Genomic DNA, 230,686 nt, shown 5'->3' with positions numbered 1-230,686 from the left:
ACGTCTTCTGCCTGGATTTTTTGGGTTCGATGGCGAGGCGAAGGCGATTGTGACTGATTCGCGCGGTTACGAAGCCGTGATTGAAGTAGTAGGAGCCATTCGGAGGCTTTTCGCCATATGATTGGTCGAGTAAGCTTGAATATTAAACCTAAAAATGGGTCGCAATGAGCAAAGTCAAAGTAGCAGCTTTTTCAGTTTCAATGGATGGTTACGGAGCCGGGCCTGATCAAAGCAAAGAAAACCCTTTAGGCGGGAGAGGCGAGGAACTTCACGAGTGGTTGTTCCCTACCAGGATGTTTCAGAAGATGTATGGCAAAGAAGAAGGGGCGGAAGGAACGGATAACGACTTTGCAGAAAAATCATTTGAAAACCTGGGTGCCTGGATCATGGGGCGCAATATGTTCGGGCCTGTTCGCGGACCATGGCCAAACGAGGAATGGAAAGGTTGGTGGGGAAACAACCCGCCGTATCATGTTCCCGTATTCGTTTTAACAAATTATGCCAGGGAATCCCTGAGCATGGAGGGAGGGACGGTGTTTCATTTCATAACGGACGGCATCGAATCTGCTCTGGAAAAGGCCAGGAATGCGGCTAACGGGAAAGACATACGCATCGGCGGAGGCGTGTCAACGATTCGTCAATTTTTGCAAGCGGGGTATTTAGATGAAATGCATATTGCTTTCGCCCCGGTATTTCTGGGCTCCGGTGAACACTTATTTGCGGGAATTGACTTGCCTGGGCTGGGATTCACCGATATGCAAACCATATACGGGAAAGGTGCAACCCATGTGATTCTTAAGAAAAGCAAGTGAGCTTCGTCAGGAAGAAATAATGTCGATCATTTACTTTTTGAAGCAGTCGTACTTTCTTAGAGACTTTCTACCCAGGAATTTGTGGAGATGCTTTCGATGATTATCCTGATCCCAACTGATTTTCCAGATGGCCGCATATTCCCGCAAAGTCCCTAAGCCCATTTCCTTTCTTCTTTCATCAACGTGATCGGGGTCCGACAATGGCAATACGTAGTAGCTGTTTGTTTTTTCGTGAAACCCGATTTGACTACCATAAATTTGGCAGCCACCCTTGCCTAATGCCACACGGTCTTCGAGCAGTGCCAGCGAGCTGTTTTCCGCAGCGTTACGCTTTACCGCGTCTCGCATTATCGGCAGGTATTTTTGTTGGGTGGCCAGGTCAGCATGTTGCAGGACAAGGAATATCGTTTTTCCATGCTGTGCGATTACTTCTGGTCCTGGCCAACCGAAATGGTCGAGTATTCCAGTGATTATCGGAAGATTGATACTATCCTTTTCGAGAATAAGCTTGTTCATGTTGTCAACCTGGGGCGATTTCATTCCATACCTGTTTATTGTATCGTAGACCGTTAACCGGTATTTCTGGTCGTTGATGAAGACTGTATCTAAGATCGCAATCAGGTGTCGATTGTACTTTGCCTCCTTAATGTCCTTATTGTTTTTGATCAACCCGATCGCCTTTTCCCACCTGGGGTCGCGCCTTAAATTCCGGAAGGTCGAATCCGATTGAACCCTCTCCAGTTCATCATAATTTGCCCGGTCAATTATTCTAAACAGATGATAGAATGCACTATCCAATTCTCCCACCATAGACCAGGCTGACGCGGCTGTATAACGGTCAGGAAGGTACGCCTTATCTCCATTTTTAATAAATGCCCTATCGTAAGTTTCCGCTGCAATTTTATACTGCCTCTCATGGAAAAGCGAATCCGCCCTGTTGACCTCGCGGGTATAATTCTCACCAAAATTCTGACCTAAACACGGAAAGAATACTGTTGCAAATAATAAAAGCAGCAATAGGCTAGCTTTTGTCACAAGGTTTTCTGAAATCATGAAAATAATAAAGTTGTCGCGAGTAGCAAGATCAGATCGGTTTGCTACATTTTTATTTCTTGCCATCCTTAAACGGGCTTTCGATGCCGTAGTTTGTTAAAAGCAGCGAAGAATATCCAGGCCGTGTCATCCTCGTCGACGTTGAGCTGTATTGTGCATTGATTCCGAAAGATAAAAATGATTAAATACTAATATGAAATATTTAGGTGTTTGTTTAGCCGTTCTGCTGATTTCCTTCAACGTTGCCGCTCAAATAGAGAAAGGTAAAAATATCGTATCGGGAAATTTTAATCTGGATTACTGGCACTTTTCACAGCCTGGAATAAAAACATCCACCTGGAATCCGGGTTTAGGTTTGGAAATACACCATTTCATAAGGTCTGGTTTAACACTCGGACTAGAGCTGAATGGCAGTTATTTCTCACAAGCAATGAAGTTTACTGAAAACGGCGCTTCAAGACCTAGCCGGGGATATGGGTTGTCGGTTGTGCCGCAAGTCCGTAAGTACTGGAAAGTGTTGCCATTTTTCGTTTATGCCGGAGCAGGATTGAGTCTCGCGGCTAATTCATCATTAACCTACTTCAGGGATGAAGATGTGAGGTACTCGGAGTCCAGATACAAGACGTTCAACCTCATACCACAAGCCCGCCTTGGTCTTATTTACCCACTCACCAAACGTTTGTCAATTGAGGCGGCGGGTATTTCGGACATATACCCTGCTTCATTCAACCGGCTGCAATTGGGACTTGTTTTGTTAGCGAGTGAAGGTCATTCTTCTGTTTCGGAAGCAGTTAAGGCCGTTTCGGCACTGACAGCGGGGAGATGGGTGATTTCTGGTACTTTCAATTCAAGTCTGGCAAAAGGCTCCAATTATGATGAAGAAACGAATGAATCCTACCGTAACCCGGCAACCTTGGTTCAGGTAGGCACGGGTATTTTTATGCCAAACCGGGTACTTATCGGTGCCGATATCACACTTGGCTTTCGTGGAAGCGCGATAAATGACCGGAACTCCGCGGGTTGGATGGGAACCGGCTCAAGCAAACCATGGTCTATCGGTATCCGACCCTATCTCAGAAAATATATGACTGCGATGCATTTGACTCCATATTGGGAAGTTAGCGCGAACTACAGCCGAATTATGGCTGGCGTTGACCCCACGCATACCTATTCAGCGGGTGGTCAAGTGGGCTTGGCTTATGTTTTGGGTAAACACTGGATTCTTCATGCGAAACTGGCAGGGCTGACAGTTGGTTACAGTAAGCTACCCGACAATGAATCAGAAGTTGCGACTTTGCTGGGAGGTGAAAAAATTTCGGCGGCTATTGATGCCGGTCTGAGACCAGCCTTGACGATTGCATATTCATTCAAGTGAGCACGCTTCTCGTTGCGACAACCGAAAGCAACGAAACGCATAACAGCGCAGAGAATCGTAAAGGCAACGTTCATGATCGGTGTCCGGGAGTTGGACCTACCCATTGAACCGGACCCCGGTAAAGCGATGACCGGAAACGCCATCCCAGTTGTACACCCATTCCGTCCAGGTGAATTTGAGGTATCTCGATTTCAGTTTTTGGTGGATTGCCGCCGGCTGCTCAACACCGTTAACGACTAGAAACATGTTGTGAAGACGGTAGGTAAGATTTTCCCTGCTGGTAATAATGCCTTCGGCGATCAGATCGGCGACGATATGTTCCTGCGTACTTTTTTCGGTTTCCATGGAGACCTCGTTCAACCGCTTCCGCAAACCTTTTGCGACTTCCTCAAATTGCATGCGGATGTTTTCCAGCATGGTCCGGCGGGATTGATATGCGTCCCGCGTGGATTCAAGCGCGCTTTCCCGTAAACGGCCAACTATATCCGAACTGTTTTGAGCATTACTCCCTGCTTTCAGATTTTCGGCGCGCAACCGGATTTCCGTCTGTTCCTTACGCAACCGGGTCGATTCAAGTCCAATCTTTAAATTAAGCTCACTTCTGAGGTCGCTGGCATTTGCCAGGTCGTCTATCGCGAGAGCATGGGTCAGTTTCGAAATAAGCCCATTCAGCTCATTGAGGGAATCGGTGCTGGTTTGCTGGCTACTGTGCAGGTTTTGCAATACGTAGTTTTCTTTATGGATAGTTGCGTGGGCTGGCCTTGAAACTTGGCCTCCATGTCCAGTTGCCGGAGCTATCTCACTCAACCGGCGAGATGAGGAAATTGTCGTGACGGCACGCTCGGTTGTACGCCGACCCGCATTTTCGGCTGTTTTCGGCATAATAGCCACACTGGGTCGTTCGTAGGTTCTGGTGGCCATGAGGAGCACGGACACGGCGACCAATGGCAGGGTAAGCAGATATTTCACGCGCGTCCACTTTGGGGAGCGACCCTGGTAGAGGGTCTGGATGCGTCGCTTTAACAAAGACTTGTCGGAGAATCCGCAGCCGACGTTGGTGTCGAACCTTTGCCGGGCATACGAAATCAGAAAGGCCGCATGGCTATCCTTTTCGGGCGCTTCCTGGTCTGCCAGGAATTCATGGACCTCGCTGAATGCACGCTTATACAGCCAGAGTGCCGGATTGAACCAAAAAAACACTTTCAGTATTTCGACCAGCAAGATATCCAGGCTATGCCATTGCCGGATATGGACGATCTCATGGGCAAAGATGGTATCGAAATGCCTTGCATAGTCGTCCTCTGAAACTACCATCCATTTAAGAAATGAGAACGAGCCCGCGGCTGTCCGCCTGCCTGGAGGTATCACCAGCCTGCAATTGGCGAGCTGGACGCACATTCCGGTTTGAATCGTCCGGGAAATGTCAAACAAAGCTTTGATCAACAGTGCCAGCATAACCAGAACTCCCGCAAAATACGCGACAAAAAAGGCTACCGGCCAAACCTCCATTGTCGATCCGGTAGTTCGCGGCTGTGTGGTAGTTTCGATCACATTGGCGACCAGCCGGTTGTCGATAATCTGAGCAGCAGTTTGACGGAATTCCAGCGCCGGAACAGCCATAGCGATCAGGAGCGAAATGATAAGGTAGGTGCGGTTCCATACGAAGAAAGTCTGCTTTCGGAAAAGCAGCCAGTAGGATACCACAAAAAGGACCCAGCAAAAATTTACTTTCAGCAGGTAAGAAATTGCTTCCATGGCAAAAAAGGTTAATTACTGTTTTTTTTCTTTTCACGAATAAACTCCTCCAGATCATTCAGGTCTTTTTCGCTAAGGGTTTTGTCCATCACAAAAAATGAAACAAGGTTGGTAACCGAGCTTTCAAAATAGTTCTCTACCAGCTGCTTCACTTCGTATCTCCGATACGCCTCTTCGCCTACAATTGGGTAATATTCATGTGAGTTTCCAAAAGTTAAATGGCCCACGATCTGTTTTTTCTCAAGAATTTTCAGAAAAGTTGCGACGGTCGTGTATGCAGGCTTTGGCTCAGGCATATTCGCCAGAATGTCTTTTACATATGCTTTTTTGAGCTGCCATATGATCTTCATGATCTCGGCTTCCGCACGGGTAAGAGAACGTAACTCCATATACGAATGATTTTTTAGTTGACGCCTATTGCGCTGATATCAAATATATTACTAAGTTTTTAGTAAACAAACTAATTTATTAATATTTATACTAAAAACTTAGTAATAAAGCTATGTAATAAAGCTATTGGAAACCCTTGCGTGGCACAGAGCCCTAAACGAACTCATGGGGAAAAGGTATTGTATGTGTGTAAAAGGATATGTTAAGCATGAGGGATGTGGCCCGGATGCGGAAAAACGGTCGGATACTTCGAACGGTATGCGGTTGCCCGTGGGTAGCCCCCGATTTTCCTTAACTTTCCGTCATTTTTTTAATTGAATACCCAACTTTCGAAAGAAATCTGTCCGATTTTTACCTAGGTGAAAATCTTGAAGAGTGCGGCTCCCGAAATTTGCGGAGTTTTGCCTGTTGGCAGTCGCGACGTAACCTAATGTTCCATGTATTCGCTTTCTGGAATGGCCGAGAAAAACGAGATTATAGCACAGCACCTAAAAAATTTTGCTGCCCTGACAGATAAAGACATTGCGGAGAGCCAGTTGTTCTGGAAGCCGAGGAAAATCAGAAAGGGGGATTTTTTCAATATGCAGAATATGGTTTGCAATGACCTTGGTTTAGTGGTGAAGGGGATCTTCCGGATTTATTATCATGACCCCAAGACTGAAAAGGATAAAAACATTTTCTTTTTCTCAGAAAATCAATTTGTCGTCTCATTCCGAAGTTTCATCTCCCGCAATCCCTGCTGGTACTTTATAGAAGCGATGGAAGATTCAGAAATTGTATTTATTTCGTACAAAGATCTCAACGGCCTCTATGAAAGCAATCCAAACTGGGCAAGATTTGGCAGGTTGCTTGCGGAATTGTTTTTTGCCTATGCACAGACACGTGCCGAAGAATTCATGTTTTTTTCCCACGAGGAACGTTACCTGAGATTGTTGGAGGAGCATCCCAACATCGTCGAGCGTATCCCGGCCTATCACATTTCGTCGTTTCTCGGAATAACCAATCCTTCGTTGAGCCGGATCAGAAAACGGATAAAAAAATAGCCGGACAAACGTCCGGCAAATGTGTCAGGATGCGGCCGCAAGGTTGGCCGTCCTGGAAAGCCGGAAAGCCGCAAGCAGATAGTAAAACGCTCCAAAAGCCGCATAACCTGCCAGGCTGGCGATTCCCATAGCGGGGTCGTGGGCCAAAACAATAAATGATACCCCACCAATAGCAGACTGGCCGCCGCTGATGATCATCGGCCATTGGCCGCCCAGCAATTTTCTACGACGCAATCCCAGTACCAGCTGGATCAGGCCGGTGAGAATCGCCCAGGTGCCAAACACCATCAGGGCTTCGGGAATACCTGTTCGCAACGCAATACCCACCGCCAGGGCAGTTACGACGCTGATCACCGCATTTACATACTGCGGTATTCTGGAAGCGCCGTTTCGATTAGCGCGGATATCGAGGATCGTGCCCGCGACGTCCCACACAGGGTAGATGATAAGCAGTATGTGGGCAAATCCCCTGGATTTCTCCGCGAAAACGGACACCAGGAGTACCCAAATAACCGAAAAAGCAGCGCGAATGAAGTAAAGTTTACGCAGTGCGCCAGCTGTTTCAACGGCCTGACTACCAGTTGCCGCATTGGAAAGAGGTGTAGATGACATAGTTTCAATTTTAAGTTGTTTTATCAACCCAAAGTTGAACAGTTGTTTCCGGGGGATTTTTCACCTAAGTTAAAATGGAGGGAAATTTAAAGACTTTCGCTGAGCGCTTCCAGATAGGTTTCGTTGTTGGACTTTTTGAAAACGATGTCCCGGCATTGGTTGAACCTGGCGAATGCGCCCAGAGCCCGGACAAGCCTGGCAATGATAGTCTGATCCAGGGCCACCGGTTCAAAATGCAAGTTGTGGACGACCAGCACTTTTTGCTTGCGGTCGGCCTTGGCATCCATTCTTGCGATGAATGTATCCCCCGCCAGCACGGGTAACGAAAAATAGCCGAATTGGCGCTTCGGAGCAGGTACGAAGCATTCGATCTGGTAATCGAAATCGAAGAAGTCTTTTAAGCGGTGGCGAAACACGTTCAGGACGTCAAATGGTGAAAGGATGAAGACGTCCCCGGATACTTCGAGATCCGTTTCCTGATCGGGAAGCATGTATAGCGGCCCTTTCAGGCCTTCGACAACTACCGTTTTTACCTCGCCGGTCCGGATCATTTTTTCGAGCTCTTTTTTTACCAGGTTGCCTTTGACATGACGCGCCCGCCAGGCCATTTCCTTAACGTAGGAAACACCCAGCGCGCCCAATGTACGCCGGATCACGAAACGGGCGTATTCTTCATCGGAAGGCATGGTCAGGTCAGTTTCCCGCGGCACGACGTTGACCGGCAGGACGTAGACCTTCTGAAATGCTTTGGTGCGGTTGATCATCAGGTTTCCATCGAGATATAGTCTTTCCAGCGCAACTTTCGCAGGCCGCCAATCCCACCAGCCAGAGCTTGCCTCCACACGGTCGTTTTCAAAATCTCCGACCATCAGCGACTCTTCCCGTTCGGCCCGATCCATGATCTCTTTCATCAGATTGATTTCCGGCTGTGTAAGCGGTTTCCTTTGCGTTTTAAAAGCCTTTTTTACAGGCAGCGAAAAGCGGAAATCGTGCATGGGGAGATAACCTGCATCTGAGGTCAGATACTCGAAAATACTGCCATCTTCACAAAGTTGGTGAAGCCATTCATTTTGATAGTCGGGTATGCGTGCCGCCATTACGTGATGATGGGCGCGCTCCACGACGTAATTCGTATCGAGTTGCACAAAGCCGAGATGGTCGATCACCCGGTAAACCGCCTCGATCCCCGTCCCGAACTGCGCTTTCCGCGCGAGCCCGGTGGCGTTAAGAATGATTTTCCTCGCCTGCTGTTTGGTTAAGGTGATGGGGGTCATGAGACTCACTGGTTTTTCTCATAGGAAAGACATCCGCGTCCGGTTGATACCTCTTTGAATGAAACATCTTTGACTATCATCATCAAGTCCGCACAGGATATGAGCTTCATCGGCGGTTTACGCCGTCAAAAACATCGATGCCAAAGGCAACCCGTCCAGTTGACAGGCCTCCTTTTCCCTGGTAAACCCTCTGCTCTCGAAGAGTTGAGGCAAGGAACTTTCCAGGTGTTCATTGATCCATACCCGCACACCTTCGTGAGATTTGCAGACAGCCAGGCATTTTTCCAGCAACGAATCCCTGATCGCCGGCGCTGCGTACTTTTTGAGTATTCCGAAATCGGCAATACGGACGGCACGCTTTCCCTCCAGTACCTGTGGCTTTTTGCCCCGGGTGGTAATGCGAACATAACCGGCCGGCACGCCGTCTGCGTAAACGACCAGCCATTGGTTGGACATGCTGTTGACTTCGGCAATGAGGGTCTGCTTATTGAAATTTTCAAGAATGTATTGATCCAGTAACGGGCCGCTAACGAGCGATGCATATTTCTGGATTGCCAGTTCCTTGGTCAGCATCAGGAGGGTTTCCACTCCCTGATCAGTCGCGATTGTGAATTTTGTGATAATCTGCATTTTTCTGCATTGATGTACTCAGGCAAAATTATACGGCCCATTGTAGAATACATCATACACATTTTGTAAAAATAAGCAGTACAGATTTTAATAGGACCGCTGCCCGGCGAGCTTGATGGCTTCTATTTTTTCGGGAGAGAATTTGTCCGCAAAAACCACCCGGAAATACCTGTCGAAGGTTCCCGAGAATGAAAAAGTATAGCCGGGCGTAAACCTTATTCCGATGTTTTCGCATTGCCGGTAAAAGTGCTCCATATCTGTATCGTCAGGCATTTTTACCCAGATATTGTATCCTCCCGCAGGTGTGATAACGGCTGTTTTCTCGGGGAAGTTATCAGAGATTAAATGTGTGATGTGGTACGCATTTCTGGCCAGCTGCATTCTGAAAGCCCTTACGTGACGGTCGTAACTGCTGTCGGTCAGGAGTCGGTTTACCGTTTCCTGGTACAACGGCGACACGGTGCTGCCCAATGCAAACTTGATCTGTTCGGCACGCTGCATAAATTTTCCAGCTGCCAGCCAGCCCAATCGTATCCCAGGTGCCAGTGTTTTTGCATAGGAAGAATAGGTTAGTACCAGGCCGCTTTCGTCGAAGCTTCTGATCGTGGAAGGCCTTGTCCCGTGAAAGTGCAGGTCTCCGTAAATATCGTTCTCGATAATTGCCACATTGAACTCCTGCGCTGCGGAGAGCAGGGCCCGCTTTTGCGTATCAGCCAGCATTAGGCCCGTTGGATTATGAAAATTGGGCGTGACGATGACCGCTTTGACAGTATTGCCCCGGCAGGCCTTTCGGAAAAAATCGACGTCGAAGCCGGTGTGTAAATCAACCGGCACCTCAATGACTTTCAGTTTGAGCACCCTGATTACTTCCAGCACTGAAAATACGCAAGGACTCTCGACCGCGATCACCTCGCCGGCATTGCAAACGGAGGCCAAAGCGATATACAATGCCTGCAATGCGCCATCTGAGATCAGCAATTCATCCGGATTGATGATCGTCTTGTACGCGGCAGCACGTTGCACGATACTGCTTCTCAGTTCCAGTGAGCCATTGGGAGGGTAGTATCTCAGCAAACCTGCTCCGTGCCTTCTGATCGTCTGTTGCATCACCCGTAGCAACAACTTTTGCGGGATCAGAAGATCGCCGGGAGCAGCCACATTAAATTCAGAAACCTTGCGGCCCGCGCGCAACGAGGTCGTTAATTCGAGATGATGCTTGAAGATCGCGTCTCTCACCACGGCCCGGTGTTTGCCCTTCGGCTCCGGAATCGCGACGTCGGGTCTGTTGCTGACATAGTAACCGGATTTAGGCACGCTCTCCACCAGTCCGCGGATCACGAGATACTCATATCCATTCTGAATTGTACTGATACTTGTGTTATACTGCTGTTTCAACTCCCGGACAGACGGTAATTTGTGCCCGGGCTTGAAAACACCTTCTCGGATGTTCTTTTCAATGGCAGCCGTGAATGCCTCGTATTTGTATGTCTTCATAACTGTACCGGCAACTTTTATCTATTTTGAGCCTGTACCGCAAAGCTAGGTGATTTAGATTGACTGCCGTCTGCACATTGAAAATGGCGTCTTCCAAGGTGCTTCCGATGGAGTGAATCCGGCATTTACATCATCTTTCCCGTTTCAACTTTTATCCATTAGCTGAATCCATTCCCTGATAACCGCTTTCAAATCTTCGCTTTTGGCTTTTACTTCTTCCATGCTGTTAAATCTGGCATATGCTTTGCCTTTTGGCGCAGGTTCCAGCACGGTACGGTGGGTCAGTGTTTCGCCCTGGTGGAAAACAAGCACCGCCTGGTCTTTAACCCGGGGACTGAAGGTTGCGATGTCACCCTTGTAGTAGAAATTGGGACCGCCCCATTTTACCTCTTCAGTGATCGAAGGATCGACCTCCATAATTACCTGCCGGATCGCCTCCATCTCGTGCTTCAACGGATGATTGAGTCCGGAGAGAAAATCGTCTACTTGTTTCGATGCCATGATATAAGATTATTGATGTGACGGCAATAGCCGGTATTGCCAAATAATTTTGAAAGGACAATTCAGATGCCTGCCCATTACCGGTTCGGCTCAGGTAAGGACGAAATTAGAAGGGCAGGAGGAGAAAAAAATTTACAAATGTTGAGAATCCGGGAATTATTTTCCCGAGATAATCCGGCTCAATTGGGTGGCGGTTATCCCCAGGTAGGAGGCGATATGATATTTCTTAAGTCGAGGGATAATATGTTTATGGGACAATAAAAAGTCCTCGTATCGCTTAGTGGCCGTATCTGTGCGGAAGGCAATTTCAAGCGGTTCTTTTTCGATCACCCAATGCTTTTCAAGATAGTTAATGTAAAAGAGAGCCAGGTCATTGTGCTGTTCGACAAGTTTTCTAAACTCTGCAAAGTCGTATTCCAAAACCACAGTTTCCTCCATGGCTACGATCGAGAAACGGCTTGGCGTTCGGGTCATCGTCGCTATGACAGATGCGGCGATCCTGTTTTCAGGGAAAAAATATTTGATAATCATTTCACCCTCGTCCGGAAAATAGGATTGGTAAGCCAACCCCTGGCAGATGAAAGACACTTTACCGGGGATCTGGCCCTCATTAATCAGGTATTCTCCTTTTCCATAGGTTTTTGCCCGCAGCAAAGCGCCCCAGGCGGATTCTGCCGCTTCGGTAATCGGGTAATACTTACGAATCTGCTGAAAGAAAAGCTCCTTACTCGTCATGTTTTTGACAATAATATGAGCATATTCCAACATCGTCCCTCACAGTTTTGAATTTCGTTCCGGCACGTTCGATTGCGCGGGACGTGATGGCGTTGGCATATGCTTCGCCTAAAACACGAAAATAGTAAAAAGTGCATCGACAAAAGCATTTGCTGCCTTGACGATCGCATCCATGGAGGGCATGGAATTTTTCGAGCCCTTACTCCAAGATTTGCATCGAAATCGCCTGTTTATTTAATTTCGAGGATCAGGATCGGTGTCGTTTTTTCTTCATATTGTTTTCCGAAGAACCCGGTGACGATGTATTTTTTATCTGAAACTTTAAGTATTTCAAAAACGTCCCCGGAAAGAAATCCAAGTTTCAAGCTTCGTTCGAACTTTCCGTTACGATCCATGATGTTCAGGTAGCTGTCTTTTAATCCGGCATATCCGGCCAATGGAGTTTCATGACCCGTCAGAATCTTTCCGCCGGGAAGACTTACAATGTTGTTAAAGGTCCCCCAATTGTGATCGGAACTGTTGTTTTTTTCAAAAGACAAATCCGGTGTTCCATCCGCAAGAAGCCTGGCGAACCCTCCATAGGCATATCGCCCGTCTCTTATTTCTGTGTTATTAATGCTGTAAAAAACGCCACCGATTAAAATTTTGCCGTCCGGCTGGATGGCGATTGTATTGATAGACGGCGCTGTGATAGGGCTTCCTTCGAGCACTTCCCTGAAAATAAACCCCGGATCAGGCGATCCGTTGGTGGTCACTTTTGAAATGTACCGCCTGATACTCCCGACCGTCGTCGTGAAGCTTCCTGTGATAAACATTTGTCCGCCTGTCATCAGTTGTACATGAGTCACGGAACTGTAAGAGTTGATGGGGCCGAAAGTGAATGTTTCGTCGAGAGAGGCGTCCTGGTTCAACCGGACCAACCCGGTTTTGTACTTTCCGTTTACGGATGTGAAGTAACCCGCGACAAGTATCTTGCCGTCATTCTGAAGATATAGACTATTCAAATATGCTCGCGACGTAAGCCCGCTTTCTGAGAATGACGGCATGTCGAAAGTCTTGTCGAACGAGCCGTCGCCATTGAGCCTGATCAGATGTCTTTCCTTTCCTCCCACGGTAAATTTACCTGCAACCAAGATGCGGCCGTTGTCAAGCACTTTCACGTCCCGAAAATTTTCGACAAGCCAGCTTACATCCTTGTCAATGTCAAATGACTTATCGAGCCGGCCATTTTCATCAATTCGGTAGACTTTGCTTTGGCTTGTGTTAGTGAGGCGGCCTGTGACGATTAATTTTCCGTCTTTCTGCAGATCAGCCGAGTTAATGCTGAAAAGCTCGTTGGATAAATTTTTGCGGATTGAAAATTCAGCGTCGGTAATCATTTCTCCGGGCTCTTCGGGTGCCGGCCCCGGTTCCTCCTGATCTGTTTTTTTACATGACCAAATCGGCGTGAGCAGCGCCAGGGTAAGCATAACCAAAAATAATTGCAAGCGTTTTTTTGCGAGGCGAGAGTAAGTTGTAAAGTTTGTTTTCATCTGGGCTCCGTTGTTTTTAATAGGATTTCCGATTGGGATTGTGTTTACATTTCAAAAGAAATGTATCTGAGCTCTCAATAAATTATCAGGTCGCGAATACGGACTTAATTGTCCTGAATCTGGCAAAACATGCCTTTGAGAATAAGTACTTTACTACGTCTTAAAAAATCTCTTTAAAATGCGAGTTATCCGCCAGGATTTGCTCGCTGTTTTCTCGTACATTGACAAATAGAAGTCCCGATCTATCACTTACAACTCTATGTAATCAATGCTTGCAAGGCGTGCTCTCTTTGAAGTCGTCGCTATGTCATTGTGCCTATTCCTGCTTGTTGGTTCCGGCTGTCAAGCTCAAAGTTCAACACAAGGCAATACGGATGACCTGATCTCCAGGCTCGAACGGGACATTAAGTCTTATAATGAAGCAGTGTTCAAACGAGATTCTTCAGGAATTGCGGAAGCGTCCTACCTGATGGCAAAACGCCACATCAACCTGGGCAACTACGCAATTGCAGAAACCTGGCTTCAAAAGGCACTGGGCATACGGCAGGCTTTGGGAGATTTTGAAGGAATTGGGAAGATCTACCTGCGATTGCAAGAGATTCAATTTATTCTCGCTAGCCCATTGGACGCCCTGCGAAACGCCCGGCTGGCAATGGTCAATTTCCGGAAAGTGAATTCATCGAAAGGCATGATGAGCGCTTATGGTGCGTTGGGGACAAGTCATTTGCTCGCGTGGGAAAAGAGCGCTCTGAACCGGCGGCACAGATTCAGATCTTCCCTACACATAGCCAAGGCAAATTTTAGAAAATCGCTGGAACTCGCCCGGGCGCTGCATTCTCCTATCGATGAAGGAGGAATGTATCGATATCTCGGCATTTGTTCTAGACATGAAAACAAGATTGCCGAAAGCTTCTCTTTTAAAATTGCAGCCTGGGAATTGAACAAAAAACAAGGCCTGCTGCCGAACGGAATCGAACTGGCAATCGACATTGCAAATCAATATCTTCAAAATGGAGACCCGCGAAATGCGGAACCCTGGCTAATGAAGGCAAAAAAAATGCTTGCAACACTAAATTCTAAACCTAGCCTGAAAACGTCCATGTTACTTAGCCTGGCGGAATATCATCAACAAAAAAAAGAATGGAAACTGGCACTTGTATACAGGGAAAAACTCGAAGAATTAAGAGAAAGTGCATTTCTTCAATACCGTAACGAGGCCGCAGCGGGGGTGCGCAAAAGTGAAGAGGTAAAACTGAAAGAAGTGGCCTTGATTGCGAAACGAAAGGAGGTGGCTTTACTGAAAAGCAACGCCACTTTAAAGAATCGTGTTCTGTACGCGGTCGGACTGCTTCTGATTATCTCTTCAATTACGGCGGTGCTGTATGGTAAACTTTACTCCAAGCACAACAAATTGTATTTGAAATACAGGACATTGAGCGAATACAACGCTGGGTTAGTGAAAGAGCAAAACCACCGGACCAAAAACGATCTTCAACTTGTATCCAATCTCCTTAGCCTGCAATCGCTTCAATCGCGGGACCAGGCGGCGGCTAAACTCCTGGAAGAAAGCCTGCTTCGGGTTGAATCAATCATTCTCATTCACCGGCGGCTCTATCAGGATACGATGCCGATGTACGTCGATGTCAAACTTTACATAGGCGATCTTATTAAGAGCATTCTCAGGGTTTACGGCATGACTCATGTTAGGTTATCACTGGATGTGCAGCCTTTTTTACTACATGTAAAGAAAATGGCACCCCTTGCGCTGGTTGTTAACGAGTTAATGACCAACTGCTGCAAGTATGCTTTCACAGGCCGGTCTCCTGCGCTTTATGTAAGCTGCCAAGTCCTTTCCTCCGAGGTACATTTCCGGGTTCAGGACAATGGTCCCGGTTTCGAAGTGGAAACAGTCCTGAGTGGTTTTGGATTGGAGCTTATCGATTTACTTACAGCGCAATTGGAAGGCCAGCATACATTCCAGTCGGTCCATGGCTGCCGTTTTCAACTTTGTTTCCCTGCCGGTGAAACGCTTATCCAACTTTTAAATTCAGGTCAAACCGACTTTGCCAATCCATGAATGTAGACCGAAACATCCTCATTGTCGAAGACGACCTGCTCCTTGCGACTGATATCAAGAAAAACCTGAAAATTCAGGGCTGGAAAATTGCCGGCATTGCAAAAAACTATGTTTCCGCCATGAGTATCATGAAAAAAGGAAATGTCGACCTGGCGTTAATCGACATTAAACTGGATGGCCCGGAGGACGGGATCATGACCGCAACGGAAATCCTGAAAATCAAATGGATCCCGATCATTTACATTACGGGAAACACACCGTTCGAAGTCAGGCAGCGTATGAGGGAAACTTATCCTTCTGCCTTCCTTCAAAAGCCATTGCGTGTCCGCGAATTAGCAGCGCAAATCGATTTGGCCTTCAACAATCATGACGAGGGCTTAACGGGAAACCCAATTAGGAAAGATGCCGACTTTCTTGCGTTACCAACAAAAGACGGTTTGATGAACATCAGATCATCAGAGATCATTTATGTAAAGGCAGCCGCGAAAAGCACAAGCCTGTTTCTGACCAGTAATGAACTCTTCCGTCACGGAATTTCGAATTCGGATTCCCTGCTGGTCTCAGTCAAATTCGGAAGGCTTACCAGCCAATTGCCTTCTGAGTTCTTTAAATTGGGGCGTTCGGAGACCATTAATCTGAATCATGTTCAAAGAATATGGAAAGAAAATCTGTACCTGACTTCTCATGTGCTGATAATACCTGACGGCCGGCGTGAAACCCTGATTAAGAGGTTTAATCTTATCGAACGATAGCTGAGAATTTGTTGAGCGACATATCGATTCGAATACCGTCGGGGTTAGACTGAGAAAAAACGCACCTACGCGTGCTTTTTTTGCTGATTCAGAAAATTTCTTATTAGCGCCAATACCTCGTCAAAATGGGTGTCCAGTACATCGTGCCCCCCGTCTAAAACGTGGATTTGCGCTTCGGGCAAGTCGTGCTGGTAATAAGGAACTTCTTTCACTGAAAAAAATAGCTCATATTTCCCCCAAACGACAAGGGCTGGTGGTTGGTGACTGCGAAGATATTTCTGGTAAACAGGAAACATTTCCAGGTGAGTTTTGAAATCACAATTTAATTCAAATTGCCTTTCGATGTTACCCGGTCTTTTCAAAAGTTCCCAATCAAGTATCCACAGTTCCGGACTGACCCTTGGTAATATTTCTTTTGGAAGTCCACCAAAGTATTGATTTTTAATACCTTCTGCACTTAGGAACTGAATAAGCTTTTTCTTTTTTTCGGGAGTCGGATTGTACCAATAGTCAATATATTCGTCCCATTCCGGACCCATACCTTCACGGTGTGCATTGCCGCTCTGGACAATTATTCCGGAAATCTTTTCAGGGTGATTTACGCATAATTGAAGCCCTATCGGTGCGCCATAATCATGGAGATATATAAAGTACTGATGTAAATGTATTGCTTCGGTGAATTTGTTTATTAAAGCGGATATATTTCCAAATGTATAGTCAAAATGATCTGGTACCGGAAATTCACTAAAGCCAAAACCCGGATAATCCGGGGCGACAAGGTGATACTGATCGGACATCGCAATCATCAGATTCTTGAAAGCTACCGATGAAGTCGGAAATCCATGTAAGAGCAGTAGAGAGGGATTCTTTTCATCTCCGGCCTCGCGGTAGAAAAGATCAATTCCATCCACGTTGATGGTCCTGTTGTAGATTTGCCTTGGCATACTATTTGAAATTAATGATTTTCTGAGGTCGGAAAATCACAAAAAGAGTGCCAGCTATTTTACCATTTACAAAAAGTGGTGAATACAGATGTGACAAATGATTACCGGCTAGTTGACTTAAAAAAGGTATACAATTATTGAAATTGCCAAAAATCAGCCTTTGGAACTCGTTTCATACGAGTTTCAAAGGCTGATTATATCCTAGCTTCCCTGCGCTAATTTTTCAGTACTTTAAAACTTCTGCCATTGATGATCAGCACGTAAATGCCGGGCTTTTGACCGCGGAGGTTGATCTCCCGGAAATTGGTTCCCGAGACCGCTGCTGATGCCTTGTCCGGCGGGATGGCTATGCCCTTTACCTTAGAACCGTCGACACCAAATACTTCCAACGATTGCAGCCCCGCACTGGATTCGACGCGCAGCACGTCCGTTACGGGGTTGGGGTAAACTTTGATTTTGATCCCGTGGTCAAACAGGATGGAAATGGTCTTTGAAAAGGCATATGTACCGTCTACATCTATCTGTTTCAGCCGGTAGTAGTTTGTTTCGGCCAGAGGGGCCTGATCGGCAAACGCGTAATTCGCAATTACCTTACTGTCGCCCTTTGCATCCGCCTGGCCGATCGGCTCAAAGTTTCTGGCGTCGCTGCTTCTTTGTACCTCAAAATGCGAAGCATTGAATTCCTCGGTCGTTGCCCATTGGAGTGCCACTGTTTTTTCGACAGCCTTGCCCGTGAAACTGACTAATGTGACGGGCAGGGGAGGCTCAATGCTGCCGATGGCGAGCGCGGTAATGGACGTTCCGGCCGGGATGGTCCCGCTGAGCGCATTGTTATCGTCAGGTGCACTGGCACCGGTTGTGCCTAACGCCACCCACTCGGTTCCGTTCCAGCCGACAAGCCGCAGGTTAGTTGCAAGGGCGAAGCCCGATACGTCGGGAATAGATACGCTTACCGGCACGTTGTCATCGCTTCCGGCGGTGTTGATCCAGTCCCAAAAACCGACAGGGCTTACCGATTCGATCGGGGCGGCGAAAGCCGTCAGGCTGTGTGTAGCGCCGTCGGAAGGATCGGTAACCGTAGCAGGACTGCCCACAAACCAGGCTGTGCTGATGGTAACAGCTGCCGCCGGGGCGGAAATGGAAACCGTACGCAGGTCGGTATCGCTACCTACGGGAAATACAAACGCATCATCACCTGTTTTGGTCACATAGCCATTCACGTGCTGCGGATCCGTATTCCCGCCGGCATAGCCCGCTCCGTCGGCTAAGCGAAGCGAACTGATAGTGTGTGTACTGCGTGTGGTACTTATGATCCCGCTCGTGCCGAAGGTGAGAGTCCCGGCAACATTGGCGCCGGCTGTATTCGTAAGCGATACGGTATTGCCGTTCTGAAATTGCAGGTTATGGAAACCCGGCGCTGCGGAACCGCTGATCGTCAATGCACCCGCGGCGTTGAACAGGTCGAGACTGTTCGTCTGCCCGAGCCAGGTACCATTGTTCTGGAAACTCAGGTTACCATGCTCGTACGTAGACCCGTTTGCGAGCGTAACGCTACCGCCCGCTTGTACGACGGTACCGTTGGGTGAGTAGTCACTTATGTAACCAGCATCAATGCTTACCGGATCGGGTGGTCCATAGGTGGTAAATGTCTGTCCGTGTGCCTGCATCACCCACAAGGGCAATGCCAGGGCTATGAGTCGTTTTTTCATACTATTTGTTTTTTGAATGTGAACAATCAGTATGAATGACTATTTGGAAACAGCTGTGTTATCGGCAGCTTCGGTGTTCAGCGAAGCTTCGAGGCGCTGCATTCTTTCCGCGAGTGCGGAGATTTTGGAAACATCGGCTTTCAGTGCGGCATTGTCGGCTTTGGAAACGGCAAGGGCCGCTTTCAGGTTTTCGATCATCTTCTGCTGTTCCTGGATGGCATTCACCAGCATATAGGGTAGTGCCTGGTTGTTGTACTGTCGGAGATCATTGAAACCTTCTGCTTTCGTTTTTGTAACCATGTAAGGAGCGATTGCCTCCATCTCCTGGGCTATGATACCGATCTGTTGCTCGTTTGATTTGAACGGTGCATTCGCATTGTAGTGGAATTTCACCGGATGAATTTTCATCACAGTTGCAAGGCCATCCTTGTAATCCGCATCGATCGTTTTCACACGTGCATCCGAGAAGATACCCCAGGTGCCTGAAAGGTTGTTGGTAGTACCGTTGACGCTAAGCTTGGCAGTGGGCGCGGCTGTTCCAATGCCAACAAAACTGCTGCTATCGATAACTATGGACGTTTCCTGGCCTGCGACAAAAATCATTCTTGTCTTCCTGTTTATACCGTCCCCCAGGTAGGTAGCCGAAATCAGGCCCATGTTGGTTTGAACACCATCTCTTCGGCCGCTGAAATATAAGTTACCCAGAATAGTTCCAGCCGTGATGTTCTCAGGTGCCGCGGCTGATCCACGGGTTGCACGCAATGAGACGGACGGAAGTGCGGTGCCGTAAGAGTCGATGATGAAATTGTCATTGTTTCCACCGCCTCCGCCGTCATTGATAATGTGAATCGCCGGATTGTCCAACACTTGCGAGGAGGAGATCCTTAATGCCCCTTCGTTCAAATGTAATTTGGTCTGAGGGGCGCTGGTGCCAATACCTATTCTGCCGTTGTTTTTCAGTGTAAACTGGCTTAGCGAGATACTGTCGCCGGCGTATGGATTTGCAGCAAGATAAAGAGCGCCAGCTGCACCGGCGCCACCGCTACTGGTAGACAAGGCTACATCATTTGCCATACCGCCTGAGTTGGCCAGGTTGCGGGCAATGCCGTGATAGCGGTTACCAAGTTGAAAGGTCATCCTGCCGACGTTGGTTGAACTTACCCGAACGCCTACTGCTCCGGTGTCGGCAACTGCTAGTTTAACTGCCGGTGCTGCTGTACCGACACCCACCATGCCATCCGCTGTCACACGCACCACCTCCGCATTGTTCGTGCGGATAGCCAGTGGCTGTTTGTCGGTGGTACCGATGAAGCTGGTCGCCGGGTTGATACCTGCATTACCCGTGGTATTCCAGCCGGCTACGGGAGTTGTTGACCAAAGTGGTACGAGCGGAGTTCCGATATTAGTCTGTACCTAATCAGTCGTCGTGTTGAAAATCAGGAGCCCCTTTGCAGGCATGGTGATGGCATTGCGCTGTGCGGTTGTCAGACGGGGTAGGAGCAAGCCTTTGTTGTTGCCGGCTCCGCCGGTTACTTCCAGTGTGGCGCTGGCGTCGGGGGCACCTGCGGCGCCAATTTTTACCTGTGCAAAACCGGGAGCTGCGACGAGCGCCAGGAAGCCCGCCAGGATGTAATGCTTTTTCATAAAAGTGTTTTTAAGTGATGGCCGAAATAGCTTTCACAAATGTCGATGCAGACTGGGAAGGAATTGTAGGACATATTTTTAATTATTTGTACAAACTTTTACTACATGAAAAATAATTATTCGCACACTATTTTGCTTTTAGTTCTAATCAAAGACGTATAGCTTGTTGGTGATTTACGCCCGGCCGGGCGCGACGACACCCTTATGAGAATTTTGCACCTGTCTTACCTGCTCAGTATCATTTGTTTATTGTCTTTATCACTACAAGCGCAGGATAACGGGTCCTGGACATTGACCCATTTCAATAGTGAAAATGGTTTGCCTCAGAACAGCGTAATAGGGGCGGAAATAGACAAGGATGGCTATTTGTGGCTAGCTACCCAGAGTGGGATTGCCCGCTACGACGGGCAACGTTTCCGGATTTATGATAACAATAATTCCACCTTGCTGCGAAACAGGTATCTGAGCTTTGGGAAAGATTGGAAAGGGAATGTCTTGTGCCTCGATGAAGATGGTAAGACCGCTTTTTATGACAACCAGACCGGCTTTTCGAAGCCACGAGCCATACCCGGCCTGGTGCGGACCACAAGCGGAGGAATGATCGACATTACCCATATCGACATGGCGCCGCTTGCCCGTTACACCGGCAAGTTCTCGTATATCCCCTCGGAAAACTGTCTCGACTTTCTGTATCACCCTGTCAGTAAAGGACGGGGGTTTATGGCGTGGCGATACAACATCGGTTATGTTTCAAATGGCCGACTGAAATGGACGCGCCTGCCGGAGATCGCCACGCCTCAGATCCTGGCTGTGGGTGCCGTCGGTGACAAGCTCTGCTTTGTCACCAGAAGCCGGGAAGCGGTGCTCGTCGACTCTAACGGGGTACACGTCCGCAAAAAAATTCCGGTCGCCTTTCCCCAAAACAAATCGCTTGTGAATTTGTCGTCCGTGAAGTTTTTCAAGCAGGAAAACCAAATGTTGCTAAATCTGGACGGCGACATTTTCGAAGTCAGGCTTGCTGGCAGTGAATTGAAATTTCGACACCTTATCAAGGTGAAAGACATCTTGTTCATCACCTGCATGCGCTATTATCCGGAGCAGGGGCTCCTGATTATCGGCTCTAATACACAGGGCCTGTTTATCTTTCGTAAACAAAACCTGGCAGCCGTGGGTGAAAATGAAGAGAACGGAGGGGCTTTCTACGGCCTGGCTCCTTACGGCGACGGCGGAATTTTTTCCCCGATCGGGACATTACCCGGAAGCCCGTCGGTGCCGGGGACGCGTGCCGCAGTCAACCGGCGAGCCGTATTGCGCGACCGTAACGGGCACTATTGGTACTCCCACTTGTTCACATTGCAGGAAACGGACGAGAAGATGCGGGTCCTTCGGAAAGTACCGCTCACGGAATGGCTGGCATGCGTTCAGGAGGATGAAACAGGAACGATCTGGATCAACCAGGGACCACGTAATTTTGGACGTGTGCAGGGGGAGAAGTTCGTGCCTTACGACTGCAAAAGCCTGTCAGGGAAATTTATAGAAAGTTTTATCCCACTCGGTAATCAGACCTTCTGGATTGTGGGCACTGGATTGTGCATGTGGTTGGACGTGAAGCACCGCCGGCAGCGCATTTACCACGAATTCGATAAGATCGAACTCAGCACCGTATATCGTGATAAACAAGGCAACCTGTGGATGGGAAGCTACGGACAGGGATATTTTTTGTTCCGAAATGGCCGCTTTATGAAGATGCCGGAAGACCGGGGGCACCATTTGAGAATCGTGCATTCCTTCCTGGAAGATCGCAATGGCTTTATCTGGATGACCACAAACAATGGTCTTTTTCAATGCGCCGTCCAAGATCTGTACGATTATGCTTCCGGCAAACCCGGGGAGATTTATCAGCATTACTACGGGAAGGAAAGCGGTCTGAAAACGACGGAATTCAACGGAGGTTGTACGCCGAGCGGCTTGCGGCTGGATAACGGCACCTTTGCGTTCCCTTCCATGAATGGCGTCGTGGTGTTCCATCCGGATAGCATTAAGCCCGTGCTTCCGGCAAACAAGATTTTTATTGAACAAGTATAGCTGGACGGAAAGCCGGCCAGCAGCCAGGCGCTTCTGCAAATAGCACCGTCTTTCAAAAGGCTGGAATTTACCGTCTCCTCGCCATATTTCGGGCATCCTAATAACTTCGATATCCGGTATAATGTTGAAGGGCTCGACGATCGCTGGTATCCGCTGGGTGAAAACAATCGCATTGTGCTGAACACGCTGAACCATGGCCGCTACAAGCTCCGGCTCAGGAAGGAAGCGGGCTTTGGTACAGGTAATTACGTCACCGCGGAGTTGCCTTTTACGGTCATGCCGTTTTTTTTCCAGATCTGGTGGTTTTTACCTGCTGGTAGTTGCTTTGATCATTGCTGCCATTGTGGTTATCATCAAAATGCGATACCGCTATCTTGTCCGCCAGCGCAACCGCCTCGAAGCAGAGGTACAGGACCGGACGCGCGAGCTCGCTTACCAAAGCAAACTGATGGAAAAGCTGACGGTATCGATCGCGCATGACCTGAAATCGCCATTATATTTCCTCTCAAAGGTTACAGGGCACTTGCGCGACAATGTGCAGCGGGAGAATTTCAACGGCATCGGCCGGACCAGCTCCGAAATCAAAAATACCGCCGATCAGGTGTACCAGTTTGTGGAAGAGTTTAACTTGTGGGCCTCGTCTTTTACAGAGGGTTTTTCGATAAACAAAACTTCGTTTCCGCTCGATGACCTCGTGCAGGAGTTGGGGTTGTTTTTCCGGGAAATGCTCGACGCGAACGGCAACAAACTGATATTTTCCGCGCATGCACATTACACGCTGGATACCGACCGCGAGCTTTTAAAAGTAATCCTGCGCAACATCATCGACAATGCCAACAAACACACGCAAGGCGGTAACATCACCATACTGCCAAGCGCGGAAACCGACGGGCAGGTCGCTATCACCATTGCCGACACCGGTGAGGGAATGAGCGAACCCATTCTGAAAAGAATCCATGACAGGATCGGCCAGGCTTCCACAGCCGCAGGCATCGAGCGGAACAGTCGGCTGGGCTACCAGATGATTATCGACTTTGCAACGCGTCTCGATACAAAGCTGGAAATACAGAGCGAACGGGGCGAAGGAACGTCTGTCAAGCTTTACATTCAGGGAAGAACCAACGGCGCAAACCTGTCACAGAATTTAGCTCAGCAAATCATAAGCGCCGGCTAATTGCGCCAGGTCCTTGTTGTCCTCAATACTGAGCTTTTCGAAGGCGCGCCGCTTGTGCGTGTGCGCGGTGGAGTATTGCACCCGCAGCATATCGCAAACCTCGTTGATGGAATATCCCTTTGCCAGGCAGATCACCACCTGGAATTCCCGTTGCGAGAGCTGGTCGAAAGGGTTAGCGGACGCGCCGTTGAGCACGCCCTGGACGATCGATTGCGACAGTCCTTCGCTGACATAGGTGCTGCCATTCAGTACTTTGGTAATCGCTTTGATCATTTCATCGTCCGGAGCTGTATTACTGATAAAGCCATTGGCCCCCAATTGCATGTAGCGTTTGCCATAGGTGTTCTCCGGGTTCTGAGATACAATAAGGATTTTAGTGTCCGGGTAAAAGCTCTGTATCCAATGCATCAATACCACAGAGTCAGTTGCCGGCATCTGAATATCGAGCAGTACAAGATCAAATGCCTTCTCTTTCAATTTCACCATCACGGTCTTTGCATCCCAGGCTTCGCTAATGTCTGTCTTCACGTCCATGCTGTCGAGCACCATACGGAGCCCGGATCGTATCAGGGAGTGGTCATCGGCAATGAGAATGTTTTTCATAGATGGAAATCCAAAAATACACTTTGCCGCCGGAAATCCGCCCCGTAACCTGACAATTTAATAGGCCCAATAGTCAGATCATGGCGTTTAGTCTGAAAGCTTTTTTTGTCGCCGATCACCCTCACAGCGTTTCGTGCTATCGTTTAATTTTGATATATATCTTTAAAAATCAAACAAAAACCATTAAAATGAGAACTGTAACACTCGGATGCCGGCAGCCTTCATGCAAAACTTGATTTGAAGCTGGTTGATACCATAATTTTCAAATCCGGGTGTGTGGTACATCATTACTTGAAACAATGACAGAAATTTGTAACAAGCGATGTATCGTCTGTTGGGCGTTTTTAAAGCTTAAAGGCGCAGACGGAAGAGGTTGCTTAGGACGGAAACCCATTTCCGGTACCGGACTCGTGTAGATTTTCTTTTTTAGTTTATGCCCTGATCAGGTAGGCATGTCGGAGATAGTACTAATTCAAATGTAAGTTATGCGGAAAATTGTAAACAGAGAGATACAGGAATACCTTTCAATTGTCGATGAATATTATTCATCAGAGGCGTTTCCTAATGATCAAAATCTTGATAGAGAGAAAGTGACTTCCTTGCTTTCGGAAAAGCTCAAGTCTGCCTGGCACGATGCTGATATGGCGGCGGATACTTGGAGCAATCTGGTGCTTGGTATTCGGAGTAAACCATGGGTCAAGTTTGCACGAAATTGGGAGAAAGCCTGTTCTCTCCATACCTACAAGTTGATTGTTGGCATCAGGCGGGATAACGGCGACTGGCCTTGTTCTGTGGTACTTTTTCTGAGTTTTATAGGCAAGCAGATAGGAATGCTTTATGTGGACATGTTGGCGGAGAACAATCATCGGCCATTCCATGAGCATTCCCGAACCCCAGGTAATTCGGTTCCTATACCCTTCGCGTCTTACTCACCTCTAAACAAGTCGCATGAGGAGCATTATATGGAAATTTTAGAAGAAGTAAATAGGTTCTTCCCGGAGTTTACATTTTTTGAAAATCGATTTGCCGATTACAAAGTTAAGGGGGTTCAAACTGAGGATGACTACTTTACAGACATCGACCTGTTTATGATTTTTTTTGAGAGAGGTTTGCCAGCTGGTGTTCCGACGTAGGATGTAGCCGCCAAATCGGGTGTTAGAAGCGCAGCCCGCAACTATTGCGAAACTGCGCTCAGTAAACAGCCGTTAAAAACTCAGATTTCTGATGCTGCAAGAACTGGGTAGTCCGTATAGCCTTTCTCTCCACCCCCAAACATGGTTGCCCGATCCGGCTCGTTAAGTTCGGCGTCGAGCTCAAAACGTTTAGGCAGATCCGGGTTGGCCAAAAACAAGCCTCCAAAAGAAATCAAATCGGCAATCCCCTTATCCAGTTCTGTCTCCCCGGTTTCTTTGTTGTATCCCGAATTGGCGATAAGTAATTGGGACACAAGTTTGCCAAATATTTCAATCTCATCGTCTGCCGGGTAATTTGCGGGTAGTGGAAACATGGTGCTGCGCTTCATTAATTCCACGAATGCGAAATCCATTTTGTTCAGTTCCTGGATCAGGTATGCAAATGTCGCAACGGGATCGTTTAACAGAATTCCTCCATAAGGGTGGAAGGGCGAAATTTTAATTCCGACTTTTTCACCGCCAACTGCGGTGATCAATTCCTTCATAATCTCCAAAGTGAAACGCGCGTTGTTTTCAATACTTCCGCCGTATTCATCGGTTCTGTGGTTGGCACTTTCAGCTAAGAACTGGTTAGGCAGATAGCCATTGGCTGCATGAAGTTCGACACCATCAAAACCGGCTTCGATTGCGTTGAGGGCTGCCTGCTTATAGTCCCGGACCACATCCTTTATTTCTTCGGTTGTCAATGCGCGGGGTGTTTCATAATCTTTTGGGCCTTGCGACGTAAAGTGCGGCATCCCGGTGATGGCAATGGCCGACGGTGCGGCTGGCAGAACGCCATTTCTGTCGGCGGAGTGGCCGACCCGGCCGGTATGCCATAGCTGAGCGAAGATAACGCCACCTTCTGCATGTACGGCCGTGGTTACCTTTTTCCATGCTTCCATTTGTTGTTGCGTGAAAAGGCCTGGCGTTAATGGGCTACCTAATGCATCGGGCGAGATGTTGATGGCTTCGGTTAGGATCAACCCTGCGCTCGCTCTTTGCACGTAGTACTCCACGGTCAGGTCACCAATGACCCCATTGACATCGGCTCTGCTGCGGGTCATAGCCGCCATTACCATTCTGTTCTTAAGTGTCAGGACACCCAAATTCACTTCCTCAAAAAGTTTCATTCTGTTGTTATTTATGTGCGATTTATTTCTGTCTGGCAGCCAGGAAATACATTTTCGCTGGCATGGAACAAAAATATTGCGGGTGTGTTATACTTTTGTTATCTGTTACATAAAGGATACCAGTTACAAAAAGGATATCATGGCAAAAAAACACGTTTGTATCACCGGAGACAGTGATCAATGCGCCAAGGCAAAAATGACGATTCACGATACCTTGGATGTCGTAGGGGGTAAATGGAAGCTGGTATTGATTTCAATACTAAGGGATGGGAAACGAAGATTTCGTGAGTTGTCCCGGGAGGCCGAAATCTCACCCAGGATTTTATCGAAAGAGTTGCAGGAGTTGGAAATGCATGGTTTGGTGACAAGAACTGTCTGTGACACGAAGCCTGTTACGGTTGAATACGCGCTTACTCCTTACAGCGATACGCTTTCAGAAGTGATCATTGCCATGCATAAATGGGGCAAGCAGCATCGCGAAAAAATTATTCAGTCAGAGTATTAACTTTATGAAAGCCGATCTTTTTATGAATCGAACCATGTTCCTGCTACTTTTTGCCCGATCATGACATTATCGCAGGCGGCATGTCTTCCCTCAATCATTTCAAGTGCGTCGGAGTAGCTGAACGTGACGCCAAAATTCTTTAGCTGTTCGACCGTAACCATTCTTTCGGGCATGTATAAGATATTTTCCAGGAGGGCACGACAACGTGGCCGCTGACTTTTAGATACTTGAATAAAGGACGAAGCCAATGAATTGGGAACCGACCCGGATGATCCTATTAGTTGATATGAATGTGAATAGCAGCAGAAAGCACGCGGAATTATTTCTAAAAGTCTTTAGATAAACGAATAGTTGATAATTAAATAGCTGATTTGCGAAATATTATAGACTAAATGGCTGTCCGATTTATCGGAGGCGACGTAACGTTAGTGACGAATTAGAGAGGAAAATCGTTAAGCTCGATGACCCTTTATCCGTCTTTCAATGCATCGACCGGATTTTGCAGCGCCGCCTTGCCCACCCTGACTCCAACGGTAAGTGAGGTAATCACTATGGCAGCCAAAATGGTTACCGCGATATCCATCCATGAAATTCGTATTCTGTAGCTGAAATCCTGGAGCCAGTTGTTCATCAGATACCAAACTACCGGTGAGGCTACAAGCACGGAAATCAGAACAAGCTTCAGAAAGCCGCTGGACACGAGCCGCATCAGCCGTAATACAGACGCACCCAGTACCTTTCGGATGCCTATTTCCCGCCTGCGCGTTAGAGTCTCAAAATGGGTAAGTCCGAACAGCCCTGCACCACAAATGAAAATAGCCAGACACATGGCATATCCGGTAATTCTCTTCCATTTTTTCTCGGTTGCATACTGCTTGCCAATTTCATCCTTAAGAAACGAAAACTGATAAAAATGGTCAGGAAAAGAATTTTTGAATGCTTTTCCTATTGCGGCAAGCGCCGTGGCAGTCTTTCCCTTTTGGACCTTTATCAGCAGATTCCCATTGTCCTTTAATTCAATGACCCTTGGCGGGATTTCATATTTCAAAGACTCGGTGTGAAAATCCCGGATGACTCCTATTACCGTTTTTGGCGCCTCACCTTCCAAATGAATGGTTTGGGCAAGAGGGTTTTCCCAACCCGTACGTTTCAAAAATGTCTCGTTAATGATTACTGAATTAGAATCCGCGTGTGAGTACTCCTCAAAATTGCGGCCAGACTTTATTTCTATTTCAAGTGTCGGAATATAATGCTGGTCAACAAACACACGTTCAGCGTTGAATTCACGGCCGTTGATTACCTGCTTACTATCTCCCCAGGAATTGAGCGAGCCACTGGAAATTTTGTCAATTGAAGGAGAAGATTTCAGCTCGTTTACAAAAAATGACCTTTCCACCCGATTGGCTCTTCCAAACGGTATCGGCACAAATACAATTTCCGTAGGATTGTAGCCGAGATTTTTCTGCGATATGAAATCCATTTGCCGGTAATAAACAATAACTGCAAATACCAAACCCATTGCAAGAGAAAACTGTAAAACAATCAGCGCCCTGCTGAAATAATTCTTCCCACTCCACTTCTGCTTACTTTGGAAAATATCTGCGAGATTAAATGCGGATAATTTGATAGCCGGATAGAGGCCAACGATCATTACGCACGCTGTAAGTATTACCAGTGCGCCTCCAAAAAGTTTTAGATCTTCGGGAAATGAAAGGTGAATATCCTTTTCGGTCAGCTGATTAAAGACCGGCAGGCCTAATGCCACCATCAACGATGAAAGAAGAAAAGAAATCCAACACACTATAATGGTTTCTGTTAAAAGGTGCCAAATTATCTGTCGCGAAGTCCCGCCGGCGATTTTGCGGACCCCGATTTCCTTCGATCTTTGCAAAAGTCCGGAAATGCTCAGATTAAGAAAGTTGACACAGGCCATAATCATGATCATAACCGCTATTCCACCCAGCATAAGCGAATACTCGAACAGGCTTTCATTCGTCAGCGCTGCATAACGGCTTCGCTTTGATCCGGCATCATTGCTGAATATATTCAAATGCATGTCTGCGAGTGGTTGCAAGCCAAACCTGATGTCGGATGCACGTATCTGTGCTTTCCTGATCTGCTTCTCTGCATCCCTGGTAAAAACATTGGCAAATTTGCCTTCAAGCCGTTCCAGGTTTGTGTTGGGATGCAGCAATACAAATGTGCTGAGATAGGGGTTCAGCCAGTCATCGTCATTAAACCATCGTTGCAAGAATTTAAAAGGAACTACCGCCTGGAATTTGAGCGAAGAGTTGGCCGGCAAATTCTTGGCGACGCCGGTTATCAAAAAAGTCTCGATCGTGGGTCCGTCCTCTAAACCAAGGGTTCTGCCGACAACGTCGGTCTCTCCAAAAAACTTCATCGCCATCTCCTCAGTGATGACTATCGAATTGATATCTTTAAGTGCTTGTGCCGCATTTCCCTGCAATAGTGGAAAGGAAAAAATCTCAAAAAAATGAGGGTCTGCATAGGTTACGCTCACCTTAAAGCCTCTTTTTTTGTGAACAATGATGTTATGGGTTTCGTCAAGCCACACCCTTACAAATTCAGTTACCTCGGGAATACTGGCCTTAAAAGCCGGCCCCTGGATCTGGCCCGTGGTTCCCAGGATCGTGTTGCCATTGTTGCGCATGTCTTTGGTAGTTATCCTGTAGATATGCTTCCCGTTTTCATGAAATGCGTCGAAAGTGCTCTCATCTTTTATAAACAATATGGCAAGCAGCACGCAGGTCATCCCGAGTGCCAGACCAACAATTTTAATGGAGGATGAGAATTTCCGTCTCCACAGATAGCGCATCGAAAAAGATAAGGAAGACCTGAACATGCAAAATTATTTAACAGTGCGATTGCATAATTTTAATGCCTTTTTTAATCGCCAAATTTATTGCCGAGCAGGTTGTTTCTGTCAATTCACTTGTAAAACCTTGTAAAGAAGATGTAAAAGATCGTTGGGAGGACATCAAAATCAAGCCCTTCGCTGTGTCCGAGCCACAGCAAAAAGGTAGATTATTTTTTTATATGCGGCTTGCATGCCTTGTTACCGGCAATAATAATTTACACTTGTTTTGGAACGTACAACTATTTCAGGGATAGGACACAATTGAAAAGCTGGACCTTACTTCAGGAATACGGGCATACCGGGATAGTCCTCCTTCTAGCTGGCATTGCCAGCTGTTTGATGAGTGACGTTATCTATAAAATATAAAAACACCGGCAATTGGTCGTGCTATTATCTGGCTACATTGGTTTGTTCGTTTACCTGCCATGTGATGAGGCGATTTGGCGTCCAATGGTACTTTTATTTGATGTGGGTCATGTAATGCTGCTTCCACACTTCAGTGTAAGTGTAGAAGCAGGCTAAATATGCGCGGGTGCAGATCGGAGTTTTCCGAGACTACTTTAGGTGTTCTTTAAAAAACGATTCCAATTTCTGAAAAGGGATAACTTCGGTTTTGTCGTACAGATCCACATGATTGGCACCCTTGACGTAGTACAGCTCTTTAGGTTGTGCTGCCCTTTGATAAGCATCTTCACTAAATTCTTTTGAATGCGCTTGGTCACCGGTGATGAAGAGCATCGGGCGTGGCGAAATGGTTTCTATATCGTTGAACGGATAAAAATTCAAAAATTTCACTTCCCCAACCAGTGTCCGATTTTGAGTTGTTTCCAAAGTTCTGCCTTTCGGTATATGTATGCCTCTTTCTGTCCGGTAAAAGTTATGGTACATTGCCGTAACAGGGTCGGCATCCTCGGGCAGTTCAACAGGCAGATAATTTCTAAATATTTGTTTTCCGGTTGTAAATTCTTCATAACGCTGTTCGGCGGCTTTGGCAATCATTTCTTTGCGCTTCTCAATTGTTTGCGACTTATTATAGCCATTGCGGGTTACTGACCCCATGTCATACATACTTACCGTTGCAATGGCCTTCATCCTTGGGTCAATTTTCGCGGCACTTATGACAAAGCTTCCGCTGCCACACACGCCGATGATTCCGATCTTGTCTTTATCGACAAATGGGCGTGTACCTAAGAAGTCAACTGCTGCATTGAAGCTTTCGGAAAACATGTCCGGTAGCACGGAATTTTTAGGCCGACCGTCACTTTCGCCCCAAAACGATAAGTCTATGGCCAATGTTATAAATCCGCGTCCCGCCATATTGGACGCGTAAACGTCCGAACTTTGCTCTTTCACCGCCCCCATCGGGTGTCCAACGATGATTGCCGGATGTTTCTTATTTCTCTCAAAATCTCTGGGAATAAATAGGTGTCCTGCGACATCCATCTCGTATTGGTTCCTGAACGTAACCCTGTATAGGTCTACGTCCGCACTTACTTTAAAAGTGGTAAAAACCTTTTGCGATAGTTGTTCCATCGTTTCTGATCCTGCTTGTTGTTTAGTTTGTCCGAAAGCATGTCCCAATGTGAGGAGAGAAACTGCGATTAAAATTTTCAACTTTTTCATTTTATAGTCCGCTTTGAATTGTATTAATGATTTTTGCAGGGACTCCTCCGACAATTGTGTTATCAGGCACGTCATTCGAAACTACCGCCCCGGATGCTACGATTGCATTTTCCCCGATTGTTACCCCTGGGAGAATGGTTGCGTTAGCTCCAATCCATGCATTTTTCTTGATGTGAATCTGTCCGACGGTCAGCGAGTGCCGGTTTTCAGGGGATACCGGGTGTCCTTCCGACAACAGGCTGACTTTCGGTGCTATCAGTACATTATCCTCGATGGTGATGCCTCCCAGATCCAAAAAGGTGCAGTCAAAATTTATGAAGACGTTTTGCCCAATTTTGGTGTGCTTTCCATAATTAATGTACAACGGTGTGAATACGGCAACACTTTCGTCGAGAGAGGCTCCGATGATTTGTCCTAGTAAATTGCGTACCTCTGAGGGGTCACACGAGTTATTCATCTGAACAAGAAGCCTATTTGTTGCGTAAGAAGCTTCTCTCAGCTTGTAGGCCTGGGGATCGGCGTGGGATATCGTTTCGCCTGAACGCAAACGCTCGAAAACGTCTGTTTTCTTTTCTTCCTTTTGCATTGTTTCTTCATTATTTGGTAATGCAAAAGTAAAAAGTATGCCGCTCGGCGACGTTGCGGACAGGCTCAATCTTCTTTACTGAGAGGCTCAATTACGGTATCATGCTATACTTCATTCGGTGGAATGCCATACTGTTTCTTAAAGGCTGTGGAGAAATGAGAGGGGTTTTTAAAGCCTACCTCCATGCATGCATCATGTATTTTCATCCCATCTTCTTTCAGTTTCACATATGCGGCCTCCAGCCGCCTTTTAATTAGCCATTTTTGCGGCGTAAGGTCGCTTAGTTTTTTAAAATCCCGCTTAAATGTGGCCAGGCTGCGACCGGTATAAGCAGCTATTTCCTCCATTGTAAGGTCGTCCATATAGTTTTTATTGAGAAACTCCAGTATGTCCACCTTCCACGGTTCGGTAAAGTCGAACAGTATAGGGAAAAATGCCTCTGAACTGTTTAGCAGGGCATATATTCCTTCTTGTAATTTCAAATGGGTGACTCCTTCGGTCGGCTTGACGTTTTCTTCGAAATAAGGTGTGAGCGACTGGAAAAGGCTGATGATGTCCGCGCGTGGCCTGACTACCAAGACATTTTCTTCCGGGATCGCAATGCCCGGGGGCAGGTTGTGTTTTTTGATCCTGCCATAAAACTCGCGCAACAGGGTACGATTAAACGTAAGCGATATGCCCTTGTATAAATCGTTCCCCTTGCTATTCTTATACATGGTGATGCGGTGGTCACGGCGAATAAAGGCACACTCCCCGGCGTTTATGGTTATGCGTTTATTCCTGTCTTCGATAATCTGTTCGCCGGAGTACAAATACAGCAAAACATGCTCCGGCGTTGCATGGATACATTTTTCACTATAATCCGAAAAGCATGAAAGGAAGATTCCTGAGTAGCTTAGGGTTTTTAATTCTTCTGCATGTGCCATTGTCATCGCCCGGTAAGTATCTGCAAATTTATAGCAAAGTTAAACATGTATCGCGGATGGAACCTCACAATGGGCTAGGGGATAAAAGGTCAATCGACGGAAAGTTAAACTCTCCTTCTGCGATGGCGACATCAAAGCAGCTGACGCCGGGGATTACCTCGTCCGGCAGCCAAATATGCAGAAAGCTTGGAAAATGTAATGGCAACACTGAATGAATGGGGCGGCAATCATCGAAAAAGGTTGATGCAAACAGGCACTGTTTCGGAAAGCCTCTGATTAAGCCCTGACACCGCACGGCAACCGAGAGGAAACGGCGGCCGTCATGCTCGCGCTGTTGCAATGCTTTCGCTATGTACAATTAATGCCGGGTCATCGAAGGGTTATCTGCCGAGAACTCTCTTTTAATTTTCTCCTTGTGCTGCTTACCCCAGTCGACAAGGTGCTCAACAACCTTTTCGAGCGTCTGACTGTACGGGGTCAACTCGTATTCGATCAACACCGGGTAACCAACAGAAACCTTTTTTACCAGGAGCCCATTGGATTCCAGTTCTTTCAATTCACTCGACAAGACCCGGCCCGATATTCCAGCAATTTGCCGCTGCAGTTCGCTGAATCTCTTGTTTCCCCTCGCGATAGAAATGATGATCCGCAGTTTCCATTTACCGCCAATGGCATACATCGCGTCCGCTACTGCGTTTAAAACAACATTACATTCTTCGCTGAATGCCTTGTCGGTCGCCTGACCTGTACTTCCCTTTTTCATAATGAGTACGAAATGGTTACGTGGTAACCTATTAGTAACAAGTAATAAAATGTAATCAAATATAGCATAGTTTTGCTTCCAACAAAGTGAAATATAGCAGTATGAAAAAAACAAGTTGGACATTCGATCAAGATTGGAATTCTAAATCGACCCGGTTGATAGATGAGCTGCTTTTGAGCATTTATTCTGTTATGCCTTCCACTGGCGCCTACCCGTTTACGATGCTTCGTGTTACCCAGGCTGACGTGAAAGATTTTGGGATTTCACCTGAACCTACCAGTTGTTTACAGATACTTGTTCTAAAAAGAACGGACTTTGATTATCCCGACTTTATAGATTATGTCACCCACACAAAAGAGTATAGCCATATCCGTTCGGAGGATCGGGAGGCTTTTTTAGACGATTACAAGCTTAGGGTTGCCGACGCATCTGCATTCAGCTTATGGAAAGATCAACTGACGAGCCTTGGTATCGGCATTATCCGACAGCTTGCCAGGCAAAAAGGGTTCTCACTGACGTCCGCATCGGTTGACTTAGCGGAGCTGGACGCGCATTTGGGGTTCCGGTCCCAGCATCTGGCGGCGCACCAGATCTTTAATGTTAGCCAGAATCAATAACTCAAACCATGCACCGGCATTACTTCGATGCCCTTACATTATTCATTCAAAGCAAACAAATGAACGTCACTCGAAGACAAAACGCTGATGAGAAAGCGCCAGTAATCAACAAATAGCAGCAAGATCAATTCGAAATGCCAAATCAAAAATTGCAACACCTAGGTCCACCGACTGGTCAGATTAGCGCGACGATGCGGACGCTGTCTGGTAAATGGAAACTGCAGACCATCATTTTTCAACTATTAAAAACAAATTATCATGACTCAGGACATTTTGAGTATCCAGAATGAATTAAGGGATTTAATCGACGCTTACGCTTACCTAGGTGATGAGCGAAGGATCTCAGAACAGATGCGCTTGTTTACCGAGGATGCTGTTTATCAGGCTTACATGGGCGAGTTTTTAGCCGCAAATGTGAATGGGACAGCTGATTTGGAAAAGGAGTTCAACGGGCACGCGGCACTTGTAAAAACCTATTTTACGATGAACGGACAGCATACTGTACAAGTCGGGGAAGATATGGCGACGGGTATTTCTTTTTCTCAGATCAAGATGATCAGGGAGCCGGAGGGTAAAAGAAACATCACCGATTATAGTGTCAGATACGAGGACAAATACGTGCACCAAAATGGAAAGTGGCTGATAAAGGAACGTATTGGTTACTTTGTCATAGTGGAAGAAAGGGCATTTGCATAAACAATGCCGCCGAATTTTTGCAGTCCCATTTTGGGTGGGGGTACGCTGTCACACGCTTTGCGTAAAGCAGGTGGTAGAAGTTCTGTCTGATTTAAATATCTCGTGTTACTCGATGAAAGACTTATTTATCCTCATTACATTTCTCGGCTTAATTACGGGTAACTGCTATTCTCAAAAAAGCAATCTGGATGTTACGGGCGAGTGGGTAGGCCAATTGCATCATCCTGGTGACGTATTTACCAAGGTCTGGGATGTAGAAGCCAAGTTTCATCAGACGGGAAACCAGGTAACCGGGTCTGTTAAATGCCCCAGAGGGGAAGTATTTGTAGAGAGCCTGCTGGATGGGGAGATCCTGGCAGATGTATTTCGGATGACGGTCTGGAATGTTATTGCAGAGTATAAACCGGCTCATCTAAGCGGCTACAACTGGTGCATGGGACGCCACGGGACATTAAAAGTGATCGAAAAAGGCCAGCTGTATGCGGTTTTGAAGAGCTATAATTGCCAGGATTGCCAGCTGATTTTAGCACGTAAAGGGAAAGCTATATCTGATTTGACCGCGGCAGACTTCAAGAAAAAATATCAGGAGAGCCCCAAACGTGGCAGGACGGTAGCCGAGGTAACTCAGGAAATGAGGAGAATGGAGGACGAGCTTTACGCAGACAGGAAATGGAATGATGAGTTTTTAGAAGAGCTGGCCAGGAGGGAAAATCTGTTTCAACAAAATTCTCAAATTAGGCTATCACCTGAAAAAACTAATGTAGTTGCACATCGAAATGATGAACGAACTAAAAAATCTCAGCCAAATGAAACGCCTACTTTAACCGAATCAATTCAGCAAACTGATAAGAATGAATAAATCTGAAAGGGGTAAAGGTGTTGTTCTAAGTGATGTAACTTTTGAAGAGCAGAAATCTGTAATTAATAAACAGTCATTTATGCAACTGAACGAACTCTACGAATTCATGTCAGCAAACCCTGCCGTTAAGATTCGTCTCGAAGGGCATACAGACAAGATTGGAAGCAAAATAAAAAATTTAGATTTATCAAAAGCACGGGCAAGCGCTGTAAAATCCTATTTGGTACAAAAAGGATTGCCGTCTCATCGAATTGTTGCGGTCGGATACGGCGATTCAAAGCCCATTTGCCAACCCAAATGTGATTCAAATCGCCGTGTTGAACTTATTTTAACAAGTGAATGACTTAACTTGATCCGTGGTCGTGATCCCGCCTTTTATTGCTATTTGCCGGTGTTTAACCGTGTTGTTGTAATTGATTAATAATCAGATATTTGAATGTTATTTCTATCGCAAAACTTAATGCCTTTTGGTTAGCCTTTGTAACTGCTGTTTGTAAAAACGCTTGTAAATTTCAGTCGGAAACAGAGATGGAACAACCGACAGTCAACGTAAATGCGGTTTTTTTTACAAAACTTCCGGTGAAATTGTTTTTCAGGGATTACGGTTATCAGCGATAAACTTCTTTTTTCAAAACACCCATTGTCTCTTTAAAAATACCATTGACCTTTTTCATCGCCTTCTTTACCTTGGCCTGCGACTTTGCGGGGTTCCGGATCATGTCGAGCACCGCCGGTGTGATCCGGGCGACGTCGTCGGGGGTGTCCAGGTCGAACAGCCAGTCACCCAGTCCCACATCCTGCCACATAAAGCCCTTGCTGGTTTGTTCCTTGAAGCGGCACACGATCGCGGGTATCCCGTTGGCGACGCACATGATCGGAGAATGCATTTCAATACCAAAAAGCCCGGCCGAGCGGATGTAGGTACTGATGGCCTCGTCGGTGAGCCAGTAGGTGCTGCGCCACACCACTTTCTCCTTTACATCGTCTGGCAGCGGGTCGTACAGCATCTCTTTCCCTATCCGCACCTGCGTTTCATTTTCGGGGACGATCAGGACTTTTTTAGATGTCTGCCGCACCACTGCGATAATCGCCTCGCGGATCGGTTTGTTGTCCTGCTCCTTCATTTTGTCATTATAAGCTTCCTTGGCTTTATCGACCGCGCGATTCTTGCTTTTGAGCTCCCACCAGGGTGAGAAACGGTATTGCGGGATCACGCATACAAATTCCCCGTCCTGCAAATTATGTTCTTTTAAAAATGCGATCGCAGGGGTATCGTTGCGCAGGTCTACCGCGAAAGCACCGTCAGGTGAGAATCCGGTCACCTTGCAGGTCAGTCCGTTGGCTTTGGCAAAATCATAGGAAACCGAGTCGCGGAAATAGCAGAACCGCGCCTGGTTCATGATCTTAATGTCCAGCGGGGCAAACTTCGCGGCTTGATCCTGAAATACATAACTGCCGGGAAATGTAATGCCATAAATACCGTAAGGTTTGCCGGTTTCCTTCTGCCACAAGTGTAGGTCATTACGGGCCACCAGCGAGGGACCCGATCCGTGTAGCATAAAATCACCTTCTTTCAGGGCTTTCTGCCGGTCTTGTTCTGTTTTAAGGATTTTTACGTTGGGAAATCTTTTGACCAGCATTTCTTCCACGCCGTCACCCACATCCGATGGCCATAGCCGTACTTCGGCCTGCGGGATATATTTTTCCAAAAGGGTCAGCACGCCGGGAGTATGACCTATGTCCCCGATATTGACCGTTTGCCAGGAAGAGCGGAGGATAATCACTTTGGCCTTAGCGGCGGAGGCACTTTCCAGTGCGCCCAGCACCAGGCCCATCAGCAGGGGCGTATCTTTTAGAAATTTTCGTCGATTCATCATTGCATTGGTGAGTTTTGGATTAGGGTCGCGGCCAGTACAGGTAGTCGCTTGAATGTGCCGGCACTTCTTTCCAGAGTGATGGATTTACGCGGGCGAATTCGGTACCGGGCAAAGCCCTTGCGGCCAATTGGTAGATTTCGAGCGGGCCACGGCCCAGTGGCTGCCCCTTTGCGATGTTCTTCCACGGCCATTCCTTCGCATAAGTTACATAAGGATACAAAAATGAAAAGGCGATCCGGAGGCTTTTTTCGTCCGTGCTCTGGAAATTCCACAGATCTTCGCCGATCAAATCTGCGCAGCGGGCCAGATAGGTGAACGCCTGCAAGCCATAAATCGAGTAGTGCAGTGAGCGTTCGCGCTTGTATTCGCGGGGCATGCTGCCGTCAGGCTGCATTTGCTGGGCGATCTGTTTTTTAGCCAGCTCGATCATCGGTTTGGACTGCTCTAACTCGCCGTTATAAATGGAGAATGCGGCTACCTGGGCAGCATACCAGCTGCCGTGATTGTTACCTGCCTTTGCTTCCACTTTACCCAGGTCGCTTTCGAGTAACCAGTCGCGATAACCGGCAAACCATTTTTTCAATGCATTATTGTCGTCGGGCGACCAGCTTTTTGACAGCGCCAGTATCTTGACGTGGTCCACCATCCGGATAAGCGCCACGCTGAAAATGATGCCGATCGGCATACCGTCGTATACACCGGGCAGCGCCGAAGCATTGTTCAGGTTGGGGTTCATCCGGGTGTCGGGGTCGAGAAACCACACCCGCAGAAGTTCAGCCGCTTTTTTTGCATACTTCTCATCCTGTGTATAAAACCAGGCTAGCGACAGGACATTCACCCGGGATAGCGTAGTATTATACCGGTGCAGGTCATACCGGTCTCCATCGGCTTCCGGGTTGGTGACGCCGTCTTTGCGGATGTAGGGCAGACCATTCGGTGTGTTGGGGTTTGGGAATGCAAGCTTTCCGATCGCGTAAAAATCATGGGGATTGCCCGAAGGTGGCGTGTCGCCGTCCACTACTTTAAGCGGTTTTTCGTTCAGGATCCTATTCGCGTTGTCGATCAGCTTTTTTCGTGGAATTTCAATGTCGGCGCCTTTGTCGCGCACCGTTTTCAAGGCTTCAAAATCAATGGAAACCAGGGGTGTCTCGGGTTTCTGAGCCACTGTTTTTAATGTTGTAAAACAGAGCAGTGCGATCCGCAGTATCGTCAGTGTTTTCATGGTTGGTAAGTGAGCGTGACCTTCCCTCCTTTATTTTTTTCTTTTAAAACAATGGCCAGGCGCGTGTAAGGCGTACCGCCTTCGCTGATTTCCTCCTGCGTGGCATCGTATTTCAGCCCGCCGGAATCAACGGTAAGTGTAACCTGGCTTCCGCCGAGTGCGAGCAGCCATTTTCCGGGCGAAACATGTGTGACTTTGGCACGTGTAATGCAAGCCGTCTGGAAATCTTCAGGCTGTGAAAATTCAAAAACATCTTCCACCGTCAGCGCGCCTGGTGAAGAGCGGTTGTAAATAAAATGTCTTTCGAGTTTTGAAAGGGCAGGAACGTCGTAGGCAGAAGCCAGATCCAGTACCAGCTTATCCTGCCGCTCGCTGAACTCCGAACGCACTACTTTCGCCTGTGCCTCGGGGCCCACCTTTTGCTGCTGCCTCGCCACCAGCGGCACAGGGTGACCGTAGGATGCGATCGACTTGTAAGTATACCGGAACTCGGCCTGGAAAATATTAGCGGTGTAAGGAATGCTGCCCGGGTCGCCCGCCATAATCTCTTTCCCCAGAACAACCGAGTAAGAGCCTACATCATTGTGGTTATGGTGCTCGGCATTGTTGCCACCTTTCAGCACGGCCGCCAACGTATGTTCCGATTGTGGCCGCACCACCAGTATACCCGATTTGTCAAAAAAAGAACGGAGCGGGTGCTTTTTTTTAATAAGCTCTTTTTTAACCGCATTTCTGGCACCGATCGAATTGGGGAAAACCATAAAAATGTCCATACGGTTGTTATTCACCCGGCCGGTGAGGTTGATATGCTCGTAGGCGGACAGTCCCAAGTTCAGGCTGCGGCTGAGATAGTTCATCAGGCTCGAATCGGGAGCGCTCCCGGTTTTGCTATCCGAAATAGCCGGAAAAACACCATTGATGACTTCCAGCCGGGGAATGTATTGTGCGATCTCACGAACTTTCGGGATATTGAAAAGATCGATCTGCCCCCGGGTGGCCTGCCATAAGTTTTCGCGGAGCATCGCATAATGCCCAAATCCGTAATTGAAATAGGTCACGCCCTCGGAGCAATAACCATCATCCCCAAAACCGGCCAACGTATTTTTCGAGTATTCCTCGCCGATCCAGGCGTACAATGCACGCTCTTTTTTGTCCGGGATCACGGTCAGTGCGGCGCCTATTACTCCCGAAAGACATACCGCATTCCAGTTGTTGGTACCCACCAGCCAGCTGTGGTACTGGATATCCTGCTTTTCGAAGATCCTTTTTAATGGGTCAAAAACCCGCACATATAATGCCTGTGCTGCCTCTTTGCGGAGTTCGGGATCCAGTTTGTCGCCCAGCAAAAACAAGGTTTGGGCGATGGTGTGAGCATACAAAGCGGAGGTGAGATCGATTGTGTACTGTTTGCCATTGTAGTTGATAAAGTCATAATCGATACGCGGCGAAACCCAGGATTTTTGCCGGATGATGTCGCGCAGACCTGCTTCTGTTTGTTTAAGATATTTTCCTTTGTATTCCAGACATTCCGCGATCGTGACCATTGCCAATCCTTTCGCTCGGTTCCGCATCATGGTAAGGCCTTTGCCGGACGAAGATGCGGTGCCGTCGGAAAGGGAAAAGTAGTCGGACTTACTGAATTCGGGGAATGCGAATGTTTCCATTTCTTTCAAAAATGCATCATATCCGCCCGATTGGCGTAGTTTGTCCCAGGTCTGCCGGTTCTTTGCCGGTTCCCCGAATCCCGAGGGTTGGTCAGTCAGCTTGGCGGCAATTTCCGTCACGCGCTTCTGATCGACCGGGTGCAGGGGAATTGCCTGATGTTGTGCGAAGCAAACCCCGGCTATTGCCAAAAAAGCCACGGCAGTGAGCCAGCAGGTGCATTTGAATTTTAATCTGAATAACATATTTTTCATGGGTTGACGACCGGTGAATATTGAACGGATATCGTGGCCGTTTTGACCGGGGATTTGAGCCGCACTGCCAGCCGCGTGTACGGTTCCCCTTTTTCTTCGCTGATCTCTTCGTTTTGTATATCGAAAGGAAGTCCCTTTGTGTCAATAGTAATCTGGACATTCTCGGCCCCACTGGTCAACAGAATACCGTTTTTTCTGTTTTTTTGCCACTTGCTCCGGGTAATTACGGGCGTTTCAAAACGCTGGGGCGTATCGAAAACCACATTGTCGGTCACAGTTAGCTGGTTATTTTTCCCGCGGGTATAGAAAAATTCGCGTTTAAGCGATTGGAGTGCGGGCACTCCGTAGGCAGAAGTCAGGTCCATGACCATCACATCTTTTTCATTGGAGAACTTCGTTGAAATGATTTGAGCATGTGCCACTTTGCCGGTACGCTGCTGTGTTTCTGCTGGCAGCGGTACCGGATGACCATAAGAAGCAAGTGACTTGTAAGTATACCGCTGGTCGCTAAAAGTTTTGGCTGTGTAAGGAATGGCGCCAGGGTCGCCCATCATGATTTCGGTGCCGCAGGCGATGGTATAGGAGCCCACGTCATTGTGATTATGGTGCTCGTTATTGCGCCCGCCTTTGAAAACCGCCCCCAGCCCGTGAGGAACTTTTTCCCCCGGCCTGACCGTGAGGATGCCGGCCGCATCAAAATAGGAACGCAAGCGGCTACCGCTTTCAGCAGTTTTATTACCTGACGATTTTGCAGATGCCGTATTCGGGAATTCATACATCACGTCGGCTACCAGATCAATGGTGGTAGGTTCGGATTTGATCTGATCGTACCCGTCGGCATCGAGGCCAAGGTTTCTGGTAGCATACCAGACGATGTTCCGGGATGGTTTCGAGCCTGCCTTGCAGTCGGCGATCGCAGGGTAAGTATCATTCATGATCTCCGAATTGACCGGAAAAGCTGCGATCCTGGCCATTTTGGGATTAGCAAAAAGATCGATCTGCCCTCTGGTGGCCTGATAGGCGATCTCGCGTAAAGTAATAAATCTCCCGAAGCCGTAATTGTAATAGCTGATCCCTTCTGTGCAGTATCCGTCGCTCAGAAATCCCGCGACAAAATTCTGCTGGTAGCGTTCGGCAATGGTAAGGAACTTGGCTCGTTCTTTTTTGTCGGGCAGGATGGTCAGCGCTGTACCGGCGATACCCGAAAGGCATACGGCATTCCAGTTGTTGGTGCTTTTCAGCCAGCCATGATCTGCGTTTTTACCTTCAAGAGTTGCCAGAATCGGCTCAAACATTCGTTTTTGGATCGTTTCGGCGATCTTTTCCCGGGTTTTTGCGCTCAGCTTGTCGTTCAGTAAATACATCGCCTGCGCGATGTTCTGCGCGTACTGGGCACAGGCCAGTTCCACCAGACTCTGGTGGTTTTTTTTCAGATAATTCCTTGGATTGACCCAGGTTTTTTGTTCCAAAATACCCGCAAGCACCTCCTCAATTTTAGGGACATAAACACCCTTGTTTTCCAGGCATTCGGCCCAGGTCAGCTTGATCAGCCAGCGCAGACGTTCGCCGAGAAGATCTTTCCCGGCCTGCGAGTCGCCGTGGGTGAACATGCGCATGTAGGTGGCTTCGTCGAAAGCAGGGAAAGGTTTGCCGAGATACGCATTCGCCTCCCTGAGCACTTTATTAAAACGTCCGCTTCGTGCGAGTTGCTCCCACGTCTGACGGTTCTGGTAAGGTTCTCCAAACCCGCGCGGCACATCGGGCAGCATGGCCGCGATCTGGTCCACACGGGTCATGTCAAGAGGCGCTACCGTCACTACGGGGGTAGTGTAGTCCTCTTCGGCAGTCTGTGCCATTGCGCCCGAACAAAGGCATACCATCAGCAATATTTTTTTCATAGGTTCAGGAATATCAATTTACTCACCAACCTGCATTCTGGCCCATATTCGGGTTTGCGTCGATTTCCGAACTGGGTATAGGCCAGATGAGGAAACGGGGTGTCCAGGCCACGACATTTGCCGGCTGCACGCGTCCGCCGCCCCAAGTGTTGGTGGACGCATTGAAGACGGGTGCTGTTTTAGTCATGGCCGGATAAAAGTCTTCGTAACGGTATTGGATCATTGTTTTTCCGGTATCGAGGTATCTCATCCGGACCGAATCGAACCAGCGGTGACCTTCGCCGACGAGCTCCAATCCGCGTTCCTCGAAAATTTTCAGCCTGAACTGGGGTTTGGTTAGGCCCGTCTTCAGATCGGCAGGTAAAGTGCGGACGGTGCCATTTGCCTGCCGAGCTCTTTCGCGTAGCTTGTTGAATGCTGCATAGGCCTCGGGGGTGGGGCCGTTGATCTCATTTTCGGCCTCAGCTTTGATCAAAAACACCTCAGACAGCCGGATCACAAAAAAATCATTTTCATTGTTCCGAGCCTGATATCCGCTGGGGTCTATGTATTTGTTCAGATAGGGGAACTGCTCCGTTGTTTCTGTGGCGTTCCTTTTTTCAGGATAGGTGATCCTCTGGGTGGTCAGGTTCTGATTCTGAAAGCGTGTCACAAAAGACACCTCAGTGCGGTAATCACCGGCATATTCCCCGGTACTGTACAAGTCGTAAAACCAGGGCTGCACCCGTGCCGTGCCCGCTCCCGCACCATTTGTAACATTCCCGCATATATTGTACCGCGCAGAAGGCTGAGTGTAATAGGCAAGTTCGGAGCCTCTTGAACTGGCACTGGCGGCCGTCGCATCACGGGTAAACTGAATTGCGAAGATCACCTCCTGGTAGGCGTTTTTCTCTTGCGCGACATCAAACAGACTAGCGTAGTTACCCACCAGGGTGTACTGGTTTGAGCTGATTACGCTGTCGGCATAACTTCTGGCAAGCTGGAAGTTGGCCCGCGCCAGATCTGCTTTTCCCGACAAATCGTGGTGATTGGCATAGGTAAGGTGTGCCAGGGCCAGCATGGCCTGAGCGGCGCCTTTGGTAGCATGGCCGGACTCCGCCGCAGCCTGCTTGCTGTAAGGCAGCAGGGTGGTGTTCGCATGCCCGAAGTCTTCCAGAAGCAGTTCGTACACTTCGTCGAGGGTGTTTCTTTTGGGGTAAAAATCCGACGTGCCTGTAACGGAAGCGGTGTGGATCGGCACACCTCCGTGCATCCTGACCAGGTAGAAGTAGGACAAAGCCCTTAGAAAACGCATCTCTCCGTTGACCCGCGCCCGGAATGCCTCGGAACCCACGCCGCTTTTCTGCACAGTCTCGATCACCGCATTGGCATGGTTGATCACCCGGTAAAAACTTCTCCAGGGTGTGATAAAATACCCGTTCGACGCAGACACGGTCCGCTCGTTGAATGCGCGGTGCGTAGCGCTGGTGGAGGCTACGTCGTCGCTGCCGAACATAATGCTGTAAGTAAGGTTCGACTTGAAACAATCGAACGTGGGCAGAAGGGAATAGGCCCCGTTGACCAGCGCCAATACATCCTGTTCCGATTTTACAAAAGTTTCGGCGATCGCTGATGAATAGATTTGCTCATCCAGGCCGCAGCTGGAAATGCCAAAGCAGAAAAGGATAGCGCTGAATATGGTTTTGAACTTCATTTTCATACCAATTATCGTTTGTTGCCGGATATCAGAAACCGGCATTGATTCCAAAAGAATAGGTTTTGTACTGGGGGATACTGCCATTGTCGATCCCCGATAACATAGAATTGTCGCCTTTGCTGTTGATCTCGGGGTCGTAGCCCTTGTAATCTGTCCAGGTAAGCAGGTTGCCGCCGGAAACAAAGAGCTTTGCGGTTTTGAACACGCGTAACCTTTTGCGGGGCAGGGTGTAGGCCAGGGTGACGTTTTTCAGGCGGACAAATGATGCGTCCTCTACGATAAAGTCGGTGAACCTGCTTTGAAAAGGATCTATCATATCAGGTCTGGGATAAACATTGCTGGTACCATCGCCCTGCCAGCGGTTGTCCCACGCTTCCTGGCGGACATTGGACGCAGATCCGCGGTTCAATGCATCCATTGCGTGGCGATTGGCGTTGATCACATCCTGGCCGATGCTTCCCTGAAAAAACACATTGAGCGAAAGCCCTTTCCACTCGAAAGTATTGGTGAGGCCGAATATGAAGTCGGGGTAGGGGCTGCCGATGACCTCCCGGTCGTCAGCCGAGATAACACCATCGGGACGTCCTTCGGGGCCGTTGATATCTCTGAAGATTAACGAGCCCGGCTTTCTTGTATAAGAATCCGTCGGACCGGCATCGACCTGGGCTGAGTTCTGATAAACTCCCCCGATCCGGTATCCGTAAAATGCCCCGATCGGGCTACCCACTTTGGCAATGGTCAGCGACTGGCTGGATATTGCCCCAAAGGTCGGTCCGACGAAGGAAGTGAGCCCTTCACCCAGGCTGATAACCTTGTTTCTGTTCCTTGAAATGTTTCCGGAAATATCCCATGAAAATGCGCCCGTCAGTGCACGCGCTTTCACGTCGAATTCCACACCCTGGTTCTGGATAACGCCCTGGTTAGTACTGTATGAAGAAAAGCCGTTAGATGGCGGGATGGTCAGGCTGATCAGCAGATCGTGTGTGCGTTTTTTGTAATAATCAAAACCCAGTGAAAACCGGTTGCCAAACAAAGAGATATCGGCTCCCACATTGGTTTGCCGGGTGGTTTCCCAATGCAGGGTGCTGTTCGGCAGATTGGCAAGTACGTAACCGATCTGGATGCTTTGATTAGCGACACTGCCGGTCGATCCGAGCATGGCTTTGGTGGAACCAACGCCCACTGCCTGGTTGCCCGAAAGCCCGTAGCTCGCGCGGACCTTTAATTCAGAAATGGCATCGACGGCTTTGAGGAAATTTTCATTGTGAACATTCCAGCCCAGGGCCACCGAGGGGAAAAATGCCCACTTATTGCCCTCTGCCAGGCGGGTCGAGCCGTCGGACCGGCCCGTAAAAGTGATGAGGTATTTTTTATCAAAACTATAATTCAGGCGGCCCAGGAACGAAGCCAGTGCCCATTCCGTGGTACTGGTTGAGGGATTGGTAATGGATGTGGCACTGCCCAGATCGTAGTAAAGTAGGTTGTCATTGGGGAAGTTGAGCGCATTGATACCGAAGCTCCGCCGGTTCCACTGCTGCCAGGTGTATCCGCCCACTGCGTTGATACTATGCTTGCCGCCGATCACCTTGGCATAGTTGAGCGTATATTCGGTCAGGTAATTGAATGAATTGATATGTCCCCTGTAGGCGTAGCCGCCTTCGAGATTTCCGAGGCTGGTTCCGCGGGGGTGATAAAAATCCCGTTGGGTCGAACTCACATTGACACCGCCGTTGACCCTCAAAGTAAGTCCTTTGCTGATGGTATACTCGCCGAAAAGGTTAGCCAGGGCAGTGGTCATCCTGTTCTGGTCGTCGGCAAGGTTCACGAGCGTCAGCGGGTTGCCCACCTGTGTCTGATCGATCTCCAGTTCATCTTCGGCACTGAAAGGCGAGTCGAACGGGCGGGAGGTGAGTGCCCCACGGACCACCGACATAGAAGCATCGCTGATGTTCGACGACTGCATGGCCGCCCGGTTCTTGCTCAGCGTTCCGCTCATGTTGACCCCGAATTTGAACTTGTTCCCGAACTGCCGGTCCAGATTGATTCGCAGGGAACCTCTGTCATAATTGGAATTTTTAACAATACCACCTTGCGAAAGATATCCAAAACTCACCGAGTACCGCATTTTGTCCAGCCCCCCGGAAATGTTGAGCTGATGGTTTTGTGTACGTGCCTGCCGGTAGATCAGATCCTGCCAGTTGGTGTTTACCCGGCTCAGGTTGGCGATCTGCATGGCGGTATAGATTGAGTCCTGGCCATTATTGAGATAAGCCTCATTGGAATATTGCAGATACTCGGCGGTGTTGAGCACGCCAATTTTTTTGGGCAGCGCACTGATGTCGTAACGGAAACTGTATGATATCCGGTCGGCGCCCGGCCTGCCTCTTTTCGTTGTGATAAGCACCACGCCGTTGGAGGCCCTGGAGCCATAAATGGCGGTGGCCGAGGCATCTTTCAATATCTCGATGGATTCGATATCGCCGGGGTTCAGGTTTGCCAGGGCATTGTCCGCCGGAAGCTGGCTCAGGTATCCCGACTGGCTGCCGTCGGACATCTTTACATTGCCATTGTCAGAGTCGACTGGATAGCCGTCAATCACCACCAGGGGCTGGTTGGAACCGCTCACTGAGGTAGCTCCGCGAATATTGAAAGATATGCCGCTGCCCGGGGCTCCCGTATTCTGGGTGATCTGCACACCGGAGACTTGCCCCTGAAGAAACTGTTCAACAGAGGCAATCGGGCGTTCGTCCACGCCTTCCGCATTGATTTTGGCTACTGAGCCGGTAAGGTCACTCTTGTTGATCGTACCATAGCCTACCACCACTACTTCGTCAAGCGCCTTGGTATCCTCCTTCAGAATGACATCGATCACGGTTTGGTTGCCCACTGCGATCCGCTGGGTGAGGTAACCCACAAACGAGAACAGCAACCTGGCCTCGCCTTCCGGCACGCCGATCCGGTAGGTGCCTTTTGCATCGGTAAGCGCGCCGCGGGTAGTTCCCTCGACGATCACACTAACTCCTGGAATTCCTTCTCCGTCTATGCCCGTGACAATTCCTTTTATTTCTGTTTCGGCCGCTTCGCCGGCTTTTACGCTGGATGATTGGGCAGAGGCGGGGGCATCTTCCCCGGATGGGCCCGGATTGGCTTTCTGCTGATTGGAAGCCCCATCGCCTTCATTGGGTGCGGTACTCGTTTTGGATTTTGAAAGGGCGAAGATCAGGTATGAATTCTGTCCGTGACGCTCGAACCGGATGGATAACGGTTCAAGTATACGCGTCAATGTTTTTTCAATTTTTTCCGAATTTTTCAGCAGCTCCGGATCCACAGACTTATTTTTGATCAGGTTGTCGTTGAACTCGAAAATGATCCCGTGCTTTTTGCTCAGTGCGTCAAGTGCTTCGCGAAGGGAGACCCGGTTGGCAGCCTGTGGTAGCTGCACGGCCCTGGGAATGTCTTTGTTCGAAGCCACCGCTTGGGAGAAACCTGGTTCGGGAGGAGTGAACACCAGCACGGTAAACGCCCAAAACGTCATGTCTCGTAGCTTTTTTGACATAGTTTTTTTTAATTTAGGATTGATTAATAGTTAAACCCGCCCGACGAGACCCATCCGCCAAGATTAGTGGTCGCAGTTGGGCGGGGTATATTTATCGCATGTAATATTTGTTTTCCTTCCTTTCGATCGCCATAGGATATAGCTTTTCCAGTTTTTCAAAAAATGTCTCCACCGAGTCGGTCGGAAACCAGCCCGTGAATGTTTCTTCTTTCAATGCCTCATTTTCAATGATGATCTCCAGGCCATAGGAGTCGCCGATTATTTCGGCCAGTTCTTTCAGCTTTTTGCCTTTGTAATGAAATGTTTTTTCGCGCCAGCGTGAATATTCATTCACATTGACAGTTTCTTTTCTAAGAGGTGCGGCGGTCGCGGTCTGCGTAGCCATTTCCCCGGGTTTGAGCAGGAGCGTGTTGGCTGCGTTGTGGGCATCGGTTAGTTTTACCGAGCCGTGTTCCAATGCTACATCCACTCGTCCCCGGCGATTGGTAATGTTGAAGGCAGTGCCGAGCACCTCAATGTCGAGCTGGTCGGTATGTACTGTGAACGGGACTTTTCTACCTGTTTCAACCACCTTCAGAACATTGAAGAAAGCCTCTCCTTTTATCCAGACCTCCCGCCCCTTCCTCTTTTCGAAATTGCGGTGGAAAGAGATCTCGGAGTTGGCATTGAGCGTAACCCGGCTGCCGTCGGGCAGCGTCAGGTGCAGCTGTTTTCCGTAAGGCGTGCGAAACTTTTCGGGGAGTTGGTTCAGATAAACCCCGCCCGCGGCCAGTATCAGCATGGCAAAGACCGCCGCATAGGGTAATCTTGGCCAATAGAATGCCTTTCCAAAAGCCGGTACGACCGTTTTGGCCTGAATATAATTCCACATATCGCTTCGTTCTGCATCGGTCCAGGTTTCTGTAAAATCAATGTTTTCGATGATCTGCCGGGCCTGCTCAACGATCTCCCTTCTGTCGGGATTGAGCCTGATCCAGTTTGTCCAGAAAAATTCATGTTCGGCATCGGGTTTTAGTACCCAGCGGGTAAAATGTTCATCGGCTAGAAAATCCTGAACGTCGAATGTACGGTAGTCCATAGGGTATGACTGACGTTAATGGTATTTCCCTACTCTTACTGAATAGAGTAAGAAAATCCCTTTTGTAACCTCGGTTATCTGAGAAAAAAATAAGATTTTATAAGAATATCAAAAAAAAGGACAGGATTGAGATGTCCGTGTGCTGCGCAAGTATCGCACGCAGCGATTTTATGGCCCGGTGTATGGTATTGCGCAGGATCTGGTATTTCAATCCGGTAATCTCCTCGATCTGTTCATAGCTCATTTTCTGGTAGAATTTCAGAAAAATGAGCTCCTGCTGGCGCGAGGGCAATGACCTGACCGCTTTCTGTACTGCCCGGTGCGTTTCCTCCGTCGTGTCGACCGTCACGATATCCGCCATATCTTCGACCGGATCGCAGAGGCGTAGGTCTGTGCGGACATTTTTCAGGATCAGCCGTCTGAGCGACGCCATGAAATAGAACTTTACCGACTTGGGGATTGACAAGGTATGGCGGCTGTTCCAGACCACGAGGAACAATTCCTGCACGGCGTCTTTGACAATAGCCCGTTCATGAAAAACGGAAAGGCCATACCGCAGTAGCCAGTCGGCGTGCTGGTCATAAAAATAGGCGAGCGCATCCGGGTCGCTCTCCTTGAGGCGTTGCCACCAGTAGCTCTCGGAAAAGGTAATTTCGGGATCAGGTCCGTACTCCCGGGATGAAGACATGCCAAGTTTCAAATCCTGATGGTCGTGGTCTGAATGATCATTGAAATATTTCAATATGGCGTCTGATTTGATTTGAAACTTTTCTGCGGGCTAGTGTGCGGCATTGCCTGTTTGTCCGGTCAGCTCAAATCCCTCACCGCCTTCCGGAGAACCTGTGTTTCACCCCGAGAAAATTTTCGGTAGTGCCCGGCTGATGTGTTCTTGTACGGTTTTAACGGATACCGGCTCATCGGTGACCTCCCGGTATTTTCTTCAAATCGGATCATTATGAAGATCTTACGGTTTTATGGAGAAAGGCCTTTTACGATCTGTTCAACGTGGTTCATTACTTCTTCGTACTGGTGATTATGTCGGGGAGTTGACTGTTGCCGGATACGTGGACAGCCGCGGCTTCCAGCTGTTCCATGGGCTGGAATTCCAGCCATCTGTAATTGTAAGCCTCATTTCGTACTGAGCGGAACAGACAGAACCGATAGGAAGAATTGACATTTTCATATGCCTGGATTTCCATAATTTTAAAAAAACTCGCTGATAATATCCTGAGCCACCGTATGTAAGTATACGAAGCGCGCCGTGGGCTGCACAGCGCCTTAGGGTAATGCCTGAACAACTATTCGAAGCCGTGCCTCGTACTTTTCTCGAAACCGTTCATGATCATCCGTTCACTGGCGGCCGGAACCATCGGTCTGGACAGGGCTCGGGCCAAGATTCAGCACCTAGTCTGGCTCCTTATTCTCCCGGAAGGTATTGTGCGCCGGGTTATCAGCCGTAATAGACAGGACAATTATTTCTTTGAATCGGTCAATATTTACAAGACAACTTCTGGCAAAATTCCCCTTAATTGGTTCAGGATTTTTTTTAGAAAATGTGAAAATTTATTGGTGTAAGGAATTCATAGCGTTATCATGCTAGACGGGTGTCTGACTAGTAGAGTTTCCCGGAAGAGTTAAGTGCAGAGCAGCAATTACCTTTTTTTGAATGAATAGAAATATTCCCGAATGGCTAGCGTATCCGCCTTACTGATTGAATTAACAAAAGATTCATCAAATTCATTAAACCTGGTACCGGATGAAGAGCCCCTATATATTTCCGGATGCAGGATATAATCTGGGTCATAGTATGTGTTCCACGATACACGTCTGTACTCAAATACAGATAAATTTAGTTCGGAATAGTTTCCGTAACCCACTAGCATATTGTAGGTGCTGAATTTGCTATCCCAAACGGGTTTAAACTCGCTCCTGTATTTTGACATGTTGTAGCTGTATTGAATAGCTTCTTTTGTTACAATCAACTTGTTTGTCGACTTGAATATTAACTGCTTGTCATTTTTTGTGATTAGCAACGAGTTAAATGAGCTTGGCATTTCAGCGGAGTCGGGTGAAAAGAATTTTATGTGTTCATCGCTGACGAATGACGAGTCTTTTAATCTAAAACCTCCATTATTTTTTAAGAACCTGTCTATCACAATCTTATCCGTTATCTCCTTTTTATCGCTATACAACCGGATTTTCGATTTTATGCTGATGCGATTTAAGTAGAGCGTCGATGGAAATTCAGTAGGCAGCTCTATCTCCGTTTTTTTACAACTGATGATAGCCAGGAGCAGAAGGAGAGCGGACGTATATTTCATAGATAGGAGTAAGGTGATTTTTTGCAATATAGGCATTTCCCGGCTCGCCACGCATGGCGCGGCAATTCGATAGACAAGCAGCAGACAAAATCCGTGAGCACTTTACTAAAATTCAAGATGTCTTTCATGTTGAAGACCTCAAGTACCTATGCAATGGCGAAATGTGAGTTGCTGAAAAGTTGGAGAAGATTTGCTTGGTAATTGAGGTGGTACTCAAAACAAGTCTGACAAGGTTAAGGCCTGCTCAGCCCTATTTTGTTTTCTTAGATACACTATCTGAATTACAAAATCAAAAAGCACTGATTTTCAGTGCTTTTTGATTTTTAGTAAGACAGAAAGGGACCAAGCGGAAAATGGGCTCGATCCAATTTTATCGCTGAACACTCAGCACAGGACGAGAAGTTAACCTGAATTTTCAACATCCTCCACCTCTTGGTATGGCATAAATCACGTTGCCGGAAACAGATAAGTTGAAGACTTTATCTTGTATAGCAGGAAATGAAAGTTGCCATGTTTTTCCCTTGTCCGAGGATCTGTAAATACCTGCCGGGTGACCACAGAACAGGTATTCACCAACCTCCGTAATGGAGGCGGTATAGAGGCTTGCCGGAAGGCCGGCATCGATAGGCTGCCAGGTTTTGCCGCCGTCATAGGATGTCCGTATTCTTCTTGCCTCCGTCTCCGTATTACAAGTGATCGCGGCAAATCCACCTTTGATGCGTTCGATAGCAATGCCTACTCCACCCTCATTAATCACATTAACCCAATTTTCACCATTATCTACCGACCGAATGATGCCTCTCTGACTCGTAGCTATCAGCACTCCGTTTGACTCTACCAATTTCATTACCCAGCCTTCGTCATAGACTCGCTTCCAGTTTTTTCCACTGTCATCAGATTTTAAGAGCCCCTTATCGTAACCGATAAAAACGATGTCTCTAGTTTCAAAGATGGTGCGAACGCTTTTCCCCGGAAAATCCGTATATATCGGCAACCATAAACCCGTTCCGTTTATTTTTTGCAAAAACTGGCCGCCGTAGTTGAATGCAAGCATTCCGGTCTTGCCAGGAACAATGCTGCCAAGGTTGTCCGGAGTAATTTCTTTTTCCCAAAAAGGAGCAGTGGAATTTGGTTTGCTGTAATACATCCCATTTCCAGTGCGCAGATAGATTCCATTGTCATTGGCAAGGAAACCGTCTCTCGGAATATCGTCTTCCGGCAAGTTTACTGGCAGCCCTTCGCTAATGTCCTGCCAGGTTTGTCCGCCATCTGCAGATTTGAAAATGATGTTTGTCGCTACTGCCTTATCTCGTTTTGGATTGCTATCCTGTGGAAATTTTAAAGCCTGATCAAACACAAATGAGAATTGAAAAAGGAGTAAAAAAGCAAGGTGATGGATTTTCATGACTAAAATGGTTTGGTGAATTAATAGCGTAAAATTGTTTTAACTTCACATATCCAAATGTAGGCACCTGCTTAGCCGTTCTTGTAAATCAACTGTAAAATCTCGTTTGTCAATTGTAAAAAGAAATGTAAATGCGTGTAAATTCTGCTTTTACCGGCTTTTTCACTAACCGGCTGGTGGTGGGGCCTGGCATTTCCCTGGTGCTGATTGCTATTTTTTTTATCACCTCTTCTTTCATAGAACATTCGGACCGTGACTTACAGGCGAAGCAAGTGAACCTGTTGATCCGTCAAACCGGTCATCGGTTGCTGTTGCAGGCGGGCGACTCAACCTCACGTGTATTGCCTGTTACTGAGATTAAAGAAGGCACGTTTCTGCTCAGGTTCGAAAATGAATTCGTGTTTAACCACGACTCGCTCATGGCGCTGTCACAGCGCTTACTTCCTAAAAAGCGGTTCCCTTCCGGTTACACCGTTACAGTACATGATTGCATGAAAGGCGGCATCGTCTATGGTTTCCAGGTAAATAATACCTCGCCGGACATTCTGGCTTGCACGGGCAGAAGTCAGCCCTCAGGTTGTTACACAATCGAATTTGCATTTCCAGACTTTTATGAGAAAGTAAAACAGCAGAAAGCTGAAACCGACCAACTGACTGAATCAGTCAAAATACACCCTAGGGAAGCCAATCAAGAACTTGAAGAATCAAAAACGCCAACCTTCGGCTATGACATCGGCCAGCCAACTGACGAACTCAAATCAGTTAAAGTGAGCCCTCAGAAAGTCAATCCAACGCTTGAAGAATCCAAAGCGAGAATCTTTGACTATCCAACAATCGACGTGGTTTATGCCGGTATTCTGGTGTTGCTGGGTGTTACCTTGTTGGTTGGGCGTTTTGGGAAATTTTTAAAACTGATGCCCGGGCAGAATCAAAACCACGCTATGGTGAATGAGTCCGTTCCGGAATTGGCTGCGCTTGGAAAATTTTTATTTAATGTTCAGGGGCAGCGCTTGCTTTTGGAAAGCGAGGTGGTTAGTCTCACGGACAAAGAATGCAAGGTTCTGAAATTGCTCCACCAAAATTTCGGAGAGCTGATTCCCCGCGAAACGCTGATGCAGGAAGTCTGGATCAACGAAGGGGTCATCACGGGTCGCAGCCTGGACATGTTTGTGTCGAAACTTCGAAAGAAATTAAGCCGTGATCCCGAGCTGAGAATAACGAATGTTCATGGGAAGGGGTATAAGCTGGAAATACCTGAAAGTCAGATTATTTAAAGTCATAAGCTAAAGTGTTGATTTTTAGCAGGCTATTTATTGTCGGCTATCACCCTTAATTAACGACATAATAGTAATTATCATAACTATTTGAAAATGAGTTTTTTGTTTGGAATCAGGCAAAAGACTGACGAAATTCCAATGGCGATAAATTTGTCTTCTTTTTGAAAAGGGTGCTAAAGGATTGCGCGTGCTCAAAGCCCAAGGCATAGGCAATCTCGCTGACCGAGAGACTGGTCGTTGAAAGCTTTTCTTTGGCTTTGGCGATCAGTTTTTCGTGAATATGCTGCTGCGTATTCTGCCCGGTGTGAATCCGAAGCAGGTCACTCAGGTAATTCGGCGACAGGTTCATCTGCGCAGCAATATATTGTACAGTGAGCAAACCCGGTACTTCGCTGTCATAGTAGTCATCGATCAACTGCTCGAACCTGTCCAGCAGCGCTGAATTATTATTCTTACGGGTCAAAAACTGCCGCTCATAAAAACGGTTGGAGTATTTCAGCAGACTCTCGATCTGCGTCAGAATGATCTCCTGGGTATGCTTATCGATATGCTGGCACTCCTTATCAATTTTAAGGAGGATAGTAACAAGGTCATCTTCTTCCTCGGCCGAAAGGTGCAGCGCTTCGTTAACCGCATAATCGAAAAAACCGTAGTGATGAATGCTGCTGGCCAGCGTATGCTGTAACAGGAAGTCGGGGTGAAAGATCAAAAGATAACCGGACCCGCATTCTATATGTTGCAGGTCCAGTTGTTGCACCTGGTTAGGCGCGGTAAAACTCAGTACTCCTTTATCGTAATCATAATGCTGCTGTCCGTACCTGATCTTGCCTTTGGCTTCACGTTTGAGTGCCACGCAATAAAAGCGGTTAACGAAACCTTTCCAGATATCGTCTTCCAAAAAAACACTTTCCGCCAGATTGATCACGCTCACCAGCGGGTGGCGAGGTTCGGGCAATGACAGCAGTCGGTGAAATTCTGATAAGGAGTTGATCGCGTTCATAGTCAAAATTAATCAATTAAGCCCATACTGAACTCATCGTAGGGGGCGCCCGTGTCCGTACCCAAAGGCACGATGCTTTCCAGTTGTGAAATATCCGCCTCCGTCATTTCAATGGTAGTTGCCGCAAGGTTTTGGTCCAGGTACTTTCTGCGTTTCGTTCCCGGGATCGGTAAAATCCCCTTGCTGATGATCCAGGCCAATGCCAGCTGCGAAGAAGTGACCTTCTTTGCTTCAGCCATTACTTCGATAGCTTTCACCAATTCAATATTCTTGTCGAACTGTACGCCCTGGAAACGTGGGATTGCCCTGCGGAAATCATTCTCCGGCAGGTCATCGATGCTTTTGATCTGTCCAGATAAAAATCCACGGCCTAATGGCGAGTAAGCTACAAAGCCGATGCCCAATTCCTTTAATGTTGCCAATACCCCGCGCTCTTCCACCGTTCGTTCAAATAAGGAGTATTCGCTTTGTACGGCAGTGATCGGGTGCACAGCATGCGCTCGCTTAACCGTTTCAGATGAAACTTCCGACAAGCCGATATAACCTACTTTACCTTCTTGAACCAGCTCGGCCATAGCTTCAACTGTTTCCTCGATCGGCGTATTTTTATCCAGGCGGTGCAGGTAATACAGATCGATGTAATCCGTACTCAGATTTTTGAGCGAACGCTCTAAAGATTTCTTTACATAATCTTTCTTACCATTGATGGCCCAGGTCACTTTATTGTTGTCATCGATTTCCCAGCCAAACTTGGTGGCCAAAATATACTGGTCTCGTTTACCGCTGATCGCTTTAGCGATCAACTGCTCATTTTTCAGTGGCCCGTACAGATCGGCAGTATCCAAGAAATTACCGCCCAACTCGAGCGAACGGTGAATCGTCGCGATGGCTTCCTGCTCATCGGCGGGGCCGTACATGTAACCTTTTTCAAAGCCTGTCATACCCATACAGCCCAGGCCGATCACTGGCACAACCAATCCCTGGCCGCCCAATGCAATTTGTTTTATTTCCATGACCCAAAGGTCGGGAAGCTAAATCGCACGCATGTATGCAAACCCCTGAAACTTGTAGGCAAACCAAGGATCGATTTGCTTAATGCCTATAAACGTTTCGACTTACGGGAGGATCTATCAGACATTGTAGATCCTGGCACAGTTCCCGCCCCACAGCTTGTCCTTTTCAGTTGGGCTGAGTGCGAAGGAGTTTTTTCTTAAAATCTCGCAAACTTCCGCGTAAGAAGCCCCTACCAAGCATACCGGCCAGTCGCTTCCGAACATCAGCCGGTCGGGACCGAATATTTCCAGCATTTTATTGATGTATTTTTGAAAATCCCCGTACTTCCAGTTTTTCCAGTCGGCTTCGGTTACGAGTCCGGCCAGCTTGCAGCTTACATTTTCCATCGGGGCAAAGGCTTGCATCTGCCTGGCCCATTCATCGAAAAGCTGGTCTTTGATAAAAGGCTTGGCAAGATGGTCAACCACAAACCGCTGGTTCGGGAAAATTTTCACGAAATCGACAGCGTACGGGATATGTCTCGGGTGGATCAGGACATCGTAAGTGAAATCGAGGCCGGAGAGCGCCGCAATGCCTTTGAGAAAATCAGGGCGCAGCAGAAAATCATCATCCGGCTCCGCCTGCACAATGTGCCTGAAACCTTTGACAATGCTGAACTGCGAGAAATATTCCAGCCGTTCCTCAATGTTTTCTGAACGAAAGTCGACCCAGCCGACAACGCCTTTTATAAAGTCATGTTCTGCCGCCAGGTCCATCAGAAAATGGGTCTCCTTTTCACTCTGGTCAGCCTGTACCGCGATACCGCCTTCAATTCCCTGTTCCTGCGATAGCGGCAGCAGGTCACCCGGCATAAAATCATTTTTGATCACCGCCATATCATCGGCGATCCAGGCGTCTTTAACAGGGTCGTAATGCCAGAAATGCAGGTGGCTATCTATTTTCATTACAAAGGGTTTTGATCATTAATAAGCGAGGCACGATGGCCCTATCGGTTCAAAGGATTTGTAACCCAGTGAAAATTCCTGATGTCCGAGCTGTTCCGAACAGCTTTTTCCCCCTTGTGCCACAAACATGACTTTATCGAAAATTTCCTGTGCTACTTCTTCCATCGATGCCTCATTGGTCAGTATTTTTCCGGCATTGATATCCATATCTCCTCCCATTCTCGCAAATGTTTCCGGGTTTGCACAGATCTTGATGACCGGCGACACCGCCGACCCGGCCACTGATCCCCGCCCGGTGGTAAACAACACACAATGCGCGCCCGAAGCAATCAGCTCGTTCATTTCTGAAATATCATTGGGATTGGGAAATCCGAAACGCGGCTCCCCGTCCGGCACGATATCCATGAGGTACAACCCTGCGACTGTTGTAGGATCGCCCGGTTTGATCAGCCCGGTAATCGGCGCGGTGCCGCTTTTACAGTATGCGCCCATCGATTTTTCCTCCAGCGTGGTCAATCCTCCTTCCGCATTGCCCGGCGCAAAGCTGCCGTGACCCATTATGGCATGATAACGTGCTGCTTTTGCCACCGCTTTTTGTAATTCTTCTGCCAGTGCCGTATGTCGTGCGCGATTGCCGAGTAGGTTTTCAAGGCCGATCATTTCGCTGGTATTTTCAAAAATCGTGGTGCTGCCTGCCGCATTCAGCATATCGAAAGCCAGTCCGGCTGCCGGGTTAGCGGTAATGCCACTGGTTGCGTCGCTTCCGCCGGAAACGATCCCGACGATCAGCTCATCCACAGAAAACGGCACACGTGGCACTTCTCGGATTTTTTCCAGGGCCGAGGTAACGAAAGAAATACCTTCCTGAACACTGTTTCCGGTTCCTCCGGCCGTTTGTATGCCGATCAGCCTGACGGGTCTGCCACTGGCGGCGATCTGTTCATACAGCCGGTTCCGGTTAAAACTTTCGCAGCCCAGCGACACCAGTAGTACTGCGCCTACATTGGGATGTGTGCATAGCGCGTTCATCATTTTGTCGGCGTACCCATTCGGGTAACAGCCGCTGAACCCGATCAGATGCACCGGTTCATCCTCGAAACGCGAGGTTACCTTCCGCGCCACATGATGAGCACATTCTACCAGATAGGCCACCAGCACAATGTTCCGGATCCCTTTTCGGCCGTCTTTGCGTAAAAATCCTGCGAATGGTTCAGGGCTTGATAAACTCATGATCTAACGTATAGGTAGGAATGTAATCGCTCTTCAGGTTGTGCAGATGTACATGGTCACCGAAGCAGATGTCTTCGGTTGCCGAGCCGATCGGGATGCCGAATTTGATCACCTGTTTCCCGGCCGGAATTTTGCCGGCAGCCACTTTGTGCCCAAGTCCGAGCGCTTTTCTGGAAGTAAAAGTTCGGTTATCTATCACAATAGTTTCCCCTTCCTGCACCGATTCGCGGACAACGTACACATTATCCAGCGGGTTTATTTTAAGTAATTTATCCATATTCAGACACTTATGCCGGTTTCCGGGAAAATGTTTTCAACAGTGGCTCCGGTCCTGATCCTGCTGCCTTTTACAGCAAAATACAGGATATAAAAATAGGACGGCAGGCAGACCAGATAGGCCAACTGGTGCGTATAAAGGTCAGCGGCATAGCCAAACAGCAACGGCAGGATAGCGCCTCCGATGATCCCCATTACCAGAATAGAAGAGCCGGTTTTGGTGAATTTACCCAGGTCGGCCAATGCCAGCGGGAAAATGGCGGGCCAGAGCAATGAATTCGATAAACCCAACGCAGCGACGAGATAAATGGAAATTGCAGGTGGAACCATCGCGATAGCGACGGTAATAAGCATACCCGAAACTGCACAGAAAACCAGGGCCATACGCTGGCTTACCAGTTTTGGAATGAAAAACACCCCAAGCAGATAACCCGTCACCATGCCAAACGTGGTCAGCCAGACGTAGTTTTCCGGTGAAGGCAGGTTCAGCACTTTGGCATAATCATTAATAGAACCCAGAGCGATGATCTCGACACCCACATCAAAAAATATAGCCACGACGCCCAGCAGTACATGTGGGATCTGAAGAATGCTTTTCTTACTGTTGGCATAAACCGACACCTCATTGATCTCGTCTTCACTTTCGTCCTCGCCCGGTGCTCTGAGTTCGGGGAGGGGGGAGTAAAGCGAGAGTATACCAATCGCCGTCAGCATTGCCCCAATGATGTAAAACGGCACAATGGCATCTCCAAGCTGGACATTGCCCAGGTCCAGAAATATGCCCAGGATCAGCGATGCACCTGCAAGAGCCAGTTTGTCGGCGATGCCCATGGTGCTGATCCGGCTCGCCGCACTTTCGGCCGGGCCCAGGATAGTGACATAGGAGTTGATCGCCCCGGTGAGCAACGTCTGGCCGGTGCCGATGATAAAAAGTGCAAAAAGGAAAAGCGCAAAGCTCACAATATCAGCTGCGTAGCCGATCATGGCAAAGCCCGCAGCAATAGTAATAAAAGCAATACTGATCCCTTTTTTATAACCGAGTGCTTTGAGGACATTGCCCGAAGGCACGCCAAAAATTACGTAAGCCGAAAAAGTGGCGGTCATGATCAGGTAGGAAGCAGCCGTGGAAACAGTGAATGCCTCCTGCACAAACGGTATAAAATAGGCATTGATGCCGACAGAAAATCCCAGGATCACATACATGCTGCCGATGATGAGCATGGGGAGAACAGGCGTTTTTTGGATATTATTCATGGCTTCCCAATGTTTTTCTGAGGTGGTCGAGGATGAGTTCTTTTACCTTGTCGCCATATTCCTTTGTGGCTTCCGGGGCACTTTCTGTATACCATGTGCCGGTTGTGAAACGCTGGATATCAGCGCCTTCCGGGCATAGGGATTGCATGAGCGCGGTTTCCAGCTTGCCTGCATGGTCGATGGGATGTTCCGCCTGGATTTCCGGGCTGAGAAACGGGTGAATGCGTATCCAGTTGAAAGGGTCGCTTCCCTGATTGTGCTGCTCATAATAGTCGGACGAAGCCGCATTGCCCCACCAGCCTTCGCCCCGTTCTTTTTCCAGAAACGAAAAAGTAGCCTGGCGGGCCGCCAGTTTAAAAGAAAGGTCGGTAGGCATACCGGCAGTGAAATTTTCGCTCTGGTGATGTACAAATACATGGATGTTCCGGAAACCGATGCGCAGCAGATTGTCAAAGAGGTTCTGGGCAAAAGGATACAGGATCTGCGGGCCGGTGTGCACGCTGCCTTTTCTTTCGGGAGGCTCCACCGCGAAGCTGCTCGCCCCATAGTAAAAAGGTGGCAGGATCACCATAGGAAGCTCCTTTTCGAGGATTTCCAGGGCGCGGACGATCACAAGCGTGTCTACGCCCGTCACCAGGTGTTCGCCATGGTATTCCAGCACTCCGAGTGCCAGTACCGCCGGCATATTGGCATCGATCGCAGCACGGATGTCGGCCGGGTACATGAGTTCGTAACGCATGGGGTTTAATGCTGTGGGTTTAGAGGTTCTTCCAATGAAACAGGGTCAGGTATTTTTTTCGTGAAGAGATTACGAAGCTGACTTTCAGGGGTTGTTTTTCTGGTCAAAGCCATTCGCATCCATCCATAATAAATGAAGCCGGCTACGACCATCCCGTTGATCAGCGAAATGAAAAAGCTTTGAGAAAAATAGCCGATCAGGAATCCTGTGATCCAGGCCAGAAATGCAGCCGGATTGATTTTCATGTCGGGAGAGCCGTTTTTGCCTTCGTACAAAACTTTCCGTTCAGGGAACAGCCAGTAGTCGATAATTACGGTGACAGCAATAGGGCCGATGAGCCATGATAAAAATTGCAGGAAGAAATTAAATATCTGGTCCGGACCATACCATGAAAAGAATAACGCCAGCGCCCAGGATATCAGCAGCACCAGCTTCCGGTTCGTTTCCTCATTTTTATACTCGGGTATCGGCGGTGCGGCCATCATATTTGCCCCGAAATAAATAGCGGCCATGGCAGTGGACCAGGAACCGAGAAAAATTGCGAAAAAAGATACATGTAATAAACCGAACCGGTCCATGATCAGGAAAATGTTCCATTCGCCGGTTGCCAACGCACCCAGCGTTGCTCCCACATATTGCAGAACCATCAGGACACCATAGGTCAGAAACAACCCGATAGCGGCTTGTTTCCCGTTTTTATAAAACCTCGTAAAATCGGAAATAACTGTATTGGCGTGAAGCCAGCCACCCGCGGCAGAAGTAAAAACCACCAGTGCCGAGGCGGATTGCAGCGGAGCGCGTGCAATAATTGCTTTGAGCCCGCCTCCGATATCCAGCGCGCCCCATATCGTTATGATCAGGATTATCACGATAGCCGGGACTGCCAGATAGTCCACGTAAGCGATCCATTTCATGGTTTTATATGCCGGGACCAGAAAAACCACCGCCATCAGGAATGTGATCCCCCAATACGCAAAAGCAGATTCCTGGCTTATGCCCATGATCTCGACGGTAGCATCCCGCGTCAAATTCAGAATGACCGCAAACCATACCACCGTCGTGATCGACAGGATAAAATTGGGTAGTACTACGCCCCAGTTACCATATGAGTAGCGAAAAAGCATCGCGCTTGTGTAGCCTGTACGGGCACCGATAATGCCAATCAATATGGCAATAACACTGTTAAATACACCGGCCATAGCAATCACCAGCATCGCCTCTTTGAACGAAAGCTGGCTGCCGACAAGGCCTCCTACAAGCAAACTGGAGACGGTCAGGACCAGTCCCCATAAAATAAAGGTGTTGCTCCAGAAACCGAGCCTTTTGGATTCAGGCAGTCTGGACCGCACTTCGTCCCCTCGGTCGGCGGGGCCGGTTGAAATGTATTCTTGGCTCATGACAGGAAAAAGAAGATTGGTAGGTTAGGAATTCATGCCCATAACCCGCAGAGGAATAAAAACCCGTAATCACAGGAAGAGAAAAATAAAAATGTCGGGCCTGTACCTTCAAAAGGTGATCGGCAGGTGGATATTACCTCGGTCTGCGGCTCGCTGGACCTTTCAGTATGGGGTAGGAGGGGGTAACTATTATATTGTATTTAGTGTAAAATACAGTTTTATGAATTGTCATAGTTACAATTAATGTTGTTTTATATCGGGTTATGTAAAAAGAAGAAAATATTTGAAGTTATTTTTTATATCTCGCTTAAGAGCTACCTTAGGGTTTCTAAGAAGTTCAGGGCCGGTTGAGCGCGGCGTGTTTTCAGATAACACTACGGCAGGCCTTTACCTTGTAAGTTAGCAGATTTTCTTCGCCAGATGCGAAATGAGACTTCACCAGCACCAATAGGGAATTCGGGATCGGAAGAATATAAAATGCAGCAGTAAATTCAGGAATAAGGCAACCTTTAAACAAGTTATAGTTCATACTCCTTTTACAACATAGTTACTTCCAGGCATTTTAAGTACATTATAAATACTTGTACTTGAGCACACATTATTGGAACTGCATACCAGTACTTTTCAAATTAACCAGGGGATGACAGATTTAAATTCCAAAAAGCGGTGTTTTACCCAGATTGCTGAGGGTGATAAGAAAGCTTTTGATGTTTTTTTTAAATATTATTATCCCAAACTGATCCAGTTTGCCCGCATTTATGTGGACTCCGTCCCACAGGCCGAAGATGTCGTCGCCGATGTGCTGACCAATATCCTGGTCAACCGCAAAAGGGTTTTTATTCTTGATCATTTCGAGTCTTACCTTTATTTCTCCGTTAAGAACAAAGCCATATCCTCCATCAAAAGGCAGCAAAGGGAAAATCCCTTTCTTTTTGATTCCGGCGATATTATCCTTAATTCCATGGCGGCAACCGATCCACATGAGATGCTGGTAGGGTTGGAACTGCAGGAGCAGGTCGATGAGATCATCCGGCAGTTTCCCCCAAAAAGAAAAATGGTTTTCCAGTTGATCCGGGAAGAAGGTTTTACGTACCGGCAGGTGGCTGAGCTGATGAACATTTCCGAACGTACAGTAGAAGTGCACTTAAAGCTCGCCGTGAAAGAGCTCCGCGAAGGAATTGAAAATTTTTTGAGTGACAGAAAATCCCAGGAAAATATGCACAAAACCCCCGAAAAACATTAACGTGTTTGCATTTCGGGCAGTCCCACTTCTACTCCGTTAAAGTCTCCTGATGCGGATATGCCTGAAATAAACCTGGTCCCCTTCGTCTCTAAGCATGATATGCCCGGTGTCCGACACGCCATAACCCGGATAATCCTTGATTTACAGGCTGTCCCTTTCTACCACCCCGCCGCCGGAAGGCATACTGTTCACAGATGCTTCGCGCCATTTGCTCAGGTTGCTGCCATCAAACAGGGCTTCCCATTTCCAGGGAACCGCGCCGATCGCGGCCGGGTTTGTATTCTTTTCAATGTTGGCAGCATTTTCCGTCTGTTTCAATTCAGTCAATGCAAGCGCAGCTATCGGGATTAAAATCGACGTAACTGGCTTCATCAGATTATGTTTTTTTAATAAAAGATCGCCCCGCACCTAACTACTACCGCTTCTAAAACCCGTGAGAAAGAAAGTGAAAAAGTGAAAAAAAGTATTAACGTATATATATGATCGTTAGTGATATAGTATTAGGTGACACTGGGTGCAACGCACCCGAACATCCCAGCATGGTGCAACGCACCGAAATACCCTAGCAGGTGCATTGCGCCCGGCTATTTGCGACGATTATGGGTGCAAAGAACCCGGCGATTAAAAAAATATTCAAAAATAATTCAGATCAATTACGGGTTTTCCCCGGGATGTGGGTTATGGGGGTATAAACCGGATTTAATGAGCTATAATCACCTACATATCGACCATTTAATAGCACAATTCCTCAGCGGAAATGCGACAGAGCATGAGCGGACGGAATTGGAAGAATGGTTGGCGGCGTCTCCTGATAACCGTGCTGTTTTTGAAGAGTTGAAAAAAGTGTGGCAGACCCCTCCGGCTGATGAGTACGAAAAACGAATGGACAATATCAGGGACCGGATCTGGGAGGACTCAGTGGCTGAGGAGGAGGTAGGTGAAGAGGTTTGGGGTATCAGAAAGATATTTTTATTCCCCTGGCGGTCGGTAGCGGCGGTTTTTTTACTGGTCGTGGCAGGTCTTTATTTTTATTCCAATACCCTTGAAGATAACAAAAGCATAGTTACCGGGAAGCCGGATGTATGGGTGGAAAAGGAAAATCCGACCGGAAAAAGATCGGTTTATTTCCTGCCCGACGGTACCAAGGTATGGCTGAATGCGGAGAGTACGATCGGGTTTTCGGAGAATTTTTCGGATACGCTGAGGTATGTCAGGTTGCAGGGAGAGGCGTTTTTTGAAGTGGTGAAAGATGTTTCCAGGCCGTTTATCGTAGAAGCGAACGGGATCACGGTACAGGCTTTGGGAACTGCCTTCAATGTATCCCAGAACTTTGGGGAACCCGATATTACGGTGGCCTTGCTGGAAGGAAAAGTAAAGATCGAAAACAAGGAAAAAACACACACAGTGATATTGAAACCAGGCGAAGAGCTAGTCGCCTCCAAAGGCAACACCGTTTTCGCGACCCAGCGTTTCAACTACGATGCCGCAATAGGCTGGAAGGATGGGATTCTCGTTTTTGAGCAAGACCATTTTTCATCCTTCTGCAGAAAGATCGAAAAATGGTATGATGTGAAGATTGAAGTGAAAGGCAAGGCACCCGACGATTGGCAGATCAGGGCCAGGTACCAGAACGAAAGCCTTAGAAATGTGCTGAAAGATCTGAGTTTCAATAAGGATTTTGCTTACAAGATCGAAGACAAAATAGTATACCTGACTTTCTGATCACCCCACGGAAAGTGCTGCCGAATACATCAGCAAACGAACTTTAAAACCAATAATACGGAGGATTCGAATTCTTAATCTTTGTCAGATTAATGTGCCAGTCATTGGTAAAATGGCCCTGCCCCAGTGTCGGGAAATGAAGCTAAACCGCGTCTTAACCTACAACAAAAGAAGTATGAAAAAATTACTCTACTCGCGACTTGCCAGGAGTGCAGGTTATGTATTCATGGTTGTAATACCCCAGCTCCTCTTTGCGGGTGTAAGCCAGGCGAAAGAAACCACGGAAATCAAGAGCATTCACGAAGTGACTATCCGGACGGCATACAGCAATGCGCTGCTGGCCGATGTTTTTAAGGATATTGAGTCAAGAACCGACTTCGTTTTTACGTTCGATGCAAAGGACTCGTTTTTAAAAGACCGTTACAGCAAGCCGATGGGCAAGTCGTCGGTGGCCCATGTGCTGGAAGGCATCGCCAATTCCTCCAGGCTGGCGTTTCAGCAGATCAACCAGAACATCAGTGTGAGAAGACAAAGTGTAGGCATGTCCGTTGAAACAGCGACGGAGACCCGGATGGCGCTCGTCAACGTGGCCGGAAAGGTCATATCTGCAGCCGACAAGCAGGGACTACCGGGGGTGAGTATTCTGGTAAAAGGCACCACCACCGGTACAGTAACGGACGGCGAGGGCAATTACAGCATTTCGCTTCCCGGTGACGACGGTACGCTGGTGTTTTCCTCCATCGGATTCATCACCCAGGAAGTACCGATCCAAGGGCGTTCAACCGTGGATGTGTCGATGGAAGAAGACCTGAAAAAACTGGACGAAGTAGTGGTTACGGCCTTTGGTATCGAAAGGGATAAAAAGAGCCTTACGTATTCCACCCAGAATGTAGATGTGGAAGCGATCTCAAAATCAAGGGAATACAATGTGCTGAACTCACTCGCCGGAAAAGTGGCGGGTCTCAATTTCCAGACTTCCAGCACCGGGGTAGGCGGTACTTCGCGGATCGTATTGCGCGGTAACAGGTCGATCAGCGGCAACAGCCAGCCATTGTACATTGTGGACGGTGTGCCAGGCAACCTTTCTGACCTCAATCCCGACGACATAGAATCAATGACCGTGCTGAAAGGCCCGAACGCGGCCGCTCTTTATGGAAGCCAGGCCAATAACGGCGCCATTGTGGTTACGACAAAAAGAGGAGGGAATACTTCCGGACGTTATGATGTCTCTGTTAGCCAGTCATATACCTTTGAAATACCCAATATCCTCGTCGATTACCAGGACTCTTACGGGCAGGGACTGAATGGCCAGTACCTTGCGAACACGTCCAGCAACTGGGGTCCGAAAATGGATGGGCAGATGGTACAGCATTGGTCAAACAATCCCAACTGGGCCGGCCCGAAAACATACGCATACTCGCCTCAGCCCAATAATGTGCGCGATTTTTTCAAAGTCGGACACAATTCTGCTACCAACCTGTCAATCAGTACCGGTAGCGAGAAAGCGCAAACGTATTTTTCCTATACGTACACAGACGGTGCCGGGGTTGTGCCTTTTAACGAACTTTCCAGGCACAATGCCAACCTGCGTTTTTCTAACAATCTTGGCAAAAGACTGAGCGTCGACGGAAAGCTGACCTACATGAGACAGGAGATCAAAAACGGGCTTGGTGTTTCCATCGATTACAGTAATCCGTTACGCCACGCTTACCGGATTCCAAGAAATGTACGGACGCAGGATGCGGAGATCTATGAATTTTACAACGACAACGGAATCCCGGTTACACATACATGGAGCTCATCCGAACTGGTGGAAACCAATCCCTATACAGCTATAAACGGGATTTCTTCCAAAAGTGTAAGGGACCGGGTGGCTGCGCTTGCGAGTATGAAGTACAATGTAACCGATAAGCTGAGCCTGCAGTTAAGGTCCTCGCTGAACCGTGCTTTTGAAAACTATCAGAGTGAGATCAAAGGCGGTATTTCCAAGGTATCACCGGTAGACGGCTACTTCGGGGTTTCTTCGTCCGAGAGCATGAGCTTTAACAACGACTTTCTGGTCTCTTACAACGACAACATTTCCAGTACACTGAAATACAATGTGAATGTCGGTGGTAACAGCCTGATCAACCGGAATACTTCCATTTCAGCCAACACGGGCACAACTTTAACTATTCCTAATTTCTTTACACTTTCCAATACCCAATATCTGCAGGCGTCAAACAGCGTCGGCGGCCCGAGTAATATCAATTCCTTGTATGCGTTCGGGCAGATCAGCTACAAGGATGCGATATTCCTGGACCTGACCGGAAGGAATGACTGGAGTTCCACTTTGCCGAAAAGCAACTGGTCTTTCTTTTATCCTTCCGTCGGTCTGAACGGCGTGGTGTCGGAACTGGTGAAGCTGCCGATGGTGATATCGTTTTTCAAAGTAAGAGGTTCGTATGCCATTGTTGGTAACGGAACCAGTCCTTTCTCCCTGTCAAGGTATGCGACGTTGAGCAGGGGAGGCAAGGCTGGGCTGATGTCGGTAAGCGGTACTTTGCCCAATGAAAACCTGAAACCGGAAAAAACGGCGAGTTTGGAACTGGGCGGCGACCTGCGTTTCTTCGAGGACAGGCTTGGACTGGACTTTACCTACTATGTGACCAACACAACCAACCAGCTTTTTTCCATTTCGCTGCCGCCGGCGTCAGGTGCTTCGGGATTTTTCACAAACGGGGGTGATGTGGAGAATAAAGGGGTTGAAATGGTATTCACGGTAAAACCTATCGTAAAAGCGGATTTTGGTTGGGATATCAGTCTCAATTTTTCCAAAAACAAAAACATTGTCAAGAAGATTAATGATCAGCGCCCTTCCATTGTGATGGGAAACAATGACTTACGTGAGATCAGACTGGAACAGGGCAAGCAGTGGGGAGGGATCTATGTCAAAGGTTTCCAGCGCGACGACAAAGGAAATGTGATCGTTGGTCCGAATGGGATTCCGCTTTATACAACCGGTAAAACCGTGTTCGTGGGAAACTCGGAGCCTAAATGGCTGGGTGGCATCCGCAATACTTTCCGGTACAAGAGGTTGAACCTGAGCGTGCTGATCGATGTTCGTCACGGAGGCGTGATCTCTTCATTCGCGAATTCGGTACTGGCTGCCGACGGCTCTACGAAGGAAACGGAAGCCGGCCGCGACGGAAAGCTGGTTTTCGGCAAGGATTTCTTCCCGGAAGAAAATGCAGTGAAGCAGGACGGATCGGTTAACGACCTGCCTATCAACGTCCAGGATTTTTGGATCGGAAGCGGCGGACGTACTGCGGGGCTGGTGGGCGAGATACATACATCGGATGCATCCAATGTCAGGCTCCGTGAAGCGCAGCTGAGTTACAGCCTGCCGAAGGGAATATTCGGTTACCCGGTGAGTTTTTCACTGGTAGGGCGAAACCTGTTTTTCCTGTCTAACAAAGCCAAATACCTCGATCCTGAAATTTTCGTAGGAGCAGACAACGGCGCCCAGAGTGACGCCAGTTTTACGCTGCCCACCACACGCTCGATCGGATTTAATGTACGCGTCAACTTTAAATAATCAGTAGAATCATGAAAAAGATAAAAATCATATTCGTTACATGTTTTTGCATGGTTTTCGGAAGCTGTACTGACGTTTTTGAAGAGCTGAATACACCTTCCAATCTGCTGGTAGCCGACAAGCTCGACATCGGGAATGTGGGCCAGGTATTTGCCACAACCCAGTTCAATGCCATGTACATGTCGGGCTACGAAATCAGCCAGAACCTTTTCGCAGACCTTTTTAGCCAGTATTTTACACTGCTGCGGGTTAACTTTTACTCAGACCGCTACGTGGACGTGGCAAGCTGGTCGAATGCCAATTTTACCGGCTTTTATACTTCGGTTGCCAAGGACCTCAGCTTTGTGGAAAAATATACAGCTGAAAAGAATTTTCCTTTGCAGAATGCGGTAATCAAAGTCTGGAAAGTACAGGCATTTCATAGACTGACAGACTACTACGGTCCGATTCCTTATCTGGAAGTAGGAAATGGCGCTACCAGTGTACCTTATGATTCACAGGAAGTGATTTATAAGGATTTCTTTAAAACCCTCGACGAAGCAGTTGCAGTTTTGAAACAGAACAAAGGCGCTAGTGTGTTTTCAAGAGACGACCTGGTTTTTTCGGGTGATGTAAATAAGTGGCTGACCTTCGCTAATTCGCTCAGGCTAAGACTTGCGTTGCGAGTAAAATATGCTGCTCCTGCGCTGGCCAAGGCCGAAGCTGAAAAAGCAGTGGCCGACGGTGTAATGCTCACAGCTGCCGAAAATGCGAATGTTTTCACCAATGATCTGAGTAAAAATAACCTGGGGACGATCGCAAACTATGACAACTGGCGGATGAGCGCGACGATGGAAAGTGTAATGGTAGGATTCAACGATCCACGGCTCGATGCATTCTGGAATCCCGTAGTGACCGACAACCGGAACGACGGCAGCAAATTCCACGGAATCCGGAACGGTCTACCCATCGCATTGATCGATAACCCGGTTCAGGTCGCTACCAATTCCAAGATCGATACCAAATGGTGGAGGCTGGAAGACGGAGGTACGAACCCGCCTTACCAGGTGATGAGAGCCGAAGAAGTATATTTTTTACGGGCCGAAGGTGCGGTGGAAGGTTGGAATATGGGGGGTACTGCGAAAGAATTGTATGACAAAGGAATAGAAGTATCGATCTCGTCCCGCACTGCGGCGACTGCGGTGGATATTGCCAATTATCTCAAAAGCACCAGCACGCCAAAACCGCTTAAAGATCAGTGGAATACGCCCGCCGTTTCAGACATTCCTGTTGCTTTCCTGGCCACAGGACCTAAGGAAAAACAACTGGAACAGATCGGTACCCAGAAGTGGATCGGGCTGTTTCCGGATGGCTGGGAAGCCTGGGCTGAAATGAGAAGAACGGGTTATCCCAAGCTCCTGCCGAGGATACAGTCGGAAAATCCTGACGTGCCTGCAAACCAGATGATCAGAAGGTTATTGTTTGTGGACGGGGAGTACGCAAACAACAATCAGGCTGTGACAGCTGCGCTTACTTTGCCCGAACTGGCCACCAAAGGAGGAAATAAGAACAGTACCAAATTATGGTGGGACGCTAAATAAATATCATGGCTGAAACATTAAACAAATTGGGCCGCCGGAGTTTTGTAAAAAATCTGGCGGCTGGCGGGATCGGTATGGGCCTGGTGGGCACTTCTTTCACCTCATTCGGAGCGGCAGCGGCGAAGGATATCAAAATCGGAGTGGTGGGATTATCGGTCCACAGCGCAGCTTTTTCCCAGATTTTGAACGATAGTAATAAAACGTCCGACCTGGCGGGATGTACGATCACGGCGCTATACCACCCACCCGGAAATCCGGATGTGGATTTCACCAAAGAGCAGCTTACCAAATTTGAATCGGACATCCGGGCCATGGGTGTAAAGATTGTCGGCTCGATGAGCGAAATGCTTGCGCTGGTGGATGTGGTGATGATCGAAACCAACGACGGCCGCCCGCACATGAAAGAGGTTTTGCCCGCTTTTGAGGCCGGAAAGCCGGTTTTTCTCGACAAGCCTGTGGCAGCTTCATTAAACGGTGTGATCGAAATTTATGAAAAAGCGAAGCAGTTCAATGTCCCTGTTTTTACATCGTCGGCACTGAGGTACATTCCCGGTGTAGCCAATATCAAAAGCAGCGAAGTCCTGAGCGCGAGCACATTCAGTCCGGCAGCCTTTGAAAAAAGCCATACCGACCAGTTCTGGTACGGGATTCACGGGATCGAGCTGCTATTCAGAGCGATGGGGCCGGGGTGCAGGGAGGTGGCGCACGTACATCACAGCAAGGCCGACGACCTGCTCGTCGGTTACTGGAATAATGACAGGGTCGGGACTTTCAGGGGGATCCGGGAGGGGAAAAAGGACTTCGGAGGTACGGCCTACATGCAGGATCAGATCGCCACACTGGGTACGTTTACCGGCTACCGTGACCTGGTGGTGAGGGTTGTTGAATTTTTCCTGACCAAAGTTCCGCCGGTACCCGTTAGCGAGACGCTCGAAATATATGCCTTCATGGAAGCCGCAATGGAAAGCCGGAAAAACGGAGGTATTAAAGTGAGCCTGGAAAAAACATTAAGCAAAGCATACAAAGCAAATAAGGTTAAACAATAATTATCAGTAATCAGAAAAACTATGGGAAAGTTAAATGTAGGAATTATTGGATACGGCTGGGTTGCTACCGCACATATTACGGCAATACAGGCGGGCAATGGAGCACAGGTAACTGCTATTTATTCTTCAAGAAAACTCGATGATGCAGAATTAAGCACAAAATGGGGCGGGGATATTACTTCCTACACCGACCTGGATGCGCTGCTCGCCAACAAGGATATCGACGCCGTTTCGATATGCAGCTACACGTATCAGCACGTGGATCACGCCGTAAAAGCCGCCAAAGCCGGAAAACACATTATCCTGGAAAAACCGATGGCGTTGTCCTGGGCCGACTGCCAGGCTATTGAAGCTGCTGTGAAAGAGGCCAATGTGAAGTTCTGTATCTGTTTTGAATGCCGGTATTCCAACCAGTTCATATCTACAAAAGCAATCCTGGATCAGGGCCTGATCGGTGACCTGCATTATGCGGAAGTGGATTACCTGCACGGGATCGGCCCCTGGTATGGCCAGTTTGAGTGGAATGCGAAAAAAGGCGGTGGCGGAAGTTCCCTGCTCACAGCAGGCTGCCACGCACTGGATTCGCTACTGATGTTTATGGGCACCGACGTGGAAGAAGTCACAAGCTACGATACCAAATCCAAGAGCCCGATTTTTGCACCTTACGAATATACGACCACGAGCGTCACGATATTGAAATTCAAAAGCGGTAAAATCGCCAAATGTGCCGCCAGTGTGGACTGTCTTCAGCCTTACTATTTCCACACGCATCTGTTTGGAAGTGAAGGAAGTATCCTTGACAATAAGATCCATTCCGAAAAGCTTAAGTCGGACAAGCACAAGTGGAGCGAAATGTCGATGTCGATGCTCGACTCGGGCGACGTGGCCGATCACCCTTACCAGTTGCAGTTCGATACTTTCTTTGAATCGATCCAAAATAATACCGAAATGCCGCTTACAGGATTGAAAGAGGCCATCAAAACGCACGAAATCATTTTCGCTGCCGACCAGTCTGCCGCTACCGGCAAGAGCGTAAAATTGTAATCCCATGAAAAATGTCGCCATGGCGGTTGCGGCCCATCCGGATGATATCGAATTCCTGATGGCCGGGACCCTTGTTCTTTTAAAAAACGCGGGCTACGAGATCCACTACATGAACCTTTCGACCGGAAACTGCGGGAGTACTATCCACGATTCGGAGAATACGACCAGGATCCGGTTACAAGAAGCTCAAAATGCATCGGAGGTACTGGGTGCCACTTTTCATCCGCCCATTACCAATGATTTCGAGATCTTGTACGACGTGGAACTGCTCCGCAAACTGGCCGCTGTAATCCGTAAAGTGAAGCCTTCGGTCATACTCACGCATTCTCCTTCCGACTATATGGAGGACCACATGAACACGAGCCGCCTGGCTACCACAGCTGCGTTTGTGCGTGGAGTGCCCAATTTTGCGACCGGCGAACCAGCCACTTCGAATTACAATTGCGCCATTTACCACGCCGTCCCGCATGGTCTGATGGACCCGCTGCGGCAGAAAGTGTATCCGGAAATGTTCGTCGATACAGCAACGGTTCAGCCACTGAAAAGGAAGGCACTCGAAGCCCATCAAAGCCAGCAGGAATGGTTGCAGGACAGCCAGAAAATGAATTCCTATATCCAGGCGATGGAGGATTTTTCACTGGAAATAGGGAATATGTCGGATGCTTTTGAGCATGCTGAGGGCTGGCGGAGACATACGCATTACGGTTTTTCCGAAGCCGGGTTCGACCCTCTACAAACGCTGGGCCGGTTGGTCCAGCGCAATGAAGCATATGCTAAAACAGCGTAAGGTCAAGTCATTCAAATCAATTTAAAAAAATATTGTATGCGTAAAACGAGTTCAATAGCTCCGGGCTGGTGGGATTACACCACCCTGGAACTGGATCAGAAATTAACGGACAAAATTGCCGCTATGGGGCCGGAGGATATGGTCAAATTGTCCCGCCCGGGCTTTAAAGTGGTTTTTTACGATACCATCGAAGAATTTTACCTTGCGGAAGCATTGGAATATGTGGACGTCTGGAAACAATCGACCGCCGCAAATCCGGTAGGGCTGTGCGGGCCGATCGGTCCTACGGAGCAGCTGCCACTGGTAGCGCGGATTATTAATGAGCTGAAAATCTCCGTCAAGAATGCGCATTTCTGGAGTATGGACGAATGGGTCGTGGACGGTAAGGAAGTTTCCGGAGACCATCCGTTATCCTTTCAGAGGACATTTAAATCGCTTTGTTACAATAGGATAGATAAAAGCCTGGCGATGCCGGAAGAAAACCTGCATTTCCCCCAAGCCGATACCAGCGCATTTATCGAAAGCTGGAAACAGGCCAAATGCCTCATCATGCAGGGCGGCCAGGGTGATGTAAAACACTGGGCTTTTAACGAGCCTCCCAAAAGAGAAGGAATTTACAAAGATAACCCGCAGACTGTCGAAGAATACAAGCAGCTCGCGACCAGAGTATTGGACCTTCACCCGATCACGGTCCAGCAGAATTCCCGCCTGCATTGCGGAGGTAACGTTCCGCTGATCCCGACGCAAGCCGTAACAGTAGGGCCGAAAGAAACCTGGGAAACGGACAAGGTATCGATCTGGCATGCCGGGGCACATGACAATCCCTTCGGACAACGCCTTACTACCTACATGATCTCAAACAAAATCCCCGATACCTGCGTCCCGATGTCCGTGCTCGCAGACCACCCCAATGTGCAGTTCAATTTTTACCGTCCGGGCCTGGGTACCTGTTCGATAGAGATGCATTGACCTGCCCATATAACCGGGAGACGGTTGTACTCAAATCAGTAAAATTTTAAGCAAATGATCGTATTTAAAAAAGCGAAATATCCGGCGCGATGTGCAGTGCATGTATTGCTGGTACTGGTCGGCCTGTATATGACCGGTTGCGGTGGCGCTCAAAAGATCGAGCTGAGACAAGGGGACCGGATTGCCGTTATCGGCAATTCGCTCGCCGAACGTTTCCAGCAGGACGGATGGTTTGAAACGTATTTGCAGGCTGCTAATCCGGAGAGCAAACTGGTGGTCAGAAACCTGGGTTATTCGGGCGACCAGGTACATTACCGGCCCCGCGCGCACAAGGGTTTCGGAGACAGCGATGCGCATCTGGCGGAAGTGAAGGCGAATGTGATATTCTCTTTCTTCGGCTATAACGAATCTTTTGAAGACAAGCCCGAAGAGTTCAGAAAACAGCTGACTGCCTGGATAGACCACGTGCAAACGCAGAAATATGATTCGGTTAACACGCCCCGCATCGTGATGTTTTCGCCGATTGCGCATGAGAACCTCAAAACGCCCAATTTACCCGACGGTACCGAAAACAACCGGCGGCTGGCTGCCTATACCAAAGTAATGGAAGAGGTGGCGGCGGAAAAGAAAACCGGGTTTGTGGACTTGTTCGGTGCGACGCAGAAAATGTACGAGACTTCCGAAAAACCGCTTACCATCAACGGTATCCACCTGAATGAAGAAGGAAACCGTCAGTTGGCGCAATATTTCGCAGAGTCTGTTTTGAAAGAAAAAGTAAGCCTGGACAAGGTGAAGCTGGATTCTCTGAGAAGTGCGGTCGTGGATAAAGACGATCACTGGTTCCAGAAATACCGGACGATCAGCGGAAACGATGTATGGGGGACGCGTTCCACCCAGGACGGAAATTATGCAACGCTGAACCAGGAACTGAAGGTACTGGACGTGATGACCGCCAACCGTGACAAAAGGATATGGTCACGTGCGCAGGGGAAAGACGAAGCGCTCGATGACAGCAATGTACCCGAGCTGCTGGTGGTAGGGACCCACATTACCCGTGACGTCACTTATGTAGACCCGCAGGAGGCGATCAGCAAAATGACGTTCCCGAAAGAGCTGGAAGTCAATTTGTTTGCATCGGAAAAAAACTTTCCGGAAATAGCCAAACCTGTTGCTATGCAGGTGGATACCAGAGGCAGGATATGGGTTGCATCCTGGGCGACCTACCCCAAATGGGAGCCCGGCAAACCAATGAACGACCGCCTGGTTATTTTATCCGATAAAAACGGCGACGGCGTGGCCGACAAGTCGAAAACCTTCGCCTACATTTCCCACCCGACCGGTTTTGAATTCTGGAACGATGGTGTGATCGTAGTTTCGGCGCCGGATATCTATTATCTCAAAGACACCGACGGGGATGATGTTGCCGATGTGAAGATCAAAATGTTCGGGGGCATAGGTTCGGATGACACGCACCACTCGGCCAATAACCTGATCTACGGACCGGACGGGAACATCTATTACCAGCGAGGAATTTTTATCCTCGAAAACATTGAAACGCCCTGGCGCGTGAGCGAAGAATCGGGGACACCTGGCCTTTACAGGTTCAATCCCCGTACTTTCGATTTCTCTTTTGTGGTGGAAAATACGCCGAACGCGCATGGTATCAGTTTTGATAAATGGGGAAACCCGCTCGTCACCGACGGTACCAGCGGTAAGGCCTTCCAGGTATATTACGACCGGAAAGTTACTTCCACCACGGATGTGAACCGCTATGAAAAAAGACCTTTGTTCACGCCGACGGTCCGGCCGATCACAGCGAATATGATTTTATCGAGCAGCCATTTTCCGGATGCTTATCAAAACAACTTCCTGCTTTTTAATGTCATCGGTTTTCAGGGTATCAAACGGTACAGGCTTGATTACAAAGAAGATGGTGTAGTGGAAGGGGTAGAAACCGGCGACTTGGTATACACCGGGAACCAGCCGACATTTGCGCCCAGTACTGAGGCTGCGCCACGTATAGTCCCGAAAGATTACACGGGCGATCCCAATTTCAGACCCACCGACGGGGTGATCGGTGGAGACGGCGCATTGTATTTCAGCGACTGGCAAAACCCCGTGATCACTCATTCGCCCTATAACCTCCGCGACGCAAGCCGCGACCATACCCACGGCAGGATTTACAGGGTTACCGCCAAAAACCGGCCATTGCAAAGCCCGGTTGCCATTCACGGAGCGAAAGTGGAAGACTTGCTGGAACTGTTCAAGAGTCCCATTGACGGCATCCGCCACCGCGTGCGGGTGGAACTCAGCGGCAGGAATACCGACGAAGTGATCAAAAAAGCGCAGGCGTGGGTGGCAAAACTGGACCTGGACAAAAAGGAAAATGCGCTGCCGATGCTGGAAATACTCTGGCTGCACCAGCAGCACAATGTGGTCAACCGCGATCTGCTTGGCAATGCGCTGAAATCTCCCGAAGGGCAGGTTAGGATTGCTGCGCAGAAAGTGGCCTGGGCATGGAGTACCCGCGAATCGCACCTCAGGGGCGGTACTGGGAATGATATTTCGGGAATGCAGTTCCGGACTTTCTATGAAAAATTCTGGAAAGACCCCGACAGCACTTCCCGCGTGACCAGCCACATGGAGCACAAAATTGTTCCTACTACCGATTCAAAAAAGTCAGATAATTTTGATCAAAAGCTGGATCTGAGGAAACGTGAAGTCGCCATTGTGACGCTGGAAGCTATACAATTGCGTTTCAATGTCGCCGAATTCACCGTAAAACCCGGCCAGAAAGTAGAGATCACGCTCGATAACATCGACCTGATGCCGCATAACCTGGTGATCACCGAACCGGGAGCAGCCGATGAGGTTGCCCAGCAGGCGATCGCACTCGGCGACAATGGCCCAGCAAAGAACTATGTGCCGGAGAACAAAAAGGTGCTGTTCTCATCCCGCCTCATTGAAGCCAAAAAGAAGGAAACACTGAAGTTCAAGGCCCCGGCCATCCCGGGCGACTATCAGTTCGTCTGCACGTTTCCGGGCCACGCCCCGGTGATGCGCGGCATTATGAAAGTTGTTCAGTAGCCATACCATTTCTTCATGAATCAATCTGAAAAGAACCGCCGTGACTTTCTCGTTAAGACCGTCACGGCGGGACTGGCCTTCGGGCTGGGAAGTGAGGCCAGGTCGATGTTTTTGTCCGAATCCAAAACAATCCGGGTGGGTGTTATCGGCTTGTCCGTTCACAGCGCGGACTTTACCGAAATCCTGAATGCCGGGCAGAATGATCCGCTGTTTGCAGGCTGTAAAGTAGTGGCGCTGCATCATCCTAAAGGAAACGAGGATGTGGAATTTTCGCCGGAGCAACTCAGTCAGTTTACCAATACGGTTAAGAAAAACGGCGTTGAACTGGTGTCGTCCACAGCGGAGTTGCTCAAAAAGTCCGATGCAGTTATGCTCCTCACAAATGACGGCAGGCCGCATCAGGAACAGATCCAGCCGGTTTTGAAGGCTGGCAAGCCGGTATTTGTGGACAAGCCTATCGCAGAATCCCTTTCGAATGTCATCGCACTTTTTGAGTCGGCCAAAAAATATAGAACGCCCGTTTTTTCCAGTTCACCATTGCGTTATGTCGGGGACATTCAGGACCTGGCCCGGGGAAAAATGGCGGGTGAAATACTGGGCGCAGATACTTACGGGCCGGCACCTTTACAGCAATCCCACGCCGACCTGTTCTGGGACGGCATACATGCTATCGAGTTACTTTATGCAGTGATGGGGCCAGGCTGCCAGTCGGTAACACGGGCTTATTCTGAGGGTGCCGATGTGGTCACGGGCATTTGGAAAGGAGGAAAAATTGGCGTTTTTAGAGGGCTTCGCAAGGGGAAGATCGGGTTTGGGGGCACAGCTTACGGTTCGGAGAAAATCACAGAGATCGGCAAGTTTGAAGGATATAAAAATCTGGTGGCGGAGATCGTCACATTTTTCCGGACCGGTAAACCGCCAGTTACGGCAGCCGAAACCATTGAAATCTACACATTTATGGAAGCTGCACATGAAAGCAAAAGGTGTGGCGGCATTCCGGTAGCACTGTCAGATATTCTTGCCAAAACAAATAGAGGATAAAAAGCGGCTTGCCGGATGGTAAGGTTCGCAGAGTCAAAAATTACAGTCAGTTTAAATTCAGTATAGTATGAAAGCGAGCAGAATCAACAGGTTATTTAATGCAAAATCGGGTAAATGTTTTGATGTGGCGATCGACCACGGGTTCTTTTGTGAATCCTCATTTTTGCCGGGTATTGAAAATATAGAAAAATCGGTAAAAGTGCTGATCGATGCAGATCCTGACGCCATACAGCTCACAGTAGGGCAGGCGCATCATTTGCAGTCGGTTCCGGGAAAAAGCAAACCCGCGCTGGTGCTGCGCACGGACGTAGCCAATGTCTACGGGTCGGAACTTCCGGATGTATTGTACAGCAGGATCATAGAAGAGCCTGTTTTGCAGGCAGTAAGACTGGATGCAGCCTGCGTCGTGGTCAATCTTTTCCGTATTCCCGGCGCGCCGGAAGTAACAGACCATTGTATCCAGAACATCCTGAAACTAAAACCGCTCTGCGACTTTTATGGTATGCCGCTGATGATCGAGCCGCTGGTCTTCAGGCCGAATCAGGAAGCTGGGGGTTATATGGTTGATGGAAATATCAAACTCATCACGCCCATGGTGAGGCAGGCGGTGGAATTGGGGGCGGATCTGATCAAGGCGGACCCGACAGATGATGTGGAGGAATATCACAAAGTAGTCGAAATCGCCGGTTCGATTCCGATCTTGGTAAGGGGCGGCGGCAGGGCCAGCGACGAAGAGATCCTCGACCGGACTTACAGGCTGATGAAACAGGGTGCAAAAGGCATTGTATATGGCCGTAACGTAGTCCAGCACGCCAATCCGGGCGGTATGACGCGTGCATTGATGGCGATCGTCCACGACAATGCGGAGCCCAAAGATGTGATCAACCTGATATGAAACCGATGAAACAGACAACAGTAAATGTCGGGATAATCGGTGGCGGGCTGATGGGAAAGGAGGTGGCCAGCGCGCTCGGAAGGTGGTTTGCATTGAACGACTATCCTGTAAAAGTAGCGTTAAAAGCGGTCTGCGATCTGGATAGCAAAGCCCTGAAATGGTACGAAAATGTGCCTTCGGTGGATTTGCGCACCACGGATTACAAGGAACTGCTGGCTTATCCGGATTTGTCGGTGATATATGTCGCACTGCCGCACAATTTGCATAAAAAATATTATACCGAAGTCCTGGAAGCAGGAAAGGACCTGCTCGCAGAAAAACCTTTTGGGGTAGACCTTGTCGCAGCAAAGGAGATAGGGGAAACTGCCGAAAGGCTTGGCAGATTTGTAAGATGCAGCTCTGAAATGCCTTTTTTGCCCGGCGCGCAGCGGGTCATTGCAGAAGTTCAGTCGGGGCGGATTGGTAAAATCATGGATATCAAAGCCGGGTTCTGTCATTCCAGCGACATGGATCCGCTCAAACCGATCAACTGGAAACGGCAGTCGCAGTACTGCGGGAATATAGGCGTGATGGGCGATCTCGGGATGCATGTATTGCATATTCCGTTGAGAATGGGCTGGGTACCGAAAAGGGTATTTGCGCAGTTGCAGCAAATCATCACCACACGCCCCGACGGAAAAGGCGGCTGGGGCGAATGCGATACCTGGAATAACGCCACGCTCTCAACAACTGTCGACGTGGAAGGTGATGAAATTCCGATGATGCTGGAAATGAAACGGTTGGCTCCGGGTGAAACGAACTCCTGGTACATTGAAATATATGGTACCGAGGGCGGGGTGAAGTTCAATACCAAGGATACCAAAGCCTTGTGGACGTTCAGCAGGGGCAAGGAGCAAACCTGGCAACGGACCGATCTGGGGTTTCAGGTCGCGTTTCCGACGATCACGGGCTCCATATTCGAAGCCGGTTTTTCAGACTGTTTTATGCAAATGCTGGCGGCCTATTTCGCGGAGCGGGAAGGATTGCTGAACAACCGTTTTGGCTGCGTGACACCGCGCGAGGCGATCATGAGCCATAAGCTTTTTGAAAGCGCGCTGCGGTCGCACGAGTCCAGATCGGCGGTGGAAATCGCATACGACTGATGTATGGAAACGAACAAAAGAACAGGCGTACTGGCGGGCGGGAACTGGATCATTGATTTTGTCAAAATAATCCATTGTTACCCCCAGGAAAATGCGCTGGCCAACATCCTGAACCAGGATTCGGGCAATGGTGGGGCGCCTTTTAATGTGTTGAAGGCGCTCCATAAGATGAAAGTTTTTTTTCCGCTGGAAGGCGTCGGGGCCATTGGAAATGATGAAAAAGGCGATGAAATCTTACGTCAGTGTAGCAGCATGGGGATCGATTGCAGCCAGATAAAAGTGCTGCCGGGCGTGGAAACGTCCTATACCGATGTAATGACCGTTTCTGAGACCGGCAGACGCACTTTTTTCCATTACCGTGGCGCCAATGCATTCCTGGATACGGACGATTTCGACTTCTCATTTTCGCAGGCCAAAATATTTCACCTGGGTTACTTGTTACTGCTCGACAAACTGGATGAACTGGGGCCGGACGGCATGTCGGGGGCGGCGAAAGTTTTGCAACAGGCCAAAAAATCAGGCTTTATTACCTCGGCTGATATTGTCAGTGAGCAGTCCGACCGGTATACTACCATTATCCCGCCTTCTTTGCCATTTATCGATATTCTTTTTATCAATGAGCTGGAAGCCAAAATGTTAACCGGTATTGACCTTGTCGATACCGGCGGCTTGGTATCTGTTTCAGACGGTTACCGCGCTGCGGAGGCTATTCTGGAAATGGGTGTTTTAAAATGGGTGGTACTGCATTTTCCCGAAGGCGCGATCGCAGTCAGTAAGGAGGGGAAGAAAATTTTTCAGCCCGGTATCAATATGCCGCCGGAGCTGGTAAAAGGCACTGTGGGTGCCGGTGACGCTTTTGCAGCCGGTGTGCTGGCAGGTGTACATGAAGACTGGGAGATGGAAAGAAATCTTCTTTTAGGTGTTTCTGTGGCCGCCAGAAGTCTTATAGATTCCAATGCTTCGGGAAGTATCATTGCGTGGAAGGAATGCCTGGATTTTGGTAAGGGGCTCGGCTACCGGAAATGCGCGAAAAATGAAAATATTTCCTGAATGATAGGATAAAAAGGCGAAAAAGTCTGATTGAAGCGGATAAGTTTCAATGGGTATTACATTGTTCGAAAAACCTTTTTAATGTTGAAGAGCTGACCAATTATGTATAAAAACCTTAGCCGCAGGAAGTTTCTCGGCGCTACCGGGATAGGTGTTGCGGGTTCTGCTGTGCTGGCAAAAGCATCGCAACAGATCACTTTTCCTGTGGGTGAAAACCCGCGGGAAATTGCATTTACTACCGAGTCGTTTGCGCGGGAAGTGGAGCGGGTATTGCCGGCGGACAAACCTTTCGGCTACCAGCAGCGGATCAGGGAGTCGGGTATGCACCAGCTTATGAAAGACCCTGCTGCAAAGCCGCTGGACACTGAATTTGCACTGAACCGGGATGTGAGGCTTTGTTATGTCGAGGATAATTCTGATCTGATCAAGGATGCGGTGAAGGATTTTAAAGACTATCTGAAAACTGCTATGGAGGTCGACAGCCAGACCGACCTGTGGAAATCATGGAAAGGAATCAAAAGCGGCGACAATGTAGTACTGATAGGTACGCGGCACCAATTGCCGGAATACGGAAAAGAGCTCAAAGGCACGAAAAGTTATGCTTTGGTAAAAACACCCAAAGGGCTCGTTGTTTGCGGTTATGATGATCATGGCGTGCTGCATGGGCTTTATAATCTTCAGGCCAGGATGAACCTTCGGGAAGGCCCTTTTTTACCCAAAAAACTGAAAGTTACCCGCCAAAGTCTCTATCAGAGACGAATGGCGCTTTCGGGTATGGGCTGGATGGAGTGGCCCGACCAGATCCTTTCAGCTATGGCACACAATGGTTTCGACGGGATTTTTGCCTCTGTATATGCCAACCCGAACGGCGACCGCACCACCGCTGAAAATTCTACCGATTTTTATGCAAGACTGCTTCATAAAGTACGTAAGCAGGATCCGGCGAAGATCCATGACCTGATCGGCCGCGCGGGGAAATTTGGTATCAAAGTTTACACGCCGATTATTTACCAATATACCGGAACACCCGAAAGTGAAGCCGGGTTGCGCAAGCTGGTCCGGGATATCATCGAAGAATTCCCCCTGATCAAAGGGTATGTATTGCTCACCGAAGGATTTTGGTATAAAAAATGGGGCGGATTGCACGGCGCCGACGAAGAGCATGTGGGGGACTGGGCCAGGAACTGGTGCAAAGCGATTGCGATGGTGACCGAAGAATGCCACCGGGTGAACCCCGAGACTGAAATACTGGCCTGGGAATACAACATTGATTTTCGTCCGCAGAACACCAAACTAAAAAAATATTTTATCCAGCAGCTGCCTGCCGACGCGATCCCGATGCTGACCTGGGAAAACGGAAAGGGCTTTGAACTGGACGGTATGCAGGGCTATCTGCGCGACTATTCGCTGTCGCAGGTAGGGCCGGCGGAGGTGACGCAGGCGCAGATCGGCGAGGCAAATGGGCGGTCCATGAAGGTATATTCCAAGGTGGATACTTTCGCCAGCTGGCAGTTCGGCACAATTCCCTACCTGCCTTTTCCCGGGCAGTGGCGCAAGCGTTACGATGCACTGCAGGCTTATGGTGTGAGCGGGACGCTCGAAAGCTGGAGCAGCGGCTATACACCGAATTTCATTGCGGAACTCCGCTACTGGACCTGCTGGGACAATTCCATGTCATTCCAGGAACTTCTCGGCGCAATGGCCTCCCGTTTGTTCGGGGCGGTGCAGCAAGAAAAAGTACTGCAGGCGTGGCAGCATTTTGACAAGGCGATTCGTCTTGTGCCGGACACCGGACCTAATATGGGTACCAACAATGCGATCGGAAATCCATTGTTTTTTCAGGAACCGCCCGTGCGGACTGCCACTTTTCACAATTCCTGGACAGATCACGAAGGTTGGATGGGCTACCTGGGCGGGGAGCTGAACCCATACTGGCCGTTTACCGTGTCAAGAATGGTCTTTTATCCCGATTTTTCCAATAAAACAAACCGGGCCGAACAATATGCGAGGGCCGCTACCGGCGTAGTGGTTGCAAAAGAAGTGGCGTTGCTCCCTGTTTTCCTGAAACACCTGAAAATGGCCGCCGCCGAAATGGAGGAGGGACTGAAATTGTATCGGCTGGCCGCTATGGAAAGCCCGGAATGGAAAAGAAAGCGTGCAGTTTCCGAGGTTGTTGTGGCGGAGCATCTGCATCGGATGATGGAGAGCAATTGTGCGGTTCTAGAATTTGAGGAATTACGGTTTAACCGTGCACAAGAGAAGGACAGTGCAAAAGCCGGTGAAATGTTGAAGAAGATGGCGAAGATTGTGGAGGCTGAGATTGCCCGCACCAAACTTTCGCTGATCGCGGCCACGCACGATTCGCGGCTGGGGTTCCAGTTTGAGCAAGATTATGTGTACACACCTTATTCGCTAAAAGAAAAGCTCCGGCTTTTGGAAGATACTTTGAACAGACAATTGCCTCTTGCAGCCGGGTAGTCGTAATATGATAGAGATTTCCTAAACCATACATATCTAAACCCGTTAATTTCATGAAAAACAACCACCTTGTTTTTTGTTTTCTGCTTTCGCTTTTTTTTACGACATCCCAAAAGAATTACGCTCAGACCGCAGCTGAAACCCTGAAAAAGAATAACCTCGTCCGGCAGCAGACGGTCTCATTGTTTAACGGGAAAAATCTGGACGGCTGGTACACATACCTGAATAAACAGGGCCGTGACAAAGATCCTGATCAGGTTTTTAAAGTTGAGAAAAAGCAGATCCACATTTCGGGCTATGAATATGGATGCATTACCACAAACAAAGAATATGAGGATTATGACCTGGAGGTAGAATTTAAGTGGGGCGACAAAACCCATGCGCCCAGGATTACTGCTGCCCGCGATAACGGCGTGCTGATCCATTCCCAGGGAAAAGACGGAGCATTTTCGGGTAACTGGATGTACTCTATTGAATGTCAGATTATTGAAGGAGGTACGGGCGATTTTTTGGTGGTTGGCGATGGTAGCGACAAGTTTTCCATCACTTGCCCGGTTGCACCTGAAAAACAGGGCGGAGCCTACATCTATAAGGAGGGCGGTGAAAATGTTACGATCAATAAAGGCAGGATCAACTGGTTTGCGCGTGACGCTTCGTGGAAAGATGTAAAGGATTTCAGGGGTGCAAAAGATGTTGAAAAGCCGGTCGGGAAGTGGAACAAGGTGAGGGTGATCGCGATGGACGATGATATTTATTTTTATCTCAATGGCGTATTGGTGAACAAGGCTATGCGTGTGAAACCGTCGGTCGGGCGGATCCAGATCCAGTCAGAAGGAGCGGAAATGTTTGTGAGAAGGGTGGAATTGACACCTTTGGTAAAGAAATAGGAAAACCGATGCACTATACTGCCAAACTCTCTCTTATCCCGCTGATTTTCCTGCTCCTGCTGGCGGGCACGGGCGAAAATAACTTTAAAAACACTGCATCCTATGCCTTTGCGGATTCCGCCCGGCTGAAAAAAGCGATGGAAAGTTTCAGGCTGGAACCCGGTCTGCGCATCGAGCTGATCGCCGCGGAACCGCTCGTGATGGACCCCGTCGCGTTGGCTTTTGATGAAAACCGGCGAATGTATGTGGTTGAGGACCGGGGCTATCCCGATCCTGCCGAAGGAGGGACGCCCACTACGCTGGGCAGGATTGCATTGCTGGAAGACCTGGACGGCGACGGAAAATACGATCATCGCTCCGAATTCGCGACCGGGCTTACTTATCCGAACGGTTTGATGGTCTGGAAAGGCGGGGTCTTTGTGACCTGCGCGCCGGACATTTATTATTTCAAAGATACCGACGGGGACGGTGTGGCTGACATCAAACAGGTGGTACTGACCGGTTTCAGCAACAAACAAACCGCACAGATCCGTGTGAGCCACCCTACGCTTGGGCTTGATGGTAAGGTATATGTTACCAGCGGACTCAATAGCGGGGAAGTAACATCGCCCCTGCATCCCGGGCGGACGGCCGTTTCATTTTCCGCATCCGACTCTCGTTTTAATCCCGAAACATTTGAATTTGAAACCACTGGTGGCAGAAGCCAGTTCGGACTGACATTTGATGCTTACGGGCGACGGTTTGGTTGCTCCAACCGGCATCCGGTGCGGCAGATCGTGATGGAGCCCTGGTATTTGCGCCGAAACCAACATCTGCTTTTTACCGAGACCACAGAAAATGTATCCAAAGTCGAAGCGGAAGCTACCGTTTTTCCGATCAGCGGTGCAGTAACTTCTGCTGAATTTATACCAAAACTAATTGGTTTGTCGCACACGGGTACGTTCACTTCCGCGAGCGGCGTAATGGTGTTCAACGGTACAGGACTTACTCCCGCCCATCGAGGCAATGTCTTTATTTGCGAGTCGGCTCAAAATCTTGTGCAACGGCAGACGGTTTCCCCGAAAGGAGTTTCTTTCACCTCCGAATTACCTTACCAGGGCAAGGAGTTTCTTGCTTCCACCGACGAATGGTTCAGGCCGGTGTTTTTGCAGCACGGCCCCGAAGGCGCATTGTATGTCGCCGATATGCACAGAAAAGTGATCGATCATCCTTCCTATGTGCCCGAAGAGGCGCGGGGTGGGCTGGATTTTGAAAGCGGAAAAACGGACGGACGGATTTACAGGATTGTCAATGCTAATTTCAAAGATACAAAGCAGGGTACCCTTTTGGGAACAATGAAAGAGCAGGTTGCTGCATTGCAGTCGGCCGAGGAATGGGAGCGGCAGACAGCCCACCGGCTTCTGCTTGAAAAAAGGGAACCGGACGCAGTACCGCTTTTGAAACAAATTGCAACAACTTCGAAAATCCCTGAAAGCCGCCTCAGGGCTTTGTGGCTGCTGGATTCTTATGCAGCACTCGACGTCCCGACTTTGAAAACCGCATGGGCCGACAAAGAGTCGGGCGTGCGTGAAAATGTGGTTTTGCTGGCAGGTCATTTATACCAAGAAAATCCCGGACTTCTGAACACCCTTACCTCGGCTGCCAGCGACCCCGCCGCACGGGTGCGTTTTATGGCGGCCCTGGTTCTGGGTTCGATCGAGGCGAAGGAGGCCATTGCGGCCTTGGCGCAAATTGCCGCAAAAGACGGTGCCGACCGCTGGGTAAGGGCGGCTGTACTGAGTGGGGTCGGTAACCGGTTGCCGGAATTTCTGGCTGCTTTTCGTCCCAAATCAAAAGTGAACCCCGGAGCTTTTACGGCCGTGATGCAGGATCTGGGGCAATTGTTTGGAAACGGGGCCTCGCTGGCCGACTGCCGTGTTTTGTTAAAAGATATGATCTCAGGTCCGGGCGATTACGGCTCCCGGATTTCAACTGCGCTAGGTCTGGCTGAGGGAATAAACCGCCGGACGGAAATTGAAAAATCCCCGAAAGGTATTTTGCATGCACTGGTGGGCGAGGATGCGTCTGCAATTGAAAAGCAGTTGCTCGACAAATTCATTAGCCAGGCTTCGGTACGGGCGGGAAATGCTGCGCTGCCGCCCGGCTCACGGGTTACGGCCACTGCATTCCTGGGTTATACCGATTTTGATAAAAGCGGTAACATGCTCAGGAAACTGATGGATGCAAAAAATCCTCCCGAGTTACAGATGGAATCCGTGGCTGCGCTGGCACGGCTGGGCGATGCCCGCGGGGGTGCTTTTTTAACAGAAAAAAACATCTGGACGAATTATACGCCCCAGGTAAAATCGGCGGTGGTTTCGGCCCTTGTTTCCAAACCGGTGTTTATCGACGTGCTTTTTAATGCGATACAGCAGGGGGTGATAGCGCCCGCGGAGATTTCTTCTATGGACAGGCAGCGGCTGATGAAACACAAAGAAAAGTCGGTAAGTGAGAGGGCGGAAGATCTTTTCAAAGAATTGGAAGGGGGCGGCAGAATGAAAGTTTATCAGGATTACCGGGCCATACTCAATACCAATGCCAATGCAAAGTCGGGAAAGGCAGTATTTGAAAAAGCCTGTTCCGCCTGTCACACCTACGCTGGCCAGGGCGGGAAAGTTGGGCCTGATTTGACCGGTGTGCGTAACCAGCCGGCAGATGCGTTGCTGCTGCATATCCTCGTACCCAATTACGAGGTATATCCGGCTTATCAGGCGATTTCGGTTGAAACCAACGACGGTCGGTCGTTTTCGGGATGGCTTATGGCAGAAACCGACAACAGCCTTACTTTGAAAACGGCTTTTGGTACGCAGGAATCAATCCTTCGCAAGAACATCAAATCGCTGGCCAACTCGGGACTTTCACTGATGCCGGAAGGGCTGGAACAGACGATGACCAAAGATGAAATGGCGCAGCTGATCGCCTTTTTGAAAGCTGGCAGTTAAGCTTTATTGAGTGTTTCCTAAACCTGTTTATATATGAAAAATTTGATTTTTGCCGCTACATTCCTGCTGTGGGTGCCGGTGATTCAAGCCCAGCAGACCTCTGCCGGAAAGGTTTTCCGGGCGGGAGCGGCCACGAGCAACATCACGCCTAAGATCGGCACGTCCAATAATGGCGGCATGCAGGATATCACCATCAAAAGCGTGCATGACGAAACGCATGCGCGCGGACTGGTGCTGGACGACGGGCAGACCCGTCTCGCTATCGTGGTGTCGGACCTTTGTATGATCCCCAGAGAGGTGATCGACGAAGCGAAAAGGCGTGCGAGCGAGGTTACCAAAATTCCGGCTGCGAACATGATGATGTCTGCCACCCATACCCATTCCGGCGGTACAGCCTGTTCGGTTTTTCAAAGTGATCCCGATAAGGATTATGTTAAATTCCTGAGCGAACGTATTGCCGACGCGGTGATACGGGCTAACCACAATCTGGCCCCTGCCCGTATCGGCTGGGGTGTCGGCAGTGAGGCGACCCAGGTTTTTAACCGGCGCTGGAAAATGAAGCCCGGCAAGCCGATCATGAATCCATTTGGTAAAGAAGACCAGGTCAAAATGAACCCGGGCATTGAAAACCCTGATCTGCTGGAGCCTTCGGGGCCGGTCGATCCTGAAATTCCGTTGATATCCGTCCAATCGGCTAGCGGGAACCCTATTGCACTGCTGGCGAATTATTCCCTGCATTATGTGGGCGGAGTGGGCCCGGGAGAGATCTCTGCCGACTATTATGGAATGTTTGCTAACCGCATGCAGCAGATGGTGGGTGTGGAAGGGCAGGATCCGCCATTTGTTCCGATCATGTCCAACGGTACCAGCGGCAACATTAATAATATCAATTGGGGAGGAAAAATACCGCACCCGGTTAAGCCTTATGAAAAAATGAGGTCGGTCGCCAATATCATTGGAGCAGAGGTTTTTAAGGTTTATCAAAATATAAAATACCAGGATTGGGTATCGCTGACGAGCGTGCAGAAAGAAATTTCCCTTGGGGTCAGGAAACCGGATGTAGGCGAGGTGACGAGGGCAAAGGATATTATTGCAAAGGCGAATAGGCCCGTTATGACTTCCATGGAAGAAATTTATGCACGGGAAACTATGGCTATCAAAGATTATCCCGATCAGGTACCGCTGGTTCTTCAGGCTTTTCGCATAGGCGACCTGGCGATTACGGCCATACCGTGCGAGGTTTTTGTTGAAATTGGCCTCGATATCAAAAAAAGAAGTCCTTTCAAACCCACATTCAGCATATCACTGGCGAACGGATACAATGGTTACCTGCCCACGCCGGAGCACCACAAACTGGGTGGCTATGAAACCTGGCGGGCCAAATCCAGTTACCTGGAAGTAGATGCTTCCACAAAAATCACAAAGTCCTTATTTGAGCTCCTTGATAAACTCAAAGGCGCCAACCCCTGAGCAATACAATGACACTTACGCGAAAAGAATTTTTAAGATCTGCTACGCTGGCAACCGCCGGTCTGTTGGCAATAAATCCTTCGCTGACATTCGCCAACGGACGGAATATTGCAAATCCTGCGCTGCCTTTATCCCACTTTCCTGATAATCTGCATGCTTTTTTGTGGAGAAACTGGGGGCTGGTTTCTACCGAAAGGTTGTCCAAAGTTTTGAAAACGAGTCCGGAAGAAATACGCAAACTTGCCTCGGTGATGGGCTTGCCCGCACCCAAACCGGTGACTTCCGACCAGGAGCAGCGGAGCTACCTTACTGTGATCCGCCGCAACTGGCACCTGCTTCCCAGGGAGCAAATGCTTGAACTCCTCGACTGGACAGACGAGAAACTGACCTTCACTTTGCAGGAGGATGATTTTTTCTATATCAAACTCGGAAGCATCAAGCCGGAATGCGAACCTGTACAATTCCGGGCTCCAACGGAAGCGGTGAAGGAGCGGGAAAAATGGCTGTCCAAAGTGATCAGCGAAGAGTTCCGGGATGGTTTGCCGCAGCATAGTCAGCCCTTGTTCCAGTTTGTAACCGACCTTTCGAAAGCACCTGAAAATGCGGGGAAGCAATCGCCTTCGGGGTTTGCTCCCAGATTTGGATATGCATATTTTGCCCTTTTTGGTGACCCGCTTTTGCAGCCGGACATTGATCCTTACCCTGACGGCTACCTGGCGCAAATGGCCGCATCGGGCATGGATGGAACCTGGATGCACATTGTATTGTCTAAGCTTACACCCTTTCACTGGGACCCGGCACTGAGCGAGCATTGGGAGCAGCGGCTGGAAAATCTGGGTAAACTCGTTGCAAAGGCTAAAAAACACGGCATCGGCATTTATCTGTATCTCAATGAACCGCGATTTATGCCGCTTGCTTTTTTTGAAAAACACCCGGAGCTGAAAGGCGTGAAGATCGGCGATCAGGCGTCACTATGTACCAGCCATCCGCAAGTGCAGAAGTACCTCGTGGATTCGATGGCGACGATCACGGCCCGTGTTCCCGATCTGGCAGGATTTTTCTCTATCACCGCATCCGAAAACCATACCAATTGCTGGTCGCATGGAAAAGGTGCAGAGTGCCCGCGTTGCGCAAAGCGCGGCCCTTCGGAGGTGATTGCGGAACTGAACCAGCTTTATCTCAAAGGTATAAAACAAGGCCTGGCCAAGTATAAACAGAAAAAAGGCCCGGGGTTGATTGTCTGGGACTGGGGGTGGCAAAATGGCTGGGCAGAAGAAATTATTCATGCATTGCCCAAAAGTGCTTCACTGATGAGCGTGAGCGAGTGGGACCTTGAAATTAGTCGCGGGGGTGTTAAAAACAAAGTCGGAGAGTATTCTATTTCGTCTATAGGGCCAGGCCCGCGCGCTTTGCGGCACTGGGCGATCGCCCGGAAAAACGGGTTGAAAACGATAGCGAAAATCCAGGCGGGCTGTACCTGGGAAATCGCAGCAGTACCGTATATCCCGGCTATGGAAAATGTGGCCACGCATGCCCAGAACCTTCGGAATACCCAGGTGGACGGGCTGTTGCTGGGCTGGACATTGGGCGGCTATCCTTCACCAAACCTGGAAATTGTGGCAGAAATGGGCGGCAGCAAAACCATCACCCCGCTGGAAGCCATGCAGAAAGTGGCGCAGCGCAGGTATGGAGCCGCAGGGGGAGCCGTTACGGATGCCTGGCGGCAGTATAGCAAAGCTTTCAGCGAGTTTCCTTACCACGTTGGCGTGGTGTATTCGGCGCCTCTGCAGGCAGGGCCTTCTAACCTGCTTTGGTCAAAATCTACGGGTTACAAGGCCAGTATGGTGGGGCTGGCGTATGATGATGTAAAAAGCTGGCGGGCCAATTATCCGGTCGATGTTTTTGTATCGCAATTACGGAAAGTGGCTGATGGTTTTAAAGACGCACTCACTAAACTGAGGCGGGAAACTGCCGATATGCAGCTCAACCCGCAAATGCGCCAGGCAATGGCAGACGAATGCGGGGTGGCCGAAACGGTTTCCATACATTATAGTACGGTTGCCAATCAGGCGATGTTTGTAACGATCAGAGATCAGCTGGCTTTGGAAAAAGATAAAAAGCTGAAAATGGAATTGGCCGGACAGCTTGAAGAGATACTGCTGCTGGAAATTGAACTTGCCAAACGCATGGCTATGTTGCAGGGCGGTGACAGTAGGCTCGGATTCGAAGCGTCCAACCACTACTTCTACGTCTGCAACGACCTGGCTGAAAAAGTGATTAACTGCCGGGACCTGTTGGACCATTGGCTTCCTGCTGTGAAAAGGGCATGGTAACTGCGGTGTTGTGCGAGTTGCGCACTACGATAGTATCAGTATTAAGAATGATAGTACAAGAATTTGCCGGGCGAGGAATATAATTTTGTCAGAAACAGAAAATGTGAAACGATATTGGTCGTAATTCCTGATTCTTTGAAAGAATAATGGTGTAGACCTTTTGTTGGCAAATATAATCCGGTCCGGAAATGATCAAGCTGAATTACTTCGTGCTACATGTCTGCCTCTCCTGCACCGCCATTGCCTCTGTTGGCGGGCAAATGTGGAAGACGGATGAATCTGTCGAAAACGCCCTCACCTACGAGGTGGTGCGCACCCGGGGAAATGTAAAAATCGACGCGGACTGGAACAAAGCGGCCTGGAAAAAGACGAAATCCATAGTCATCGAAAAATACATGGGCGCCATTCCGAAATTCAAGCCGGGGGTGGAAGCCAAAATGATGTACGACGATGAAAATGTGTATGCCATTTTTCGCGTGAAAGACCGCTATGTGCGCAGTGTGGTGCAAGAGTACAACGAGAATGTTTCCGGCGACGCCTGCGTAGAACTCTTCTTCTCGCCCGACCAGGCATTGCCTGAAAAGTACTTCAACCTGGAAGTGAACGCGGGCGGCACGCCCCTGCTTTTTTACGTTACCAAACCGTGGACCGGTTTCCGGAAGCTGGAAGCGGAAGATATCCGTCAGATAGAGATCGCTCACTCGCTTCCGGCCAAAATCGACCCCGAAATTTCCGAACCGGTTACCTGGACGATCGAATACCGCATCCCGCTGGCGATGCTCGGAAAATTCTCGAATGTGACTTATCCCGCGCCGGGGGTCAGGTGGAAAGCTAATTTTTACAAAACCGCCAGCCAGAGCTCCAATCCGCACTGGATCACCTGGTCACATGTAGACAACCCCAAGCCGAACTTTCACTTGCCCCAGTTTTTCGGGACCCTCATTTTTAAGTAATGTGAACGATGAAAGCGAGTATGTCAGCCAGTACGATCACGAAGTTCCTACTCTTAACCCTTTTGACCTTGGAAACGGTTTCTAATACCCGCGCGCAACCTGCCGATAACTTGTACAAATCGGTTCTGTTTACACCCGTTTATAGCTTTACTTCGGGAGCGGAGGGGCCAGCGGTGGACAGGAATGGTACGCTTTATGCCGTCAATTTTGAAAAACAGGGGACGATCGGGCAGGTAACTCCGGCGGGGAAGGGCAATATTTTTATAGAACTGCCGGGCGGGAGTGTAGGCAATGGTATTCGCTTTCATAGCGATGGGCGCATGTTTATCGCAGATTATAAAAACCACAATATCCTGCAAGTGGAGATGGTGACCCGCGAGGTGAGCGTTTTTGCGCACGAGCCCAAAATGAACCAACCCAATGATATAGCAATCGACGACCAAAACCGGCTCTATGCCAGCGACCCCAATTGGGCGAACGGCACCGGTAACATCTGGTGCATTGAAGAGGGGAAGATAACGCTTCTGGAAGCCAATACCGGCACGACCAACGGCATTGAGGTGAGTCCGGATAACAGGACTTTGTACGTGAATGAAAGCGTTCAGCGGAAGGTATGGGCCTATGATCTGGCCGACGGCCGCATCAGCAACAAGCGGCTGTTGATCGAATTTGAAGACTTTGGGATGGACGGAATGCGATGTGATTCGCGGGGGAACCTCTACATCACCAGACACGGGAAGGGTACCGTCGCCAAAGTGTCACCAGCTGGAAAAGTACTGCTTGAAGTGACGGTCGGCGGCAAGCAACCGAGCAACCTTGCCTTTGGCGGCGAAGACGGCCGCACTGTGTATGTGACATTGCAGGACACCGGGAATGTGGAAAAATTTCGGGTCGAAGATCCGGGCCGTGAATGGAAAATGCTGAAAAAATGAGCAAAAATATACTTTACAAAGTCGCTCTTGCCATTTCATTGGTCTGCATGCTGATCACCGCCTGGATGATCTTCAAAGGCAGGATACCTTCCGCCGGGCCTTTTTTTATCACTTTTCTGATAGCCTTGTCGATCAGTTTCCGGGGCATCCCGCTTCTGAAGGGCCTGGCTTTTACCGTGTTTATACTGGGCGTTTCCACCACCGCTCTATACTACCCGACATTGTTTACCCGTGTCAACGGCTTCGAGCTCGCCGTGTTGATTACCCCGCTGGTACAGCTCATCATGTTCGGGACCGGCTCTTCAATGGGCATCAAGGACTTTATTGAACTTTCGAAATCGCCGAAATCAGTGATTATCGGTGTGCTTGCCCAGTATATCATCATGCCGTCGCTGGGCTTTTTGCTTGCCAAGGTTACCGATTTCCCCACAGGGATTTCGGCGGGTATTGTCCTGCTGGGGTGCGCGCCCACGTCGGTGACGGCGAGCCTGTTTGCCTACCTTGCCAAAGCCAACGTTGCCCTGGCGATCACCGTCACCTCGCTCACCACCCTGCTGGCGCCACTGCTGATTCCTTTGCTGATGAAACTTTTGGCCGACGGGTTCATTGAAATCGACGTGTTCGGGATGATGTGGGGAATGATCAAAATGGTGCTTTTACCGATTGGTGCCGGACTATTGTTTAACAAGCTGCTCAGCGGACGCGCCAAATGGCTCGATGCCGGAATGCCTTATGTATCCATGTTCGGCGTCGCGCTGATCGTGGCGATTATCATGGCTGCCGGGCGCGACAGCGTGCTCAATATCGGTTTCACGCTGCTACTGGTCGTGCTCGCGCACAATCTGCTGGGCTATTTTTTCGGATACCTGGCCGCGAGGTTGTGCCGCCTCAACGAACGCGACGCGCGCACCATCGCCATTGCCACCGGCATGCAGAATGCGGGACTCGTTTCGGGAATTGCGAAGGTGATGGGCAAAATCGGCACAGTGGGACTCGCATCGGCAATCTGCGGGCCGCTCATGGGGTTGACCGCCTCGGTGCTCGCCTCGTACTGGAGCGGGCATGCAGCAAGAGAAATGGCCGAAAAAGAGCAGACTATCTGATTTTTAGTGAAGCTTCTGTCGGAAGCCATATTAACCGTTTTTGTTATGCCAAAAAGAATAGCCCTGCTGGGAATTTACCACGAATCGAACACCTTCGCCGAGGACCCGACGACGCTGACTGACTTTCAAAAAGGGCACTCCCTGCTCGGACCGGATATTCGCAATGAGTATCAGCATGCGCATCACGAAGTAGGAGGCATGATCGAAGTCATTGATAAGGCCGGTATGGAGCTGGTACCCGTGGTGTTTTCGGAAGCCACGCCGGGAGGGACTGTTTCCAGCGAGACTTACGCATTTCTGCAAACGCAAATGCTTACTTTGCTAGAAAATGTGTTGCCGGTGGACGGCGTGCTGGTTGTACCGCACGGTGCCGGTGTCAGCGAAGATTTTCCCGACATGGATGGTCACTGGATCAGCGCTGTAAGGAACCGGGTGGGGGCGGATGTTCCGATTGTGGGTTCACTCGATCTGCACGCCAACGTCAGCCAGTTGATGGCTGCTTCTGCAAATGCATTTGTATCCTATAAGAAGAACCCTCACATAGATCAGCGGCAGACCGGGAGGGCGGCAGCGGAAATTCTGGTCGGTATGCTGGAAGGGAAAACCAGGCCCCAACAAGTCCTTGTACAGATACCGCTTGCGATCAGTATCGAGCAGCAGTTTACCAGCAACGAACCGTGTAAAAGCCTCTACGCCCTTGCTCACGAACTTTCTCAAGCGGAAGGTATTTTGTCGGTTAGCATTCTTCTTGGATTCCCGTATGCCGATGTCGTTGAAATGGGGACTTCGCTGGTCATAGTCTCCGACAACGATCCCGAACTGGCTTTGCGTACGGGAAAGCAACTGGAAGCCTACATACTTGCCAATCGGGCGCTTTTTGTAGGGACAAAAAACGACATTCCATCAACCATCCGTATGGTCGCCGACAGGGAGAAGCCCGTTCTGCTGCTTGATATGGGCGATAATATCGGTGGAGGCAGTCCAGGCAACAATGTTTGCCTGCTCGAAGGCCTCGAGGTGGATGGTACACTTCGGTACTTCGTGTGTATCCATGATCCTGCGGCCGTGCAGCTTGCATCGGGTTTCCGGCCCGGTGATACTTTCAATTTATCGATCAGAGGGACAACTCCGGACGGGCTGAAAGATCTGGAATATGTGGTTACCCTGTTAATGCTCTCTGATGGCGATTTTAAAGAGGAAAATCCACGGCATGGCGGGCAACTCAATTATTCCATGGGTAAGACAGTGGTGGTGGCGCGGCCCGACGGCAGCGTAATCATGCTTACTTCGCGAAGGGTGCCGCCTTTCAGCCTCGGTCAGCTTACCTCCTGTAACGTCGATCCCCGCTCATTCGACGTGATCGTCGCCAAAGGCGTAATTGCACCGATCGCAGCGTACGCGCCGGTTTGTCCCTCGATTATTCAGGTTAATAGCCCCGGCGTTACCCAGGCGGATATGACGATGTTTACCTATAAAAACCGCCGTAAACCGCTTTTTCCTTTTGAAGACCCTGATACTATTCCTATTCCCTTAAATAACTTTTGAAAATGAATAAGCTGTCTGTTTTTGTGCTGATCGTGTCCATTTTGCTGGTCGGCGCTGTACGCGCCCAGGTCAAAAGCAACGATCCCGAGTCCCGTCTGAAGGAGATGGGCATCACATTGAAAAAGCCTGGCAAGCCGACTGCCAATTTCCTGCTCGCAGTGCGCGTCGGCAACCTGGTTTACCTTTCCGGCCATGGGCCGGTTAAGGAGGATGGCGAATATATGAAAGGGAAAGTGGGTGATCAGATCAATTTTGAGCAGGCGCAGGAAGCCGCAAGGCTGACTGGAATTTCTCTTCTATCGGCCCTGAAAGCCGAGATCGGTGATCTCAGCAAGGTGAAGAGACTGGTAAAAGTGCTTGGGATGGTGAATGCAGTCCCGACGTTCGACCGGCATTCTCAGGTGATCAATGGCTTTTCGGATCTGATGGTGGCTGTTTTCGGTGAAAATGGCAAGCATGCACGTTCGGCAATCGGCGTGGGTTCGTTGCCGATGGGTATCCCGGTCGAAATAGAAATGATTGTAGAACTGAAAGAATAATGGGTCCGATGATGAAATTGAAAGAAAAATCTACCCTGAAAAACATCATGCTGTTTGGCCTCGTGGGCGCATGGGTATTGGGGAACATGCATGACGCTACGGCCCAGGTGGCGAAGAACAATCTCCGGCCGGCCTCTTTGGGCAAGATTGGCATGGTCGCTTCGGCCAATCCGCTGGCGAGCCTTGCAGGACAGAAAATCCTGATCAAAGGGGGCAATGCCATCGACGCTATTGTAGCAACCGCGGCGTCGCTCAACGCGGTAGAACCTTACATGTCCGGAACAGCGGGGGTAGGCTATATGCTTTTTTATTCTGCCAAAGATAAAAAAGTGAGGTCGCTCGTTTTCGGAGGCTGGGTTCCCGCGAATTTCGATCCGAAAGCGATGAAGACCGATGCTAAACTGGCTGATGGCGCCGGGCACGGCGGAATGGAGACGATCGGGCCGCGGACGCCTGCGGTCCCCGGGAATCTGGCAGGGTGGGAGCGTGCGCTCAAAGATTACGGGACCATGTCTCTTGGGGAAGTCTTTGAAAGTACAATTGATTACCTCGAAAATGGAGTTCCCATCACCGAATTCGACCAGGCAATGTGGGAAGGTACCATCGACCGCATCGCTCCACATCCGGAAGCCGCCGCGATTTTCTTGAAACCGGATAAGTCGATATACAAGATCGGAGATTTTTTTACCAATAAGCCACTCGCTAAAACCATGCGGCGGATAGCGAAGGAAGGGATCGATGTTTTTTACAAAGGCGAGATCGCACGGGAAATGGCCGCTGCATTTAAGCGTGACGGTGGGTTTATTACCGTGGAGGACCTTGCGTCTGTGCCTGGTAAGGTGCAGTGGGCGGAGCCTATTTCCGTCAAATACCATGATTATACCGTGTACAATAACCCACCTCCCGGGATGGGAATCCAGCAGTTGCAAGTTTTGAAGATCATGGAGGGGTTTGATGTCAGGAAAATGGGACACAACAGCACCGAATACCTCGCGCACCTGATGGAGGCGATCTACCTCAGCCGCATCGACACGGACAAATATATAGGCGATCCGAAATTCGTAGATGTACCCGTAGCCAGGCTGTTGTCGGACAGCTACATCGCTGGGCAAAGGACGAAGGTAGTAGCCCGTATCAACGATCGGAAAGCGAATATGAAAAAGCAGTCGTTGCTCGAACGGTTACCCGCCCCCTTCGAAAATTCGGTTCCCGACCAATATAAATATGCTACAACCAGTTTGTCGGCAACCGACCGATGGGGAAATGCGGTGGTGATCATCCAAACGCATGGCGGCGGTTTCGGGTCGGGGTATGTGGCCGGCAAAACGGGGGTGGTTTTCAACAGTGCGCTCGATTGGATGACGTTGACACCTGGGCAGGCCAATACCGTGGCTCCGGGAAAGGCAGTAGGCTGGTGCATCGGAGGCATGATGCAATTTCACAGGAACGGCAAACCGGAACTGATAGTCGGGTCGCCCGGCAGCTTCGGTATTCTGCAATCCGTACCGCAGGTAGCTATGAATGTAGTTGACTTTGGCATGAATATCCAGGATGCGATCAGTGCACCCCGGTTCCGCTGGAAGGACGAACTGGGCTCTGTGCCCGCGAAGGAGCTGATTATCGAAACCAGAATATTGGATAAGACATTGCAGGAACTCAAAAACATGGGCTACGTGCTTGATACCAGTCTGGGTGAATGGTCCATGACCGTCGGTGGTGCACAAGGCATCACGATCGACCACCAGACCGGCTGGTTCATGGGCGGGGCCGACCCGAGGAGAAATGGATATTCCATTGGCTGGTAACTTTTCCCGATCACTTTATCATGAAAAAAGAAGCGACTACCCCAAGGCGGCAGTTCCTTAAAAAAACGGCCGGTGCTGCTGCGAGCTTTTCGATGCTGTCCGCAGTTTTTCCCAACGGTTTTGTCAACCTGACCGGCCCGGTGATTTCCTCCGAAAAAGGAAAACCCTCATCCAATGCATTGAAGCGCGTTGCCGTTGTTGCGAACATCTACCGTAACAGCGCTCATGCGGATGTTATTATTACCAAGCTGTTTGCAGGCATTCCGACCGACGACGGCATGGTGGCCCCGCGAGTCCAGATCGTGTCCATGTGGATTGACCAGATCGGAGCGAATGACACGGGGGTAAGGATTGCCAAAATGAATAATGTGCCAATGTACCCTACCATTGCCCAGGCATTGACGCTCGGGGGAGATAAGCTGGCTGTGGATGCGGTGATCTACATCGGAGAACATGGCGAGTATCCGTACAGCCGCAATGGTGTGAAAATGTATCCCCGTATGAATTATCTCGAACAGGTTTTTCGCGTTTTCGATGCTTCCAACCGGTCGGTGCCGCTTTTTTCCGATAAACACCTGGCTTATTCGTGGCTGGACAGCAAATGGGTTTACGACCGTGCCCAGGAACTTAAGGCGCCTATGATGGCAGGATCGTCACTTCCATATTGCTGGCGTGATCCGATGCTGGTGCACCCACTGGGGACCAGGATCAGCGAAGCGGTGGCGATCGGATACGCTTCCCTGGATGCATACGGTTTCCATGTACTGGAAATTCTGCAATGCATGGTTGAACGCCGCGCGGGTGGCGAGACCGGCGTGGCCAGTGTGCAGGGCCTTACCGGTGATGCGGTGTGGCGGGTCATTGATGCGGGAAAAATCTCTAAAGACCTCGTAGAAGCGGCATGCAACAGTATAAAGGGGCGAGCGACGGGGAATATGCGTGAAATCGTAAAAGACCCGAAGGCGATCTTGATCCGGTACAACGACGGATTGAAAGGGGCAATCCTGATGCTTGATGAGCTAGTTAACACCGGCTGGGCGTACGCGGCCCGAACAAACGGCAGGATAGCGGCCACGGAGTTTGTACTCGACAATAGCATGAGCTACTCGCATTTCAGTTATCTTACATTAAACATTCAGCAGTTTCTGGTATCGGGCAAGCCACAGGGGCCGGTAGAGCGGACGTTGCTCACTAGCGGGATTATCGACATGGGAATCAGGTCGGTGGTTGATGGGGGCAAAGAGTGGAAAACGCCTTTTTTGAACGTGAAATATTCTGCGACAGGCTACGAACCGATCATACCTTCGGCTCCAAGGCCGACCGGGCAGAGCATTGGCCCATGGCCGCCAAAAGGATACGAATTCATTATTCCGGATAAGTTTAAAAAGCAGTAGAATCGCTAAAACGAAAACATATGCATCGTCGGGATTTGTTGAAAAGATTGTCTGTGCTTCCGGTCGCGGGCGTAGCGCCCGGGCAGATGCTTGCTGCCGAAACGGCGGCTTCACCACAAAAGCGCGACCTGTTTAAGGAGCTGGGTCTGCGTACATTCATCAACGCAGCCGGAAATTATACCTCCATGACCGCGTCGCTTATGCCGCAGGAAGTGCTCGAGGCGATCCAGGCCGGGGCTGGGGAGTATGTGATGCTGGAAGATGTGCAGGATAAGGTCGGGGAGAAGATCGCGGCGATTTGCCACGCGGAGGCTGCGATGGTGACGGCTGGCTGCTGGTCTGCGCTGGTGCTGGGGATGGCTGGCGTGCTGACGGGAATGGACCCTAAAAAAGTGGCACAACTGCCCTTTCTGGAAGATACCGGCATGAAATCGGAGGTGATCGTGCAGAAGACGCACGCGAATGGCTACCACCTCGCACTCACCAATGCCGGCGTGAAGATCGTCACGGTGGAGACGCGTGAGGAAGTCGAAAAGGCTATTAGTGAGAAAACCGCGCTGCTTTGGTTCCTGAACAGGGAAGCGCCGGTCGGTAAAATCAACCATGAAGAATGGCTGGATATCGCCCGAAAGCATAACCTGCCGACGATGATTGACATCGCAGCCGACGTGCCGCCGGTCGAAAACCTCTGGAAGTACAATGATATGGGCTTCGACCTGGTGTGCATTTCTGGTGGAAAAGCTATGCGCGGTCCCCAGAGTGCCGGGATTTTGATGGGAAAAAAAGCGCTTATCGCCGCTGCCCGCCTCAGTGCGCCGCCGCGGAGTGGCGTCGGCCGAGGGCAAAAGGTGAACAAAGAGGAAATCCTGGGCATGTACGTCGCATTGGAAAAATACGTGAAGCACGATCACGCCAAAGAGTGGAAAATATGGGAAGAGAAAATAGCATTGATTGATAACGCTGTTAAAGGAATTAATGGCGTAAGAACGGAGGTTGTGTTGCCACCCGTTGCCAATCACACACCTTCGTTGAGTATCACCTGGGATGACAAAAAGATCAAGTTAACAAAGGAGACGATGGGAGAGAAGCTCAGAAAAGGGACGCCGTCCATAGAAGTGATCGCATGGGAAGCCGACAATAATATCAGGCTGACGGTTTTTATGCTAAAACCAGGCCAGGAAAAAGTCGTCGCAGAGCGGATCAAAGCGGAGCTCGTCCAGGCATCAGTATGATACAAAATATGAACAGTTTCCCTTCCCGACCCATGAACAATATCAGGCTTTTTATATTACTGCTCCTATCGGTGCCGGTTGCATTGCGTGCGCAGACTTATGACATCATCATTAAAGGCGGTCATGTGATCGACCCGAAAAACGGAATCAACGCCGTGATGGATGTAGCGATCCGGGGAGATAAAATTGGAAAAATTGCCAAAAATATTCCCGAAGCAGAGGGTAAACAAGTGATTGACGCGGTCGGACTGTACGTTACCCCGGGCCTTATCGATATGCACGGCCATGTTTTCGCGGGTACAACACCTGATGGTGACCTGAGTAATGGGTTCAGTTCGCTTCCGCCAGATGGTTTTACTTTCCGCGTCGGTGTCACAACGATCGTTGACGCCGGCGGGGCAGGAGCAAAATCATTCCCTGAGTTCAAGAGGAATATTATCGACCGTTCGCAAACGCGCGTGCTGGCGTTTGTCAATATTTCGAGCGAAGGGATGCGTGGTGACGAACATTCCGTTTATCAGCAAGACGTAAAGTTTATGGACCCGCAGCTGGTGGCCAATGCCGCCCGCGAATACAAGGATTACATTGTAGGTGTGAAGGTTGCCCACTTTCACAAGTCCGATTTTATCGCAGTCGACCGTGCACTGGAAGCCGGAAAGCTGGCGAACATTCCGGTAATGGTCGATTTCGGCGGCAGTAAACCCAGATTGTCGATCGAGGACCTGTTTATGAAGAGACTGCGTCCAGGCGATATTTTTACCCATACCTACGGCCAGATACTGGAAACAAAAGAGTCGATCGTGGATATTGAAACTGGTAAACTGAAACCGTTTGTCGTTGAAGCCCGCAAACGCGGTGTGATTTTCGATGTCGGCCATGGAGGCGGAAGCTTTACTTATTCGCAAGCGCTGCCCGCGACAAGGGCCGGTTTTTACCCTGAAACAATCAGTACAGACCTGCATACCGGCAGCATGAACGGTGCCATGAAAGACATGCTCAATGTGATGTCCAAATTCATGGCGTTGAAGATGGATCTCGTGAGTGTAATCACCGCCAGTACCTGGGCCCCGGCCCGTGCGATCAAACGTGAGGAACTCGGCCACATTTCCGAAGAAGCCAACGCGGATGTGGCTATTCTGAATCTCCGCAAAGGCAGGTTCGGCTTCTATGACGTGGCCCGTTACAAGACGGAAGGCTCCGAGAAACTGGAATGCGAATTGACGATCAAGGCCGGAAAGATCGTATATGACCTCAACGCCCGCGCTATTCCGCTGCCTCCGAAGCGATGAACGTGTTACCTCGTAGTAATTTATTCCTAAATGCATGATTATCAGAATGAAATGTTTTTTTCGGATCCCGGTAAGAATTCGTTCAAAAGTCAGGCCTTTGGCGGTCGTTGTGGTAGCGTTGTCGCTGGGTGCCGGTTTTGCGGGGTTTCAGGTTACCGACAAACTGCCCAAAGGCGATCCCGATAATGGTGGCCTCGTCCTGCCAGGGGGCTTTGAGGCCGTAGTCGTGGCGGATAGTATCGGCCCCGCCAGGCACCTGGCAGTCAACCATAACGGCGACATCTACGTCAAACTGAGAAGCGTAGGGCCTAATGGCGGGAGTGTCGCCCTGCGCGACACCGACGACGACGGCAAGGCGAATATCGTTCAGTATTTTGGAGACTACGATGACCCGGGCAGTTACGGCACTGCCATGCGCATTTACGATGATTACATTTATTACAGTACAGCGGGAGTTGTTTTCCGGAATAAGCTGACCCCCGGCAAGCTTATTCCGGAAAGTAAGGCGGAGGTGATCCTGACCGATGATTATAAAAACAAGGTGCATGGTTCAGAGCATATCGCTAAACCCATCACATTTGACAATCAAGGGCATATGTATGTGCCTTTTGGTGCGCCCGGCGATGTGTGCCAGGCTCAGAACCGTGTGCCCGGATTGCGGGGGCAGGACCCATGCCCTCAGCTGGAAGAACATGGGGGAGTATGGCAGTTTGATGCGAACAAAACTGGCCAGTTGCAGTCTGATGGCAAAAGGTACGCCACAGGTATCCGTAGCATTGTGGCCATGGACTGGAATAAATCCGACAATACCCTTTATGCCTTGCAGCACGGTCGTGATAACCTGGTACGTACCTGGCCGGAACTTTATAACGCCTGGCAAAGCGCGGTGTTGCCGTCCGAAGAATTTCTTCGCGTGAAGGAAGGTGCCAATGCGGGCTGGCCGTATTACTATTACGACCATATGAAGGGCAAAAAACTACTGAATCCGGAGTATGGCGGCGACGGCAAAAAAGAAGGGAAAGGAGCTGAATTCGAACAGCCGATTATAGGTTTCCCGGGTCATTGGGCGCCCAACGACCTGCATTTCTACCAGGGAGATCAGTTCCCGGCACGGTACAAAAATGGCGCTTTCATTGCGTTCCACGGTTCTACTATCCGGGCGCCCTATCCGCAGGCCGGTTACTTCGTTTGTTTCGTTCCATTCAAAAATGGTGCACCTTCTGGCCCATGGGAGGTTTTTGCGGATGGTTTTGCCCGAACAGACACGATCATCAATACGGCCGATGCGAAGGCGCGCCCGATGGGAATCGCAATGGGGCCGGATGGTTCGCTGTACATCACCGAAAGTGTGAAAGGCAAGGTTTGGCGGGTCATGTATAAAGGTAACCCTAACAAATTCGGCCAGGCACAGCTCGCGGCAATGGAGAAGCGCAAGCAGCGTACCAATATCAAAGAGCCCGATATTGTAAAAGACAACTTCGAAAAGAAAATTCTGGCGGCGGGACAGCGAGCGTACAATCTGTATTGCGGTGCCTGCCACCAGGGCGACGGCAAGGGCGACGGAAGCCGTTTTCCACCCCTGGCCGGATCAGAGCGCGTGCTGGGCGACAAGCGTAAGTTGATTGAGGTGGTACTCAAGGGACTGAGTGGGCCACTGACGGTCAAAGGGGTGGTATACAACGGGGTAATGCCTGCACACGATTTCCTGAAAAATGAGGAGATCGCCCAGATATTAACGTATATCCGTGCAAGTTTCGGTAACAAGGCCAGCAGCGTCGGAGTTGGCGAGGTATTAAAGGTCAAGAGCATGCAGTAGCCATCATAAGCACCATAGGGAAAGAGTCTCCGGAAATGTGAATCCGGGGACTCTTTTTCTTTATCGCCAAGCAGTTTTGACTTTATCCCAACGGTCCGCTCCCGGTCGTCCGCAGTGCGCTTGTTGGGAAGGGCACGGACACCCAAGTATACCGTGAGTTTCAAATTTGAAGAATAGTAGGACAATAGCATAAAATAGTATCAGCTTTTGGTATTGATAAACTTTAATATTGTGATTGATGGAATTCTCGAAACAATGTATCGTTCAGGTAAACAAAAGTGTGATTATGTTTGGATATTCTTTACTAGGCTCATTCAGATGGATGAATTGTACTTTTAGGAACCGGGCCTGTGCCGTGCAGCGGCTGGCAGCCGTATCCCGGCGGTCCCGGATCTTGCTTGTTTTGATGTTGCTCGCAGCCGGCGTGATTTCTAAGGCTTTGGGGCAGGAATTGAAAGTAAGCGGCAAAGTGTCAGACGACAAAGGGGCGCCGCTCCCGGGCGTGAATGTGCTCATCAAGGGGGCAACCAAAGGGACTTCGACGGATACCGAAGGCGCTTATAGCTTGTCTGTACCATCCGCATCCGAGTCATTGGTCTTTTCTTTCATCGGGTATGCTTCCCAGGAAGTTGCCGTGGCCGGGAAGTCGGTCATCAACGTCACTCTTAGGGAAGACGCCACCCAGCTCGGCGAGGTGGTAGTGACCGCCCTGGGGATCGAACGAAGCGCTAAAACGCTCACTTACGCGACCCAGCAGCTATCGGGCAAGCAGTTAACGGATGTTCGTGACGCAAACTTTGTCAATACGCTGACGGGTAAAGTGGCAGGTATCGTGGTGACGCAGGGCTCGTCGGGTCCGGGTTCGGCTACCCGCGTAACGCTGAGAGGTAACCGCTCGATAGGGGGAAATAACAATGCGTTGTTCGTTGTGGACGGCGTGCCAATCGACAACTCGGTAAGAAGCCAGGTAAGCTCAGATTTCGGGGGGGTGAACCGCAGCGATGGCGCGGCCAACATCAACCCCGACGATATCGAATCGATGAATGTGTTGAAAGGCCCCGCCGCGTCGGCCCTTTATGGCAGCCGGGCGGCGAACGGGGTTATCATGATCACTACCAAAAAAGGGAAAGCGGGCAAGATCAGCACCGACATCAACTCGGGAGTCTCGATAGAATCACCTCTGCTGCTGCCCAGCCTGCAGAACACTTACGGGCAGGGTGCCGGCGGCAAATCCAGTGAAAATGCTTCGGGAAGCTGGGGGGCAAAAGCGACGACGTATCCGGACAATATCAGGAATTTTTACCGGAACGGGGTGTCGACGAACAACTCGGTGGGGTTATCGGGAGGAAGTGAAAATATTCAGACTTATATGTCGTACACCTACAACAAAAACCAGGGTCTTATCCCCAACAACGACCTGCAACGGCATACCCTCAATCTGCGGATCAGTGCCAACCTGACTAAAAAGCTGAGTGTGGACGGCAAGGTAACCTACATCAATCAGGACATTAAGAACAAACCCTATTCCGGCGAGAACAGCGGTCCAATCATGAACTTGCTCAAAACGCCGAGAAGTGTAGACCTGAATGCGTACAAAGTATATGAGACCGAGGCCGGGACGCCCACGTACTGGACCAGCTCGGGTATCTACATGAATCCTTACTGGACGCTGAACAAAACTTTTGGCCGTGAGAAGCGGGACCGCTCCATTATTCTCGGGTCAGCCAAATACGAGATCGCCCAATGGCTGAATGTACAGGGCAGGATCAGCTACGATACCTACGTGGATGAGTACGAGCGTGGCTATTCACACAATACGCTCCTGTATGCGGCTGCCGGCGGAAACTATGAGAATTTCGACGGGAAAACGCTGGAACGCAATATGGACCTGATTTTCTCCGGGAACCACAAGATCGGCGAGAAATCGGGCCTGACTTACAATTTCGGGGCCGGTTCTACCTATAATAAATATTCGGAAGTGGGTGGTTTGGCGACAGGTCTCTCCGTAATCAACAAATTCGACCTGTCATTCGCCACCAACCTTACCAAGGTTTCTGCCTTCTCGGAAAAAGAGCTGCAGTATGTTTTCGGTTCGGCATCATTTTCTTTCAAAGACTACCTGACGTTCGATGCGTCTGTTCGCAACGACTGGTCGTCTACACTTCCTAACCCATATTCCTACACTTATTACTCGCTGGGAGGAAACTTTGTCCTGTCGGACGCAGTTACCCTGCCGGCCTGGATCAGTTTCGCAAAAGTCCGCGGGTCTTGGGCGCAGGTAGGTAACGATACGAGCCCTTATCAGCTGGATCCTTTTTATGCCTTTACCGCCGGTGGTAGCATTGGCTACATTTCGCGCAATACCACCCTGCCCAATGCCAACCTGAAACCGGAAATTTCGTCGGCAACAGAATTCGGGATTGATTTCAGGGTATTGAACGGGAAGCTCGGCCTGGATGTGACCTACTACAATAGCAATACCGTCAACCAGATCCTGTCGCTTCCGCTCGCTGCGCCGTCGGGGTATAACACGCAGGTGATCAATGCGGGCAAGGTCAATAACAAAGGTGTAGAGATCATCCTGTCGGCCAGCCCTTTAAAAGGCGGCAAGTTTTCCTGGGAGACGAGCGTGAACTTTGCCCGCAACATCAATAAGGTGGTTTACCTGCATGAAAGCATTAAAAAAGTGAGTTTGGGCAGCGGTATCCGCTCAGCTTCGCCGGTGGTTACCGAAGGCGGTTCGTTCGGGGACATGGAAGCAAACACCTGGCTGAGAGATGCGCAGGGTCGATACGTTGTCACCGCTGCGGGTGTACCTGCCGTGGGGCCGATCTCGGTGATCGGGAACTATAATCCGAAATTTACTCTGGGCTGGAACAATACATTTAACTATAAGAATTTTGTATTCTCCTTTCTGGTGGACGGTCGGGTAGGGGGTGTGGTTACTTCCGGTACCGAGGCGAACCTTGCTTTCGACGGCAACGCCGACTATACCGAACAATACCGCGAGGGCGGATGGGTGTTGCCGGCTGTAAAAGCCGATGGTGCGGCCAACGCGACAGCCATCAGTGCGGAGACCTTCTGGCAGACCGTCTCGCAGGGCCGTTATTCGTGGGGTGAGTTCTTTACCTACTCAGCTACTAATTTCCGCTTGCGGGAACTTACACTGGGTTACAAAATCCCGTTTGCTACCGGCTTTTTCTTCAAGAATGCCCGGTTGTCCTTCACTGCCCGTAACCTTTTATTCCTGTACAGAGGCAACGCGACGCTGGATATTCCAGGTCTGGCCAAACGCAAGCTGCCGTTTGATCCCGACATGAACCTGGGGGCAGGCAACTTCCAGGGGCTCGATTACGGTAACCTCCCTTCGTCCAGAACCGTCGGATTAAACCTTAAACTCAGTTTTTAACAGAGGGGCCCTTTGTATTTTAAATTTTGAAATATCATGAGAAGAAATATAGAACTGAAATTAAGGAAAGTCCTCGGTGTGGCTTCAATTGGGTTTGTGGGTGTGTTCGCCGCAGCCTGTACCGACGACTTCGAAACAATGAACAAGAGCAAAACTGCACTCGTGGAGTTGACGCCGGCTGAGTATCCGAAGCTATTCTCCCAGGCGTTGTCCCAGGGGTCTTACCATCCCTCGTACCAGACAGCCACCAACCTTTTTGCAGATCTTTACGCCCAGTATTTCGCGACAACTACCGCCAACTTTCAGTCGGACAGGTATTTTACCAATATGTCGTGGATCAATTCGCACTGGAACCCGATCTACATTCAGGTGGTGCCCCAGCTGAGGACTTTGTTTGAAAACTCCGATCCGAACAGCGCTGAATATTCCCTGGCAAGTATCTGGTGGGTATTTTCATTTCACCGCGTCACCGATTATTACGGACCGATCCCCTATTTCGATGCGGGTATCCCTGCACAAAGTGTCAAGTATGACGCGCAAGATGTGATCTACGACGATTTTTTCAAGCGTCTCGACGCCGCCGTGACGATCCTGAAGGGTAAAACGGCCGAGAAACCTTTCGGGGCGGGGGATATCATTTACTCCGGCGACGTGAACAAATGGATCAAATTTGCAAATACCCTGCGGTTGCGCCTCGCGTTGCGTATTTCAAAAGTAGACCCCGCCCGGGCGAAGAAGGAAGCGGAGGCTGCGGTAGCAGGAGGTGTGTTGACCAGCGCCACCGAAGACGCTATGATGGTACGGACAGCGGTGAGCAGTGCAGATGCGAATGGCCTGTCAAGGATCGCGGCCTGGGGTGAATTCCGCATGAGCGCTACGATGGAGTCTATTCTGAAAGGATATAAAGATCCCCGTATGGAAGTGTTCTTCCAGCCGTCGTTCAGCACGAAAACATACGAGGGCCTGCGCAATGGTTTGAACCCTGCCCAGCTGATCGAGCCGCTGAATACCAATGACAACAACTCGAACATCGGTGCCAGATGGGTACGTAACACGGGTACCGGTTCTGGATGGGAAAACATTCTGGCTGTGAAAGCGGATATCATGCACGCGGGTGAGTCGTATTTCCTGAGATCGGAAGGGGCGCTCAACGGCTGGAACATGGGCGGCACGGCGAAGGAGCTGTACGAAGACGGTATCCGGCAGTCGATGGCTACCTGGGGGTACAGCGGTTCAGTGGTTGAAGCCTATATTAGCGGTACCACGCCGCCCATTGCCCCTGGCGATTCGCAAAATTCGCCGGCCGTCAGCAATATTCCGGTAAAATGGGGCGCAACAGAGGCAATCCAGCGCGAGCAGGTTGGCACCCAGAAATGGCTTGCGCTATACCCCGACGGCCTGGAAGCGTGGGCTGAATTCCGCCGATCGCTTTATCCGAAGCTTTATCATGTAGTCAACTCGGTAAACCCAGACGTTCCGGTTACGCAGTTTATCCGTAGGTTTCCTTTCATTGACAGTGAAAAACAAAACAATGCTGCCGCGGTAACCGCCGCCATGCAGCTCCTTAAAGGAGAAGACAAAGCGAGTACGCCGCTCTGGTGGGATAAAAATTAAGTGATGGAATGCACGTATATCCGGGGGCGACACCGCGTTGCCGCCGGGATATTCGCTTTTTGCTATTTTTGATAAAATCCGACGCAACCAACCGATCCCAATATGGCCAGAGCAAGATCCTATGTCTATCCGCTTACCATCATCGCTATCCTGTTCTTTGTTTTCGGCTTCATCACGTGGGTCAACGGCATCCTGATTCCATACTTCCAGATATGCCTGGAACTTACCAACTTCCAGTCGCTGTTGGTGGCATTTGCCTCTTATATTGCCTATTTCTTCATGGCAATACCCTCCGCATGGATCTTGAAACATACGGGTTACCGAAAGGGGATGGTGATCGGTTTGCTGGTCATGGCGGTGGGAACGGCAATGTTTATCCCGGCGGCGTATGCGCGTACCTATCTACTTTTTCTGGCTGGCTTGTTTGTGACCGGTACGGGCCTGGCGCTTCTGCAGACTGCCGCCAACCCTTATGTGGCGATCATCGGCCCCGTCGAAAGTACGGCGCAGCGGATCGGTTTCATGGGCGTGGCTAACAAGACAGCCGGAATATTAAGCCAGCGCATACTGGGTGCCATTTTCCTCTTGAATGCAGACACTGTTGTTGCCCGGATTTCCACCGCCGGCGCTGCGGAAAAGACCGTGATCCTGGATGAATACGTATTGAAGGTAGTGAATCCCTACCTGGTCATTACAGGAATACTTGCGCTGCTGGCGCTAATGGTATTTTTCTCAGGGCTTCCCGAAGCGCAGGAACGCCAGGAAGAGGTCCCGGGCCTGACCCAACAGGAGCAAGGTAAAACATCCGTATCCCAGTATCCATATCTCGTACTCGGCGTAATCGCGCTCCTAATGGCGGGGGGCTGCGAGGTGATCCCGATCGACGGTATTATTTTATACAGCCGTTCGCTGGGAATTTCCTTGCAAGAATCGAGGCATTTCGCAGAGTATACCCTGTATGCCATGCTGATTGGCTATGTGGCAAGTACGGTACTGATTCCCAAATGGTTTTCCCAGCAGGCCGCCTTGAAATATTGCGCGCTCGGGGGCATCGTGCTGGTGACAGCGGCGTACTTCACCACCGGTATTGTCTCCATTTATTGCCTCATTGGTACCGGTTTTGGAGCAGCAATGCTCTGGGGAACGATCTGGGGGCTGGCGATCCGCAATCTCGGCAAGTTCACCAAGATCGGGTCGGCGCTGTTGCTGATGTCGGTGATCGGCGGAGGTATTTTTCCACTGGTATTCGGAAGCCTGATCGACCTGTATCCCGCCACTCCGCAGGTTTCGCTGCTGGTGTTGGTTATCTGCTATGTGTATTTACTGTACTATGCCATGCGGGGCTTCAAAAAACTCGAATGGAGAAAGCGGGCTTCGGATCACTCCGTAACGCGAAGCATTTATGCTCCCAATAGCGAGACTCCAATTTAGCGGACGCAAAGCGAGCGTTGCAGTCGCCCGTCTTCATGGCAAGCATTATGCAACAAGTGTTCTTACATGAGCTAGCTGTACTATATGTAAATTTTTTATATATTCGGATCGTCAACTCTGAAAGCTATGTGACGTCATTGATCACCCTCGTCGTAAACGGCATTTCCGGCAACACGATCGTCTTTTTAAAGTACTTAGCAGCCAGGGCATAATCCGGAAAATAAAAAAAACCTGCAATTCATTGATTTGCAGGCTTTTGATGATTTTTGTTATTTCTTCAAGTGATCCTGCTTGGAACAATTTGAATTTGAAAGCGCTGGTGAATCAATTATTTACAGTTCCTTTCAAAATAGGTGACCGAAACGGTAACCGATTCTTTTGGCTTGTTTTGATACGTTTTAAGCATCAATTCGTCTTTCAAATTTACGAACTTCTCATGAGTATTACTGAAAGCACCTTGACGCATCCAATTTTTTGCGAAGAATTGTAGGAGGGGGGCTATACACCATATTATTGATTTCTTGGATAGCAACTGGATTTATAGTTTTGTCGTTCGTTGCCGCACTTCCGATAAGGCATGACAAACTATACACATTGCATAATTCTATCTTTGGAATCTGGATTTTGGTAAACCTTTTACCATCGTAAAGACAAAGTCCCGCCTCAGTGCCTATCCAAATTTTACCATCTCTATCTTCCAAAATGCAGTAAGCATTATTACTGTTTAGCCCATCGGCCACTAAAACCTGGCTAAACGATTTTCCGTCATATTTATAAAGACCATTTTCTGTAGTTCCGAACCAAAGGTTACCGGCTTTGTCCTGCATACCACATTGAACATTGCCATATTTAGGTGAGCCTATGGTTTTTACAAGTTTTGGATGTGCAACAGATAGTATGTTTGAGTTACTTACCTTTTCTTTTGGTAAGTCTTTTTTAGTTGATCCGTTGCAGGCAGTGCCAATAATAAACAGCAACAACAAAGTATATACGTGCATGAGTTAGATATTTCTTTTTTTGTAAGGATTTCAACAAACCTATTATTTTTTTGCTGAGGTGTGTTGGAGGGCTGGTAAAAGAATGTTAACGAAATGTAAATGTTGCTTTTACGGACTACTAGGGATTTTGTATCGTCTGTATTTGTTGACCTCCCTTACCAAAGGCTCTATCTGGGCACCTTGAGCAACGGATTTTTCATTTTTTTAAGTAGGTGAAGGTTTTGAAATACAGTTGCTGCTTTATATCGACGGATATTAATGTTTATGTGCCATTTTTCATCTATAATAAAGTTCTAAAAGCTGACTTCTCTCCTCGTTTGAAAACCTGTATTTTCCTATAATTTAGTTTTGATGCACGTGCGACTTTTCTTCATTATCGCCTTTTTTTCCTTCTGCCACATCAACGGTAAAGTCTGCTGTATGCACTTTTCCATCTATTTTAAACTGTGCCCACATTCTGTAAACTCCCGCTTTTTCGATATGTGTTTGTGCAAAAATCGGGAAACGACGGTCTGATACAGGATGAATGTGCAGAAATTCTTTGTCTACCTTGCCAATCATAACGATATGGGCAGATGCTCCCAGGTATTGTTGAAGATTAGTTTCCATCAATTCCCTTCCGTTTTTCTCAATGGATATTTCCAAGTGCTGTGTTTTATTAGTTCGGAAATCAATTCCGTTTTTGAGGATTACTCTGTATTCGTCGGTTTTTGAAACCCATTTGTTTGTAATCTCTTCATTACCTGCTACATCGTTTCCTTGCACTTCAATTTCTTGTCTGTGTAAAACCTGTGGCGAGCCGCTTGGTTTAAAATCTGCAAACAAAAGATACTTTCCACCTTTGGGAAATGTCTTCGTTACTACATATGTGCCGTCTGTCTGCTCTTCCGGGTGCATATGCCGGAACCAGGTTAGGTCTTCACTGACTGCCATCAAATGAATTTTCATTTCGTGTGAAATATCCAATGGCACAATTTGCTTATTTTCTTTGATAACAAATGTCAGTTTAGCTGGTTTTTCCGCCTCGACAGTTTGTGGAGACGTGATTAGCTGGACCTGATACTCATGTGATTTTTCCGATTGAACCGCTTCCAACTGCATTCCACACTTAGTGCAGTTGTCGCCTTGTTTTCCGGTTACTTCGGGATGCATAGGACAGATATAAATGCTTTCTATATCTGCATAAGGATGATTTTTCATATGTGATGATTTGTTTGTTTTGGGTGTAATTGCAGTATGCTTAATTGCCTCTGCAATTACTTATCCAAAAGTTATTACAGTTTTAATGAATTATGACATTTCGCTTTTTTGAGCATTTAAAAGCTCCATTTTAAAGCCCGTTTTTCGGATAATATCCATGACTTCCTGCTCGGTAATCCCTTCGGATTTTACAGTAAGCACTTTGTCTTTGCTGGCGGTGTCCACCTCCCAATGGCAAACGCCCTCGGCATCATTCAAAAAAGGAGTTACTTTGGCTAAACATCCTCCGCAGTTGATATTCGTCTTAAACTGAAAACTCTTCTCTTCCATTTTTTATTTTTATTGATGATACAAAGTTGAGCAAACAAAAGCGATTCTTTTTTACGTTATTTTCGATTTGATTTGTAAGATTTATTGAGACAATACATTAGGTCAGTGTCCTCAAAGCAACACCTGCAAGCCAGTCATAATTTATGATTTAACCGATTTGATAAAAAAAGTCGCAATGATTGCGGCAACCGCGCATACAACGGCAGCCGCGAGAAATGCAATTTGAAAACCTGCGTTCAGTGCGGTAATATCAGCTGGTCCCGCTGATTTAACCGCATTGGTTTTTGCAGCAGAAATAGCTACTATAATGGCCAGCCCCAATGCCGAACCTACCTGATAGCTTGTGTTTACCAACCCGGAGGCCAATCCCATTTCTTCGGGTTTGGCACCCGACATGGAAGCTATGGTGCCAGGAATATATGCTAGTGACATTCCTAACGCTCCCAATAACGATGCAGGTAATACGTTGACTGGGAATGTTCCATCAGGGGGAATAGTACTAAACAGCAGCAGCGAAGCAGTAAGTGCGATCAGTCCTGTTATCAGATTTGTTTTGAAACCAAACCTGGCTACCAACCTGCCTGTAATGCCTACCATCAAAAACATGATAGCAATCGTCATAGGCAGTAGTGCCAATCCACTGTTAAAGGCAGAATAATTCAGAGTCTGCTGCAGGTATAGATTAAGAAAAAACCACAAAGGTATCCAGGCGGCAGCCAGCAAAGCCATCACCAGGTTACCCGATGAAAGATTAGGGACTTTAAAGATTGTGAGCGGTATCAACGGCTCACTTTTCTGCTTTTGGATGACAAAGAAGATAGAGAACAGCAGCAATGACAGACCTAACAGCCCAATGGTCTGTAGCGATTTCCATCCTGCGCCTTCGGCCGATACGATGGCATACACCGTCAGCACCAATGCCGATGTTGCCAACATTGCACCAGCAACATCCACTTTCCCTTTTTGAGTATCACCTTTAAAAAGTAGGCTTCGGCTATAAAACAGGACACTAAGTCCTACGGGAATGTTAATGAGGAATACCCAATGCCAGGAAAGCCATTCGGTTATGGCCCCACCAAGGAAAACTCCGGCTGAACCGCCGGCGGCGGCGGAAGCACCCCAAAAACCTAACGCTTTATGGAGTTCTTTGGGGTCGGGGAACTTCGATAGCACCAAGGTAAGCGCTGCCGGAGCAATAAGCGCAGAGCCTAACCCTTGTAAAGCCCTTCCGATATTGAGGGCTGCCTCTGACCAAGCTATGCCTGCCAAAAGTGAGGCAGCAGAAAGAATTGTAAAGCCCCACATAAAAATCTTGCGGGCACCGAACAGATCCGACAAGCGCCCACCGAGCAGCAAAAAGCCGCCGAACGAGATAACATATGCGTTAAAAATCCATTGCAGGCCGCTTTGCGAATAGCCGATGTCTGCCTTTATTGCCGGCAAGGCTACTCCAATGATGGAGGTATCCATTATCACGACAAATTGTGCAGTACACAGCAAAAAAAGTGCTGACCAGCGTTTATTATATGGGGCAGATTTGCCCGTTGGAGATGATATATCCGTATTCATTTTATATTTAATTGTTTGAATTATAGATTTAACAGCCCAAGAGCTTGTTGTAACTCTATATGGAGCATGCGCAGATTATATACAGCATTCAGATAGTTTATTTTGGCTTGTGTCAGAGCCAACTCAGCATCTGTCAGCTCAAGTCTTGAACCTAAGCTATTCCGGAATCGGTCCTCCATCATCTGGTAGTTCAATTCTGCTGACTTTACCGTTGTTTTCTGTATATCCAGTTGCGAAGTGGCTTCTTTCCATTTGCTTACAATCGTGGCAAGTTCTGTTTTAACGGCCTCCTTCAGATCGTTAAGGCGTATATCTTCCTGCTGTGCTTTAATCTTTGCCTGACTGACTTGAGATTTGGTACGATTGCCGTTAAAAATAGGTACGCTAAGTTGCAGGCCTAAAAAGGAAGTTCTCGGCAAAGCGTATTGACCAAATTTCAGATCATCGGCTTGTGCCTGTAGCTGATACTGCCCTATTAGCGACAGTTGTGGCAACAGCTCTGCCTGCGCGGCCTTTATTTTTGTCTGCTGTAAGTCGATCGTCAGTTTTTGTATATTAAGGTCGTTTCGGTTTGTTTCGGCAATCCGAAATGCTTCATCAACTTTGTAAAATTCGCTTTGGCTTGTTTCTGCGCCAAGCTCAAGCTGATCTGTCAGTTCTATTTCCGTCGGCCCTTCCAATCCAATCAGCCTTTTAAGCTCAATGCCGGACACATTTATGTTGTTTTTTAAGTAAGAAACAGAGGATTTAAGATTTTCAACGGCAATAAAACTCCTCAAAGTATCTGACTTAAGGTTTCTTCCCTGGGCAAACAGCGACCGGGAATCGTGTAGCACCTTGATATTGCGCTGCAGGCTTTGGTCCAGCAGACCAAGCTGACGGTTCATCATCAACATATCCAGATAGCGCGTAGAAATCTGGAGTGCTACCCGGCTTTGGAGGTCGGCCGTCTTTTCGATCTCGATCTTTTCACTGAATTGTGAGGCCTTTGTACGCTCATGTATGGCAGGAGCGAGTATGGGCTGATGTAACGAAACGAATGTATTCAAGGCATTTCTTCCGCCAAAGGCTACGTCCTGCACTGGCTTATCGGTACCAGCAAACGAGCCCGGTAAGAATATAATTGGTCTTTCGAAGTAATAGGAATAAGCGGCATTCGCCGAAATGCTGGGCAGCAAGCCACCTCTTGTTTCCCGGACAATTTCTTTGGCCTGTATTTCTGCCAAAACCTGCACCTGAAGTGCCTTGTTTCCCTGCTTTGCCATTTCCAATGCATCTGTGAGGGCAAGCGTTCTTTTCTGTGCATACAATACATTACCGCTGCTTATCAATAGCAGTACGGTAACTGTATAAAAGATGTTTGTTTTCATTTTGTCTTCTTTGGGATTTAGAATCATTATGCTACCGCTGTCCCGTATACGTCGTCTATATTTTCTTCCACAATCACTGTTTCACCTTTCTTGCTGGATAAATAAGAGTAAACAGCTGGGATGATAAACAGGGTCAGTATTCCGGAAAAGACAAGTCCCCCGGCAATCACGATCCCTAATGACTGGCGACTGTTGGCCGTAAGTGCAATGGGCAATGCTCCGAATATCATCGCCAGCGACGTCATCAGGATTGGACGGAAACGTTGCTCTGCTGCCTGTATGGCCGCATCGAATTTTGAAAGTCCTGAATCTTTCAGGTGATTGGCAAATTCAACGATAAGAATTCCGTTTTTGGTGATCAGTCCAATCAGTGTAATAATCCCGATCTGACTGAACACATTTAAACTTTGACCAAACCAGGAGAGGCTGAGGATAGCGCCCGTTATTGCCATTGGCACCGTGAGCATAATGGTTAACGGATCACGCAGGTTTCCAAACTGTGCGGCTAAAATCATATAAATAAGTACCAATGCGAGAATAAGCGTAAAGGTGATATTACCCTGGCTTTCGGTATAGTCACGCGACTGGCCAGCTAATGTTGCTTTGAAGGTTTCACCCAATACTTCCAGCTTTATCCTTTCGATTTCCTGTATTCCTTCGGCAAGGCTCACTCCTGGTGCCATTGCTGCCGACACGGTAGCGGAGGTATATTGGTCGTACCGGTAAATGGCGGCAGGACTGATGGATTCTTCTGTTGTTATCAGATTGTTCAAAGGAATCATTGTACCAGATGCAGAACGAACACAAATCGCACTTAAATCACTTTTATCATTTCGATACTCACGGTTTAACTGCCCGATCACCTCGTATTGACGATCGTCTCGCAAGAAATATCCGTATCTCTGACCAGAGAAGGAAAGTTGTAATGTGTGAGCTACTTCCTCCATTGATACACCCATCATGGCAGCTTTCTGACGATCGATATTTATTTTTACCTCTGGTTTATTAATCTTTAAATCGGTATCAATAAACATCAGTTTTTTGCTTTGGCGTGCCGCTCCCAGGAATTTCGGAAGCACCGCCGTCAGGCTATCGAGGTTTTGCGATTGCAATACAAATTGAATTGGCATACCGCCACCATACCGGCTCCCGATGGTTGGCGGCAGATAGGGAAACAAAAGAAATCCTCTGAATTGCCCTGATGCGGCGCCATATTGGTTGTATAAGTCCTGGACGCTATGCTTTCTGTGTTTTGGATCTTTAAGATAGATGCTTTGTACTGCCACATTCACAGGTGCCGGAGCGGGAATGAAGGAAATAGCGACCATAGAATAGGTTTGATAAATTCCGTCAGTAGAATCGTTCACATATTTTCCCACTTCGGTCATGTGTTTTTTCATGTAGTCGAAAGAAACCCCCTCGGGAGCAACGGCAATGAGGTTCATGTTGGAACGGTCTTCAATCGGCGCCAATTCTGAAGGAAGCCCTTTACCAACAAAATAAATGAGTGCGGTAGTAGCTGCTAAGAATACCCAGGCTAACCATCTGACCTTCATAAATGCGGTGAGCAAGCGGGCATATCCATTATTCATGCCGATGAAAAATGGCTCGGTTACACGGTAAAACCAGCCTGGTCTTATTTTTTTTCTGAGGAAATAAGCACTGAGCATCGGTGTTAATGTCAATGCTACAAAGGCCGAAATCATTACGGAACCCGATACCACAATGGCGAATTCTTTGAAAAGCTGCCCGCTGATTCCTCCCATGAAAACGATCGGAAGAAAAACCGCTGCCAGCGTAATGGTCGTGGAAATAACCGCAAAGTAAATCTCTTTGGAGCCTTTAAACGCAGCCTGTATAGGCGTCATGCCTTCTTCTATCTTTTTATAAATATTTTCAAGTACAACGATGGCGTCATCCACCACCAGCCCTATGGCAAGCACCAATCCCAAAAGGGTTAATATATTGATGGAAAAACCTGCCACATACATAATGAAGAATGCGGAAATGATGGATACGGGAATAGCCAATACCGGAATAATGGTTGATCGCCAATCCCTAAGAAATAGAAAAATGATCAATACCACCAGTCCGAAAGCGATGAAAAGGGTTTCCTCTACCTCCTTGATCGATTCCCGAACAGAACTGGTATAGTCGAAACCAACAATCAAACGGTATTCCGACGGGACTTCTTCGCGTAGCTGATCTAAGCGCCTGTAAAATTCGTCTACCACTTCAATGGCATTTGCACCACGCTGTATCTGAATGGCCACGCCGATACCAATGCGGTTCAAGTTTCCGGTTTCGTTAATGATAGCGGTGCGCTCATTCACTTCTCCCAATTCGGCGGAACCGATATCTTTTAGACGAATTACTGTACTGCCCACTTGTTTGATGAGCATTTCTTCAAAATCTTTTGCCGAGGTAAGACGACCCATTGTACGGATACTAAGTTCGCTGTTGGTTCCTTCTATCCGACCGGCGGGCAGGTCAATATTCTCCCTCGCCAAGGCTTGGCGGATGTCTGCCGGAGTCAATTGATAAGCGGCAAGCTTTGCGGGATCAAAGCGAAGGCGCATGGCGTATTTGTGTTCGCCTACAATCGCTACGTTACTGATTCCCGGGATGGATTGCATTTTGTCTTTGATGATGGTCGATGCGAGGTGACTTACTTCTTTTATGTCTTTGGTGTCACTTTCCACCTCAAGGAATGCCACCAGATTGTCTGGCGAAGACGCCTTTTGCACAATAGGCGGATCCACATCTGTGGGGAGTTGCTTGCGGGATTTTGCTACTTTGTCTCTCACGTCGTTCAGCGCATCCTCTATGTCCACCTCACGGTTGAATTCTATCGAAATAACACTTACCTGTTCTCGGGATTCAGAGGAAATGGTGCGTATTCCGTTTGCTTCCGCAATAGATTCTTCCATTGGCCGGGTAAGCTTGGATGCAATCACATCCGGGCTTGCACCGGGATAGAACGTAATGACCGAAATCACTGGCGGTTCTGTTAAAGGAAATTCACGAACACCTAATTGTTTCCATCCTACTATTCCCAAAATAATAAGCAGGAGGGAAAATACCCCGGCTAAAACCGGCTTTCTTATACTTAAAGATGATAAGCTCATAATGCTCTGATTTGGAATTGATTATTTGGACACGACGGCTTTTACGGGAGTCCCGTCTCCCAGGCGCAGTATATTTGAAATAATGATACTGTCGCCAGTCGTGATACCGGATGTGATGATCGCATCCGATTCTGTCCTGTTGCTAATGGTCACTGCCATGGGCTTCGCCACGCCATTTTTTATCACAAAAACAGTGTAACCATTCTCTCCGGGCGTCAGGGATTCGGTGGGCACCATGATGCCTTTTGCTCCTTTGTGGGTAACACTGAAATAGACTTTGGCCGACAGCCCTGCCCGAAATTTTCCGCCCGCATTGGCCGTTACCGCCTGTACCTGCAAGCTCCTGCTTTGAGCGTCAAGGCCGGGCTCGGTGGCAGTGATAGTTGCCGAATATTCTTCGTCAGACAGCTCGGTAATAAACCTTACTTTTTTTTCGTTCTGTATCAACGGCAAGTATTTTTCAGGGACGGAGAAATTGATTTTGATGCTGCTTTGATCCTGCATTGTCACCAATTCTGCACCAGGCGAAACATATGCGCCCAGATGTACTTTTGAAATGCCCATTTTTCCTGAAAACGGAGCCCGGATTACAGTCTTGTCTAGGTCTACTTGAAGCAGCTCCTGCTGTGCGGACAGGGACCGGAAATGCATCACCGCCTCGTCGTATTCCTGTGGCCTCACAGTTTCGGTCTTTAATAGATTGCTCAGCCTGTCCTGATTCAGCCGGGCCAGCTCTAATTCGGCACCAACCTGTTTTAAGCGGGATCTGATGTCGGCATCATTCAGCATGTAAAGCACAGTTCCCTGGTTTACGAAGCTGCCATCTTTAAAGGCCACACGGGTAATTTTTTGGGGTAGTTCACTCACAATGGCAACTTCGCGTGAAGGCAACATCGTTCCCACAAGGGCTTCTTCCTGATCGAGCTGCTGCTCCTGTGCGACGCTAATGTCCACTGGCAATTTACCGGCATCGGCGTTAGCAGATACCTCTTTTGCTGGCGCTTTATCAGTCTTGTTTTCACAAGCAATCAGTAGGATACCCAACAGGGGAATTAAAATTCCCGACCTCCGGATAGTATGTTTGTAGAACATGTTATTAATGTTTAATGATGCAACAATCGATTCTAATTTGCCGGGCAAAATTACGCACTCATAATACCATGCTTCTTACACAGTTACAGGTAAGATTTGTGAGATTTACTTTGCGTTATTTCCCGAAGCAAATGAGTAGGTGGAGATGAATTAGAATGGAGAAGCATTAAAAAATAGAACCCAAGTTCATATAAACAAACCGGGTTTTTTAAAAGTTATTTTACTTTAATTGAGCTATTGAACCCGATTGTTTCGACCGAAAGGAATCAAACATTCTCTTATATGCGTAGCGAAAGATTTGGCGAAAAATATTATTTCTATAACTATTTTTATCTCATTAACTTGCACTTTTTTCTATCTGCTGCCTTCGGATAACTTCTAGCTTATTTTTTCTTATTTTCTTGAAATAGGTGGAGGTAAACCCCGTGTATTTTTTTAGCATATTGGACAGGTCAGAAGGATTATTTGTAACCCAGTGCGCTAGCTATCTCCTTAAATGATTGTTCGGTATAGACCAACAGTTCTTTTACTTTCTCTATTAACCTGATTACAAAGATCCTTTCCGGTGTAACCCCATATTTTGATAATAATAAATTACTGAATGCATTGTAATCTACATTCAGTTCGTTGGAAATCTGTGTAGAAAGAACTAAACATTTACCCGTGTCTAATTGGAACTGGATAATTTGATCCGCTACACTTTTTACCTTGCCAAACATCTCTGCGCGATCACTGACTAACTTTATTTGTAACATATCTTTTACTTTAAAAATTGAGATTCAAGTTCTCTGGAATATCCGTCATAATTCAAGACTCGGGGGTGACATGCGACGTATTGCTTATGGCTATTCCGGCTTTTTCAACAGCTTCTATCAACGCTTCTAACACTTCCTGGGTCACTTTCTACATCTTCTAACGGGAAGTAAACGGTTTCTATTTTTTTATTTGTTGCCATATCTCCGATTGATTTTTTGCAATACAAATTGATGACAAATATTAAAATCGCTGTTGTGTAGTTATGGAATTGATTTGTAATATTTACTTATACCTTATCCAATGGATTTCTTTTGCCTTCACGAATCTGTTTGAAATGACTTGGTGTTAAGCCAGTTACTTTTTTGAACTGGTTACTCAGATAGGCAACACTTGAGTAGTTAAGGCTGAATGCGATTTCGCTTAAAGATAACTCATCATAGACCAAAAGTTCTTTTACCTTTTCAACCTTTTGGGAAATAAAATATTTTTCTATCGTGGTGCCCTCCACCTCTGAAAATAGATTTGAAAGGTAATTGTAGTCATGGTTGAGTTTTTTGCCCAATATATCTGATAGATTGGCTTTTGCATCATTACCCTGATAATGCACCAGATTAATGATAACAATCTTTATCCCTTCTATGATCCTGCTTTTTTTATCGCCAATCAACTCAAAGCCCAAGAGTATCAGAGTTTCGTTCAGTACTTTTTTTTGTGCCTCAGTTAGCTCCTTTTCAAGGGTAACTTCTCCCAGCTTAACATTTTTCGATATAATGCCAAGTTTATCAAGCTCGCTCTGCACTACCGCAATGCAGCGGTTGCAGACCATGTTTTTTATAAATAGTGTTGCAATATTCATTTCTTCAGTTTTGGAGTCTACGTGTTGGCCTTTCTAGGATTATCATTTAACACCTGCATATTGAAAAAAAGAGGTTGCTAGGCAGCTAAATGTGACCTTAACCCACAAGTAGTTCACATTTAGCTGCCAATTGTCCACGCCAGGTTTGTACCACTTTTCCTGTAAGTAGCCCTGCCGAATGTGATCATTCGTACCACGTCCATCGGATCACTGTTAACCAGAATGATATCGGCGGTTTCAGCTGTCACATCCGTCCCTGAACCAACCGCTATGCCTGCATCTGCTTGCGCGGGTGCATCATTTAGGGGGGGCAAAGTGACAGGTAATCCTGTTTGGGGGGTGATTCTTAATGGAACCAGGATCTTGCTTGGTAATCGGCAATAACAGGCTTTTGAATTACGCTGGTTGGTTGCACTTTCAAAGCAAAGAAGGAGTCCGAGTGGGCGCCGTCGCAGCCGGAATCACTGTAATTATGGCTGTATTATAACATGCATAAGATAAGCTAACCGTAATCGGCGGGCAAATCATCATCGCTAAAATAAAAGCATATCCCTTCATTAGAGAATACATATGGTTTTTGACATTGCAAAGATTGCCATTTGGTTAAGGTTTTTTCTACACAATTGCTGCTATTGCTTACATAATTATGGAATGTGCTTCAATGAAAAGTAAATTGCAGGGATTCGATTTTTTCAACGCATAGAGGTGGGTAAATTTGCATTACTAGGTGCATGCTGCTATCTAAATTATGGGCTTTTATTACTCCCTTCATGCTGCGTGGTGGGGAAAGCTGCGCTAAACCGGGTGATAACGGGTTGTCCGAGCAAATTCTGGGAGCAGGTAGCCAAACCAGAAATTGCCATCTTGAACATTAAGAAATGAATCGCTACCCTGCGAGAAAAGAACTCTTAATTGGCAATCAAATGACCGGCCAGCATTTCCTTTAGATCTTTTATATTACTGCAAATGCCCGCTACATGCCCTTGCTTATCCAATAGCATATGAGTAGGAAAGGTATTCACACTCAGAGTGTCGATAACATAACCTTTCTTATCGCCAACTACGGCGTAGTCAAACCTTCTGTTGGCCAAAAATTTTTGCAATGCGGGCCGGGGATCCAGTGCGATGCTGAGGAAAACAACGTCGGTTCGTGTGCTGTTTTTGTTCACGATGGCGTTTAATTCGGGCATTTCGGCGATGCAGGGTTGGCAGCCAATAAACCAGAATTTCATGACTAGGAATTTGTCCCGGATGGCTTTTGAGTCAAAAGTTCGGCCGTCGATTGATTGGTAGCCGAACCCTTCAAGAGGTTTCCCGATTTTGAGAAAATCTTTGAAATCGCTGTAGGCTGTGGCACGAAGCTGGTTTCGGATGTTTTCTTCGCTGCTGGTATCCAGTTTTTTGAGCTGGTACTGAATAGTCGTATCGCCCTGAGTATACTTCAAAACTGCGTATTCACCTGTCCGGTATTTTTGCATGAATGAGTCGAGCGGGATTACGCGCGCATCTGTGTCGAATGGGGTAAAATGCTTATAGAATTTAATGTTGCTAGAATGATAAGCCCACCAATGCGAGAAGTCGGAAAGAGCATCTTTCGTGCCGGGGGCGGGCTTTCCCAACTTTGCCCGATCATCCGAGCAGGATAAACTGCAACTGAGGAGCACGAGCAGGATGATTTTCGCAGAATTCATGACATTTCGCGTTTGCGTCATTTGGAGTTCTAAATGTAGAAATAAATTACATATGGCATATTTGCGGCGGCAAAAGCTGGTTAAAAAGCGCTAAAAATCAGCCTTTCAAAAAGTTCTAAACGCAATAAAAGCCCCTCGGCTTTCGCTAAGGAGCCTTTGCACCCGCAACGGAACAAATTTTGAACCAAATGCCTGATGAGTTACGAAGGTTAGCGGATCAGGCCCCTTCTTATAAAGTGCTGATGTTGTTCCTTCTAATAGCTGGCCGGCGCACCAGCAGGTGTCACATATCGCTGAACACGACTTTGCCCATTTCCAGTTGCTGCAGTTTCAAGCTGATCTTACCTGTCATTGATCGATGCAAAATAAACGGCGAGATGTGTGTACATGCCTTTGCGGAAATCTTCTTGTGTGCCGTTTTTCAACAAAAGGAACAAATCTTCATGGGTTACCGGATTGGCAATTTCGAATTTTACCCCTTTGTCGTAAAATCCTGAGAAAACGTGGTCAAATGTGGGCATGAGTAAAGTCTGAAACCGGTTAAAAGTATCGTTTCCAGTCATTTCATAGAGTTTTCCATGAAATGCAATCTCTTCTTCTTTTGAAACAACAGTAGGGTGTTTCTGCTTTTTCACAATCGCTTCCAGCTCGTCCAGGTCTTTTTCGGTTTTGCGGGCGAAAAGGAACTCAGAGATACCCATCTCCAGAATGAGTCTGAGCTCGAATAGGTCTTTCAGGTTGTCGCTGCTCAGTAAAAACGGATTAAGGACTTTCTCTATGCCAGCCAGGAGATCCGGCTGGGACATCACCATTCCTCTTCTGGGGCGCGCTTCTATCATGCCCAGCATGCGCAATCTGCTCAGCGCTTCCCTTACGACATTTCTGCTAACGTTCAGTTTTTGAGCCATTTCCAGCTCGTTCGGAAGTGAATCTCCCGGTTTAAAAGCGTTTTCGGTAAAATATTCGCGCAGTATATTTTCAACCCGGTCGGTCATCGAAAGGCTTTCCAACGGTTCGAGTGTGTTGGATTTTGAATCAGTCATTGTTCCTCTTTTTTCCACAAATGTAGCGCAAGGTATCGGCAATACTAAAATATTGAAGGTATAATATATTTTTTCATACAAATCATTTTATAATTAAATACTATCATTACATTTGTCCTACAAATAAAATTACAAAGAAAATTTGCCGCATTCTTGATATTCAGATACAAACAGGTATGATTTAACTCTTTAACCACATGAAATCAATGCGAAGTTTTTACTTTCCGATTATTATTCTTTTGTATTCTGTCGTAGCCATAGTCCCCAATGCAATGGCCCAGCAGATTATTAAGGGCGTTGTGCGGTCTGGCGAGGACAATGCGCCGATGCCTTTTGTAACCATCATGGTAAAGGGTACGCAGACTGGGGTAAACACGAATGCGCAGGGTGGTTACGAGATCCCGGCAGCTTCCGGGCAAACGCTTATTTTCAGCTTCGTCGGTTACAAGTCTGCGGAAGTTGTGGTAGGTGGGCAATCTGAAATTAATGTGGTTCTTCAACCGGAGCTGAAAAACCTTAACGAGGTACTCGTTGTCGGCTATGGGCGGCAGTCTCGGGAAAATGTCACTTCTTCCATTTCAAAGCTGGACAACAAGGTGTTGGAAAACATACCTTTTGCCAACGCGGCGTCTGCATTGCAGGGAAGTATTGCGGGTTTGCGGGTTCAGAGCACCAGCGGCCAGCCCGGTGCAGCGCCAAGGATCGTACTGAGAGGCGGGACCTCCATTAACAACCCGAATGGGTCGGCACCGCTTTATATTGTGGACGGTGTGATACGTCCCAATATGAATGATATCAGTTCAGAAGAAATCGAGTCGATGCAGGTACTGAAAGATGCCGCATCCACGGCAATCTATGGTGCCAGGGCATCCAACGGTGTTGTCATTATCACAACAAAATCCGGTAAGGCCGGAAAGCTAAAGGTTTCATATCAGTATAATGTATCGTTCTCGGACATAGTGAAACGCTATGATCTGGTTTCGGCAAGGGACTACGTTACCTACCAGAGGCTGGGTGTGCAGGCCACTTCAAAAGTGACCGGCAATACCGCTTACCTCACCAATTTGCTAGGTAAATCGGGGTACGGGACCGGTAATGACCTTACGAATACTTCTCCTTACACAACCCAGTACCTGACGCCGCAAAATGAATACAAGCTTAATGAAGGCTGGGAGAGTATGCCGGATCCGATCGATCCTTCCAAAACGATCATTTTCAAAGGGACCGATTTTCAGGATATCCTGTTCAGGACCGGCGTGACACAAAACCACCACGTTTCCCTTTCCGGGGGTAACGACAAGGCGACTTTCAGCGCAGGCGTTGGTTACATGGATGCACAGGGAATTGCAATCACCACCAAATACAACAGGCTGACCTTCGACATGAATGGAGATCTTTATGCGAGTGATAAGCTGCGTTTTTATTCCAGAATGATGTTTTCGAGTTCGGGAAATAACCAGGTTTTTTCCGATAACAGCCTTTTCGAAAGATCTATCGACGTTGCCCCTACGACCAAGTATACTTTTGAGGACGGTAGCCTGGCACCCGGACAGGGGCAGTCGATCGGAAATCCTGAGTATCATTTGAATAAACTAAAGACCAAACGTACAGCGCAGAACCTGTCGCTCGCCATTGGTGCTAACTGGGATATTTTGCCCGGATTGTCCTTTGCTCCGCAGCTTTCTATATTTAAATCTGATGGTGCAAACCGTTCTTTTCAGCAGGCTTATTACAATGGACCGGCAACTTATGTTTCAACAAGGACCGCATCGGGATCTTACCTTTCCCGGACGCAATACCAGGCGGATGTCGTTTTGAATTATGCCAAAACATTTGCGGAGAAACACAATCTGGAAGCGAAAATAGGAGGCTCCTATTTCAGGAGGGACACTACCGGTCTAGCTGCCACGGGACAGGGCGCGTCGACGGATCTTATCCCGACTCTCAATGCTTCGGCAGTGCCGGTTTCAGTCGGCGGTTATGAAAGCCAGCAGGTCCTCGTCGGCTATTTCTCGAACATCAATTATAATTTTGATCAGAAATACCTGATTTCACTGAGCGCCAGGTATGATGGTGCTTCCAATTTGGGTGCGAATCATCAGTGGGGTTTCTTCCCCGGCGTATCGGTGGGCTGGAATGTTCACAAGGAGCGGTTCTGGACTGCCCTTCCCGATAATCTACTCCGGCTGAAATTGCGTGCCAGCTACGGCGTGAACGGGAATATCAGCGGACTTTCTGATTTTCAATCGCAGGGACAATATAGCGTAGGTTCACAATATGGTACCAATGCCGCGGTGACCAATACTGTCCTGGCGAATTATGACTTAAAATGGGAACGTTCCAAAACCCTCGATTTCGGTGCCGATATCGGTGTTTTTAACAATCGTATCAACTTCCTTTTCGACTATTACCGACGTGTTACGGATGATTTGCTGACCGATCTTACTTTGCCTCTTTCAACCGGTTTTCCAAGCATACGCACCAATCTGGGCAGTCTGGAAAATAAGGGCATCGAGCTCGAACTGAGCGCCAGGGTCTTGCCGTCGTCCGCGGCGATCAGCTGGGACATATCTTTCAATGCAGCCAAAACAAGGCAAAGGATCCTGACGCTGCCAGCTAACGGGCAAATCAACAACCGGGTAGGCGGTATTCAGGTTTGGGACCCCGAAACGGGTGCGCTTGCCTGGAAAGGCGGTTTGCAGGAAGGCGGCAGGGTGGGTGACATGTACTCTTACAAACAGTTGGGGATCTATGCAACGGACGAGGAGGCTTCGAAAGCGCCGGTGGATAACCTCATCTCACGAACCAATAAAACCAAGTATGGTGGTGATGTGATTTGGCAGGACTTGGATGCGAATGGAATTATTGACGGGACAGACAGGGTCTATGTGGGAAATCCCTACCCGGCCTGGACTGGTGGGTTCAGCAATTCTCTGGGCTACAAGGGAATCAATCTTTTCCTGCGCCTGGATTATACCACAGGCCATGTTATTTACAATTATCCGCGTGCCCAGATGGTGGGGCAGTTTCAGGGTGATGTGGGTTTGTCCAAGGAAGTGCTGAAATCCTGGAAACAGCCCGGTGATATTACTGAAGTCCCGAAATATTACTGGGCAGACCAGAACGGCCAGAATAACCTGTACCGCGGCGGGGTTGGCGTGAACGGCGGGAATTCCCGGTATTATGAAAAAGGCGATTTCCTGGCAGTCAGGGAAGTAACGCTGAGTTATTCATTGCCCAAGTCCCTGCTTTCGAAAGTGAAGATCAGTGCGCTCCGCTTTAATGTGACGGCCAATAACCTTCATTATTTCACCAGGTATATGGGACTGAACCCCGAGGACGGCGGTACCGATCGGGGCAGATATCCGATCCCCCGTACCATCCTGCTAGGTGTAAATGTTTCTCTCTAACCTTCAGACGATTGTGAAAAAGACTTATAAAATGCTATTGATGGCGGTGTTTGTGAACCTGGCGCTCAGTTCCTGCACAGATAACCTGGATTTGCTTCCCACAAGCGTGATCGGCAATTCGTCTTTCTGGAAAACAGAAGATGATGCCCGGGGTGGCACTTACGGCATGTATGTGGCCCTACGCAGTCAGGCCAGTAAGAATTTGTTCCTTTGGGGAGAAGGCAGAAGTGAAACAGTAGGTAGTGGTGTTCAGGGCCTGGACGGGCGGGAAAGATATTACCTGAATACCCTTGACGCGACGACCGCGGGCCCGGAATGGCAGGGAATGTATACCGTCATTCACCAGGCAAATCTGCTTCTGAAACACATTCCTGAAATCAGTTTCACATCGGAGGCATCCAAAAATGACATGCTTGCCCAGGCTTACGCCATGAGAGCGTATGTGTATTTTACGATGATAAAAACCTGGGGGGACCTGCCGCTGGTAACCGAGCCGACCGAAGCGTTTACCGCGGAATCTATTCAAAAGGAGCGAACCTCCAAAGAAAATATTTTCAAGCAGATCAAGGAAGATATCGATAAAGCGGTTTCACTGTTCTCTGCCAATACCATACCGGCGGGGAGGTTTGTTTGGTCAAAACCCTCTGTTAATGCGCTGAAAGCCGACGTATTTCTATGGACGGGCAAAGTGCTGAACGGCGGAGCAGCGGATTTTACAACCGCTCTGAATGCATTGAATGAAATAAAAACAGCGGACGTCGCCCTGCTCGATAATTATGCGAGTGTATTCGATTACGCTAATAAGGGCAACAAGGAGATTCTGTTCGCGATACGTTTTCAGCAAAACGAGGTAACCGACAATGATTTTGTGAACATGTATTTCGCAGCTGCTTATGTTCCGAATGACATCGACGCAACGGCTTCTGCCGCGCTGGGTGTTGCGAACGGCAACAATTTCTGGGCGCCTTCCGCTGTATTCAGGAACCAGTTCACTACGAACGACATAAGAAGGAATGCCACTTTTACCGAAATCTACACTGCTACGACCGGCACGCGCGCTTTCTACGGCGCTTTCCAGACCAAATTCAAAGGTGGCATCAATGCGGGCGTGCGACTGTTCCTCAACGATTACATCATCTATCGCTATGCGGATATCCTGCTGATGGTGGCCGAAGCAAAGAATGCATTGGGGCAGGATCCTACTGCCGAGATCATGCAGGTCAGAGCACGGGCATATGGTGCTGCAGTGGGGGCGCACCCATTTGTGAATGGAACGAAGGCTGATAACGATGAAGTGATCCTGAAGGAGCGATTACTGGAGCTTGGCCTTGAGGGAAAGCGCTGGTGGGACCTGATCCGGTTCGGAAAGGCATTCGAGAAGGTTCCCGCGCTTCAGTCAAGGGCCGACAAGCAGTACCTGTTGCTGTTCCCAATATCATCTAATACGTTAAGCCTCGAAACAAAAGTAAAACAAAATCCGGGCTACTAAATTAATAATAGCCTCGGTGTGTGAACTGGATAAGCCCATAATCCTTTAATCCTTAGCCTTTTACCCTTAACTCTCTAACCCTTTATTTTAATTTATTCTCTCAATAACATGCTCAATAAAATGGAAATAGGAGGTCTTTGGCCCGCGCTGCTTACCCCGGTTGATCAGGATGGTGCCCCGGAATTTACTGAACTTGAAAAAATTGTCCAGGTTTGTGTCGATCAGCGACTCGATGGCTTGTACATTCTTGGTTCGACCGGTCAGGGGGTGTTATTTAATGAAAAACAGCGGATAGCCGTCACCCGTAAGGTAACGGAAATCGCGGGTAACAGGATCCCTGTTATCGCCCAGGTAGGGGCACTCAATACCCGTGAATCTGTCAGGCTCGCACAAGCTGCACAGGAGGCAGGCGTATATGGCATTTCCACTGTTGCGCCTATCTATTACCAGGGTGGCGTGAACAATGCGTTAGCCCATTATCGTGCGATCAGCTCCTCGATAGACATACCGTTTTTTCCCTATCACGTAGGTAACCAGAGTATTTTCGGCGGGGATGCCCGTTATTATATTGACCAGATCCTAACCTTGCCGAACATTGAAGGAATGAAGCTCACGACACAAAATTTGTACGAGATCAGTCTGATGCACATTCTGGCCGGTGACGATCTCAGACTTTTCAGTGGCGCCGACGAACTTTTCTGCCAGGGGACTTTGTGCGGCACGGTGGGCGCAATCGGCAGCTTTTTTAATCTGTGGGGGGAAGAATGCAAGTATGTCCGGAGAGCATTTATGGCCGGTAATTTTGAGCTTGGCAGTCGTTTTATGCTGACTTTCCAGGAGATCATAAATTTTGTTCTGCCCAACATCTGGACCTTCTTTCAAAAAGCGATGATCATGAAACACGGGGTCGATATAGGGATTCCGAATCCACCGCTCGGGCTTGGCAATAGCGAATGGAAGGAAGAGGATATTCAGGAAATCCTTGATCGCATCTCAGCCGTAACCGGTATCGGTACGCATTAAAATTAACAGGCACGTTATCTCCGAAGAAAATGTCACAATCGCGTAAATTTATTTTTCTGATCGCCTGCTGGATTTATTCTTTGCAATGGGTGCAGGCCCAGCCTGTTTTCAGTGAGCAAAACGGGAAAATAACGGTCTCTCAGGCTTGGATACCCAAAAATGCAGAGGAACTCAAAGGTCAGGTAATGGGGCCTTTTGTAAGAAACAAAGATGGAGATATTGTAGCAATCGACGGTAACAAAAGCCTGATCAGCAAAGACGAAGGCAAAACCTGGGAAGCGTATGAGCTGTTCGATACGCCGGGTAAATTCAATATCTCGGGTGAAAGGGCATTGCTGACAACCCGAAATGGGATCATCATTCTTGCATTTCTAAATCTTGCCGAACGCGCCAACTGGAACTGGAATGCCGAAACCTCGGATTCGCCCGGCGCAACTCTTCCTACTTATACCATGCGCAGTCTGGACGGAGGGAAAACCTGGCGGGACATTCAAAAACGACATAATGAACACACGGGGGCCATTCGCACGATGATCGAAACGGCCAAGGGGAGCGTTGTTTTCACTTCCATGATGATGCGGCATAATCCCGGGCACCATACGGTCCTTACATACACTTCCCCGGACGAGGGTAAAACCTGGGAAAGGTCGAATGTGATTGATCTTGGCGGAATTGGTCACCATAGCGGTGTAACGGAGTCGACCATTGTACAGCTGAAAAACGGCCGGATCTGGCAGCTGATGCGGACCAACTGGGGGACTTTCTGGGAAGCATTTTCCGATGACGAAGGCATTACCTGGAAGGAGATTAAGCCCACGGGAATTCCTGCGAGCTCAGCGCCGGGTCAGCTCAAACGGCTTGCCAGCGGTAAGCTCGTTCTGATCTGGAACCGTCGTTTTCCGGAGGGCAAAGATACCTATCCACTTCGGGGTGGTGATAACCAGTTTTCGGAAGTGGCCGCCAGCAACCATCGGGAAGAGCTGTCAATTGCGTTTTCAGATAATGACGGGAAAACATGGACCAAGCCGAAAGTGATTGCAAAATCCTACAAAATTCAGAACAGCGACACATCGAAAGCCTGGATTTCCTATCCCTACATTTTTGAGATCAAACCCGGCGAACTTTGGGTAACCACCATGCAGGGCGATCTGAGGATGAAGCTTAGCGAGAAGGACTTTATCAATTGAAGCTGATGCCGGAGCAACAACCATAAAATTCAGCCATTATTATGATGAGTAAATACAAATTGTTCTTTTTCTTCTTTGGCCTCGTCGTGGTACACATGGCGGATGCCCAGACTCCCGGTAGCACGTCCCCCGAACTCGTTCTTAAACTGGAACCGGGAGAAGACAACCCCAGAAACAGCGAAGGGGATTTTGTGACACTCAAAGACGGGCGCATACTTTTCATTTACAGCCGTTTTACCGGGGCATCGGCAAGTGATTTTGCCGCGGCCTATCTGGTTGGAAGATATTCGTCCGATGGTGGCAGGACCTGGACCCGGGACGACCGCGTGATTGTGAAGAACGACGCCGGAATGAACGTGATGTCCGTTTCTCTTTTGAGGCTGAAAAACGGGGACATTGCCTTGTTTTACGCCCGAAAGAATTCGGTTGATGACTGTATTCCCTTCATGCGCATATCAAAAGATGAAGGCGAAACATGGAGCGGGCCCGTTGCCTGTATAACTGACAAAAAAGGCTACTTCGTGCTAAACAACAACCGGGTGATCCAGTTGAAAAGTGGTAGAATTCTTGTACCTGTGGCCTGGCATGTAACACCTCCCGGAGGTAAGTTTAACGACCGGGGCAAATTGTATGTTTACCGCTCCGATGACAATGGCGCGAGCTGGTCTTCGAGCCCGGAAATAGCCAATCCCGACGATGTAACGACGCAGGAACCGGGATTGATTGCGCTGAAAAAGAATAAGATCATGATGATTATTCGCACGGATGCAGGTTTTCAATATCAGTCTTTTTCCAACGACAATGGCGCAACCTGGGGACCGGCAGCGGTCACCGGCATCCAATCGCCGGTATCTCCTGCGACGATTGCACGCATTCCGTCGACGGGAGATTTGCTGATGGTCTGGAACAACAATGGGCTGACCGGGCCAATCAAAGGATGGCGCACACCTCTGAACATAGCTTACTCCAAAGACGAAGGCAAAACCTGGCAGAATAGAAAAGTAGTAGAAAGTGACCCAGAGGGCTGGTATTGCTACACTGCAATCCATTTTGTAGGGAAAAATGATGTGCTGCTCAGCTACTGTGCGGGCAACCGGCCAAAGCGGACCAGCTTATCTGTCACCAATGTAAAACTGCTGAGCCTTGACTGGATTTACCAATGAAAAGCCGTTTGTCATGATTGTACTAAGGAGCCTTTTTTTCTGTTTCATCATGCATTTACCTTGCGCTGCTCAGGGTATCGGAAAGGTCGTGCTGGATATTAAAGCCGGCGCAGACAACCCGCGCAACAGTGAAGGGGATTTTATTACGCTCAAAGACGGTCGGCTGCTTTTTGTTTATTCCAGGTATTCCGGGCAATCTTCCAGTGACTTTTCACCAGCCGACCTGGCCGGTCGCTTTTCTTCGGACAGTGGCAAAACCTGGACTGCCGTTGACAAGATTATAATCAAAAACGCCGGTAAAATGAACATCATGTCGGTTTCCCTGCTCAGGCTGGGTGCTGACAGGATCGCCATGTTTTACCTCCGAAAGAACTCGATTGACGATTGCATTCCTGTCATGCGGATATCTACCGACGAGGGAGATACCTGGACAGATGCGCAGGCGTGTATTACCGATCAGAAGGGATACTTTGTGGTAAACAATAGCCGGGTACGACAACTGAGATCCGGAAGATTGCTGATACCTGTTTCGCTGCATAAAACCGCTGATACAAAGTGGAATAACCGCGGAAAACTGCGTTGCTATTATTCCGATGACCTGGGGAAAACCTGGAAGGCTGGTCGGGCTGTTCCCAACCGAGATAGTGTGATCACCCAGGAGCCAGGAATTACTGAGTTAAAAGACGGCAACATCTTGATGAATATTCGGGCGAACCACGGCCGGCAATATTACGCTTATTCCAAGGACAAAGGCATTTCATGGACCCATGTGCAGCCCGCAGAAATTCCGTCTCCCATTTCGCCTGCGACGATTGCCCGCATTCCCAATACAGGTGATTTACTGCTTGTCTGGAACAACAATGGGGCGAAAGGCGAAGGCTATTTCAAGAGCAGGCGCACGCCGCTCTCCATTGCTGTTTCAAAAGATGAAGGTAAAACCTGGCAGTACATTAAAAACCTGGAAGATGATCCGGAGGGCACATTTTGTTACACAGCAGTCCATTTCACCAGAGATCATGCACTGTTGGGCTACGGGATGGGGGCAGGATTGAACAATTCCCGTATCATCCGGATCAGGTTACAGGATCTTTACCTTTAAATCCAACCCTTATGAAAAAGATAACCCAGCTAACATGCCTGCTTGCCATCCTGATCTTCTTGGGGCAGAAGGTTTTTTCCCAAAAAAATAATGACCAGGTATTGTCCCTGAAACTGTCTCCCGGCGCAAACAATCCCCGTAACAGTGAGGGGGATTTCATCACTTTGAAGGACGGTCGCATCATTTTTATTTACAGCCATTATACCGGAAACTCCTCCGACGATCATGCCCCTGCGTACCTGGCAAGCAGGTCCTCGCGTGACGGAGGGAAGACCTGGACCCAGGAAGATGAGCTGGTTGTAAAACAGGAGGGAGATATGAATGTCATGTCTGTTTCATTGCTAAGGCTCCGGAACGGTAAAATCGCCTTGTTTTATCTGAAAAAGAACTCCGAAACCGACTGCGTTCCATTGATGCGGATATCAGCGGACGAGGCAAAAACTTGGAGCGACCCAAAACCTTGCATCACAGACCGGAAAGGTTATTTTGTGCTGAACAACAACCGTGTGATCCAGCTGAAAAATGGGCGCCTGCTGATGGCCGTGGCACTGCACAGATCGCTGGATGGAAAGTGGCAGAACAAAGCAACGCTGTACAGCTATTTTTCAGACGACAACGGGACATCCTGGAAATCGGGCAGTGCCGTGCCGAATGCGAAAGATATCATAACCCAGGAACCGGGGGTTGTTGAACTGAAAGACGGCCGGATTATGATGTTTATCCGGACTAACAGTGGCTTTCAGCAACTGTCTTATTCGAAAGACAAAGGTGAAACATGGAGCCAAATAGAACCAAGCTCAATTCACTCGCCCGTTTCGCCTGCATCCATCGCGCGAATCCCGGCAACCGGCGACCTGCTTCTGGTTTGGAATAATAACAAGGTGGAACCCGGTAAAGACGGCAAACGCACGCCCCTGACGACGGCTGTTTCAAAGGATGAAGGAAAAACCTGGGAACATATTAAAAACATCGAAAATGATCCCGACGGATGGTATTGTTACATCGCCATTCACTTTGTCAAACAGGAAGTTTTACTGGGTTATTGTGCGGGAAGCCAGTCGGCCAAAACGCACTTGTCGGTCACCAACATCACGCGTTTGAATCAGAAATGGCTTTACAAATAGACCCTCCCGTGGCCAGTGGGGTTTCAAGAAGGGAATTCCTGATAAATGCCGGTTTGTCGGTAGCATTCGTGGGTACGACAACCATCCAGGCTGCCGCCGGACCGCTGCAAGGTGCAAACGGCACAGGGAATGATCTGGCAAAGATAACGAAGCTGCTTGCTGGCGGCGAACCGGCCGTCTGGCTATTTACGGGCGACAGTATCACGCATGGTGCAAAACATACGCACGGCTATCGTTGTTATCCCCAGATTTTTGAGGAAAGGATCAGGTGGGAATTGAAACGCTTCAGAGATGTGGTCCTGAATACTGGGGTCAGCGGAAATACCACCATTAGTCTTCTGGATGATTTCGACTGGCGTATAGCACATTTCAAACCGTCGGTAGTGTCTGTCATGATCGGCACCAACGATTGCGCTAAAGAAGATATTACTATGGAGGTTTTTGCGGAAAATCTGCTCCGGCTGGTTGTACAGATCAGGCAATTGAATGCTGTGGCTGTGTTGCATACGCCCAACATCATTATCATGGAAAGATCGCCGGAGCGGGCCGGGTTGGAGCGCTATGTGGCGGTAATAAGAAAGGTTGCAGAAGAAAACGAAATGATCCTGGCAGACAATTACGCGCATTGGCAGGAGGCTTTTGCAAAGTCGGATGAAGTGAATGTATTCAGAGATTGGCTCAACGACCCGCTGCACCCCAATGGTACGGGGCATCAGCAGATAGCCCGGCAGTTGTTTAAAACGATCGGCATTTTTGATCCAAAGGAAGCGACGTGTGGAGGCGCTTATTATGAAGGAGAACACTGAATTATTGGGATACACAGATATAACGTCAGGTATTGAGGGGCCGAGGGTGTTGCTTTCGGCGGGGGTGCATGGGGACGAATATGAGCCGATGCTGGCTGCGATGCAACTGGCGGAAGGTCTTGCCGGCAAGCTGCTGCGGGGGAGCGTGAGAATTGTGACTGTGGTTAACGAAAGTGCTTATGGGTCCGCTTCCCGTTACGGCGAAGACGGACTGGACCTGGCAAGGATATGCCCGGGAAGCCCAACAGGCAGTGCTTCGGAAAAAGCGGCTGCCAGCATCAGCGAGCTGATCAAACAGGCTGACTATTTGGTAGACATGCATACCGGCGGCATGATGTACGAAATCGCGCCGTTGGCAGGTTATATGCTGCATCCGGACAAGATTATTCTCGAAAAACAGCGGGAAATGGCCGGTTCCTTCAACTTACCTATTGTTTGGGGAACCGATTATACGCCCGGCGGACGTACGCTTTCCATCGCGAGGGATGCAGGCATCCCTGCTGTTTACCTGGAATATGGGGGTGGAACAGGGATCCGGGCAAAGGTGGTGAAAGCCTATGAAGAGGGGTTTTTGAATATGCTTAAAAGTCTGGGAATGTTAGGCGGCGTGATGACCGAAAAAGTCGGTGAGCGGTTTTGGGTGGAAGATCACAGAGCAGATAGCGGGTATCTGCAAGGTAAAATGCCATCCCCGGCGGGAGGAATATTCGTTGCTGAGGTTGAGCTTGGAACCATGGTGCAAAAGGGACAACGCTGGGGCCAGATCGTGAACCCGCTGGCAGGCGAAGTGGTGGAGGTGGTAGCGGATATTTCAGGGCTTGCATTTTTAAACAGAACTCTGGTTAAAGTAAAAAAAGGGGATGCATTGGGCGGGATTCTGCCTATTGATGGGCCCGGTAAAATAGTAATTCATGGATAATATCAAGGTAGTGATCATCACGGGGGCGGCCGGCGGCATAGGTAGCGCAACTGCCCGGAAATTTGCGGAAAACGGATTTCATCTCACACTTTGTGATATCGACGGAGCAGCACTTTCGTTGCTAGCCAGGTCGCTCGGCCAGGAAACGCAAACCGGTTGCCTGCTTCTGCCAGGTGACCTTTCGAACCCGGATTATCTGAAAAGTATTATTGATCAAACAGCCAACAAATGGGGGAGGATAGATGTTCTGGTCAACAATGCGGCCTGGCGCACCATCGAAAGCCTGCGCACCATTGGGATGGATACCTGGGAGAAAACCCTGAAAATATGCCTTACAGCGCCTGCCTTCCTGACCAAGTGGGCCGCGGTTGAAATGGAGAAAAAACAAAATGGGGTGATCATAAATGTCACCAGTATGATGGCAGACCGTCCTTCGGGTGCCGGGGCCGCCTACATTTCTGCCAAGGGTGCGCTGGAAAGTCTGATCAGGGAAACGGCGATTACTTATGGCCGAAACGGCATTCGGGTTGTCGGGGTCGCTCCCGGTTTTATTGATACCCAGCTGAGCAACGACTACGTGGATGCCGACGGGAAAAACATCAGTGAGGGCCTGATCAATGAAATAACCGACTTCATACCACTTGCAAGAGGCGGCCGGACCGAAGAGGTAGCCGATGCGATTTTCTGGCTTGGTAGCGATGCCGCTTCTTACATAACCGGTACAACTTTGCTGGTTGACGGCGGATTTAAGTCAAATTTCAGTAAGTATTCCATTAAGAAACGACAATTCCCCGACGAATTTTGAAAACGATCTGGCAGTACGATTCATTTTTACCTAAAGTCCCCGAGCAGTATCGGATGTTGTTGGGAGAAGGTCATACGCCCCTGGTCAAGTCCAGGTTTATCGGAGAAGCGCTTGGCGTACCTGATTTGTACTTCAAGCTGGAAAATCTGAATCCGACCGGATCTTACAAGGACAGGTTTGCGGCAGTGCTTGTCAGTGAAATGAGAACGGCGGGTCAAAAAGTATGCATCGCAACTTCCAGCGGAAATACCGGTGCCGCCCTGGCGGCTTATTGCGCAGCTGCCGATATCGCGTGTATCTTGATTGTCGTCGATGGCGCGCCCCTGCCGAAAATAAAGCAGATGCAGCTCTATGGTGCCCATATTGTGATGGTTAAGGATTTTGGGAAAAATGCGGAAATGACCAGTGCAATTTTTGATGAGCTGGAAAAGATATGTGCAACTAGAGGCTTGCCATTGCCGATCAGTGCTTACCGATACTGCCCGTCTGCGATGCAGGGTGTGCAAACCATGATGTACGAAATGCATGAAGAACTGGGGGACCGGATCAATCATATTTTTTCGCCGGCCGGAGGTGGAGGGTTGACGCTCGCAGTAACCAAAGGAGCCCTTTCTGTTTCGCGGCACACCAGGGTGAATTGTGTACAGCCTCAGGGAAATGATACGATTGCCTCCCGGCTCAGGAATGGCCATTCACTCGCCAAAGCGGTTCCGGCTTCGCTGACAACTGTAAGTGGACTGCAGGTTGCCAGTGTCATCGACGGGGATCTCGTAATCGATAATTGCCGCAAGTTGGGTGGCAATGGCTATGTGGTGGCGGATCAGGATGCTTTTAAATGGCAGAAACGCATGGCGCAAAAAGAGGGGATATTTTGCGAACCAGCTGGCGCTGTCGCATTGGCAGGCCTGGAGCTCGCAATAGAAAAAAATGAAGTACTTAAAAATGAAACTGTCGTATGCCTGGTTACAGGAAGCGGCTTCAAGGATATAGGTTCGGTTGACAGAAATTTTAACCTGCCCGAAGTTAAAACGCTGGATCGTCATGCAGGCTTTCAACTTATTGGGGAGCTTTTGGGCGAGTGAATTGTAGCTCTTCCTTTTGTGCCAGATGTTCGGATTTTTGATCAGATCATGCATGGATGCTCCATGTAATACTGTCTCAGTCAATTCTTAAAGTAAACGATAGAAAATGAATGAAATAACAGCCCCTGTCCAATTGAAAAAGAGCATCTATCCCTGGGTGATCGTGGCGTTGCTCTGCGTGGTGGGCTGTCTGAATTATCTGGACCGGATGATGATAACCACCATGCGTGGTTCAATCCTGAAAGAAATCCCGATGACCGACGCGCAGTTTGGTCTGCTCACGTCTCTGTTTTTGTGGATCTATGGGATCCTCAGCCCGGTCGCAGGATTTCTCGCTGATCGTTTTAACAGGAGCCGTGTCATTATCGGCAGCTTATTCGTCTGGTCGGTAGTGACCTGGCTGACGGCCCACGCAACGACTTTTGAAGAATTGCTTTTCACCCGTGCGCTGATGGGTATCAGCGAAGCCTGCTATATACCGGCTGCGCTCGCGCTTATCGTAGATTATCACAGCGGCAAAACCCGCTCGCTTGCGGTAGGGATGCACATGGGCGGTATCATGATTGGTCAGAGCCTGGGTTTCATTGGCGGCTGGCTCGCCGAAGATCGTACATGGAGCTTTGCCTTCACAATTTTCGGAATGATCGGTATCGCGTATTCGGTCGTGCTGCTGTTCACGCTTCGTGACCGGAAAACGCCCGTTGAAGAAATGTCGAACGGAACACCTGCTATACCTGCAATCGGTTTTAAAACTGCGATAGGCGAATTGCTGGGGAACAAAACTTACCTGCTTGCACTTACATTCTGGGCGCTGGGAAGCATTGTAAGCTGGATGGTTGTCGGTTGGCTGCCCACTTATTACAAAGAACATTTCAGTCTGTCGCAAAGCATGGCGGGGGTGTATGCCACAGGCTATTTTCATACCGCGTCGCTTGCCGGTGTTTTAACCGGCGGTTATCTCGCCGACAGGTGGAGCCGGAATCACCCTCGTGCGCGGATTATGGTACCGGTTGTCGGGCTCATTGTGGCAGCACCCGGAATATTTATTGCCAGCAGTACTACCGTGCTGGCTGTTGCAGTGGGATGTTTTATGATCTATGCGTTTACACGTACTTTTCTGGATGCCAACATGATGCCTATTCTCTACATGATCATTAACCCAAGATACCTCGCGACGGGCTACGGTTTTCTGAACCTGGTAGCCTGTATTGTAGGCGGCATTGGATTGTATGCGGGCGGGGTATTGCGGGATTCACACGTGGACCTTGATGTCATGTTCCGGATCGCTGCATTCAGCCTGCTGGCCTGTGCGGTACTGCTGTATTGTGTGAAGCCGAAGAACGCTGGCAACGATTGAAGATAATAATGGAACGAATTGCCGGAATTCAACTAAAACCTACCAGCAAACATATAACGCAATGAATCTAGCGGAATTAAAAGACCAGCTTTATGTAGCCGTACTGGCCGACGTACTGGACCAGATGGGTTACAGGCAGCAGGCAACAAGGATTACTTTTCACGCCTATACAGGCATTACAAAATTGATCGGCAGATGTAAGACTACCCTGTGGGCCGACATGTATGATATCGATACCAACCCGTATGAACTTGAACTGAAAGCTGTGGATTCATGTCAGCCTGGCGATATTCTGATCTGTGCCGCCGGAGGATCGAACCGTTCGGGAATTTGGGGCGAACTGTTGTCGACAGCAGCGCGAAACGCAGGCTGTGAGGGGGTGATCGTTCATGGTGCAGTGCGGGATATCGAAAAAATGCAGGAGATGATTTTCCCGGTCTTTGCCACTTCCAAAAACCCGTATGACAGTCAGAACCGTCAGCGTGTAATTGACATAGACGTGTCGGTCGAAATTGATGGTGTGAAATTCAGTCCCGGTGATCTTGTGATGGCGGATCAAGATGGCATCGTGGTCGTTCCCAGTGCGGTAGAAGAGCAGGTGATCAGGGCTGCACTTGGAAAAGTTTCAGCGGAGAACATTACCCGAGATGCAATCAAAGGAGGAATGAAGGCAATGGATGCGTATCTAAAATTTGGCGTGTTATGAACAAAAAAACAATAGTAAGCGGTGCCGGCACCCCGAAAAGTCATCTGCCTTTTTCACCGGGCGTGATTTCGGGCGATTATCTGTTCGTGTCCGGTCAGGCGTCCGTCGATGATACGGGCGCAATCGTGAGCGATACTTTTGAAGGTGAATGCCGGCGGTCTTTTGAAAATCTGAAAAGAATCGTTGACGCTGCCGGAGCGACACTGGACGACGCGGTACAGGTCCGGAATTATGTTGGTAAACAGGAGTATCTGGCTGAATTCAATGCCATTTACAGGGATTATTTCAAAGAACCGTTCCCTGCCAGAACGACCCTGATCGGTTGCCTGGGAGATCTTTTGAAGTTTGAGGTCGATGTGGTGTGCTACCTGCCCAAATAGACCTGGGCGTTTTCTTAACTATTTCTTAGCGGAGAATCTTTTTATCAAGTACATAGCAATCAATGATGGGGAACGTTAACGATCTACAATCCACGACCCGCAAATACCGGATCGCCCTGCTTGGCATCTACCATGAAACCAATACATTCATTGAAACGCCCACGAAGCTGGACGATTTCAAGGGCGGATACTGGCTTGAAGGAGATGCAATACGCAAGGAATATGTAGGCGCCCATCATGAGATCAGTGGCGTGATCGAGGCCATCGACGCAGCAAAAGATATGGAGCTTATTCCGGTTTTTTATGCGTCTGCGACGCCCGGCGGACTTATTGACAGGCATGGTTACGAGTTTGTCCTGAGCGCCATGATGGATGCGTTCGACCTTGTGATGCCTGTAGATGGTTGCCTGGTCGTACCGCACGGCGCGGGGGTCGCGGATGGATATCCCGATATGGACGGCCACTGGCTAAGCGTGTTACGCGAGAAGATCGGAAGCGCTGTCGTGGTTACCGGCACGCTAGACCCGCATGCCAATGTGAGTGAGGAAATGATCGACGCTACTGATATGCTGATTGCGTACGCAACGAATCCGCACGTCGACCAGCGTGAAACCGGCAGACAGGCGGCTTCAATGATGATAGAAACACTGAGAGGGAACATCCGGCCGGTGCAGCGGCTGGTTCAACTGCCATTATCGATCAGTATAGAACAGCAGTATACTTCCGGCGAGCCTTGCAAAAGTTTGTATGCATATGTGGCCGATCTCAGAACGAAGCACCAATTGCTTTCGGCAAGTGTGCTGCTTGGCTTTCCATATGCTGATGTGCCGGAAATGGGCTCTGCATTTATAATCGTTGCCGACGGAAAAAGTGCACCATCCGCAGGGACGATGCTCAATTCCGTGGGGGAGGACCTGACAGGATATATTCTGGGTCACAGGGAAGATTTTAATGGTAAAAAAAATGATATCTACGCTTTCAGGGACCAACTGGGGCGCCTGGCCAAACCCATTTTGGTGCTGGATATGGGAGATAATGTGGGCGGCGGCGCCCCGGGGAACAGTACACATTTGCTTGCTTTTCTGGAGCGGGAGCATTTTGCAAATTCGTTTGTCTGTATCGATGATCCGCAAGCTGTAAAATTAGCGTCAGCCAATTCGTGCGGCGATTCTTTCAGACTTGCCTTTGGCGACAATTTTACGAAGTATGTTTCGGATGTGACGCTGCTCCTGACTTCGGACGGGATCTTTGAGGAGGATACCCCCAAGCACGGCGGCTTTGTGCATTACGACATGGGACCGACCGTCATCGTCGGAACGGCCGGGGGGAACACGGTGATGCTCACTTCAAAGCGCACACCCCCATACAGCTTGCAGCAAATGAAATCGTTCGGTCTGGACCCGACTAGTTTTGAAATCATTATCGCAAAAGGGGTCAATGCCCCGATCGCCGCTTATGCCCCGGTTTGTGCTTCTGTTATTCAGGTGGATACACCCGGTGTGACCCAGGCTGATATGACTTTATTTGAATACAAAAACCGGAGAAAACCCATGTTTCCTTTTGAAACCTGATCCGTTGATCAAGTATTTTTTCACTGCGAAATATGAATATCGTGATCGCTGAAAAGTGCAGGCTCTTTAAGAAAGCATAATTATTTGTTATAAAAAACTGATACATGGATTACTCGGTTGAAAAACTTCTGGATCTGCCTTTCTATACCGAGGGCCCGGCGATGGATGACGCGGGTAATTTTTATTTCTCAACATTGACCGGTGGCTTTGTAGGAAAGATAGATCAGCGGGGTCAGTATTCTGAGTGGGCAAAAGGAACTTGTCCCAACGGCCAGCTGATTTTGAAAGACGGGACGCATTTATTTTGTGACAGTCGGGGCGCCTGTATTAACCAATACAGCGAATCAGGGCTTTTTTATGCCAGTTTGATCCAAAACACCTGTGCTGGTATTCCCTTTTCTTCTCCCAACGATCTGATCATGGATTCAAATCAGAACCTGTATTTTACGGAGTCTGTCAGGCAAAATGGAAAGGTTTTTTTCAGGAGCGCCGCAGGTCAGGAGCGGGTTGTCGCAACCGGGATCGACTATGCCAACGGCTTGGCTTTTTCGCCGGATGAAAGATATTTATACGTTGCGGAAAGTTATCAGAACCGTATCCTGATCATTGAGTTAGCCAGGCCGGGCATTGGAAAAGACCAACCGGAGGTGTTTGCGGACCTGCCCGTTCATCAGTCCGGGAACCCCATTTGCAACCTGCCCGACGGATTGGCAACAGATCGGAACGGAAGGATATGGGTTGCACATTATGGCATGCAGGCGATTCAGGTATTAGCGTTGACGGGCGAACTATTGTTTACCATTGATACGAAGCTCCCGCTCACCAGCAATTTATGTTTTGTGGCAGATGATAGTTCGGCGCAAAAATTGCTCGTTACCGGCGGATATGGCGAGCCTGGTTCGGGTGCTGTTTTGCTAATCACTGTTCATGCTTAAATGCTTTGTTAGCCCAACATGAAAAATTATTTGTACAGTCTATTAGTCGTTTTTATGTCAGTTATTTCAGATACCCTGGGGCAGATGGCAATTCAGTGGTCCGATCTACCCCAACTACCCGGTGGAAAGGGTTGGGCTGGTATGTTTGCTGGCGTAAGCCACAATACGCTGATCGCTATGGGCGGCGCGAATTTCCCGGAAAAATACCCGTGGGAAGGCGGAAAGAAGAAATGGTACGACAATATATATGTACTGCGGGACGGAAAAAGGTGGGTCAGAGCAAGTGAGAAACTGCCGACGCCTTCGGGCTATGGCGTATCGGTGAGCTATGAGAACAAGATTATACTTGTTGGCGGGAGCAATGAAGGCGGGCATCTGAGCCGTGTGCACAGCCTGGAATGGACCGGCTCGAAATTTATACAAACGGTTTTACCAGAACTCCCTTTCCCGCTGGCCAACATGGCGGGAGGTATAATGGGTGAGGCGCTTGTGATTTTTGGTGGAAGCAGTTCTCCTACCGGCCCTGCCTTGAAGAAATTCCTGGTTCTGGATCTTAAAAATCTGTCGGATGGCTGGAAGGAGCTGGGAGCCTGGCCGGGACCTGAACGCCTGTTCCCGGTCTGTACCTTCTATGAAGGCCAATGCTATTTGTTTTCAGGGGAGACTACCGGCATCAATTCAAAGGGGGAGAAGTTTCGGTCCATCTTGTTGGACAGCTACCGACTGACGCTGAACAGGGATAACAAAGGCTTTACCGAATCCTGGGAGAAACTTGCCCCGATGCCCAGGGGGATGTCGGCAGGGGGGACAATTCTGCCGGTTTTAAAGAATGATCGTTTTTTGTTCTGGGGTGGGGTGGATGCTGTCACCGCCCAATACAAATCGCCCTCAACGCACCCGGGAATTATCCAGAGCATGCTTTATTATTTTCCCGCAACCGACAGCTGGGAATACATCGGCGAACAAACCAGCATTCCGTCGAGGGTTACGCTGCCTGTCGTTTTCTGGAATAATCAGTGGGTGTATGTCAGCGGAGAAATTAAGCCGGGGATCCGCACACCGACCATAGTGGGAGTGTATTGATGAACCGAAAATAGAAAGAGATGAAATATTCGAACTTTGGAGGGTATCGATTTTCCCAATTGACACTTGGGACAGTTCAGCTGGGGTTGAACTACGGGGTTTCGAACAATGAAGGTGTACCGGGCACGGAGGAAAGCAGAGGAATTCTGCAGGCTGCGCTAAATTCGGGGATCAACACATTGGATACGGCCAGGCAGTACGGAAGTTCGGAAGCGGTTATCGGTGATTTCCTGGAAAGGAACGGCAAATCGCCGCAGGTGAATCTGGTGTCCAAGTTTAAGATCAGCCCGCAAAACCTGCACCACCCGGAGCGTGCCTGGCGCGAGGTTGTCGATAGTGTAAAAACGTCTTTGGCAACCCTGAAAATCACGGAACTCCCGGTCTGTTTGTTGCATAAGGGAGAGGAGCCGATCCGGGATGTGATGCAAGTACTGCCGGGAATCATTCGCAGACTGAAAGAGCAGGGTTTGATATCAATCGGCGGGATATCCGCCTTTTTCCCCGGGGATGTCCATTGGTTTCTGGACAGTGAAGAGATTGAAGCAACCCAAGTCCCGCTGAGTATTCTGGACCAGCGTTTGATTCATTCCGGTTTGCTGAACAGTATGTCGGCCGCTGGCAAGTTGGTATTCGCCAGGAGTATTTTTCTCCAGGGATTATTTTTTATGGAATCAGCCGACTTGAAAGGAAATTTAATTGCGGCGGAAAATCATTTGAAACAACTCAGGCAACTCGCAGATCTTGGCGGTATGAGCGTTGCCCAGCTTGCATTTTCGTTTGTTCGGGACCTACCGGGCGTAAACAGCATTGTTTTTGGTGCAATTAATGAGGCCCAGGTTCATGAAAATGTCAGATTATTAAACGGCAAGCCGGTCCCCAAAGCATTGATAGAGAAAGCAATGGAGTTGTTTGAAAATGTAGATGAAGACCTCATTACGCCGGGCCGGTGGAAATTGAATTGATAAATAACAGGAAAGGCGGTCGTTGAAACCGGCACGTCACTTAGAGGTTTAAACTTCAAACAAAACCGGAATGCAAAGTTTGTTCAGTCTTCAGAATAAGGTAGTTATTGTTACGGGCGGTTCGGGGTTCTTCGGGATACCTATTTCCTGGGCCCTGGCCGCGGCCGGAGCGACGGTGATCATTGCATCGCGCAATGTGCAGAAGTGTAAGGATTTGGCAGCCCAACTGGTACAAAAAGGTTTATCCGCAGCGGGCATGGCCCTGGATCTCGAAGACGAAGATTCTATCAAGACATTTGTTCAGGAGACCATAGCTGAGTTTGGAAGAATTGATGTCTTGGTCAACAATGCGGTCTCCCGCGACGGATTCAAAAACCTTGAAGATATTGACCGTGAAAGTTGGGAAAAAGCCCAGCGGACCAACTCCACCGGGCTTGTGTTCATCACACAGGCGGTTGTTCGTATGATGGTTAGGCAGAATTCCGGTAATATTATCAACATCAGTTCTATACAAGGTGCTGTCGGGCCAAATTTTCCGGTATACGGAAATACGGGAATGACCAGCCCGGTCAATTATACGTATGACAAATGGGGCATGGTGGGTTTTACCAAATGGCTGGCCAACTATTATGGAAAATACAACATACGAGCAAATTGCATCAGCCCCGGTGGCTACGGTCCTGGTGTCTCTCAGATGTTGGGCAAAGAAGAATTCATTGAAAACTATAAACGGTTGACCCCTTTAGGTCGGTTTGCCGAAGATGACGACATCAAAGGCCCGATCGTTTTTATGGCCTCGGACGCTTCGGCTTTTATTACCGGGCAGAACCTGATGGTTGACGGGGGATGGACCAGCTGGTGACGAAATCTACCCAACCATGGAACTTAGGAACGTTGCGGATAAACACGGATAAAAGCAGAGCGCAAATAACCACAGGCATTAAGGTTTGCCAAGGCACCTAATTGTAAGATCAAGGGCGCGTTAAAAAAATGAATTCAAAGCTACATTTACTTTATCTTTTGATATTAAAATCCAATTATTGTTTAAAAGTTATTTTCAGGTTCTCCTCAGCGTTTTGCTTGTAATCAATGTTTCAAACGATTTTGAACAAAATCAAGCACTTTCAAACGAATTCGAATTTTTTGGAACGGAAGCGAACGCTTTCGAATAGTTTCGAACATGAGCGGTGGTTCTCCCATGGCCAGCTATCGCCCGTACGTCGCAAAAAGCGACTCCCCGACGGGAGCTGGCCATGGGAGAACCCCTGGACACCTGCTATTCGCCTCTGGCTCATAGCTACCAGAATAAATTGTTGTGTTTATTATGTCGGCCTAAATGCGAAGGGAGATTGAGAGTCGCCTTTGTTGTGGTGTCCGCTGATATCGCAAAATATCGACAAAAGTGATTGATTATCAGCTAATTTGATGCCACTGTTTAGGCCGGTGACTGAATCGGGGACCGAGTGAAATGACTCGATTTAGTTTTGCTTCCGCAACTCTCCGCAACAAATTTCACCCTTTTTGCGCGCTTATTCTAGTTCTAGCGAAAAGTAAGACAGCCATGCCGTGGTCCGGGAGGGACTCAGCGTTAGCAACGTCAGAAACCCAAAACATCTGAATTCCGGGGGAGGACGTCACTCGAAGTTGTTTTAGCAGACTTGCCAGACAAAAATAGAATCTGTCCGTTCCAGTATCCACCCAGATGTTTCCTCCGGCAGCGGCCCAATTTTAGGATACACTTTCAATGACAAACGTATGGAACTCGGCATGCCTATTCGAATCCAATGGCTCAATCCATTCAGTAATCTATTTTTAGCCTCCAAACTACCATAGCTGATTAAAGAGTCCCCTTGTGCTACGACCAACGATTGACTTTTTTCATCAAAGAGGCCAAAATAAAAAGGGTTAGCAGCGTGTCGGTCCATAAAAACCCGATAGCCGGGCTGACTCAGTTGCAAAAAGGAACGGATGCCTTCGGTTTGTGGCATCAAATTCCCAGATGAGCGGCTACCCCACCAGAAAGGTACTTGTTCCAATGGATTGGGAGAAAGTCTGTTCTCTGCTAAAAAAGTAGTTAATTCGATGCCGTCCTGCCACTCCGCGCGATACGCGCCTAACATGGGTACAAACATAACCGCAGACGCATGCTGAGAAATCAACACGCCATTCAGCTTTTTGAATAGGATTAGATCATCCCCGCCCCCGGCCAGCTTCAAAACAGCTAACAAAAACCCATTTTCTTTCAGTTGTTGGTGAAGCGATAAAGGAATGTCGTAGCTACCAGCAGTGAAAATAATGCGATCAAAAGGGGCGCCACGTGAGTATCCCTGCATGCCATCTCCCGTTAGGATTGTGACAGATTGACCACCAGCTCGTTGCAGGGCTTGCTGACTGCTATTGGCTAAATCAGGAAAAATTTCTATGGAATAAACATGGCCTCGTGGTCCGACCAGTTGGCCCATTAGAGCAGCATTCCATCCGCTTCCAGTACCAATCTCAAAAACAGTATTCCCGGGTTGAATGTCTAGCAAGTCGAGCATCTGTAACACCAGCAAAGGCTGCGAGATGGTGGCTACAAAAGGGGAGTGAGCTGGTTGGTAGATAGCGAGTGTGCGATCAGCGTAGAGGACTGATAAATGATCCTCCACTTGCTGTGGATCTACTTCGACCCATTGCTGAGTCATCGGATGGATATAACGGGGGACAAAGAAATGTCTGGGAGCGTTCAAAAACGCTTGCCGCAAGAATGGATTAATCGGTTTACCAGAAGCCTTTTCAATGTGTTGTAGTAAATCAAGCTGATGAGAAAGGACGGAACGCATAGAAAAGCCATAGGTTAGTATATAAATTGACGAAATAGTAGTTGGAATGTATTAATAATTGCCTGCTTCTAAACTGAACTCCCCCCGGCACACGAGAAAGCTGAAAACTAAATATTTTCGGTGGCAAAAACAGGTCAAAATTATAATTTATCACTATGAAAAAGCCCGCGCGGCGTCCGCGAAATTGCGGAAGCTCATCCGGGTGGCCCGTGCCATCGCTTTTGCGCTTGGGCAGTCTGGGACAGGTACACGCGTTAAGGAATATGTTGACAACCGGGAGTTTCACAAGTTACTTTTTTAACTTGGAACGCGGCGACGGACCGCAAGAAGTACGGCGGTATGGGTGTTGCGAATCTACGGGCAGTCTGTCTCACTTATGCTGTCATAAAAGACCATTTTGCTGGCGCGATATTAGCGTTGCAATAGTAGTTCGCCTTATTTGCAGCTCTGCCTAGGATCATAATGAAACTTCAATTGGGAAAACGTTCGACGAAAATGCGGAAGGCGTGAATCGAGAATTTCCGAGCCATTAACCACTGTAATTCGAAAGTTACAGCTGTTACATGTTTAGATATTAAAAGAGAACGCATGCACGGCAGTTGCATAAATTTGCGGATGGTAGCAATCAAAATGTAAATCTGACGAATGGGATGGGGAAAAATCCCTGCTGATAGTTGTCGGTTACCTTTAGTTCACGCGCGTCCCAGTCTTGTCTGAAAAGATTTTGGTTGTCAGTCAGATTCTGCAGGTCAATTGAAAGTTCCAGCGTTGACCTACGGTATTCTTTCCGGAAAGAAATTTTTAGATCTGTCCTGAAATAGTCGCTCTGCCTTACCGAATATGCCCTCGTCTCGTCGAACTGTATCTCGCCGTCCTTGGCTGAGGCCGCGTAGTCAACCGGTGAAAGGTACCTTCCCCCGATCCTGGAAACTTTGACCGAAGCCCCCAGCACGCTTCCTGCCTTCCCGATTTTCCACTCCTTTCCGCCGAGCAGATTGACAACATTACGCATGTTGAAAGCGGTATTGCGTAAAATACCATCGCTGCCCCGGTACTTGGAATCAAAAAAGGAAGTGGTCAAAAGGTAGTAAAAGCCTTTGTCAAACGACCTTTCTACGGCCAGCTCGATACCGTAATTGCGCCCGGTACCTGCGTTGACAAGGCTGTCGCGGACAGTCGGAATCGTTTCCGCGCCAAGATTGACGGTTGAAAAGGAGGTTTGCCGTCGCTCTACCGGGGTGTCAAACAACGACTGATAATAGATCTCGGTTTTGATAAATGTATTACTGGTTACCCCCCAGCTGTGCGACAGTACGAAATGATGGCTTTTTCCAAAGCCCAATGTTTCGTTGGTGAATTTCGGGCCGGCCGGTAAAGGGGTGCTCACGGCATAAGTCATAATGTTTTCAACCTGACTATGCAGGCCGTAGGCAAGTCCGAGCGTGTGGGCAGGGGCAGGAATGTATCTGACTGCAATTCTCGGTTCAAGGTTACGACTGGAAGAAATACCCAGATACTGGTAATGTAATCCGGGAATCAGGCTTAGCCGTTCATTCAGACGAAACTTGTACTGCATATACAGCTGTGTCAGACCCAGGCTACCTTTCCGGTTTGCAAGGATCCTGTCGATGTGGCCGTCGTATATTCGTTTGTTGAAGATAGAGTAGCTGGTGAAATCGTGCGACACACCGGCGGCAATACTATGCCGGGCATTGAATTTATGGGCTATTTTCATTACACCTGAATATTTACCGGTAACGAATTTCCAATGCCAGTCGGGCGTAGCAATGGCGGGGTCGACGCTGCTGACCGAGTCACGATCAAACTGTTCGTTTGTCCGGCTGTACCCCAGGATAAGCTGGGCAGACGTATTTTTGGAAAGCTGATGATTGTATATGAGGCCAGTGATATTGGTTGCATATCTGGGAAACCGGTTCGAATAAGAATTGCCATAAACCTGGCCGGTGCTGTCATATTCACTGGCCAGGATATCTATGCGGCTCTGCCCCCAAATCCCAAAAAAAGATAGTTTGCCATTTCGGTTGACAGGTGTGCTGATCTTATAGTTTACATCAATGTATTCAGGAGTGGCGCCTCCAGTTCCGAACCGCAAACCGAGTGATTGAAACGCTGCTAGTGTGGAATACCGCGCATTGATCAGATAGGTCGCCTTGTTAGATTTTGTAACCGGTCCCTCAGCGCCAGCTTCAAAGCCATTAAACCCCATTTGGGCCAGAAACTCGTGCTTCTCATTATTGCCTTCTCGCAACCGCAGGTCAAAAACTCCCGAGGTCGCGTTACCATATTGCGCAGGAAACGCGCCTGTGATGAAATCGGATTTAGCGATCAGGTTATTGTTGAGCATACTCACAGATCCACCCGTGCTGTTGAGTGATCCGAAATGGCTGGGGTTGGGAATGTTAAGCCCTTCCAACTGCCAGAGCATGGAATTAGGCGAATTGCCTCTGATGATAATGTCGTTACGGCTGTCATTGCTCGATACTACTCCTGGAAAATTGGCGGCCATGCGCGCGGGATCGCCCAGAGAGCCGGCGTAGCGCTTGGTTTCATCCATTGAAAACGCTCGCGCACTGACAGCCAGCATATCATTGTTTGTAACCTGGTTATCTTTGCTCCGGTCGTAGCTGATCTTCGCTTCGGAAAGCTGCTGAATGCTTTCGAGCAACAATATTTCCAAAACGAGTTCTTTGCCGGCAGTAATGATCACATCCTCAAGTACAACAGTCTGATAGCCCAACGAGGCAACCTCGAAGGATTGCCTTCCGAGAGGAACCCCGGCAAATCTGAATGCACCGTCGATTGCTGTCACTTCGCCTTTCGACCTGTCGCTGACAAGGCGGATCGTAGCGCCTGGTATAGGTGCTCCTGAGACTTCGTCCCTGATGCTGCCGCGCACGGTTTGTGTTTGCTGAGCAATGACTTTTGTGAAAAATAAAAAGCCTAATGTGAAGAAAATGATCGTTTTCATTTGCCTGATGACTGGTTTAACAGTTGGCAAAGAAAAGCGTCATTAGGCACGGGTTCATTGATCTGAATCAATAAAGAACTGGGACTTGAAATTATTCCCGTAAGAAGCTGATACGCTTGCGGACCCGGCTCAGCGCTTCTGGCGTAATGCCAAGGTATGAGGCAACATAGTATTGAGGAACGCGCTGCAAGACCTGTGGTTTTTCAGTAATAAGATTTAGATAGCGCTCTTCTGGCTTTTCGGAAAGAAGTGACGTGTTCCGTTGCGTAAGTCGGAGAAACTGGGCTTCTGCAACAAACCTTCCTACTTTATTGAATTCCAGGTGCTTATCGTACATTCTTTGCATGTCGTTATAATGCAGGTTGTAGGTTATGGTGTCTTCAATGGCCTCCATGCTGTATTTTGCCGGTTTCCGGGTTAAGAAACTTTCGTAATCTCCTGTGAATTCATTCTCGAAAAAGAAATTGTACACATTCTTTCTATGGTCAACGGTGTTATATATCAGCACAGCTCCTTTCTCAATAAAACAAACTGTGCTATTGGTCCTGCCCTCCTGCGAAAGCTGTGAACCTTTTTTATAATGTTTGACAGTCAGACAACCAACAAAATCCAGAAGTGCCTTTTCCGAAAGCGCATGCCCGATTAGTTGAAAATACTGATTGATTTTAAAGGATATCTCATTCATAAATGGAATATACTTGAATCCTCCCTAAAATGAAATCCCTCCAAAGTTGTTGCCTGCCTCACAGGAATACTGCTTAGGTTAGCCACGCTCGTCTCGGCGGGTCAGTCCCATGGACTTAATAGATAAGCTTATCAGGCTTGGTCGTAGAAGGTTCTGGCGCAATAGTACCATGGAAGCCTCTAATGCTGGTTCTGTCGATTTGTCCACGTTTTTTGTCCATGCCCTTGTTTATATTGCCAATCTGACTGCAAATTATTTTAGCTGGGAAAAACGATTTACCTGCTTCTGTTGAAATAAGTGAGAGGTCGAGTTTCGACCTTCTTTTTTATTTTGGGCAAAAGCACTCTACAGCGTTGGCTCACAAAGACACACCTTAAATTGGCCCATCACCTAATTTTCCAAAAGTAGACACAAACCGGTCGACGTATATATAGAAGTTGGCTTTGAGAATCTTCCGCATTTCTCTAATGCCTTTAAAAAGGAAGTCGGTTATGGTCCCAAACAAATAGTTTAAAAAATGTGCTTTTGCACTAAGACGACATCGAGTTCAATGTTGTTAATTGCTGTTCGAAGTCTTCCAGCGATAAATCACCACGGGTAAAACTGATTTCTAGTAAAGCTGCCTTTTCGATCTTAGTCAAAGGTTTGTCATGAATCCTGTTGATAAGATCATCTTCATCAATCACTGGGGCAAGCACATTTTTCTGCAAATTAAAAGCTTCAAAATACCTGACCCCGAGCTTCCGCTGCGATAGGGCATCAAAGTGGAGCCCGTCCGCATTGGCTGTTAGGTCAGATGCAACCACGAAATAACTGTTCGCCGTGGTGTTGGCATAATAACGGAGCGCGTCGTTAACGGAACGATATGGAACCGATTTATAATGCTCTCAGGCGTGAAGTGCTAGCCAATCTGTATTTGCAGGTTGACGAAACCAGCATACAAGTCCTGGAGAACAGCGGGAAAAAAGGTAGCTCTCACAAGGGTTATCTGTGGACTTACCGATGGGCTTGTCTTCTTTGATTATCGTCCGGGCCGTGACAAAACAGGGCCGGAAGCAATATTGCAAGACTTTTCCGGCGTGATACAGACAGACGGATACAATGTGTATCAGAGCCTTTTTGAGAAAAATCAATCTATCTATCATTACTTTTGTATGTCTCACATCCGGCGGCGGACCGCTTCGATGAAGCGGTTAAATATGACAGCGAAAGAGCGAGTTGGGCGGTCGCAACTATAGGCCAACTTTACGGGATTGAAAAAGAAATCCGTGATCAGGCACCACCGCTTAATGAAGGCCAGATTGTTGAAAAAAGGATGACGCAATCTCTGCCGATCCTGACCCAATTACACGAATGGATGCAGGGTGAGTATCCCAAGGTACTGCCGCAGAGCCCTATTGGAAAAGCGAGGATATGCGCTTCCCCTTATGGAAAGCATGAGACTATATGCCCTTCAAGGAGACCTACAACTGGACAATAATCTGATCGAAAATGCAATTAGGCCAATTGCCCTTGGTCGACGCAATTACCTTTTTGCAGGCACGCATGACACAGCGCAAAACGCTGCTATGATCTACTCTCTCTTTGCAACCTGTAAAAAGCACGATGTAAATCCACAAAACTGGCTGCTGGACATTCTTCGGAAAATGAATGACCCCAACTACGAAGGTAAATTCTCAGACCTTCTCCCAAACCGCTGGAAAGCGAACCGGTAACCGATCCTGTTGTACTAACTGCTTAACCAATACCAAGGGGGATAGCCGACTGCTTACAATAATCTTAGATGGCGAGTTAAACGTGATTCTTCTGAATGTCGAAGCTGTAAACGGCGTGATTGTGAATGCAGCCCAGTACAGATTTTATCAAAATCTAGTGAATGACAACGTAGGGGATAAATAATGGTAAGTTCATTCTTTACCTTACTGAGGGTGACTAGGCTCAAATGACTGTTCTGATAATTACGGACATCCGCCGGTAGCCAAGGTATTGCCAGTCACGTATTGCCTGGTATGTGAGGGTAAGAAATTAGGTCTTGCTAAACTCATCAGGCAGAAGGCAAATCGACATTGCCCGCCAGTAAAAATCTAAAAATTCTTCTGCATTATACTTTACCCGCATAGCGCGCAATACATCATTTGCACCTAAACAACACCATTCCCATAGCATGGTGTCAAAATTGTATTTGAACATCTGAGTGGCAACCTCATTCCTGATCAAAAGTACCTGAGTTTCGCCGAGGCCATACTTTGATAAAAGTATCGCCAATTTCTGGTGCGTTTCTTCCGTGTATTCTGTGTCCAGAAATGGCTCAAGGAGCCAGCCCCAGATATCGACACGTTCAACAACTGGAATCTGATGCGCGAGTGCGAACTTAGAAAGTTTTTCAATCTCGGTAGCCGGGAAAAATATCAATTCGTCGCATGTCCTTAGCGTCAGCGGTCGCGCGGAGACATCAATATTGATGATGTTTTGAGGGAATAGTTCCACCGAACCGTAGACTTTGGAAGGTTCGAAAGGATAATGCTCGATTCTGATTTTGTCGGGGTCGATGGAGAATGCCCCGAGGTCCACCATCATTTTCCGGATCTCATCCTTTGTTGTGGTGAATGGGATATAATTGTTTGGCCAAACACCAGACGGGTTACTTCGATGATCACTCATTAGCTTACCATAAACCTCAGCAAATTGTAAATCGTTGGCCAGGCCAGTTTCTCAATCCCTATTTTGAGCCTGCTCACTTTATGAGTTTGACGAAGCTGCTACTAGTAGACAGTCGCTGCAATAACCTTCTCTTGTTCACTTAAAGACGTAAGATCTATAAATGTCGTAATTTTCGGTATCGAAGCACGCAAAAATTACTTTTTCGATTGTATCGGCGCTTGCCAAAAATTCGGACACGGTTTCAACGGCAACTTTGGCAGCTGTCGCTTTGGGAAACCTGTAAATGCCTGCGCTAATATTGGGGAAGGAGATTGTACGAATCTGGTTCTCGATCGCCAATTTGAGGCTATTGCGGTATGCAGATGCTAACAAGGCGAGCTCATTGCTGTTGCCGCCATTCCAGACTGGCCCAACTGTGTGTATAACGAATTTTGCCGGTAATCTTCCCGCAGTAGTGATTACTGCTTCTCCGACTTTACAACCGCCTTGTTTATCTCTGATTCTTCGGCATTCTTCTAGTATCGCACCGCCACCGGCGCGATGAATTGCGCCATCGACACCGCCTCCGCCCAGCAGTGAAGTGTTTGATGCATTGACGATGGCATCGACTTGAATTTTAGTGATATCACCTTGTATTACTTCTATCATTGCTGGGTTACCTTACCCTGGTTCTTCACCCTTAATCTTGGTTGTAACATTCTTTCGCCCTACCGGAACGAATGGTGTAAATGCAAAGAAAGTTGTTTTAAACTATCAGATGAATGGAGATGCAAACATTTTTGCGGCCGTGGTATTAATCCGCTGCGACGACGCTGGAAGCAAAAGTATCCAGCAAAGCCAGGTTAATCAAGACAGTAACGGACCATTCACTTGACGTCGGCCAGTTGAATAAGTTAATGGGGAAGGTATGGTAGCTTCCAAATTGGAGCTGTCATTGGCGATAATTGATAATTTCCCAATGGCATATTTGGGGCGCTTAGGACTTTTGTTAACCGCTGGCGAGAATGCCAGCGGCTGTCGACGGGGTTGATGTGCTCTTTGTAGGACCTGCGGATCTTCGCCTCGCACTGTCGGCGGAACCTGTGGCGGGAATCGAATTTCAGGCGGCGCTTGCCAGGGTAAGTGCAGCCGCCAACCAATGCGGCAAGCAGGCAGGTATCCTTGTGAGAAACCCGGCTGATGTGCACGAGCTGCGGGCCGCCGGTTTCACTTGTCTGGCGCTGGGATCGGATTTGTCGTTTCTTCGTGAGGGTTTTCTTGGGGTGGCGGGCATTTAGGTGATAACGCTTCTTTGAGATGCGAATTTGCTGTAAATCACAAACCAGAACCCAAATCTGCACAAAAAGTCACTATAAAATAGGCTGATAAAAGCACCATCCTTTCTTTTTCGTATGGCAAACAAAATCCTTTGCAAAAAGCATTTAAAGAGTTTGGAAAGATCATTCGTACCAGATTTATTCTCCGCCATTACGACGATCTTGAATTACGGCAATCCGTGGAAAAACAGCTAAACCACATCGAAATGATGAACCGGTTTGCCAAATCAATTTTTTTTGGTAATAATCAGGAATTTACCGTTGCGACCAAACCCGAGCAGGAGAAGATTATTCTATGCAGACGGTTTATACACCTGACAGCTCCTCAATAAGAAACTTAAAAAAATGGATATTGAAGGCTCGCGTGCAGATCCATAGGCTAGTAGAGTGGCTGGATGAGCAAGTGAACTTAACAACTCCCGGTTACATAGTCAAATTTGTAAGTGACTTTGAAGTCTCAAATGAGCGTTTCGCTTCCTAAAAGTTTGAGGCTTGCATAAGATTTCCTTCTTCAATATACCGTGATCTTGGTATTGATAATAATTGTCAGACAAAGCAATTTTGAAATGTCAGAGGCTCACAGCTTTAATTATTTCAACCTTGCTAAAAAAATATCTTATGAAAAGCATGTTACTGTTATTGATCACGCTTTCCACTTTTAGCGCAATTCCGAGTTACGGCCAGTCCTGCTCCGGGGACTTTACGGTTAGCCAGAATACGATTTGCTTAACCCAATCCATTACGTTACGGGTGGCAGCGTGTGTGGACGACGGCACGGTTACCTGGTCATATGCCACCTCTGAGAATGGTACGTATACAGACATTGGCACAAGCCCGATGATATGGTTCAGATGTAACGCGTCATTTACTTATACACCCACTTCGGCCGGAACATTCTGGTACAAAGCTTCTTTCGTATCCTCATCTGCAACTCCTCCTCCTCCGTGTTCCTGGAACCCGGTACAAGTGGTAGTAGGGGCTGGCGCTGTACCGCCTGCTCCCACCATTACGGCAGCTACTACCTGCCCGAATGTCACATTATCCATTACCGGTCCTGTTGCAGAATACAGCAAAGAATGGCAAAAGCTTTCAAGCCCTAATCCAGATTGGGGAGTGGTGGAAGGGGAGACGGGCAATTCTATGATCGCGCTGCATGGTGGCAGCACGTCAAATCCTGATCAGTATCGTGTAGCATATAAAAATGCGTTTTGCATAGGTTCGCCTAGCAACGCTATTTCTATATCAGATTATGGCATTGCCCCATTTTATTCAGGTTCGACAACGTCCGAATTTTACTTTACAAAGTATGCGGGCGATGGTGTTTATGAGGTAAAGGATAATTGTGGCAAGCTGTTTGCAAAATTTCAGGGTGAAGGCGGAGGTTATCCTACTTATCGCATGAAGGGAAAAGTAACGATCGATGGCTCTATGAATTCTCATCTGGGCAGACCTTATTTAAACCGGCATTATGATTTCGCTCCGGCACCTGACGGTACGTATCCGAGTACACCTCCCAGATATCAGGTAAGTCTGTTCTTTTCCCAGCAGGAGTTCGACGCATTCAATGTGGCTACAAGCCATGAAACACCAAAGCTCCCACGTGAACCCAATGGAAGCTCGGGGCACTTTGATGATAACGGTTATTTTGTTGAGGGAGAGGGGGGCGGAGAAATATATTATGGACATACCAAACTACGTATTATTCAAGGACATGGCGAACCTTCGGTTCCTGGTGGCGGGCCAGCAAGTTATGCTTCGGCTGAGACGTTGGCAGGGTGCCAGTTTGAAGGTAGTTGTGGCGGCCTTTTGAATATCACCACCCATTGGAATACCTTTTACAGTTTGTGGGAGGTTAAGATTACAAATCTTACCAGTTTCTCCGGCTTTTTCGTCACCTCCGAGAATGCCCAACCGCTGCCTGTAACCCTTCTCAACTTCAATGCCCAAAAACAGGAAAATGGCGTAATGTTAGACTGGCAGACTACCGAAGAGACCAACAGCGAACGGTTTGAAATTCAGTATAGTACCGATGGGGAACAATGGAGGGAGATTGGGAGGGTAAATGCTACGGGCGACAGCAGGACATTGCAACGCTATACATACATGCACACAAATCCTGCCCCGCGCGATAACCTGTATCGGATGAAAATGGTCGATCGGGATGCTACGTTTGCCATGTCGCGGATTGTATCCGTGAATATGAATGGTACTCCTGATCTGAATGTTTATCCAAATCCGGCAACGAATTCCGTATCTGCAACCTCCGAGCAGGCCATTATTGGTTACCGGCTGGTTTCGCCGGCGGGGAAAATCGTCAGCCAGAATAGCCGGATCCGTACGACACATCTGGAACTGGGAAATATCAGCGTTCCCGCCGGACTGTATGTATTGACACTAAATTTTGAAAACGGGGGCATTGAAAACCGAAAACTGGTTGTTAAATAAATGCGGGCGAAAATAAAAAAAATGGAACTCGTATGGCTGGTGATTTCATTGCTGGCCATACTGGTCGCTATCGTTGAAATATTTATGATGTGACTTATTTAGAGGTATTGTCTTCCATGGGTTATAGATTATATTTAGCGATAACCGCTCCTTTATGAACCGATTGCTAATTGTCGACGATCACCGGATATTCACAGACGGAATCCGCTTTCTGATCGAACATACGATGGACCTGGAAGTGGCAGGTGTGCTGCATTTCGGCAAGGAAGTAATTCCTTTTTTATCCGAAAATCGTGTTGACCTGATACTTCTGGATATCGATCTGCCGGATCTGCCCGGTTTTGAAATTTCCAAAATGATTAAGAAATCTTATCCACAGATACGAATCCTGGCGCTTTCAATGCTGGATGATGTGGGTTCGATGGATCGCATGTTCCAGAATGGTGCGCGAGGATATTGTATTAAAAGCGATGGGAGAGAAAAGGTTTTTAAAGCCATTCAGAAAATCCGCGAAGGTGGGACTTATTGGCCAAAGTCGTTTCAAAAAGTATTAAATGGTCAGAACGGGAAAATGTATGAAAACCGGCTGACTGAGCGTGAAAACGAGATCATCGAATTGATTTGCAATGGATTGACTTCGGCAGCAATCGCCGAAAAGCTGTTCCTGAGCTCCCGGACGGTTGAAACTCACCGAAAGAATATTTACCGGAAACTGAATGTGCACACCAATGTGGAACTGACGCATTATGTTAAAAAGCATTTGATCCTAAAAAATCCGGCACATTGAAAAAGCTACCATATTTTGGGATATTGATGTTGCTGACCGTTTTTTCCGCAGTAGCGCAGATCCAGCCGACGGAAAAGGGATTTTCGGAGCTGCCCTCGGACAAGTATACTTTTGATCATTTTTCAGCGGATCACGGGGCTGAGGTTCTGGGCGGGGGGCGGATAAGACGGCATAATGATTTTACCTGGATGTCAGGATTTGCATTGGCCAACGAGATCGTGCGATTCGACGGGATCAACTTCAAGTTTGCAGAGTTGTATTTCCGCGATTCACTTATAAAAGCAAGCACATATTATTATTTGTTCGATCATAAGGGACAGCTTTGGTACGGGGCCAGAGGGAAAATATATTTATGTAAAAATCCGGATTCGTGGACGAAAAAGGCCGGTCAGTCCGGAAAGTACAAATTGCGGATAGACAGCATTTACACCGAGATCCTGGACAAGAATTTTGTTACCAACATAATAGGCGAAGATAAGAAAGGCAATCTGTGGATTGCGCAGTCGTCGGGCAAGTTATTCTGTTTTAATCCGGACAGCGGAAAAAGGAAAATTTTTAAATTTCCGGAAGGACAAAAGGTTGTCGATTGGCTGCTCGATAAGCAGGGGAGGGTCTGGGTTATATCAAATAAGGAATTGTACGTATTTGATTCCATTACGCAGAACTTCACGCCTGTTTCGATCCTAAACGCAATGGGAGTGCCTGCTACCACCGAGTTAAGGAAAATTTGCTCAGATGCACAAAGCACTATATGGATTGGAACTGACCGCGCAGGTATTTTCCAGTTCCCATTTAATGCAGCTAGCATGGGTAGCGCGCTATCCCAATTTCGAAGATCACCCCTACAAAATTACAAGTGCGATATTGTAATAGATATTTTACAAGACAAAAACAACCGGATCTGGGTGGGTACGCAGGATCTGGGAATAGCCATCTACGACTATAAAATAAAGAAATGGGAAAATCTGAGATATGACAGAAATAACCCTTCCGGCATAGGTTTTAAATATGTGGGTGCGATGCATGCCGATACTCATGGAATGGTTTGGATAGGCTCAGCCATGGGAGGAATTGACTTGTTTGATCCGGGCAAGAACAATTTCAGACTGCTTGCGCAGGTCGATAATGAAAACAAAAAAACATCTGAATCGAATTATTTGTATTTCGGCAGCGGCGATTCCCTTTATGTTTTTGAAGGCACGCAGGATTACGAATTGATTTTTTCAATAAAAGAACGGAAATACAAAGCCGCTTTCAGAAGTGGGCTGCCACTTTTACCTGAACAAGTTCAGATTTGGATTAAAGACCGGACAAACAGGGAATGGTTTGTAAATAACCAGGGAGTTTATACATATGATCTGAAAAGGAACAAACTCGATCTTTATCCTTTTCCGGATGGCAGGCAATACAAGATTTTCACTGTGAATGTCGCAGCAATAATTAACAAATATAATTTCGGTGAGGTAGATAAGGGCCAGGAAATATGGATTGGGGACGAGAAAGGTTTGAGCCGGTTCGACATCGATACAAGGAAATGGATTGATAATTCTTCTCTCCCCGCTAATCTGAGAAATATTATTTCGGAACGAAATATCACAATGATTAAAGCTGGTTCGGATAATTCAGTTTACATGTCGGGAGTCTATATGCCAATGGTGAAATATGATATTGGAAGCGGGAAAGTGCATTTGGCAGGATATACGAATAAGGTGCAAAGTTCTTATTATATTGTTGAAGATGAGTCTTCCGTCTGGGCGGGCACTGATTTGGGTCTTTTTGAGCTCTCAAAGGACAATCTTAAAGTAAAAGCGAAACACAATCTGGGAAATTACGAATATCCGGCGTCGTCCGTTTCTAATATTTTCCGGGATGAAAAGAAGCATTTGTGGGTTTTTGGTACAACGGAACTTATTGAATATTTGCCGGGCAAAGGAGTGATAAGCAAATACAGTTATAAAGAGGAATTGAAAAACAGTCCCCACGCTCTCAATGCTATCTACCAACATAAGGACGGCACCGTCTTTTTTTCAGGAATCAAAGGGATTTCGTATTTCAAACCCAAAGACCTTAAAGTAAACAATTTTATCCCCCCAGTACGAATCACGGATATTCATGTGATGGGCGATTTCTATCCTAGCGATTCCAAAGAACTACGACTAAACTACAGGCAAAATTTTCTTGACTTTGAGTTTGTTGCCCTCAACTTCACCAATGCTGTTAAAAATCAGTACCAATATAAAATGGACGGAATTGATGAAAAATGGGTCGATGCCGGAACAAAACGAACGGCCAATTACACCAACCTCCCGCCCGGAGATTACACGTTCCGGGTAATCGGCAGCAACAATGACGGTATCTGGAACAAAAAAGGTGCTTCTGTCAAGATCACGATCCTGCCGCCCTGGTGGGGAACTTGGTGGTTAAGAGGTCTATTGATCATTCTGTTTGCGGGAGGTGTTTATGGCTTGTTCCGCTACCGCCTGGCCCAGCAGTTGCGCCAGCGCGAAGCCGAGATCCGCGCTTCATTAATGGCGCAGGAAGCGGAGCGGCAGCGGTTTTCGAGGGAGCTGCACGACGGGATCGGGGCCAACCGTGTTTGTTTGCGCTCGGAGAGGCTATTGGCAGGTTCGGTCGATGAAATCCGGAGGCTGATCCACGATATGCACCCACGAAATCTGAAAGAAATGGGTTTGGTCAGAGCCGTTGATGATATGGTTAGTTTAGTGAATCTGGGCAACGGTTTAAAAGTAGAGCTTGATGCACAAAACGTCCCGGAGCATTTGCCGGAGCAGGTGCAGATCAACCTGTTCAGGATTGTTCAGGAGCTTCTGCAGAATGCTATGAAACATTCTGGGGCTTCCAGCGTCCACTTGAATTTTGCGTGTAAGAAGGAGATGTTTTTTTTATTATATGAAGATAATGGTGTGGGTTTTGACACGTCCATTGCTCCGGTGGGTAATGGGCTTATCAATATCAAAAACAGGGTGATGCTGCTTAAAGGGGAAATGCGAAGCAGATCTTCCTCCGGCCAGGGCACTGCTATTGAAATTGATTTTGAATTTATGGCTCATTAACGTGTAGTATTCGGTGTAAAAGATTCAAGTGCAAGCGGGCCTTTTAATTAGTCCCGCGCACAGCTGGAACAGATCGCAAGAATATCAGGGAAACTAAAATGGGGGCGCCAATATAGAGAGTAGGAGCGTATGCCGGAAGTACACGATTTTGTAATACTTAACTCGCTTGGCCATGCGTCGTTTTCTAACCTTTCTGTTAGTGCCATTGTCATTCATTTATGGATACGCACAGACTTCTGATGGGCAACCAGAGTTTCCTGTGCAGCCCTCGGACAAGTTCATTTTTGAGCATTTCATCTCGGATCCCGCGGACGGGCTAGGTACACTAGGTCTCGCGCAGATAAGGAAGCATAATGGATTTATATGGTCGTCAGGTGGCAGTCTGTTTAATGAAATCATACGGTTCGACGGGGTGACCTTTAAATCTGCACAGTTATATTTCCGGGATGCGCTCATAAAAGCCAGCACCTACTATTTCTTGTTTGATCGCAAAGGGCAGCTATGGTACGGGGCCAGGGGAAATATATTTATGTGTAAGAAACCGGGCTCGTGGGTAAAAAAGGCGGGCTCGACTGATAAATACAAATTGCAAATAGACACCATTTACACGGAAGTACTGGAGCAGGATTACGTTACCAATGTCATTGGCGAAGACCGGCAAGGTAACTTGTGGATTGCACAGTCTTCCGGCAAATTATATTTGTTCAATCCCGAAAGCGGAGTGAGAAAAATTTTCAAGTTTCCAGCAGGGCAACAGGTTGTCGATTGGTTGCTTGATAAACAAGGAAGGGTTTGGGTGATTTCAAATAAGGAACTATACGTACTTAATTCCAGAAAACACAACTTCACTCCAGTTTCTATCGGAAAGGCAATGGGAATTTCCGCAGGCACTGAACTAAGAAAAATATTCTTAGACATACAGAATAATCTATGGGTTGGAACCGATCGCGAAGGAGTCTTTCAATTTACATTCCGTTCCGGTAAGAGCGGGAGCATTCTTTCTCAGTTTCGGAAACCACCTTTACTGAGTTATAGGTGTGGTAACGTTCAAGGGATCGTTCAAGACAAAGATATGCGGATCTGGGTAGGGACACACGATCAGGGACTATGCGTTTACGATTATAAAACAAAAGTGTGGGAAAAGGTCAGGCATAACCGGAGTAACCCGTCGGGTTTGAGCTTTGATGGAATCGGTACAATGTTCGCTGATTCAAATGGTGCCGTATGGATAGGAATGGCGATGGGAGGCATAGAGATGTTTGATCCGGATAAGAATCTGTTCAGACTACTCACAGAGGTCGATAACGGGTATAAAAAGACATCAGAGACCAGTCATATGTATTTTGGAAGGGGCGACTCCCTGGACGTATTTGAAAGTGGGCGAGACTACGAATTAGTATACTCAATTAAAGAAAGGAAGTACAAGCCTGCGTTTAAAAGTGGGCTGCCACGTTTGCCGGCGATCGTTCAGATATGGATAAAAGATGAAACCAACCGGGAATGGTTCATCAATAATCAGGGAATTCATACCTACGACTTAAAAAGATGCAAGCTGGACCTGTATCCTTTTCCCGATGGGCGGCAATATAAGATTCCTATTGTAAATACCGCGGCAATAGTTACTAATGCGAGTGCGGGTCGTGGGAGATCAGGCCGCGAAATGTGGATCGGCGACCAGCAAGGTCTGATCCGTTTCGACATCGACAAAAGAGAATGGCTAGATAATTCGGACCTGTCTGTAAAGCTGCGAAACATAGTTGCAGGCAAATCCATTTTTCTGATTAAATCAGGCTGGGACGGTTCTGTTTACATCTCGGGAGCGTATGTCCCTTCTCTAAAATACGAAACCGGAAGTGGAAAAGTGCATTTGGCAGGCTACGGAAATGAAGCAAAATTCACTATGTTTCTCTTCGAAGAAGAGTCGTCGGTTTGGGCAGGTACTGATCTGGGCCTTTATGAACTTTCAAAGGCGGATTTCTCTGTAAAGGCAAAACATCACTTAGGTGAAAGTGAGTATCCGGGATCGCTTGTTTCGATGATAATACGGGCCCACAACAAACATTTTTGGGTTTTTGGCAGTACCGAACTCATCGAATATCTCCCGGGAAAAGGCGTGCTGAAAAGGTACCGCTATGACGATGAATTGAAGGATGCTCCGAATTCACTATCTTCCATATACCAGCACAAAGACGGCACTATCTTTTTCGCCGGACACAAAGGTATCATTTATTTTAACCCCAAAGACCTGAAGACAAACACCTTTGTCCCGCCTGTCCGGATTACTGATATCTATGTAATGGGCAAGTCCCAGTCGGCTGATTCAAAAGAATTACAGCTGAAATACAAGCAAAACTTCATTGACATCGAATTCATAGCTCTCAACTTCACGAATGCCGCTAAAAATCAATATAAATATAAAATGGAAGGCATTGACGAACAGTGGATTAATGCCGGAATCAAACGAACGGCCAATTACACCAATCTCCCGCCGGGCGAATACACTTTCCGAGTGATCGGCAGCAACAATGACGGGATCTGGAATAGAGAAGGCGCTTCTTTGAAGATCACGATCATGCCGCCCTGGTGGGGAACTTGGTGGTTCAGGAGTTTACTGATCATTCTTTTTGTGGGAGGTATCTTTGGCCTCTTCCGTTACAGGCTATCTCAACAGCTACGCCAGCGCGAAGCCGAGATCCGGGCATCATTAATGGCGCAGGAAGCGGAGCGGCAGCGGTTTTCGAGGGAGCTGCACGACGGGATCGGGGCCAACCTTTCTTTGTTGAAAATGTATTTGTCATCCTTCGGCGATTCAGATGTACCGATGGCTGAACTGAAAGAACGCTCGGAGAGGCTATTGGCAGGTTCGGTCGATGAAATCCGGAGGCTCATCCACGACATGCATCCGCGAAATCTGAAAGAAATGGGTTTGGTCAGAGCGGTGGATGATATGGTTAGTTTAGTGAATCTGGGCAACGGTTTAAAAGTAGAGTTTGATGCGCAAAACGTCCCGGAACATTTGCCGGAGCAGGTGCAGATCAACCTGTTCAGGATTGTTCAGGAGCTTCTGCAGAATGCTATGAAACATTCTGAGGCTTCCAGCGTCCACTTGAATTTTGCGTGTAAGAAGGAGATGTTTTTTTTATTATATGAAGATAATGGTGTGGGTTTTGACACGTCCATTGCTCCGGTGGGTAATGGGCTTATCAATATCAAAAACAGGGTGATGCTGCTTAAAGGGGAAATGCGAAGCAGATCTTCCTCCGGCCAGGGCACTGCTATTGAAATTGATTTTGAATACGCCTACCAATACGTCGAAGAAACCGGGCTGTTGTCAGGTGTGCCAGCCTGTATCGAAAGGTATTTCGACTATGAAGCCTTCGCGAAAGATTTATTTTTAGAAGGTTTGATTATTGCTTCCTCTTTTTCCGGGTGGAATAAAAAGAATAAAGAGCCGTTCGATGCGGCTGCATCGAACGGCTCTTTGGGTATTAATAATCAGCGAACACATGACCTTCGTATTCACTCAAATGCTGACTATTATTTTCCAGTCAAAAAACATCGACTGCAAGCTACAATCGATGTTTTTGATTGGTAACGTAAAACAAGCAGCAATGGAAAAGAAGGGCAAGCAAACTGAGGAGCGTTCAGCGTTATTCACGCATCAATTAATCACTTTGGCGGATCTAGAAAAATTCAAAGAGCAAATGCTGTCTGAAATGAGAAGGCTGCTTGCAGGCGGAGGTGATCTACCATCCAAACAATGGCTCAAATCCCGGGAGGTACGGAAGTTGCTCGATGTGTCACCCGGCAAGCTACATGTCATGCGCGTAAATCGCCAACTTAGTTTTATGCGAATCGGTGGTGTGATTTATTACGACCGGGCAGATATCGACAAAATGTTTGAAAAGTTTAAAACTGCGGCGTTCAAATGAAGCAAAAACGATGTTCATCTGGCTTTGGGAGCCAGTGCCCCCCTGACGAAAATCACGTCAGGGTTTATTTTTTACAGCAAGGATCAACAGAGTTCGACGCTCACGCATTCTTTCACCATTTGAAAACCAAGTCGTGGAAGAATGACCAAGGGGCATTGGTAAAAAATTGGAAACGGCTCGCTTGGAATTGGATATGGCAACGAAGCTCGATTTCAGTGAAGCACTACAAAGAGCATCCAGATGATATATCGTCATGTAGCCGGTCACACGTAGGCTACGCAATGCATTGGCGCAGTATAACCATTAATTAATGTCCGATTCCGGAAAAATCCCCGGATTGTAAAAGATCTTTTGAGAAGTATCACACCATTCATATTCTGCTAATGAATGGTGTGCTTAAGATTCCTCGCTACTTGATTCGGCGCTATGATCGTACCGCGCTTGTCGTGGTGTAGGAGTCGTGCATCCCTGAGCATAGACTTACCATGCCGGACGGCCTTGGGTCTGAGTGTCGGTTAGCAACTATTACCTTTTAAGTTGCGTGTTACAGCGATGTCAGCCGAAGATGGTCTTAACAAGCTCCGTGTCCATGTATTCACGTACTTCCGTAATCTTTCCATCTTTCAAACGTAGTACAATGCCGTAGAGGTTGTTGTAATCGAGACCATCCTTGGTTCGTGATTCGCCCTCCGCCTCGACGAAAACCTGATCGCCCTCTGCAATCGCGTTGGTAACCGTGATCTTTATGGGGCCTTCGAGGCGATTGAGCAACACAGGCACGTAGTTGTCCAGAATGTCCTTCTTGCCGCGGTAAGTCCCAGTGAACAGGTGATTGCCGAAATAGGTGAGCGTGATGTCATCTGCCATGCTGTCGAAGTAGCCGGCGACATTTCCTGCCTTCAGCGAGGCATAGGCCTGCAAAACGATTTGCTTGTTTGATTCAGTTAAATTAGCCGAAATGTCATTCTTTGATTGTGTCATGATTTCTGATTTTTAAATTTATATTGTTCAACAAAACTACTTCCTCGCAGTGTCGTTGAGCGATGACAAATGATAAAAAAGAGCCTTGACAAATATCAACGGTTGTGTATATTCGTTCATGGTTGATGGTAGGGCAACTAGGCGTATGTGCCACCCTTGGTAAGTGCTGGATGTAGACCCCAGGCAGGGCGGCTACTGGCTGCAACATTACGAAGGAGAATGTAGCTCAATCCTTAAATTTTCGCCTTATGCATGACTCACTGATTTCATATGTCAATAGGTACTCCGGCATGCCCTTGAATAAGCAGGAAGAGGACCTTGTTCGAAAGACCTTTTCGGCCAAGAGACTTAAAAAGCGCCAGTATTTTCTTCAGCAAGGCGATGTCTGCAAGCATTTTTGTTTTATTGTCAGCGGAGCAATGAGGCAGTATAGCATTGATGAGAAGGGAATCGAGCATGTCGTACAGCTGGGCATCGAGAACTGGTGGATGGGCGACAGGGAAAGCATTGTCATGCTGACACCATCAAAATACAACATTGATGCCTGGGAAAATTGCGAACTGCTTACCATTAGCCATGCAGATACCATCTGCCTACTGGACCAAATACCTTCGGTAAGGAAGATGCTCCAAATAATGGAGGAGAGAAACTCGATCGCCAACCAGAAGCGTTTGAATTCCACAATCAGCCTTGCAGCCGACTCCCGTTACGCAGATTTTGTAAGGGAGTACCCTGATTTCTTACAGCGATTTCCGCTACATATCATTGCATCCTATCTTGGAATTACCAAGGAAACACTGAGCAGGGTCCGTAGGGGCACCATTCTTTGATCTTTGCCCAATGGTATTACCATGCCAGCGTGGATTTGTAATCGGGGCGTAAATAAATTTGCGTTTGTAGAGGTGATCCAGTCTCACATTCGAGTGTATTCTGAGAGTGCATCAGTCAGCTAAAAAGCCGGCTAGAAATATTTTCTGACCGGCTTAGCCTTCATGCATCAATGAATTTATAATTCGGGTTGAAAATTCACTTCTTTAAGCGTGCCTCGGGTTAAAACAGTTATTATTTGAATCCTCCTGTTACGTCAATTTCTTGTCCCGTTACCAGACGGGCTGCATCACTTGCGAGGAATACTGCTGCATTACCGATGTCTTCGGCCGTCGCTAACTGACCCAAAGCAGTCCGGGTTATCATGGCGTTAACGAATGGATTATCGGTATTCGGAAGCAATCCCAGGCTCGCAAGCCCTTCGGTCAAAATCATGCTGGGGATTAAAGAGTTTACACGAATGTTTTTAGGTCCCAATTCCTGCGAAAGTGACCAAGTCAACAAACTCATAGCTGCTTTGGTCGCGCCATAAACGGATAGCGTATTTTCTGGCTTGGTAGCAGCAACAGAACTGATATTGATAATACTGCCGCCCTTTCCCTCAAATAGTTTAAGCGCTGCTTGTGATGCTAACAGCGTACCCAGAACATTGACGTCAAACATGTTGCGATATGCATCCTCTGTAAAATCGCCAAGGGGTGTAGTCCAGTAGATGCCAGCATTGTTTACCAGAATATCTAAACCCCCAAAGGTTTTGTTTGTTTCTTCGAAAAGACGCGTTACTTCCTTTGACTTAGAGACATCACCTTGGACAGCGATCGCAGTTCCTCCATGATTTGTGATTTCCTTTACGACTTTGTCAGCGTCAGTCTTGCTTGTTACATAATTTACCACAACGCTGGCGCCTGCGGCGCCGAGTTGTTTGGCAATACCTGCACCTATTCCTTTAGACGCCCCAGTTACAATTGCCACCTTGTTAGCCAATTTTTTACGCATAGTTTTTTTGTTTTTTATTTATCAATTATTGATCCTTTTGTACTAGCGCTAACCCTCAGCTTTGTTGTAAGGATCGTGTGATGTGCTCGTTGAATTCAATGTTTTTATTTCACTGTCCACCATCTTGCTTTGGATTGGTTGGGAAAAGTGAGCGGATTGCATCTAGTATTTCCTGGTGTGAAGGCGGCGTTGTTCTAGCCATCAGGCTGCCTGTCGTAGGATCTCTTAGCTGCGCAGCTTTTTCCCTGATGTTTTCGTGGTCAGCTAGGGCCTCTTCAAGTTCGGTAGCGTTTAATTCCGTGCAATATGAAGGCATGCCGGGTTGATGTCTCCACGATTCTGACAATGGCCCGACATCGACAGGGTCAAAGCCGATTTCGTCAATGAGTCCGCATACAATGCTTTTTGCCTTTTCATCATCCCCTGAAACCGCCATCGCGATCCGGCCAGGTTCGCCTTTCGCTTTTGCACGATTCTCAAGTGTATAGGATAACAGGTTATTGAAAGCCTTCACGACTGGTCTTCCTAATTCCTGGGAAACCCAGATGCTTTCTAATCTGTCTACGAAACCATTTTCCATATTGCCGTCACGATAAGGGTAATAGTTGGTTGTATCAATGATGATAACACCATCCGGAACGCCTGCGAACAGGTCACCAGGTAGACGAGGTATAGCTTTGGTTGGAATGGACACAATGATGACCTCTACGTCTCGAACCACGTCTTTAATACTTGCAGCAGCAACACCCAATTGTGCAGCTGTCTCTTTTAATACACTCAGGGGGCTGGCGTTTGTTACTTTAACCTTATGGCCAGCGCCCGCCAACTTCCTTGCAATGGTTCCTCCCAAGGCACCGGTGCCTATTATTCCTATTTTCATATGCATTGTTTTGCCAATTTTCATTTCTTTAGCTCTGCGTTTCACCTGCTGCCGCTACTGTTGAGCAAAAAGGCATGGCTGTCCTTCGCGAGCTTTTAGCACGCGCGTACCTAGCGGACGATCGCGATATTTCCCGTGCTATTTTTGAGTGGAAAACAGAGGAGATTTATCCGTCAACTTTGTAAAAACATCGTAGGGCAAAACTACGACCTACTCATCAAAGAGACATTTGCAAATCAAATGAAAAAGTATGCGATTCAAATATTTTGAGGCTTCAAGGCAGGGATGTTCTCGTTGTTTCGAAATGACTTTGGTGTATCCTTGGCGTGCCTCTTGAAAAATGTTACAAAGTTATTCGGGTACTCGAAGCCAAGCATATAAGCGATCTCGGCAACGTCGGCGTTGCTGTGTTTTAGAAGGGCTTTTGCTTCTGTTATCACTCTTGAGGCAATGATTTCAGAGGTTTTTTTTCCAGTCAATTCTTTTACAGCGGCGTTTAGATAATTAACATGTATCGCCAATTCCTGCGCAAAATCCTTCGGCGTTTTCAACCTGATGGGATGCTCCACAGAATCAATCGGAAATTGTTTTTCAAGTAAGTTGAAAAAATTGGAGAGAATACGGATTGACGCAGACTTATTGGCGGAGGTCCTGCGGGAACTGTTTTGGAACTTGAAGGCTTTCTGCAGAAGTAGTTGAAGATAAGTGGCAAGTATGTCATACTTATGATGGTAGTCCCCTTGAATTTCCTCGTACATGTCCTCAAAAATGACACGTATTTCATCGGCAACTTCGTCCGTAAGTGCAAATACCGGGACAGACCCGGGGGTGAGCAGAGCTGATTGCTGAAAGTAATCTTTGTTCGCCAGTTTCGATTGGAAGTAGCTGTCGAAGTAGCAATAATAAGATGGTCTTTCTTCGGACAGCGACTGCCAGTAGTATGGAATCGTAGGATTAAAGAAGATCAAAACATTTCCATCAATCTCAATATACTCATCTTTTATCTGCAGTACCCCATTGCCCTTGATCAATGAAATCTTGTAAAAATCACTTCTGTGCATTGGTCGGGTACGTTCACAGATTTCGGACTGGTTGAATACATTAAAATGATTCACTTCGGCCAACAACTTGTATTCTGCTAAACACGCGCTATTGGTGGCTACTAATTCCTTCAAGCCAGAAATTTCCTGCATTTTGCAAAGGTATTCAAATCAAATCAATTTCAGTAGCAAGATCTCACGCCAAATCGCCGTTGTTACCGGACCTGTCCTTTCACGGCGTGACTTACTTGCAAGGTTTCATCCTGTGATGAGTGTCGGCGGGAAGCAGGAATTATCCTTTCAGGTCGCCCATTCCGAAATATTCTCATCTGATAGGCTGGCGTAAAACGTAATGTTAAACATTTTAATCCCGCCGACTGGATCCACTATCTATTGATTATGGTTCCATAAAGAACATAAGTTTTGGTCATCAATTGTACATCGTAGCAAAACCGGCATAATGGCATCACAGCTGAACATTCCTTTGCTATCGATACCTGTCGGCTACAAACCGACAATTATTAACAGATAAGCAAGCGCCTCAAAGAGGCGCTTATTTGGTCTTTCAGCCTTGTCAGACGAGGAGGAAGTAGTCTTCGTCATCGATTGGTTCACAAATGGCTAATTTTAATGACTTGGATGGATTTGAGGCTTACTCGAAAATGATAATAATTTTTCCTTGGGTATGCCCCTTTTCGATTTCCCGATGGGCATCGGCCATTGCATCAAGCGGATAGGTCGCTGCCACATGCGGCACGAGCTCCGCTTCCGTTAACAGTTTAGCAATGAACTTCATATCCTGCCCATTTGATAATACCATATTATAAAACGCATTGACATTCAGGCGGTCGGCCACCGCTTTTTCGTCACTGTTAACATTTGACCACAGGCTGATCAATGAACCACCCGGCTTGACGACCTGCATAGTTCTTTGAATATGTCCATCCTGCTTGACCGCCTCTATCACAAGGTCAACATCTGCAATACGATCCTCAAACCGGCCGTGCTGGTAGTCGACAAATTCATCAGCGCCCAACGAGATAACAAAGTCCTTTTTTGCTTTTGATGCAAGGGCGATTACATGAGCACCAAAATATTTGGCGAATTGGACAGCAAAATGCCCTACACCTCCGCCGGCCGCAGTGACCAGGACGCGATCACCCTTTTTGATGCCAATTTTCTGAATCGGTTGCAGGGCGGTTAGCGCAGCCAGCGTGGCTGCAGCAGCTTGCTCATGGCTGATGTTGGTGGGCTTATGTGCCAGGTCAGAGGCAGGCGCAGCTACAAATTCGGCATAAGTCCGCCCGATGTACGGGTGCCGCAAAGCGCCGAAGACCTCGTCGCCCATTTTAAAATCTGTAACCCGGGTCCCGACCCCAACAACCTCGCCAGAGATGTCCCATCCGGGGATCAATGGCTGGTCGCTACCAAACACCCAGCTCACTTCCTTGTTACTACGGACGATGGTGTCGGCCGGATTGATACTGACCGCCTTTGTCCGCACCAGGACCTCGTCGTCTTTGATCTGCGGAATGGGCACCAGTGCCATGGCAAAGTTCTCAACTCCGCCATGACCATTAATTGTCATTGCTTTCATAAGTCGTTTGAAACGCACCCGGTTACGATTGTTTGCTTTTACGGCATGCTTTTGTTATCCATCCGGGATTTGCGAACAAAATTATGGCAACTTCCGCGTAACTTTGCCGCAGGTATCACCGTTGATACCTGCCCGTTTATGAGCCCAACGGATAACACAACCCAAATTCAGTCCCAGATCAGGGCGTTGCAGGATACGATCTACGTGATCGGTGGTAAATGGAAGCTACCGATCATCCATTCCATTTGTAAGGGGAACAAACGGTTTACCGATATTCAAAACAGTATACCTGGTATTACCAAACGGATGTTGTCCAGAAGTTTGAAAGAATTGGAAGACAATAAATTGATCGTCAGAAATGTCGATCCCGATTTTACTGCAACTATTGAATACGAGTTCACCCAATACGCTCTTGAATATGGGAACCTGATATTGGAAATGATCCGTTGGGGAGAGAACCATCATAAAATCATCACTGGTAAGCCATAAAGTCGGCAGGCGCTAATGGCTGCTGGAACGCCAGTAAATATACGGTCGGCAGGAACGGGACTATTAGTGTAGCAATATCAGCGCGCTTTCAACCATTCGTTCACAAGCGGCCTGACTCATTCCGGCTTTGGCCGAGACAACGATCCCGTTAATACAGTTTTGCAAATAGTCGGCCATCGTCTCAGCATCCAGGCTATCTGAGAACTGACCTGTTTTCTTGCCGTGCGCTACGAAGTGAAGCAACGCTCTCCTGGTTGCATCGATACTCTTCTTCACGATTTCAACTGCTGCCGGCTCATCAGGACCAAACTCTATAATCGAGTTGATCAAAAAGCAGCCCTGTGGCATACCCCCCGGATACGTGCCCTCGATCGACAATTTGAAGATCAGCCTGATCCCGGTCAGCGGCTCCTGAGTGTTCGCAATAATTTCTTGCAGCGATACGACCGTCTTCTCGTGATACCGGTGAAGCGCTTTGAGCAGCAGTGAATGCTTGTCCCCAAAAGTGTTGTACAGGCTCGACCTGCTGATGTTTAACGTGTTCACCAGTTCCTCCGGCGTGGTACCGCGGTACCCGCGAACCTTAAAAAGCTCGATTGCTTTATCTAAAATTTCCTGTTCGTTGAAGTTTCGGTTTCTAGCCATTGCCTAGTGATTAACGCCAAATTGGAACTGTCGTAACAAAAATACAAAAATACTGGAACTAAAATTCCAATATTTCCATTCTGGAACTATAATTCCAGAATAAACCAGATTCATCATGAAAACACTAACAGAAAAGGTCGCATTCGTTACAGGTGGTACACGCGGGATGGGCGAAGCGATTGTCAGAAGACTAGCCTCAGAAGGCGCCAGCGTCGCATTCACATATGTCAGCTCAGAGGAGAAGGCCAAGAAGTTGGCTGACGAAATAAAAGACAACGGGGGAAGCGCCCTGGGAATCAGAGCGGATGCCGCACAAAATGGGGCTTTGACCAAGGCAATAAACGAGGCCGTCGAGAAATTCGGAAAAATCGATATCCTGGTCAATAATGCTGCAATCGCAGTCGCAGGGCCACTGGATCAAGCTGCCGAGAAGTCGGGGGACTATGACCGTCAGGTGGACGTGAACATCCGGGCAGTTTCCGAAGCAGTGCGTGCCGCTGTGAAACATATTCCGGAAGGCGGCAGGATTATCAATATCGGCTCAGTGGGTGGTAAAAGAATTGGAGGCCCCTTCATGTCGGATTATGCCGCAACCAAAGCCGCCATTAGCGGCTACACCCGCGGACTTGCCTGGGACCTGGCTCCCCGCAATATCACGGTGAATACCGTTGAGCCAGGAGCGATCGACACGGATATGATGCCCGCTGACCCGGCGGTCCGTGAGGCATTCACTAATGCAATTCCACTCAAAAGGTTAGGGAAACCGCAGGAAATTGCCGCTATGGTGAACTTCCTCTCAGGCCCGGAAGCAAGCTATATCACAGGTAGCAGTTTTGCGGTTGATGGAGGAATAAACGCATAATTCAAGACCAGTTATCATTTAGTAGCCAGGTGGAATAGGATCTTAATAACTAAGCCCAAACCACCTGGTTCAACGAAATGTTACATGCCTTGTTAACGAATAATCAACACTTTAAACACTCGGCGACCTGTTGTAAGTGTCCTGTAACGACAGACAGGTTGAAATTTAAGAAATTTACCATTCCGGATCTGGCTAGTTTGTTTGCGAATATGCCGTCCATGTTGTCGGTTGTGTACCATTTATGAATCGCAGAATTTTCGCTCTAACATTCTAGTGGGGTGGTACCTCGGCGGTCAAAATTGTCAATCAAGACCGCCAAAGCAATAACTAGGTCGGGCATCATAAAGCTTTTCGAAGCTAATGCGCGATTTTCTCACGCGGCAATGACGCATCGTAGTTCTAATGTTTCTATGGCCAAGCATCTTGCTGACATCTTCAAGAGGAACGCCATTGTTGAGCATCATATCCGCAAAAAAATGTCTGGCATCATGAGTGTCCAGCCTTCTGATATTTCCTGTTATGTCGCGAATATCGCAGAGGTCTGCTAGCTCCTTCAGGTAGGTATTGTACCTGAAATTGCTGTTCACCGGAATCAGCTTATCGTGTGCAACACAGTACGGATGCTCCTTGTACTTTTCAATCAGCTCCTCAACAATCGGCAGTATCGGCACCATTTCGCCGACCTGCGTTTTTCCTCGTTTACGGACAAGCCACCTTTCCCTCTTCGGCCCGACAAGCGTTATGCTATCACGGGTGAGTCCATGGATGTCTTGGTAAGCAAAGCCAGTAAAGCACTGAAAGATGAAGGCGTCACGCACCTCTGCCAGCCTTTCAACATGCAGCTTCTTTCGGTGAATTCTTTCCACCTGTTCAAATTCCAATGGGATTACTTCAACATCTCCGCCCGAGCATTTAAAACCTTCCATCGGGTTGCGCGTTATGAAATCTTTTTTTACACCGATTTTTACAATCTGCCTGGTCCATTTTAGATCCTTGCGGGCAGATACCTCCGCGAGTGGTTTGGGCTTGTGTAGCGTTAGGTATTCGTAAAGTTCTTCTGCAAACAGGCCAGATAGCTCTGAAAAATTTAAGTCCGATGTTTTGTACTGAAACTTGATAAATGCAGTGATATGCCTTTTAAGTTTTCGCCAATGCCGCAGTGTGTTGTCTGAGCGCATCCTGCGCTGAACCATCAATTCAAATTTTTCGATATGTTCGTCGAATGCTTGAAGCAGGGTCTGTTGCTTCTTCAAACCTTGCTTGGGCGCATCACTTTTGTCTTCCACCGGTTTGCCTTTGAAGACATTTTTGAGCATGGTAGGCGTGATGCATTCAAACTGCGATTGCAGCACCATGAATTGGGAAGTGAGTGAAGTGCGTGCCTGATCGATGGCAATGTTGATCAGTTTGGCTTCCATTCCTGAGGCAGTAACCTTTTTGGTTTGGTTGCACCAGTCCTCAGCGGCCACTTTTTTGCCGAGGGAGATTTCGTCATCGAGACCATCGATGGTAATCCGGACATAAATCGGCGCCTTGCCGTCTTTGGTTGCTTTGGCTTTGAATAGCCAGAAGAGGATCGAAAGTTTCTGATTGCTTTTCATCCTTCACATTTTTAAGTGATCTAATGTTCCCTGCGGGGACTTCCCGCAGGCGACGCATCGATTTCCTCAAAACCACATCACACAAGCTATTTTCGGAAATTCGGTTACCTAATTTAGAAAATCAGATAGGTAACCGAAACGGTAACCGAATCGGATAGGTTACTTTGATCAGGAATGATTCAGAAATTTTGAAACAAGCTGATTTTCAGAACAATTTAAAACAAAAAAGCGCCCTTTGAGGCGCTTTAAGTGATCCCGCTGGAATCATACTTTTCCAGATAACGAATTGCTTATCAATTACTTGTATCCTGTCAAATCTTTTACTCACCTTGTCACTCACCAAATTGTGGTGACGGGCTTGCAATTAGGTCAAAGATAGGGAAATTTATAAAACTTTCCTGCCAGCGACTTAGGAGCGAATGGGCGGCCAGATTCAATTGTCCGACAATTGTAGATCTGGCCGATTGCGGGCAAGAGGCAATCTTTAAATTCTTCACATAAGTTATGCAAGTAGATAAGGAAGAAAAGTCATATCAATCCTAGCATGATACTTTCCTTATGGACTGTAAATTGTGCCAATACGGACGGGAAAATGGGGTAGACAATTCCGACAACCTGGTCTTCGTATTAAGAAATTTAAGTCTACGTGCATTGCATCAGAAAACCACTAATCTTGTCCTTGTCGCACCAAAAGGCATAACAGATACCTCCACTTCCAAAAGATACTTCCCCGCCTTCCGTATCAGGTAATTCTGAATCGAACTGCATCAAAAAGTTCATCTTTTCACCACACAATGGACACTTCGGAACTTCCGCATTCTGTATCCACGTCGGTTCACCTCCGAGTCTGAAAAGATTTTCCCTGCTATTCGAAGATGCCCAATCTTGTATGCGCCATCTATCCGGCGTTTCGGCTAAGCCAACCAAAGTAGATTTAATCGGAAAAGGCTCGTAGTTATTAGGCTTATTAATGGCGCCAATCCTGTTAGGCTGGCCACCTCTGTTATGCTGATAAAACAATTCGTGGAATTCATTTAGCTCACTAAGATGAACCCCGAAAGTGACAGTTGAAAGGCCTGACACTCCTGACTCTGAAAAAGAATCATCCAAAGTCAGCAGATGTACAAATATATTTTCAGTGGTTTCATCTAATATGCCACCGAATGCAAAACGACTATCAGAACGAAGGTTCCAGGTGGGATGCTGATCTTTATTGAGGTGAATGGGGCGATCTGCTGAAAAGTAGTTTTTGGGGAAGGTAAAATGTCTGACGTGGTTCATGCAATACCTTTCAATCGTGCCATTTCGGACAGTAAAACCCACCGATTCCATATCTCCGGTAAGCCTTATGCCAATTTCCTTTTCACCGAAAAGCTCACTTTTACAAGCGTACTGTACCGCGAAGTTAACGGTTGCGAAGTCTCTTGTTGCTAGCAAACATTTGAATAGAAAAATACGATCGTCTAGACTTGTTCCAGAGTCTAATAGAGCAGCCTTGAACTGGCTTATTTTGTTCGTCGTCAAATTTCTCCAAGGGTATGAAGCGTAATAACTGCCACTGTTTGGTTGTAATTCGAAGATCAGACTCACATGGTCTCTTAGTAATTCGGGGAATTGGAGACTTGCACTGTGAATTAGATCTTCTGCGTTCTCGTTCTCCTCGTAAGCCAAGATGGCGAGCGCTTGTTGAATCAACTCTGCAAATTGGTTGCGGGAGACGTAGCTCAATGCATCTTTAAAGATTGCTGCCGATTTTTTAAAGGCCGAAAGGAACTCTTGTGCGAAAGAGTCGATCTCGTGTGTCTGTTCAGTCAACTCAAAAAGTCGCTCATAAAGCCTGGGAGTTTTCCATCCAGTAGCCTGAAAATCCGAAATGAGTTCTTTGCTTTTCTGAGCCATTGCGCGAAGATTACAGAAGCAGGCAAATTAGCAAAATCCGCCCGAACAATGTACACTCGACATTGTAGACAAGTAGGCACGGGAGTATCAAAAACCCAGTTTTCATGGAATATTAATAAAATTCTTCCGCCCGCGACTTCGGAGCGTTTGGGCGGCCAGATTCAATTGTCCGACAATTGTACATCTGGCCGATTGGGGTTAAGAGGCAATCGTAGCTTTGCATGAAGTGCATGACAAGTGAAGCGCAACTCGAAATTGTCATACTAATGTTTTTAAGAGCAGTACTTCCAGGGAAAGTACAGCAACACTTTTTGTACTCGCAAAAACTTCTGCCTACTGCCCGGTCGGCTATTACACACCTAAGACTAGTTTTGTTTTTGCAACAAACCAAGGAACTGGCTCACAGCCATTGCTTTCGTCATTTAGATAGGCAAGAACCTGATCGGAGTTCATGTCACTATCAAAGAGCCCATATTCGTTCAAGTTTAATTCGAATTCGTTTGAAAATTCTGCTCCGAGATCATGACAATGAAAAGTGTGAAAGTCCCCGCTGAACTCGATACCTATATAATCAAAGCCTAAAAACTGATCATTGTTTGTTTCTTCAATGCCTTTCAGAAGTGTTAACCGAAGACCAATTTCTCCCATTCCGTCCGACTGAGGTTTAAATTCGTCAAGGAGGTCAGCACGCTCGCGTTCATTAAAATACAGAGCGAAGACTTTAATGTCATCTAGATGTGAAAAGAACGTGGTTTTGTATTCCAAAGCCGTCTCAATATCAGTGAATACGTTAACCCAGCCCAATTTATGTTCATTGTGATTTTTGTCAACCCAAGCTCTGATTAAGTGGATCTCCCTGTTTGAAAGCTGGAAATTTTCTTTTGCCTCTTCTGCTTGTTCATCATTGTCAATTGTCCAGCTGTAAGACCAGATATTGACCAGGTGGTCATTAATACACTTACTACAAGTGTGAATCATTGCTTCGCTGTATATTCCAAAATTCATTGGAACGAGCCTTGTCAGAAAATATCCTCCTAGATAATGCTTTTGCTTAAGATCTATCATTCAAGTTTCGATTTCTACTACGCTCGCCGCGGGTCTTTATTGACCCAGCGACGGGCGTTAATATACGTAAATTCGTCTGTGTCAGCTGTCATCAAGTGTCTGTTTATTTCTATCTAGGAGTTTGTAATTGACCCACGTGTTTAGTTCGGCTGCCGGCGACCATTTTCAGGAGATTGGAATTTTTATAAAATTCTCCCGCCAGCGAATTCGGAGCGTTTAGGCGGCAAGACGAGATTGTGACACAATCTTACATCTTGCCGATTGCGGTCAAGAGGCAATCGACACTTTCGCAGAATAAGATTTGCTTGTGAAGAGTAAGAGGAAAGGTCCTAGTGTTTTTCCCATTTTGGACGAGCCCGGTAAAAATTCCGTAATTTTGTTAGTAACGCCTAAATCATTTTTAGAAACAATATTGACGATATGGGACATAAATATGTCTGCCTGGCCTGTCAAAAAGCGGTGAACTTAAATGCTGATTATACCATAGCAGAAAAGCAATCACGAAAATGTCTGGAATGTGGACAAGCGATGGCGCTGTATCCGCACCGGTTTAGACCGCCGAGGAAAAACGCTAATAAGAAGTGGGCTGTGATCCGTTATTTACATCAGAACGGACTTACCTATCATCATATCGCTGAACCTGGCAGAAGCGGATATTCTAAGTATCCAGAAACGATGAAAGAAGCAATTGAGTTTGTGAACAGATTAGGGTCTGGTCAATAAAGCATTTAAATAGAACATCCCTCGCCCAATCAAATCAGTAAGTGCAAACAACATTTTATTAATAGCAGGCTTTCAAGGATATTTTCAAATGAGATTTTCCGTTCGTCCTTCCTGACTTTCACCTTCTCTCTCGCGATCCCCTCTCACAAATAGGAGGGGTCGTGAGAGAGAAGGTGCAGCGCTAACCTTCCATACCAGACCTCTTGGAAAGCCGCCCTTTCAAAGCCTGCATATCTTCACTGACCTTCGTGTCAAGGATCTTCGCATAAATTTGGGTCGTACGAATATTAGTATGTCCAAGCATTTTGGAAACACTTTCAATCGGCACACCATTCTGCAAAGTTATAGTCGTGGCGAACGTATGCCTGGCCACGTGTGAAGTAAGAACCTTGTCAATACCACAGATTACGGCAATCTCTTTCAGATAGTCATTCATCTTCTGATTGCTCGGCACTGGCAACACGAGGCCGCGAGATTCACATAGCGGATGGTCTTTGTATCGATCAATGATTAGAAGCGCCTCCGGCAGCAGCGGAATGTGCGATTTGACATTCGTTTTCGTCCTCTGGCTGAAAATCCATTGCTCACCATCGATCCCTCGTGCTATCTGGCTTTGTTGGAGTTTCTGAATGTCCGAGTAAGCGAGGCCGGTGAAACAACAAAAAAGAAAAGTGTCGCGAACCTGTGCGAGACGATCACTGGCAAATTCTTTATGTGCCATCAAGTCCAGCTCAGCTCGGGTAAGGATCGCTTTGTCAACCTTCTTAAACTTGCCTTTAAAATTCAAATATGGATCAAGATTCATCCAGCCATTACCCAGGCAAATGTTTACGATCTTACGAAACATTTTCATGTGCTTCACCACCGCATTATTGCCCATCTTGCGTGCTGAGCGAAGATAGAATTCGTAGTCGGCGATGAAAGCGAAATCGATGCGGCTAATGTCAAAATCGCCGGTATCGAAGTGACCTTTCAAGAATGCCAATGTATGACGTTCAAGCACTTTGTAGCGGTTAAGTGTGCCGATAGCATATTCTTGGCCGACCAATGCCTTCATACGCTCGTTATGGTCAGCTATCACCTCCATCAATAGCCGCTGCTTAGGACCGACGCCCAGAAACTTGTTTTTGATTGTCTCTGCCGTTATCAAAGCATCGTCACGCACCAACGCGGCGTGTGCGTCCAATAGTTGCTGTTCTAAGTTGCCGAGGTAAGAATTAACCGACTTTACAGCCTCCTTTGCACCAGTAACTCTTCCGGCAAGTGCATTCCACCGGCTAGGCTCGCATTCTCGCCCGGTCGTAAATTCTGCTCTTTTACTTTCAACGGTAATCCGCAAGTAAATCGGCACGGGCCCTTTTTGATAGTTTTTCGGCTTCTTCAAATAGAAAAGCAGACTGATCTTTGTTTTCATACCTTTTTCAGGTTAAAAAGTTGAACAAAAGTAGTCTTGCAAGCCTAATCAGCACAAGATGTTTACGGCGTAAACAGGTTGTTACACAATGAGTTGTAGCGATTCTGGTGAGTAAAATTTGCAGATCCTTGAACTCACCGAATTACTCACCAAAAATTTGTGGAAAATTGAATCTTTTGGCACATCCGACAAAGAAAAAAGCCTACTAATCTGTTGATTTGCAGGCTTTTGGTGCTTTTTGTTATTTCTTCAAGTGATCCCGCTGGAATCGCAGAATATCGACGAAAGTGATTGATTGTCAGTTAAGTTATTCGATCGAATCGAATAGGTGACTGAATTGGGGACCGAATAAAATGATTCGATTTGGCTTCAATTCAAATATCTCTGTATCAAATTTAGTCTTTTATAGTCGTCTATCCAAAATAAGCTGGCTCCAAAAAATTGTGTCGTTTTTTGGAGTTGCCTCCCATTCCTTACTTTCAAAACCCATCGATCTCTACTTTCCTTGCTTCTTCAATAGTTAATTGTCCCATGCTGAATTCCGAAAATTGCTTTGATGTTATCTAATGCCGCAGTCATAAGTATTTTGTGAGCTCGACCTTATTGGTTGCATAACTGAAAATTTCAATCAATTCCTAATAATCATTACATTTTGACAACAGGCTATTTATACGCAGCCGTGGAAAGTTTGTAAGGGAGGCGTCCAGGTTTGTTCTCCCGTTTCGGTAAAAAGTACAAGAGAGAAACTCGGTGAATGCTACTGCTTCTTTTTTAACCCTAAAGCTGCTACTGCTCTCCGTCCCGCTTCCCCTGTTGGTTTTTTCTGATTTGTTGCTCGATATTAGGCGTTGGACCGCGGTGTTTGCGGGAGGCCATGCGGCGCTCTTCCGCGACGTCGGCAGCGTGAAGTTTTTCGAATCGTGCCAGCTCCCTTTCATTGGTCGGCAACAGGTATCAGGCCTAACAGATCCATTCGTGAATATTCTCCTGCGTCAGCGGTACTATTCTGCTTGCCATGATTTATTTGCTGTTCCGAAAGCCTGTTCCTTAATATTGGGCAAGAAAGCTTTTAATTGGTGGTGGCAGTTGCATTCCCCAGGTCGGGAAGCCCATGAATACCATATCAAATTTACCATCGAACCAATCCTAGTCGCAAGTGGTGGCAAAAGCCCGACGCATTCTTGCGAGCAATTGATCGACAGTAGTTCTATAATCGGCAGGTTACGTGTTTCGAAGTTCAAGCGAAACCAGTTTGCTACCTACCTTTGGCTAAATCATTTCGGCTATCGCCCCATTGTTTTTTGTTCGTGAAAGGTAAACAATCAGAATTTTTTCAGCCGCTGGCACTTGTATTGAATCAGTAGGGACAGCAGGTTGCTAAATGGTCGAGCAGGCGGAATTTGTGAGTGCCAACACCAACAACAGCGCTATCATAACGCCCTAAAGTTTCATTTTTGATGTCAATAATGTGACCATTCGCAGATAAAAGTTTGCGGCGTCTTGCGGAGTGCCTGCAACGCCCGGATTATGACCAAGGACGCCGCGGGCATCTTATTGTTTGGCGCGTAGCCTTCTATGGCCAGTTGCAGCGCACGAGCAGATCGAGCATCTACAGGAGGATATTTTGCATTACTTATCATTGTTAGAGACAATGCGCTGTCAGGGTGTAGCGGGTCAAATGGCAATGGGGAATTTTTTAAAATACTTATAATCAGTTATTTAAAGAAAATAAATTGAACACTGTTCAAAAAATATGCCGTAATATTTTTTTTATTGAACAGTGTTTAATAGGTTTGCATATCAAATAAAGATGACATGTCGATAGCAAAGAGAAAAGAGCAGGAGAAGTTGGAAATGCACAAACTGATTCTGGACGGCGCTCGTAAGATATTTCTTGAAAAAGGCTATGAGCTGACCAGCATCCGCAACATCGCCAGCGAGATCAGTTACAGCCCGGGTTCGATTTATTTTTATTTCAAAGACAAGAACGAGATTTTTCAAGAGTTGCATAAGGAGGGATTTCGTTTGCTAGTGAGAGAAATTAAAACGTTGGATGTTATTGAAGATCCTTACGAGCGTTTCAAAGCTTTGGGCCTGGTCTTTATCCGCTTTGCCCAAAAACACACGGATTATTACAACTTAATGTTCCTGGTTAGCGAATCTGGGAAAGAAGAAGGATTTCAGATTGCCCAGGAGTGTATTGATTATTTATCAGGTGTAATACAGCAATGCCAAGATCACGGCAGGTTTCAAGGATTGAATAATAAATATCTGACCTTCATGACGCTGTCGTATATGCACGGGATTTGTTGCTTGTACTGCAAAGACCGGATGTCTGGTTTTTTTGAAAAATCAAGCGAAGAATTGATGATACATGGCTATGAAACTTTCATTGCCATCGTCGATAAAAATTGATTTGCTTTTCTTTTTAGTATCAAAGCGTTCAGCTAACACAGGACGATTATAACAGGATGCATCTAATCCTGAGCGTCTCATCCTATATTTTTTAACTATTTATTGAACATTGTTTAAACTTATTACAGTGAATAATAGACCTACTACATCCCGTGTTTGGAAGGCGGTATTATCGCTTCCTATACTCACCATGCTGGCCTATCCTTCCAAAGGGCAGGACCGGCTGCAAGCCTACATCACCGAAGGGCTCGGCTCGAACCAGAGCATTCAGCAGCAAAATTTCCTTCTCGAACGAAATGTGCTGGCCCTGGCAGAGGCAAAAACCATGTTCCTGCCCAGCGTATCTTTTTCAACAACGTACAACAAAGCAAGCGGTGGCCGGACCGTTGATTTCCCGACAGGCGATTTGTTGAATGGCGTCTATTCAACATTGAATCAGATTACCGGAACCGGGGCTTTTCCAAATCTCCAAAACCAGAGCATTCAGCTTTTCCCGGACAACTTTTACGATGCCAAATTTCGCACAACGATGCCGCTGATCAATGCGGAACTGGTTTATAACAAAAGGATTAAAGCCCAGCAGGTGGATCTGCAAAAAGCGGAAGTGCTGGTTTACAAGCGCGAGTTGGTCAAGGAAATTAAAACAGCTTATTACCAATATGCAAAGGCGATCAATGCAGTGAAAATCTATGAATCTTCACTAGGGTTAGTGCAGGAAGGCAAACGAATCAATCAGGTTTTGTTTGACAATGAAAAAGTTAACAGGACCGGCGTCATCCGCAGCACCAACGAAGTCGCCAAGATCAATGCATCTCTGATCTCAGCCCGGCAGACAAAGGAATCGGCCCGGAACTATTTCAACTTCCTGCTCAACCGTCCGATGACCGACAGTGTTGAGATTGATTCTATCACCAAGTTACCGGAACTGGATTTGTTGCTGGCTGGTGATGTGGCAGGCCGCGAGGAGCTTTTCAAACTCAAAACAGCGCAGGATATTAACACGAATCTGACAGGTCTGGCTAAATCCTACATCGTCCCCAAAGTCGGAACGTTTATAGACCTGGGTTCGCAGGCTTTTGACTGGAAATTCAATGATAAGAGCCGCTACTACTTCTGGGGCGTGTCGCTTGAATGGGACCTTTTCGCCTTTGGTAAAAATAATTACCGGATCAAAAAAGCAGTCGCAGAACAGAAAAGCATTGCGGCGCAGACCGATTATATTTCGCATCAGCTGTTAACGGAGCTGAAAATGCGCCAGAACCAGATGCAAAGTGCTGTGGCGCAATATCAATCCGCGCAGTCGCAGCTCAAAACAGCACAAACCTACTACAACGACCAGCTCAAACTCTACCGGGAAGGTGTAGCCATCTACATTGAGCTGCTCGACGCGCAAAATCAGCTCATCAATGCCCGTCTGGATGCCAATATTGCCTTATTCGAAACCTGGATCACGCAGGCCTCGATCGAACGTGCCAATGCCAGTTTCACATTTCAATAACTCAAATCAACTTATTATATGAAAACGATTCCATTACTCATTTTGGCAGCGGCCATCTTTATCAGCTGCGACGAGAAACAAAAAGAAAAACCGCACCTGGAGGATATCCATGTGATTTCTGTGAAAGTGCTGCCTGCCAGTTCATTAAGCTTGTCTGGAAACATCACCGCAACCGGTCTTGTAAGCACAGAGCACGAAGCAAAATATGGTTTTAAGATAGGCGGTGTGATCAGCCGGATCCTGGTAGAGGAAGGGCAATCGTTCCGAAAAGGGCAACTGCTTGCCGTGCTGAATGCAACAGAGATTGCAGCGGGCCTGAGCCAGTCTAATCTGAATGTAGAAAAAGCCCAGCGCGATTATGACCGGGCCGTGAACCTTTACCGTGATAGTGTTTATACCAAGGAGCAATTACAAAATACCAAAACACTGCTGGATCTCGCTAAAAAAGGCGAGGAGACTGTTTCTTTCAACGAGCAGTATTCTAAAATTTATGCCGCCTCCGATGGCTTTGTCTCAAAGCGGCTCGCATCAGAAGGCGAGGTGGTGGGTGCAGGCAGCCCGGTGCTGGTGATCAATGAGACCAAAGACGACAAGAGTTATCTGCTAAGGGTTGGGCTTACAGACAAGGAGTGGGCATCCGTTTCGACCGGGCAAAAAGCTACGGTAACCTTGGACGGATATCCTGACAGAAAGATCGACGCAGTCGTACTGCGTAAGTCTCAGACCTCTGATGCAGCCGCAGCTTCTTTTCAGGTCGAACTGAAATTGAAACTGACCGACATTAAGCCAGCAGTAGGCATGTTTGGAAAGGCCCAGATTGCCACTGGAAAAGCGCAGGATGTTATGAGCATTCCCTACGATGCTTTGGTGGAAGCTGACGGAAACACCGCCTACGCGTTTGTTGTAAATGGGACAGGGAAAGTCAGAAAGGTGCCTGTTAACATTTTGAGTTTTGATAACAAGGCCGTGTATCTCAAAGACGGACTTAACCCGGCCGACCAGGTGGTTATTTCCAACAGCGCCTATCTGAACGAGGCATCTACCATTAAAGTAATCCAGTAAATCCAAAGCAATGAAAATCACGAATTTTGCAGTCAAAAATTATCAGTTCACCCTGATTATTTTTCTTCTGGTTGCTGTTGTCGGCGTGCTGACTTTGTTTACCATGCCCCGCTCGGAAGACCCCACTACGCATCCGCCACAATACCTGATCACTGTCATCTATCCAGGCACAAGCCCGAAGGACATGGAGGAACAGGTGGTAAAGCCCATTGAGAATAAAATTTACGGACTTGAAAACATAGACAAAATATTGACAACTGTGGAAGACGGCGTGGCCGCCATTCAGGTCAAGTTCAAGTATGGTGTCGATGTAGATAACAAGTATCAGGAAATCTCCACGGAAATCAACGCGTTGAAAAACAGCGAGCTCCCCAAGGAGATTTACCAGATCAAAACCGAGAAAATCGCCTCGTCCGACGTAAAAATCATTCAGGTTGCACTGATCTCAAACACTGCTTCGGCTAAAACATTGAGAGACAATGCGGATATATTGAAAACCAAGCTCGAAAAGATCACCGATCTCAGGGAAGTGAAATACACCGGTATGCCCGAGCAGGAAATCAGGATCGATCTGCAACTCGATAAGCTCGCGCAGCTGAAAATCCCTTTGAATCTGGTCGTGGGCAGTTTGCAGAGCGAGGCCGCGGACGTTCCGGGCGGGAGTATCCACATGGATAGCAAGGTATTTAATGTCAAGACCAGCGGGAAATTTCAAAATGCGGAAGACGTCGCCAATACGGTCATCTACAACGCCAACGGCAAAATTGTCTACCTCAAAGATGTCGCGCAGATCAGTTATAAAGACGGAACGGTCAGTCACATTACCCGCATCAACGGACAGCGCTGTATTCTGGTTACAGCCGCGATGAAAAATGATGTCGACATTAGTCAGGTCAAAAAGGCGTACGAGCCTGTACTGGAAGAATTCAATGAAACCTTACCGGAGAATATTAAAATGGTCAAAAACTTTGATCAGGCCGATATGGTTGCAAAACGTCTGGGGCACCTTGGGTTTGATTTCGGCTTAGCCATCTTGCTGGTGATTGTGACGCTGCTACCACTGGGTTTCAGGCCTTCGCTGATCGTGATGATCTCCATTCCGCTTTCTTTGGCGCTCGGCCTGATTGCGATGAATCTATTGGGCTATTCGCTCAACCAGCTCAGTATCGTAGGCCTTGTGGTCGCCCTGGGTCTTTTGGTCGATGACAGCATCGTAGTAGTTGAAAACATTGAAAGGTGGCTCCGCGAAGGGCATTCCAAGCAAGACGCTATTTTGAAAGGAACCAAACAGATTGGCGCTGCGGTGGTCGGTTGTACAGCCACGCTCGTTATCGCTTTTTTACCGCTTGCCTTTTTACCTGATGCCGCCGGTGAATTCATGCGCAGCCTTCCCATGGCCATCATCACCAGCGTATTGGCATCCATGATTGTGGCGCTGACATTGGTTCCTTTTATCGGAAGCAGTGTCCTGAAAACCCATACGCACGCGGAAGGAAATTTCTTCCTTCGGAAATTACAGGGCTTTCTGACCTATTCCTACAAAGGTATCATGCCCGTAGCCCTGAAATGGCCAAAAGTCACCATCAGCATATCGGTTGCATTGAGTGTAATGGCCTTTTTACTGTTCCCGCTGGCAGGATTTAAGCTTTTCCCTACTTCGGAAAAACCCATGTTTCTGATCAATATCAAAATGCCTTTGCAGGCTAATATTCCGGAAAGCGACAGAGCAGCACGACTCGTGGAAGCCGAATTGAAAAAGCATGAAGAGATTGTTTATTACACCTCTAATGTAGGCAAAGGCAATCCGCAGATCTACTATAATGTACACCAGCAGGACATCAAACCGGATTTTGCACAGATTTTCGTGCAGTTGGAAGAAGAGACAACCCCGGATGTCAAAACTGCGATCATCAGAGAACTTAGAAGCCAGTTTCGTGATTTCCCTTATGCCAAAATTGAGGTGAAGGATTTGGATCAGGGCTCGCCGATCGAGGCGAATATTGTGGTCAGGGTCTTTGGTGACAATCAGGATACCCTGCGTTCGCTTTCCTTTAAGGTCGAAGAGATATTGCAAAAACACCCGGGCACTTTCTTTATCAACAACGAGCTGAATGCTTATAAATCGGATGTGAAAATCAGAATTGACAAGCAGAAAGCAAGAACGCTGGGCGTGATGACCAGTGATATTGACAAGGTGATCAGATTGGCTGTTGCCGGACTCAATGTCGGTGATTACATCGATGACCGTGGTGATGCAAGGAACGTGGTTATCACCATTCCGCGCGAAAAGTTTTCAAATCTGGATGCACTCAAAAACCTTTATGTAAGCAACATCCAGGGGATGCCCGTGCAAGTAGATCAGATCGCCACCATAGGATTTGAAACCTCGCCAACTGCCATCAACCACTTCAACAAATCGCGGTTTGCCAAGGTGACTTCGCTGACCCGGGACAATACGCTGGCCAATGATATTCTAAAGGATGTGGTGCCCGAGCTGGACAAATTAAAAATGCCAAAGGGCTATTATTACAAATTGTCGGGTGAGGCTGAATCGGAAGGCGATGCGCTGGGCGGAAATTTCATGTCAGTGATTATTTTGAGCACATTCCTCTTTATCGGCGTGCTGTTATTACAATTCAAAACCTTTAAGGGGATCATTATTGTGTTGTCTATCATCCCTCTGGGTGTTTTAGGCGGGGTTATATTTTTGTTGATGACCGGAAATCCGATGTCGATGGTTTCCATTATCGGTTTCATTGGGCTGTCGGGTATTCAGGTTAAGAACTCACTGTTGCTAGTCGACTTTACCAACCAGCTTAGAGCAGAGGGTAAGAGTATCGATGAGGCCATCCATATTGCCGGGGAAACCAGGTTTCTGCCTGTGGTACTCACTTCAATCACCGCGATCAGTGGTCTTATCCCGATTGCGCTGAACCCCAATCCGCTGATCGCCCCGTTAGCGATCGTATTGATCGGAGGGCTGATCAGTTCAACGATCCTGTCAAGGGTGGTTACACCTGTGATGTACAAGCTAATTCCGCCAAGCATTGACAAGGCTTAACGTCACAGGGGGAGCAATCCCACGAAAGGAAAACGGTGGGTTGTATTATGTATTGTGAAATTACTGCTGGAAGGTTAATTCAAAGCGTCACTGGAACCGGCACTAAACAATTATCGGGGATGGGAATAATAGAAAGAAAACTAAGAGAGCGGGCAACGATGAAAAATTTAATTCTTGATGCCGCCCAAACCTTATACCTCGAGAAAGGTTTGGATTTTACAACTATACGAAAAATTGCAGAGCGGATCGATTACAGCCCTACCACGATTTATTTGCATTATCCTAGTAAGGATGGGATCTTAAATGATATGCAGAAACGGGCATTTGAAAGACTGCTTAAAGCTTTACGAGCTGTCAGCAGACACCAACAACCATCGGATAAATTAAGAGATCTGGGAAAAACATACATTGATTTTGGTATTGAGAACCCCAAACAGTATGAGCTGATGTTCATCCTGCACCACCCAATGAAAGGTATTGAATTGCTTCAATCTTGTGACAATTTTCAGCATACCTTTCGATTCATGCAAAGTACAGTCCGTGAGTCCATAGCCAAGAAAACGGTCATTTATACGGATCCGCATACTGCCTCCCTGCAACTCTGGAGTATTCTGCACGGCCTTACCACTTTGTATTTAAACGACCGGCTTGCGAGTTATTGTGGTTGTGACGGCCAAAACCCAGACCCCGTTTACCGAGCCTGGGAGCTTTACATGGAATGTATCAGTAGCAAAAAAAATATTTGAAAACAGATCACTAAAACTTAAATCACATTGAAATGAAAGATGTTTGGATAAAAATATGGGAAGATCGCTATGGTCAGGATGAGTATGCTTTTGGAATAGAACCTAATGAGTACCTAAAAAACCAGCTACTCAAAATAGAACCAGGGACGATCCTTTTTCCTGCGGAAGGTGAAGGACGAAACGCCGTTTTTGCGGCTAAAATGGGCTGGACAGCATCAGCGTTCGACATAAGTGCCAATGGACGCAATAAAGCATTAAAATTGGCTCAACAGAATAATGTCACCATTGACTATCGAATTGGCGAGTTACCCAAACTAGGTTATACAGATGCACAATTCGATGCAATAGCGTTGATCTATGCGCATTTGCCAGTTTCTATCAGATCAGAATATCACGGGCTGCTGGATGGTTATTTACGTAAAGGGGGGCATATCATCTTCGAATCATTCAGTAAGGATCATCTCGAATACAGACAACGCAATGAGAAAGTTGGCGGTCCAAAGGATTTAGATAGCTTATTCTCGATAGAAGAGATAAAATCTGATTTTAAACAATATGATATTATAGAATTGGTAGAAGAGGTGATTGACTTGCAGGAAGGTATTTATCACAATGGCCAAGGCTCGGTCATTAGATTTGTTGGTCGGAAAAAGTAAAATGAGGAAACACAGCATAGAAATATAGACATAAATCCAGACACAAAATCCAATCTGCACTCAGGTTTCATCCTGCGGTATTTAATCATTCATAAAATCAAAACAAAATGAAACAGTACATCTTAATAACCGGAGCATCATCCGGAATTGGTTACGAAATGGCACACCAGCTTGCGGCCTTAAAATACAATCTGATCCTCACTGCCCGCAGCGAGGATAAACTGGCGGCTATGCAGCAGGAATTATCTTCCAAATATGGAATTACCGTGCACTACATACCTAAAGACTTAGGCAAAACGGAGCAAGCGGCTGAGCTATTTGATGATATCAAGAGCGCTGGCTACCAGGTATCTCATTTGGTTAACAATGCAGGATATGGCGTGTATGGAAGTTTTGTGGAAACCTCCCTGGAAACGGAACTGAACATGATTGATCTCAACGTCAGCAGCCTGGTTATCCTCACCAAATTATTTGCCAAAGATATGGTGGCCCGAAAGTCGGGCAGAATCATGAACGTGTCTTCGGTGATTGCATATTTGCCTTTCCCTTACCAGTCGGTGTATTCAGCTACCAAATCTTTTGTTTTAGCTTTTTCGCAAACCCTGGCTGCCGAACTGGAAGGAACGGGCGTAGTGGTTACCACGCTTGCCCCTGGGGTTACAGAAACAGCCTTTATCTCGCCAGAAATGCGGGAGACCAATCTGGTCAAATCCAGTAAGCCTGTCCCCGTAAGAATTGTAGCTTCTGAAGGGGTGAAACTTTTGCTGCATGGAAAAGGAAAGAAAATCATAGGTTTTCAAAACCGGTTCAATTCCATTCTGGCAGCAATACTGCCTGACGAGGTGATGATGAAAATTAAGATGAAGCTGGCAAGTGTCCGCTAATGCGTGCGGCCACTTCGATTTCGTCCTGGGAGGTTCAGGTGACCACCCAACTAGTTTGCTTTTTTGAGCGTTACTTGTAGTTCTTACACCCGACGAAAAACCAAAAAATGACTGAAACGAAAAAAATATCAAGACGAGAAATAATCAAACAAGGAGGGCTTGCGCTGTCAGTTTTACCTTTACCATTAACAACATTTTTAAACTTTAACGAAATGACAGATAACCAAAATTTCGACGTAATCATCGTCGGCGGAAGCTATGCAGGACTTTCAGCCGCAATGGCTTTGGGACGGGCACTAAGAAATGTTTTAATCATTGACAGCGGGTTGCCTTGTAACCGTCAAACACCTCATTCACATAACTTTTTGACGCAAGACGGAGAAAAGCCAGGCGTTATTGCCGAAAAAGCCAGGAAAGAAGTTTTGAAGTACGACACTGTAAAATTCGTAACTGACCTTGCCGTTAACGGAAGGAAAACCGATAAAGGATTTGAGATATCAACGCAATCAGGAAAAGTCTTTGCAGCTAAAAAGCTCGTCTTTGCAACCGGTTTAAAAGATAGATTGCTAAAAATTGATGGATTTTCTGAATGTTGGGGAATTACAGTAATTCATTGTCCTTATTGCCATGGATATGAAGTAAAGGATCAAAAAACAGGTATTTTGGCAAATGGATATGGTGCATTTCATCTGGCTCGACTGATTAGCAACTGGACAAAGAATTTGACCATATTTACCAATGGAAAATCGGAATTGACACCAGAGCAAACCGATGAAATAAAAAGACACAATATTGCAATAGTTGAAAAGGAAATTACCTCATTGAAGCACAAAAATGGAGTAGTTGAGAAAATAATTTTTTCAGATAATTCAAATTTTGAATTGAAAGTTATCTATTCAAGACCTCCTTTTGAACAACACTGTAAAATCCCCGAATTACTGGGTTGCGAATTGACAGAACAGGGACTTATCAAAGTAGATGCATTTCAGAAAACAACGGTGGATAATATATTCGCTTGTGGAGACAGTACCAATCCTATTCGTGCTGTATCATATGCTGTATCGACAGGGAATAATACGGGAGTATTCTTAAATAACGCAATGACAGAAGAAGATTTTTTAAAATGACAATAACAACGCATAGAACAGACTGCTTTGAGTGACGGCGACGTATCCAACTCAGCAATAGCATTATAATAAATTTTGTATATTAGTTGGTGATTCGGTAGCGCTGTGATATGACGTAATACGGAGTATTGGCACAAAGCCAAGTTTTTAACGAAAATAGTAGGTAATTTGTAAATCAAATTATCATGAAAACTTCAATACCTCGTATTCCTCCTCCAATTTTTTTTCTTATAGGATTAATTGCGATGATACTACTCAGTTCATTTGTTCCAATTGGACGCTGGTTAAATTACCCTTGGAGATACCTTGGTATAATATTTCTTGTTTTAGGATTTTCTCTCAGTCTTGGGAGCGGCTTATCTTTCCGAAGATTAGGGACAAATCCCCGTCCTGGCGCCAAAGCAACTCTAATGGTCACGACAGGACCTTTTAAGTACACCAGAAATCCAATGTATTTGGGGTTAACCACAATGCTGATCGGTATTGCGACACTTTTAGGAACATTTTCACCTGTGCTTATTATTCCCATATTCTTTATCCTCGTGCAAACACAATTTGTATTACGAGAAGAGAAATTGATGGAACAGTGGTTTGGCCAACCATACTTAGATTATAAAAAGAAGACTCCGAGGTGGTTAATTTAAGAAAGATGGCTGGCGCTAACATTGCATTGCCAAAAGTGGGGCTGACGGACAAGTGCTGAGCAATATTGTCTTTAAGCAGAATAGCTATACACTTTTTAAGGCTAACAGCACAATAACTATACACCTTCTTTTTAAGGGGCGATTTTACCATACGGGCTTGAATCCTCGACTTTACAGTTTTATCGTGGATTTTTCAATCCGGCTTTCCCGGAGGCCTGTATGTCTTCCAGCATTTCCGCAAAATGGCATTTAGCTGCTGTTCTTTGGGAATTAGGAAGTCGCAACATGCGGGGTACCCCGTGGGCGCTGCCTGTGATTGTTGTAAATTGGGACAATGCGACTTATAAAAACCAACGCGGGCCGTTAGTCTTCAAAGACCATATCAAGGCCGAACTCGCCTTTAACATCCCATAACTTCTAACAATGAGGTTGAACCCCTCTCTGAGACAGGAGCATAGGGCGCTTGGTCACTTACGAGAGCTATCTTTATTGGTCGTAGCTATGCCGAGGAGCTATAAACCGCTCGTAGACCGAATCTTGTTTTCCGACATATTGGTCAGCCGCCATTAGAGACCATCTGGCTCTAAGCACTTCGTAAATATTGGCGTAAGCGTCGTAGGGAATCGGAACAAACCTAACATGTTCGGGCAACAGGTCGCCAGTTGTTCTGTTTATGTATGCAGCACGGCCTATTCGGGATACGGCAATAATAGATGATGCTACTAAAAGTACGGCTACTGCCCAACGCACAGGTGTCTTCGAAGGTCGAGTTAGTAATCGCAGGGTTCCGTTCGGGGCCGATAGATGTTGATACATATACAAACCAACAATAAGCAATAATGGCATGAGTCCGCGAAAGAGGAAATCATTCACTTTCCCAATCCTGTATAAGGGGAACACAGCTATGAAAAAAAGGATCAGGTATAATGGAAGGCTGGGCAGGCGTTTGCTATCCTTGCCGGTTAGGAACCGGTAACCTAGACAGAACACGATCAGATTGATACCAATGTTAACTGAATATTCTATGGTCCGGCTGTTCATGCTTTCACCGAATTGCCAGATGAACCCCGATACCGGGGGCTTCTCGTGTGACAGATATAGGACGAGCACCGGGGCACAACACAAGCAGGGCAACAGGACTTCATTTACGGCGGACGCGATGTGAAAGCTCCCCTTCCGAGTAAACCATTTATGAAGGATAAGGATGCCAACGAGCAGGCCACAAGTAAAAGCAGGAAACACGGCCCACCAGAAGGAAAGCGCTACCGGTAGCACCATACGTTCCAGTCGGATACCTTCTTTAAGAGTGTGCCCGAGCATTTTTGAATTAATGTGTATAGCTATTTTGGTCAAGGACATCGAAAGCGTTGGAAATTGCCAGCTTTTTTAACCGCCGGCAACCCTGTCAAACCCGATTCCACCATAAACGAACCGGGGAAACCTTGATTAGGATACAACATACAGAGAATTGGCTACGACGACCCATTAAAGTCTATTGACCTTTGTGCCATAATTAAAAACTAAAAAAATGGCAACAACACATTCGAAAGCAGACAACATCCCTTCACAGCAAGGAAAAACAATTTTAATTACAGGAGCAAGCAGTGGCATTGGAAAGGAAACCGCAAAGTTATTTCAATCTGAAGGCTGGAATGTAATCGCTACAATGAGAAATCCGGAAAACGAATCAGAATTGAAGCAGTTAGAAAATGTCCTGGTTACTAAACTTGATGTTTTAGATTTGGGATCTATCCAAAATGCGTTTATAGAAGGCGTTCAAAAATTTGGCGGCATCGACGTATTGCTCAATAATGCTGGTTATGGTACATACGGACCATTGGAGGCATTTAGTAGAGACCAGATTTTGAGACAATTCAACACCAATGTTATCGGACTTTTAGATGTTAGCAGGACCGTGTTGCCTCACTTTAGACAAAACAAAAAGGGTATTATTATTAATATTTCTTCTATTGGCGGCAAAATGACTTTCCCTATGGGTTCATTATACCACGGAACAAAATTTGCAGTCGAAGGTATTTCCGAATCGCTTAGTTATGAAGTAGCGTCATTTGGCGGACAGATAAAAATTGTTGAGCCAGGTATGATAGCAACCGATTTTTCAGGTAGGTCTTTAGTTTTTAGTAACGACGAAAATATGGCTGATTATCAAAGCCTTGCTAGTTCTTTGATGGCAGCAATGCCTACAATGGCGGAAAATGCATCGCCTGCAAGTTTGGTGGCCGAAGTAATCTTTAAAGCCGCAACAGATGGAACAGATCAATTAAGATATACAGCGGGAGAAGATGCCAAAATGCTTATGGAAAACCGGCAGCAATACGATGACGCTACATTTATAGATGGTATAAAATCACAATTTGGCCTTTAAATAGTAGAAATTTAATCCAATTGCAAAATATCCAATACTGACGCGCCAAAGCCCATTATCTATAGGCTTTGGCGTTTTCGCCTTATGCAGCCCAGCCGACAGTGCAGTCCTGAAGAAACTGGAAAACCTTGATTAGGATACAACATGCAGAGAATCGGCTACGAAGACAGACCAAGGAATATTGACCTTCGTACCAGACTCAAATACATAAGAAAGTGGCGATAAAAAATTGGGCAGCAGACGACCTCCCTTCACAGCAAGGAAAAACAATATTTAAAACAGGTAGGTGTAGTGATATGGACGGCCTAACCCTATTAAAATACTCAATGAAAACATTATTCACATTAATTCTTATGATAATGTACACTGCCAATTATGGACAAAACGCCCCGGCTGAAAGCGTCAAGAAGCAGCAAGTCATGTCCACCACAAAGCGCCGCGCGCTGATCATCATCTCGTCCGGCCGCCAGCTACCGCTTGTTGAGCCAGCCGAGGTTAAATCGATCTCTATCGGGTTCTTTCTGGTCGAGTTGGCCCAGGTACTCAAGGAATTCGAGTACGACTACGAGTTCACCTTCGCCACTACTGACGGTATGGCTCCGCAGCTGGACATCAACGGCATGGCCCTGGCCATTCAATCCATTGAGAAGACGGGCACCAAAACCATCGCCCTCCGTATGCAACAGTGCCGCCGCTCGTACGAGGTCAACAGCTTCCGGCAGCGCCACCCCAAGTTGGCCGCCCGCCGCGAGCAGGAAGTCCAGCTACTGGAGCGTCACATAGGCAAGATCTCGGTCTCTGAACTATTACCCAACAGCGAGCAGGAGCTCGTTGAGTACCGCCGTGAATTGGTTCGCCGCCTCGAAAAGCTGCCCGAAGGCACCTTCCACTCGCTGCAGGAGCTCGTCCAGCGTCATCGCGACCCGGCCGCCCCGTTCACCTTCGCCGACTTTGACTTCATCCACGCGCCCGGCGGCCACGCCCCGATGGTCGATTTCTTGGATAACCCGTGGCTCGGTGAAACCCTGCACTTAGCCCGGGAGAACGGTGTCATCATCTCGCTGATCTGCCATGCGCCAGTGGCGGTGACCTCTACCCGGCAACGCATTGATGTGCAGGGTCATCCCTACCTCGTTAACGACAACCCGTTCCTGGCCGCCGCCATCTCGACCGTCCCAAAGATCGGCGAGTTGTTCGCACTGCGGTTCCTCTACCCACACGTCCCCGGCAAGAAGACCCGAACCTCCTACTTTGTAGACAAAGCCATCAAGGGAGTTGGCTTCAAACTTGCTACCTCCGTCAATATCGCCGCCCCGAAACTGTCCTACGAGCCGTCTGTGCGCCTGCTCACCGGCAACGGCCCGCAGGCCATCGACCAGCAGGCCACAAAGCTGCGCAGCATCCTCACCAGCACCCGGGTCGGCCGGTACGCCAGTGGCAAGTAGCCGAGCAGGTACCCGTGATCGTCCACCTCTGTGGCAAGTGCTAGGTGCAGCCCCAAACAAACAGACAGTGCGACAATGAACAAACTTTAAAACCTTGATCAGGATACATCATTCAGAGAATCGGCTACTCTGACAGTTTTAAAGTTTCTGACCTTTGTGCCATAATTAAAAACATAAAAAATGACAGCAAAAAATTGGACGGCAGACGCCATACCTTCACAGCAAGGGAAAACTATTCTTGTTACAGGTGCAAACAGTGGACTTGGACTGGAAGCATCAAAGGTATTGAGCAGTAAAGGTGCTCACGTAATCATGACTGCCCGTAATATGAAAAGTGGTAATGAAGCAATTTCCCTGATTAAAGAAGAAAACGCTGATGCAAAATTAGACCTGATGCAACTGGACTTGTCCGATTTTGCGTCAATACGTCAATTTTCTCAGGAGTTTCATCAGAAGTATAAGCAACTTGATGTACTGATCAATAATGCAGGTGTGATGTTTCCGGTAAAACGGGAACTTACCAAACAAAACTTTGAAGTCCAGTTTGGAACAAATCATCTGGGGCATTTCTTGTTAACCGGTTTGCTTTTGGATATATTAAGAAGCACCCCAAATTCCCGTATAGCAATACAGTCAAGCGGGCAGCACAAGGCAAAAATGGGTAAGCCCGATATCCACTTTGATGACCTGAATTTTGATAAAGGATATAACAAATATATGGCCTATACTCAAAGCAAACTGGCAAACCTATTATTTGCGTTTGAACTGGACCGACAACTGAAAGCGAACAAGATTGACATAACCGTCGTTGCTGCTCACCCTGGCTACACCAAAACAAATCTTGTCAGGCACTCGGGCTTTTTTGTTCAGGCCATCATTACTAATATACTTGCACAGAGCGTTCAGATGGGCACATTGCCCATATTAAGAGCGGCAATAGATACAGGCGTAACCGGTGGTGAATACTTTGGGCCGACCAAAATGGGTGAAATGCGTGGATATCCCGAACTGGTAAGGTCAAGCGACAAATCCTATGATAAGGAGTTAGCTGGAAAACTTTGGAGGGTGTCTGAAAAATCAACCAATTTTATTTATAATTTTAAATGACCATGAGTTCAAAAGAAAATAAAATTGTTAAAATAAATTCCGTTTCGGAATTGCACAAACTAATGGGTATCCCCAAGCCTAAGCATCCATTAGTTAGTTTGATCAACTATAACGATATCCAGTACCATGCTATTGAAAAGTCGGTAAAGGCAGTACTTAACTTTTACACCGTTTCCACAAAGCATAACGCTGACTGCAAGTTCAACTATGGCCAAAATTATTACGATTTCGATGAAGGTGTTTTGGCATTTATGGAACCGGGCCAAATCGCATCAGGCACCCAAAATGGAAGTATGAGTGCAGATGGGTGGTTGTTGGTTTTTCATCCCGACCTTATCAGAAATTACCCAATTGGAAAAAATATAAAAAATTACGGGTTCTTTTCTTATGCAATAAATGAAGCATTGCACCTATCTGAGTCTGAAGAGGCAATGCTTGGAGAGATTTTCAAGAATATTGAAAAAGAATACAATCATTCGATAGACCAATTCAGCCAGGATGTAATGGTTTCACAGATTGAGCTATTACTCAATTACTCCAACCGATTTTATAACCGGCAATTCATTACCCGCAAAACAGCTAGCAATGATTTGCTGACAAAAATGGAGGCCTTACTGGACGAATATTTCGAAAGCGACAAGATACTTGAAACAGGGCTTCCATCAGTTCAATTTTTTGCTGATAAATTAAATCTATCACCTAATTATTTGAGTGATATGCTGAGAATTACCACAGGTCAAAGTACGCAACAACATATCCATAATAAACTAATCGAAAAAGCGAGAGAAGCATTGTCAACAACAAATCTTACAGTAAGCGAAATCGCATACCAGTTAGGTTTCGAGTACCCACAATCGTTCAGCAAATTATTTAAAACCAAAATGAATGTTTCCCCACTTGAGTATAGGGCGTCTTTTAATTAATGAACGAGAGATTCAAAGCAAAAATGAGAAGTCAAGAAACGACAGAATAGAGGCGCCAGGTTTATGAAGTCCTGTAAATCCAGCAGCAAGTGTATCAGACCCAGCGGAAGCACGGGATTTTTATACAAGCGCCCTGCAGGTCAACAACTTGCAGGGTGCTTTTTCTTCTCGGCACAACAGTCTCTGAACCTTCGAGCGTGGCCGAGAATGCGGGCTTTGATGTCATAGACTGATACGAACCGGGATTTTATCTCCAACTCCAAAGCAATTGCCTCGGCCTCAGCCTCCTTCTGTGTGAGGTAACCGTTGATGATCGTAGCATTTCGGGCTGTTGGTTTCAACTTGCCCTTTTTTTCGTTCCAGTCTTCGGGATGGATACGGATGGCCAGTGCCAGGTATTTGGATCTCCTGTGCTTGGTGATGCGAAGGTAAACGGGTACGAGGCCCTGCCTGTTTATACTATCAAGTCTAGGGAAAATCTTAACGGATGTCATAACGGATGATTTATCAATCAAGACAAAGAAATCCCCGACTGGTTGTGCATTGAGTCGACTAATTCCTTGCAGTCGCAGAAAGCGACGATGAGAAGGTCTTAATAAAGATCATAATCCCCCCAAAATCGTTAGCAGAAAACGAAACCCCAGAAGAAGCACTTGAATTGTCGATAGAGATATGCATTGCGGTGGCCCCACCTATTGATAAAAATTTTTTAAGAAAAAAGTCATAAAATAAACTTTTTAGTATATTTTTGCTAAACGATTTAATGATATGATCACGAAGGCAGAAAGAACAAAGCGTTTTATCCTGGAAACAGCAGCGCCGCTATATAACCAGAAAGGGATTTCAGGAGTTAACATCGATGATGTGCTTGCAGCTACAAAGTTGACGAAGGGTTGCCTATACGGGCACTTTGAAAATAAGGATGACCTGTCTGTACAAGTCGTTGAGTATATGCTGGATAATGTCGTTCAAAAAATGATGTTTGCAGTCGGTGCGGGAAAGACAGCCACTGCGAAAGTATTCGCATTCCTTGATTTTTATAAAGATCCCTTTAATACATACATCAGTGGAGGATGCCCTATTTTCAATACTGCTGTCGAGGTCGATGACAATTTCCCGGAGATCAAAGAGAAAATTGGCGGAGTAATCCGCCGGGGGCAGGATACGTTTTCCGCGATATTGAAACAAGGCATTCAGGATGGTGAATTTTCAACAAAGCTGGATCCGGCTGTCTACGCATTCAAGGCGACCGCCGCCATCGAAGGAGGGCTGGTGATGTGCCGGGCTATGAATACCGCCAAGCCGATGCACGGGCTGATTAAAAGCCTGAAATCTGAACTGGGGAGTTATAAGATTTAATTTTTTTTGCAGTGAAATATACCAAAAAGTCTATTTTATATAACTGAGATTGATAGCTAGGTTGGCAACAACACAGGAATGAAAATGCACTTAAAGGTCTATTTTGAAGTCATGATATTCAAACACTAAAAAACAATATGAAAGCATTCATCATTGATAGTTATAAGCCGGAAAACGGCATGCGTATGACAAATGTTCCCGACCCGATTGTCGGGGAAAGCGATGTCCTGGTACAGATACATGCAGCCGGTGTCAACCTGCTGGACTCTAAGATCAAGAGCGGGGAATTTAAAGCAATGCTACCGTACAAATTTCCCCTGGTCATGGGACACGACATGGCGGGCGTGGTGGTTAAAGTCGGTTCCCGGGTAAGGAAGTTCAAGGCAGGTGATCAGGTATATGCGAGGCCGGCTGATTTCAGGATCGGTACGTTTGCCGAGCTGATAGCTATACGCGAGTCGGATTTGGCCTTCAAGCCCGCCTCGCTTTCTATGGAAGAGGCCGCATCCATTCCGCTGGTGGGCCTTACCGTCTGGCAGGCGCTGGTTGAAAAGGCAAACCTAAAAAGAGGGCAAAAGGTGTTTATTCAGGCCGGTTCCGGCGGTGTAGGTACATTCGCCATACAGCTGGCCAAGCATCTGGGGGCTACGGTGGCAACGACCACCAGTGCGGCCAACATAGAACTGGTAAAAAGCTTGGGCGCAGATGTTGTAATCGACTACAAGAAAGAGGATTTCGAGATCATTCTTAAAGACTACGATGTGGTCCTGAACAGCCAGGATGCCAAGACCCTCGAAAAGTCGCTTCGTATATTAAAGCCCGGTGGAAAACTTATCTCCATCTCTGGCCCGCCTGACCCTGCATTCGCCCGAGAACTCGGATTGAATGCGGTGCTGAAAGTGGTCATGTTCTTTCTAAGCTTCGCAACCAAAAGAAAGGCTAGACGGTTTGGGGTAGATTATTCTTTCCTTTTCATGAGAGCCGAGGGAGCCCAGCTTGGCAAGATCACTGACCTGATCAATGCGGGAGTTATACGTCCGGTGATGGACAAGGTATTTCCATTCGAGCAGGCTAACGATGCTCTAGCTTATGTGGAAAGCGGGCGGGCCAAAGGCAAAGTTGTCATCAAAGTAGCCTAGTATAATCATGGCCAGGGCAATGTATCCGGTCATGTTCAAACAGTATTTCTTTTTTATTAACGCAGGTTCAAGCCAGAGTGAAAGCGGTCAGGCAATCATAGAAGACATGCGTCGTTAAAACTCAATCAAAAAATAGACCAAAAAGTATAATATAGATTTTATGAATGACAAACAGATTTTGACACATACCAACTGGGGGAATTAAATTAACAAACCGCCTGGTCATGGCCCCTATGACACGTTCCCGCTCCAACAACCCTGGGAACGTGGCCACTGAACTGACGGCAAAGTATTATCAGCAACGCGCTTCCGCAGGCTTGATCATTACCGAAGGGACGTTCATCAGTCCGGAAGCTGTGGGAGTAGTAAACGTTCCCGGCATTTATACAAGGCAGCATGTCCAGGGATGGAGACAGACAACGGACGCTGTGCATCGGGCAGGAGGAAAGATCTTTGCACAACTGTGGCATACCGGTGCATACTCGCATCCGGATTTGCATGAGGGGAAGAAACCTTTGGCTCCCTCCAATATCAATCCCAATCAACAGGTCTTTACGGCAGAGGGCTTAAAACCCTCTGAGCAACCGCGTCCTATGACATTAGAAGATATTCAAAGAACAATAGCAGACTTCAAGCAAGCTGCAATCAACGCTTTTGATGCAGGCTTTGACGGTGTTGAGCTGCATGCGGCAAACGGTTATTTGTTACAACAGTTTTTTAGTAAGAATACCAATGTCCGCACCGACGAATACGGTGGAACCATAGAAAACCGTGCAAGGATCCTGTTTGATATTCTGGATGAACTGAAGATGGTTGTCGACATGAGGAAAGTAGCTGTCAGACTGAACCCTTCACTGAATGGTATTATGGGTATTTTGGTAGATGAGGAAACCATCGCTTTGTATAACTACATTGTCAGTAGACTCAATGATTATGGTTTAGCCTATATCCACCTGATCGAACCATTTACCGATGTATCAGGCAATCCCCACGCCATTCAGGAAGTTGCAAAACATTTCCGTAAATCATACAAGGGTACTATTGTCATCAACCGGGGCTTACCCGCCGCTGGTGAATACAGAATTTTCGGTCGAAATCGGCGGCGCTAATGGTATCCCTCCGTCAGATGTGGCCGATGAATTACTGCTGGCTTTTGAAAAGGACCAATTTGAAGTTCCCGTCGGAGATACTAAAAAAATCCATGGGATGATAGAACCTATCACGGAGAGAATCTACGGGTAACTTGGTTTATCGGAACTTAAACAAAAATTATTTCAATCGGATTTAGAATCAGAAAAAATGACATCACAACATTTAACTTATGCAACTGTCCCGACCCAGTTCGTGACCGCAGCAAATGGGATAAAGTTCGCCTATCGCAGACTTGGCCCCAAAACGGATATTCCTGTTATATACTTTAACCACCTGGCTTCAAATATGGATAACTGCGACCCCAGGATTGTCGATGGTATGGCGACCCGGCATGAGATTATTTCCTTCGACTACCAGGGAGTAGGATCCACATCGGGAGAGGATGCAAAGTCCATAGGCGCTATGGCGAAGGATAGCGCTGCATTTATAAAAGCGCTGGGCTACGGAAAAGTGGACATCCTGGCGTTTTCCATGGGAGGTTTTATCGCCCAGGAACTGATGGCAATGCAGCCGGACTTGGTCCGTAAGATTATTCTTGCCGGTACAGGGCCAAGGGGAGGCAAAGGCATCAGCGATGTGGTCCGACTGACTTATTGGGATATGATCAAGGGACTTTTCACTTTTGTTGACCCTAAATTTTACTTGTTCTTTACTTCTACTCGAAATGGCAAAAATGCTGCCCGCCTGTTTTTGAAGCGCCTGAGGGAACGCACCGTAAACCGTGACACCCCGGTAAAATTCAAAACATTAAAAACACAACTGGAAGCGATACGTATATGGGGGCACGAGCAGCCTGCTGACCTGTCGGTATTTGAACAGCCCGTATTGGTTATCAACGGCGACAATGACAGGATGGTACCCACACCGAATTCTTATGACCTGGCTAAACGCTTGCCAAATGCGCAGCTGCATATCTATGAGGAAGCCGCGCACGGGGCCGTATTTCAACACCATGATGATTTTGTGAAAAGGGCACTGGCTTTTTTCGCTTCTTAATTTAACAATCCCCAATATTGAATTCGACATGAAAAAGATAATAGTAATACTCTTCCTTAGCTTAGTTACAGGCTCAGGTGCATTTGCACATCACGTACCACCGAAAGCTAAAAATGTATCTACGGATGTCAAGTCAGAAAAACACCTGTCCTCATCCATCCTGCTTTGGATGCGTACCGAAAAACCCCGTCAGCAGGGAATGGACCGTTGGAAAGGTCCGCACTCCAAAATAATTTCTGCCAACAAAGGATTGGAAGAATACCGTCAGATCCACTTAGCTGAAAACAATCACGGCTTGTGGCAACAGGTCAAAGGTGTGGAAACTGTCATACCATCAGACCGCAGGGTTGACGGCGTTGCAGATGTTACCTTAAAAAGTCTATTTTCACTCTTTAGGGGCAAAAAACAAAACAGGCTTGCCTACAAGGATGAAGTAAACATATTTAAGCGTACCATACTCTACGCTGCAATGCCGAAATCTTCCCGGTGGTACCAGGTAGCCGGACCAGGCCATAAAATCGAAGCCAGGAGTATTGTTTTTTTCGGATAAAAGAGGGCGTCAAAGAAGATGATTTCAAAAAATTTATCAGTGAAGAACTTACCCCTGTGCTGGCTAATACCGGGATACTACAAGAATTAAGAAGCAAGGTATATTCACCCTGGAAGAAAAGGCAATGGGATACGCCCAACGTAGCACATGACAATCCCGAAGAGGTACAATTTCAGGCTTCACTGATGCTGGGATTTATCGACAAAGACGCCATGGAGAAATTCTTTAAAAGCGACGATATCAAAAAACTGTCTGATAGGTTATCTGTTTTCTGTTCGGCTGTTCATGCATATGAAATAGATGAGACATTGACCTTTGTAAAAGATGGCAAAGAACTTCCGCATTATCTAAAATAGATGGCCGGAAAAGCTGTATTGTGACACATTGAAATCAATTCAGAATTCCATTTCCAATACCTTAATCAACTGTTTTTAAATCGATTAATTTCTTTATATCCTCTAATAAATGGTTCGAGATTCGTACCAGCGGGATCACTGAAAGCGCCGGGTTTGAGCCCCTCCCAGGTTTTCAGACGGTTGAAAGTAGAGTTTCCGGTGTTTCTTGATGTAAATTAACAAATTCCTTTGGGGTTAAATCATTCAGAGCACTGTGCGGCCTGAAGTGATTGTATTCCCATCGAAAGTCCTCGATTTTTTCTCGGGCATCGTCCAGAGATAAGAACCAATTGATAGAAAGACATTCATCCGCGCGGCTTCCGCCCGAAACTTCCCATTAAAAGATCGCTCCGGCGACCCGGTCAACATATGGATTGACCAGTTGGCCATTTCCTTTTTGTACGGCGGCCTCACAGCTTTTTTTTAATCACGTCCTGCAGCATCTGCTTGTCAAGGCTTAGGTCCGCGACAAGCTTCTTAAACTGGGCGTTTTCCTCCGCTCCGGCGGCCAGGTTCCAGTTGTCGCAGTTTTCGAAGCTCTGCAACGCCCATGCCTCCGTACTTTTTGCGGTCCGCCGCGGCGGTTCCAATTGAAGAACGTGGCCTGAGATACTCCCAGCTGTCGGCATATCTCCTCAACGCGTGTACCAGTCTTGGACTGCCTGAGCGCAAATGCTATCTGTGTCTCGGTGAATTTTGACTTTTTCATAGTGACAAATTACAATTTTGACCAAACAATGCGCTGGCCGCGACACGGCACTTTTATATCAGCATTAGGTAATGCATTGAAACAAATAATAGAGGTAACAATGGAAAATGAAAATTTGGCTGGAAAAGTAGTTGTCATCACAGGCGCCAGCAGCGGTATCGGCAAGTCTATCGCTCTTCATCTGGCAAAGCGCGGAGCATTCGTAGCTTTGGGTGCGCGCAGGACAGAAAGGCTGACGAGCTCGTTTCCCAAATCCATCCATTTAAGGGAAAGGCAACGGCGTTCACCACCGATGTGACGAGGAGGGAATCAGTCGACGCATTGATCCGGAACACACTGGATACCTTCGGGCGGATTGATGTCATGGTCAACAATGCGGGTGTGATGCTGCTTTCCAGCAACCGATTTTACGACCGCCAGTTTATTACCCGCAAGCCCTTTCAACGACCTGATTGCTGAAATGGAATCCTATTTGACAGCCTTCTTCAATAACGATGAGGCACTTTTCAAAGGAGCTCCCACAGTAGGGCAGGTTTCCGATCATTTGAAAGTCTCGCCGCGTTATCTGAGCGATATGCTACGCTCGCTGACCGGCCAAACCAAGATTGAGGCTTCCAGCTACGTCCTGTTTCTGACGCTTCCTGAACTTTGCAGTAACAAAACACAAGAAGGAATGGAACTGAAGAACAGCGCAGTCTTAATTACAGGCGGCACGAATGATATCGGGTTGGAGCTTATAAAACAACTGATCCGGGAGGGAACAAATATCACGGTCACCGGACCCAGTCACGCTAACGCTATATCATACCAGGGGCTATTGTGAATGTAGCCTCCGGTATGATGTAGCGTTTTATGGGCTTATTTTTTTATGATCTTGAATGTTTGTCCATCAACTTTCAAAATGTAAATACCAATCGGGTAACTGCGCAGGTCAACTACAACCGAGGCTGGCCGGGGCGCTAGCTCCGATGGGCTATTTCTTGGTTTTTCGCCCTTTTGTAATCTGACACCGGCGAGGTTAAAAATTTCAAAGGTGCCTGGCGTTTTACTTGATTCTACCCGAAGAAAATCGGTTACAGGATTCGGGTAAACAAGTATTTTGGCATCTATGTCAAACGCAATGGAAACGGTCTTTGAAAAGGCATGGGAGCCATCCTGGTCGATCTGTTTCAGGCGGTAATAGTTGATACCAGGTAAAGGTGTTTTGTCTGTAAAAAGATAATTGACAAGCACTTTACTTTCACCTTTTGCATTTACTACCCCGATGGATTCAAAGCTTTTCGCATCGTTGCTGCGCTGTATCTCGAAATGCGATGCATTGACTTCCTCGGTCGTTGCCCATTGCAGCACGCTCGTGTTTTCAACTGCCCTGCCCGTGAAACTAACCAGTGTGACGGGAAGTGGCAATTCTACACTTCCCAGGGCAATGGCGCTGATCGCCACCCCGGCAGGGATGACGCCGGTAAGCGTGCTGTTCTCGGTATTCCCGCTTGCATTAGCGCCGCCGCTCAGGTCCATCCACTGCGTGCCGTTCCAACCGACCAGCCGGAGATTGGCTGTGGTGGCAAAGCTGGCCATATCGGGAATGGAAACAGCTACGGTGATATTGTCGTCACTTCCCGCCGGATTGATCCAGTCCCAAAAACCTGCCGGACTCACCGTTTTAACAGGAACGGCTACGGCTGCCAGGCTATGCGTGCCCCCATCGGAAGGGTCTGTTACCGTGCCGGGACTGCCTACGAACCAGGCCGTACTGAGCGTGGCGGCGGCGGGAGCCGAAATCGAAAGTGTCCGCAGGTCGGTGCTACTGCCGACTGGAAATACGAATGCGTCGTTACCGATTTTCGTCACGTAGCCATTCACATGTTGAGCGTCCGTATTTCCGCCTGTATAGCTCGCCCCGTCACTAAAACGGAGCGAACTGGCTGTGTGCGTATTGCGTGCGGTGGTCGTGATACCGTTATTGAATGCGAGCTGCCCTGCGATATTGACCCCCTGAATATTGGTAATGGCCATTACATTAGCCGCACCGATGTTGAATTGTGCATTAAAAAAGGCAGGCGCGGTGCTACCGCTGATGGTATTGGGCCCACTGAAAGCAAAGAGATCGATGCTTCCGGTAGAAGTCCAGCTGCCATTATTTTGCAGCAGATTGTTACCGTGTTCGTAAGTCGCACCGTTGGCCAATGTTACCAACCCGTCGGGCAGCACGATGGTACCGCCGGGCGAGTAGTCGCTGAAATAGCCGCCGTCCAGGTTGAAAGGAGCATTAGCGCCACCGTAGGTCGTGTTTTGCCCAGAGGCCGGGACTGCAACAGCGGCGATCAGCGTTAAAATTAAGAGTCGTTTCATATTCGCTGTTTTTAAATGAATGGATAGGCGTTAAGCCTTATTTGCTGACAGCTTTCGAAGCACTTTCAGCCCCTTTGACCCCCATCATTTGTTCCATTTGTTTCACACGCTCCACCAATTGAGCGGTAACAGCCTGATTGCCTTTTAATTCCTGATTTTCTGCTTTCAGCGACTCGATTTGTGCCTGTTGTTCTTGTATTGCTTTGGTCAATACCGGTATCAGTTCTGTATACGAAACGCCCAGCGTTTTGTCTGCGTCCTTTCCTTCAGTTACCAGGGAAGGCAATACTTTTGCTACCTCCTGGGCAATGAAGCCGATTTCGTGACGATCATATTTGGTGTCCTTTATGCTGTTCTTCTTCTCATACTGAACAGGATTCAGGGCCATTACGGTAGAAAGGCCGTGCTTCGTATGGCTGATATTGCGTTTCAGGCGTGCGTCGGAGGTGAGCACCACGCCATTGGCGCGAACAGATGCGGAAGCGTTGATGTCGCCCGCTACATCTAGTTTATAAGCAGGGCCCACAACACCAACACCCAAATTGCCGGCATCGGTCAAGCGCATGAGCTCCAGGGGTGTGCCATCTTTCCAACTGGTATTGGTATTCCAGATAAATCCTACTGTATTGCTGACCGATGCCGTATTGTTGCGGTCGATAGTGAAAGACATGTTTTCCCGGGATTCCATGAACAGGGTGGCGCCTGGATATCCCAAATCTCTGTCGCCGTAAATCCGTTCATCATTGTCCCCTCCCCAGCGCAACACGTACGCCCGCGTAAGTGCGAGGTCGCCGTTGGTAATATCAAGCTTCGCAGCAGGTGCATTGGTCCCGATGCCGACATTGCCGGTGGCGGTCACCCTCATCTGCTCCGTAGCACTGGTCCGGAGTGCCAGGTCTTGCGCGTCGGTAGTACCTATATAATTGGTTGCGGGGTTTGTACCGGCATTACCGGTAAGTCCCCAACCGGTTGTACCGCCACCACCCGACGCAGACAGTACACCGCCCGTCAGCGAAAGGTTTGCGCCCAGGGTGATGTTACCTATGTTACCACTGGCATCGCGTCCTGTAATGGCGATCGGTGTTCCGTTGCTTCCGGTTACCCTCGCCGTACCTTCCACATGAAGCGTTTGTTGGGGTACGTTTGTGCCGATGCCCACACGGCCATTGCTCTGGATACGCATCAGTTCCGTACCATCGCCATTGCTGCCGCCCGCCATAAACCGATGAACGGCGTTAACATTTCTGTCGATATGATAATTCAAGGCCGCGGTGCCAAGGCCGATACCATAGGTTTCGGTATCGCTACCATCATCATAAAACCTGATCTTCGGGCCTTGTGCAGATGCAAAGGAAAGTGGTGCGCGGGGCGTGGTATTGTTAATACCTACATTACCAGCATTGCTGATCCGCATACGCTCGGCAGCACTCGTGCGAAGAATCAGGGGTTGTGCGTCGGTAGTGCCGATATAGTTGGTTGCCGGGTTAGTGCCGGCATTACCGGTAAGTCCCCAGCCGGGGGAGCCAGACGATGCCGACAGTACACCACCCGTCAGCGAAAGATTAGCCCCCAAAGTGACATTTCCTACATTACCGCTGGCATCACGACCCGTAATGGCGGTCGGTGTTCCGCTGCTTCCGGTTACTCTCGCCGTACCCTGAACATGTAGCGTTTGTTGCGGTGCGTTGGTGCCGATACCCACACGACCATTGCTCTGGATACGCATCAGTTCCGTACCATCGCCATTGCTGCCGCCCGCGATAAACCGATGAACGGCGCTAACATTTCTGTCGATATGATAATTGAGTGCCGCGGCGCCAAGGGCCATGCCATAGGTGGCGGTATCACTGCCATTATCCCAAAACCTGATCTTCGGGCCTATTTCGGATGCAAAGGAAAGTGGTGCGCGAGGGGTAGTATTGTTAATACCTACATTACCTGTATTGCTGATTCGCATACGCTCGGCAGCACTCGTGCGAAGAATCAGGGGTTGTGCGTCGGTAGTGCCGATATAATTGGTTGCCGGGTTGGTACCGGCGTTGCCGGTGAGATTCCATGCATTGCCACCGCTGGATACCGACCATATCGGCGCGGCTGGCGTGCCTGTGTTTACCTGCAACTGATTTGTGGTGGTATTGTAGATCATTAAGCCGGTTGCAGGGCTGGCTATGGCATTTCGTTGGGTAGTTGTCAGTCGCGGTGCCAGTATACCTTTATTATTGCCCGTGCCGCCGGTTACTTCCAGCATGGCACTGTTATCCGGAGCTCCGGAGCCCCCTATCTTGGTCTGGGCGCGTGTTTGAAAAGCTGCTGCAACCATAGCACCTACAAGCAAAACGTAGTACTTTTTCATAGAAAAACTTGTTTGGTTTAGCCAGAATTGGCGATTTACAAAGATGGCTGCTCCACTATAAGTAGTTTGTATTATAATATCAGGACTCTGTGTAATAATGCATCAGTTGGTTTGTATTGACACATAGTATAAGTTTGTATTGACATCACTACAAAACTGTCATATCTTGACATTCGTTGCCCTCCATACGGCGCATAGACACCTTTTTTAGGACATATGTATTATCTTGCTTGTAGAATAAATTTGCTGCTATGGATTGTAGTTCTGATAACACCGGGGAGGGGAACGGCTGCGCCATCCGACTATTATATCACCCATTATACCAGCCAAAACGGGTTGCCGCAAAACAGCGCCAAAGGATTGGAATTGGATAAGGACGGGTTCCTGTGGATCGGCACGGAAGCCGGGCTGGTGCGTTTTGACGGGCAGCGGTTTAAACTATTCGATGCCGATCACTATCCGCTGATGAAATCCAACCGCGTCAGAGAACTGTCACTCGACACGGCCGGGGTACTCTGTTTCCGGGACGGGGCCTTCCTGACATTCGACAGCAGAGGCTGGATGCAGCAAATTTCAGATAAAGCCTTTTTGGGAAGGATCACCCGGTTGCAGACCGAGTTTCTTTCGGTGCAGGACCACTCGCTATCATTCTTGTCGGAAGGAAAGCTTCGCTGGTCAATGGTCCTGCCCGAGCTCGTAATAGGTCGGCAAGGCAATTTTTGGGCTATTCAGGGCCGGAAATGCTTTTTCCTGGCGAAGCGTGGGTTATTATCGTGCGTCGATGCCGACAAGCATAGAACAACTGTCAGGATAACCGGCTTGCCGCCGCACCTGACAGCTTCCGCAAAAGATGAGCCGAAGGTACAGGGTCTGCTAGGGTATGACGGCCTGTTATATTACCATACCGACAAAGCTATTTACCAGCTAACTGAGGCAGGGAGAAATGAATTACACGCGAGGCTGGTACTGGAAGCGGACTTCTCGGATGTCACTTGCTTTCGGCATTACCCCGGGTTGAATATGTACGTGATTGGAACGGCGACGCATGGGGTGTATATTCTGCGCCGCAAACAGTTTGAAGCCTACCGACATAGCAATGGATACGGAAACTTTTACCCACAGGTACCCTATGGCGAAACCGGCGCCCTCACTGCCTTTGGACTCCTTTATCCGGGTGGATCGCGTCTGGGGTTCCCTTTCGATGTAGGTTCGTTTCAGGGTGTGCTCAGAGATAGTCGGCGGCATTACTGGCTCGACCGAACGTATATGACGTCGAGCACAACCTACGACGTGATGCTGGTTGAGATGGATGAAAAACTCCGTGAGTTGAAGCAGCGGTTTAACCGCCGCGGAAGCAGTTGCATCCGCGAAACACCGGACGGCCGCATATGGGTATTGACTTCCGGTGGTCGGCGCCTGGTACATGTAGATGGCGATTCACTGCGATCTTTGCCCGAACATTGCGATATCAATTATGGAGCACAAACTTTTTTGCCCGTTGATAATGAGCACTTCTGGATCGCGGGAAGGGAATTGATGGCGCTGCTGAATGTCAGGACAGGAAAGCAAATTCACTACAAAACACTCGAACATTACAACATTGAAGCCCTGCACCTGGATCGGAACAACGTGCTTTGGGTGGGCACTACCGGCAAGGGTTTCTATGCTATTAAAGGCGGCCGCGTTATAAAGCTGCCTTTGGATAGGAAGGCTTCACTTAAAGATGTCCATTCCTTCATGGAGGACCATAGCGGGTTTATCTGGATGAGTACAAACAACGGCCTTTTCCGATGCAAGAAAGCAGACCTTGATCTCTTTATAGCAGGGAAAACCGCCGACATATATTACCAGTGTTTCAAACAGGAATCGGGTTTTAATACCAATGAATTCAATGGAAACTGCACCCCTTACGCTGTCGTTCTGGGCAATGGTAAATTTTCTTTTCCTTCGATAGACGGGTTGGTGCAATTTTATCCGGACAGCATTAAGGAATTACTCCCGGTCAGCAGGATCATTGTCGATCAGCTATTGATTGATGGCAAACAGCATTATCCGAACGGTCATTCGATCGGCCTCAAATCGGACTTCAAGTACATTGAGGTACAGGTGGCGTCGCCATTTTACGGTAACCCGGCCAACCAGTATCTTGAATACAGGCTAACGGGCCTGGACAGCATTTGGCACCCCTTGAATGAAGACAATAAGGTGGTGTTCAATAACCTCGCGCACGGACAATACGGTTTGCAGTTCCGGAAAACTGCGGGATTCGGCCCGGGTAACATCACCACGACAAGCATTTCTTTGTTTGTCGAGCCGTTCTTTTACCAGACCATTTATTTTAAACTGGCCGCCATTATTTTGATTCTCTTGCTGATCTATCTGGTTGTGAAAATAAGGTATGCGTACCTTTTGAAGCAAAACAAACAACTGGAACAGGAAGTGGCAAATCGCACTTTCCATCTTAACAACGCGAACCGGCTCAAAGAAAAGATGCTGATGATGGTAGGGCATGACCTCCAATCACCATTGCATTTCCTGGGTTACCTGTCCGATACCAATTATGAAGCCGTCATGTCCAATCAACACGAGAAGGCAGGTTTAATAAGCAGGGAAATGAAAAACGCCAGCCGGGAAATTTATGCCTTTGTCGATGAGTTAAGTCTATGGGCACGGGTACAGGACGAAAGATTTAATTTAAAGAAAACAGCCTTTTCTTTTACTTCACTCGTCAGCGAACTCGACCTTTTTTTCAAAGAGATATTGGGGCATCAGCGTAATACCTTTGAATTTACAACTGAAGAGAATTACGAGCTATATACCAACAGGGAGCTGCTGAAGGCAATATTACGCAACCTTGTAGAAAATGCCCGTAAGCATACCCATCAGGGCGTTATAAGCGTGCATTGTTACAGGGATAGTGACAACACCTGCTCAGTTCGTGTGTCGGATACAGGCAAGGGTATGACACCCGAAACATTGGGAAAGATAAATAACCTGATTCGACACTCCGGGGAAACCCTAGATTTTGAGTCTGGGAATAGAATGGGGTACCAGTTCATTATTGATTTTGTCACTCGCTTGAGCATGCATTTGGCAATAGATAGTCAGGAGAACAAGGGTACCGTCGTCGTCGTCAGCGGGATTGCATTGCAGCCGGCTGGTCTTCAAATGAAGAAGGGTTATCAAACCCCGTAAATGAAAGCAAGTTCGGCAAGTTCGTTATGGCTTTCTATGTTCAGCTTTTCATAGAGGCGCTGTTTTAGCGTGTTTACTGTGCCGTATTTGAGCTTCATCAGGTCGCCGATTTGCACCTGGGTGTGGCCTTGCACGAGGTACATGGCTACCTGAAACTCCCTTGTACTCAGTCTGTCAAAAGGACGGTTCGATTTCCCCTCCAAAGAGTTTTGTAACAAGATGTCCGCCAGTTTCTGGCTTACATATTTCTTGCCCGCCAGAATGATATGGATTGCCTTTCCAATTTCATCCTTCGGTGCATCCTTTTTTAGGTAACCGTGAGCACCCAGTTGAATAAAACGGGCACCGTAAAGCGTTTCTTCATTCATTGACAAAACCAGCACCCTGGTTTTGGGATGAAAATTTTTGATGTGGTACATCAAAATAGCGGGATCTGTATTGGGCATAACTAAATCCAGCAACACCAACGTGTAGGTGTTTTTCTTCATCAGGGCCATTACACTTTCTGTATCCCAGGCTTCATCGATGATACAATCGGGGAAGAGTTCCACAAGCATCATGGCTAATCCAAAGCGGACGACATGGTGATCATCAGCGACAATTATTCTTTTCATAACGTTGATTCTTGGGAAAGACGAAGAAACCGTTTAAGACCGGCCTGGTTGACTCGAATAAAGCCAGAATGGGGCAGGAGGGTAAAATTTCCAGTTTCACTCACAAAACAAAAAACGGATATACAGTAAATTATCAACCCGCAAGGTACAAAACAGAAAAAAAAGCCATGTATTGATAACCAGCCATTATCTGTCGAAAATCTGCTACAAAACGATTTCCTGCTCGATCCGTCAAGCATTACAAAATTCCTAAGTACTTATCAAACAGGCCTCCTTATCCGGTTCGTGGTTACTGAGCGCGTCAGCAACCACGTTATCTACTACATCCGGTGCGTACTAGCTCATTTTTAGCTCTAAACTGGCAATTGTGGTCAACTCAACACGCGCTTGTTTGGGCAAACCTGCCACGGCCAGGCATGTACGGGTCGGATAGCGGTCAACAAAATAAGTTTGGTACACTGCGTTGAGCTGGTCGAAATACCTCATATCCGTCAAATACACGGTAACACTGACAATGTGGCCGAAAGTCAGCCCGTGCTCGTCAAGTATTGTCTCTATATTCGCAAATACTTGCCTTACCTCATCCTCGAAGGAGGTACTCACCAACTGCCCGCCAGCAGAGCCAATCTGACCCGAAATGAACAAAAATCCGTTGGATACCAATGCTTTTGAAATCGGCACTGCCGGTGCGGAAGCCTTTTCGATTGTACTCATGTGATTAATATGTTGGATATGTTTTCATTAAAAGTTTCACAGCCATTCCTTTTGGGGGCTTCCAATGCCACATTTGGTTTTGCGCATTGTTCGAAATTTACATGCGAAGGTACAGTGTAACCCCTATGCTCGCAATATCCCGCTACTAGATTCCTGCACCATTAGATTTTACCGACATTATAATGCAAAACGATGGTTGAATAATAATGGCAAGCCGTTGAAGAACTGGAAACGGCTTGCATGGACATGGATTTGGCATGGACGTGCTATGTGTGACTAACTATCAGGCGTGATGGCACCAGCCGCATAGTATCGATCATTGTAATACATTGTATAGGCAGCAAAAAGGAGCAGCGTCAGTATTTCGGCCAAAGAGCGGGATAGCCAGATGCCTGGTAGGCCAAAATAGTCCGGAAGAATCATAAGCGCCGGCGCAACTCTATGAGCTCGGATTTGAACATTCGCAAAGTTTCAGCAAGCTATTTAAAAACAAAACCAATCAATCTCCGATGGAGTTCAGGGCTTCGTTCACGTAAAAACATTCCCTCTGAGCAATGAATGTAAGAATGGCAAAGGATTGATTTTATTAACTTTGCCAAATGCTAAATGAAGAAAGAACTGGAATCCCCTGGCTGAATGAGGTGGACCTTCGACTTAAAGGCTTTAAAGTTCACCCCCTCCCGGAATCAACAGAAGTCCCGGTCAAAGCCGGACGGCGCGACTTTTACAAAATGGGTTTGGTCAACGGCGAGATGACCATAAATTTTGGTGGTCAGCTACTGGACATCAAAGGAACAGCACTCTTTTTTGTCAACCCGCAAGTGCCGCACGCGCTCGTTCGTCGTATCAACCGTACCAGTGGTTACGCCTGTATCTTTACCGAAACCTTCCTCAATGGGCGGGACTTACAGGATTCCCCGCTTTTCAGGGTTGGCGAAAATCCGGTTGTAACGCTGAATGCAGAACAAGCCGCATTTATGACTGGCCTTTTTAAGAAAATGCTGTCTGTTTACGACGGCAACTATCTTTATAAAAGCGATCTGATCAAAAACTACATTGCGCTCATCATCCACGAGGCCCTTCGAATACAGCCCGCTCAGCATAGCTCTACTTTCCGAAATGGCGAAAGCCGCCTTACACATCTTTTCACTGAGCAGCTCGAAAAGCAGTTCCCGATCGAGCGCAGCGACCAGCCGCTCCGTCTACGCAGTCCGCAGGACTATGCCAGGCATTTAAGTGTACATGTCAATTACCTGAACCGGTCTGTCAGGGAAACGACGGGCAAAACCACCTCGGCGCATATATCCTCGCGCATTATTGCCGAAGCAAAAGCGCTGTTGCAACATAGTGATTGGAGCGTGGCCGAGATCGCTTACGCGCTTGGGTTTGAATACCCTGCGTATTTTAATAACTATTTTAGACGCCTGACTGGTAGCACACCGAACACTTTCCGGAAGGTTTGAAAGTCATAGTTATTGGTTTGATATTGATTGGCTGTCCGCCCAGCTGCGGCCTAATTTTGCCGTATCATTATTAAATCATTCAACCATGAAAATTTTAGTAACAGGAGCAACAGGAAAAGTAGGAAGCCGTTTAGTGCCACGCCTGATAGCCAAAGGCTATGATGTATCGATATTGGTCAGGGACATTGCAAAAGCTGGCGGTTTGATAGAGCTCGGTGCGACACCCATAACCGGCGACCTGTTTGAACCAGCCACACTGCCGGCAGCCGTATCCGGTATGGATGCCGTGATCCATCTTGCCGCGTTATTCCGAACCTTGACAGATAATGAAGGTATCATCAAAACCAACCGCGAGGGAAGTATCGCATTAGCGCAGGCAGCATACGAAGCCGGTGTCAAATGATTTGTTTTTACCAGTACCTCCAATGTGTACGGTACAGGTTACCACCGCCCGGCCAAAGAAGACGAACAGGTGGACGTTAACGACCCGCGTGCTTACTCTTCCAGTAAGATCGCCACAGAAAGGGAATTGATCGAGATGCAGCAAAACCAGGGATTTGACGTCCGTATCCTGCGTCTTGGCTTTGTTTACGGTGATAAAGACCCGCATATCGCCGAAATTATCCCATATATTAAAAAGCTGAACATGCATTCGGGATCGCGCATGCATATGGTCCACCACCTGGATGTGGCGCAGGCACTGGTCCTGCTGCTCACCACCGAGGGATTGGATGGAGAGATTTTCAATGTAGCCGACGATGCACCGATCACTTTGTACGAACTGGCTGATTCTGTGGGACAAGCAGCCGATACCTTTGAGGAAAGATGTATTCGCAACTAGTCTATATCATGCTTGGTAAACCACCCCACCTCGATCAGGCATGCCAGCGAGAATGATCGCCGGCCGAATAGCTGGATCTCGGGAATTATGTCATTTAGCAACTTTTGCCAAGATATCAGCAACGAATTTGGGCTGGGAAAGAAAAGGCGAATGGCTCGTGCTCACTTCATAGACCGTTTTGATGCCGGCAGTTGCTATCATGCGGTCTTGCAGTCCTGGGGAAATTACAATGTCCTGAAGGGTTTTGATATACGCCTTGTCCACCAATCCGAAGCCTGTACTTGTTAATGCCACCGTGTTTGTAAATGGAATGGCGGGCTCTGCGCGGTAGTTTAAAACTACCTTATCCTTCGCCGTCTGCGAGCCGTCGGGGATAAAAAGGTTGATAAGTTCGGCCTGGTTCACGTCCAGCAGGAGTTTATCGGCGGATTGACTCAATGCTGGCCCGAGTTTCGAATCCGGATCAGAATTGGCCAGTTCGAGCAGCGACTGACCGTTGGATGGAAGGAACGCGCCAATGTAAACGAGTTTCTCGATTTGAGACGGTATCTTCTCAGCCACGTGTGTAACCACCATTCCGCCCATACTATGCCCAACCAGTATGACTTTGCCATTGGCTGAATTGATCGCTTGAATCACTTTGTCCCTGTAAACGTCTAGAGAGAGCTGATACGGTGGGGTCTGGTCTTTCCCGTGGCCGGGTAGCTCGACAACGATCACCTTGTTTCCGGAACTAATCAATTGGGCACTCACCTCTTCCCAAACGTAAGGTGCCTGCCATGCGCCATGCACGAACACGTAGGTGTGGGTAGGCGCGAGAATGTGGTCATCTTGGGTACATGAGGCCATAGCTGATAATGCGAATGCTGCCGATAGGAGCATCAGGCTCGTTGTTTTCATCTTTTTGGGTTTTGAATACTGGGTTCTAAAAATTGTAATCAAATCGGCTTTTCCGGTGCAGGCATGTCGAAGCCGTTCAATATTATAGCAATCAGGCTGTAACCGCCGATGAGGAAATACAGCTCGGCGACGCCTTCACGGCCGAGCAGATTCAAGGCGTGATTATAGGTTGAATCAGGGACGATGCGGCCCTTGACAAGGCAGTTTGCAATGTCGCGGGCGATAGCTTCTTGCTGCGTGAGTCCGTTGGGAAACCCGGCTGCTGCCAGGGACGCAATTACATCTGGGGATAACCCGAATGCTTCGGCCATAATTTCATGGGCGTAAAGCTCGAATTTCGCGCCAAACAGGCCTCCGACGGCAAGAATAGCTACTTCTCGTACCGTTTTGGGAAGCGTCGCGTGCGTATCTAGCGTCCTTAAAAAGCTTAGCGCGGGAACGCCGAACTGCGGATAATGCAGCATTGGCGCAAACGGGCCCAGCAATGCGCCCTGCTCATCGAGCATCTTCACCTGCCCCTGGCTGGCAGAAACTAGGCCGGCAATTTCATCGTGGACGAAGCGGAGTTCAGGGCTGAGGGCATCAGGGGATAATGGTATAATACGCATTGTGTTGTGATAAAAGTTGAATGCTTATGGATGAGTGAATTCACCGTCGATCAGTATAAATGCCATACGACAAGGGCCGCCGGACCGATTTGCCCAGGCGTGGTTCGTGCCGTTCTGAATCACGATATCGCCGGGCTGGATGACGGTTTCACCACGGTCAAGCACCAGCGTTATCTCTCCTTCGAGCACGATCCCGTAGTCGACGGTTTGTGTGCGGTGCATGAGTGGATGTGGTGCTCCGGCTGCGGAAGTAGAAGCATGTTCATCGCGCATGGATTTGAATTTCGCGGCAGCGTCTGCACCTGTCAGCTTACGGATTTCTTCACCTTCCGGAGGGAACTCGATGACCCTTATACGCGTAGCGTTCTTAGGGGGAGGCAGTACCAGACCAGTCTCGTCGGAATCATCGGGCTGGGCATGGATCAATGCCGGCGTTTCCAGGGTATGCCATACCTCGAAGAAGGTGGGGCCGCCGGGCCCACCAACGAGCTGCGCGCGTGCGGGTGGGGCATCCGAAACGATAATGGCACTGCCGTCCGTATGGTGTCCGGTCACAATGCGTCTGAATGTTTTTGGAGTTTGGCTCATTGGGTTGTTTTGGTAGTATTTAACTTTACAATGCGAGGAATCTATTTCTTAAAGTAATCAGCGGTTCCATTAATCCAGTCTTCCCGCCTGGGGGCGAAAAAATCGAGGTCTATTGTTCCTTCCTCTAAGCTGGTAAAACTATGGGGTACACCAGGCGGAATGAGAACAGCCTGGCCAGCCGAAATAATCATCGTTGTGTCACCAATCAAAGCCTTGACACTGCCTTTCAATATAAATGAGTACTGCTCATTTGCATGATGATGTACCGGAACCGATGCACCTTTTTGCATTACAAAGTATCCAAATGTTCCATTAGCCCCCGATTCAGAGCGTAATATGATCCCTTCGGAAATTTTTTTAGCCTCCATGCTGCCGATTGTCAGAAGCTTGATTTTCTGACCTTGTGAAGGTGTCGCAGCCAATAGTGAAAAAAGAAGATATACGATGGGTGTCAAAAGTCTTTTCATTGCGTTTAGCGTTAAGAATTATGCTTGTTGATAGCCAACTATTTGTTCAGGTTTCAAAATCTGAAGATTTCATCCAGTTCGATCACATGCACCCCGGCACCAAGCACCTTGGGGGCTTTACCAAGTTTTTGGGCGAGTGTCGCGGTTGGCAGCGCCCTGTATTTTTTCAGAAAACCGAGTCCATTCAAAAAAGTCAGCAGGCCGGTCGTAAGGCGTTCTACCCGGCGGTCTGTATTTGCTCGCAGCAGGTGGCCAGGCCTGAAAATAATATATTGCTCGAACATTAGACTGGCGATTCGTTCTTCCAGCTGCCCCTTAATCTTCAGGTAATGTACGTTACTCGATGTCGACGCACCGAATGACGAAAGCAGCACCGCACGGGACACACCGTTCCGCCGGGCAATATGTGCGAATTGTAATGGCAGCTCAAAATCGATACGCCACTGCTGATCTTTGGAACCAGCCGATTTCAGGGTCGTTCCCAGGCAGGAGAACCATACATCTCCATGAATGTAAGCGGCGACATTGTCGAGCTCATTAAAGTCGATGATATGCTCGGTCAGTTTGGAATGTAAAATGCCTGCCGACCGGCGAACGAAAGTCACGACATGCGTATAGTCAGGCTCCGAAAGCAGGACATTTACAAGGTCTCTGCCCGTGGCACCTGTCGCTCCGATAATTAATGCTCTCATGGTTTCAAGCTATCATTATTTGTTAATCAGGCCTTCGGTACAGGATACCTTTCCTGACAACAAAGTTCACCTGAACCGCGAGAGAAATGGTTGAACTGAATCACTATTAATCTGTGACTACCGTCACAATTACCTGCCTTATGAATGCCGTCGACTGGCCGGATAGAGCCGGCTAAGTGTCTCGCGGCTGATGCCCAGGTATTCGGCGATGTATTTTCTGGGTATTTTCCGGATAATTTCCGGATGTCGGTTCTTAAATTCTTCGTATCGCTGCTTTGGGTTCTGCGAAAGCAATGAGATAATTCTGTGCTGCTGGGCGGTATATCCGGTTGTTACTTTCATTCGGAAAAAGCGCTCCATCTTGTGCAGCTCCGCCGCCATTTTCTCCCTGGCGGGAAGTGAGAGGCATAATACTTCTGCCTGTTCCATGCACACGACGTTCACATTCGATTCGGTCTCGTGAAAGAGCGCATTGTAGTCCGATAGCCAGGAGTTTTCGAGCGCAAATTGCAGGATGTGTTCTTTCCCGCCATCATCTGTGTAAAAAGCGCGGAAGGCCCCGTTGGCGATCCAATATTCACAGGACACCCTGTCGCCAGCCTGGATGAGGTACTGATGCTTTCTCACTTTTTTAGCGGTGAAAAACGTCCTGATATACGCAAATTCATCGTCGCTAACCGGCGTGATTTCTTCAATATGCCTTCGTAATTTTTCCATCATTATGTGATTTTGGAAGAGAATAACGTAAAAAAACTACAATGACTATACGAACTCTGTGCCAATGTATATTTATTTGATTATTAATTGATTGAGAAAATTTATAGTGTGACTTGGATACGATATTTCGCCATTTCTTGAGCGTTTTCAAAAGCAAGAAAAAAGTTGAAGCTTACCTGTTGTTCTCCCTCCAAAAATCTTTTAACTTCAAGATTGCCGGTTGATTCTGGCGTTACCGAATGAAAGCTCAACCCGATGGATTTATGATCTGTAAAGCAATTTTCCTGGCTGGCTTTTTAATTGTATTCAGCCAATCGGCGGCCGCTCAACCGACCATGGGACATCTACACGTCGAGCGGTATCCCTACCTATCGCTTCCCTTATATCTTAATCAATTGCAGACAGCCAGGGAAGACACTGCGAGGGTTCGTCTGCTGCTCAAAATCAGCAGCATTTACCATTGGAACGACTCGCGTGGCTCGGCGGACAGTTCAATCCTGTTTGCGCGCACAGCGGAAAAGCTTAGCAACTCCCTGCAATTTACCGAGGGCCGTATCGAGGCTACATTCATTCATTGCAAGTCACTGCTCCAGAAGCGGAATTTTCGCGAGGCAAAAGAGGTCCTTAAACGCGTGTACGGCGAACAATATATTCGCATTTTGTTGGTATTGGCCGAATATTATATCAATGACAAGGATGCCAAACCCGATGAATTGCGAAATGCCCATCCCTATCTGCAACTGGCCGGTCGGATGAGCGCGCAGCTGAAATCGAGGCATTGGATCACTGAAAGCAGCATTGCCCGGGCGAAGTATCACTTTCATTTGGGGGAAATAGATAAGGGCAGGGATTGCTTTTACCAAGTCATAGGGTACTGCGAGAAAACAGGGGATAAACCCGGACAGGCACATTGGTGGCATGAGCTGGGGCGCTATCTGCCCGAAACGGCCACCTATGCCTTACAAATTTACAGTTACGGAAAGGCGAAGGCCCTGTACCGAGAGCTGGGAAACGTTGAGGAGCTCGCCGACTGCCTGTATGAAGAAGGGGCCATTCACGAGCTTCACAACAGGGTGGACCTGACCGAAGAGCGCTATTTGTCAGAACTCAACTTGTTGAAATCGGCAGGGTTAAATAAAGACCTCTTCGCCAGTTATCAAAGGCTTTCGGCATTCTACCAGGCAAGAAATAACCTCGACAAAGCATTGCGTTATGCATTATTGGGGCTGGAAAACCTGAAAGCGATGAAAGACAGCAGCCGATTGAATTCGGTCTATTCGACCATCGGGGACTTATACCATACACTCGGCGATCATGCTACGAGTATCAGGTACTACAAACTGGTACTCGCCACCAGCCCGATCCATATGATACATACTTATAAGCTGATCAGCAGGCTGGTGGATGCGGAAATCAAAACGAATAATGCACAGAAAGGACTTCAATTTCTCAGAACGTTTTTGAAAACCAGGGGCGAGCCCGAAACGGTGCTTAACAAGCAATTGGTGGCTTACCTTTATGCTAATTGTTACGCGGCCATGAAGAATTACAATGCTGCGGAGCGCTATTATCTGGAGGTAATACGGCTGAACAGCGAAGTCGAATCGACGGAAAAATTCTGGTGGCGGAACCTCAATTCAGTTTCCGGGCCAACGGCCTACCTCACAGTTGGCAGGTTTTATACGGATCAGGGGCAATTCGATAAGGCAGCACGCTTTGTAAAAAATGCGATTACCTATCCGCAACTCGGCCCGGCACGTGAAATGGAGGCGCGGTATCTGAGCTATAAAATCGATTCCGTTGCCGGAAACCACCTCGCATCATTCAGGAGTTACCAGCGGTTCATTTTTTTGAGGGACTCTATTCAGCGGGTCACGAAAGACGAGCAGTTTGCAGTGTTGAAGGCCAATTTCAAGACGGCCCAGAAAGACAAGGATATCAGGCTGTTACAAAAGGAGGCGCTGCTGAGAAAGCGGCAGTTAGAGCTGAAATCGCGCACGGAAAAGTTTACCTATGCAGGCATTATTACCCTCGTAGGCATGCTGCTGTTGCTATACAATGGTTACCGTGTCAAACAGAAAAAGAACCTGCAACTCGAAGAACATCAGAGAACGATCAACATCAAGAACATATCGCTTCTCAGGCTGGTCGACGAAAAAGAGTGGCTGTTAAAGGAAGTTCATCACCGCGTAAAGAATAACTTACAGATTGTAATCAGTTTACTCAACTCGCAGTCAGCGCATTTAAAAGAAGATGTGGCGGTTAATGCCATCGTCGAAAGCAGGCACCGTATTCAGGCTATTTCAATGCTGCATCAAAGAATTTACCAGTCCGAAAGCATGGTCTGGATCGCGATGAGCAGCTACATACATGAACTGGTGTATTATCTGAACACCAGTTTCAACCTGGGGAAGCGCATCATTTTCGCTGTCAACGTGGAAAACATCGAGCTGGATTTGTCCCAGGCGGTACCTGTCGGGCTGATATTGAATGAAGCTATTACCAATTCACTTAAATATGCATTTCCCGAAGAGCGGGAAGGAACAATTGAGGTCGGGTTTAAGGTCAGCGGCCGGTGCGAGCTGCTTCTCACCATTACCGACGATGGCATCGGTCTTTCCACCGACGTGGATATTAATCAATCGAATACATTCGGCCTTAAATTGATCAGGGGGCTTAGTGAAGACCTGGATGGTACTTTTCAACTCGCGAGCGTCAATGGAACGAAACTGTCGGTGTCATTCCCTCATAAACTGACGAGCGAATATTTACCAGCGGAACAAAGTGCAGATGCACAGGTCAACTAGGCCGGTACCGTTCAGCCGACGACAAACCGCCAGTTAATGCCGAGTTTCTTCATTTTGGAAACCAGTGTAGGCGCGGGCATATTGAGTATTTCCGCGGCGCCGCCTTTCCCGGAAACCTTGCCGTTACTTTTCGCCAGTGCCGATAAGATGAGGCTCTTTTGATTATTCCCTGTCATCGTTTCCGGAAGATCGGTATGGAAGCCGGGCTCGCCCTCGGGCAGGTCAACGGTTGATATGACGTAGGAAGATGTCAGAATGATCTGTCGTTCGATCACGTTTTCGAGTTCGCGGATGTTACCTGGCCACGTGTATTTTTGCAGTTTTGGCAGGGCAGCCGCGTCGATGTTCTTGGGCAAGCTTTGGGATAACCGGGCGTGTTTCTTCAAAAAGTATTCGACCAACTCGGGAATATCTTCCGTGCGTTCCCTTAGCGGCGGGAGTGTGATGGCGAACACGTTGATCCGGTAATACAAATCGATGCGGAACTTTCCAGCGCCTACTTCTTTGTAAAGGTTCCGGTTTGTGGCCGTGATAATGCGGATGTCTAGCTTGATGGTACTGCGCCCGCCGATCCGTTCCAGTTCTTTTTCCTGTAAAACGCGGAGTAACTTGGTTTGAGTTTCGAGCGGCATTTCGCCGATTTCGTCCAGGAAGATCGTGCCGCCCTGGGCCTGCTCAAATTTGCCGATCCGCCGTTCCGACGCGCCCGAGAATGCTCCTTTTTCATGCCCGAAAAGTTCCGATTCAATCAGGCCGGGCGGAATGGCGGCACAATTGACTTTGACAAGCGGCTTGTGTTTTCGCCTGGAAATCTGGTGAATGGCCTTTGCTATACCTTCCTTGCCGACGCCGGTCTCTCCCAATATCAGCACAGTGGTATCTAGCGGAGCGACCTGGCTCACCAATTCGAGGGCTTGCATTAATTTGCCGCTGGAACCGATGATGTCGTTAAACTCCACCGGCTTTGGCTGCCGAAGGGCATTATGTCGGGCTGTTTCGGCGTCACGCGTTTGCAGGCGCGCATGCTCGTTTGCGTGTTGGTACCGGTAAATTGCTATATCCAGCGCTACCAGAATATCCTGTTTTTTGAATGGCTTCACCAAAAAGCCGTCCGGCCGGGTTGTTTTCGCGGCATCCAGCGTGGATGGATCGGAATTTGCGGAAATGTAGATGAAAGGAATGTTCGCTTCCGAAAGTGCCGGAGCCAGATCGATGCCCGTTTTCGGTCCTTTGAGAAATATATCAAGCAAGACGATGTCCGGCCTGACCGTGGTCATCAACTGTAATGCCGCGTCCACCGATTTGGCAATACCGCAAACGGAATGCCCGGCATTTTCCAGGATTAACCTCAAATCGTTTGCTTCGATAAACTGATCTTCAACGATAAATACTTTCAAGCTCATGTAGTCGCTTCGCTGGGGAGATGTTTGATTAAAAATACGCAATCGACGTGATTTTCTTTTTTAAATTGTGACATTATCAGGCACAGAAGAAATGAAACCCACCGGAAACCACCCGGAAATCATTGGCTCGTCGAATGCAATGGTGAAGCTCCGCGACCTTATCTCACAAGTAGCCCAAGCGCAAAGTACAGTACTCGTCCTTGGCGAAACCGGCACGGGAAAAGATCTCGTGGCAAAAACCATTCATCAAAACTCGCCGAGAAAAAATGAATGGATGGTTACTGTAAACTGTGCAGCCCTGCCACCCGATCTGATTGAATCGGAACTGTTCGGCCATGAGAAGGGGAGTTTTACGGGCGCTTTCGAACGGCGCATTGGCAAGTGGGAGCTTGCCGAAAACGGAACGTTGTTTCTGGATGAGATAGGAGAATTGCCGCCGTCTTTACAGGCCAAGTTACTGAGGGCTTTGCAGGAAAAGGAGATTGAGCGAATTGGGGGGGACAGCATTATTAAAACCAATGTGAGGGTAATTGCCGCCACCAGCAGGGACCTTGCAGCGGAAGTGCGTGAAGGGCGGTTTAGAAGCGACCTGTTTTTCAGATTGAATGTATTTCCGATCAGTATTCCGCCGCTGCGGGAAAGGAAACAGGATATTCGTGCATTGGTCGCATATTTTTTGAAAAGACATGCCATAAGAAGCGGTCGAAAGGCACTGCGTATATCGGGGAAAGTGATGAAGATCATGATGGCGCACAGCTGGCACGGCAATGTACGGGAACTTGAAAATTTGATCGAACGAAGTGTCCTCATGACGCCCGGCCCGGTTATCGACCAGGTTTTTTTGTCCGTGGAAGACCAGATTCTAGACTCGATCATGGTAGGTAATAGGGTCAAAACCATTGACGAGGTTGTCCGTGAGCATATTTTTCAGGTGCTGAAATTGTGTGACGGAAAAGTGGCCGGTCCCGGCGGTGCCGCGCAAATGCTGCAAATGCCGCCTACGACCCTGCATTCCACCCTGAAAAGGCTCGGCATCCAAAAAGTGTATCTCGAATGACGCAATGCAATCCTCAAAGCCATTTCTGTGATCCTGCGCACATTTTTTCTGTGATTTGGCTCCTTGGACACCCGGCGGGTTGATAGGTAAATTTGATTTTCTTCAACTATTCCCCATCCACTTTCGTATGACTAATCTTACCAACTGGGATGCGACAACCAAAGAGAAGGCGCGGAAGGGTTTCCGGATCCATCTTCTGGCCTTCGTACTGGTCACGCCAGCCATCTGGCTCGTATGGTATTTTACCGGCACGGCTTATCCGTGGCCTTTGTGGTCGACACCGGCCTGGGCCGTCGGACTACTGTTCCATTACCTGGGTGTTTTCGTTTTTACGCGGCGAACCAGTTAATACCCGCAAACCTAATGTCAAAAAAGCCCGGACGGTCAACCAGTCCGGGCTTTCTGCTTTGGGTCCCACTTAACGTTTGGTAACGTCCGATGCTTTTGTCAGCCAGCTTTCGACAGCCTTTGAAAAATCTGCGACGTCGATCGGATGCCGGCTTGTGATGAGGTTGCCGTCCGTAACCACCGGCACATCACTCACTATCCCGCCGGCATTGGTCAGGTCGGTTTGAATGTTCCAGTAGCCGGTCAGTTTACGTCCTTTCAGAATGTCCGCGGACGCGAGTACCACAGGCGCGTGGCAGATGGCCGCAATCAGCTTGCCCGATTGATTGAACTCCCTGATATAGCGGATGACATCCTTATCATACCGCAAATTATCCGGATTCCAGGCGCCGCCCGGAATGAATATAGCATCGTATTCGTCCACTTTGATCTGGTCGGCCGTCCGGTCTACTTTTACCCACCCGACCGGGTTGAGATATTGAATGGCCATAATATGGTTTTTAGCCATTTCAGGCGTACTCAAGCCATATCTGGCTGGGGCGGGATTGAACTTTGGAGCGACGATATCCACCTGCGCGCCCAGTTGCCGGAAATACCAGACCGGGCCGAGAAGTTCTATTTCTTCGAAACCGTCGGCGGCCAGGACTGCCATTTTTTTGCCTTTTAATGCAGTTTTATTCTTAACAGGCGTGAAGAAAAAGGCTTTCAATGCTTCATTACCCGGCGCATTCAATAGTTGTGAGACGGGCATGGAAGACACGGCCGCATTGGAGGACAGCTGATTGATTACTTCGAGCTCATGCGAGCTACCCGACTGGGCATTCACATGCATTGGACCCGACAACAACGCCAGGCTTCCCAGAAATAGAATTTTCTTTTTCATTGTTTTTGAAATTTGGTTAAAAAAGGCTTGGATACTCCGCTACTCCCGCGTCATCGGCGCGATTTCGACCAGGTTATGAAGACCATTCTGAAATGGCGGCTGTTTGACATTCGATTCCAGGTACTCGATGACAGGTTTAACCGGCGGAAAATTGAGATGGTATTCGAAAGCGTCCTTATTTCTGAATTTTTCGTAGGTAACGAACTGTGTACCATCGCCTTCAATCTCCGAAAGCTGATAGGTCACTACGCCCGCCTCACTGCGAAACTTCGGCATTGCAACGTGGTAGGTATCTTTAAACTGCTGCTGCGTTCCGGCACGCGTATCCACGAAAAGCATTATAGTAAGCGACTGGTCTTTACTTCTTGCAGCGGCGCGCCACTGTTTTTTGCTCAAAGGTTCCAGGTCGTTGAGCTTGTAGGTTTTAGGCGGCGCGGTAAGAGCCGTTTGCGATAATGCATCGAGCAAGCGCCCTTGGGTGCTTTTTGAGAACTTTTCCAATTCCTTATCACTGCTCCATCGGTCGACCAGCCAGAGTATCGTCTGTTTGTTTTCCTCCCGGTATGCCTCGGCCATGATGTTTCCCTCCAACAGGATCGCGGATAATACCATTTCAGTCAAAGCTTTTCGGAATGCAGCTTCGTGCTCAGGCTTTACTTCAAACCGGGTAAGCCGGGCAGCTATCGGTTTGCCCGCGTTGCAGCAATGTACCTCGCCCGGCCAATGTGGGGCGTTCTTCGCATTAACAGCCACTGCGAGTAACATGTAGGCTGTTGTCAGTATAATTTTTCGCATATAAGCAGCGGTAAGAAATGTTCTGTTTCCATTTTTGAAGGATACCTGCGCTAGGGAGGGCGATCGCTATGCGAGCGTCAGGAGTTGTTCGTCGATGAAGCTAATCTCTTCATCGGTGAGCTGAACATCAATAGCGAAGGCGTTACTAATCGCCTGCTCTTTATTCCTTGCACCGGCGAGCACTATTGAGATCCCTGGTTGAAGGGTAGTCCATTTAAGCACGAGTTGCGACAAAGTGATCGTTTTATCCAAGGCGATCGTCTCCATCTCTTCGAGCATTGATTGCACTTTTGGAATGTCGAACTGCCGAAAATAGTCGTTTCGATGATCGGTCGGATCGAGCGTATTACCTTGAAAAAATTTGCCACTCAGTAAACCTCGTTCCAATGGACTGTAAGCGATGATCCCGATTCCGTTGCTTACTGCGGTGGGAATAACTTCAGATTCTATTCCTCGCTTTAACATGCTATACGGGACTTGATTTGAAGCCAGCCGAATGGTTTGCTGTGCTTCCAGCATTTGCTGCCTGTTATAATTACTAACACCCGCCGCGCGTATTTTACCCTGATCGATCAGCATTTGCAACGCCTCCATTGTTTCGTCTATCGGGGTGGTGGAATCAAACCAATGGAGTTGTAAAAGATCAACATAGTCGGTTTTAAGGCGTCTGAGGCTTTCTTCCGCTTCTTTAATTACGTTGCTCTTCGATGCAAATTTGTAAACCGGGTACGTTTTGCCTTTCTGCTCGATATCAAACATAAAATCGCCCTTTCCCTGGTTGCTTCCGTCCCATACCATGCCAAATTTTGTGAGCAACTGAATTTTAGATCTGTCCTTGCCCCGAATTGTTTCGCCAATCAATTCTTCGCTAAGCCCAAGCCCGTAGAACGGGGCTGTGTCTAGTGTACTCACGCCCAGGTCAAGCGATGCTTCAATCGCCTCCTTTGCGTGACTTTTCTCTGTACCGCCCCACATGGTGCCACCTATGGCAAAACTTCCGTAGGTGATGACTGACACGTCAATATCTGTAAGGCCAAGCTTTCTGTATTCCATGATAAATTTGAATTGATTAGTTCCTGAAATTGTCCCTGTTATTGGAGATTCAAAATTAGACTACCGCCGTGCCGCGATCGAAGGAGTTTGGTCACAAAAAAAATGTGATCCGCATCACCGGCCTGATTATATACGCGTGATTTAAGAGAAGGCTATACTGAACGATAGGTGCATTAGGTCAGCCAGAATCCTCTGGGGCTCCCTTTCGACGAGGCGGGAGAAAATGCTCAGCAATTGTTTAAGAAATTAGGGATACAGGGAAGGTCAGCGGCGTACGACTTTTAACCCCGCCAGGCTAACCGGCGGGGGCGTCATATCACCGATTAACTAGATTTAAGATATCGATCGTAGCAAACCTGATCTGGAAAACAATTTGTTTCTTACTCTTGCCACATTTTCACTGATGCGCGATTTTCTCACCCTACAATAACGCATCGTCGTTCTGATGTTTCTATGGCCAAGCATTTTGCTAACGTCTTCCAAGGGCACGCCATTATTTAGCATCATATCCGCGAAGAAATGTCTGGCATCATGAGTGTCCAGCCTTCTGATATTTCCTGTTATGTCGCGAATATCGCAGAGGTCTGCCAGCTCCTTCAAATATGTATTGTACCTGAAATTACTGTTCACCGGAATCAGTTTATCGTGGGCGATGCAGTAGGGATGGTCCTTGTACTTCTCAATCAGCTCCTCGATAATCGGCAGTATCGGCACCATTTCGCCGACCCGCGTTTTGCCGCGTTTTCGGACGAGCCACCTTTCCCTCTTCGGGCCAACAAGCGTAATGCTATCCCGCGTCAGTCCATAGATGTCCTGGTAGGCAAAGCCGGTAAAGCATTGAAAAATGAATGCGTCACGCACCTCAGCCAGCCTTTCAACATGCAATTTCTTTCGGTGAATTCTTTCCACCTGTTCGAACTCCAACGGGATTACCTCGACATCGCCGCCGGAGCACTTAAAACCCTCCATCGGGTTACGAGTTATGATTTCCTTCTTGACACCGATTTTTACTATCTGTCTTGTCCACTTCACATCTTTGCGGGCAGATCCCTCCGCGAGCGGTTTTGGCTTGTGAAGCGTCAGGTATTCGTAAAGCTCCTCAGCAAACAGACCAGATAGCTCTGAAAAATTAAGGTCCGATTTTTTGTACTGAAACTTAATAAAAGCAGTGATATGCCTTTTAAGTTTTCGCCAGTGCCGGAGTGTGTTGTCTGAACGCATTCCACGTTGAACCATCAATTCAAATTTTTCGATGTGCTCGTCGAATGCTT

The 230,686-nt window shown here is 47.8% G+C and carries 192 protein-coding genes and 7 pseudogenes; 111 read left to right on the top strand and 88 right to left on the bottom strand.

All coding sequences use genetic code 11. The features are described 5' to 3' along the window. Positions 1 to 164: 164 nt before the first annotated feature. Positions 165 to 812 (top strand): dihydrofolate reductase family protein, encoded by a 648-nt coding sequence (locus tag BP71_RS33305; protein WP_496385982.1) that lies wholly within the window; start codon positions 165 to 167, stop codon positions 810 to 812. 30 nt (positions 813 to 842) lie between these two features. Here BP71_RS33305 and BP71_RS33300 read toward each other — a convergent pair whose 3' ends face one another. Next, positions 843 to 1,931: a DUF6624 domain-containing protein gene (locus BP71_RS33300; protein ID WP_496385981.1), complete on the bottom strand. Its 1,089-nt coding sequence runs from the start codon at positions 1,929 to 1,931 to the stop codon at positions 843 to 845. A gap of 127 nt (positions 1,932 to 2,058) precedes the next feature. Here BP71_RS33300 and BP71_RS33295 point away from each other — a divergent pair, with 127 nt between their 5' ends. Next, positions 2,059 to 3,240 (top strand): hypothetical protein, encoded by a 1,182-nt coding sequence (locus tag BP71_RS33295; RefSeq protein ID WP_496385980.1) that lies wholly within the window; start codon positions 2,059 to 2,061, stop codon positions 3,238 to 3,240. A gap of 96 nt (positions 3,241 to 3,336) precedes the next feature. On the opposite strand, the gene BP71_RS33290 is transcribed toward BP71_RS33295, so the two are convergent. Then, a complete protein-coding gene (locus BP71_RS33290) occupies positions 3,337 to 4,995 on the bottom strand; it encodes a M56 family metallopeptidase (RefSeq protein WP_496385979.1) in 1,659 nt (552 codons plus the stop codon). An 11-nt stretch (positions 4,996 to 5,006) separates the two neighbouring features. Then, on the bottom strand, positions 5,007 to 5,384 hold the full coding sequence (locus BP71_RS33285; protein WP_496385977.1) for a BlaI/MecI/CopY family transcriptional regulator: 378 nt from the start codon (positions 5,382 to 5,384) through the stop codon (positions 5,007 to 5,009). Between the two features lie 438 nt (positions 5,385 to 5,822). On the opposite strand from BP71_RS33285, the gene BP71_RS33280 reads away from it, so the two are divergent. Further along, the gene (locus BP71_RS33280; RefSeq protein WP_496385975.1) at positions 5,823 to 6,428 is read left to right on the top strand and encodes a Crp/Fnr family transcriptional regulator; all 606 of its coding nucleotides are present in this window, start codon (positions 5,823 to 5,825) and stop codon (positions 6,426 to 6,428) included. A 24-nt stretch (positions 6,429 to 6,452) separates the two neighbouring features. On the opposite strand, the gene BP71_RS33275 is transcribed toward BP71_RS33280, so the two are convergent. The 7 genes from BP71_RS33275 to BP71_RS33245 form a co-directional block, all read right to left on the bottom strand. After that, entirely contained in the window at positions 6,453 to 7,040 is a 588-nt protein-coding gene (locus BP71_RS33275) for a hypothetical protein (RefSeq protein WP_496385974.1), read from the bottom strand. Between the two features lie 86 nt (positions 7,041 to 7,126). Then, on the bottom strand, positions 7,127 to 8,314 hold the full coding sequence (locus BP71_RS33270) for a winged helix-turn-helix domain-containing protein (RefSeq protein ID WP_496385973.1): 1,188 nt from the start codon (positions 8,312 to 8,314) through the stop codon (positions 7,127 to 7,129). A 117-nt stretch (positions 8,315 to 8,431) separates the two neighbouring features. Continuing rightward, positions 8,432 to 8,944, bottom strand: a complete 513-nt coding sequence (locus tag BP71_RS33265) for a GNAT family N-acetyltransferase (protein ID WP_496385972.1) — start codon at positions 8,942 to 8,944, stop codon at positions 8,432 to 8,434. Between the two features lie 87 nt (positions 8,945 to 9,031). Then, the gene (locus BP71_RS33260; RefSeq protein WP_496385971.1) at positions 9,032 to 10,438 is read right to left on the bottom strand and encodes an aminotransferase-like domain-containing protein; all 1,407 of its coding nucleotides are present in this window, start codon (positions 10,436 to 10,438) and stop codon (positions 9,032 to 9,034) included. Between the two features lie 144 nt (positions 10,439 to 10,582). Beyond that, on the bottom strand, positions 10,583 to 10,939 hold the full coding sequence (locus BP71_RS33255; RefSeq protein WP_496385970.1) for a DUF1801 domain-containing protein: 357 nt from the start codon (positions 10,937 to 10,939) through the stop codon (positions 10,583 to 10,585). Between the two features lie 156 nt (positions 10,940 to 11,095). Then, on the bottom strand, positions 11,096 to 11,707 hold the full coding sequence (locus BP71_RS33250; RefSeq protein WP_496385969.1) for a Crp/Fnr family transcriptional regulator: 612 nt from the start codon (positions 11,705 to 11,707) through the stop codon (positions 11,096 to 11,098). Between the two features lie 197 nt (positions 11,708 to 11,904). Next, positions 11,905 to 13,206, bottom strand: a complete 1,302-nt coding sequence (locus BP71_RS33245; protein WP_496385968.1) for a delta-60 repeat domain-containing protein — start codon at positions 13,204 to 13,206, stop codon at positions 11,905 to 11,907. 268 nt (positions 13,207 to 13,474) lie between these two features. On the opposite strand from BP71_RS33245, the gene BP71_RS33240 reads away from it, so the two are divergent. After that, positions 13,475 to 15,283, top strand: a complete 1,809-nt coding sequence (locus tag BP71_RS33240; protein ID WP_496385967.1) for a sensor histidine kinase — start codon at positions 13,475 to 13,477, stop codon at positions 15,281 to 15,283. Next, the gene (locus tag BP71_RS33235; RefSeq protein ID WP_496385966.1) at positions 15,280 to 16,035 is read left to right on the top strand and encodes a response regulator; all 756 of its coding nucleotides are present in this window, start codon (positions 15,280 to 15,282) and stop codon (positions 16,033 to 16,035) included. The genes BP71_RS33240 and BP71_RS33235 overlap by 4 nt, the downstream gene beginning before the upstream one ends. Positions 16,036 to 16,100: 65 nt before the next feature. On the opposite strand, the gene BP71_RS33230 is transcribed toward BP71_RS33235, so the two are convergent. From BP71_RS33230 to BP71_RS33220, 3 genes are all read right to left on the bottom strand, one after another. Next, complete coding sequence (locus BP71_RS33230; protein WP_496385965.1) at positions 16,101 to 16,979, bottom strand: alpha/beta fold hydrolase; 879 nt, start codon at positions 16,977 to 16,979, stop codon at positions 16,101 to 16,103. Between the two features lie 215 nt (positions 16,980 to 17,194). Continuing rightward, a complete protein-coding gene (locus BP71_RS33225) occupies positions 17,195 to 18,688 on the bottom strand; it encodes a T9SS type A sorting domain-containing protein (protein ID WP_496385963.1) in 1,494 nt (497 codons plus the stop codon). Positions 18,689 to 18,727: 39 nt separating this feature from the next. Beyond that, positions 18,728 to 19,825 (bottom strand): tail fiber domain-containing protein, encoded by a 1,098-nt coding sequence (locus BP71_RS33220; protein WP_496385961.1) that lies wholly within the window; start codon positions 19,823 to 19,825, stop codon positions 18,728 to 18,730. Between the two features lie 10 nt (positions 19,826 to 19,835). Between BP71_RS33220 and BP71_RS33215 the strand changes: the two genes are divergently transcribed. Then, positions 19,836 to 20,105 (top strand): hypothetical protein, encoded by a 270-nt coding sequence (locus tag BP71_RS33215; protein ID WP_496385960.1) that lies wholly within the window; start codon positions 19,836 to 19,838, stop codon positions 20,103 to 20,105. Here the strand turns inward: BP71_RS33215 and BP71_RS33210 are convergent. After that, the gene (locus BP71_RS33210) at positions 20,102 to 20,332 is read right to left on the bottom strand and encodes a phage tail-like protein (RefSeq protein WP_496385959.1); all 231 of its coding nucleotides are present in this window, start codon (positions 20,330 to 20,332) and stop codon (positions 20,102 to 20,104) included. The genes BP71_RS33215 and BP71_RS33210 overlap by 4 nt on opposite strands. A gap of 204 nt (positions 20,333 to 20,536) precedes the next feature. Between BP71_RS33210 and BP71_RS33205 the strand changes: the two genes are divergently transcribed. Genes BP71_RS33205 through BP71_RS33195 form a run of 3 tightly spaced genes read left to right on the top strand, consistent with a single transcriptional unit; the run spans position 20,537 to position 23,591 of the window. Then, positions 20,537 to 22,417, top strand: coding sequence for a ligand-binding sensor domain-containing protein (locus BP71_RS33205; protein ID WP_496385958.1), 1,881 nt, complete (start codon positions 20,537 to 20,539; stop codon positions 22,415 to 22,417). Then, entirely contained in the window at positions 22,418 to 22,897 is a 480-nt protein-coding gene (locus BP71_RS33200) for a triple tyrosine motif-containing protein (protein ID WP_496386060.1), read from the top strand. After that, positions 22,866 to 23,591 (top strand): sensor histidine kinase, encoded by a 726-nt coding sequence (locus BP71_RS33195; protein WP_496386059.1) that lies wholly within the window; start codon positions 22,866 to 22,868, stop codon positions 23,589 to 23,591. Before BP71_RS33200 ends, BP71_RS33195 begins: the two co-directional genes overlap by 32 nt. Here the strand turns inward: BP71_RS33195 and BP71_RS33190 are convergent. Continuing rightward, a complete protein-coding gene (locus tag BP71_RS33190) occupies positions 23,562 to 24,194 on the bottom strand; it encodes a response regulator (RefSeq protein ID WP_496385957.1) in 633 nt (210 codons plus the stop codon). The genes BP71_RS33195 and BP71_RS33190 overlap by 30 nt on opposite strands. Before the next feature lie 485 nt (positions 24,195 to 24,679). On the opposite strand from BP71_RS33190, the gene BP71_RS33185 reads away from it, so the two are divergent. Then, the gene (locus BP71_RS33185) at positions 24,680 to 25,327 is read left to right on the top strand and encodes a hypothetical protein (protein ID WP_496385956.1); all 648 of its coding nucleotides are present in this window, start codon (positions 24,680 to 24,682) and stop codon (positions 25,325 to 25,327) included. Between the two features lie 80 nt (positions 25,328 to 25,407). Here BP71_RS33185 and BP71_RS33180 read toward each other — a convergent pair whose 3' ends face one another. Then, positions 25,408 to 26,499: an alkene reductase gene (locus tag BP71_RS33180; RefSeq protein WP_496385955.1), complete on the bottom strand. Its 1,092-nt coding sequence runs from the start codon at positions 26,497 to 26,499 to the stop codon at positions 25,408 to 25,410. A gap of 139 nt (positions 26,500 to 26,638) precedes the next feature. On the opposite strand from BP71_RS33180, the gene BP71_RS33175 reads away from it, so the two are divergent. Then, positions 26,639 to 27,004, top strand: a complete 366-nt coding sequence (locus BP71_RS33175; RefSeq protein WP_496385954.1) for a winged helix-turn-helix transcriptional regulator — start codon at positions 26,639 to 26,641, stop codon at positions 27,002 to 27,004. Positions 27,005 to 27,024: 20 nt separating this feature from the next. Here BP71_RS33175 and BP71_RS33170 read toward each other — a convergent pair whose 3' ends face one another. From BP71_RS33170 to BP71_RS33145, 6 genes are all read right to left on the bottom strand, one after another. Then, on the bottom strand, positions 27,025 to 27,177 hold the full coding sequence (locus BP71_RS33170; protein WP_496385953.1) for a hypothetical protein: 153 nt from the start codon (positions 27,175 to 27,177) through the stop codon (positions 27,025 to 27,027). 296 nt (positions 27,178 to 27,473) lie between these two features. Continuing rightward, on the bottom strand, positions 27,474 to 29,867 hold the full coding sequence (locus BP71_RS33165) for an ABC transporter permease (protein WP_496385952.1): 2,394 nt from the start codon (positions 29,865 to 29,867) through the stop codon (positions 27,474 to 27,476). A gap of 570 nt (positions 29,868 to 30,437) precedes the next feature. Next, a complete protein-coding gene (locus BP71_RS33160; RefSeq protein WP_496385951.1) occupies positions 30,438 to 31,505 on the bottom strand; it encodes an alpha/beta hydrolase in 1,068 nt (355 codons plus the stop codon). Position 31,506: 1 nt separating this feature from the next. Then, a complete protein-coding gene (locus BP71_RS33155; protein ID WP_496385950.1) occupies positions 31,507 to 32,091 on the bottom strand; it encodes a sugar O-acetyltransferase in 585 nt (194 codons plus the stop codon). A gap of 104 nt (positions 32,092 to 32,195) precedes the next feature. Next, positions 32,196 to 33,017, bottom strand: coding sequence for a helix-turn-helix domain-containing protein (locus BP71_RS33150; protein WP_496385949.1), 822 nt, complete (start codon positions 33,015 to 33,017; stop codon positions 32,196 to 32,198). A 358-nt stretch (positions 33,018 to 33,375) separates the two neighbouring features. Then, the gene (locus BP71_RS33145; protein WP_496385947.1) at positions 33,376 to 33,780 is read right to left on the bottom strand and encodes a winged helix-turn-helix transcriptional regulator; all 405 of its coding nucleotides are present in this window, start codon (positions 33,778 to 33,780) and stop codon (positions 33,376 to 33,378) included. Between the two features lie 101 nt (positions 33,781 to 33,881). Between BP71_RS33145 and BP71_RS33140 the strand changes: the two genes are divergently transcribed. The 4 genes from BP71_RS33140 (at position 33,882) to BP71_RS33125 (ending at position 36,295) form a co-directional block, all read left to right on the top strand. Next, a complete protein-coding gene (locus BP71_RS33140; protein ID WP_496385945.1) occupies positions 33,882 to 34,397 on the top strand; it encodes a hypothetical protein in 516 nt (171 codons plus the stop codon). Positions 34,398 to 34,655: 258 nt separating this feature from the next. Next, positions 34,656 to 35,093, top strand: coding sequence for a nuclear transport factor 2 family protein (locus BP71_RS33135; RefSeq protein WP_496385944.1), 438 nt, complete (start codon positions 34,656 to 34,658; stop codon positions 35,091 to 35,093). A gap of 112 nt (positions 35,094 to 35,205) precedes the next feature. Next, a complete protein-coding gene (locus BP71_RS33130; protein ID WP_496385943.1) occupies positions 35,206 to 35,952 on the top strand; it encodes a hypothetical protein in 747 nt (248 codons plus the stop codon). After that, positions 35,945 to 36,295: an OmpA family protein gene (locus tag BP71_RS33125; RefSeq protein WP_496385942.1), complete on the top strand. Its 351-nt coding sequence runs from the start codon at positions 35,945 to 35,947 to the stop codon at positions 36,293 to 36,295. Before BP71_RS33130 ends, BP71_RS33125 begins: the two co-directional genes overlap by 8 nt. A gap of 265 nt (positions 36,296 to 36,560) precedes the next feature. Here the strand turns inward: BP71_RS33125 and BP71_RS33120 are convergent, their stop codons facing one another. From BP71_RS33120 to BP71_RS33070, 11 genes are all read right to left on the bottom strand, one after another. Continuing rightward, on the bottom strand, positions 36,561 to 37,826 hold the full coding sequence (locus tag BP71_RS33120; RefSeq protein WP_496385941.1) for a polysaccharide pyruvyl transferase family protein: 1,266 nt from the start codon (positions 37,824 to 37,826) through the stop codon (positions 36,561 to 36,563). 22 nt (positions 37,827 to 37,848) lie between these two features. Then, positions 37,849 to 39,051 (bottom strand): alginate lyase family protein, encoded by a 1,203-nt coding sequence (locus BP71_RS33115; protein WP_496385940.1) that lies wholly within the window; start codon positions 39,049 to 39,051, stop codon positions 37,849 to 37,851. Continuing rightward, positions 39,048 to 40,958, bottom strand: coding sequence for a hypothetical protein (locus BP71_RS33110; protein ID WP_496385939.1), 1,911 nt, complete (start codon positions 40,956 to 40,958; stop codon positions 39,048 to 39,050). The genes BP71_RS33115 and BP71_RS33110 overlap by 4 nt, the downstream gene beginning before the upstream one ends. A gap of 5 nt (positions 40,959 to 40,963) precedes the next feature. Beyond that, on the bottom strand, positions 40,964 to 42,865 hold the full coding sequence (locus tag BP71_RS33105; RefSeq protein ID WP_496385938.1) for a hypothetical protein: 1,902 nt from the start codon (positions 42,863 to 42,865) through the stop codon (positions 40,964 to 40,966). 22 nt (positions 42,866 to 42,887) lie between these two features. Next, on the bottom strand, positions 42,888 to 44,564 hold the full coding sequence (locus tag BP71_RS33100) for a RagB/SusD family nutrient uptake outer membrane protein (protein ID WP_496385937.1): 1,677 nt from the start codon (positions 44,562 to 44,564) through the stop codon (positions 42,888 to 42,890). A gap of 25 nt (positions 44,565 to 44,589) precedes the next feature. Continuing rightward, the gene (locus BP71_RS33095) at positions 44,590 to 48,117 is read right to left on the bottom strand and encodes a SusC/RagA family TonB-linked outer membrane protein (RefSeq protein ID WP_496385935.1); all 3,528 of its coding nucleotides are present in this window, start codon (positions 48,115 to 48,117) and stop codon (positions 44,590 to 44,592) included. Between the two features lie 91 nt (positions 48,118 to 48,208). Further along, a complete protein-coding gene (locus BP71_RS33090) occupies positions 48,209 to 49,195 on the bottom strand; it encodes a FecR family protein (protein WP_496385934.1) in 987 nt (328 codons plus the stop codon). Between the two features lie 97 nt (positions 49,196 to 49,292). After that, the gene (locus BP71_RS33085; RefSeq protein WP_496385933.1) at positions 49,293 to 49,937 is read right to left on the bottom strand and encodes an RNA polymerase sigma factor; all 645 of its coding nucleotides are present in this window, start codon (positions 49,935 to 49,937) and stop codon (positions 49,293 to 49,295) included. 271 nt (positions 49,938 to 50,208) lie between these two features. Next, positions 50,209 to 50,394 (bottom strand): hypothetical protein, encoded by a 186-nt coding sequence (locus BP71_RS33080; protein ID WP_496385931.1) that lies wholly within the window; start codon positions 50,392 to 50,394, stop codon positions 50,209 to 50,211. A gap of 453 nt (positions 50,395 to 50,847) precedes the next feature. Next, positions 50,848 to 51,516, bottom strand: a complete 669-nt coding sequence (locus BP71_RS33075) for a hypothetical protein (RefSeq protein WP_496385930.1) — start codon at positions 51,514 to 51,516, stop codon at positions 50,848 to 50,850. A gap of 415 nt (positions 51,517 to 51,931) precedes the next feature. Further along, positions 51,932 to 52,921 carry a WD40/YVTN/BNR-like repeat-containing protein gene (locus BP71_RS33070; protein WP_496385929.1) on the bottom strand — a complete coding sequence of 330 codons (990 nt, stop codon included), beginning with the start codon at positions 52,919 to 52,921 and terminating at the stop codon, positions 51,932 to 51,934. A gap of 200 nt (positions 52,922 to 53,121) precedes the next feature. Here BP71_RS33070 and BP71_RS33065 point away from each other — a divergent pair, with 200 nt between their 5' ends. Beyond that, positions 53,122 to 54,195: a winged helix-turn-helix domain-containing protein gene (locus BP71_RS33065; protein WP_496385927.1), complete on the top strand. Its 1,074-nt coding sequence runs from the start codon at positions 53,122 to 53,124 to the stop codon at positions 54,193 to 54,195. Between the two features lie 115 nt (positions 54,196 to 54,310). Here BP71_RS33065 and BP71_RS33060 read toward each other — a convergent pair whose 3' ends face one another. The 8 genes from BP71_RS33060 to BP71_RS33025 all read right to left on the bottom strand — a co-directional run bounded on the left by BP71_RS33060 (position 54,311) and on the right by BP71_RS33025 (position 62,052). Then, positions 54,311 to 55,198, bottom strand: coding sequence for a helix-turn-helix domain-containing protein (locus tag BP71_RS33060; RefSeq protein WP_496385926.1), 888 nt, complete (start codon positions 55,196 to 55,198; stop codon positions 54,311 to 54,313). An 8-nt stretch (positions 55,199 to 55,206) separates the two neighbouring features. After that, positions 55,207 to 56,211 (bottom strand): aldo/keto reductase, encoded by a 1,005-nt coding sequence (locus BP71_RS33055; protein WP_496385925.1) that lies wholly within the window; start codon positions 56,209 to 56,211, stop codon positions 55,207 to 55,209. A gap of 117 nt (positions 56,212 to 56,328) precedes the next feature. Then, positions 56,329 to 57,156, bottom strand: coding sequence for an amidohydrolase family protein (locus BP71_RS33050; RefSeq protein WP_496385924.1), 828 nt, complete (start codon positions 57,154 to 57,156; stop codon positions 56,329 to 56,331). Positions 57,157 to 57,174: 18 nt separating this feature from the next. Then, the gene (locus BP71_RS33045; RefSeq protein ID WP_496385923.1) at positions 57,175 to 58,386 is read right to left on the bottom strand and encodes a UxaA family hydrolase; all 1,212 of its coding nucleotides are present in this window, start codon (positions 58,384 to 58,386) and stop codon (positions 57,175 to 57,177) included. Beyond that, positions 58,367 to 58,663 carry a UxaA family hydrolase gene (locus BP71_RS33040; RefSeq protein ID WP_496385922.1) on the bottom strand — a complete coding sequence of 99 codons (297 nt, stop codon included), beginning with the start codon at positions 58,661 to 58,663 and terminating at the stop codon, positions 58,367 to 58,369. Before BP71_RS33040 ends, BP71_RS33045 begins: the two co-directional genes overlap by 20 nt. Positions 58,664 to 58,665: 2 nt before the next feature. Beyond that, positions 58,666 to 59,916: an MFS transporter gene (locus BP71_RS33035; protein ID WP_496385921.1), complete on the bottom strand. Its 1,251-nt coding sequence runs from the start codon at positions 59,914 to 59,916 to the stop codon at positions 58,666 to 58,668. Next, positions 59,909 to 60,655, bottom strand: a complete 747-nt coding sequence (locus BP71_RS33030; RefSeq protein ID WP_496385919.1) for a creatininase family protein — start codon at positions 60,653 to 60,655, stop codon at positions 59,909 to 59,911. The genes BP71_RS33035 and BP71_RS33030 overlap by 8 nt, the downstream gene beginning before the upstream one ends. Before the next feature lie 5 nt (positions 60,656 to 60,660). Then, complete coding sequence (locus tag BP71_RS33025; protein ID WP_496385918.1) at positions 60,661 to 62,052, bottom strand: cytosine permease; 1,392 nt, start codon at positions 62,050 to 62,052, stop codon at positions 60,661 to 60,663. Positions 62,053 to 62,692: 640 nt separating this feature from the next. Here BP71_RS33025 and BP71_RS33020 point away from each other — a divergent pair. Further along, entirely contained in the window at positions 62,693 to 63,295 is a 603-nt protein-coding gene (locus BP71_RS33020; RefSeq protein ID WP_496385917.1) for an RNA polymerase sigma-70 factor, read from the top strand. Positions 63,296 to 63,436: 141 nt separating this feature from the next. Here BP71_RS33020 and BP71_RS33015 read toward each other — a convergent pair whose 3' ends face one another. Further along, positions 63,437 to 63,667, bottom strand: coding sequence for a hypothetical protein (locus BP71_RS33015; protein WP_496385916.1), 231 nt, complete (start codon positions 63,665 to 63,667; stop codon positions 63,437 to 63,439). 330 nt (positions 63,668 to 63,997) lie between these two features. Here BP71_RS33015 and BP71_RS33010 point away from each other — a divergent pair, with 330 nt between their 5' ends. From BP71_RS33010 to BP71_RS32865, 30 genes are all read left to right on the top strand, one after another. Then, a complete protein-coding gene (locus tag BP71_RS33010) occupies positions 63,998 to 65,017 on the top strand; it encodes a FecR domain-containing protein (protein ID WP_496385915.1) in 1,020 nt (339 codons plus the stop codon). Between the two features lie 175 nt (positions 65,018 to 65,192). Continuing rightward, positions 65,193 to 68,594: a SusC/RagA family TonB-linked outer membrane protein gene (locus BP71_RS33005; RefSeq protein WP_496385914.1), complete on the top strand. Its 3,402-nt coding sequence runs from the start codon at positions 65,193 to 65,195 to the stop codon at positions 68,592 to 68,594. Positions 68,595 to 68,605: 11 nt separating this feature from the next. Continuing rightward, a complete protein-coding gene (locus BP71_RS33000) occupies positions 68,606 to 70,174 on the top strand; it encodes a SusD/RagB family nutrient-binding outer membrane lipoprotein (protein WP_496385913.1) in 1,569 nt (522 codons plus the stop codon). A 5-nt stretch (positions 70,175 to 70,179) separates the two neighbouring features. After that, a complete protein-coding gene (locus BP71_RS32995) occupies positions 70,180 to 71,220 on the top strand; it encodes a Gfo/Idh/MocA family oxidoreductase (protein WP_496385911.1) in 1,041 nt (346 codons plus the stop codon). 21 nt (positions 71,221 to 71,241) lie between these two features. Continuing rightward, positions 71,242 to 72,264 (top strand): Gfo/Idh/MocA family protein, encoded by a 1,023-nt coding sequence (locus BP71_RS32990; RefSeq protein ID WP_496385910.1) that lies wholly within the window; start codon positions 71,242 to 71,244, stop codon positions 72,262 to 72,264. Between the two features lie 4 nt (positions 72,265 to 72,268). Further along, positions 72,269 to 73,051, top strand: coding sequence for a PIG-L deacetylase family protein (locus BP71_RS32985; RefSeq protein ID WP_496385909.1), 783 nt, complete (start codon positions 72,269 to 72,271; stop codon positions 73,049 to 73,051). Positions 73,052 to 73,087: 36 nt separating this feature from the next. After that, positions 73,088 to 74,020 carry a sugar phosphate isomerase family gene (locus BP71_RS32980; RefSeq protein WP_496385908.1) on the top strand — a complete coding sequence of 311 codons (933 nt, stop codon included), beginning with the start codon at positions 73,088 to 73,090 and terminating at the stop codon, positions 74,018 to 74,020. Positions 74,021 to 74,074: 54 nt separating this feature from the next. Then, positions 74,075 to 77,107, top strand: coding sequence for a PVC-type heme-binding CxxCH protein (locus BP71_RS32975; RefSeq protein WP_496385907.1), 3,033 nt, complete (start codon positions 74,075 to 74,077; stop codon positions 77,105 to 77,107). Between the two features lie 15 nt (positions 77,108 to 77,122). Next, complete coding sequence (locus BP71_RS32970; RefSeq protein ID WP_496385906.1) at positions 77,123 to 78,148, top strand: Gfo/Idh/MocA family protein; 1,026 nt, start codon at positions 77,123 to 77,125, stop codon at positions 78,146 to 78,148. 67 nt (positions 78,149 to 78,215) lie between these two features. Then, the gene (locus BP71_RS32965; protein WP_496385905.1) at positions 78,216 to 79,043 is read left to right on the top strand and encodes a class I fructose-bisphosphate aldolase; all 828 of its coding nucleotides are present in this window, start codon (positions 78,216 to 78,218) and stop codon (positions 79,041 to 79,043) included. A gap of 5 nt (positions 79,044 to 79,048) precedes the next feature. Next, a complete protein-coding gene (locus BP71_RS32960; protein ID WP_496385904.1) occupies positions 79,049 to 80,185 on the top strand; it encodes a Gfo/Idh/MocA family protein in 1,137 nt (378 codons plus the stop codon). A gap of 3 nt (positions 80,186 to 80,188) precedes the next feature. After that, positions 80,189 to 81,235 carry a carbohydrate kinase family protein gene (locus BP71_RS32955; protein WP_496385903.1) on the top strand — a complete coding sequence of 349 codons (1,047 nt, stop codon included), beginning with the start codon at positions 80,189 to 80,191 and terminating at the stop codon, positions 81,233 to 81,235. Positions 81,236 to 81,337: 102 nt separating this feature from the next. After that, on the top strand, positions 81,338 to 83,713 hold the full coding sequence (locus BP71_RS32950; protein ID WP_496385901.1) for a hypothetical protein: 2,376 nt from the start codon (positions 81,338 to 81,340) through the stop codon (positions 83,711 to 83,713). Positions 83,714 to 83,766: 53 nt separating this feature from the next. Continuing rightward, the gene (locus BP71_RS32945; RefSeq protein ID WP_496385900.1) at positions 83,767 to 84,600 is read left to right on the top strand and encodes a 3-keto-disaccharide hydrolase; all 834 of its coding nucleotides are present in this window, start codon (positions 83,767 to 83,769) and stop codon (positions 84,598 to 84,600) included. Between the two features lie 8 nt (positions 84,601 to 84,608). Continuing rightward, the gene (locus BP71_RS32940) at positions 84,609 to 87,581 is read left to right on the top strand and encodes a PVC-type heme-binding CxxCH protein (protein WP_496385899.1); all 2,973 of its coding nucleotides are present in this window, start codon (positions 84,609 to 84,611) and stop codon (positions 87,579 to 87,581) included. Positions 87,582 to 87,614: 33 nt separating this feature from the next. Further along, positions 87,615 to 89,051, top strand: a complete 1,437-nt coding sequence (locus BP71_RS32935) for a neutral/alkaline non-lysosomal ceramidase N-terminal domain-containing protein (protein WP_496385898.1) — start codon at positions 87,615 to 87,617, stop codon at positions 89,049 to 89,051. A gap of 8 nt (positions 89,052 to 89,059) precedes the next feature. Continuing rightward, positions 89,060 to 91,384 (top strand): hypothetical protein, encoded by a 2,325-nt coding sequence (locus BP71_RS32930; protein WP_496385897.1) that lies wholly within the window; start codon positions 89,060 to 89,062, stop codon positions 91,382 to 91,384. A 188-nt stretch (positions 91,385 to 91,572) separates the two neighbouring features. Continuing rightward, the gene (locus BP71_RS32925) at positions 91,573 to 92,337 is read left to right on the top strand and encodes a carbohydrate-binding family 9-like protein (RefSeq protein WP_496385896.1); all 765 of its coding nucleotides are present in this window, start codon (positions 91,573 to 91,575) and stop codon (positions 92,335 to 92,337) included. Positions 92,338 to 92,405: 68 nt separating this feature from the next. Beyond that, positions 92,406 to 93,269, top strand: a complete 864-nt coding sequence (locus BP71_RS32920) for an SMP-30/gluconolactonase/LRE family protein (protein ID WP_496385895.1) — start codon at positions 92,406 to 92,408, stop codon at positions 93,267 to 93,269. After that, a complete protein-coding gene (locus tag BP71_RS32915; protein WP_496385893.1) occupies positions 93,266 to 94,372 on the top strand; it encodes a bile acid:sodium symporter family protein in 1,107 nt (368 codons plus the stop codon). Before BP71_RS32920 ends, BP71_RS32915 begins: the two co-directional genes overlap by 4 nt. Positions 94,373 to 94,417: 45 nt before the next feature. Beyond that, entirely contained in the window at positions 94,418 to 95,917 is a 1,500-nt protein-coding gene (locus BP71_RS32910) for a M81 family metallopeptidase (protein ID WP_496385892.1), read from the top strand. A gap of 2 nt (positions 95,918 to 95,919) precedes the next feature. Further along, positions 95,920 to 96,456: a RidA family protein gene (locus BP71_RS32905; protein WP_496385891.1), complete on the top strand. Its 537-nt coding sequence runs from the start codon at positions 95,920 to 95,922 to the stop codon at positions 96,454 to 96,456. A gap of 11 nt (positions 96,457 to 96,467) precedes the next feature. Continuing rightward, the gene (ggt, locus tag BP71_RS32900) at positions 96,468 to 98,261 is read left to right on the top strand and encodes a gamma-glutamyltransferase (RefSeq protein WP_496385890.1); all 1,794 of its coding nucleotides are present in this window, start codon (positions 96,468 to 96,470) and stop codon (positions 98,259 to 98,261) included. A gap of 20 nt (positions 98,262 to 98,281) precedes the next feature. Beyond that, on the top strand, positions 98,282 to 99,655 hold the full coding sequence (locus tag BP71_RS32895) for a hypothetical protein (RefSeq protein WP_496385888.1): 1,374 nt from the start codon (positions 98,282 to 98,284) through the stop codon (positions 99,653 to 99,655). A gap of 20 nt (positions 99,656 to 99,675) precedes the next feature. After that, a complete protein-coding gene (locus tag BP71_RS32890) occupies positions 99,676 to 100,887 on the top strand; it encodes a selenocysteine synthase (protein WP_496385887.1) in 1,212 nt (403 codons plus the stop codon). Between the two features lie 8 nt (positions 100,888 to 100,895). Beyond that, positions 100,896 to 102,176 (top strand): amidohydrolase/deacetylase family metallohydrolase, encoded by a 1,281-nt coding sequence (locus BP71_RS32885; protein ID WP_496385886.1) that lies wholly within the window; start codon positions 100,896 to 100,898, stop codon positions 102,174 to 102,176. Between the two features lie 46 nt (positions 102,177 to 102,222). After that, entirely contained in the window at positions 102,223 to 103,992 is a 1,770-nt protein-coding gene (locus tag BP71_RS32880; protein ID WP_496385885.1) for a PQQ-dependent sugar dehydrogenase, read from the top strand. A gap of 322 nt (positions 103,993 to 104,314) precedes the next feature. Further along, positions 104,315 to 107,401 carry a SusC/RagA family TonB-linked outer membrane protein gene (locus BP71_RS32875; RefSeq protein ID WP_496385884.1) on the top strand — a complete coding sequence of 1,029 codons (3,087 nt, stop codon included), beginning with the start codon at positions 104,315 to 104,317 and terminating at the stop codon, positions 107,399 to 107,401. Between the two features lie 36 nt (positions 107,402 to 107,437). After that, positions 107,438 to 109,015 carry a SusD/RagB family nutrient-binding outer membrane lipoprotein gene (locus BP71_RS32870; protein ID WP_496385883.1) on the top strand — a complete coding sequence of 526 codons (1,578 nt, stop codon included), beginning with the start codon at positions 107,438 to 107,440 and terminating at the stop codon, positions 109,013 to 109,015. A gap of 102 nt (positions 109,016 to 109,117) precedes the next feature. Continuing rightward, positions 109,118 to 110,446: a sugar MFS transporter gene (locus BP71_RS32865; RefSeq protein ID WP_496385882.1), complete on the top strand. Its 1,329-nt coding sequence runs from the start codon at positions 109,118 to 109,120 to the stop codon at positions 110,444 to 110,446. A 443-nt stretch (positions 110,447 to 110,889) separates the two neighbouring features. Here the strand turns inward: BP71_RS32865 and BP71_RS32860 are convergent, their stop codons facing one another. The 12 genes and pseudogenes from BP71_RS32860 to BP71_RS32805 all read right to left on the bottom strand — a co-directional run bounded on the left by BP71_RS32860 (position 110,890) and on the right by BP71_RS32805 (position 124,479). After that, positions 110,890 to 111,444, bottom strand: coding sequence for a two-component regulator propeller domain-containing protein (locus tag BP71_RS32860; protein ID WP_496385881.1), 555 nt, complete (start codon positions 111,442 to 111,444; stop codon positions 110,890 to 110,892). A gap of 342 nt (positions 111,445 to 111,786) precedes the next feature. Beyond that, positions 111,787 to 112,644: a DUF8832 domain-containing protein gene (locus tag BP71_RS32855; protein WP_496385880.1), complete on the bottom strand. Its 858-nt coding sequence runs from the start codon at positions 112,642 to 112,644 to the stop codon at positions 111,787 to 111,789. Between the two features lie 90 nt (positions 112,645 to 112,734). Beyond that, positions 112,735 to 112,974, bottom strand: a complete 240-nt coding sequence (locus BP71_RS32850; RefSeq protein ID WP_496385879.1) for a heavy-metal-associated domain-containing protein — start codon at positions 112,972 to 112,974, stop codon at positions 112,735 to 112,737. 141 nt (positions 112,975 to 113,115) lie between these two features. Then, positions 113,116 to 114,543: an MFS transporter gene (locus BP71_RS32845; protein ID WP_496385878.1), complete on the bottom strand. Its 1,428-nt coding sequence runs from the start codon at positions 114,541 to 114,543 to the stop codon at positions 113,116 to 113,118. Positions 114,544 to 114,563: 20 nt separating this feature from the next. After that, positions 114,564 to 115,913 carry a TolC family protein gene (locus tag BP71_RS32840; protein WP_496385877.1) on the bottom strand — a complete coding sequence of 450 codons (1,350 nt, stop codon included), beginning with the start codon at positions 115,911 to 115,913 and terminating at the stop codon, positions 114,564 to 114,566. A 26-nt stretch (positions 115,914 to 115,939) separates the two neighbouring features. After that, a complete protein-coding gene (locus tag BP71_RS32835; RefSeq protein WP_496385876.1) occupies positions 115,940 to 119,041 on the bottom strand; it encodes an efflux RND transporter permease subunit in 3,102 nt (1,033 codons plus the stop codon). Positions 119,042 to 119,062: 21 nt separating this feature from the next. Beyond that, on the bottom strand, positions 119,063 to 120,133 hold the full coding sequence (locus tag BP71_RS32830; RefSeq protein ID WP_496385875.1) for an efflux RND transporter periplasmic adaptor subunit: 1,071 nt from the start codon (positions 120,131 to 120,133) through the stop codon (positions 119,063 to 119,065). Between the two features lie 461 nt (positions 120,134 to 120,594). Continuing rightward, positions 120,595 to 120,888: a helix-turn-helix domain-containing protein gene (locus BP71_RS32825; RefSeq protein ID WP_496385873.1), complete on the bottom strand. Its 294-nt coding sequence runs from the start codon at positions 120,886 to 120,888 to the stop codon at positions 120,595 to 120,597. Between the two features lie 287 nt (positions 120,889 to 121,175). Further along, positions 121,176 to 121,745: a helix-turn-helix domain-containing protein gene (locus BP71_RS32820; RefSeq protein WP_496385872.1), complete on the bottom strand. Its 570-nt coding sequence runs from the start codon at positions 121,743 to 121,745 to the stop codon at positions 121,176 to 121,178. Between the two features lie 125 nt (positions 121,746 to 121,870). Continuing rightward, positions 121,871 to 122,050 (bottom strand): annotated as a pseudogene (locus BP71_RS32815) (hypothetical protein); the annotation flags it as partial. Positions 122,051 to 122,653: 603 nt separating this feature from the next. Next, the gene (locus BP71_RS32810; protein ID WP_496385870.1) at positions 122,654 to 123,436 is read right to left on the bottom strand and encodes a TlpA family protein disulfide reductase; all 783 of its coding nucleotides are present in this window, start codon (positions 123,434 to 123,436) and stop codon (positions 122,654 to 122,656) included. 341 nt (positions 123,437 to 123,777) lie between these two features. After that, a complete protein-coding gene (locus BP71_RS32805; protein ID WP_496385869.1) occupies positions 123,778 to 124,479 on the bottom strand; it encodes a FadR/GntR family transcriptional regulator in 702 nt (233 codons plus the stop codon). 206 nt (positions 124,480 to 124,685) lie between these two features. Here BP71_RS32805 and BP71_RS32800 point away from each other — a divergent pair, with 206 nt between their 5' ends. From BP71_RS32800 to BP71_RS32710, 19 genes are all read left to right on the top strand, one after another. Beyond that, positions 124,686 to 127,889, top strand: coding sequence for a SusC/RagA family TonB-linked outer membrane protein (locus BP71_RS32800; protein ID WP_496385868.1), 3,204 nt, complete (start codon positions 124,686 to 124,688; stop codon positions 127,887 to 127,889). A 13-nt stretch (positions 127,890 to 127,902) separates the two neighbouring features. Then, positions 127,903 to 129,378: a RagB/SusD family nutrient uptake outer membrane protein gene (locus tag BP71_RS32795; RefSeq protein ID WP_496385867.1), complete on the top strand. Its 1,476-nt coding sequence runs from the start codon at positions 127,903 to 127,905 to the stop codon at positions 129,376 to 129,378. Positions 129,379 to 129,486: 108 nt separating this feature from the next. Further along, a complete protein-coding gene (locus tag BP71_RS32790; RefSeq protein ID WP_496385866.1) occupies positions 129,487 to 130,401 on the top strand; it encodes a dihydrodipicolinate synthase family protein in 915 nt (304 codons plus the stop codon). Between the two features lie 29 nt (positions 130,402 to 130,430). Continuing rightward, complete coding sequence (locus tag BP71_RS32785) at positions 130,431 to 131,588, top strand: sialidase family protein (RefSeq protein WP_496385865.1); 1,158 nt, start codon at positions 130,431 to 130,433, stop codon at positions 131,586 to 131,588. A gap of 44 nt (positions 131,589 to 131,632) precedes the next feature. After that, a complete protein-coding gene (locus BP71_RS32780) occupies positions 131,633 to 132,751 on the top strand; it encodes a sialidase family protein (protein WP_496385864.1) in 1,119 nt (372 codons plus the stop codon). 49 nt (positions 132,752 to 132,800) lie between these two features. After that, complete coding sequence (locus tag BP71_RS32775; RefSeq protein ID WP_496385863.1) at positions 132,801 to 133,850, top strand: sialidase family protein; 1,050 nt, start codon at positions 132,801 to 132,803, stop codon at positions 133,848 to 133,850. Positions 133,851 to 133,861: 11 nt separating this feature from the next. After that, positions 133,862 to 134,974, top strand: a complete 1,113-nt coding sequence (locus BP71_RS32770) for a sialidase family protein (protein ID WP_496385862.1) — start codon at positions 133,862 to 133,864, stop codon at positions 134,972 to 134,974. Further along, positions 134,959 to 135,780 carry an SGNH/GDSL hydrolase family protein gene (locus BP71_RS32765; protein WP_496385861.1) on the top strand — a complete coding sequence of 274 codons (822 nt, stop codon included), beginning with the start codon at positions 134,959 to 134,961 and terminating at the stop codon, positions 135,778 to 135,780. The genes BP71_RS32770 and BP71_RS32765 overlap by 16 nt, the downstream gene beginning before the upstream one ends. Next, positions 135,728 to 136,699, top strand: coding sequence for a succinylglutamate desuccinylase/aspartoacylase family protein (locus BP71_RS32760; protein WP_496385860.1), 972 nt, complete (start codon positions 135,728 to 135,730; stop codon positions 136,697 to 136,699). Before BP71_RS32765 ends, BP71_RS32760 begins: the two co-directional genes overlap by 53 nt. Continuing rightward, positions 136,692 to 137,504: an SDR family NAD(P)-dependent oxidoreductase gene (locus tag BP71_RS32755; protein WP_496385859.1), complete on the top strand. Its 813-nt coding sequence runs from the start codon at positions 136,692 to 136,694 to the stop codon at positions 137,502 to 137,504. The genes BP71_RS32760 and BP71_RS32755 overlap by 8 nt, the downstream gene beginning before the upstream one ends. After that, positions 137,501 to 138,586 carry a PLP-dependent lyase/thiolase gene (locus BP71_RS32750; protein ID WP_496385858.1) on the top strand — a complete coding sequence of 362 codons (1,086 nt, stop codon included), beginning with the start codon at positions 137,501 to 137,503 and terminating at the stop codon, positions 138,584 to 138,586. The genes BP71_RS32755 and BP71_RS32750 overlap by 4 nt, the downstream gene beginning before the upstream one ends. Before the next feature lie 106 nt (positions 138,587 to 138,692). Next, positions 138,693 to 139,943, top strand: coding sequence for an MFS transporter (locus tag BP71_RS32745; protein WP_496385856.1), 1,251 nt, complete (start codon positions 138,693 to 138,695; stop codon positions 139,941 to 139,943). A 61-nt stretch (positions 139,944 to 140,004) separates the two neighbouring features. Continuing rightward, entirely contained in the window at positions 140,005 to 140,649 is a 645-nt protein-coding gene (locus BP71_RS32740) for an RraA family protein (RefSeq protein ID WP_496385855.1), read from the top strand. Continuing rightward, positions 140,646 to 141,029 (top strand): RidA family protein, encoded by a 384-nt coding sequence (locus BP71_RS32735; RefSeq protein ID WP_496385853.1) that lies wholly within the window; start codon positions 140,646 to 140,648, stop codon positions 141,027 to 141,029. Before BP71_RS32740 ends, BP71_RS32735 begins: the two co-directional genes overlap by 4 nt. 62 nt (positions 141,030 to 141,091) lie before the next feature. After that, positions 141,092 to 142,600 carry a M81 family metallopeptidase gene (locus BP71_RS32730; RefSeq protein WP_496385852.1) on the top strand — a complete coding sequence of 503 codons (1,509 nt, stop codon included), beginning with the start codon at positions 141,092 to 141,094 and terminating at the stop codon, positions 142,598 to 142,600. Between the two features lie 104 nt (positions 142,601 to 142,704). Continuing rightward, on the top strand, positions 142,705 to 143,535 hold the full coding sequence (locus tag BP71_RS32725; RefSeq protein WP_496385851.1) for an SMP-30/gluconolactonase/LRE family protein: 831 nt from the start codon (positions 142,705 to 142,707) through the stop codon (positions 143,533 to 143,535). Between the two features lie 54 nt (positions 143,536 to 143,589). Then, the gene (locus tag BP71_RS32720) at positions 143,590 to 144,618 is read left to right on the top strand and encodes a hypothetical protein (protein WP_496385850.1); all 1,029 of its coding nucleotides are present in this window, start codon (positions 143,590 to 143,592) and stop codon (positions 144,616 to 144,618) included. A 20-nt stretch (positions 144,619 to 144,638) separates the two neighbouring features. Then, positions 144,639 to 145,580 (top strand): aldo/keto reductase, encoded by a 942-nt coding sequence (locus BP71_RS32715; RefSeq protein WP_496385849.1) that lies wholly within the window; start codon positions 144,639 to 144,641, stop codon positions 145,578 to 145,580. Between the two features lie 70 nt (positions 145,581 to 145,650). Further along, positions 145,651 to 146,442: an SDR family NAD(P)-dependent oxidoreductase gene (locus tag BP71_RS32710; protein ID WP_496385848.1), complete on the top strand. Its 792-nt coding sequence runs from the start codon at positions 145,651 to 145,653 to the stop codon at positions 146,440 to 146,442. Positions 146,443 to 147,229: 787 nt separating this feature from the next. Here BP71_RS32710 and BP71_RS32705 read toward each other — a convergent pair. The 4 genes from BP71_RS32705 to BP71_RS32690 form a co-directional block, all read right to left on the bottom strand. Next, complete coding sequence (locus tag BP71_RS32705; protein ID WP_496385847.1) at positions 147,230 to 148,402, bottom strand: protein-L-isoaspartate O-methyltransferase family protein; 1,173 nt, start codon at positions 148,400 to 148,402, stop codon at positions 147,230 to 147,232. 625 nt (positions 148,403 to 149,027) lie between these two features. Then, entirely contained in the window at positions 149,028 to 151,391 is a 2,364-nt protein-coding gene (locus tag BP71_RS32700; RefSeq protein ID WP_496385846.1) for a TonB-dependent receptor, read from the bottom strand. Positions 151,392 to 151,482: 91 nt separating this feature from the next. Further along, positions 151,483 to 152,076 (bottom strand): Crp/Fnr family transcriptional regulator, encoded by a 594-nt coding sequence (locus tag BP71_RS32695; protein WP_496385845.1) that lies wholly within the window; start codon positions 152,074 to 152,076, stop codon positions 151,483 to 151,485. 530 nt (positions 152,077 to 152,606) lie between these two features. Further along, entirely contained in the window at positions 152,607 to 152,882 is a 276-nt protein-coding gene (locus tag BP71_RS32690; protein ID WP_496385844.1) for a hypothetical protein, read from the bottom strand. A gap of 59 nt (positions 152,883 to 152,941) precedes the next feature. Here BP71_RS32690 and BP71_RS32685 point away from each other — a divergent pair, with 59 nt between their 5' ends. The 5 genes and pseudogenes from BP71_RS32685 (at position 152,942) to BP71_RS32665 (ending at position 153,791) form a co-directional block, all read left to right on the top strand. Then, positions 152,942 to 153,097: an IS66 family transposase gene (locus BP71_RS32685; protein ID WP_496385843.1), complete on the top strand. Its 156-nt coding sequence runs from the start codon at positions 152,942 to 152,944 to the stop codon at positions 153,095 to 153,097. Beyond that, complete coding sequence (locus BP71_RS32680) at positions 153,063 to 153,314, top strand: IS66 family transposase (RefSeq protein ID WP_496386058.1); 252 nt, start codon at positions 153,063 to 153,065, stop codon at positions 153,312 to 153,314. Before BP71_RS32685 ends, BP71_RS32680 begins: the two co-directional genes overlap by 35 nt. Then, positions 153,227 to 153,556 carry an IS66 family transposase gene (locus tag BP71_RS32675; protein ID WP_496385842.1) on the top strand — a complete coding sequence of 110 codons (330 nt, stop codon included), beginning with the start codon at positions 153,227 to 153,229 and terminating at the stop codon, positions 153,554 to 153,556. Before BP71_RS32680 ends, BP71_RS32675 begins: the two co-directional genes overlap by 88 nt. Next, a pseudogene (locus tag BP71_RS32670) lies at positions 153,501 to 153,623 on the top strand (IS66 family transposase); the annotation flags it as partial. The gene BP71_RS32675 and the pseudogene BP71_RS32670, both read left to right, overlap by 56 nt. Before the next feature lie 21 nt (positions 153,624 to 153,644). After that, positions 153,645 to 153,791 carry a transposase domain-containing protein gene (locus BP71_RS32665; protein ID WP_496386057.1) on the top strand — a complete coding sequence of 49 codons (147 nt, stop codon included), beginning with the start codon at positions 153,645 to 153,647 and terminating at the stop codon, positions 153,789 to 153,791. A gap of 310 nt (positions 153,792 to 154,101) precedes the next feature. Here the strand turns inward: BP71_RS32665 and BP71_RS32660 are convergent, their stop codons facing one another. Then, a complete protein-coding gene (locus BP71_RS32660; RefSeq protein ID WP_496385841.1) occupies positions 154,102 to 154,737 on the bottom strand; it encodes a hypothetical protein in 636 nt (211 codons plus the stop codon). Between the two features lie 135 nt (positions 154,738 to 154,872). Beyond that, complete coding sequence (locus tag BP71_RS32655; RefSeq protein WP_496385840.1) at positions 154,873 to 155,385, bottom strand: O-acetyl-ADP-ribose deacetylase; 513 nt, start codon at positions 155,383 to 155,385, stop codon at positions 154,873 to 154,875. 356 nt (positions 155,386 to 155,741) lie between these two features. On the opposite strand from BP71_RS32655, the gene BP71_RS32650 reads away from it, so the two are divergent. The 7 genes from BP71_RS32650 to BP71_RS32620 all read left to right on the top strand — a co-directional run bounded on the left by BP71_RS32650 (position 155,742) and on the right by BP71_RS32620 (position 166,291). Beyond that, the gene (locus tag BP71_RS32650; RefSeq protein WP_496385839.1) at positions 155,742 to 156,014 is read left to right on the top strand and encodes an aldolase/citrate lyase family protein; all 273 of its coding nucleotides are present in this window, start codon (positions 155,742 to 155,744) and stop codon (positions 156,012 to 156,014) included. A 98-nt stretch (positions 156,015 to 156,112) separates the two neighbouring features. Further along, positions 156,113 to 156,385, top strand: a complete 273-nt coding sequence (locus BP71_RS32645) for a Tn3 family transposase (protein WP_496386056.1) — start codon at positions 156,113 to 156,115, stop codon at positions 156,383 to 156,385. Between the two features lie 286 nt (positions 156,386 to 156,671). Next, positions 156,672 to 158,498: a T9SS type A sorting domain-containing protein gene (locus BP71_RS32640; protein WP_496385837.1), complete on the top strand. Its 1,827-nt coding sequence runs from the start codon at positions 156,672 to 156,674 to the stop codon at positions 158,496 to 158,498. Positions 158,499 to 158,652: 154 nt separating this feature from the next. After that, positions 158,653 to 159,285: a LuxR C-terminal-related transcriptional regulator gene (locus BP71_RS32635; protein ID WP_496385836.1), complete on the top strand. Its 633-nt coding sequence runs from the start codon at positions 158,653 to 158,655 to the stop codon at positions 159,283 to 159,285. Beyond that, on the top strand, positions 159,282 to 162,359 hold the full coding sequence (locus BP71_RS32630; RefSeq protein ID WP_496385835.1) for a sensor histidine kinase: 3,078 nt from the start codon (positions 159,282 to 159,284) through the stop codon (positions 162,357 to 162,359). Before BP71_RS32635 ends, BP71_RS32630 begins: the two co-directional genes overlap by 4 nt. A 172-nt stretch (positions 162,360 to 162,531) precedes the next feature. After that, the gene (locus tag BP71_RS32625) at positions 162,532 to 165,954 is read left to right on the top strand and encodes a sensor histidine kinase (RefSeq protein WP_496385834.1); all 3,423 of its coding nucleotides are present in this window, start codon (positions 162,532 to 162,534) and stop codon (positions 165,952 to 165,954) included. 16 nt (positions 165,955 to 165,970) lie between these two features. Further along, a complete protein-coding gene (locus BP71_RS32620; RefSeq protein ID WP_496385833.1) occupies positions 165,971 to 166,291 on the top strand; it encodes a helix-turn-helix domain-containing protein in 321 nt (106 codons plus the stop codon). Between the two features lie 555 nt (positions 166,292 to 166,846). Here the strand turns inward: BP71_RS32620 and BP71_RS32615 are convergent. Next, the gene (locus BP71_RS32615; protein WP_496385832.1) at positions 166,847 to 167,272 is read right to left on the bottom strand and encodes a nuclear transport factor 2 family protein; all 426 of its coding nucleotides are present in this window, start codon (positions 167,270 to 167,272) and stop codon (positions 166,847 to 166,849) included. Between the two features lie 248 nt (positions 167,273 to 167,520). Between BP71_RS32615 and BP71_RS32610 the strand changes: the two genes are divergently transcribed. After that, positions 167,521 to 168,102 (top strand): Crp/Fnr family transcriptional regulator, encoded by a 582-nt coding sequence (locus BP71_RS32610; protein ID WP_496385831.1) that lies wholly within the window; start codon positions 167,521 to 167,523, stop codon positions 168,100 to 168,102. Between the two features lie 232 nt (positions 168,103 to 168,334). Here the strand turns inward: BP71_RS32610 and BP71_RS32605 are convergent, their stop codons facing one another. From BP71_RS32605 to BP71_RS32590, 4 genes are all read right to left on the bottom strand, one after another. Then, the gene (locus tag BP71_RS32605) at positions 168,335 to 169,096 is read right to left on the bottom strand and encodes an SDR family NAD(P)-dependent oxidoreductase (protein ID WP_496385830.1); all 762 of its coding nucleotides are present in this window, start codon (positions 169,094 to 169,096) and stop codon (positions 168,335 to 168,337) included. Positions 169,097 to 169,205: 109 nt separating this feature from the next. Beyond that, entirely contained in the window at positions 169,206 to 170,000 is a 795-nt protein-coding gene (locus BP71_RS32600) for an NADPH-dependent F420 reductase (protein ID WP_496386055.1), read from the bottom strand. A 233-nt stretch (positions 170,001 to 170,233) separates the two neighbouring features. Further along, complete coding sequence (locus BP71_RS32595; protein WP_496385829.1) at positions 170,234 to 171,169, bottom strand: helix-turn-helix domain-containing protein; 936 nt, start codon at positions 171,167 to 171,169, stop codon at positions 170,234 to 170,236. A 499-nt stretch (positions 171,170 to 171,668) separates the two neighbouring features. Next, the gene (locus BP71_RS32590; protein WP_496385828.1) at positions 171,669 to 172,613 is read right to left on the bottom strand and encodes an NADP-dependent oxidoreductase; all 945 of its coding nucleotides are present in this window, start codon (positions 172,611 to 172,613) and stop codon (positions 171,669 to 171,671) included. 69 nt (positions 172,614 to 172,682) lie between these two features. Here BP71_RS32590 and BP71_RS32585 point away from each other — a divergent pair, with 69 nt between their 5' ends. Continuing rightward, positions 172,683 to 173,102, top strand: coding sequence for a winged helix-turn-helix transcriptional regulator (locus BP71_RS32585; protein ID WP_496385827.1), 420 nt, complete (start codon positions 172,683 to 172,685; stop codon positions 173,100 to 173,102). A 63-nt stretch (positions 173,103 to 173,165) separates the two neighbouring features. Here the strand turns inward: BP71_RS32585 and BP71_RS32580 are convergent, their stop codons facing one another. Next, positions 173,166 to 173,747, bottom strand: a complete 582-nt coding sequence (locus BP71_RS32580) for a TetR/AcrR family transcriptional regulator (RefSeq protein WP_496385826.1) — start codon at positions 173,745 to 173,747, stop codon at positions 173,166 to 173,168. 115 nt (positions 173,748 to 173,862) lie between these two features. On the opposite strand from BP71_RS32580, the gene BP71_RS32575 reads away from it, so the two are divergent. Further along, on the top strand, positions 173,863 to 174,609 hold the full coding sequence (locus BP71_RS32575) for an SDR family NAD(P)-dependent oxidoreductase (RefSeq protein WP_496385825.1): 747 nt from the start codon (positions 173,863 to 173,865) through the stop codon (positions 174,607 to 174,609). A 302-nt stretch (positions 174,610 to 174,911) separates the two neighbouring features. On the opposite strand, the gene BP71_RS32570 is transcribed toward BP71_RS32575, so the two are convergent. The 3 genes from BP71_RS32570 to BP71_RS32560 form a co-directional block, all read right to left on the bottom strand. Beyond that, a complete protein-coding gene (locus BP71_RS32570) occupies positions 174,912 to 176,210 on the bottom strand; it encodes a site-specific integrase (RefSeq protein ID WP_496385823.1) in 1,299 nt (432 codons plus the stop codon). Between the two features lie 642 nt (positions 176,211 to 176,852). After that, on the bottom strand, positions 176,853 to 178,109 hold the full coding sequence (locus BP71_RS32565) for a hypothetical protein (RefSeq protein WP_496385822.1): 1,257 nt from the start codon (positions 178,107 to 178,109) through the stop codon (positions 176,853 to 176,855). A 351-nt stretch (positions 178,110 to 178,460) separates the two neighbouring features. Further along, positions 178,461 to 179,174, bottom strand: coding sequence for a hypothetical protein (locus tag BP71_RS32560; RefSeq protein ID WP_496385821.1), 714 nt, complete (start codon positions 179,172 to 179,174; stop codon positions 178,461 to 178,463). Between the two features lie 420 nt (positions 179,175 to 179,594). Here BP71_RS32560 and BP71_RS32555 point away from each other — a divergent pair, with 420 nt between their 5' ends. Further along, the gene (locus tag BP71_RS32555; protein WP_496385820.1) at positions 179,595 to 179,897 is read left to right on the top strand and encodes a hypothetical protein; all 303 of its coding nucleotides are present in this window, start codon (positions 179,595 to 179,597) and stop codon (positions 179,895 to 179,897) included. A 181-nt stretch (positions 179,898 to 180,078) separates the two neighbouring features. Here the strand turns inward: BP71_RS32555 and BP71_RS32550 are convergent, their stop codons facing one another. Continuing rightward, positions 180,079 to 181,311: a site-specific integrase gene (locus tag BP71_RS32550; RefSeq protein WP_496385818.1), complete on the bottom strand. Its 1,233-nt coding sequence runs from the start codon at positions 181,309 to 181,311 to the stop codon at positions 180,079 to 180,081. Positions 181,312 to 183,126: 1,815 nt separating this feature from the next. Between BP71_RS32550 and BP71_RS32545 the strand changes: the two genes are divergently transcribed. The 13 genes from BP71_RS32545 to BP71_RS32485 all read left to right on the top strand — a co-directional run bounded on the left by BP71_RS32545 (position 183,127) and on the right by BP71_RS32485 (position 199,265). Then, positions 183,127 to 183,726, top strand: a complete 600-nt coding sequence (locus tag BP71_RS32545) for a TetR/AcrR family transcriptional regulator (RefSeq protein WP_496385817.1) — start codon at positions 183,127 to 183,129, stop codon at positions 183,724 to 183,726. A gap of 127 nt (positions 183,727 to 183,853) precedes the next feature. Next, positions 183,854 to 185,224 carry a TolC family protein gene (locus BP71_RS32540; RefSeq protein ID WP_496385816.1) on the top strand — a complete coding sequence of 457 codons (1,371 nt, stop codon included), beginning with the start codon at positions 183,854 to 183,856 and terminating at the stop codon, positions 185,222 to 185,224. An 18-nt stretch (positions 185,225 to 185,242) separates the two neighbouring features. After that, positions 185,243 to 186,286, top strand: coding sequence for an efflux RND transporter periplasmic adaptor subunit (locus tag BP71_RS32535; RefSeq protein WP_496385815.1), 1,044 nt, complete (start codon positions 185,243 to 185,245; stop codon positions 186,284 to 186,286). 10 nt (positions 186,287 to 186,296) lie between these two features. Beyond that, positions 186,297 to 189,347, top strand: a complete 3,051-nt coding sequence (locus BP71_RS32530; RefSeq protein WP_496385814.1) for an efflux RND transporter permease subunit — start codon at positions 186,297 to 186,299, stop codon at positions 189,345 to 189,347. 119 nt (positions 189,348 to 189,466) lie between these two features. Further along, positions 189,467 to 190,093, top strand: a complete 627-nt coding sequence (locus tag BP71_RS32525; protein ID WP_496385813.1) for a TetR/AcrR family transcriptional regulator — start codon at positions 189,467 to 189,469, stop codon at positions 190,091 to 190,093. A 32-nt stretch (positions 190,094 to 190,125) separates the two neighbouring features. Continuing rightward, positions 190,126 to 190,749: a class I SAM-dependent methyltransferase gene (locus tag BP71_RS32520; RefSeq protein ID WP_496385812.1), complete on the top strand. Its 624-nt coding sequence runs from the start codon at positions 190,126 to 190,128 to the stop codon at positions 190,747 to 190,749. Between the two features lie 107 nt (positions 190,750 to 190,856). Beyond that, positions 190,857 to 191,633 carry an SDR family NAD(P)-dependent oxidoreductase gene (locus BP71_RS32515; RefSeq protein WP_496385811.1) on the top strand — a complete coding sequence of 259 codons (777 nt, stop codon included), beginning with the start codon at positions 190,857 to 190,859 and terminating at the stop codon, positions 191,631 to 191,633. 107 nt (positions 191,634 to 191,740) lie between these two features. Continuing rightward, the gene (locus BP71_RS32510) at positions 191,741 to 192,760 is read left to right on the top strand and encodes an NAD(P)/FAD-dependent oxidoreductase (RefSeq protein ID WP_496385810.1); all 1,020 of its coding nucleotides are present in this window, start codon (positions 191,741 to 191,743) and stop codon (positions 192,758 to 192,760) included. 185 nt (positions 192,761 to 192,945) lie between these two features. Next, positions 192,946 to 193,404, top strand: coding sequence for a methyltransferase family protein (locus BP71_RS32505; RefSeq protein ID WP_496385809.1), 459 nt, complete (start codon positions 192,946 to 192,948; stop codon positions 193,402 to 193,404). Positions 193,405 to 194,932: 1,528 nt separating this feature from the next. Further along, entirely contained in the window at positions 194,933 to 195,790 is an 858-nt protein-coding gene (locus BP71_RS32500) for an SDR family oxidoreductase (RefSeq protein WP_496385808.1), read from the top strand. A gap of 359 nt (positions 195,791 to 196,149) precedes the next feature. Next, positions 196,150 to 197,235: a hypothetical protein gene (locus BP71_RS32495; protein ID WP_496385807.1), complete on the top strand. Its 1,086-nt coding sequence runs from the start codon at positions 196,150 to 196,152 to the stop codon at positions 197,233 to 197,235. Between the two features lie 180 nt (positions 197,236 to 197,415). Next, complete coding sequence (locus BP71_RS32490; protein ID WP_496385806.1) at positions 197,416 to 198,342, top strand: oxidoreductase; 927 nt, start codon at positions 197,416 to 197,418, stop codon at positions 198,340 to 198,342. A gap of 2 nt (positions 198,343 to 198,344) precedes the next feature. Continuing rightward, entirely contained in the window at positions 198,345 to 199,265 is a 921-nt protein-coding gene (locus BP71_RS32485; protein ID WP_496385805.1) for a helix-turn-helix domain-containing protein, read from the top strand. A 140-nt stretch (positions 199,266 to 199,405) separates the two neighbouring features. Here BP71_RS32485 and BP71_RS32480 read toward each other — a convergent pair whose 3' ends face one another. Continuing rightward, positions 199,406 to 199,759 carry an Arm DNA-binding domain-containing protein gene (locus BP71_RS32480; RefSeq protein WP_496385804.1) on the bottom strand — a complete coding sequence of 118 codons (354 nt, stop codon included), beginning with the start codon at positions 199,757 to 199,759 and terminating at the stop codon, positions 199,406 to 199,408. 274 nt (positions 199,760 to 200,033) lie between these two features. Between BP71_RS32480 and BP71_RS32475 the strand changes: the two genes are divergently transcribed. The 6 genes from BP71_RS32475 to BP71_RS32450 all read left to right on the top strand — a co-directional run bounded on the left by BP71_RS32475 (position 200,034) and on the right by BP71_RS32450 (position 204,817). Then, the gene (locus BP71_RS32475; protein ID WP_496385803.1) at positions 200,034 to 200,624 is read left to right on the top strand and encodes a TetR/AcrR family transcriptional regulator; all 591 of its coding nucleotides are present in this window, start codon (positions 200,034 to 200,036) and stop codon (positions 200,622 to 200,624) included. Between the two features lie 137 nt (positions 200,625 to 200,761). Next, positions 200,762 to 201,763 carry an NADP-dependent oxidoreductase gene (locus tag BP71_RS32470; RefSeq protein WP_496385802.1) on the top strand — a complete coding sequence of 334 codons (1,002 nt, stop codon included), beginning with the start codon at positions 200,762 to 200,764 and terminating at the stop codon, positions 201,761 to 201,763. A gap of 185 nt (positions 201,764 to 201,948) precedes the next feature. Further along, positions 201,949 to 202,872: an alkene reductase gene (locus BP71_RS32465; protein WP_496386054.1), complete on the top strand. Its 924-nt coding sequence runs from the start codon at positions 201,949 to 201,951 to the stop codon at positions 202,870 to 202,872. Between the two features lie 190 nt (positions 202,873 to 203,062). Then, entirely contained in the window at positions 203,063 to 203,911 is an 849-nt protein-coding gene (locus BP71_RS32460; protein WP_496385800.1) for an alpha/beta fold hydrolase, read from the top strand. A gap of 28 nt (positions 203,912 to 203,939) precedes the next feature. Further along, positions 203,940 to 204,461 carry a hypothetical protein gene (locus BP71_RS32455; RefSeq protein ID WP_496385799.1) on the top strand — a complete coding sequence of 174 codons (522 nt, stop codon included), beginning with the start codon at positions 203,940 to 203,942 and terminating at the stop codon, positions 204,459 to 204,461. 56 nt (positions 204,462 to 204,517) lie between these two features. Beyond that, positions 204,518 to 204,817: a hypothetical protein gene (locus tag BP71_RS32450; RefSeq protein WP_496385798.1), complete on the top strand. Its 300-nt coding sequence runs from the start codon at positions 204,518 to 204,520 to the stop codon at positions 204,815 to 204,817. Positions 204,818 to 204,989: 172 nt separating this feature from the next. Here the strand turns inward: BP71_RS32450 and BP71_RS32445 are convergent. Then, a pseudogene (locus BP71_RS32445) lies at positions 204,990 to 205,157 on the bottom strand (integrase core domain-containing protein); the annotation flags it as partial. A 115-nt stretch (positions 205,158 to 205,272) separates the two neighbouring features. After that, a pseudogene (locus tag BP71_RS32440) lies at positions 205,273 to 205,565 on the bottom strand (transposase); the annotation flags it as partial. A gap of 28 nt (positions 205,566 to 205,593) precedes the next feature. Here BP71_RS32440 and BP71_RS32435 point away from each other — a divergent pair. Continuing rightward, positions 205,594 to 206,024, top strand: a pseudogene (locus BP71_RS32435) (SDR family oxidoreductase). 1 nt (position 206,025) lies between these two features. Further along, positions 206,026 to 206,388 carry a hypothetical protein gene (locus BP71_RS32430; RefSeq protein WP_496385797.1) on the top strand — a complete coding sequence of 121 codons (363 nt, stop codon included), beginning with the start codon at positions 206,026 to 206,028 and terminating at the stop codon, positions 206,386 to 206,388. Positions 206,389 to 206,423: 35 nt separating this feature from the next. Here BP71_RS32430 and BP71_RS32425 read toward each other — a convergent pair whose 3' ends face one another. Together BP71_RS32425 and BP71_RS32420 are read right to left on the bottom strand one after the other, a co-directional pair. Continuing rightward, the gene (locus BP71_RS32425; RefSeq protein WP_496385796.1) at positions 206,424 to 207,917 is read right to left on the bottom strand and encodes a T9SS type A sorting domain-containing protein; all 1,494 of its coding nucleotides are present in this window, start codon (positions 207,915 to 207,917) and stop codon (positions 206,424 to 206,426) included. A gap of 37 nt (positions 207,918 to 207,954) precedes the next feature. Further along, on the bottom strand, positions 207,955 to 210,270 hold the full coding sequence (locus tag BP71_RS32420; protein ID WP_496385795.1) for a phage tail-like protein: 2,316 nt from the start codon (positions 210,268 to 210,270) through the stop codon (positions 207,955 to 207,957). A 243-nt stretch (positions 210,271 to 210,513) separates the two neighbouring features. On the opposite strand from BP71_RS32420, the gene BP71_RS32415 reads away from it, so the two are divergent. Then, positions 210,514 to 213,465, top strand: coding sequence for a ligand-binding sensor domain-containing protein (locus BP71_RS32415; protein ID WP_496385794.1), 2,952 nt, complete (start codon positions 210,514 to 210,516; stop codon positions 213,463 to 213,465). Here the strand turns inward: BP71_RS32415 and BP71_RS32410 are convergent. Both BP71_RS32410 and BP71_RS32405 read right to left on the bottom strand, forming a co-directional pair. Next, a complete protein-coding gene (locus BP71_RS32410; RefSeq protein ID WP_496385793.1) occupies positions 213,453 to 214,079 on the bottom strand; it encodes a response regulator in 627 nt (208 codons plus the stop codon). The two genes, BP71_RS32415 and BP71_RS32410, sit on opposite strands and share 13 nt — an antisense overlap. Before the next feature lie 336 nt (positions 214,080 to 214,415). Further along, positions 214,416 to 214,793, bottom strand: coding sequence for a RidA family protein (locus BP71_RS32405; RefSeq protein ID WP_496385792.1), 378 nt, complete (start codon positions 214,791 to 214,793; stop codon positions 214,416 to 214,418). A gap of 440 nt (positions 214,794 to 215,233) precedes the next feature. On the opposite strand from BP71_RS32405, the pseudogene BP71_RS32400 reads away from it, so the two are divergent. The 4 genes and pseudogenes from BP71_RS32400 to BP71_RS32385 all read left to right on the top strand — a co-directional run. Then, a pseudogene (locus tag BP71_RS32400) lies at positions 215,234 to 215,329 on the top strand (AraC family transcriptional regulator); the annotation flags it as partial. A gap of 63 nt (positions 215,330 to 215,392) precedes the next feature. Beyond that, positions 215,393 to 216,256 carry a helix-turn-helix domain-containing protein gene (locus tag BP71_RS32395; RefSeq protein ID WP_496385791.1) on the top strand — a complete coding sequence of 288 codons (864 nt, stop codon included), beginning with the start codon at positions 215,393 to 215,395 and terminating at the stop codon, positions 216,254 to 216,256. Positions 216,257 to 216,341: 85 nt separating this feature from the next. Then, positions 216,342 to 216,659, top strand: a complete 318-nt coding sequence (locus BP71_RS32390) for an NAD-dependent epimerase/dehydratase family protein (protein ID WP_496385790.1) — start codon at positions 216,342 to 216,344, stop codon at positions 216,657 to 216,659. Between the two features lie 12 nt (positions 216,660 to 216,671). After that, positions 216,672 to 217,097: pseudogene (locus BP71_RS32385) on the top strand (NAD-dependent epimerase/dehydratase family protein); the annotation flags it as partial. 90 nt (positions 217,098 to 217,187) lie between these two features. Here the strand turns inward: BP71_RS32385 and BP71_RS32380 are convergent. From BP71_RS32380 to BP71_RS32355, 6 genes are all read right to left on the bottom strand, one after another. Further along, positions 217,188 to 217,997: an alpha/beta fold hydrolase gene (locus BP71_RS32380; RefSeq protein WP_496385789.1), complete on the bottom strand. Its 810-nt coding sequence runs from the start codon at positions 217,995 to 217,997 to the stop codon at positions 217,188 to 217,190. A 38-nt stretch (positions 217,998 to 218,035) separates the two neighbouring features. Next, positions 218,036 to 218,605 carry a carboxymuconolactone decarboxylase family protein gene (locus BP71_RS32375; protein WP_496385788.1) on the bottom strand — a complete coding sequence of 190 codons (570 nt, stop codon included), beginning with the start codon at positions 218,603 to 218,605 and terminating at the stop codon, positions 218,036 to 218,038. A gap of 24 nt (positions 218,606 to 218,629) precedes the next feature. Continuing rightward, entirely contained in the window at positions 218,630 to 219,193 is a 564-nt protein-coding gene (locus tag BP71_RS32370; protein WP_496385787.1) for a cupin domain-containing protein, read from the bottom strand. Positions 219,194 to 219,234: 41 nt separating this feature from the next. Then, positions 219,235 to 219,660, bottom strand: a complete 426-nt coding sequence (locus BP71_RS32365; RefSeq protein ID WP_496385786.1) for a cupin domain-containing protein — start codon at positions 219,658 to 219,660, stop codon at positions 219,235 to 219,237. A 53-nt stretch (positions 219,661 to 219,713) separates the two neighbouring features. Continuing rightward, positions 219,714 to 220,352 (bottom strand): NAD(P)H-binding protein, encoded by a 639-nt coding sequence (locus BP71_RS32360; RefSeq protein ID WP_496385785.1) that lies wholly within the window; start codon positions 220,350 to 220,352, stop codon positions 219,714 to 219,716. Between the two features lie 138 nt (positions 220,353 to 220,490). After that, entirely contained in the window at positions 220,491 to 221,069 is a 579-nt protein-coding gene (locus BP71_RS32355; protein ID WP_496385784.1) for a Crp/Fnr family transcriptional regulator, read from the bottom strand. 263 nt (positions 221,070 to 221,332) lie between these two features. On the opposite strand from BP71_RS32355, the gene BP71_RS32350 reads away from it, so the two are divergent. After that, positions 221,333 to 223,876: a tetratricopeptide repeat-containing sensor histidine kinase gene (locus tag BP71_RS32350; RefSeq protein ID WP_496385782.1), complete on the top strand. Its 2,544-nt coding sequence runs from the start codon at positions 221,333 to 221,335 to the stop codon at positions 223,874 to 223,876. A gap of 11 nt (positions 223,877 to 223,887) precedes the next feature. On the opposite strand, the gene BP71_RS32345 is transcribed toward BP71_RS32350, so the two are convergent. Beyond that, positions 223,888 to 225,279, bottom strand: coding sequence for a sigma-54-dependent transcriptional regulator (locus BP71_RS32345; RefSeq protein WP_496385781.1), 1,392 nt, complete (start codon positions 225,277 to 225,279; stop codon positions 223,888 to 223,890). A gap of 91 nt (positions 225,280 to 225,370) precedes the next feature. Between BP71_RS32345 and BP71_RS32340 the strand changes: the two genes are divergently transcribed. Both BP71_RS32340 and BP71_RS32335 read left to right on the top strand, forming a co-directional pair. Next, on the top strand, positions 225,371 to 226,336 hold the full coding sequence (locus BP71_RS32340) for a sigma-54 interaction domain-containing protein (protein ID WP_496385779.1): 966 nt from the start codon (positions 225,371 to 225,373) through the stop codon (positions 226,334 to 226,336). 127 nt (positions 226,337 to 226,463) lie between these two features. Further along, complete coding sequence (locus tag BP71_RS32335; RefSeq protein ID WP_496385778.1) at positions 226,464 to 226,685, top strand: 2TM domain-containing protein; 222 nt, start codon at positions 226,464 to 226,466, stop codon at positions 226,683 to 226,685. A gap of 69 nt (positions 226,686 to 226,754) precedes the next feature. Here the strand turns inward: BP71_RS32335 and BP71_RS32330 are convergent, their stop codons facing one another. From BP71_RS32330 to BP71_RS32315, 4 genes are all read right to left on the bottom strand, one after another. After that, positions 226,755 to 227,567: a DJ-1/PfpI/YhbO family deglycase/protease gene (locus BP71_RS32330; protein WP_496385777.1), complete on the bottom strand. Its 813-nt coding sequence runs from the start codon at positions 227,565 to 227,567 to the stop codon at positions 226,755 to 226,757. A gap of 39 nt (positions 227,568 to 227,606) precedes the next feature. After that, a complete protein-coding gene (locus BP71_RS32325; protein WP_496385776.1) occupies positions 227,607 to 228,362 on the bottom strand; it encodes a putative quinol monooxygenase in 756 nt (251 codons plus the stop codon). 66 nt (positions 228,363 to 228,428) lie between these two features. Further along, on the bottom strand, positions 228,429 to 229,415 hold the full coding sequence (locus BP71_RS32320) for an aldo/keto reductase (RefSeq protein ID WP_496385775.1): 987 nt from the start codon (positions 229,413 to 229,415) through the stop codon (positions 228,429 to 228,431). Between the two features lie 333 nt (positions 229,416 to 229,748). Beyond that, the coding region (locus BP71_RS32315; RefSeq protein ID WP_496385774.1) for a site-specific integrase at positions 229,749 to 230,686 on the bottom strand (938 nt) is incomplete at its 5' end.

The organism is Dyadobacter ginsengisoli DSM 21015, from assembly GCF_059568735.1.
The sequence above is the reverse complement of the archived record's forward strand: the minus strand, read 5'-3'. Positions and strand labels throughout refer to the sequence as shown.

What these genes read in the sequence shown, in the direction of transcription:
- BP71_RS32650 (WP_496385839.1), top strand. Translation starts at nt 155,742, where the DNA reads ATGCCAGCGGCTGTCGACGGGGTTGATGTGCTCTTTGTAGGACCTGCG.
- BP71_RS32775 (WP_496385863.1), top strand. Translation starts at nt 132,801, where the DNA reads ATGCATTTACCTTGCGCTGCTCAGGGTATCGGAAAGGTCGTGCTGGAT.
- BP71_RS33275 (WP_496385974.1), bottom strand. Translation starts at nt 7,040, where the DNA reads ATGTCATCTACACCTCTTTCCAATGCGGCAACTGGTAGTCAGGCCGTT.
- BP71_RS33170 (WP_496385953.1), bottom strand. Translation starts at nt 27,177, where the DNA reads ATGCCCGAAAGAATGGTTACGGTCGAACAGCTAAAGAATTTTGGCGTC.
- BP71_RS32325 (WP_496385776.1), bottom strand. Translation starts at nt 228,362, where the DNA reads ATGCGAAAAATTATACTGACAACAGCCTACATGTTACTCGCAGTGGCT.
- BP71_RS32635 (WP_496385836.1), top strand. Translation starts at nt 158,653, where the DNA reads ATGAACCGATTGCTAATTGTCGACGATCACCGGATATTCACAGACGGA.
- BP71_RS32955 (WP_496385903.1), top strand. Translation starts at nt 80,189, where the DNA reads ATGGAAACGAACAAAAGAACAGGCGTACTGGCGGGCGGGAACTGGATC.
- BP71_RS32890 (WP_496385887.1), top strand. Translation starts at nt 99,676, where the DNA reads ATGCATCGTCGGGATTTGTTGAAAAGATTGTCTGTGCTTCCGGTCGCG.
- BP71_RS33285 (WP_496385977.1), bottom strand. Translation starts at nt 5,384, where the DNA reads ATGGAGTTACGTTCTCTTACCCGTGCGGAAGCCGAGATCATGAAGATC.
- BP71_RS32910 (WP_496385892.1), top strand. Translation starts at nt 94,418, where the DNA reads ATGCCAAAAAGAATAGCCCTGCTGGGAATTTACCACGAATCGAACACC.
- BP71_RS33020 (WP_496385917.1), top strand. Translation starts at nt 62,693, where the DNA reads ATGACAGATTTAAATTCCAAAAAGCGGTGTTTTACCCAGATTGCTGAG.
- BP71_RS32935 (WP_496385898.1), top strand. Translation starts at nt 87,615, where the DNA reads ATGAAAAATTTGATTTTTGCCGCTACATTCCTGCTGTGGGTGCCGGTG.
- BP71_RS32960 (WP_496385904.1), top strand. Translation starts at nt 79,049, where the DNA reads ATGAAACAGACAACAGTAAATGTCGGGATAATCGGTGGCGGGCTGATG.
- BP71_RS32640 (WP_496385837.1), top strand. Translation starts at nt 156,672, where the DNA reads ATGAAAAGCATGTTACTGTTATTGATCACGCTTTCCACTTTTAGCGCA.
- BP71_RS32735 (WP_496385853.1), top strand. Translation starts at nt 140,646, where the DNA reads ATGAACAAAAAAACAATAGTAAGCGGTGCCGGCACCCCGAAAAGTCAT.
- BP71_RS32375 (WP_496385788.1), bottom strand. Translation starts at nt 218,605, where the DNA reads ATGCGTATTATACCATTATCCCCTGATGCCCTCAGCCCTGAACTCCGC.
- BP71_RS33195 (WP_496386059.1), top strand. Translation starts at nt 22,866, where the DNA reads ATGGAAAAGCTGACGGTATCGATCGCGCATGACCTGAAATCGCCATTA.
- BP71_RS33015 (WP_496385916.1), bottom strand. Translation starts at nt 63,667, where the DNA reads ATGAAGCCAGTTACGTCGATTTTAATCCCGATAGCTGCGCTTGCATTG.
- BP71_RS33250 (WP_496385969.1), bottom strand. Translation starts at nt 11,707, where the DNA reads ATGTTGGAATATGCTCATATTATTGTCAAAAACATGACGAGTAAGGAG.
- BP71_RS32365 (WP_496385786.1), bottom strand. Translation starts at nt 219,660, where the DNA reads ATGAAAAGACTTTTGACACCCATCGTATATCTTCTTTTTTCACTATTG.
- BP71_RS32745 (WP_496385856.1), top strand. Translation starts at nt 138,693, where the DNA reads ATGAATGAAATAACAGCCCCTGTCCAATTGAAAAAGAGCATCTATCCC.
- BP71_RS32780 (WP_496385864.1), top strand. Translation starts at nt 131,633, where the DNA reads ATGAGTAAATACAAATTGTTCTTTTTCTTCTTTGGCCTCGTCGTGGTA.
- BP71_RS32725 (WP_496385851.1), top strand. Translation starts at nt 142,705, where the DNA reads ATGGATTACTCGGTTGAAAAACTTCTGGATCTGCCTTTCTATACCGAG.
- BP71_RS32345 (WP_496385781.1), bottom strand. Translation starts at nt 225,279, where the DNA reads ATGAGCTTGAAAGTATTTATCGTTGAAGATCAGTTTATCGAAGCAAAC.
- BP71_RS32755 (WP_496385859.1), top strand. Translation starts at nt 136,692, where the DNA reads ATGGATAATATCAAGGTAGTGATCATCACGGGGGCGGCCGGCGGCATA.
- BP71_RS32940 (WP_496385899.1), top strand. Translation starts at nt 84,609, where the DNA reads ATGCACTATACTGCCAAACTCTCTCTTATCCCGCTGATTTTCCTGCTC.
- BP71_RS32930 (WP_496385897.1), top strand. Translation starts at nt 89,060, where the DNA reads ATGACACTTACGCGAAAAGAATTTTTAAGATCTGCTACGCTGGCAACC.
- BP71_RS32770 (WP_496385862.1), top strand. Translation starts at nt 133,862, where the DNA reads ATGAAAAAGATAACCCAGCTAACATGCCTGCTTGCCATCCTGATCTTC.
- BP71_RS32405 (WP_496385792.1), bottom strand. Translation starts at nt 214,793, where the DNA reads ATGAGTACAATCGAAAAGGCTTCCGCACCGGCAGTGCCGATTTCAAAA.
- BP71_RS33225 (WP_496385963.1), bottom strand. Translation starts at nt 18,688, where the DNA reads ATGAAAAAACGACTCATAGCCCTGGCATTGCCCTTGTGGGTGATGCAG.
- BP71_RS32845 (WP_496385878.1), bottom strand. Translation starts at nt 114,543, where the DNA reads ATGAATACGGATATATCATCTCCAACGGGCAAATCTGCCCCATATAAT.
- BP71_RS33100 (WP_496385937.1), bottom strand. Translation starts at nt 44,564, where the DNA reads ATGAAAATGAAGTTCAAAACCATATTCAGCGCTATCCTTTTCTGCTTT.
- ggt (WP_496385890.1), top strand. Translation starts at nt 96,468, where the DNA reads ATGAAATTGAAAGAAAAATCTACCCTGAAAAACATCATGCTGTTTGGC.
- BP71_RS32965 (WP_496385905.1), top strand. Translation starts at nt 78,216, where the DNA reads ATGAAAGCGAGCAGAATCAACAGGTTATTTAATGCAAAATCGGGTAAA.
- BP71_RS32830 (WP_496385875.1), bottom strand. Translation starts at nt 120,133, where the DNA reads ATGTTCTACAAACATACTATCCGGAGGTCGGGAATTTTAATTCCCCTG.
- BP71_RS33155 (WP_496385950.1), bottom strand. Translation starts at nt 32,091, where the DNA reads ATGCAAAAGGAAGAAAAGAAAACAGACGTTTTCGAGCGTTTGCGTTCA.
- BP71_RS33305 (WP_496385982.1), top strand. Translation starts at nt 165, where the DNA reads ATGAGCAAAGTCAAAGTAGCAGCTTTTTCAGTTTCAATGGATGGTTAC.
- BP71_RS32420 (WP_496385795.1), bottom strand. Translation starts at nt 210,270, where the DNA reads ATGAAAAAGTACTACGTTTTGCTTGTAGGTGCTATGGTTGCAGCAGCT.
- BP71_RS32925 (WP_496385896.1), top strand. Translation starts at nt 91,573, where the DNA reads ATGATCAAGCTGAATTACTTCGTGCTACATGTCTGCCTCTCCTGCACC.
- BP71_RS32990 (WP_496385910.1), top strand. Translation starts at nt 71,242, where the DNA reads ATGGGAAAGTTAAATGTAGGAATTATTGGATACGGCTGGGTTGCTACC.
- BP71_RS32610 (WP_496385831.1), top strand. Translation starts at nt 167,521, where the DNA reads ATGCATGACTCACTGATTTCATATGTCAATAGGTACTCCGGCATGCCC.
- BP71_RS33255 (WP_496385970.1), bottom strand. Translation starts at nt 10,939, where the DNA reads ATGGCATCGAAACAAGTAGACGATTTTCTCTCCGGACTCAATCATCCG.
- BP71_RS33180 (WP_496385955.1), bottom strand. Translation starts at nt 26,499, where the DNA reads ATGAAACTTTTTGAGGAAGTGAATTTGGGTGTCCTGACACTTAAGAAC.
- BP71_RS33090 (WP_496385934.1), bottom strand. Translation starts at nt 49,195, where the DNA reads ATGGACTACCGTACATTCGACGTTCAGGATTTTCTAGCCGATGAACAT.
- BP71_RS32785 (WP_496385865.1), top strand. Translation starts at nt 130,431, where the DNA reads ATGTCACAATCGCGTAAATTTATTTTTCTGATCGCCTGCTGGATTTAT.
- BP71_RS32840 (WP_496385877.1), bottom strand. Translation starts at nt 115,913, where the DNA reads ATGAAAACAAACATCTTTTATACAGTTACCGTACTGCTATTGATAAGC.
- BP71_RS32555 (WP_496385820.1), top strand. Translation starts at nt 179,595, where the DNA reads ATGGGACATAAATATGTCTGCCTGGCCTGTCAAAAAGCGGTGAACTTA.
- BP71_RS33035 (WP_496385921.1), bottom strand. Translation starts at nt 59,916, where the DNA reads ATGAATAATATCCAAAAAACGCCTGTTCTCCCCATGCTCATCATCGGC.
- BP71_RS32720 (WP_496385850.1), top strand. Translation starts at nt 143,590, where the DNA reads ATGTCAGTTATTTCAGATACCCTGGGGCAGATGGCAATTCAGTGGTCC.
- BP71_RS32710 (WP_496385848.1), top strand. Translation starts at nt 145,651, where the DNA reads ATGCAAAGTTTGTTCAGTCTTCAGAATAAGGTAGTTATTGTTACGGGC.
- BP71_RS32810 (WP_496385870.1), bottom strand. Translation starts at nt 123,436, where the DNA reads ATGAATTCTGCGAAAATCATCCTGCTCGTGCTCCTCAGTTGCAGTTTA.
- BP71_RS32980 (WP_496385908.1), top strand. Translation starts at nt 73,088, where the DNA reads ATGCGTAAAACGAGTTCAATAGCTCCGGGCTGGTGGGATTACACCACC.
- BP71_RS32525 (WP_496385813.1), top strand. Translation starts at nt 189,467, where the DNA reads ATGGGAATAATAGAAAGAAAACTAAGAGAGCGGGCAACGATGAAAAAT.
- BP71_RS32475 (WP_496385803.1), top strand. Translation starts at nt 200,034, where the DNA reads ATGATCACGAAGGCAGAAAGAACAAAGCGTTTTATCCTGGAAACAGCA.
- BP71_RS33095 (WP_496385935.1), bottom strand. Translation starts at nt 48,117, where the DNA reads ATGTCAAAAAAGCTACGAGACATGACGTTTTGGGCGTTTACCGTGCTG.
- BP71_RS32600 (WP_496386055.1), bottom strand. Translation starts at nt 170,000, where the DNA reads ATGAAAATTGGCAAAACAATGCATATGAAAATAGGAATAATAGGCACC.
- BP71_RS32660 (WP_496385841.1), bottom strand. Translation starts at nt 154,737, where the DNA reads ATGAGTGATCATCGAAGTAACCCGTCTGGTGTTTGGCCAAACAATTAT.
- BP71_RS33050 (WP_496385924.1), bottom strand. Translation starts at nt 57,156, where the DNA reads ATGAAAATAGATAGCCACCTGCATTTCTGGCATTACGACCCTGTTAAA.
- BP71_RS33120 (WP_496385941.1), bottom strand. Translation starts at nt 37,826, where the DNA reads ATGAATCGACGAAAATTTCTAAAAGATACGCCCCTGCTGATGGGCCTG.
- BP71_RS33160 (WP_496385951.1), bottom strand. Translation starts at nt 31,505, where the DNA reads ATGAAAAAGTTGAAAATTTTAATCGCAGTTTCTCTCCTCACATTGGGA.
- BP71_RS32850 (WP_496385879.1), bottom strand. Translation starts at nt 112,974, where the DNA reads ATGGAAGAGAAGAGTTTTCAGTTTAAGACGAATATCAACTGCGGAGGA.
- BP71_RS32985 (WP_496385909.1), top strand. Translation starts at nt 72,269, where the DNA reads ATGAAAAATGTCGCCATGGCGGTTGCGGCCCATCCGGATGATATCGAA.
- BP71_RS32895 (WP_496385888.1), top strand. Translation starts at nt 98,282, where the DNA reads ATGAAAAAAGAAGCGACTACCCCAAGGCGGCAGTTCCTTAAAAAAACG.
- BP71_RS32790 (WP_496385866.1), top strand. Translation starts at nt 129,487, where the DNA reads ATGCTCAATAAAATGGAAATAGGAGGTCTTTGGCCCGCGCTGCTTACC.
- BP71_RS33130 (WP_496385943.1), top strand. Translation starts at nt 35,206, where the DNA reads ATGAAAGACTTATTTATCCTCATTACATTTCTCGGCTTAATTACGGGT.
- BP71_RS32820 (WP_496385872.1), bottom strand. Translation starts at nt 121,745, where the DNA reads ATGAATATTGCAACACTATTTATAAAAAACATGGTCTGCAACCGCTGC.
- BP71_RS33115 (WP_496385940.1), bottom strand. Translation starts at nt 39,051, where the DNA reads ATGAAAACACTGACGATACTGCGGATCGCACTGCTCTGTTTTACAACA.
- BP71_RS32370 (WP_496385787.1), bottom strand. Translation starts at nt 219,193, where the DNA reads ATGAGCCAAACTCCAAAAACATTCAGACGCATTGTGACCGGACACCAT.
- BP71_RS32545 (WP_496385817.1), top strand. Translation starts at nt 183,127, where the DNA reads ATGTCGATAGCAAAGAGAAAAGAGCAGGAGAAGTTGGAAATGCACAAA.
- BP71_RS32410 (WP_496385793.1), bottom strand. Translation starts at nt 214,079, where the DNA reads ATGAAAAGAATAATTGTCGCTGATGATCACCATGTCGTCCGCTTTGGA.
- BP71_RS33165 (WP_496385952.1), bottom strand. Translation starts at nt 29,867, where the DNA reads ATGTTCAGGTCTTCCTTATCTTTTTCGATGCGCTATCTGTGGAGACGG.
- BP71_RS32510 (WP_496385810.1), top strand. Translation starts at nt 191,741, where the DNA reads ATGACTGAAACGAAAAAAATATCAAGACGAGAAATAATCAAACAAGGA.
- BP71_RS33235 (WP_496385966.1), top strand. Translation starts at nt 15,280, where the DNA reads ATGAATGTAGACCGAAACATCCTCATTGTCGAAGACGACCTGCTCCTT.
- BP71_RS32495 (WP_496385807.1), top strand. Translation starts at nt 196,150, where the DNA reads ATGTACACTGCCAATTATGGACAAAACGCCCCGGCTGAAAGCGTCAAG.
- BP71_RS32715 (WP_496385849.1), top strand. Translation starts at nt 144,639, where the DNA reads ATGAAATATTCGAACTTTGGAGGGTATCGATTTTCCCAATTGACACTT.
- BP71_RS32885 (WP_496385886.1), top strand. Translation starts at nt 100,896, where the DNA reads ATGAACAGTTTCCCTTCCCGACCCATGAACAATATCAGGCTTTTTATA.
- BP71_RS33110 (WP_496385939.1), bottom strand. Translation starts at nt 40,958, where the DNA reads ATGTTATTCAGATTAAAATTCAAATGCACCTGCTGGCTCACTGCCGTG.
- BP71_RS32655 (WP_496385840.1), bottom strand. Translation starts at nt 155,385, where the DNA reads ATGATAGAAGTAATACAAGGTGATATCACTAAAATTCAAGTCGATGCC.
- BP71_RS32625 (WP_496385834.1), top strand. Translation starts at nt 162,532, where the DNA reads ATGCGTCGTTTTCTAACCTTTCTGTTAGTGCCATTGTCATTCATTTAT.
- BP71_RS32865 (WP_496385882.1), top strand. Translation starts at nt 109,118, where the DNA reads ATGGCCAGAGCAAGATCCTATGTCTATCCGCTTACCATCATCGCTATC.
- BP71_RS33030 (WP_496385919.1), bottom strand. Translation starts at nt 60,655, where the DNA reads ATGCGTTACGAACTCATGTACCCGGCCGACATCCGTGCTGCGATCGAT.
- BP71_RS32340 (WP_496385779.1), top strand. Translation starts at nt 225,371, where the DNA reads ATGAAACCCACCGGAAACCACCCGGAAATCATTGGCTCGTCGAATGCA.
- BP71_RS33025 (WP_496385918.1), bottom strand. Translation starts at nt 62,052, where the DNA reads ATGAGCCAAGAATACATTTCAACCGGCCCCGCCGACCGAGGGGACGAA.
- BP71_RS32355 (WP_496385784.1), bottom strand. Translation starts at nt 221,069, where the DNA reads ATGGAAAAATTACGAAGGCATATTGAAGAAATCACGCCGGTTAGCGAC.
- BP71_RS32530 (WP_496385814.1), top strand. Translation starts at nt 186,297, where the DNA reads ATGAAAATCACGAATTTTGCAGTCAAAAATTATCAGTTCACCCTGATT.
- BP71_RS32580 (WP_496385826.1), bottom strand. Translation starts at nt 173,747, where the DNA reads ATGGCTAGAAACCGAAACTTCAACGAACAGGAAATTTTAGATAAAGCA.
- BP71_RS32685 (WP_496385843.1), top strand. Translation starts at nt 152,942, where the DNA reads ATGGAACCGATTTATAATGCTCTCAGGCGTGAAGTGCTAGCCAATCTG.
- BP71_RS32480 (WP_496385804.1), bottom strand. Translation starts at nt 199,759, where the DNA reads ATGACATCCGTTAAGATTTTCCCTAGACTTGATAGTATAAACAGGCAG.
- BP71_RS33280 (WP_496385975.1), top strand. Translation starts at nt 5,823, where the DNA reads ATGTATTCGCTTTCTGGAATGGCCGAGAAAAACGAGATTATAGCACAG.
- BP71_RS33190 (WP_496385957.1), bottom strand. Translation starts at nt 24,194, where the DNA reads ATGAAAAACATTCTCATTGCCGATGACCACTCCCTGATACGATCCGGG.
- BP71_RS32575 (WP_496385825.1), top strand. Translation starts at nt 173,863, where the DNA reads ATGAAAACACTAACAGAAAAGGTCGCATTCGTTACAGGTGGTACACGC.
- BP71_RS32700 (WP_496385846.1), bottom strand. Translation starts at nt 151,391, where the DNA reads ATGAAAACGATCATTTTCTTCACATTAGGCTTTTTATTTTTCACAAAA.
- BP71_RS32695 (WP_496385845.1), bottom strand. Translation starts at nt 152,076, where the DNA reads ATGAATGAGATATCCTTTAAAATCAATCAGTATTTTCAACTAATCGGG.
- BP71_RS33040 (WP_496385922.1), bottom strand. Translation starts at nt 58,663, where the DNA reads ATGGATAAATTACTTAAAATAAACCCGCTGGATAATGTGTACGTTGTC.
- BP71_RS32320 (WP_496385775.1), bottom strand. Translation starts at nt 229,415, where the DNA reads ATGGAATACAGAAAGCTTGGCCTTACAGATATTGACGTGTCAGTCATC.
- BP71_RS33185 (WP_496385956.1), top strand. Translation starts at nt 24,680, where the DNA reads ATGCGGAAAATTGTAAACAGAGAGATACAGGAATACCTTTCAATTGTC.
- BP71_RS33290 (WP_496385979.1), bottom strand. Translation starts at nt 4,995, where the DNA reads ATGGAAGCAATTTCTTACCTGCTGAAAGTAAATTTTTGCTGGGTCCTT.
- BP71_RS32855 (WP_496385880.1), bottom strand. Translation starts at nt 112,644, where the DNA reads ATGAAAAATCATCCTTATGCAGATATAGAAAGCATTTATATCTGTCCT.
- BP71_RS33270 (WP_496385973.1), bottom strand. Translation starts at nt 8,314, where the DNA reads ATGACCCCCATCACCTTAACCAAACAGCAGGCGAGGAAAATCATTCTT.
- BP71_RS33210 (WP_496385959.1), bottom strand. Translation starts at nt 20,332, where the DNA reads ATGAAAAAGCATTACATCCTGGCGGGCTTCCTGGCGCTCGTCGCAGCT.
- BP71_RS32505 (WP_496385809.1), top strand. Translation starts at nt 192,946, where the DNA reads ATGAAAACTTCAATACCTCGTATTCCTCCTCCAATTTTTTTTCTTATA.
- BP71_RS32875 (WP_496385884.1), top strand. Translation starts at nt 104,315, where the DNA reads ATGAATTGTACTTTTAGGAACCGGGCCTGTGCCGTGCAGCGGCTGGCA.
- BP71_RS32485 (WP_496385805.1), top strand. Translation starts at nt 198,345, where the DNA reads ATGAGTTCAAAAGAAAATAAAATTGTTAAAATAAATTCCGTTTCGGAA.
- BP71_RS32615 (WP_496385832.1), bottom strand. Translation starts at nt 167,272, where the DNA reads ATGACACAATCAAAGAATGACATTTCGGCTAATTTAACTGAATCAAAC.
- BP71_RS33125 (WP_496385942.1), top strand. Translation starts at nt 35,945, where the DNA reads ATGAATAAATCTGAAAGGGGTAAAGGTGTTGTTCTAAGTGATGTAACT.
- BP71_RS33080 (WP_496385931.1), bottom strand. Translation starts at nt 50,394, where the DNA reads ATGGAAATCCAGGCATATGAAAATGTCAATTCTTCCTATCGGTTCTGT.
- BP71_RS32350 (WP_496385782.1), top strand. Translation starts at nt 221,333, where the DNA reads ATGATCTGTAAAGCAATTTTCCTGGCTGGCTTTTTAATTGTATTCAGC.
- BP71_RS32620 (WP_496385833.1), top strand. Translation starts at nt 165,971, where the DNA reads ATGGAAAAGAAGGGCAAGCAAACTGAGGAGCGTTCAGCGTTATTCACG.
- BP71_RS32560 (WP_496385821.1), bottom strand. Translation starts at nt 179,174, where the DNA reads ATGATAGATCTTAAGCAAAAGCATTATCTAGGAGGATATTTTCTGACA.
- BP71_RS32425 (WP_496385796.1), bottom strand. Translation starts at nt 207,917, where the DNA reads ATGAAACGACTCTTAATTTTAACGCTGATCGCCGCTGTTGCAGTCCCG.
- BP71_RS32945 (WP_496385900.1), top strand. Translation starts at nt 83,767, where the DNA reads ATGAAAAACAACCACCTTGTTTTTTGTTTTCTGCTTTCGCTTTTTTTT.
- BP71_RS32800 (WP_496385868.1), top strand. Translation starts at nt 124,686, where the DNA reads ATGCGAAGTTTTTACTTTCCGATTATTATTCTTTTGTATTCTGTCGTA.
- BP71_RS33060 (WP_496385926.1), bottom strand. Translation starts at nt 55,198, where the DNA reads ATGAACGCGATCAACTCCTTATCAGAATTTCACCGACTGCTGTCATTG.
- BP71_RS32515 (WP_496385811.1), top strand. Translation starts at nt 190,857, where the DNA reads ATGAAACAGTACATCTTAATAACCGGAGCATCATCCGGAATTGGTTAC.
- BP71_RS32970 (WP_496385906.1), top strand. Translation starts at nt 77,123, where the DNA reads ATGAATCAATCTGAAAAGAACCGCCGTGACTTTCTCGTTAAGACCGTC.
- BP71_RS32430 (WP_496385797.1), top strand. Translation starts at nt 206,026, where the DNA reads ATGGAATCCTATTTGACAGCCTTCTTCAATAACGATGAGGCACTTTTC.
- BP71_RS32390 (WP_496385790.1), top strand. Translation starts at nt 216,342, where the DNA reads ATGAAAATTTTAGTAACAGGAGCAACAGGAAAAGTAGGAAGCCGTTTA.
- BP71_RS32550 (WP_496385818.1), bottom strand. Translation starts at nt 181,311, where the DNA reads ATGAAAACAAAGATCAGTCTGCTTTTCTATTTGAAGAAGCCGAAAAAC.
- BP71_RS32950 (WP_496385901.1), top strand. Translation starts at nt 81,338, where the DNA reads ATGTATAAAAACCTTAGCCGCAGGAAGTTTCTCGGCGCTACCGGGATA.
- BP71_RS32570 (WP_496385823.1), bottom strand. Translation starts at nt 176,210, where the DNA reads ATGAAAAGCAATCAGAAACTTTCGATCCTCTTCTGGCTATTCAAAGCC.
- BP71_RS32870 (WP_496385883.1), top strand. Translation starts at nt 107,438, where the DNA reads ATGAGAAGAAATATAGAACTGAAATTAAGGAAAGTCCTCGGTGTGGCT.
- BP71_RS32860 (WP_496385881.1), bottom strand. Translation starts at nt 111,444, where the DNA reads ATGCACGTATATACTTTGTTGTTGCTGTTTATTATTGGCACTGCCTGC.
- BP71_RS32455 (WP_496385799.1), top strand. Translation starts at nt 203,940, where the DNA reads ATGAAAAAGATAATAGTAATACTCTTCCTTAGCTTAGTTACAGGCTCA.
- BP71_RS33300 (WP_496385981.1), bottom strand. Translation starts at nt 1,931, where the DNA reads ATGGCAAGAAATAAAAATGTAGCAAACCGATCTGATCTTGCTACTCGC.
- BP71_RS33135 (WP_496385944.1), top strand. Translation starts at nt 34,656, where the DNA reads ATGACTCAGGACATTTTGAGTATCCAGAATGAATTAAGGGATTTAATC.
- BP71_RS32765 (WP_496385861.1), top strand. Translation starts at nt 134,959, where the DNA reads ATGGCTTTACAAATAGACCCTCCCGTGGCCAGTGGGGTTTCAAGAAGG.
- BP71_RS32535 (WP_496385815.1), top strand. Translation starts at nt 185,243, where the DNA reads ATGAAAACGATTCCATTACTCATTTTGGCAGCGGCCATCTTTATCAGC.
- BP71_RS33245 (WP_496385968.1), bottom strand. Translation starts at nt 13,206, where the DNA reads ATGAAAACAAACTTTACAACTTACTCTCGCCTCGCAAAAAAACGCTTG.
- BP71_RS33260 (WP_496385971.1), bottom strand. Translation starts at nt 10,438, where the DNA reads ATGAAGACATACAAATACGAGGCATTCACGGCTGCCATTGAAAAGAAC.
- BP71_RS33205 (WP_496385958.1), top strand. Translation starts at nt 20,537, where the DNA reads ATGAGAATTTTGCACCTGTCTTACCTGCTCAGTATCATTTGTTTATTG.
- BP71_RS32330 (WP_496385777.1), bottom strand. Translation starts at nt 227,567, where the DNA reads ATGAAAAAGAAAATTCTATTTCTGGGAAGCCTGGCGTTGTTGTCGGGT.
- BP71_RS32730 (WP_496385852.1), top strand. Translation starts at nt 141,092, where the DNA reads ATGATGGGGAACGTTAACGATCTACAATCCACGACCCGCAAATACCGG.
- BP71_RS33005 (WP_496385914.1), top strand. Translation starts at nt 65,193, where the DNA reads ATGAAAAAATTACTCTACTCGCGACTTGCCAGGAGTGCAGGTTATGTA.
- BP71_RS32705 (WP_496385847.1), bottom strand. Translation starts at nt 148,402, where the DNA reads ATGCGTTCCGTCCTTTCTCATCAGCTTGATTTACTACAACACATTGAA.
- BP71_RS33145 (WP_496385947.1), bottom strand. Translation starts at nt 33,780, where the DNA reads ATGAAAAAGGGAAGTACAGGTCAGGCGACCGACAAGGCATTCAGCGAA.
- BP71_RS32835 (WP_496385876.1), bottom strand. Translation starts at nt 119,041, where the DNA reads ATGAGCTTATCATCTTTAAGTATAAGAAAGCCGGTTTTAGCCGGGGTA.
- BP71_RS32520 (WP_496385812.1), top strand. Translation starts at nt 190,126, where the DNA reads ATGAAAGATGTTTGGATAAAAATATGGGAAGATCGCTATGGTCAGGAT.
- BP71_RS32605 (WP_496385830.1), bottom strand. Translation starts at nt 169,096, where the DNA reads ATGCGTAAAAAATTGGCTAACAAGGTGGCAATTGTAACTGGGGCGTCT.
- BP71_RS32460 (WP_496385800.1), top strand. Translation starts at nt 203,063, where the DNA reads ATGACATCACAACATTTAACTTATGCAACTGTCCCGACCCAGTTCGTG.
- BP71_RS33240 (WP_496385967.1), top strand. Translation starts at nt 13,475, where the DNA reads ATGCTTGCAAGGCGTGCTCTCTTTGAAGTCGTCGCTATGTCATTGTGC.
- BP71_RS32880 (WP_496385885.1), top strand. Translation starts at nt 102,223, where the DNA reads ATGAAATGTTTTTTTCGGATCCCGGTAAGAATTCGTTCAAAAGTCAGG.
- BP71_RS32395 (WP_496385791.1), top strand. Translation starts at nt 215,393, where the DNA reads ATGCTAAATGAAGAAAGAACTGGAATCCCCTGGCTGAATGAGGTGGAC.
- BP71_RS32590 (WP_496385828.1), bottom strand. Translation starts at nt 172,613, where the DNA reads ATGAAAGCAATGACAATTAATGGTCATGGCGGAGTTGAGAACTTTGCC.
- BP71_RS32335 (WP_496385778.1), top strand. Translation starts at nt 226,464, where the DNA reads ATGACTAATCTTACCAACTGGGATGCGACAACCAAAGAGAAGGCGCGG.
- BP71_RS32665 (WP_496386057.1), top strand. Translation starts at nt 153,645, where the DNA reads ATGATCTACTCTCTCTTTGCAACCTGTAAAAAGCACGATGTAAATCCA.
- BP71_RS33230 (WP_496385965.1), bottom strand. Translation starts at nt 16,979, where the DNA reads ATGCCAAGGCAAATCTACAACAGGACCATCAACGTGGATGGAATTGAT.
- BP71_RS33150 (WP_496385949.1), bottom strand. Translation starts at nt 33,017, where the DNA reads ATGGCACATGCAGAAGAATTAAAAACCCTAAGCTACTCAGGAATCTTC.
- BP71_RS33045 (WP_496385923.1), bottom strand. Translation starts at nt 58,386, where the DNA reads ATGAGTTTATCAAGCCCTGAACCATTCGCAGGATTTTTACGCAAAGAC.
- BP71_RS33175 (WP_496385954.1), top strand. Translation starts at nt 26,639, where the DNA reads ATGGCAAAAAAACACGTTTGTATCACCGGAGACAGTGATCAATGCGCC.
- BP71_RS32825 (WP_496385873.1), bottom strand. Translation starts at nt 120,888, where the DNA reads ATGTTACAAATAAAGTTAGTCAGTGATCGCGCAGAGATGTTTGGCAAG.
- BP71_RS33070 (WP_496385929.1), bottom strand. Translation starts at nt 52,921, where the DNA reads ATGAAAATCCATCACCTTGCTTTTTTACTCCTTTTTCAATTCTCATTT.
- BP71_RS33140 (WP_496385945.1), top strand. Translation starts at nt 33,882, where the DNA reads ATGAAAAAAACAAGTTGGACATTCGATCAAGATTGGAATTCTAAATCG.
- BP71_RS33295 (WP_496385980.1), top strand. Translation starts at nt 2,059, where the DNA reads ATGAAATATTTAGGTGTTTGTTTAGCCGTTCTGCTGATTTCCTTCAAC.
- BP71_RS32740 (WP_496385855.1), top strand. Translation starts at nt 140,005, where the DNA reads ATGAATCTAGCGGAATTAAAAGACCAGCTTTATGTAGCCGTACTGGCC.
- BP71_RS32595 (WP_496385829.1), bottom strand. Translation starts at nt 171,169, where the DNA reads ATGCAGGAAATTTCTGGCTTGAAGGAATTAGTAGCCACCAATAGCGCG.
- BP71_RS33010 (WP_496385915.1), top strand. Translation starts at nt 63,998, where the DNA reads ATGAGCTATAATCACCTACATATCGACCATTTAATAGCACAATTCCTC.
- BP71_RS32565 (WP_496385822.1), bottom strand. Translation starts at nt 178,109, where the DNA reads ATGGCTCAGAAAAGCAAAGAACTCATTTCGGATTTTCAGGCTACTGGA.
- BP71_RS32380 (WP_496385789.1), bottom strand. Translation starts at nt 217,997, where the DNA reads ATGAAAACAACGAGCCTGATGCTCCTATCGGCAGCATTCGCATTATCA.
- BP71_RS32915 (WP_496385893.1), top strand. Translation starts at nt 93,266, where the DNA reads ATGAGCAAAAATATACTTTACAAAGTCGCTCTTGCCATTTCATTGGTC.
- BP71_RS33000 (WP_496385913.1), top strand. Translation starts at nt 68,606, where the DNA reads ATGAAAAAGATAAAAATCATATTCGTTACATGTTTTTGCATGGTTTTC.
- BP71_RS32805 (WP_496385869.1), bottom strand. Translation starts at nt 124,479, where the DNA reads ATGACTGATTCAAAATCCAACACACTCGAACCGTTGGAAAGCCTTTCG.
- BP71_RS33055 (WP_496385925.1), bottom strand. Translation starts at nt 56,211, where the DNA reads ATGGAAATAAAACAAATTGCATTGGGCGGCCAGGGATTGGTTGTGCCA.
- BP71_RS33220 (WP_496385961.1), bottom strand. Translation starts at nt 19,825, where the DNA reads ATGACCTTTCAACTTGGTAACCGCTATCACGGCATTGCCCGCAACCTG.
- BP71_RS32975 (WP_496385907.1), top strand. Translation starts at nt 74,075, where the DNA reads ATGATCGTATTTAAAAAAGCGAAATATCCGGCGCGATGTGCAGTGCAT.
- BP71_RS32490 (WP_496385806.1), top strand. Translation starts at nt 197,416, where the DNA reads ATGACAGCAAAAAATTGGACGGCAGACGCCATACCTTCACAGCAAGGG.
- BP71_RS32995 (WP_496385911.1), top strand. Translation starts at nt 70,180, where the DNA reads ATGGCTGAAACATTAAACAAATTGGGCCGCCGGAGTTTTGTAAAAAAT.
- BP71_RS32470 (WP_496385802.1), top strand. Translation starts at nt 200,762, where the DNA reads ATGAAAGCATTCATCATTGATAGTTATAAGCCGGAAAACGGCATGCGT.
- BP71_RS32360 (WP_496385785.1), bottom strand. Translation starts at nt 220,352, where the DNA reads ATGAGAGCATTAATTATCGGAGCGACAGGTGCCACGGGCAGAGACCTT.
- BP71_RS33265 (WP_496385972.1), bottom strand. Translation starts at nt 8,944, where the DNA reads ATGCAGATTATCACAAAATTCACAATCGCGACTGATCAGGGAGTGGAA.
- BP71_RS32500 (WP_496385808.1), top strand. Translation starts at nt 194,933, where the DNA reads ATGGCAACAACACATTCGAAAGCAGACAACATCCCTTCACAGCAAGGA.
- BP71_RS33075 (WP_496385930.1), bottom strand. Translation starts at nt 51,516, where the DNA reads ATGAAATATACGTCCGCTCTCCTTCTGCTCCTGGCTATCATCAGTTGT.
- BP71_RS33105 (WP_496385938.1), bottom strand. Translation starts at nt 42,865, where the DNA reads ATGAAAAAAATATTGCTGATGGTATGCCTTTGTTCGGGCGCAATGGCA.
- BP71_RS32905 (WP_496385891.1), top strand. Translation starts at nt 95,920, where the DNA reads ATGAATAAGCTGTCTGTTTTTGTGCTGATCGTGTCCATTTTGCTGGTC.